The sequence below is a fragment of the Ferrovibrio sp. GW821-FHT12D07 genome (assembly GCF_058807275.1).
On the sequence record NZ_JBXAQN010000002.1, the window covers coordinates 445,895 to 671,535 of the forward strand.

Consider the following 225,641-nt stretch of genomic DNA (forward strand, 5'->3'; position numbering starts at 1 on the left):
TAGTCGGTGGTCATCGGGTCTACTCGGGGAAGACGCGCCCAGACGGCGTCGGGCGGCGCGCAGTGTCAGGAAAAGACGAAGGAATCCCGGGCCTTAGATAAGGACCGGGCCGCTAATTCGCTGCGGCCCGCAAGCCGGAGATATGGCGAATTGCCCAAGCATGGCGATGATTTAGCATCCCGCGCCCCCACCTGTCGAGGCGGGTCCGGCCCCTCTGCGGCCCGTCTAGCGGCTAGCCAGCATAGCCTTGGCGGCGTCCACATCGGCGGCGATCTGGGCCTTCAGGGCCTCCGCGCCCTCGAACTTCACTTCCGGTCGCAGGAAGCCGTGGAATTCGACGCGCATGGTACGGCCATAGAGGTCGCCGGCGAAGTCGAAGAGATAGACCTCCAGCTTCACGTCGGTCTGGTCGAAGGTCGGGCGGATGCCGAGGCTAGCGACGCCGTCGCGGACCTCCCCATCGATCACGCACCGCACGACATAGATGCCGAATTTCGGCACCTGGAAATCAGTCATCGCCACATTGGCGGTGGGATAGCCCAGGTCGCGGCCGCGCTTGTCGCCATGCTCGACGATGCCGACGATTTCCCAGGGCCGTGCCAGAATGCGATTGGCCGCGGTGATGTCGCCCGCTTCGAGCAGACGGCGCACGCGCGTGGAGGAATAGACCTCCTTGTCGCCCTGCGCCTCGACCACAGTGACGCCGATGTTATGGGCAGCGCCAAGGGATCGCAGCATCGCGGTATCGCCGGCGCGCGCCTTGCCGAAGGTGAAATCATAGCCGACCACCACATGACTCAGGCGCAGGTCGCGGGCGAGGATGTGATCGACGAAGTCCTGCGGCGACTGGCTGGCCAGATCGGCCGTGAAGGGCAAGGCCAACGTGGCATTGACGCCCAGGCCGTCCAGAATGCGCGCCTTGGTGTCGAGCGCATCGAGCCGGAATGGCGGCGAGCTGGGCACAAAGAAGCGGCGCGGATGCGGCTCGAAGGTCATCACCGCCAGCGGTGCCTTGGTGCGATCGGATGCAGCCTTGGCGGCACCGATCAGCGCCCGGTGGCCGAGATGCACGCCGTCAAAATTGCCGATGGCCGCCACGGCGCCATGCAGTGCCGGCGGAAAACTGGCGCTGGAGCGCAGCAGCCGCATGCTTTCGATTCCCCCGCCGTCTCGCGGTTACTTGGTCTTGCGGCTGACCATGAGGCTGGCCTCGCCGTCGATCACCACTGTATCGCCGACGCGGCATTCGCAGGCAAATTTCACGCGGCGCTTCTCAGGAACGATCTCGGTGATCGTCACCTTGGCCACGACTGTATCGCCGATGCGCACCGGCGCCTTGAAGCGCAGGTCCTGCGAGATGTAGATGCAACCCGGACCCGGCAGCTTGGTGCCGAACACCGTGCTGAGCAGGCTGGCGCCGAGCATGCCATGGGCGATTCGGCCCTTGAACGGCGTCGCGGCGGCAAAGTCCTCGTTCAGATGCACCGGATTGGTGTCGCCCGAGACATCGGCGAAGGTGACGATGTCAGCCTCGCTCACTGTCTTGGTGAAGTCCGCCGTCATGCCGACCTGCAGGTCTTCAAGATAATGGCCGTGCAGAGCCTGATAGGTCATGGCTGGTCCTTTATGGGCGATTCGGCGAACAGTTGACGGACTTTTAGGGCGCGGCGACTATAACTGCCCGTTCGCAGGCGGGGCAACCCGCTTCTTCGCACCCGCAGCATAGACATTTGTATATCTGACCCATGGCCGATATCCGCCCGTTGACCGCTTTTACGTCGCAGGAACGCAGCGGCATCCGCTACATCCTCACCGATATCGACGACACGCTGACCAGGCATGGCCGGCTGACGGCGGACGCCTATGGCGCGCTGGAGCGGCTGAGCGATGCCGGCTTCAAGGTGATTCCGATCACCGGGCGTCCGGCAGGCTGGTGCGACCTGATCGCCCGATTCTGGCCTGTGGATGCCATCGTCGGCGAGAATGGCGCACTCACTATGCGCTACGACCGCGTCAGCAAGGTGATGCATCGCCGCTTCTTCCAGAGCGAGGCTGAACGCCAGACAGCGCGGCAGAAGCTGACGGCGCTGGCCGAAAAGATTCTCCGCGAGGTACCCGGCACGGCGCTGGCGTCGGACCAGCAGTATCGGGAATGCGATCTCGCTGTCGACTTCTGCGAGGACGTACCCGCTCTGCCGATGAGCGAAGTTGACCGCATCGTCGCGCTGTTTGAAACAGCCGGTGCCACTGCGAAGGTCAGTTCGATTCATGTCAACGGCTGGTTCGGTCATTGGGACAAGCTCACCATGACGCGCGTGCTGTTCGAGGAAGCCTACGGTCTGAATCTCGACGCCGTACGTGACCAGATCGTGTTTGCCGGCGACAGTCCGAACGATGCGCCGATGTTCGGCTATTTTCCCTACAGCGTCGGCGTGGCCAATGTACGGCCGTTTCTCGACCGGATTGCGGCAAAGCCCAGCTTTGTCACAGAGGGCGAAGGCGGCAGTGGCTTTGTCGAACTGACTGACGCCCTGCTCGCGGCCCGGAAGCCTTAATCAGGCAGCCTTCGCCAGTTTCGGCGCGCCGAACAGCAGGCCCTGGCCGAAGGGGAATTCAAGGTCGCTCAACCGGATCAGGTCGGCTTCGGCTTCCACCTTCGACAGCACTGGGAAGATATCGTGCCGTGTGCAGATCTCGCGCAGGTCGGAGAGTTCGACCGGCGACTTGGCGATGGCATCGACATTGCTGAAGACGGCGGCATTAAACTTCATGAACCGCACGCCATGGCGGGCCAGGCTGCCGAAATCGACGTCGAAGCGGTCAACGCCATCGACTGACAGCGCAAAGCCCAGCGCGCCGATCTGTCCCAGCCGGATCAGGCCGGTGCGATCCAGTTGGCGAATGCCGTCATAGGCGAATTCCAGCACGATATTGGTGGCATGCTCGCGTTCGCGCTGCAGGAAATCGTAGAGCGGATTGAAAGTGTCGATATCGGCCAGCATAGCTGGCGACAGGTTGAGGAAGAAACCGACATCTTTGGCGCGCTGCTCCAGCTTGCGCACCAGCTGCACGCTGCGCAGCAGCATCAGCGCGTCGAATTCGGCGCGCAGCCCGGCCGCATCCAGGGCCGGCAGGCATTCGGCCGCCTGGTAATGATTGCCCTCGGCGTCACGCGGACGCGCCAGCAGCTCGAAGAAGCGGATGCGTCGCTGCGGCAGGCTGACGATGGGCTGCACGTGCAATTCGACGCGGTTGTTGTTCAGCGCATCACGCACGGCATCCAGCAGCGTGCCGTCATCGGCAGGCTCGGGCGCCGACAGCGGCGAAACGGTCAGGCGCGGCTCGGCACGCCCGGTATCAGCATGCCCGGTATCAGCGCGCACAGTATCGGTCACGGGAGGCGCGGCGACGGGTGCAACGGCGGCAGCCGGCAGGGCATCGCTCAGCCGCACGACCTCTTCGGACAGCGCATCGATTTCGGCAATCAGGCGGCGCTGGATGCGGCGGCGCATCCAGATTTCGCGGAGCGCCCAGAATCCCATCAGCAGCGCCAGAGCCACCAGGCCGGGATGCTCGCCGCTCAAGCCCGGCACCAGCCGCGTCAGCGACACGCCGCCGATCAGGGCGGTGAGCGAGAGCGCGGCGAAGGTGAGCAGTCCGGTCAACGACATTGTGATCCAGGCCTCGGGGGAACCGGGCGAAAAACGGGCCGAAATGGCACTGGCCCGCCGGAAGGGCAACGCTATAGTGAAGCTTAAGTTGCGTTAAAGGAGGGTGAATCCATGGCCGATCCGCACAAGGGCGAGACGAATCAAGGCGTTGCCGCAGACGTCACCGGCGGCAGACTGCCGCTGCGCCGGCGCCTGGTCGGCGGCCTGCTGTCCCTGCCCTGGATCGCCGCCGGCCTGGCCGCCCTGTGGCCGAGCGTCGATGCGCCAGCGCAAAACAAAAGCAGAGGGAGTACCGGAATGAGTGCCCATGACTTCGAGTTCACCGGCATTGATGGCAAGCCGATGCCGATGACGCAGTTCAAAGGCAAGGTGGTGCTGCTGGTCAACACCGCCTCGCAATGCGGCTTCACGCCGCAATATGCCGATCTGGAAACTGTCTACAAAACCTATCGCGACAAGGGCCTGGTGGTGCTGGGCGTGCCGTCCAACGATTTCGGCGCGCAGGAACCGGGCTCGGCAGCACAGATCAAGGATTTCTGCGAGGTCAATTTCGATATCGACTTCCCGCTGACCGACAAGCAGGCCGTGGTCGGCCCCAATGCCCACCCGCTCTATCAGTGGATCGCAAAGGAACTTGGCGAAGGCGCGCTGCCGAAATGGAATTTCCACAAATATCTGATCGGCGCCGATGGCGCGCTGGTCGAGGTCTTCCCCACCCCGGTCAAGCCGACCGATGCCAAGGTGACCAGGGCCATCGAGGCCGCGCTGCAGAAGGCCAAAGCGTAACCTGATGGACTTTCTGTCGGAACTGCTGCGCTCGGCCGCCTTCGAGGCGGTCGTGGTGGGGCAGCATCATCTGGGTCCGCGCCGCAGCATGCGGCTGGATGCCGGCGGCCATATCGGTTTCCTGATCGCCCGTTCAGGCATCTGCCGGCTGGAATCCGACAACAGCACCTGGACCTGCCGACTCAAGCCCGGCAACATCGCCATCTTTCCCCGCAGCGACACCGTCACCGCGAAACCCGAGGACGGCAAATCCGCCGGTCTGATCAGCGGCCATTTCGAGATCGACCGCCATATCGCCGCCCCGTTGCTGCAGCGCCTGCCCGACCTGCTGTTCCTCTGCCCGCAGACCGAACTCGGCTCCAGCTGGCAGCAGATGACGCTGGACGTGATCAGCACCGAACTGGCCGCCGACAGCGCCGGCAGCAATCTGGTGGTCCAGCGCATGCTGGAGATGTTCTTCACCTTCGCCTCACGCCGCCACCTGTCCACCGAGATGGCCGGCCTGCCCTCGCCCGGCCGCATCGGCAAGCAGATCGGCGCCGCACTGGCGGCCCTGCATCGGCACCCCGAGCGCGCCTGGACAGTCGCTAGCCTTTCCAAGCTGGCGCATATGTCATCACCGACCTTTGTGCGGCAATTCAAGAACACCCTGCTGCTGCCGCCGCTGCGCTATCTGGCGCAATACCGGATGAAGCGCGCCGCCGAACTGCTGGCCAGCGGCCAGCATTCCCTGGCCGTGATCGCCGCGCGCTGCGGCTACCAGTCCGAGGCGGCACTGACCCGCGCCTTCAAGCGCCAGTATCACGTAGCCCCCGGCCGCTACGGACGATCGTTGCGGACAAAAAATCGATAGAACCGGTCAAACCGTCCAGCACGGCCTTGTCTATCTGTAGCCTCTCTTTTGGAGGGTACAATGACAACAGCAGTGATGATGCGGCAGACCGGCGATGCCGGCGTGCTGAAAGCTGAACAGACAACGACCCCGATGCCCGGCAAGGGCGAGGTGGTGATCCGGCAGGACGCCATCGGCGTGAACTTCCTCGATATCCTGTACCGGCGCGGCGACAGCCCGTTGCCGCAGTTGCCAGCCATCCTGGGCGGCGAAGGCGCCGGCATGATCGAGGCCATGGGCAGCGGCGTCACCGGCTTCGCGATCGGCGACCGGGTCGCCTATATGGGCGGCCTGGGTGGTTATGCCGACAGACGCAGCATCGCTGCCGATCGCCTGGTGCGTCTGCCAGCCGGCATCGACACGGCTGTCGCCGCGGCCAGCCTGCTCAAGGGCCTCACCGCGCATTACCTGCTGCGTCGCCTTTACCCGCTGCAGGCCGGCGATGCCGTCCTGTTCCATGCCGCCGCCGGCGGCGTGGGCCTGCTGTTCGCGCAATGGGCCCAGCATCTTGGCCTGACCATGATCGGTACCGTGTCCAACCACGAAAAGGCCGATCTGGCGCGCAGCTACGGCTGCCGGCATGTCGTCGTCGGCTATGACCGCGACAGCATCCTGAAGACCGTGATGGATGTGACAGACGGCAAGGGCGTCGCGCTGGCCTGCGATTCCGTCGGGCTGGACACTTTCGAAACCTCCATCGCCGCCACGCGCAAGCGCGGCATGATCGCCAGCTTCGGCTCGGCTTCCGGTAAAGCGCCGGCAATCCGCCTGGGCGACTATTTCGGCCGCGCGCTGCTCTTCACCATGCCGAATGTGGCGGCCTTCAACGAAGGTGCGGATTTCCAGGCGAATGCCGACGAGCTGTTCTCCCTGATCGGGACCGGTATCCTGACACCGCGCATCAGCCAGCGTTTCGCGCTCGCCGACGCAGCCCAGGCCCATGTCGCGATGGAAAGCCGCCAGACCACCGGCTCGATTGTCCTGACGCCATGAGCACCGCAATCAATCCCGCAACCGAAATCGCCATCCTGGCCATCGCCGCCGATTACGTCGATGGCGGCTACGACGCCGATGCGGACCGGATCGCCCGCTGCCTGCATCCCGATCTGGCCAAGCGCATCGTCCGCAGCAATCTGGACGGGTCGTCGCGCCTTGATGCGATGAGCGCGCTCGGCCTGATCCGGCTGATCGCAGGCAAGTCGCCCGTGCCCGCCGATCAACGGCTGCGCGACATCGCCATCCTGGCCGTGGATGAGGATATCGCTACGGTGCGCGTGGACATGCAGCACTGGACCGATCACCTGCAGCTTTGCCGCTGGAACGGCCAATGGGTGATCGTCAACGCCCTGTGGCGGCTGAAAGCGGCGAAATAGCGGGATTCGCATAGCCAAGCCCGCCCCGATCCTCTATCAAGCCGGCATGAACTACCGCCACGCCTTTCATGCCGGCAATTTCGGCGATGTGCTCAAGCATGTCGTGCTGCTGGAGCTGCTGGACGCTTTCCACCGCAAGCCCAGTCCGGTGCACCTGATCGACAGCCATGCCGGCCTCGGTCTGTACGACCTTGCCTCCAGCGAAGCCCAGCGCAGTGGCGAATACCGCTTCGGCATCGGCGCCGTACTGGCCGATCCGGCGGCCGACAAGATTCTGCCGCGCTACACGGCAGCGCTGAAGCGGCTCAATCCAGAACTGAAGGCCGGCGGCAGTGGCCTGCGTCTGTATCCCGGCTCGCCCTGGCTGCTGGCGCAAAGCTTGCGTGACGATGACCGGGTCACGCTCTGCGAACTGCATCCGCAGGATGCCGAGACGCTGAAAGGCAACATGGCTGATGAATTCGGCCATGACCGCCGCATCCAGATTCAGCATCGCGACGGCTTTGCCGCGCTGAAGGCCCTGACGCCGCCGACGCCGCGACGCGGCCTGGCGCTGATCGACCCGGCCTTCGAAGCCAAGGATGAATTCGAGACGCTGACCAAAGCGATCCTGAACACGCATCAGCGCTGGGTCACCGGCCAGATCGCTGTCTGGTATCCGGTGAAGGAGCAGCGCATCATCGAGCGCTGGAAAACCGATCTGGTCAAAGACCTGAAGAGTGAAACCGTCTGCGTCGAGCTGACGGTGCGCTCCGCCAAGGAAGCCGGCCAGATGAACGGATCCGGCCTGCTGATCATCAATCCGCCCTGGCAGCTTGCGCAGACCCTGCAGCCGATGCTGGACTTCCTGAAAAGCCGGATGATCCGCGAAACCGGCGGCGGTGCCCGCATGCAGGCCCTGGTGAAGGGCGATTAGCGACTAGTGAATGGTCCCCGATGGCGGCGTATCGTCGTCATCGTCATCCTCTTCATCCAGATCGTCGTCGTCTTCGCCCAGACCTTCGTCATCGGGATCGGGATCGTCATTGCTGGCGCCGCCCGGCGGCGGCGTGGCGACCGGACCGGCCTGATGATGACTCAGCTTCCAGCCCTTGCCCTCGCGCACGAAGATGTTGGAGGCGATCAGATACTGGTCATCCACTCGCTCAAAGCACAGCACCAGCGCCACATCGCCCCACAGCGTCACGCGCGGAGCCATCATCTGCAGCGGCGGCTGCGAGGGATTGGCCAGGATGCGACGCCAGCCTTCCAGCACAGCCTCGCGGCCCATCAGCGGCGGCCAGCCGGGATGGATGCAGCAGACCGGCGCGGCCTTGGCCCATAGCCCGGCCATGGCGTCGATGTCGCGGTTGGCGAAGGCGCGGTAGAAGGCTCCATTGGCCTCCAGCAGCGCAGTCTCGTCGTCGGGCGGCTGTGTCATCGGCCACCATTTTAGAGGGCCGCGCGCCGGCATGGTAGTCCTGTGCGCCGATCTCCCTTGCGACAGCCTCCCTTGCGCCAGTCTCCCTTGCGCCGGTCTCCCTTGCGGCTGTCCCGACGTCATGCTTCCCTGCCCGGCGATGACACAGCCCGCCGCTCACGATTTCGCCATCCTGATGGTCTGCACTGGCAACATCTGCCGTTCGCCCACCGCCGATGGCCTGCTGCGCCATATGCTGCGCGCAGCGGGACTGGACGCCCGCGTCCGGGTCGACAGCGCCGGCACGCATGACTATCACATCGGCGATCCGCCCGACCCGCGCAGCGTGGCCACGGCCCACGGCTACGGCGTCGACCTCAGCACCCTGCGCGCCCGTCAGGTCACCCTGGAAGACTTCGCCCGGTTCGACCTCATTCTGGCCATGGATGAAGGGCATTACGCCCAGCTCCTGCGGCTCTGCCCGCCGCAATACCGCGACCGGGTGAAGCTCTACCTCTCCTATGCGCCGCAGTTCGGCCGAGTTGTGCCCGATCCCTATTATGGCGGCCCGGATGGCTTTGAAACCGTCTGGGACATGTGCCGCACGGTAAGCGAAGCGCTGATCGAAGACGTCCGGAGCCGGATCAATATCCGGGACTGACTGCCCGGTGATTGAAAAGTTACCTTCTGCTGCGCGGGTTTATGCCATACATCTGCGGCGTTACGCCTGAAGGATGCCAAACCATGCGCCCCGTCGTGTTCACTTTTGCCGCCCTGTTGGCGGCCAGTATCGCCCTCCCCGTCCTGGCTCAGGACAGCACGGCTGTCGCCCGCGAAGCCTGCATGAAGGAAATGCGCATCAGCATGAAAGCTGGCGGCAAGGGCATGACCGAGCAGCAGCGCATGGTCGCCGAGGAACAGTGCCGCGCCCGGATCGAGTCCGCAGCGCAGTCCAAGAAGTAAACTAGCCTTTCAGTCCTGCCGGACGCGGCCCGCCCGTGGCCCAGTCCAGAAGCTGCACGGTATGCAGCACCGGCACGTCCATACCGCTGCCGATCTGCACCAGGCAGCCGATATTGCCCGCCGCTACTGCATCGGGCTCCACGCTCCGGATATTCTTCACCTTGCGATCGCGCAACTGCCCGGCCAGTTCGGGCTGCAGCAGGTTGTAAGTCCCCGCCGACCCACAGCACAGATGCGCCTCGGGCACGTCGCGCACGGTGAAGCCTGCCTGCATAAGCAACTGCTTGGGCAGGCCCGTGATCTTCTGGCCATGCTGTAGTGAACAGGCGCTGTGATAAGCCACCGTCAACGGCGCGGCCTTGCCGTCCGGCGCGATGCCCAGCACGGTCAGCACTTCCGTCACATCCCTGGCCAGGCCTGAAACCTTTGCCGCCTTCTCGGCCCAGGCCGGATCGCTGCGCAGCATGAAGCCGTAATCCTTGATGGTCGTGCCGCAACCCGAGGTGTTGATCACGATGGCATCGAGGCCGTTTGTCTCGGCCTCACGATGCCAGGCGGCGATATTGGCTTTCGCGAAGCCATGCGCATCATCCTCGCGCCCCATGTGATGCGACAGAGAGCCGCAGCAACCCGCCCCCTGTGACACCACCACCTCGCAGCCATGCCGCGTCAGCAACCGGATGGTGGCGCTGTTGATCTCTGGGTCCAGCACACGCTGGGCGCAGCCGGTGAGCAACGCCACCCGCATGCGGCGCTCGCCTTCAGCCTTGAACACCTGGGGACGGTCCAGCGCAGATGGCGCCGACAGCGAGGCCGGGGCCAACGCCACCATCGCCTTCAGGCGTGCCGGCAGCAGGAAGCGGAACAACTTTCCGATCTGCGCCAGACGCAGGCTGAGACGGAATAATCCTGGATTGGGCAGTACCCTGGCCAGAACACCGCGCAGCAGACGGTCCATCAGCGGGCGCTTGTAGGTCTCCTCGATATGGGCGCGCGCATGATCGACCAGATGCATGTAATGCACACTGCTCGGGCAGGTGGTCATACAGCTGAGGCAGGACAGACAGCGATCGACATGGCGCACGGTTTCTTCCGTGGCCGCCTCGCCGCCCTCCAGCATCTGCTTGATCAGGTAGATGCGGCCGCGCGGACTGTCGCGCTCGTCACCCAGCAGCACATAGGTCGGACATGTGGCCGTGCAGAAGCCGCAATGCACGCATTTGCGCAGGATATCGTTGGAGGCGGCGATGTCCGGATTGCTGAGCTGGGCAATGGAGAAGCTGGTCTGCATGTCGTTATGCTCCGCCGTGGCTGCTGGGCGCCATGCGGCCGGGATTGAGGATATTCATCGGATCGAAGCTTTCCTTCACGCGGCGATTGAGCGCCGCCAGCGCCTCGGCCTGTGGCTGGAACACCGCCTGGGCGGCGCGCACGCTGGCCTCGGCACGGATCAGCGTGGCATGGCCGCCGCGCTGGCCGACCAGACGGCGGATCAACGGTGCATCGGCATTGGCCGAGGCCGGCATCGAAAGCCAGACCAGACCACCGGCCCAGTCGTAGAAGGCTTTCGCCTCGGGCTGCGCTGCCAGGACATCCGCCACGACGGCCGCGCCATCGAGCGGCGCAAGCGACAGGCGCCAGAGCACGGCCTCCTGGGGCAGCACGAAACAGGCCACATCGCGGATTTCGCGCCACAGCCAGGCCGAATTCATCGAATGCAATTCTTCCAGCGCACCAAAGGGCTGCAGCAGCGCCCGCAAGGCTTCGCAGCGCGCCTTTACCGAAACATCCGTGCCCTCGACGCGGATCGCCGTAATGCTGTGGCCGGCTTGCGCCACGTAGCCCACGCCCGACAGCGCCGCGACATCGGCCGGCAGATGCGCAAGACCCGATACCTCATGCGGCGAGCTGGCCGCCGCCGCCATCGCCTGCGCCGCCTTGCGGTCGTCCAGGCCCAGCACTAGCACCGTGCGGGTCTTTTCGGACGCCGGCAGCACCTTCAGTGTCACTTCGGTCAGCGCCGCCAGCGTGCCATAAGCGCCGCAGACCAGTTTCGGCAGGTCGTAGCCAGTGACATTCTTCACGACCTTGGCGCCGGCCTTGAACAGTTCGCCACGGCCAGAGACCGCCGTGAAGCCAAGCAGATGATCGCGCACCGCGCCCGCCTTGAAACGGCGCGGACCTGCAAGGTTGCAGCCGATGGCGCCGCCGATGGTGCCGCGCCCGGCGGGATGGCCCCAGAGCGGGCCAAGGTCCGGCGGTTCGAAGGCAAGCTGCTGGTTGCTGGCGGCCAGCAGTTTCTCCACATCGCTGACCAGCGTGCCGGGCCGCAGTGTGATCACCAGTTCGGCCGGTTCGTAATCCAGCACGCCGCTGAGGCGACTGAGGTCGAGTGCGTATTCGGTCTGCGCCGGGCGGCCGAGGCCGGCCTTGCTGCGATGGCCCTGCAGCTCCAGCGGCCGCTGTTCGGCGGCGGCCCAGCGGATCGCATCGACCACATCGGTTGTGCCCGAAGGAATGAAGGTCTGTGGCATGGTTCAGAATCTCGGCAGGTCGGGGAAGGCCAGTTGCCCCTTGTGCACATGCATGCGGCCCAATTCGGCGCAGCGATGCAGCACGGGGAATACCTTGCCCGGATTGAGGCGGTGGTTGGGATCGAAGGCGCATTTGACGCGCATCTGCTGCGCCAGGTCGGCTTCGGAAAACATCGCCGGCATCAGGTCGCGCTTCTCCACGCCCACGCCATGCTCGCCGGTCAGCACGCCGCCGACCTCGACGCAGAGCCGCAGGATGTCGGCACCGAAATCCTCGGCGCGCTGCAGCTCACCCGGATTGTTGGCATCGTAGAGGATCAGCGGATGCAGGTTGCCATCGCCGGCATGGAACACGTTGGCGACGCGCAGGCCGTATTTCTCCGACAGCTCGCCCATGCGGGTCAGCACCAACGGCAGCGTCTTGCGTGGAATGGTGCCGTCCATGCAAAGGTAGTCGGGCGAGATGCGGCCCACCGCCGGGAATGCCGCCTTGCGGCCGGCCCAGAAGGTCAGACGCTCGTCTTCGGTCTGCGACACGCGCAAGGAGACCGAGCCGCAGGCCTCGGCAATCGCCTTCACCCGCACCAGCAGGTCGTCGACCTCGGCGGAAGGCCCGTCGAGCTCGATGATCAACAGGGCTTCGACATCGCGCGGATAGCCGGCATGCACGAAGTCTTCGGCCGCGTGAATCGCGGGACGGTCCATCATCTCCATGCCGCCCGGAATGATCCCTGAGGCGATCACCTTGGCCACGCAGTCACCGGCGGACTCCGATGTCGGGAAACCGGCCAGCAGCGCGCGCTGCGTCGCCGGCTTGGGCAGGATGCGCACAGTGACCTCGGTGATGACGCCTAGCAGGCCTTCGGAGCCGCAGATGATGCCCATCAGGTCATAACCTTCAGAGTCGAGATGCTTGCCGCCGATCCGGATGACGTCGCCATTCATCAGCACCATCTCGAGGCCGAGGATGTTGTTGGTGGTGAGACCGTATTTCAGGCAATGCACGCCGCCGGAATTCTCGGCCACATTGCCGCCGATGGTGCAGGCGATCTGGCTGGAGGGATCCGGCGCGTAATAGAAGCCGCGATGCTCGACCGCGCGGGTGATGCCTAGGTTGGTGACGCCCGGCTGCACCACGGCGCAGCGGTTGTCCCAGTCGATGTCGAGCACCTTGTTGAACTTGCCCAGGCCCAGCAGCACGCCATCGGCCAGCGGCAGCGCACCGCCCGATAGCGACGTGCCGGCGCCGCGCGGCACGACCTTGACGTTGCGCGCGTTGCAAAGCTTGAGCACATCCGAGACCTGCTGCGTGTTGCTGGGCAGCACGGCGACCAGCGGCAGCTGGCGATAGGCGGTCAGGCCGTCGCATTCAAACGCCTTCAGGCTGGTCTCGTCGGCGATCACGCCTTCGCCCGGCACGATGCGGCGCAGGTCCGCGATCAGGTCGAGGCGCTGGGCGATGATATTGTCTTCCGGTTTCGGCATCAGCATGGGGCAGTCTCCGGTTATTTCTTCGCCGCGGCATAGCGCGCGGCAGCATTGGCAATATGGGTGCGGGCGGCGCTGCCGGCGGCATCCGCCTCGCCGGCCACGATGGCCTCCAGCAAGGCGAGATGCTCGGCCTGCGAGGCGGCTGCCGCGCCGGCATCGCGCGCCCGCGGCTGCCAGGTCAGCGCGCGGGTGGCCGAGAAATGCTGCGCGAGGAAGGTGGCGAACTGCGCCAGATAGGGATTATGCGCCGCCGCTGCCACGGCGGCATGGAAGCCGTCATCGCTGGCTGCGCCGGCGTCTTCATTCAGCGCCAGCGCCCGCTCCATGCCGGCATAGGCGGCGCGCAGGGCGGCGATGTCATGGTCGCTGCGGCGGGTGGCCGCGAACTCCGCCATGCCGGCCTCGATGACGCTGCGCAATTCGAAAACATGCATCAGGTCCTGCGCATCCAGCAGGCCAATATCCATTCCCGCCGGCGCGATGCGGAAATTGGCCAAGCCGGGATTGAGCATCACGAAAGCGCCCGCACCCTGCCGCGTCTCGACAAAGCCGTCGGTCTTCAGCCGTGCGATGGCCTCGCGCACCACGGCGCGGCTGACCGAGAACCGCTCGACCAGCTGCTTCTCGGTCGGCAGGCGGTCGCCAGGGCCAAACTCGCCGGCCCTGATGGCATCCGCCAGCCGCCCGGCCAGCATGGCGCTCAGGCCAGTGCCGCGCGGCAGGTCGAGGGCGGAAAATTCAGGCAGAGCGGACATGAGACTCGGGCGGACAGATTTGTCAGACAAGCTGACAACTTGCCCGATCTGTGCGATCCGTCAAGCGCAAAGCAAAAGGCCCGGCTGTTTCTAGCCGGGCCTTTTAAAACATCAGCAATGCGAGGGGGTTAGCCCTAGAAGGCTTAACCCTGGCGCGCCTTGAACCGCGGGTTGGTCTTGTTGATCACATAGACCCGGCCCTTGCGGCGGATGACGCGGCAATCGCGATGGCGAGTCTTGGCAGACTTGAGCGAATTGACGACTTTCATGACACCCTCAAAACCAACAAAAAACCAGGCGCAGCGCTTTGCCCGCCCGGCGGAAAAGTGGGCCGGACCATACCGGGGGGTCCCCGGCCTGTCAACCGGAAAGCCCGCCGGTATTTCCGGCCCTTAACTCCTTAGAATTCCTGCCAATCCTCATCACCGCCGGCCTTGGGCGCGGCAGCCGCCATCTGCGCCTGCGGCGCCGGCCTGGCCGGACTCGTGACGGGCTTGGCGACCGGCTTGGCGACCGGTTTGGGCGCGGCAGCCTTTGGCGCCGGGGGCGGCGCTGCGGCAGGGGTACGGATCAGTGCCGGTGCAGCAGCCGCGACAGGAGCGACCACCGGGGCATGCGCCCCGATCTTGAAGAAGCCGACCAGCTCGGCCAGCTGCTGCGCTAGGTTGTTCAGCGCCTGGGCTGCCGCCGTGGTCTCTTCCACCAGCGCCGCATTGCGCTGGGTCATCTCGTCCATACTGCCCACGGCGGTATTGACCTGATCAAGACCCGTGGCCTGCTCGCGGCTGGCCGCCGCGATCTCGGCCACGATATCCGACACCTTCTTGATGGCGCCGACGATCTCGGTCAGCGATCCGCCGGTTTCGTTCACCAATGTCGCACCAGACTTCACCTGGGCGTTGGACTCGCCGATGAGCGTCTTGATGTCCTTCGACGCATTGGCCGAGCGCTGCGCGAGCGCGCGCACTTCCTGCGCGACGACGGCAAAACCCTTGCCGGCTTCACCAGCGCGGGCCGCTTCGACCGAGGCATTCAGCGCCAGCAGGTTGGTCTGGAAAGCGATCTCGTCGATCAGGCCGACGATGTCGCTGATCTTCTGCGCACTGCCCTCGATACGGCTGACCGCGCCCACGGCTTCGGCGACGACACTGCCGCCCTTCTCCGCCGTATCGCGCGCCACGGTCGCCAGCTGGTTGGCAGCCTGCGCGTTATCCGCATTCTGGCGCACCGTGCTGGTGATCTCATGCATCGAGGCGGCGGTTTCCTCGATCGAGGCCGCCTGGCTTTCCGTGCGGCTGGCCAGGTCCTGGCTGCCGGCCGAGATTTCCGAGGCAGCGCCCTTCACCGACTGCGCGGTCTGCGTTAGGTTCAGCGCGAAATCGCGCAGGCGCGTCGCCAGCGTGTTGGTGCTTTCCTTCAACTGGCCGAACACGCCGCGATATTCGCCGCGCACCGTCTTGGTCAGGTCGCCATTCGACATGCCGCCCATCACATCGGCCATCTCACCCGCCATGGTCTGCAGCGTGGCGGTGAGGCGATTGAGTTCCTGGCTGGTGGAGAGGAAGAAGCCTTCCTTGCCGGATTCCGAGATGCGGCCGGCCAGATCGCCACCGGCCACCTTGTTGACCAGTGCGGCAATTTCCTCGCCGGCGGCCTTTTCGCGTGCCTCGCGCTCCACACGCCGTTTTTCGGATTCCTCACGCTGACGGCCGACATCCGCTTCCGCCTGTTCACGCGCGATCATGTTGTCCTTGAATATCTGCACGGCCCGCGCCATTTCGCCGATCTCGTCGCGGCGCTTCTCACCCTGCACGGCAGTGGTGGTGTCGCCGCGCGCCAATGCATTCATGACACCAACGATGCGGCCAAGCGGACGGGTCAGCGTCACGATAACGATATACAGCGCCAGCAGCACCGACACGGCAATCGCGGCAATTGTCACGCCGAGCAGCAGCGGGCGCTGGACGTTGTAATACTGCGTCAGGTCGGCATCGACTTCGGCAAGACGCTCCGCGTTGCGCTTGGTGATGCCATCGATGGCGCGGTTCAGCGCCTGGCGATTGGAACGGTTGGCGTCATTGTCGCCGAATTCACGCGCCTGCCCCGGTGCACCTTCAATGCCCAGGCGCGCCAGTTCACGGCGGAACTGGATGAACTGGTTCACGACGGTGAGAAAATTCTTTGCTTCATCGCTGGCCGCGGCCTGCGGCCCGATCTCGGCAGTCCAGTCCTTCACCAGCTTTTCGATCTCGCCGGTGAAACGGACGATGCCGGCGGAATACGGGCGCGACGCCGTCGCATCCGACATATAGACGCCACGGGAATCCATCACCACCGCATAGACCAGCGCATTGAGCCGCTCGCCATACTGGGTCAGGCGCGCGATGCTGCCCATTTCGTTGCTCTGTCGCTCATACCGGTCGAGGGAAATCACACCCATGGTGCCAACCACGGCCGAGGCAATGGCCAGGAGCGCAACGACAGCGAGTACGCGCGGACCGATTTTGATGCTGGATACAATTGACATAGGCTTCTCTCCCCACCGGCTACCGTCTTAGGCGGCACTCTTGGACCTACCACAAGGTTCTGATCTCACGGGGTTAATTTTCACATACCCGTACACCGGGCTGAGAAATGTCCGTATACGCGCCACCCGATACAACCACAGCACTACACGCATGGGTTTAATTTTAATATAGACCTGACGGGTGAAACGGCGCGCAAAAGCAAATCGCCCGCTTTCGCGGGCGACTGGCCTCGGTGAATTTGAGAAAAGCGCGTTTTAGGCGGCGGCCGCGGCGTCGATCTGCGGCACACCGCGATTGAACAGGCGGTTGACGTCGATGAGGGCAACCATGCGGTCCTCATGGGTCGCCAGCGCGCTCAGGAAGGTCTGTTCGGTATCGGCGGCGGTCGCCGGCACCGGTTGCAACGCCGAGGAGTCGAGCGCGAGAATGTCAGAGACGGTATCGACCAGCAGGCCGACCGATTCAGTGCCGACTTCCACAACGATGACGACATTGGCGCTGGTCGGCGTGGTCGTGCCGCCGCCAAGACGCACACGCAGGTCGAAGATCGGCACCACGGCGCCGCGCAGGTTGATCACACCGCGCACGAAAGGCGGCGTATTGGGCAGCGGCGTCACGTCGGTCCAGGCGCGGATTTCGCGCACGCTGAGCAGATCGAGGCCGTAATTCTGGTCACCGATGGTGAAGGTCAGGACTTCCTGGCTGCTGCGCATATCCATCGCCTGCAGTGCACCGCCCTTGGCATCGGCCATGGCGGGGACAGAGCTGGTGGAAACAGTGGCTGGCATAGACATGACGCTCACACTTTCTGTTGTGGCTCGAGTAAGGCTGCCCTTGGCGGCCGTCACGCCGTCCCGGTAACAAGGACGGCGCAAGGCCCGGTGGGGGTAGGCAGAGACCCTTCGTTATCCGACCGGCAACGGGCCTGACACGGCACGCTGCTTCAGGGTATCCACGCCCTATGATTGGCAAACTTCCCCGGTCCCTGCAAAGGAAATCGCGGAATACTCCGGACAGGTTATCTAGAAATAACCCGCGATCGGACGCACTACCAACAATTGATGGTAGGCCTGCTACAGGACCAACTCTATGAGTTGTGGCCCGCGCTGTTCCAGCGTGGCCGCAAAAGCCCGGCAGAAAGCATTCATTTCGGTGACGCGGATACCCGAAACGCCATGCCCCTTGGCCAGCGCCACCCAGTCGGGATCGGGCCGGTCCAGTGTCAGCATGTCGATCGCGCGCGGCCCCGGATTGGCGGCGCCCACATTGGCCAGCTCATTGCGCAGGATGGCGTAGGAGCGGTTGGCGAAGATCACCATGGTGACGTTGAGCTGCTCGCGCGCCATCGTCCATAGTGCCTGCAATGTATAGAAGGCGCTGCCGTCGCCGGTGAGCGCGACGATCTTGCGATCCGGGCAGGCCAGTGCGGCGCCGACGGCGACAGGAAGGCTGTAGCCAATCGAACCGCCCATGTTGTTCAGCCAGTCATGCGGGCCGGAGGCTTCGGCCGCAGCGAAGATACCGCGACCAGATGTAACGGATTCATCCACGACAACGGCATTGTCAGGCAGCAGCGCCGCGATGGCAGCGGCAATCTTCTCGAAGTTCGGCGCACCATCGGGCAGGCCGGGCTTCTGCGGCTGCTCGAAGGCCGGCACGCTCTTCGGCGCACCGACCGCATCAGCCAGACGCTCCAGTGCGTCGATCACATCGCCCTCCACTTCGGCGACCGGCGTGATGTTGCAGCCATCCTGCGTCAGGATGCTGGGCTTGCCCGGATAGGCGAAGAAGGCCACCGGACGCTTGGCGCCGACCAACGCGATCTCGCGCACATCCGCCAGGTATTTCAGCGCCAGATCGACGACGAAAGGAATGCGCCCCACGCTGGGCAGCCCGCCGCCGCGCTCGATGCGGGCGCTGAAGCCGTTATTCGACAGGCGGCAACCAGTGGCCGCCGAGATGCGTGCCGCCAACTTGAGACCATCGCGCAGCAGCGCATCGCCGCCCAGGATCAGCATGCCATTCGGGCCGGCCTTCTTGAGCGCGGCAGCCGCAGCCTTGATCTGCGTTTCATCCGATTTCGCGCGCGCCGGCACGGCAAGCGGTTTTGCCTCGGCCGATGCCTCGTTCCAGGCGGTATCGGCCGGCAGGATCAGGCTGGCGATCTGACCGCCTTTGCTGCGGGCCGCCGCCACGGCCTCTGCCCCCAGTCCCGCCACATCGCCGGCCGTCTGGCCGCGTCCGATCCAGTGCGACACCGGCCGCGCGATGCCTTCGATGTCAGAGGTCAGCGGCGCATCGTATTGCAGGTGATGCGTCGCATGCTCGCCGATGACGTTGACGACGCCGGAGCTGGCCTTGCGCGCGTTGTGCAGGTTGGCCACGCCATTGGCGAGGCCCGGCCCCAGATGCAGCAGCGTCGCCGCCGGCTTGCGCGCCAGACGCCAGTAGCCATCGGCCGCGCCGGTCACCACGCCCTCGAACAAGCCCAGCACGCAGCGCACACCCGGCACATGATCCAGCGCGGCGACGAAATGCATCTCCGAGGTGCCGGGATTGGCGAAACAGGTATCGACGCCGGACGAAACGAGGGTCCGGACGAGGCTTTCGGCGCCGTTCATGGGAATACTCCTGATGGAAAGACTTAAACTGTGGCGATGGGCGAGGACGGCGACCCGACGGCGCCGGTCAGTCGCAGCGGCGGCGCGGTGAGCAGGAATCGGCTGCGCTTGTGCTCTTTCAGATAGGCCGCCAGTTCGGAGAGATACCACAGCTCGCCCAGCGGCACGCCGAGCTTGAACAGGCAATGCTCATGCAGCGGCAGCATGGCATGGCTGCCTTCGACGGCCTTGGCCGGCAGCCCCTCGACGGCATAGTTGTCGGCAATCAGGCAACTGACCTTGCTGTCGGTGATCCAGTTGCGCAGCTTGGCATCGCGGCCATCGATGACGGCGCAGGAATTCTCCAGCCGCTGGTGATCGGGCTTGCGCTGCATCGACAGCAGCACGTCGCCGAAGCCGGTATAGAAGCAGAGCATGTCGCCCTGCTCCACGCTGACATTCTGGGCCTCCATGGCCTTCATCAGCAGGTCGTAGCCGACCCATTCGCGCTTCTCCCCAACGAGATCTTTCAGGTTGACCAGCACGCCGCGGCCCTGCATGCCGTGCTTGGCAAAATTGTGGATGCCCAGCGCCTCGGTACCCTTGGAGGGAAAACGCTCCAGGCGCGGCTCGCCCACGCCGCGATCTTCCACGTCGGGGACGTCGCTGCCGCCGCGCCAGCCGTTGTAGAAGACGCGCTCGGGCTTGCCGTCGCCATCGGCATCAAACATCGAGCCGATATGGGCAAAGCTGTCCCATTGGGTGGAATACTGCAGATAGAGCAGCGCCGCGTCGTCGCTGGAGACATCGGTCAGCTTCGGATCGAACAGTGACAGCGGCAGCGCCATGTTGGCGCGGCCCTCGCGGTTGACGGCAAACAGCTGCGGCGGGAAGCGGCGCGGATTGAGCAGATTGCCGCCCGGATATTCCAGCGGCAGCGACAGGCAGAACGTGCGGCCCTCGCGCACTTCGGCCACGCCCTGCTTCACCTTCTCGGCCGTGATCCAGTTGACGCGCCCGATGCGGTCATCAGCACCGAACTCGCCCCAGTTCGACCCGTCGGGCCGGTTCTTCCAGCGTTGCGTCATTGGGCCCTCTTAAAACGGATCATGGCCGGGCCAGGAAGATTTCCCGGACCCGGCCATGACACCCTTTTACGGATGATCTTTCAATCTCTACGACTGATGGATCACCCGGTTCTGAAAGGTTCAGGCAGCGGCGCGCTCGCGCATCGCGCCCACCGAGTAATGCGGCCAGCGCGCTTCAACTGCTTCATGCAGATCGCTGCACTGCCCCAGCGCGAAGAAGGTCTCCGCCACCAGGAACAGCGGGCCGATCAGCGCCTGCAGCGCATTGTCGGCCAGCGCCGGCCGCCGGCCCTCGAAGCCGTGGCCAACCAGCTGGAACACCCAGCCGCCGACGAAGAAGACGCCGAAGGCGATCCAGCCCGTGGTCATGCCCTTCATGGCGATCATCTCTGCCACCTGCAGCAGGCCGAAGCTGACCAGCACCATCACGCTGCCGATGCGGCGATCGAGCCAGATGTAGAAAATACCGGTGCCGAACCACAGCACGGTGGCCAGCGTCACCACTGTTTCACCGCCCCAGAGCGTGAACAGTTGCACCCAGCTGAGCGGTATGAAGATCGCCAGCACGATCATCGGAATGCCGAAGAAATGCGTGATGCGGTTATAGGCGTGACGGTGATAGGCCGAGTACATCGCCATCTGTTCGACGAAGAACGGGTTCATCGCGGTTTCCTCCAGTTTTTATCGATTCTCCGAGTCGGCATCAGCCGCCGGAAAATCCCTGTTCTGTGGATAACCCTAATGCCCCTTAAAGCGTTGTCAATCGTAGTGTTTTCGCGCTTCCGTAAGGTCACGGGGAAGATCGTTGACTAATATATGGTCCCGCCTATTCTCGCAGCGTCGCTAGCAGTCTGGCGGGAGAGACGCGAAACCCGTGCTTTATACGGGGGCCCGCGCGCCGAAGGAGCAACCGCCCCGGAAACTCTCAGGCCAAAGGACCGACCGGACTGGCGACACTCTGGAAAGCGGATCGGGAGTCCAACCCCAATCCCACCGAAGGAGTAAGGAACCGCTCTTCTATTTGAGACCGGTCTCCGAATCTCTCAGGTTCCCGGACAGAGGGGGCGAACGGCGAAACCATCCGCCGCTTCGACTCTGACTCTGTCTGCAAGGGAACCTCGCTTGGGCGATACGGCCGAAAATCTCAAAGTCACGCCGCTGAACGCACTCCACAAGGAGCTCGGCGCGCGCATGGTCCCCTTCGCCGGCTATGAAATGCCGGTGCAGTATCCCGCCGGCATCATGACCGAGCACAAGCATACCCGCGCCGCCGCCGGTCTGTTCGATGTCTCCCATATGGGCCAGGTGCGCATGACCGGCGCCGATCCGGCCAAGGCGCTGGAAGCGCTGGTACCAGGCGACATCCAGTCGCTGGATGTCGGCAAGATGCGCTACACGATGCTGACCAACGACAAGGGCGGCATCCTTGATGACTTCATGGTCAACAAGCGCGACCGCGACCTGTTCGTGGTCTTCAATGCCGGCTGCAAGGACGCCGATATCGCCCATGCCCGCGCCAACCTGAAGGGCGTCGAGATCGAATACCTGGAAAGCCATGCGCTGCTGGCGCTGCAGGGCCCGGCCGCTGTGGCAGTCCTGGCGCGGCTGAACAGCGCCGTGCAGGCGATGAGCTTCGGCATGGGCGCGACGGTTGCGCTGGGCAAGTTTGAAACCTTCATCACGCGCTCGGGCTATACCGGCGAAGACGGTTTCGAGATTTCGGTGCCAGGCGACCAGGCCGAGGATTTCGCCCGCTGGCTGCTGAGCCAACCCGAAGTGATGCCCATCGGTCTCGGTGCGCGCGACTCCCTGCGCCTCGAAGCCGGCCTCTGCCTCTACGGCCATGACATCGACACCACTACCACGCCGATCGAGGCCAACCTGAACTGGACGATTTCCAAGCGTCGCCGCGAAGACGGCGGCTTCCCCGGCGCTGCCATCATCCAGCAACAGTTGAAGGATGGCCCGGCACGCAAGCTGGTCGGCATCCAGCCCGAAGGCCGTGCGCCAGCCCGCGAAGGCACCGAAGTGCTCAACGCCAATGGCGAGAAGATCGGCGTCATCACCTCTGGCGGTTTCGGCCCCAGCGTCGATGCGCCGGTCGCCATGGGCTATGTCGCCGCCGCCCATGCCAAGGCCGACACGCCGCTCAGCCTGATGGTGCGCGGCAAGGCGCTGCCCGCCAAGGTCACCAAACTTCCCTTCATCACCAAACGCTACGCCAAGTAAGGAGACGATCCATGACCACCCGCTACACCAAGGACCACGAGTGGATCCGTCTCGATGGCGATGTCGCCACCGTCGGCATTTCCGATTACGCCCAGAGCCAGCTTGGCGATGTCGTCTTCGTCGACCTGCCGGCCAAGGGCAAGACGGTGGATGCCGGCGCCGAAGTCGCCGTCGTTGAATCCGTGAAGGCCGCGTCGGAAGTCTACGCGCCGGCCGGCGGCGAAGTGGTCGATGCCAACCAGGCCATCGTCGACGATCCCGCGCTGGTCAATCGGGCCGCCCAGACCGATGGCTGGTTCGTCAAGCTCAAGCTCGCCAACAAGGCCGAGCTGGATGCCCTGATGGATCAGGCCGCCTACGACGCCTATCTCAAGACCCTCTAACGTTAAGGAGCGCACATGCGCTATCTCGGTCTGACCGAAGCCGATCGCGGCGAGATGCTGGGCACCATCGGTGCATCCGGCATCGACGCCCTGTTCAAGGATGTGCCTGCCGGCGCGCTGAACCCCACGCTGGACCTGCCGCCGCATCAGGGCGAGCTGGAAGTGGAGCGCGCCTTCGCCGCCATGGCCAAGAAGAACGTCTCGCCGATGGACGTGCCGTTCTTCCTCGGCGCCGGCGCCTATCGCCACCACATCCCGGCCGCCGTCGACCACCTGATCCAGCGCTCGGAGTTCCTCACCTCCTACACGCCGTATCAGCCCGAGATCAGCCAGGGCACGCTGCAGTATCTGTTCGAGTTCCAGACCCAGGTGAGCATGATCACCGGCATGGAAGTCGCCAACGCGTCGATGTATGACGGCGCGACCTCGGCGGCCGAAGCCGTGCTGATGGCCCAGCGCATCACCAAGAAGTCGAAGGCCGTGCTGTCCGGCGGCCTGCATCCGCATTACCGCGACACCGTCGCGACCCTGATGGACCAGACCGACCAGCCGCATGTGGCGGCGCCGGTCGATCTCGCCGGCACCGAAGACCTGAGCAAACTGATCGACGACCAGACCGCCTGCGTCGTCGTGCAGAACCCCAATGTCTTCGGCCAGCTGCGCGATCTCAGCGATCTCGCCAAGGCCTGCCAGGCCAAGGGCGCATTGCTGGTCGTCGCTGTCACCGAGATCACCTCGCTCGGCCTCGTCACCCCGCCGGGTGCCATGGGCGCCGATATCGTGGTGGCGGAAGGCCAGAGCATCGGCGTGCCGCTCAGCTTCGGCGGGCCGTATGTGGGCCTGTTCGCCACGCGTGAAAAGTATGTGCGCCAGATGCCGGGCCGCCTGTGCGGCGAAACCGTCGACCAGGATGGCCGGCGCGGCTTCGTGCTGACGCTGTCGGCGCGCGAGCAGCATATTCGTCGCGAGAAGGCGACGTCCAACATCTGCACCAACTCCGGCCTCTGCGCGCTGGCCTTCACCATCCATATGAGCCTGCTGGGCGAGGCCGGCTTCACCCAGCTCGCCGCCATCAACCACGGCAAGGCCGTGCAGTTGGCTGACAAGCTGGCCGCTGTGAAAGGCATCGCGGTGATCCCCTCGGCCTTCTACAACGAATTCGCCGTGAAGCTGCCCAAGCCCGCCGCTGACGTGGTCGAAACGCTGGTCGGGAAAAACATCCTCGGCGGCGTGCCGGCGTCGCGTCTGTTCCCCGGCGACAAGGCGCTGGCCAACGTGCTGCTGCTGACCGCGACCGAAACCAATACCGAAGGCGACATGGACAAGCTTGTCGCCGCCCTGAAGGAGGTGCTGTGATGAACCGCCAGGGACGTCAGACCACGCCGCATGCGGCCGCCAACAGCGCGGCCACCGGCACCATCACGGGCAATCGCGGCCTGCAGCAGGAAGAAGCCCTGATCTTCGAGATGGGCGAGGACGGCCGCACCGGCGTCGATCTGCCGCCCCCGCCGAACGTGAAGGACCGCCTCGGCGGCCTGAAGCGTACGGGCAAGATCGGCCTGCCGGGCCTCTCCGAGCCGCAGGTGATCCGCCATTTCGTGCGGCTGAGCCAGAAGAACTACTCCATCGATGCCGGCCTCTATCCGCTCGGCTCCTGCACGATGAAGCACAATCCGCGTCTGAACGAGAAGATGGCGCGCCTGCCGGGTCTGGGCGACGCGCATCCGCTGCAGCCGGTCTCGACCGTGCAGGGCGCGCTGGAAGTGATCGACCGGCTCGCCGGCTGGCTCAAGACCCTGACCGGCATGCCCGCCGTCGCCATGTCGCCCGCTGCCGGCGCCCATGGCGAGCTCTGCGGCCTGATGGCAATCCGCGCGGCGCTGAAGGCCCGTGGCGACGTGCGCAAGCGCATCCTTGCGCCTGAATCCGCGCATGGTACCAACCCGGCCACCGCGGCACTTTGCGGCTATACCGTCGATCCGATCCCGGCCACCGCCGACGGTCGCGTCGATCTGGACGCCCTGCAGGCCAAGCTCGGCCCGGATGTGGCGGCGATCATGCTGACCAACCCCAACACCTGCGGCCTGTTCGAACGCGACATCAAAAAGGTCGCCGACATGGTGCACAAGGCCGGCGCCTTCTTCTATTGCGACGGCGCCAACTTCAACGCCATCGTCGGCAAGGTGCGGCCGGGTGATCTCGGCATCGACGCCATGCATATCAACCTCCACAAGACCTTCTCCACGCCGCATGGCGGCGGCGGCCCCGGCTCGGGTCCTGTCGTGCTGTCGGATGCGCTGAAGGATTTCGTGCCGCTGCCCTATGTGGTCCACGGCAAGGCGGGCTACAGCCTGGTCGAAAGCGGCGACGCCAGGAGCTTCGGCCGCATGAAGGCCTTCCATGGCCAGATGGGCATGTTCATCCGCGCGCTCGCCTACATGATGAGCCATGGCGCTGACGGCCTGAAGCGGGTGGCGGAAGACAGCGTGCTGTCGGCCAACTACGTAATGGCCAGCCTGAAAGACATCATGTCGCCGGCCTTTGATGGCCCCTGCATGCATGAGGCGCTGTTCGACGATCGCTTCCTCAAGGATACCGGCGTCACCACGCTCGATTTCGCCAAGGCGATGATCGACGAGGGCTATCACCCGATGACGGTCTACTTCCCGCTCGTGGTGCATGGCGCCATGCTGATCGAGCCGACCGAGTCCGAGAGCAAGGACAGCGTCGATGCCTTCGTGGGCACGCTGCGCGGTCTGGCTGAAAAGGCCAAGGCTGGCGGCGAGAATGTCGCGATGTTCCAGGCTGCGCCGCAGCTCACGCCGCGCCGTCGCCTGGATGAGACCCGCGCCGCCCGCGCGCCCGTGCTGCGCTGGAAGCCGGGCAGTAACGGCGCACCGATCGACAAGGCGGCGGCTGAGTAACGCTGTAAGCCTGACGTCAGAAACGACGCGCAAAACAACCGCCCGGTCTTATCAGACCGGGCGGTTTTCTATTCACGGTTCATGCAGCGCGCGTTGCGCACCTAAGGGGGTATTCATTCGAGACTCGCATTGCCTCGGTTGATAGCGTGCGCGCGAGCCGGTCCGGCTCGCAGGCACATCATCATCAGGGGAGATGCACCATGTTCATGGAAGCACCGGTCCAGTTGTTGGGCCAGAACGCCTTCAACGCCTCACCCACATCGGGCACTGGCGTCGTCATCATCCAGTCCGGCCAGAACACGCGCGGCGTTATCCTGCGCACCGCCATCATAACCGGCGGCTCCGGCGGTCCGCCGCCCGGCACTCCACCGTCGCTGTTCGCCGATTTCGGCGTCGGCCCCTTTGTGCCGCCGCCCCCGCCACCGCCAGGCGGGCCGACCACCACGCGCTTCATTCTGGTCGCCGGGAGCTTTACCGGCATCACGCAACTGACCTGGCCGGTCTATCTCGATCCGGGCCTGGGCCTCGCCTTCAATGTTCCCAGCGGCGGCACCGGCATCAGCATCTATCTCACCTGGGATCACGCCACGCTGATGCCGGCCTGAACGGCATCAGCCATTACGCCCGGCCATCACTGGCCGGGCGTTTTCTCGTGTCGAGGCTTAAGCCGCTGCGAGCGGGAACATGATTTCGTAACAGGCGCCGCGCGGCTGGCGCCGCACGTTGAAGCGGCCCTCCAGTTGGGCGACCAGGCCCTGGATCAGCTTCATGCCAAGGCCGGGCGCGGTTTCGGGCTTCACATGCGGCGGCAGGCCGACGCCATCGTCGCTGATACGGAGATGCAGCGCGCCATCGGGGCCCTGACCGCAGGCGACCTCGATGGTGCCGGAATCCTGCGCCGGGAAAGCATGCTTGATCGAATTGAAGATGAACTCGTTGATGATCATGCCGGCGGCGCTGGCGATCCTGACCGGCACATGGATGGGATCGATGTTGAACAGCAGGTCATGGCGATGGTGATCGACCACCGCGGCATAGATCTCGTCGCGCAGTCCCATCAGATACTCTTCCAGCGATACCACGCCGCTGCCATCGCCGATCGAGAGGCGATGATGCAACTGCGCGATCAGGCGCAGGCGCTTGCTGGTCCGGGCCAGGGCATCGCGGGCCTGGGCATCCATCACATACTGCAACTGCATGTTCAGCAGGCCGCTGAGAAGTTGCAGGCTATTGCCGATGCGATGGTCCGCTTCCTTGCGCAGCAGCTCGGAGAGGACTGCGGCGGCGCTGGCCGGAGACGGCGGCGGATCGATGTTGGGGATGCCCGAGGGCGTGAAGATCGGGGTCGATTGCGTGAAGGGCGGGAGGCGTGTCATGGCTGTATCCTTTCCTCAAGGATACGCCTCATCTCGAAATAACATAATGTTTTTAAAGACTTACTATGAGCAAGGAACTCGTTATGGGGCATCGTCGTTTTTTACTCATAATTTGCCGAATGAGTGACGGTTACCCTCCTGTATTGCTTCGATCTTTCTTATTCCCGGCGGTGAAAGGCCATGAGCGACCAACAAGCCCGCGGCGAACGGCTGCAAATCATGCTGACCCAAGATGAACTGGGCGCCCTGGACGACTGGCGCTTCAGGACTCATATGCCCAGCCGCGCGGCCGCGATCCGCGAACTGCTGCGGCGCGGCCTTGCGGCCGAAGGCTTCGACCTCGCCAGCCGCAGCACCAAGTCGAAGAACTTCGGCGTTATCGAGGGCGAATAGCCAGCCTTATTGCTTCAGGAACGGATTGCTGTACGGGCGGCCTTTCGGCGGGAAAGCCGCCGCCAGATAATCCAGCAGCTTTTCCAGGTCCTCGCCTTCGGGCTGCCCCATGTTGTGGCGCTCGACCATGATCTTGATCACATCATTCCAGCGCGAGCGGCTGTGGCCCTGGGCCTTCACCAGATCGGAGCCATGACAGGCCGTGCAGAGGTAAAACGCCTCATCACGATATTCGCCGTCGGGAAACACGGTGGGCTCTTCGGGCTCACGCTCAACCTGCTTGGCCTGCTGCGCCTGCGCCATCACCTGGGCTGGGACTGCCGTAAGAGATAGTCCCAGCATTGCCGCCACAGCGGCGGCCTTCCACATCATCATATCTGCAATCCGTCGTGTCAGGCCGCGACCAGCACCGCAACGCGATGCATGGTGTTGCCGCCATATCCCTGCGGATTCCAGTTGGCCGCCGCATGGCTCTGGCCACGGCCCGTGCTGTCGGTGGCGCGCACCCACAGCTCGTAATAGCCATCGGTCGGCAGCGTGATCTCGGCGGTCCAGGTCTGCCAGGCGTATTTGTTCGCCGCCTTGCCCACCTTCGCCTTGCGCCAGGTCTGGCCGTAATCGGCCGAGACCTGCACATCCGTCACGCTCTGCTCCCCTGCCCAGGCATGCCCGCGCAGGTTCACCAGCCTGGTGCCGGCCGGCAGCTTGGTACCGTTGGCGATGTTGGTGATGATCGAGCGCACCGGCATCGATTCCAGGATGCGCATGTTGGCAAGGTCAGGCTTGTCACCCGGGATCATCGGCTTGGCCGGCACACGATAGGCGGTGCCGGTCATGCCCTGGCCATCATGTTCCTTGTCGCGGATCCAGATGCGGTTGAGCCATTTCTGCGACAGCGAACCGGGCCAGCCCGGCACGATCAGGCGCAGCGGCGCACCATTGACCTGCGGGATCGCGCCGCCATTCACCGCATAGGCGATGATGGTGTGCTCTTCCATCGCCTTGGCGATCGGCATGCCGCGGCTGATCGCCGGCTTGCTGGCATCGCCCGAGAGATGGACGTCACTGCCGAAATGGCCGGTATAGACGGCGTTCGACTTCAGCCCGGCGGCCTGCAGCACATCCTTGAGGCGGAAGCCGGTCCAGCGCGCATTGCAGATGGCGCCATTGCCCCACTGGTTGCCGCTGGCCTTGGGCTCGAAGGCCGAGCGGCCGTTACCGCCGCATTCCATCTGCAGCGCATAGGTGACCGGCTTGAACTTCTTCTTCATCTCACCCAGCGTCAGCTTCAGCGGCGTGTTGACCTCGCCATCGATGGTCAGGTCCCAGCCGTTCACGTCGCCCGCGACCGCAGCCGGCGGCTCGCCGTTGTTGCGGATGAAAATCTTGTCGTTCGGCGTGATGTCGTCATCCAGCAGATGCTCGGGCGTTTCCGCCACCAGCGGCTTGTCGCCCAGGATCACCAGATCGGCCTTGCCGTCCATCTTGAGAATCTTCGGGCCTGCGGCAGCGGCCGGCGCGGCTTGCGCCATCGCCGCCGGGATCAGGCCGGTCGGCATGTTCTGGGCAAACGGGATCGCGCCACCGATCATGCCACCCATGGCGGCAAGACCCGTTCCCTTCAGGAAGCCGCGACGGCTCGCGCCACTGCGACGATCAAAGACCAAGGCGTCGGCACGCTCCGGATCATCCCGATAGAGTTCAAATAATCCGCGTTCTTTCCGGCCCTTTGCCATGACGCTTTCTCCTTAACTGCTCTGTTGCGAGTCCGGCGATCCGGTTGGCGACAGGATAAACAAAAACCACATAGGATGTCCGCAAATAACACCGCGAATACAGGCTGCCTATCCCCGTCAGGGGCTAATCCGATGAGGTGAGGCGAATCAGCATTTGTGCGCCGCAGCGATGCTGGGTCACCTGCACACACCACTACACATCCGGAGAATCGGCATGACAGCGTTCATACCAAAACGGTGCAATCGCAAATGGCGCAGAGCGGAAAGGTAATGCAACGCGAGACAGTTTTTGTCGAGCCCGCGGCCGGTTCGCGGGCGACCCGTCAGGCCTTCTCGGTTTTCAGCGTGGTATAGCTCGCATTACCCAGCCCGGTGCCGATGGTCAGCACGCCCCAGTGCTTCACATCGCGCATGCGCGACACCTCGCTCAGGCCCTGCACCACGGCATCGTTATGCAGGGCCACTGCAATGCTGCGGCCACCGATGCGCGGCAGACGCTCGCGCAGCGCTTCGGTCAGGTTGAAGTCTTCCGCTTCCCAGTTGCCGGGTAGGTTCTGCGCGCCGCGTTTGATCCAGCCATCCTTCGCGATCAGGCCGGGACAGCCGACGGCGATCACCGGCGCCAGATTCCATTTTCTCTTGTCCGCCTTGCGGGTCAGCTCGCGCAGCATGCCACCCAGATGATCCAGCGCCTCTTCGCGACCAATCCGGTGCTCGCGATGCCGCCAGTGCAGCAGTTGCTCGACGCTGGCGCTGTCACCGAACCGGTCAGTCTTTTTCACGGTGACGATACCGCAGCGCAGGTTGGTGCCCCCGATATCAACGGCGATGAAGCCGTCATGCTCGGCCAGCGTTTCCGGCGCCAGCAGTTGCAGCCCGCCCAGCAACCCGGCCTCGTCCGGATGATGGCTCAGCGGCAACAGATCGACATCCATCTCGGCTTCACGCAGCAGGATGGCGGCGCGCAGGATGGCGATCTCGCCCACGCGCGACCGGCGCAGGCCGCCGCCCACCACGATGCGCTCCACGTCGCGCCAGGATTTCTGTTTCATGAAGCGCTGCACGACGGCGGAAATATTCTGCGCAAATTCCTCGATGGCACCCTGCACGATGGCTGCTGCGCCCAGATCGTCGCCGGTCAGGATCACATCGAATTCGCTTTTCGACATGTCGCGCGCCCGCGTGTCGCGCAGCTCATGCTCGGTCAGGTCGCGGTTTTCCTTGCGCAGGCGGTCGATCAGGTCGCGAAAGGCGCGCCCACTGGCCCGGTCGCCGATGAAGCCTTGCGCGTCACGGATTTCCAGATTGTAGCTGTCGACATGCACGGCCGGCAGATCGGCCGCACCATGCCAGGGCAGCGCCACATGGCTCGGCTCGCGTCCATTGTTGTCGTGCTTTTCGCGATTGCGTGTCTTCGCAGGCTGTTTCCTGGCAGCTTGGCGGGCGACCATCCATCCTCGCGTGATCAGGCGGACAAAAGCGTCCGCCGCAGATCAACGCTCGGCGCGGGCCAGCAGTGCCATCAGCAGCCAGGCCAGCAGGCTGATCCCGAGTGCGGGCAGCAGGATATCGGTGGCCGCAAAGGTCCAGTCGATGCCGCAGGTGGTGGGAATGCCGCTGCCGCGGCTCATGTCGATGGGGAGATGCCCCTGCGCCGCCGGCACCGGACGGCACAGGCCCATCGGCTCGTAGCCATGGGTGCGCAGCAGCAGCACGCCATACAGCAGCAGCGGCAGGCCGAAGCCGGCAACCAGGCTGGTGATGATGCGCCCGGCAACGGTGCGGGGACGAATCAGGCGGGACAGACTCACGGCGGACTCCAATGGCAACAAACGTCAGGGCTTCGATAGCAGGGCCGGGAAAAGGATGCCAGCTTGACGGCCGGGGCCGTCTTCACCATCTCAATAGAAGGTTGGCGCCTGTCGGCAGGACCTCTGGCCCGCATTGGCCAAAGCTGGCTCGCATTGGCTGGAATTGGCTCAAATTGGCTGGAATTGGCTCGAATTGGCCTGTCCGCTGGCTCGAATTGGTCGACTTAGGTACGGAGTCGCGCAGCAATCTGCCTGTCATGCCACCTGCTGAGCAGCATGGCCGCCGCCGCGCCGACCAGCGCCATCGCCATGTCGGACTGCGTATCCCATTGATCGCCCTGGGTGCCGAGGAATTCATCGGCCCCCTGCCCCAGGGCCAGCGCCGCCGTCCACTCGATCAGTTCGTACAACGCGCTGATCGCCAGACAGATGCTGATCGCCAGAAACATGGTCAGCCTCGGCTGCGCGATGCGGAAAATGCGGATCAGCAGTTCGCGCGCGATGATCGCCGGGACGAATCCTTGCGCGAAATGGCCGATGCGATCGTAGGGATTGCGCTCAAGGCTGAGCCAGTCCTGCAGCCAGAAACCGAAGGGCACCCGCGCATAGGTGTATGCGCCACCCAGCATCAGAATCAGGCCATGCAGCGTGATCAGCGCCATCGCCAGATCGGTGAAGCGGAATTTCTCACGGCTGAAAAACAGGATCGGCCAGGCGATGACGGCCGGCAGCACCTCCATCACCCAGGTGATGCGGTCATAGGGCGCGATGCCGCTCAGCACCAGGCCGGCAGCCCAGAGCGCTGTCAGAATCCAGAACATACGGATGGTTATGCGGCCTTCGACCAGGTGCGGTCAACCAGCGCCACGATCGCCCGCATGATGGCGGTGAGGTCGTAATCCTTCGGCGTGAACACACCGGCGATCCCGGCGGCTGTCAGCCGCGCCGCGTCTTCCGGCGGAATGATGCCGCCAACCACGACAGGCACCTCGCCGATGCCCTCGGCGCGCATGCGCTGCATCACCTCGGTGGCGAGTTCGACATGGCTGCCCGAGAGGATGGAGAGGCCGACCAGATGCACGCCCTCTTCCAGCGCCGCCGCCACGATCTGGTCCGGCGTCAGGCGGATGCCCTCGTAGACCACTTCCATGCCGCAATCGCGCGCCTTCACGGCGATCTGCTCGGCGCCATTCGAATGGCCATCGAGACCTGGTTTACCAACCAGCAGCTTGACCGGACGGCCGAGCCGCTTGGCCACGGCCGCCACTTCCGCGCGGAGTTCATCCATGCCGTCATCCTTCATGATGTTGCTGGAGGCCGAGACGCCGGTCGGCGCGCGATATTCGCCAAAGACCTTGCGCAAGGTCGCCGCCCATTCGCCGGTGGTGACGCCGGCCTTCGCCGCCGTGATGCTCGGCTCCATGATGTTGCTGTTGTCGCGCGCGGCGGCCTCCAGCGCGGCCAGCGCAGCATCGACAGCCTTCTGGTCGCGGCTCTTGCGCCATTCCTTCAGGCGCGCGATCTGATCGGATTCAGCCGCCGGATCAGACGCCATGATGGCGCCGCCCTCGGACGCCACCAGCGGCGACGGCGCACTTTCGGTGAACTTGTTGACGCCGACGACCGTGATATCGCCGGTCTCGATGCCGCGTACGCGGCCGGTGTTGCTTTCCACCAGCATCTGCTTCAGGTAGCCGCTTTCCACCGCCTGAACGGCACCGCCCATCTCGGCAATGCGCTTCAGCTCGGCACGGGCGGCATCTTTCAGTTCGTTCACCTTGGCATCGATCGCCGGATTGCCGTCGAAGAGATCGCCGTATTCCAGCAGGTCGGTTTCATAGGCGACGATCTGCTGCAGGCGCAGCGACCATTGCTGGTCCCAGGGACGCGGCAGGCCCAGCGCCTCGTTCCAGGCCGGCAGCTGCACGGCGCGGGCGCGGGCCTTCTTGGACAGGACCACGGCCAGCATTTCCAGCAGGATGCGGTAGACGTTGTTTTCCGGCTGCGGCTCGGTCAGCCCCAGCGAATTGACCTGCACGCCATAGCGGAACAGCAGCGCCTTGGGATCGGTGACGCCATAACGCTCGCGGCCGATCTCCTCCCAGAGATCAACGAAGGCGCGCATCTTGCATATTTCGGTGACAAACCGGATGCCGGCATTGACGAAGAAGCTGATGCGGCCGAAGGCCTGCGCGAAATCCGCTTCCGGCACCTGGCCGCTGTCGCGCACGGCATCCAGCACGGCAATGGCCGTCGCCAGCGCATAGGCCAGCTCCTGCACCGGCGTCGCGCCGGCTTCCTGCAGGTGATAGCTGCAGACATTGGTGGGATTCCACTTGGGCAGCTCACGATAGGTGAAGGCGATCACGTCGGTGATCAGCCGCATCGAGGCCGCCGGCGGGAAGATATAGGTCCCGCGCGACAGATATTCCTTGATGATGTCGTTCTGCACGGTGCCGTTCAGGTCGGCGCGGCTGGCGCCCTGCTCCTCGGCGACCGCGATATACAGCGCCAGCAGCCAGGCCGCCGGCGCGTTGATGGTCATCGAGGTGTTCATCTGGCCGAGCGGAATCTGGTCGAACAGCATCCGCATGTCGCCCAGATGGCTGACCGGCACGCCGACCTTGCCGACTTCGCCGCGCGCCAGCACATGGTCGCTGTCGTAGCCGGTCTGGGTCGGCAGGTCGAAAGCCACCGATAGCCCGGTCTGGCCACGGCCCAGGTTCGTCCGGTACAGCTCATTCGAGGCCTGGGCCGAGCTGTGCCCCGAATAGGTACGGAACAACCAGGGCTTTTCCCGGTTATTCTCAGGCCCCTTTTCGCGAGTGCGAAGGCCATCTTTATTCGGACGAGTCGCGGACATAATTTTATTCCGTGTCAAGTTGACGTAAGGTTATTTAATTTCTCGTTGCGCCGACACAAGGAAATATCATAACGTCTGCTGCATTGCAAAACGATCTTGCCATTTTTTCGCCACTGCAAAAAGATAGCAAATCGTCTTGCAGCCACCGTCTCGCGGCGTCGCGGCAAGGCTAATCCCGGCCTCCGCGGCCCAACAAGACCAGAAATCACGCTGTAAGCGTAACAGGGAAACAACGAGGGAGTTTCGCCATGTCCAATGCGGGTGGATCTGTGGTCGCGCTGGCGACCAGCAACGGTGCCCCGGCTCCAGCCCAGGCCCAGGCGGCCAAGGGCGTCCTGAAGGACCTTTACGAGGTCGGCGAGATTCCGCCGGTCGGCCATGTGCCGAAGCAGATGTACGGCTGGGCGATCCGGCGCGAGCGCCATGGCCCGCCGGAAGAGTCGATGCAGCTGGAAGTGCTGCCGACGCCCGAGATCGATGCCGACGAAGTGCTGATCCTCGTGATGGCGGCCGGCGTCAACTACAACGGCGTCTGGGCTGGCCTCGGCGTGCCGATCTCGCCCTTCGACGTGCACAAGGCGCCCTTCCATATCGCCGGCTCGGATGCCTCAGGCATCGTCTATGCCGTCGGCCGTCGCGTGAAGCGCTGGAAGGTCGGTGACGAGGTCATCGTCCATTGCAACCAGGATGACGGTGACGACGAGGAGTGCAACGGCGGCGATCCCATGAACTCGCCGACCCAGCGCATCTGGGGTTACGAGACCCCGGATGGCAGCTTCGCGCAGTTCGCCCGCGTACAGTCGCGCCAGTTGATGCCGCGGCCCAAGCATCTGACCTGGGAGGAAAGCGCCTGCTACACGCTGACGCTGGCCACCGCCTATCGCATGCTGTTTGGTCATCGCCCGCATATCCTGCGGCCGGGCCAGAACGTGCTGGTCTGGGGCGCCGCCGGCGGCCTGGGTTCGATGGCGATCCAGCTGATCGCCATTTCCGGCGCCAACGCCATTGGCATCATCTCGGATGAATCGAAGCGTGATTTCGTCATGAGCCTGGGCGCGAAGGGTGTGATCAACCGCAATGACTTCGACTGCTGGGGACAGTTGCCGCCCGTCATGGATACCGAAAAGTACGGCGAGTACATGAAGAAGTGCCGTGCCTTCGGCAAGGCGATCTGGGATATCACCGGCAAGGGCAACGATGTCGATTTCGTCTTCGAACATCCCGGCGAGCAGACCTTCCCGGTCTCATGCTTTGTGGTGAAGCGCGGCGGCATGGTGGTGTTCTGCGCCGGCACCACCGGCTTCAACATCACCTTCGATGCCCGCTTCGTGTGGATGCGGCAGAAGCGCATCCAGGGCAGCCACTTCGCTAACCTCCTGCAGGCCAGCCAGGCCAACCAGCTGGTGATCGAACGCCGCCTCGATCCCTGCATGTCGGAAGTCTTCAGCTGGGCCGATATCCCGCGCGCGCATACCAAGATGTGGAAGAACCAGCACAAGCCCGGCAACATGGCGGTGCTGGTCAGCGCCAAGATTCCGGGCCTGCGTACCCTCGAGGATGCCATCGAAGCAGGGAATTCATAATCCTTCTCGATGCTGACACCGGCTGGCGGGAGCGATCCCGCCAGCCGTCCCAATTCCGATTTCATATTGCGAGCGCATCATGTCTGCTGCCCCGAAAGCCGCCCCGGCCAATGAAACTCTGCTGATCGCCGATCTGCTGCCGACCTGCACGGCGGCGTTGAAGGCGGCCGAGCAGCTGGTCGCGCATGCCACCGCCGCGGTGGCGCAGCTGGTGCGCGGCGCTGATGGCAATATCGATGCGGCGCGGCTGGAAGACGAGCAGTTCGCCACCCATGGCCTGGCCTGGCTCGCCACCTATGCCGCCACACTGAAGGAAACGCTGCACTGGGCCGAGCGCCTGAAGGCGGATGACAAGCTGCGCGAACTGGAGCAGCTGATCCTGCAGGCCGGTTTTGGCGAATACCTCGCGCAGATGCGCGGCGGCATCAGCATGAGCCAGGTGGAAATCTGCCGCCTGGCAGATCTGGGCGTTACGGCAGAGGCCCAGCAGGCCTTTCTGACCAAGGATGTGTTGGCGCTGATCGCGGCCGGCAATACCACCACGGTGCGCAGCCGTATCGCTGAACTGATCAAGGATGGCCTCGATACCGGCGACTTCGGTGAACTGGGACTCGACGAGACCATGGCCATGGTGCGCGAGCAGTTCCGCCGCTTCGGCGAGGACAAGGTGATTCCCTTCGCCCATGAGTGGCACCGCAAGGACGAATTCATTCCGATGGACGTCGTCGACGAGATGGCCGCGCTCGGTGTCTTCGGCCTGACCATCCCGGAAGAATACGGCGGCCACGGCCTGGGCAAGACGGCCATGTGCGTCGTCTCTGAAGAACTCAGCCGCTGCTATATCGGTGTCGGCAGCCTCGGCACCCGCGCCGAGATCGCCGCCGAACTGATCCTGCGTGGCGGCACGGAAGAGCAGAAAAAGAAGTGGCTGCCCAAACTCGCTTCAGGCGAGACGCTGCCAACTGCGGTCTTCACCGAACCCAACACCGGCTCCGATCTCGGCTCCCTGCGCACCCGCGCCGTGAAGGACCGCGATGTCTACAAGGTGACGGGCAACAAGACCTGGATCACGCATGCGGCGCGCACCGACCTGATGACCCTGCTGGCTCGCACCGACCCGAACGAAAAGAGCTACAAGGGCCTCTCGATGTTCCTGGCTGAAAAGCCGCGCGGCGACGATGCCAATCCCTTCCCCGCCGAAGGCATGACCGGCGGCGAGATCGAAGTGCTGGGCTATCGCGGCATGAAGGAATACGAAATCGGCTTCGACGGTTTCGAGGTGAAGGCCGAGAACCTGCTGGGCCAGCGCGAGGGCCAGGGCTTCAAGCAGCTGATGGAAACATTTGAGTCAGCCCGCATCCAGACCGGCGCGCGCGCGCTGGGCGTGGCGCAATGCGCCATGGAGCTGGGCCTGAAATACGCCAACGAGCGGGTGCAGTTCGGCAAGCCGATCTACAGCTTCCCGCGCGTGCATGGCAAGATCGCCTGGATGGCGGTGGAAACCATGCTGGCGCGCCAGCTTTGCTATTTCGCTGCGCGCGAAAAGGATCAGGGCCGCCGATGCGACCTGGAAGCCGGCATGGCCAAGCTGCTGGCTGCGCGCATTGCCTGGGCCAATGCCGACAACGCCCTGCAGGTGCATGGCGGCAACGGCTATGCCGAGGAATATCCGATCAGCCGCGTGCTCTGCGACGCGCGCATCCTCAACATCTTTGAGGGTGCCGCCGAAATCCAGGCGCAAGTGATCGCCCGCCGTCTGCTGGAACAGCGCAACGGCTAGTATCCGGGCTAGATAAAATCCGTCGTTGTCGGATTGGCGCCGCAGACCAGCACCGCAACGCGCTCATTCTTCTGCGGCTTGTAGGCGCCGCTCAGCAGCGCCGCGAAAGCCGCCGCGCCGCCCGGTTCCGCCACCAGCCGCAGCTTGTCCCACAACGCCACCTGCGCCGCACGGATGGCGCCATCCGACACCAGCACGGATTCCGCAACATGTTGCTGCGCGATCGGGAACATCAGACCGCCGATCTGTTTCGGCGCCAGTGAGTCGGCCGCAATGCCACCCGCCGGCGCGTCCACCGGCCTGCCAGCCTTGAGCGCCATGTTCAGCGTCGGCGCCGCTTCGGGCTCAACTGCGACAATCTTTACACGTCCGCCATACCAGGCTGCGATGCCGCCGATCAGCCCGCCGCCGCCAACAGCCACCAGCAGCGTTTCGGTTTCAGGTTCCTGATCTTCCAGCTCCAGACCGACGCCGCCCTGTCCCAGCAGAGTCTCGGGCTGATCGTAGGCATGCACCGCCAATGCGCCACTCTGGGCCAGCCAGGCCTCCGAGGCCGCCAACGCATCGGCATAGCGGTCGCCGCCCACGACCAGATCGGCACCATAGCTTTTGATCCGCGCGATCTTCATCGGCGCGGCGATGCTGGGCACAAAAATCTTGGCCGGCTTCTGCAGGACCATGGCCGCATAAGCGACAGCCGCGCCGTGATTGCCGCCCGAGGCCGCCACAACGCCGGCCGCCGGCACAGACCGGCGCAGCAGATTGGCGAAAGCCCCGCGCGCCTTGAAGGATCCGGAATGCTGCAGCAGTTCAAGCTTGAGCCGCAGCTGCGGCAGGGCGAGGCCGAAATCAGCACCGGCCACCGCGATCACTGGCGTACGCCTTATATAGGGTGCGACCTGACGGGCGGTTTCAGCGATGGCGGCGCGGTCGATGGCGGGACTGGTCATAATGCACCTGGGAATGAAGCGGTCTTGACTTATAATTAGTTAAATGGCTAATTGGCAATATGCCTTCGCTGACAATCTTTCGCGCCCTGGCCAACGACAAGCGCCTCGCCATTCTGGACTGGCTGCGTGACCCGCCCGCTCATTTCCCGCCGCAGACCGACGGCGATCTGGTCAGAGACGGCGTCTGCGGCCTGCTGATCGCGGAAAAGCTGGATGTCAGCCAGCCAACGGCCAGCGAGCATCTGCGCATCCTCAGCCAGGCGGGCCTGCTGCAAAGCCGGCGAATCAAGCAGTGGACGTTCTACCGCCGGAACGAAGCGGCCATAGCGACGCTCAAGCAGAGTTTACGCGACCTTTAGTCTTGCGGCGGATTGCCGCGCGGCCGGCTTCTCCCCGGCTGGTGCTTGGCCCTGCCCGGCGGGACACTATATCCTCTGCCCATGCAGAACTTCGTCCATATGCTGATCCCGGCTTTCGCGGTCGCAACCTTCCTGGTGCTCTGCGTCGGCATCTTCGCCCTGTTCCGTGGCGGACGCTTCAACCGGTCCTATTCCAACCTGTTGATGCGCTGGCGCATCCTGCTGCAATTCATTGCCATCATCCTGATCGGCATTGCCAGTTTCGCCTTCCGCAACTGAGGCCCGTCCCGTCATGGTGAAACTCGACCGCATTTACACCCGGGGTGGCGACAAGGGCATGACCTCGCTGGGCAACGGCGAGCGCGTGCCCAAACACGACCTGCGGGTGGAAGCCTATGGCGCCGTGGACGAGGCCAATGCCGTCATCGGCACTGCCCGGCTGCATACCCGCCCCTCAGAGGATGGCGGAACTGATCTCGACGCCATGCTGTCCCGCATCCAGAACGACCTGTTCGATCTGGGCGCCGACCTGGCCACGCCGGAAGACGAGGAAAACGATCCGCGTCGCCGGCCGGCCCTGCGCGTAGATCAGGTGCAGGTCGACCGACTGGAAGCCGAGATCGATGCCATGAATGCCCGGATCAACCCGCTCACATCTTTTATACTGCCCGGCGGCAGCCCGGCGGCAGCCCATCTGCATATGGCTCGCACCATCGTGCGCCGGGCCGAACGACTGGTGACCGCCCTGCAGGATGCCGAACGGGTCAACCCGGCAGCGCTCAGCTATATCAACCGCCTGTCCGACCACCTGTTCGTGGCCGCCCGCCATGCCAATGAAGACGGCACCAAGGATGTGCTCTGGGTACCCGGCCTGAATCGGGGCTGAGCCCGTTCCGACCCGGCAATTCCTGCCGGGACAGGTCAACCAGACCCTCCACCCGGCACAAGCTGCCGCCCCGTTCCAGGGCCGCCGGAATCTATAAAACCAATATAATTCATATAGATAGATAGCCCGCCACAAACTGGCACGTGCCTTGCTTTTACTCTGGCAAATCGGTTTCTAAGCCAGGAGGCAGTGTTATGACGATTAGTGGCGCTTTGCAGACGGCGATCTCGGGCCTGAACGGCCAGTCGACCGCCATCAGTTTCATCTCGGACAACGTCGCGAACGCGAGCACCATCGGTTACAAGAAGGTGGAATCGCGCTTCCAGACGCTGGTCACCCAGTCCAGCGCCCAGGCGAATACGCATTCGCCCGGCGGCGTGCTGAACCAGCCCTTCTTCGCGAATAACGCACAGGGCGCCATCCAGCAGGTGTCATCCACCACCTCGATCGCACTGGTCGGTGGCGGCTTCATGCCGGTCTCGAAGAAGAACGGCGAAGACACGACCACTGGTCTGCCGACCTTCGAAACCACCAGCTATTACACCCGCGTCGGCGACTTCAACCAGAATGAAGACGGCTTCCTGGTGAACTCTTCGGGCTACTATCTCCGCGGCTGGCCGATTGATCCGGTTTTCGGCACGGTCGATACCTCCGCGACCGAGGAAGTGCGCGTGTCCAACCTGCTCGACGCCCCCGTGGCGACGGCGGTTGTGGACTATGCCGCCAACCTGCCCTCGAACGCCCTGAACACTACAGGCACCCTGCCGGCCACCCTGCCGGTCAGCTCGATCCAGGTCTTCGATGCCCTGGGTAATGCCCGTACGCTGAACCTGGAATGGATCCGTATCGGCACCAACACCTGGACGCTGGAAGTCAACGCGCCGGGCGCCGCGACGGCCAACTTCGGTCCGGCCACCGTCACCTTCGGTGCCACCATCGGCACCACGGCCGGTAATCCGCTGGCCGATCCGGGCACGATTTCCGCCCTGAGCAACAATGCTGGCGTGGCTGCTGGTACCGGCCCGATCACGGGCTCTGCGGGCTTCACCGCCAATGAAGATGCGTCCTTCTCCTTCAGCCTGAATTACGGCGCGGGCGCCCAGCCCATCCGCCTCGACCTGGGTTCGTACGGAAACTCGATCGGCACGACGCAATATGCCGGCGACAGCCTCACACTGAACAACTTCAGTCAGAACGGTGTGCCACAGGGTAACTTCAAAAACCTTGCGATTGACGCAGATGGCTTCGTCTCGGTCACCTTCGATAACGGTAACGTCAAACGGTTCTATCAGATCCCGGTTGCGAAATTCCGTGATCCAACCGAACTGGACCGCGTGGGCGGCAACGCCTTCGTCGAGACCCCGAGTTCCGGTGCGGCCGTTCTGTCGCAGTCGGGTGCCAGCGGTGCAGGCGACTACGTCTCCGCCGCCATCGAAGGCTCGAATGTGGATATCGCGGAAGAGTTCTCCAAGCTGATCGTCGCCCAGCGCACCTATTCGGCCAATGCCCGGCTGATCACCGCGTCTGACGAACTGCTGCAGGAAACCATCAACATCCGCCGCTAATCAGTAACCTGACCGCCGGACGGGCCTTCCGCCCGGCGGTCACCGGCCTTCAGAGCAGACCTTCCCGGTCCGCCGTCACAAGCCGAAAGAGGATTTTCCGTTATGTCCCTGAGCGCTGCCCTCAACACTGCCGTTTTCGGTCTGCAGACCCTGCAGAACCAGACGCGTGTCCTGTCGGGCAACGTTTCGAACGCGCAGAATCCGAATTACAGCCGCAAAATCACCACCCTGACGACGCCGATCGCGGAAGGTCTGCCCCAGGCCGCCCTGATCGCCGGTATCACCCGCGTCGCCGCTCCCGAAATCATGCAGGATTTGCTGTCGTCGACCGCCGACCTCGGCCGTCAGAACAAGCAGCTCCAGTATACCAAGGAGCTGGCCGAAATCCTGGACGCGACCAACACCACGGGCGAACAGCCGACCCTGCTGGCCATGCTGACCCGCTTCGAGGATGCCTGGAAGCAACTGGAAGCCACCCCGGAAAACAATGACCTCAGGGGCCAGGTCGTGCTGCGCGGCGTGGAACTGACCACGGAAATCCGCCGCCTCAACGGTCTGCAGTCGGAATTGCAGAACCGCGCCCAGGAGAGCCTGCGCGAGGATGTCCAGGCGATCAACACCTCGACGATCGAGATCGCCAAGCTCAACAACAAGATCGCAGCCCAGAAGGCTTCGGGCGCCCCGATCGGCGATCTGGAAGATCTGCGCGATGCTGCAATCGCCACTCTGGCTGACAAGGTCGGCGTTCGCACCGTTCTGAACGATCGCGGCGAAGTCTTCGTCTATACCGAAGGCGGCGTGCAGCTGGTCGGTACGGCGGCACAGCAGTTCGATTATGTCTCCAATCCGATCGCCCCCAACACGCCCGGTATCTATCTGCGCGGCACCACGTCCGATGTGACCGCCGGTTTCAGGGACGGGGCGGTCAAGGCGTCGCTTGACTATCTCGACACCACCACGCCGGCGATGGCCAGCACGGAGCCGAACCGGGGCACACTGCAGAAATTCTTCAACCAGCTCGACTCGTTTGCGTCGAACTTGGCCGCCGTGGTCAATGAAGCTTACGACCCGACGAACGCCACCCAGTTCTTCACCTTCATCGCCCCGGCGACACCGGGCCAGGAAGCCGGCTTCATCCAGGTCGATGTCGCCTTGCAGGCCACGCCTTCCACCCTGGTCCCGACCAATGCCGGCACCATCCAGCAGGCGATGCGCAACCAGATGCTGACCGCCAACCAGATCCAGCGCACCACTGCGGCGGCGGCAACGGCGGGCTATCCGCAGGCCGTTACCGTCGACAACAACGGCCTGGCCCTGGCGAACGTCAACATCTTCGGCATCGCCAACGGCATCATGGCCTATCATGCCCGTTCCGCCGCCGTGAACGAGACGAATCGCGATACGGCCGAACGCATCGAGCATGCCCTCGATCAGAAGCTTCGCAATCAGACGGGCGTCAATATCGATGACGAGCTTGCACAGCTGCAGGTTTTGCAGAACAATTATGCGGCGCTGGCGAATGTGATGAACACCGTCACGCAGATGTTTGACGTTCTCGTCAACATCGGGAGGTAATCATGGCTGCTGTTATCGGAAATACCCAATACGCCACCCAGCTGGACATCACCCGCAGCATTCGTCTGCTGAACGCCCAGCTGACCAGGCAGAACCAGCAGCTCGGGTCGGGCCGTTATGCCGACGGCCTGATCGGCGTGTCGCCGCGCGCCCTCGAGCTCGGCCAGCTGAAATCCGAACTCGGCACCATCAACAACTACCAGAGTGCCGTCCAGACCGCCCAGAATCGTGTCGACCTGTACGCACTGACCGTCGAAGAGATCATCGATATCGCCACCGAGGCGCAGAATACGATGATCAAGAATCGCGATACCTTCTTCGCCAGCACCTCGGCGCCGGCGGTGCAGGCCAACGTCCTCCTGGATCGCATCAGCGCGCTGCTGCAGACCAAGGACAACGACCGGTTCCTGTTCTCCGGCACGAATTACACCGACAATCCGATGCGCGGTCCCCTGTCAACCGTGCCCACCGCCTATGCGGCTGGCAGCGCCGTTCCGGCCGCCCTTGTGCCGGAAACCGACCTCACCACGGCGCCGCCGGCACCGTATGCCGCCGGCAACTTCTTCTTCAACAACACCGTCCCCGCCGCACAGATCAACAACTTCTTCAACTTCGCCGGCGTGACGCTGTACTCCGACGACAACGAGCAGCTGAGCTACGGCGTTTCCGCCACTGAGAATGGTTTCCAGCGGCTGATCGACTCCGTCGTTCGATTCCGTGACGCGACCCAGGACATTGCGGGCAACCCTGCCCTCTATCAAGCCAAGGTTGACGATGCGCGCGCACAGCTCACCACGGCGATCACCGAACTGAAGTCGATTGCCTCGCGCAACGGCTACAAGCAGCAGCAGCTGAAAGAGGTGATGGAGCGCCACAATCGTGCGCTCGACGTCACCAAGGTCCGCGCCGGCGCCATCGAGAATGTCGATATCGGCGAAGTCTCGGTCAACATCAAGAACCTGCAGACGTCGCTGGAAGCCAGCTACATCATCACCCGCGACACCCTTTCGATGTCGCTGGTGAAATACCTCTAAAACCCGGCATTTAACCGGCTCATCCGATCTCGGACTGCGGCTGGCGGACCCGCCCGCCAGTTGCGATTCCGACGCCATCGCCTATAGTCCGGGCCATGGATATCCAGCTCTACAACACCCTCACCCGGCAGAAAGAAGCTTTTGCGCCGCGCGATCCGCAGCGGGTGACCATGTATGTCTGCGGGCCGACGGTTTACAACTTCGCCCACATCGGCAATGCCCGTCCGGTCGTGGTGTTCGACACCCTGTATCGCCTGCTCAAGACGGCCTACCCGCAGGTCGTCTATGTCCGCAACGTCACCGACGTGGACGACAAGATCAATGCCGCCGCCAAGGCCGAAGGCGTGCCGATCGGCACCATCACCGAGCGCTATCACAGCATCTACAGCGCCGACATGGCTGCGCTGGGCGCCCTGCCTCCAGTGATCGAACCGAAAGTCACCCAGCACATCCCGGCCATCGTCAGCATGATCGAGCGCCTGGTCGCCAACGGCCATGCCTATGCTGCTGAGGGCCATGTGTTGTTCAACGTTCCGTCCTATGCCGATTATGGCAAGCTGTCGGGCCGTAACCGTGACGATATGATCGCCGGCGCCCGCGTCGACGTGGCGCCCTACAAGCGCGATGCCGCCGACTTCGTACTGTGGAAGCCATCGCCGCCCGACCTGCCCGGTTGGGACAGTCCCTGGGGCCGCGGCCGGCCCGGCTGGCATATCGAATGCTCGGCCATGATCGAGCAGAATCTGGGCCGCGAGACCATCGACATCCATGGCGGCGGCCACGACCTGATCTTCCCGCACCATGAAAACGAAATCGCACAAAGCACCTGCGCCCATGGCGGTGCACTGTTTTCCCGCTACTGGCTGCATAACGGGTTCGTGAATATCGAATCCGAGAAGATGTCCAAATCGATCGGCAATGTTCTGCTGGTGCATGAGCTGCTGAAGCATGCGCCGGGTGAAGCGATCCGTCTGGCGCTGCTGTCAGCCCATTACCGCCAGCCACTCGACTGGACCGAAGCTGGTCTGCGCGAAGCCAGAGCGCAGCTCGATCGCCTCTATCGCGCCATCGACGGCTTGAAGGATGCCCCGGCGGGGACCACTGTCGCGCCGGCGAGTTTCATGGCGGCGCTGGCCGATGACATCAACACGCCGAAGGCGCTGGCCGAACTGCACCAGCTTGCCAACGCCGCCAACAAGGCCACCGATCCGGCCGAACGCAGCCGGCTGAAAGGCGAAATCCTGGCTTGCGGCGCATTGATGGGTCTGCTGCAGCAAGATCCGGCAGCCTGGCTGAAAGGTGACGTGGCCGCCGATGTGGATGTGGCCGAGATTGAAAATATGATCGCCGCCCGCAAGGACGCCCGCGCCCGCAAGGACTGGGCAGAATCAGACCGCATCCGCGATGCGCTGGCCGCCAAGGGAATCCTGCTGGAAGACAAGGCCGGCCAGACAACCTGGCGCGTTGCCTCCTGAGGATATGGGATGAGTGAGTCGGTTCAGCAGGTTCAGGATCAGATCATCGAGGATTTCAGCCTCTTCGATGACTGGATGGACCGTTATCGCTTCCTGATTGATCTGGGCCGCGCCCTGCCGCCCTACCCCGACGAACTGCGCACGGATGCATGGCGCGTGAAGGGTTGCATCAACCGCGCCTGGCTGCATGGCGAGGCGCGAGCTGGCCGCGTCTATTACCAGGCCAGCAGCGAGTCCGAGATCGTGGCCGGGCTGATCGCGCTGCTGCTGAAGGTCTACTCCGGCCGGACACCGCAGGAGATCGTGGATAACCCACCCGACTTCCTGCAGAAGATCGGCGTGTGGGAAAACATCACCTCGAACCGGATCAACGGCCTGAACGGCATGATCGGACTGATCCAGTCCGTGGCGAAGGCTGAGCTGAAAACGGCTTAAAGCTTCCGGGCCGCCTCGATCTGGTCGATGGCCTTCACCACCGCTTCAAACGGCAGCAGCACGGCATTGTGACGGGCCTTGTGCTCGCGCACCGGCACCAACACTTCCAGGTCGGCAAAAGTCCCTGCGGCAAACTCCGCCCCCGGCGGCGGGCCGTTTTCCTTCAGCATCACCCGCATCACCTCGGCCAACCGGCGCAGCGTCGCGACATCCTGGCCGACGATATGCTGCCCTAGGATACTGGCAGCAGCCTGCCCCAGGGCACAGGCCCGGACCTGCTGGCCATAGGCCGCCACCCGGCCATCCGGGGTCAGGCCGAGGTCGACGGTAATCCGGCTGCCGCAGAGCGGGCTATGGTGGGTGACAGTCGCATCGGGGGCGTCCAGACGGGCGGTTTGGCCGATATGTGCCGCAAAATTAAGGATTTTCTCGTTATACAGGGCGTTCAGCATGGCACTATCTGGCTTCCCGGCAGGCTCCCGGGCCGGTCGGCTTGATGCCCCGGCCACCCAACGATATATAACGGCCATTCTTTGAAGAGCAATCCGGCGCCCGCCCCCGGGCCGGCGCCCCGCAGGAGCTAAGCCCGTGTTCGCCAAGCGCGTCTCTATTGAGCAGGTTGAAGAAGGCAATGATCTGGCGCCGAAATTCGACGCCGACGGCCTGATCGCCTGCGTGACCACCGCCGCCGAAAGCGGCGAGGTGCTGATGCTCGGTTACATGAACGCCGAGGCCCTGCAGAAGACCATCGAGACCGGCGAGGCGCATTACTACAGCCGCAGCCGCAAGGTGCTGTGGCACAAGGGCGCCACCTCGGGCCTGGTGCAGAAGGTGGTCGAGATGCGGATCGACGACGATCAGGATGCCGTCTGGCTGCGCGTGCAGATTCCGGGCGATGCGTCCTGCCATGTCGGCTACCGCTCCTGCTTCTACCGTTCGGTCCCGACTGGCCAGACCGGCGACAAGGTCGAATTGACCTTCGAAGAGAAGGAAAAGATCTTCGATCCGAAGGCCGTCTACGGCGACGCGCCGAACCCGACCATCCTCTGACGCATCAGAGACCGAGCGCGGCGTAAGGGTAAAACCGCGCCGTCTCACCCGGCTCCATCCGCAGCTGCTCTTCCGGAAGTTCCAGCAGGCCGTCGGTACGCGTCAGCGACGTGATGACACCGGCACCATCGACGGTATATTTCTCCGCCCGCCAGCCCCCCTTACCGTCATCGCTTAACGACACTCGCACCCATTCGCGACGGTCAGCTTTCTTCTTGTAGGAAAAACCGGCCGTCACCGGGAAGCTGCGCAGCGGCAGCGGCGCCATGCCGCCCAGACGCTGCAGCAGCGGTCGGGCGAAAAAGCCAAATGTCAGCATCGCCGCCACCGGATTGCCCGGCAGGCCGAAGAACGGCACGCCGGCAATCTGGCCCAGCGCCACCGGCCGGCCCGGCTTGATGGCCAGACGCCAGAAATGCAGGCTGCCATTGGCCTCGATGGCGGCTTTCACATGATCCTCGTCGCCGGTCGATACGCCGCCGGAACTGATCACAGCGTCATGGCTCGTGGCTGCTGCAGCGAAGGTTTTCGCCAAATGGTCGCGGCGATCAGGCTGGATGCCAAGGTCGGTGACCGCGCAGCCAATGCCCGCCAGCAGAGCCGCCAGCAGCGGCCGGTTCGCATCGTAAATGCCGCCGGGCGGCAACATGCCGCCGGCTTCATGCACTTCGTCGCCGGTCGACATCAAGGCGACGCGCAGCGGGCGATGCACCGGCAAGGCGGCATGGCCGGCAGCCGCAGCCAACGCCAGATCGGCCGCCGAAAGCCGGCAGCCGGCCGACAGCAGCGACTCACCGGTCTTCACATCCTCACCGGCCAACCGGCGATTAGCACCGCGCTTGATGCCCGGCTTGATCACCACCGCATCGCCGTCCATGACGCAGTCTTCCTGCATCATCACGGTATCGGGGCCAGACGGCATCACTGCGCCGGTCAGCACGCGCACGGCATTGCCGCGCGGCTGCGGCCCATCAAATGGATGGCCGGCTGCGGCACGACCAATCACCGGCAGGCGCGTCTCGCCATCCGTGGCGAGGTCGTCATGATAAACCGCGTAACCGTCGACGGCGGAATTGTCGCCCGGTGGCACCGAGACTTTTGCGCTCAGGTCAGCGGCCAGGACACGGCCATGACAGGCGGCAAGCGGCAGGGTTTCAACAGGTGTAACCGGCGTCAGGCGCTGCAGTAGTTCGGCCAGCGCCGCATCCAGGCGGGTCAGTGCACCGCCATGGGCGAAGCAGTCGTCACTCAGCTGCGCCACGGCGCGCCTCGGTGGTTTTAGCCGCCAGCCAGGCAAGGATGAAATCCGCGATTTGTGCCGGGCGATTGGCATCCAGCAGCGGCACGGCCAAATCGGCAATCGGCGCATCGCTGGCCACGGCGATGATGCTGGGATCTTCAGGCTGCAGCATCGGCTTCCCAACCGATTTGCGCCAGACCTCGATCTTCAGGTGATCCGATTTCTTGAAACCCTCCACCAGCACCAGATCGACCGGGGTGAGCTTCGCGACCAAATCTTCCAGCGACGGTTCCGGTGCGCCGCGCAGCTCATGCATCAGGGCAAAACGGTTGGCCGAACTGATCAGCACTTCGCTGGCACCAGCCTGCCGGTGGCGATACGAATCCTTGCCCGGCTGATCGACATCGAATTCATGATGTGCATGCTTGATGGTCGAGACCTTCACGCCACGCGCCACCAGCAACGGAATCAGGTCGGCCAGCAGCGTGGTCTTGCCAGCGCCGCTCCAGCCGGAGATGCCCAGAATTTTCATGCCCGGGCCTTCATGACGGCTTTTTTCCGCTCGCCCTCAATTCGGCGGCGGCGCGCTCAACCAAGTAATCCTCGGTGGTACGCACATCCGGCCGCGGCGCGCCGGCATAGGGATCAATCTTGGACTGGCTCTGCACAATGATGCGGCAATCGCCGCACATGCGCACGCGCTCAATCGTGTCCTTGTTGTACATCCAGTGCTTGCCCTCAAGCTGGGCGGCAATGCGCTCGATGGTGGACTTGGTGCCGAAGGGCTTGGCGCAGCGAATGCAGTGGAAGGGCTCTTCTTCCTTGATCAGGCGCTGCTGCACGGCAGCGGCGGTGAAATTCACGCGCGGCTCCAACGTGATCACCTTTTCAGGGCAGGTGTTCTTGCACAGGCCACATTGCACGCAGGCGTCTTCGGTGAAACTCAGGCGCGGCCGTTCCGGATCGTCGCTCAGCGCCCCGGTCGGGCAGGCCGAGACACAAGCCAGACAGAGCGTACAACCCTCGACATTGATCTGCAGATTGCCGAACGGCGCGCCGGGTGCCAGCGCCACGGTATCTACCGGCTGCGGCGCCACCTTGTGCAGATGGCGGAAAGCCAGACGCGACAGATCGCGATTGCGGCCCATGGGCAGATAGCTGGCGCCGCTCGGTCCCTCGCGGCGCGGCAGGGCAGTCATCGCGGCCGCCAGCTGGTCCGGGTCATCGGTCTCGATCAGGCCGACGCGGCCGCCTTCATAACCCAGACCGACCAGCACGCTTTCGCTGAGCGCCATCTGCCCGGCCAGACCACCAAGGTCTTCGCGCTGCTTTGCCGGTGCGAGAACGCGGATATCGGCGGCGCCATAGGCGAAAGCCGAGGCAAAGAAGGCCACGTTGCATTCGCTGATCGCATGAACGGCAAAGGGCAGGACCCGGGCCGGCAGGCCATCGCCATGCCGCGCCAGCGCATCGATCAGCGGCGCGCCGTGTTTTGCATCATGCAGCAGAACCACCGCCTGACGGCCGCCGGCCTCACGATAAGCCAGCAGCAACGCGCGCAGCTGTTCGGTCAGATTGGCAGCCGGCGGCAGGCGGTAATCAGCCGCACCGGTGGGGCAAACCGCGCCGCAGTTACCACAGCCGCCGCAAATATAGGGATCGATGGCGACATGATCGCCGGCCGGGGTGATGGCGCCTGTGGGGCAGACATCGAGGCAGCGCGTGCAGCCGGTCTTTTTCGAGCGCGAATGGGCGCAGAGTTCGGCATGGAAGTCGACATAGAGCGGCTTTTCGAAGCTGCCGGTCATGTCGCTGGCTTCGAACAGCAGACGCTGCACGGCGGCGGCATCGTTGGGATCGGCGCGGAAATAGCCGTCGCGCTTTTCATGCGCCGAGAACAGCGGCATGCCGCCGGTCAGGTCGATGATGATGTCGCAGGTGGAACTGGCGCCATTGCGCGGCGCCCCGAACGTCAGGCTCTTCCGCGAAGACGGCAGTGGCAGAGCGTAATTGTCGATCACCAGTTCGAAATTGCCCAGATAGCCGCGCGCGCCTGCGATATGGCCCTGCACGATGGGCAGGTCCATCACCGGCTGGCCGGGCACATCCTTCGGCCGGTCAAGCATGATGGTGACATCGAGGCGGTCGCTGATCTGGCGGGCAGCGGCAACGGCGCGCTCGTCGCGGCCGTAGATCAGCGCCACACCCTGTGAATTCATGGTGACGGCCGGGATGGCAGGCATCGGCACGGCCGCAGCCGCAATCAGAGCAGCGATCTTCGGCGTGGCGGCAGAGGCTTCAGAGGACCAGCCTGCGGTCTCGCGGATATTGACATAGGAAACCGGCGTCTGGCTGCCCGCCTCTTCGCGCTGCTCGTCGAACAGCGGGCTTTCCTGGGTGCATGCCACCGTCAGCGGCTCACCGGCCTTCAGCGCATCCTGGAAGCGCTTCAGCTCGGCCCGGCAAAGCTGGGTCGCAACGTCTTCGGTGCTGCCGGCGGAAGCGCCGCAGGCCTTGGCCAGTGCGGCGCCGTCCAGCGGCATCGTACCTTCGCAGTTGCACACAAGGACGCGTTTGCCGTCCACACGCATCGACCGTTTTCCCACCCGGTTCTTTGGTAAATCAATCAATCCAACTATAGTGTTGAGAGCACAGGAAAACCAGCCGGAGAGCCCGTTTGCGCATCGTCCTTCTGCTGTTGAGTCTCAGCCTCACAACCCTTACCACCACCGCGTCAGCACAGAGCAATCCCGGTGCAAATGCCGACCTGGAACCGCCGAGCCTGGAGCGTGGCGCTGAACTCTGGGGCAAATGCCGCGCCTGCCATACCGTGGCAGCCGGTGGTCGCAATCTGGTCGGGCCGCGCCTGCACGGGGTGTTCGGCCGCAAGGCCGGCAGTGTGGCCGACTATCGCTATTCCGAGGTCATGAAACAGTCCGCCGTGGTCTGGACCGAGGCCACCATGGACGCCTATCTGGCGGCCACCCAGGACTTCATGCCGGGCAACAAAATGTATGGCGGACTGGCCATTGCCCAGGACCGCGTCGACCTGATCGCCTGGTTGAAACGGGAAGCGGCAAAATAGCCGAAAATCCTTCCCTTTTACCCAAAAAATCCCTTATAATTCAGGATGATACTTCGTTTCTGGAAGGAAGCCCCATGAAGCCCTTTATCGCTGGCATCATTGCCGCCCTGATCATCGCCATCGGCTCGGCCATGATCCTGCAGATGATCAACAAGCCGGCTGATGTCGCCTTCAGCACCGAAGGCGCGCGCGTCACCCACGAAGCGCATCAGAACTGAGCTACAGGTTTACTTTGGCGCTGGAACCGGCTGGCCGGTTTCCAGCGACCAGAGCTTGATCACCGTATCGTAGCCGCCCGAGACGGCACGCTTGCCATCGGGCAGGAATGCCACGGACCAGACCGGCTTTTCATGACCCGCAAACTGTTTCAGCTGGCGACTTTCCTTCAGATCCCACAACCGCATCAGCTTGTCGCCACCGCCTGACAATGCGTGACGGCCATCCTTCGATATCGCGATCGATGTGATGAACATGCCGTGGCCGGCAAGGCTGCCGGCTTCGCGCAGGTTGACGAGGTCCCAGCGCTTGATCGCGCCATCGGTACTGCCGGTCAGCGCCATCTTGCCATCGGGCGACACGGCAACCGCATTCACGCTGCTCTGATGGCCGGTCAGCACGGCCAGCTCCCTGCCGCTTGCGACCCCCCACAGCCGCACGGTCTGATCATAGGAAACCGAAACAAGCTGTTTATCATCCATGGCAAACGCTACCTGCATGACATTCGCTTCATGGCCATCGAAGCTGCGCTGCAGCTTCATGGTGCCCAGATTCCAAAGCTTGACCGTACGATCCCAGCTGGCTGTAGCAAGCCAGCGTCCATCCTTGCTGAGACTCATGCCGGCAATGTTGTTCACATGACCGGTCAACCGACCGACTTCCTTGCCCGTCGCAAGGTCCCATCGAATGACCGTATGATCCCAGCTGGCTGAAAGTCCACTCTTGCCATCGGGCAGGAAGATCACGGCGTTGACGCTGGCCGTATGGCCGTCAAAGACCTTGAGCTCTTTCTGGCTCGCGATATCCCAGAGCCGCATGGTGTAGTCCCAGCTGGCCGAGAGCAGCGTCTTTCCATCGGTCGAGACCGCCACGCCATTCACCATCGCGCCGTGGCCTTCCATATCGGCCTTTACGGGAGAGGTATGCAGAACGCCGCCGCATATCGCGGCCGTAAAAATTACAAATCGCCAAGAATTCATCGGGCTACCCTTTGCAACTTTGCCTCTGCTGCGGCGTTTATCATGACGGTGCGCTGCATCATTGCAAGTGCGGCCTGCCCCGGTGCATCCGCAAGGTTTGCATGACCACCGTTACAGCCGCCCCCCGGGGCCTCGTGCATGATACTGCCGCCCCCCCCGCCAGCGCCCTAAATGAGGCTGGCAACCCCAGACTGGCAATCAACAATGGAGTGAATGATGGGTGCCCCCTTTACCATGAAACCCCTCCCCTATGCCGAGGATGCTCTGGTGCCGGTGATCAAGGCGGAGACCATCGGCTTCCACTACGGCAAACATCACACCACCTACCTCAATACCCTGAACAAACTGCTCGCCGACGACCCACTGAAGGACAAGAGCCTAGTCGACATCATCAAAGCCACACATGGAAAGGCCGACAAGGCCACGATCTTCAATAATGCCGCGCAGGTCTGGAACCATGATTTCTACTGGGACAGTCTGACCCCCAAAGGTGGCGGCAAACCGTCGGGCCGCATCGCCGATATGATCAAGGACAGCTTTGGCGACTATGACAAGTTCAAGAGCGAATTCGCCAATACCGGCGTGACGCAGTTCGGCTCCGGCTGGGCATGGCTCTGCCTGGAGGGCGGCAAGCTGGTGTTCAAGAGAACCGGCAATGCGGAAAACCCGCTGACCATGAGCGGCGTGACGCCGCTGCTCACTCTCGATGTGTGGGAGCATGCCTATTATCTGGATTACCAGAACCGGCGGCCGGACCACCTGAACGCCGCCATCGACAAGCTGCTGAATTGGGAATTCGCCGAAAAGAATCTCGGCTGAGCCAGCCCTTCCCACGGCAAAGAAAAAGGACGGTGGAAAATCCACCGCCCTTTTTTTGTATCCGGATAAACCGGCGATCAGTCGTCGCCGCCGACCCGCGGCTGCGCCGTCACTTCCTTGGCCCAGAGGCTGTGATGCTCCTTGGCCCAGTTGGTGTCGACCTGACCGCTGCCCATAGCATCGAACGCGCCTTCCATGCCGACAGTGCCGATGTAGATATGGGCGAGGATCACCGCGACCATGAGAATGCCGGCAATGGCATGCACCAGCTGCGCGATCTGCATGCCGGCGATGTCGGTGACATAGAACGGGAACATCAGAATGTAGCCGCTGACAGCCAGCGCAGCCGAGCCCAGTACCACCGACCAGAAAATGATCTTCTGGCCGCCGTTGAACTTGCCGGCCGGCGGATGCACGCCCTTCTTCAGGATTCCACCGCCCTGGCGGAACCACTCCATGTCGATGGCATTGAAGATGTTGTGGCGAATCCACATCACCGCCATCAGGAAGACGCCGAGCACAAACGGGAAGCTGAGGAAGTTATGCGACAGCTTGCCGAAAGCCGACAGGCTGGTGAAGACTTCCGGTCCAATCATCGGCAGCAGCAAGCTGCGGCCAAAGGACAGGTTGAGGCCGCTCAGTCCCAGGATGACGAAGCAGATCGCCGTCAGCCAGTGCGAGAAACGCTCGACCGCCGAGAAACGCTCGACCGTGCGACCCGACATGCCATGCTCGACCTTGATGCGGCCGCGGATGGCGAGGAAGGCGGCCAGCGCGATCACGGTGATGGCCAGAACCCAGCCGCCGATCGACTTCACCGGCCCCTGCGAGGCCTGACGCCAGTCGCGGCCTTCGGGCTGGATCAGCACGCCCGACTTGGCATCGGGGATCGACACACGGCCAGCCACCGGACCCTTGAGCTGCTGCATCAGCAGTGCGTCATCGGCCGGAGCCGCAGTCTGCTGCGCCGAAACCGGCGCAGCGAAGGCAAGCATGAGGCCAAAAGCCAGGGCCGCCCAGAGGGTGCGCTTGGAATGCGGAATGCGCATCTTGTTTCTCCTATCTGACGCGATCAGGCCGAAGTGCCAGTCTTGTAGGCCGTCGACCAGCCCCAGGCACCGGAACCGTAACCACGGCGGGTCACGCGCTCCTTGTAGATCTGGGCGATCACGTCGCCGTCGCCGGCGAGCAATGCCTTGGTCGAGCACATTTCGGCGCACATCGGCAGCTTGCCTTCCGACAGGCGGTTGGCCCCGTATTTGGCATACTCTTCCTTGGTGTTGTCGGCTTCCGGGCCGCCAGCGCAGAAGGTGCACTTGTCCATCTTGCCGCGACTGCCGAAGTTGCCGACCTGCGGATACTGCGGCGCGCCGAAGGGGCAGGCATAGAAGCAGTAGCCGCAGCCGATGCAGAGGTCCTTCGAATGCAGGACCACGCCGTCATCGGTCTTGTAGAAGCAGTCGACCGGGCAGACAGCCATGCAGGGTGCATCTTCACAATGCATGCAGGCCATCGAGATAGAACGCTCACCCTTGGCGCCGTCATTCAGCGTGACGACGCGGCGGCGATTGATGCCCCAGGGAACTTCGTTCTCGTTCTTGCAGGCGGTGACGCAGGCGTTGCACTCGATGCAGCGCTCGGAGTCGCAGAGGAATTTCATACGGGCCATGGTGTGTTCTCCCTAACCGTCGCTCAGGCCGCTTCGATGCGGCAAAGCGTGGCCTTATTCTCATGCATGTGGGTGACCGGGTCGTAGCCGTAAGTGGTCACGCCATTGACGGACTCACCCAGCACGATCGGGTCAGCGCCCGGCGGATAGTTCTTGCGCTGATCCACACCCTGCCAGAAGCCGGAGAAGTGGAACGGCAAGAAGACTACACCCTTGCCGACGCGCGGTGTCACCATCGCCTTGACCTTCGCCTTGGCATTGGCCTCCGGGCCGTAGACCCAGACATTCTGACCTTCCTTGATGCCTAGACGGGTCGCGTCTTCCGGGTTGATCTCGACGAACATGTTCTGCTGCAACTCGGCCAGCCACTTGTTCGAGCGGGTTTCCTCGCCGCCACCTTCGTATTCCACGAGGCGGCCCGAAGTCAGGATCATCGGGAAGTCCTTGCTGACATCCTTGTCCTGCAAGCTCTTGCCCAGATGCGGCAGACGGTAGTCGCGACGATCGGCCATGGCCGGATACTTGGCGACCAGGTCGCGGCGCGAGCTATAGATCGGCTCGCGATGCACCGGGATCGGGTCCGGCAGGCCGAAGGCATTGGCGCGAGCCTTGGCATTGCCCATCGCCTGCACGCCGTGGGCCATGCAGACGCGGATGATGCCGCAGCTATAGTCAATCGCCCAACCGACCGCGTCGGGATTGTTGCCGCCGATCTTCTCGATCGTGGCCCGTTCGGTTTCAGTCAGTTCCTTGTCCCAGCCCATCTTCTTGAGCAGGCCGTAAGTGAACTCGGGGTGACCATCCTGGATTTCCGAATCCTTCGGGAAGGAACCGTCGGCCAGCAGCGAGACGCCGTTGCGTTCGACACCGAAGCGGGCACGGAAGGCACCGCCGCCATCCTTGACCGGCAGACTGGTATTGTAGAGCACATGGGTGCCCGGATGCTTCATCTCCGGCGTACCCCAGCAGGGCCAGGGCAGACCGTAGAATTCACCCTTGAGCGGACCCTTGGTGGCGCGCAGCGAGACGATGTCGAAATCGCCCTGATTAGCCATGTGCTCCTTCAGGCGTTCCGGCGACTGGCCTGAATAGCCGATCGACACGGTACCCAGATTGAACTCGCGGGTGATGTCCTCGACATTTGGCTCATCGCCCTCGTCGATCTTGATCTTCTTGAACATCTCCTGCTCGAAGCCGAGCTTCTTGGCCAGCTTGTAGAGAATCCAGTGATCGGGCTTGGACTCGAAGACCGGCGGCACGATCTGCTCGCCCCACTGCAGCGAACGGTTCGACGCGGTGCGTGAACCGCGGGTCTCCAGCTGGGTGCAGGCCGGCAACAGGTAGGTACCGTTCTTGCGATCAGGTAGCGCAGCAGCCGTGGTCGGATGCGGGTCGACCACGACCATCAGCTCGACCTTTTCCATGCCGGTACGCATCTCGGGCATGCGCGGCACGGTGTTGCCGCCATGGCCCCAGAAGAACATCGCTTTCACGTTGTCCTGCTGCTCCAGATCCTTCTTGTCGACCAGCACGGCGTCGAACCAGCGGGTCGACGGAATGCCCTTGGTCTCCATCATCTTCTTGTCCTGGAAGCGACCGAGCATCCAGTTGTAGTCGACATCCCAGACGCGGCACCAATGCTTCCAGGCGCCTTCCACCAGGCCGTAATAGGCCGGCAGCGTCGTCACATCGAGGCCCAGATCGGTGCAGCCCTGCACGTTGCAATGGCCGCGGAAGATGTTGGCGCCGCCGCCTTCCACGCCGATGTTGCCCAACGCGAGCTGCAGGATCGACAGAGCGCGTACGTTGGCGGTGCCGACAGTATGCTGGGTGACGCCCATGCACCAGATCAGGGTGCCGGGACGGTTCTTGGCCATCAGTTCGGCAACCCGCTTCATCTGCTCGCCGGGAACGCCGGTGACCTTTTCCGTCTCCTCGGGCGTCCACTTCTCCACTTCGGCGCGGATGTCATCCATGCCATAGACGCGCTGGCGGATGTATTCCTTGTCCTCCCAGCCATTCTGGAAGATGTGCCAGAGCAGGCCGTAGATCACCGGAATGTCGGTGCCGGGACGGATGCGCATGTATTCGGTGGCGTGGGCCGCCGTGCGGGTGAAGCGCGGGTCGATAACGACCAGCGGAGCGCGGTTCTTTTCCTTGCCGCGCAGCACATGCTGCAGTGACACCGGATGCGCCTCAGCCGGATTGCCGCCCATGATGACGATGCACTTGGAATTGTGGATGTCATTATAGGAGTTGGTCATCGCACCGTAGCCCCAGGTATTGGCGACGCCGGCAACGGTGGTCGAGTGGCAGATACGGGCCTGGTGGTCGATGTTGTTGGTGCCCCAGAAGGCCGCGAACTTGCGGAACAGGTAGCCGCCTTCGTTGGAGAACTTGGCCGAACCGAGCCAGTAGACCGATTCAGGGCCCGACTTCTGGCGAATCTCCATCAGCTTGTCGCCGATCTCGTTGAACGCGACATCCCAGCTGATGCGGGTCCACTTTCCGTCAACCAGCTTCATCGGATATTTCAGGCGACGATCGCCGTGAGTCAGTTCGCGGATCGCGGCGCCCTTCGCGCAGTGGGTGCCCAGATTGATCGGGCTGTCCCAGCTCGGCTCCTGGCCGACCCAGACACCGTTCTCGACTTCCGCCGTGACGGTGCAGCCGACCGAGCAGTGGGTGCAGATGTTTTTCTTGCGGACGATGTTGCCGCCGGTGGCCGAGGGCATGGCCTTGGCCTGCTTGACCATCGCAGGCGACAGCGCCGATACGGCAGCCAGTCCGCCAGCGGCGAGGCCAGAGGCCTTCAGGAAGCCGCGGCGATCCATGGTCTGCAGCGCGGCACCGGCGAGAATGCCGGACAGTTTCGCCCGTGGGGCGGTGCCGGCAGTGGAGCTCTTCTTGATCAACATGGGGGTGTCTCCGTCAATTCAATATCGTGCTGGTCGCCGGGCTCAGAGCCGGTTGCTGTCGTAGTAGCGCTTCACGTGCTCGGTTTCCTTGTAGCGCTGCTTTTTGCGGGTCTCGGCATTCTCCGGCGCGGCTTCAGCCTTGGTGGCGACAACCGTGGTCACGGCTGCCGCAGCGGCGACACCGGCACCCGCGCCGGCGCTGCGCAGAAAGCTGCGGCGATCCATCTGATCCTTCTTGTCGGTCTTACTCATGGGCTGGTCCTCCGTAACGACGTTTCAGGCCGGCTGCTCACGCAGCCAGGGCAAAGGCCTGGGTTTCAATGGACATGAACAATCGGCCGGCAGTGCCGAGCGGCTGGTAGAGCTTGGCGCTGGGCGTTTGCTCCAGATCGGTGAAGAAGCGTTCGCCCCAGGGGGCCAGATGCTGCCGGAACAGGCGCTCCTGCGTATTGAGTTCGGCCGGGCCGCGGCCTTCGCCACCCTGGATCAGCATGGCCATCAGTTCGCACAGCGCGCCCATATGGTCTTCGGGCTCGGCTACATGATCGGCGCGGGCATATCCGAGCCGTTCCATGTCGGTGCGCAGCTTGGCCAGCGGACGCTCGTAGAGGAAACCTGTGCGGTAGAAAGAGGCATATGGCACCAGTTCGCCGCGCGGCAGACCGATGAACAGAACGTCGTATTCTTCCTGCGCGCGTTCCAGCGACGTGCCACGGGCACGTTCAGCCAATTGCACCAGTGCAGCGCCCATCGGCGTGTCATCGCCCTTGAGCTGGCCCAGCGCGGTCAGCAGCGCGGTATCGGGACGACGCGCCAGGCCACGGCCCAGCAGCGCGTAAATCTGCGCGCGCCACAAATCCTCTTCCGGAATGACCGGCGCGGCGCCATCGGCTTTTGCATCGGGATAGAGATCGGGGCGGAGCGCGTGGCGGGTGATTTCACCGCCAGTGGCCTTCTCGATGGCCAACACAAACTCGCCCGGCACATGCGCAGCCTTGTTGAGCCAGTGCCATACATTGGCCTGCTTCACACCCAGCAATCGTGCCAGCTGTGTCTGGCCGCCGACGATGGCGATGGCTTTCGTCAGTGCTTCGGTCACGAATCCCTCTTCCCAGGAGTTAACCTACAAAAACCTTTGTTGGCCGCCAACCGAAATCGCAGTAAGACACTGAAATATATAGTGTTTTGCTGCACATGCGAAATTTTGAGACCGCCTCTCAATAGCAAGATGTTTATGCGATTTTTATGCTTATTTTGCAGGTATTAACCCCCTGCCAACCTGTTTCCAGCACATAAGAGACAGGTGAATTTTTCAGTCTGGTCGAGGAAAGCCGCGTCATGCCGCATGACACCCCGTTGATCACCATGCTGGCGCTGGCTTTCGTGATCGCTTTCGCCTTCGGCATGATTGCCCAGAAATTCCGGCTATCGCCGCTGGTGGGCTACCTTCTCGCCGGCATCGCCGTCGGGCCTTACACACCTGGATATGTCGCCGACACCGTTCTGGCACAGCAACTGGCCGAAATCGGCGTCATTCTCCTGATGTTTGGCGTTGGCCTGCATTTCTCGCCCAGCGACCTGATGCGGGTGCGCTGGATTGCCATCCCGGGCGCGCTGGCGCAAATACTGGTCGCTACCGTTCTTGGCCTGCTGGTGGCCCAGGTCTTCGGCTGGGGCTTTGGCGGCGGCCTGGTCTTCGGACTAGCGCTATCGGTTGCCAGCACTGTGGTGCTGCTGCGGGCCTTGCAGGCCCGCAATGATGTCGACAGCGATCACGGCCGGATCGCAGTGGGCTGGTTACTGGTCGAAGACATCTTCATGATCATCGCCTTGCTGCTGCTGCCCCCTTTGGCCGATGTGCTCGGCGGCCGGCCAAGCAGCAGCGGCGACAACCTCGCTCTCACCCTGCTGATGACCGCCGTGAAGGTCGTGCTGTTCGCCGCCCTCGCCCTCGTCGTCGGCAAGCGCGCCATTCCCTGGCTGCTGCAGCATGTGGCAGCCACCGGCTCTCGCGAGCTGTTCACGCTGTCTGTCTTGGCCTGCGCGCTCGGCATCGCTTTTGGTGCAGCCTTGCTGTTCGACGTGTCCTTCGCGCTGGGCGCCTTTTTCGCCGGCGTGATCATGAACGAGTCTGAACTGAGCCACGATGCGGCTCAGCGCTCGCTGCCATTCCAGGATGCGTTTGCGGTGCTGTTCTTCGTCGCCATCGGTATGCTGTTCGACCCGCATATCATCTTCGAGGCGCCGATGGCGCTGCTCGCCACGGTCCTGATCATCGTGTTTGGCAAATCAATCGCGGCGTTCCTGATCGTGCTGGCCTTCCGTCGGCCGCTGACTACCGCACTGACCGTTGCCGGCAGTCTGGCGCAGATTGGTGAGTTTTCATTCATTCTGGCAGGACTGGGCGTATCCTTCGGCCTGCTGCCGCCGGAGGGGCGTGACCTGATCCTGGCTGGCGCCTTCCTCTCGATCACTATCAATCCACTGCTGTTCCGCGCCATGGAGCCGCTGGAGGCCTGGTTGCGCGACCGCCCGGACTTATTGCGCAAACTGGGCGCGAAGGATCACGACACTCTGTAATCAGCCCGTCAGCTGGGCAGCGCCCCGCCATGCCGACGGCGCGACGGGGCCGACGCAACCGGCGCCGCTTCTTCGGCAGGCTGTGCGGTCGCAGCCGGCATCTCGATAGGCAGTTCTTCGGGTGCCGGCAATGCCGCGGGCAATTCTTCGGCTTCAGCAATCTCTGCCGACGGCAGCTCATCCTGCGGTGCCGCCTTGACCTGGCTGCCCTGGAAAACAGTCTGCAGCAGCTTGGCCACGTCGTCGGTCGGCAGCAGGTCGCCATAGCCCGGCGCCGTGAAATCCCAGTTGTACTCGACCAGTGGCTTGTAGTTCACCACGCTGGGTTCGATCAGCCATAGCTTGCGTAGTGCCTGCGCACGCAGGGCGGGTGGCACGCCTTTTTTCAGGAAAAGGCTGAAATCGCTCTCGGCAGTCAGACTCTCGATCGACGGCAGTGTTGCCGGATCAATAATCTCTTCTTCAGTCGACAGTTCGGCAGTTGCAGGCTGCTCCGGCTTCGCTTCTCGCGCCTCCGTTTTGCGGCGCGACCAGCGCGAGAGGAACCCCTGTTCGGTGTCGCTGTCCGTTTCGCCTCTGGATTCAGGTTTGTCTGGCTTACTCATCTTCCGGGACCTGTCGCAGCGGATCAGACTCGTAAAGATGCGGTCGTCGCGCCAACGCTTCCAGATCAGCGCGATCACGCTGGCGCTTGTAATGTTCCTTAGTCGGGGGATGGCGGGTCACATAACTGGTAACCCACTCCAGGATTGCTGCCGGCATGGCGACGCAATCGACAATGTCGTCGCCCGTATCGTTATGTGCATGCGCTTCACCCGGATCGACGGAGGCCCCATACAGCTCGACACCCGGCGCTGTTGCGCTGTTGCGCAGGAAAACCCAGATCGAGGGCTGAGCACTCTCGATGTTATAGGCATAGGTTTCGGACTCATGGCGGTAGAGCAAGAGCTCGGCTGAGCCCGCGTAAAACCGCTCCCAGCCCTCACCCTCACCCAGCTTGGTCCACGGCTCCGAACCCGGCACACCATCCAGAACCTGCACCGGCCGCCAGCTGTGGTCGATCCAAGGATTGTCCAGTTTGCGGCGTTCAAGGATGACGCCAATCTGGCGGGTTTCGGTCTCTGGCGGCCTGACGACACCGGTCATGGTTCAGCTTCCCGTGTTGAGCGGCAAGTTTACTACAAGATTGTGCGGCTTCAGCCGCAGCTTGCCGTGATGATCGACGGCAACGCCAAGATAGACTGGCCGGCCGGCTACCCGCGGCATCATCAGCGACGGATCGCGGAATTCCAGCCGGAACAGGGCCAGGATCTGGCGCAGGTGATCATCATCCACCGCCTGTCCCTCGTAGAGGGCATTCATGATGGTGCTGGCAGTGGTATCCAGGCCGATATGCCAGACCCAACGTTCATCACGGATCGTCTGCACCGGCACCACCTGCACGGCCGCACCCGTCAGGCGCTCGACCCAGAGTTCGATCACACGCGCAAAGGCATCATGTCCGGGCCGGGTAAAACTGAAATCCAGCACGAAGTCATGCCGATCGCTGCGCGCCCAGTATTCCGGTGCGTTCTCGCGGGTCAGAATGTCCATGTCGATGCTGCGCAGCGCCGTCCCGGACTGGGTAACCAGCGCACCGAGCGAACCGAAACTGTCCTTGGCCGCCAGCATCTCGATGGTCTCTTCATCGGCCAGCAGGATCGCACCATCGCGGATCGTCACCTTCTGCGCACGGAAGAACAGTTCGGCGGCGCGGACCCGGAATGCGTCTTCGCTGCCGTCCAGCAGATCGCGCAGGATCGCCGCGGCCAGGTGATCCATGAACATGACCGGCACGGCGGGCGCGCCCTTGCGGAACAGCCCCATATAGGCAGCCTCGACGCTGCCGCTTTTGACCATATGGTCGCGGAAGCGCAGGAAGATTTCGTAATTCTGCTGCGCATCCGCATCGGCCAGCGCCGAAAGATCCGCCGTTGAAACCGTCCGGAGCGGCTGTTTCAGCAGGCTGGCATGCAGGGCACGCTCGGCATCGCAGGCCTCGTCGGGCAGCGACATTTCCGGACGGCTCATATAGGCGCGGATGAAATCCTCGCCGACGCCCAGCCGGCCATTGCCGATGCGATCGAGCAGGTCGTAGCCGCTGCTGATCCAGAAGTCAGGCATCGGGCGCAATCTCCCAGATTTTCGTATGCGGTTTGTCGCCGGGCGGCGGCACGATGCGGAACTGCTCACGGATGGCATCGCCATCCATGAAGCGGCTGAGGCTGAGCAGGGTGTTGATCGGATGCTCGGCCAGGGACGCCGCGTAATCGACTTCCTCTTTCGCCGCCCCCCGCGCTTCCGCCATGTCCGGTGCGCCGTATTCCTCCAGCAGGTGCTGTGCCAGCGCCTCGATGACGGCGGCATACTCGTCCGGATCAATGGTTGAGATGGAGACCAGCGTCGACCAGCCGAAGCTGCCCAGGCCAAGGAAACCGTTGGCGAAGGCCTGCCGTTCCTGACGACTCAAGCCCTCCGGGTCGGCGTCAGCGAAAGCGAAAGTACCGGGCACGGCCCATTCGCCCGGTTCTGCCGCAGCAGCAAAGACCCGGGTATCGGATTCATCGAACCGGATGCAGCGCAACAGCTTCATGACGGCAGCCGAGCTGGCTCCGGCAGGCGCCAGCTCGGCTGCCGCAGGGCGTGGCGCAGGTTATGCCATGCCTTCGCCGTACCATCCTGACGCCAGGCATCGCCACTGGCCTCGATTTTCAGCGCCTTGTCATTCAGGTCATGCAGGAAAGCGCGGCGCACCGGCTCGAAACCATCTTCCTGCCAGCGATCTAGCCAGTGAAGCGCATGGCGACTGAAAGATTCGATCAGCTTCGGCACAATAACCTCCCCGCAGCCTTCTTCATGCAGATTGGTGTATTCCAGTTCAACCCCGGGCATATCGTCATTGTCGCCCACCGGCACCATCTGCACGGTGAGCCCGATGACCAGCCAGTCCGGCACATCGGCCATGCCCTGCTTTTCCACCAGCGGGCCATGGGCCACACGAATACCGCCGACGCAGGCCTCGTTGACCAGCAGGCGATCAGGCCAGGCAACGCTGGCCGGCGTTTCCGCGGGCGCAAGACTAGCCAGACCGTCATGCAGACCCAGCAGTCCGACATAAGACAAAGTCAGCGCCAGCTGGATCGGGTCGAGCGGCCGCAGCAGCAGCGCAGCCTCACAGCGATCCGTACGATTAATCCACAGCAGCAGGCCGTCCTCCGCGCTATCTTCCCCGGCCTTGCAGGCCGTGGCGAAGGCATCGGCTGCGCAGAGCCGCAGCGTGTAGCCCGGCGGAACATTCGGCCAGTCAACCGGCGTCATGCGATTTCTCCCTGTGCCAACAGCCGCTCGGCTTCCGCCAGGTCGTCCGGCGTATTGGCATTGAAGAAGGGATCGACGGTTTGCACGGGAAAATCAACCTGTACCAGCCGGTGACGTGCGGTCCAGCGGTCAACTTTGCGAATATCCTCATCCACCACGGCCCGCCGCAGATCATCGAACAGGCGCACCGGCCACAGGCCGATGACCGGATAGGGCTGGCCGTCGGAAACCGCGCAGGCCAGATCGGCGCCGGCTTTCTCGCGCACTGTCTGCATGCGCAACACCAGATCGCGCGGCAGAAACGGCCCATCACCCGGTACCGTGACGATATCGACAATGTCCGCGCGGTTCTCCCGCGCCCAGGCCAAACCGGCCAGCACGCCAGCCAACGGGCCGACAAACCCTTCCACGGCATCGCCGGCCACCGGCAGACCGAAGCTGGCAAAACGCGCTGGATCGCCATTGGCATTCAGGATCATGCCATCCACCTGCGGCGCCAGACGGTCCAGGATGTGAGAGAGGATCGGCCGGCCGGCCAGCGGCTGCAGGCTTTTGTCGCCACCGCCCATCCGGCGGGCGAGACCGCCGGCCAGAACAACACCCAGAATCCCATCCATCACGCTGCCTCGTCGTCGCGGCCGCCCTTGCGCTGCGAACGAGACGATTCTTCATTCACCGCTGCCGGATCGGCATCGAAGCGCAACCGTTCCGCGCCTGCCAGCGCGATGAACCGCTTGCCCTTGGCGCGGCCGATCAGCGTCATGCCGATCTGGCGCGCCAGCTGCACACCCCAGGCAGTGAAGCCCGAACGGCTGATCAGGATCGGGATATTCATCTGTGCCGTCTTGATCACCATCTCCGACGTCAGGCGTCCGGTGGTGTACATCGTCTTGCCAGCCGGCGAAATGCCATGCACGCGCATGTAGCCTGCGATCTTGTCGATGGCGTTATGGCGGCCAACATCCTCCATGTAGATCAAGGGCCGATCATCTTCGCAAAGCACGCAGCCATGAATGGCGCCAGCCTCCAGATAAAGCGATGGCGCGAGATTGATCTTTTTCGACAGCGCGTAAATCCAGGAAGTGCGCAGTTCAGCCTTGGGGTCGAGCGATATGGTTTCCAGGGAATCCATCATATTGCCGAAAACCGTACCCATGGCGCAGCCCGAGGTCTGGATTTTCTTTTTCAGCCGTTCCTCGTAATCGGTGCGGCGCGCCGTACGCACCACGATGGTTTCGATCTCCGGTTCAAGATTGATCTCGGTGACCTCATCCTCCGGCAGCAGCATACGCTGGTTGGCCAGATAGCCCAGCGCCAGATATTCCGGATAGTCGCCGATCGTCATCATGGTGACGATCTCCTGGCCGTTCAGGTACAGGGTGAGCGGGCGCTCGACTGGCACCTTGGTTTCGACGGCCCGCCCCTCATGATCAATGCCCTGCACCGTCTCGGTCAGGGCTGGATTGAGCGGGTCGGGGGCGACCAGGAATTCGGTATGCTGGCGGGTCATGGCTCCCTATATAAGGCAGAGTTCAGCCCGTGGCGATGTACTGGCGCAGGGCCTCGGCTTCCATCTGGGTGTCGGCAATCCGCCGCTTCACCACATCGCCGATGGAAATCATGCCAGTTAGCCGGCCGCCATCGACCACGGGCAGATGACGGATGCGACGCTTGGTCATCAGATGCATGACGTCTTCGATGGTGTCCCGGCTGGAACAGACCATGACATTGCGGGTCATGATGCTGTCGGCGCTCTGCTGCATCAGGTCGGTCCCGATCATGGCCAGGCCGCGCACAATGTCGCGTTCGGAAAGAATGCCGGCGATACTGCCATCGGGGCGAAGCACCAGCACCGCGCCGATGCCTTTGTCTGCCAGCATCTGGCAGACCGATTCGACGCTCTCATCGGGGCGGGCATGAATCACGCCACCCGATTTGTCCTTGAGGATATGCGCTACCGTCATGCTGGTTTCCTCCTCAGCTGGCACCCTTCGGGGCTGTTTTTCAGAACTTCGTCTCAAACTTCCTTCTACACGGTATCGGGATTGGGGCAGCGGCTGGCGGCCGCTTCACGCAGTCAGAACGCCAGTCTCCGCCAGCCCCGCCAGGATGACAAGATCAAACCCGAAGACCGGGCTTAAGCTATTGAGAGATCATTATCTTCCAGCCCCTCCCAGGACTTGCGGGGGCGGCCGGCATCGGTTATCGTCCGCGCCGTTTTCGACCCCCGGCAGCGGTTTTGCACCCTCAGCCGGTTCCTTACGGAGAGGTGCCAGAGTGGTCGATCGGGACGGTCTCGAAAACCGTTGTGCGTGCAAGCGTACCGTGGGTTCGAATCCCACCCTCTCCGCCAATATCCGCTCCAAGATATTGAAATCATTCCCCTGCGTCTCAGGCGGGGCGCTCTACCCACAAACGTACCCACAAATGTTTCCGCCTTGCCGGATGGTCGCTTGAGTGCCGCCGGTTGAACGCTACTCTGCGGTGCGTGCTTAGTTGGGCGAACAAGGGAAAGCGTCGATAATTGCCCTAGATGCCAGGGTTGCGCCGTTGATGTGCAACTTGTCGGGGTTCTCACTTAGGTACTTCGTCACGACAAGCACCAATTGTTCGAGCTGTGCCGTCTGCGGGATGCAAAGTGAAGGCGCCCTATTCGACTGAGCAAGCACCGCGATGGAATCACTGATTGAGGCGATGTACCCGGTGCAAAACGCGCGGTTTGTTTCACAGTGCGCGCTTAGATCGAGGCCGCTGACAAATATCCATATTTTTTCACCCATTTCTTGGGCGAGTGTTTGCCCACTGAGAACGGCCAGCAACATCCCAACATATTTCATCGAACGGACGTGCATATTCCCCACCAGATGGCCTGTTCAAGTCACCCTTTATTAACGGCCCATAATTCTAAGCATACGAGAGAGCACTTCCCTCAACACTTAATCCAAGATCGAGTTCACACAAAGTCCAACACCGATCCACTCACCACTTCCAATGGTCGAATCCAGTCATCGTCGCTGACTTGCAGTTTTGAATCGCAATGTGTCGGCCCGTGTAACGATGTATTAAATACACAGAGCGGCATATAATGGGGCTTACTAAAATCATAAAATGCTAGCTGCGCCCGAACCCATAAAGCGTCTCGACTGTTTCGGTATCCGGCGAAAAGCGTCACTGCCCCGTGATCAAGTGAGACTGTTGCCAGATGCATCTGTGAGATTGCGAACAGTGCCACAAAAACTTTTACCTTTTGAAAATCTTGCCTTTCTTCCGAATTCAGCAAGCCACAGGAAATCAACGCCGCACAGAAGTCGGAGAACAGCTTTTCGTCATCAAAGGCCGGATTCCAAATAAACGACCCAGCCAAATAATTAAAAACTCTCTCCTCACGTCTGTTTGGATAGTCATCTGCTCCCAACTTTTTAATTGCTCGCTCTAAGGCGGCGCGTGCTTCCGATGGAGTACATCGGCATTTTTTATAAATCTGCTCCGGCATCGCCCTTCTCAAATTTGCATGAGCAGCCGCCGATAATCGCTCAAGATTATAATCTACAGGCTTTCCATCCATTCCAAAATTGGTCAGCCAGGAATGTGCGCTGGTGTGCAAATCTCGAACAACCTTCAGTATTGCCCCTCGGTCCCGACCATCTCGATGAGCAAGAAAGTCACCTATTTCCCTTACGCTGCCCGGGCACTTTTCCCTTGTGCGTAAATCCAAGAACAGCCGATTTAAATCTTCAACTCTCCGCTCGCCCGAGAGGATTCTTTCAATACGTCGCCGCAGGTCTCTAGCCACACCTCCACTTGCCGCCTGAATGTGAAACGGAATCGATAAATCTTTCGCGCTCAAAAAATCCCCCCCTTTTTATAACGTCGCCCTACTTGCTATAGCTGCATTTATTGCTTGATTGGTGCGGAATTGGTGGCCAAGAAAACAAATAAATGGTAACGAATTGCATCAACATGCAGATCACCTTATGCGTCGCGTAACGCGCGCCAGCTGCCGCTTTAATTGTGCTCATATAGCAGCATTCATCGCATACCCATCCATTGGCCAACTCCTCGAGTAGAAACTCAACGCCGAGTTAAAAAATGAACGATACCAAAATCATTGATAACGACATTCGACACGCAATAGCGGAGCAACTAAAAAAGTTGGAGGACGATACAGAGAAGACGTCCGCAAGTAATTTTTATCAGGCTCAGAAGTGGGAAAAGCAAAATACCTACCTTGGTATGGCTGTCATTGTTCTCTCGGGTCTCGTCACAGCAATCGGGACGGTAGCATCTCAGATAACTTACTTTGAGCCATATAAAGCCGAGCTAAATTCAGCTTCGATAATACTTGCTGCGGTAGTTTCTATCGTAGGCACAATTCTGACATTTCTAAAGCCAGCCGAGAGAGCTAGCGGCTACCGTGAGTACGGCAACAAGCAGAAATCACTTCGCAACAAAATCAGAATTTATCGCACCACAAGCATACTGTGCGAGGCAAGCTCTGAACGGGCCCATGAAAAACTTCAAGGCTTTTTGGCCGAAAAGGACGCTCTTAATTCTGATAACCCCCCGATTCCCAGAGAAGCGTTTCAAGCGGCATCGAAAGAGATTGCTGAAAAACGAAAAAGAGACATGGAAACCAACAAGCTCGCAGGCAGTTAACCTGACTAATTCTTCGTATCAGTTCCGTCCCAAAAGTATAGCCAAGCGTCAATTTCCGACGCTCCCCTTAATCGATCCCGTATCCAGTGGATATTCTGCGGATACGCTTCTTTTAAACGTGCCTCGGTTTTTTCAATCGCCTGATTTGCGGAGAAGCACTCAGACTCCGCCAAATAGAATTCATGCTGCTTTAGCCACTCGTATATTCGGTTAAACGCCGGTATCGAAATCTTTTCCACCTTAGATGCTTCAATTAGTTTCTCCAACATGGACATGAGTTGAGACCGGTATATTCGAGGGTGAAGTTGGGGAAAAATCTCAACCCCGCCATCTTCCGATAAAACCAAGGTTACAGTATGAATCCCTCTTTCTTGGCAGCCCGCAATGTAACGAAGTGCAGAATTAAATCGCGCTCCACGACCAGGATCCCCTCCCTCAATCGCCAAACCGTCCAGAATAATTCCAATGCCATGGCACTTCATGTCGCTGTCCAGCATTATTGCTCCATCAATCGAGCATAACTGGTGCAGCAGCCCCGGAGTTAAATGACAGGGTTGGATTGAAGTCGCTTGGGCTGAGAGGCGCCTAACCTCGCTCGCGGCATCAGATGAAATTACAATTAAAGCCCCGCGACGTTGACGTTCAACTTCAGCGGTCAGCGCCACAAGGCGCTCGATAGCGTCAGGCTGCACATTCCTGATGATCCGCGGGAGATCGTCTTCGATCCTCTTGGCATAGTTACTCGGCTTTGGAAGACGTGGCCGGCCGTAATGCACTACCATCATCGGTACGTCGTTATGCACCAATCTCCAGGTCGCATTTCCTTCCACTTCAATGGAAAAACAATCTTCATCGACATTTACCCCCCTGATAGATGCTAAACCAAAAGCTAGCTCGGAATTTGTGTGCAGTAGGAAGTCCCTTGAAGTTACCTCAAGCAACTTACGCATATGCCGAATCTGCTTTGTTTTCCTTGGCTCAAGAAACTTAATCGTCGGCAACACGCATACGTTATTCTCGCTGGCAATTAGAAATCCGCCTTTGCTTTCCTCTCTTTCGTACTGCATTGAGGAAACGGAATTACAAAAATCCCAAAGGCTATGCCACCCAGATATCGCTTTCTGATCAACTCTGAACGCAACATCACGCATCAAGCGATGACCCGCTCGACCAAGAATTTCAGTGGTCGAAGTACCTAACGAATCTTTCCCTGGCTCGATATTATTAAGCTCTCTTTGAAATTCGCCGAGTAACTCAAAAATGACAGATTCTATTAGAGATCGACTAACTCTCGACCCAGTGATTTCTGTAATTGGAACTTCGCTTTTAGTTAGTGAATAATACTGCGAAATAGCAGATTGATTAACAGATAGAATTGCTAAGACTTTATATTTCCCGACTCCAATTGGAAAGGTTGAGTAAAATGCCCGTTCCTTGGAAACATCGAGATGCAACACAGTTTCCAATAAAGCATCCCTAAGCGCCTCTCCTTCGATCCGTCTATCATGATGCTCCTGCGCAATAGGATGCGTATGAAATATTTGGCGAGAAGGATGGCTGCGATGTTTCGCTACGACGATATCCGGCAGAGCTGCGAGGGCATTACTTTTTAACCAAAATTCCTTCTCAGGCTCGACGCATATTGGAATTTGATTCGGGGCACTAGCCACTCCAACCAGGAAGACCTCAGGCGAAAGGCGTTCATCTAGTTCATTTAATACTCTTTCAGCCAGTCCACTTGCATATACCCGATAATGACGCTGATATCCCCAGATAAACTCATAGATGACGTTGTCATTATCCATTGTCGACCTTCGGAAAGTGGTGTTAGTGATTTGCGCGGGGCCCCTTGGTTCTATCAGCCCTCTCAATTCAGAATGACAACAATTGGTAGAGCCGCGAAGACTCTATCGAGTTGTAAAAAAGCTATTCAGCGGGCTCTTTGCGTCGATCCGGAAAGTACGGTCGCAGAACCTTCTCCATAAATCGCCGCAGCTTCCGGTTCCGAACTATTGCGCGGTGCCGCGCGTGCCGAGAACGCCTATCGCGATGCTCAAAATTGTATGAAAGCAATGGCCCCAGATCGGCCGGATCGTCTACACCACTCTCGAAATGTAGCCCTGCGTGGATCTCCCGTCTCTCAGCCAAAGACTCCAGGAGATTCTGGTCAAAACTCAACGCGCCAGTTATCTGCGGGGAGTTAGTCAGCGTTTGAGTGCTGAGATCAGCATAGCTAAGTATCTCTATATCCCCTAATCCGGTCAAACGAGGACGCTTATATCTATCTGACTTAATCTTAATTAGCCGAGTCCACGCCGATCTTTGGAACACCATCATGCGGCGCGCTCTTTGATCCTGGGTATTTTGAATATGCATTAGCGCTTCAATTTTTTTCGCCAAGATCATTTCGACATACCAGCGATGAAAATACTTACACTTTATTTCTGGAAGCTCTCTCGCAGCCATCGCAAATGGGATAAGGGTTCCCCCACCCTCCGCTCTGAAATTTCTTCTCCAGTCCATAGAATTGATCGTGCGAAGAGCCGAAATTATCTGCTGCTCGTCATGCTCTATGTTATTCGTAATGGCAGCCAAATGGCTGGGCTGACCAAATCCCATAAACCAAGTCGCCACACCGATCCGAGCAAGCAGATTCTGTAGATTCTCAATAATATTTTCTGCTTCGGAAGGAGTGGATATGGTCTTTCTTCCATTTAGCTCGAATACAATTGCAGGCGTTACCGCACAAAACATATCGCAGCACGCATAATCATCTAAATAGTGAAGATAAGCGATGAGCGCATGTAACCTACTGCAGCGTGCCGGATCAGAAGCCTCCCGCACTATATCCTGAAGAACATTATTGTCGGGTATTACAACAATGCGCTCACTGACTTGTAGGTAAGGTTCTACAGCTCTATCGACCTGTAAAAAGGCTCGAATAAATTCTTCTTTATCCCGATCTGACGCTGCAGCAAGAAATGATTGTATCTTATGAAGTCGCAACCCTTTCCCTTTATCAATCGTTTTTTGCAGGATAGATGGTTGATTAAACATTCGCGTAGATAGCCTGTACTTAGTGATGATGCCTTTAACTGAGTTATCAATATTAGATTGCCCTATCAAAGTGTTTGATTTCCGGAAAATGTGGTTTGACGAAGTTTGTTGTTGCTGCGCGCACAGCCTCGCGTGCTGACTTGACCTAGCACCACACTCCACCAGGCCGTTGCATAAATACCGACATCCGAGAGTGGCTGGACGCCTCAGGTTAAAGCCTCGGGTCAACAATAAGGGCATACAATCGCATGCTTCCTTTACTCAGCCCTACCACTGCATTCCGGACGGTGGCTGGCGGTCGGACCATTTTGGACACGGAAATAGAATGCCTTTCAGCATCCTACATATCGTTCCCAAGCTTACGACGGGGGTTCGATTCCCCTCACCCGCTCCAAATCAATCAATAACTTTATTCTATTCTACGTCCAAGATTTGGGGTCCATACGGATTCTATACGGAAAAAACGTACGCAGATTTACGCGGTCGTAGGGAGACGCCGAGCTCTCTGGCCAGCACTCAGTCCAAAATTAGATGTGAAGGCTTTGGCCTAAGTAATCGCGAATTTCGAATAGATTCACGCTGTGCCGTATGGCGTCTTCTGGATGAATTACAATAGTGAGCTTGCTAGCGAAAATCTTCTCAGAAGAAGCATCGGCAAATGACTGGGCAATACGCTCAATCATCTTCTTCCTCGACAAATTAACTCGTCCGCGACCAGTGCCAAGCACGGGAATGACTATTTCTCCCAATTCGCCTCTCGACGCCACAAACTGCCACAGCGCATCTAATGCCTCGTCAACCATTCGCAGGGTCGAACTCGCATTTCCGAATTCATTCATTTCTGACATAGCGAGAAAATAAAAATTCTTTCCATGCGTTTTGACGCGCGCGACAGTCCCAATCTTATAGACCGCCTTCTTACCCTTCTTTGAGTTGTCTATGGAGCTAGTTTCACCGACCAGAGAATCATTGATCTGCCTATCGAGCTCCAGTGAATTTCCCTGCAAATACCTTAGAAGGAACTGACCTTGCAAACTGTTGGGAGCGATTAGCCCACTGGATACATCGGTATCGAAAGTAGTGTTCGTACTTATAACGATTTCACCGTCCGTATCGAGTAAATCTCCTATGCGCACCTCAAAGCTAAAATCACGTTTCGGCGGCTTATAATTTACCCTTGAGACCGGCCTTCTTGTGACCAGCACGTAAATTGCCGAAACAACAAGGATGATCGGGAAAGCGAATGCGCTGTATTGGTCTTTTGTGTAGATACTGAAAAACTCCAATAGCTCAATAAAAAGCCAAATTACGCCCACGGTTGCGAAGAATCTCATCGCCGCTTCGGTTGAGAAAATCGCGTACCGCCAAAATGCCCAGGTGCAAACTGACCTAAGAAAGTGTCGCATCACAAGCCCAACTGCTCGTAGGTAGTATCAGAATATTTGTACCAGCCCGTTTTGCCTTCAGACCGATATTTGGCATGAGAATCTGGCCAGTTCAGCATCGCATATTCGATGATCTTGGCACCAAACGGAACGAACACGGCTAGCTCATCTCGAATCGTTGGCGGGCACAGTGCGTCCTTCACGCGCTCTCCATTTAAGTTGACTGCGATAATTGGGAGATCGAGCTTCAGTGCGACTTCCATCTCCCACTTCACAAACTTCGTAAGTCGCGCTGTATTTTTTCCGATCAAAACCATGAATAGCTTTGAATTTGCAAAGCGCTCTCTAAGCTGCTTCTTGATACTTTCGACGTCGCTTGTGTCACGAGCGGTGTTGAGATCATGAGCATTGTAAAACTTGAAGGAAAATTTCTCGTTCTCTGACCACGCCGTCATCAAGCGATAGTAATCCATATCTTCATCGCCATCGAAGCACGTATATGTCTTGTTTTTGTATGCCATGCCTTATCCCCAAGTAACCCTGAGGCCATAAGAGATTCACCTCGTCATTACCGCAAGCGAAAATCGCAGATTCACGTCACTTAGAAGGTTCGATCAGAACGTCATATTGAACCGGCGAGAGTTTGGACGTTTTGCCGCATAAAGGAGTAAATCTTTGTACGGCGCAATCCCCGCCATGCGACAGCTCAAGGCGTTTTGAAAGCCGCCATTAGGAAGGCAACAGCGTCATCGCGCACAGCTGCCCTCGCCTCGGCGTTGCGGCCGAACGAAGCGCCCAGTCGCTTACAGTTTGCTTCAAAGGCGGCGATTTCAGATACCGGTCGGGTTTCGCCCGTATCAGGCCGCCAGAAAGTGTTCTTCTCAAAGAAGTACATATGACCACAAGCGCCCCACTGCTCTGCCTTGGCATTGCTAGTGTGGCGGTATGAGGTGTCATCAAAGCCATGCTTGGCATCTTTATAGATGGTCAGCTTGGCATCCGTGCCTTGGGCCACGAGGCGCTTCGTGAAGCGGTCACAGGTCCCTGGCGTCTGGTAGTCGTCTTTGTCGCCCATGTATATCCTCACCGGTGCCCCTGTCTGCTTATCACCCATAGCTAGACAGCCCGGGTAGACAGCGACATGGGCCGCGAATTTGAGATCAGACTTAATGACGCCGCGTCGGAAGGCCTCATGCACCGTGTAGAGCGCGGCAGAACCGCCCCGTGAGAACCCGATGATCGCAATACGCTTGGGGTCGATACGGGGGTGGGTACTTAAGACCTCAAGCGCTGATAGAGCATCTGCGACGCCGACTGCATAACTCAACTGGCTTTGGTTGGTCTGAGTTGCCGTGATGCCACGGGTGGCGAAGCTATCGACCATGAACGTGGCCCAGCCCTGGTCTCGAAACAGCTTGGCCCAATCCTGGTCTTTATCTGAAAAGCCACTGCTGCCATGAGACATGACAATGGCCGGCACCCTGCCCTCAGCACTTGGAAGCACCAGTTCGCCCATGACTGGCTCTGGCGTAACCTGCCCGCGTGCGAGGCCGTAGTAGCTCTTGGGGGTCTTGGCCAGAAAGGTCACCTTGCCGGTTTGGCCAGCATTAAAACTCTGTAGGGGCTCTTGAGCCCAGGCAGGTGACGCCAAATAGCCGAGCACGATGATAGTGACGAGCGCGCGATAGACGAGCTGCATAGGATATCTCGTAGTTTGAGGTTAGTTTGGGGTGTGATCGTTAGTCGCGGAGCTTTTTGCCCCACTGGGCAAGCCAATCATTGAGCACCGGCTTGGGCGAACCCGGCCCACTGCCGATGTTACGGCTTTGCCGAATGGTGACGGTCTTGCCGTCCACGACCCAAGCGACCCAAACGCTCATATCGGCCAGGTCTGTGACAACGATGGCGGCATCGCCATCTGTTGGTTGGGGTGACTTGGTGCCCGACACTACCAGGAAGCGCCGATTGACGATGGTGGTCTTCGGTCCATAGGCCAGGCGGTCATTAATTGGCTGGATCTTGTAATCGACCAGCTTTGCGACGCGAGGCCAGATGTCGGTCGATTGAATGGCTAGCGGTCCACTACCGAGCACCTGGCCCAAATCAGGGGCGTCTTTGCCAACGACATAGAGCAGTCCCCTGGCGCGTTCATACTTGGTCGTGACCGGCAAGAGCTCGTCCTGGGGGGTCTCACCCCAGACTGTGCCTGAAAATGCGATGATGCCCTTGCCGCCTCGCTTGATATCAGACGCTTCCCCCCGACCTAAGCTACCCAAGTACAGCGGCGGTGTCTTGGTCACGTCCACCAATGAGAGAGAGTCGACGCAAGAACTGCCTGCACACTCACTGCTGAAGATGACAATCTCGAGCTTGGCCAGCGAAGGCACGGCCAAAATCGGAGTAATGTGGTCTTCTTCAAAGAGCTTGGTCTGACCAACCTTCGCCACCTTTGGGCAGATGGCGTCGTCGCACGCTGGGTCTTGATCGGTAACCGTTACCTCGCCCGCCTTGGTCGAGATACGCCAGGCGACCTTGCCTTTGGCATCTGGCTTAGGCTCTACCAAAACCTCGCCTAGCGGGATCTGCTGGATCCGGGCTCGGCGCACTTGCCAGCCCAAACCGTCCCGCTGCAGCACCAAGGTGAGTGTCGCTCCGACGTCTGCGCCGCCGAACACCACGCCGTAATGGCTGGCGTCGATATAGCGGCCCTCTGGCGCTAGGTCAGGCCCTTCGGCGTGCTTGTAGAGGCTGATGGCGCCCTGGGGAGTCACCCGCTCGTCGATTAGCTGGCCAATGGCTGTATTGATGACGCCGCCGCCCAGCAGACCGTTGGGCGCATCTAGGCCGCCTTGGCCTTTTGCGGTCTTCATCTCTTGCTGCATGAGCGCTTTGATGTCCTCACGCAGGCTGTCACGTACGTGTGGCCAGTCAACCAACACATCTAGGGTCAGGGCATCGCTCTGCTGTAGGGCTGTTTGAAGCTTCCTGAGTGTTAGGACCGGCGAGTACCACGTATATGCACCTCCCGCTCCCAAGCCAGCCGCCACTACCGCGGCGATAAGCCACTTACGCATTTATTCCCCCATAATCTTCCGATTCGGACTTTTACGCTGAGTTTTGGCACTCTTTTCGCTCGTTACTCATAATAATATTATGAATATATAGCAAAACAAGGCGGTTTTTCAGCATTTCATCCCGTGGAGGTCGCAATGCCGCACTGAGATATTGCGACCGATGAATGACAAAGAATTCAAACGACGCTTCGGAGCTCGCATCAAAGTCCTGCGAGAGAACCGCGGCCTAACTCAAGAAGAGTTAGCTCCCAAGGTTGATCTGAGCCCGCACCAAATTTCTGCAATTGAACGTGGTATCTCTGGGACGAAGCTAGTCGCCGCACAGAGATTGGCCGTTGCGTTGGGCGTGGATTTTGTTGAGCTGTTTGATTGGATTCCCCGGAAGAGGCTGTCATCAGAAGAGGAGCGCAAGGAGAGTGCAATGGGTCGCTTCCGCGCGCTGCTCAATTCCGGAAAACCGGCAACCTTGGACGAAGTCGCTGAGATTCTAGCAACTCTGAAGAAACGCTAATACTCACTGGCCAGCATGACGGTTAGTATCCGCGACGTGACGTTAGGGTCCGTTGGGTCGGGCGAGTAATATTCCAGCGCCTTGTCATAGCAGTCGATCTTCCAGAATATTCTCCGGCCATTCTGCTCGATGCTTCCGAAATCATGCTCACCGTGCGGATCGCAGGCAGTATCGAATGACTCATAAGCTCTAATTTTATGGAGTACTGCAGTCAGGTCCGCCTGACTAAGCGACCGAACCCCGATTGTCAGGACATATCGGCCACCAAGCATCGTGCGCCGAAAGTGATCATTTAGATTTTGGATTCTTCGGATACTCGCGCCCGTGTTGTCGTTTGCCAATGTTTGCGCTCCATTGTCCGCCATTATTTCCTCCTCCGATTAGCTGCTCCTGTCGGTGTCGCCTCAAACAGCCGCACCAAGGCCACAACCTCGCCATCGTCCTCAATCTCGAATGCATCCAGCGGGGCAAGTCTGTGTGCCTTGCGGGCGATGCCTGCTTTTAGATGCTTCGATGGCACACCGACGGATGCCAACGTTGACTGTTCGGCATTTGGCAACCAGGTATCGAAGTGACTGGCCCCAACCGCGATTCCTCCGCCTAGAACTGCCGAAGCGGAGGCAATGCCGTGCCGCTGCCAGAAACCGTCAAGACCAGGCCGCTTGAATAAGTGGATCGCGCAAAGTGCCAGATCAGGTTGCCTGGCATTCAGTGACGTGTGCCATTCAGCCATACAGTCATTCCGCAGTGCGGTGATGCGACCGGCATCGCCATGGTAATTCCCATCGGCCCATAGCCATCGAACATGCTGAGCGCGCCGCCCAGGAACTTTCGGATCTTCCGTCAGGCCGAACAGGTCGTAGCAAGCTGCCAACATGGCCGTGCTGCCATTAGGTAAAGTGACAAAGCGATAGCTTGACCCGTAATCGGAGGCCGCAGGCACGATGGGGAGGTCGTTGCCAGTTGTGTCGCCTGCGGTGGGGAAAATCTTTCGGGCCAGCCCGACAATCTTTCCCCGGCTGAATGCAACACAACTCTGATCGCCTTTTTCCTTGGCATTGGGTGGCGCTGAATCGCAGCCGAAAGCCAGGACCGCCCCAAGGGTCTGCCGGTTGAGGAGCCTCGATGCCGCGCAAACCGACGCTGCAAAACTCTCCTGCAGTAAGGCACGACAACGGTCTTGATGGTCACGATGCCCAATAAAGGCTTTCGACCTGAAGTAACCTCCCGGGAAAATCACAGCATCAACAGGAGCCCATTTCATCTGAGCAAGGGTTTGGACCACCGCCGTCAGCAGATCGGCGCGGGCAAAGTTCATACCGGGCGCGGTCGCCTTCTTGCCGAGCAGGCAAACAGAGACGACACGCGCCGGTCGATTGGATCGACGCATGGATTTCCTCAATCAAGAAAAAGAACGGGTAGGGCAAAGGCCGCCAGATCGGCGGCGATCACTTGGCCAAAATGGGCGCGGCAGGGTGGCGCGTGGGCAAATGCGAAAAGGAGGGTGTAGCCGAATCTGCCTAGACCGCTACTTTAGCAAACCTTGAAAAATACCGCAAGTATTTGATATTACTTGTTTTTTCACAATTTCACTATTATTTTTAGTGAAATATCGTCGTTTTTGCCCACCAAAGAGGCCTTATGAAAATCACCCCGCCAACCACCCGACTTTCACCGACCCGTCGCAGCCTGTTTATCGGCACCGTGTCCCTGGCTGCCCTTGCCACCCCTCACTGCGCTCCAGCAACCTCAGTAACACCACGAAGGATCAAGCAGGCCGAATTGGACGCGATTGCGGCCCGCCATGCTCAGTGGCATCGCAAGCAGCCTGGCGGGGTACAGGCCAATTTGGGCGGGTGTGACCTGAGCGGGTTACAGTTCGGCCGCTGGGAGCTGCGCTGCGCCAATTTCGCTGATGCCAATATGCAGGGCATAAGGGCGACTGAGACACGGTTCTTCAGGGCTCACATGACGGGCTGTGATCTATCGGATGCCTGGCTGCTCGACTGCGACTTGCGCTGCACCAATCTCATACGCGCTAACCTAACAAATACCAAGATCGTCGATTCCCAAATTGGTATGTCGCCGCAGTTCGCTAGTGAAGACTTTCCCTGGTATGCCGGCGAAGGATTAGGTGGTGCCCGCTTAAATCACGCGATCCTGGTGAAGCTGCGTACGAATGTCTCGATAGGAGACGCCGATTTTACTAACGCAGACCTCCGCTCCGCTGACCTTCGCGGTGCCATCGGCAGCGCACACTTTTATAACTCAGATATGCGTTTCGCGGATCTAACAGATTCACATCTTGCTGAAAGCAATTTCGATGGGACACTGTTCCATGAGACCATTGCAATAAATGCGAATCTATTTTCCTGCGAGCTGACAGAAAGTCAGAAAAGAGGCTTGAGAGGTTTGAGCCGCGAATTCCAATAGGGTGCAAAACACAGCGTTGGAAGATTGACGTGTCATCAATTACCTCACTAGTCCACACGACAAGGAAATTGTTGAAGGGACTTGCCCCAGCATTGCTGTTTTAGAGTGCACTTCTGGCAGCAGAGAAACTTGTCTATCGGCTCAAGTAGACATTTGCCCTTCCGCTTTTCGTGAACTATCGCATGTGCGCAATGAGCTGAATTTGCTGACGGGTAGAAGGCCCTGGGCTCAGTAGTTGGTGCAAAAATGTTTGCTGTCCCATGGCCAGCCGCTACACAACTGCCCGCGTTATGGAAGCGACACGATTCATAGCCGCTATCCGTGACCTGTAGGACAGCGTCTGTGCCAGTTGCAACGATGTAGAACTCGCCTGTTTCCTTCCGCTCGGTGCTTTGGAAACTTAAGTTGGAGCCATGAATTTTCCATTTCATGCCTAAAAATGGATCGTTTGCTGAAAGTTTTTCAAATGAAGACGTGTCTAGTATCTCAAGATCACATTCTGCCGTGAGTTCGGCTATCAGCTGATCGGATTTCTGAGTTAGCTCGGCCAAGGTTTGTTCGGCGCTACCTTCTTTGCTGTATAGCTGAATAAACTCTTCCTTCCTTCGGAAAAGTATCCACCCACCGCTTTTGGCTCGTATCCATGCTGTAGGACGCGCCGATAATATAGGCTGACGCTCGCCGAATGCATTGTAGCAAATCTCAAGTGCCCGAACGCATGGCACACGAGTCCCAGCTTCTATGAAGTTAGAAACTGCTCCGGGTGTTTGGGGCGGTACATGTCCCGAAAGATATGAATACGAGAGTAGTCCAAAAAATTCTTCGTACTTGTCGTGGACATCATTCAAGTTGCTGAACGAAGCAACGCTGTTGGGGTTACATCTTCCCTCGATAAATGCAGCTTCAGTATCCGTGAATATCAAATACCAATCGCCATTTGTTATCGCCACCACTTTCGGCGGAGCATGATTTTCCGCTTTTACTCGCTCGACATAATTTTTAAGGGTGCGGAGCCATTCGTCCCATAAGCCAGTCAGGCCAGAAGGATCTCCCTTGCAGATATTGTTTAATGCCGTAGCCACATAAAGAGCAACAGTACCGTCTTGCGGCGTCGGCATCGAATATCCAGGACGCTTTGCTTCGACTATCGCCAGACTTATGCCCTCTAGATCGCGTCCATGGTAGTCAAGGAACCTGCGATGGCCATCTTTCTCATCGGGCGTGGGTTCCACTCCATCCTCAATCAACATGCTTTCTGGAGTATCGATCTGCCAACCGAGTTCTCGAAGTATTGGGTCAATCACATAAACACGTGCATGTGCCTCAATAGCAAAGGCTCGGCCCTTTCCTTCGAGTTCTGCAGCAGATTTTCCATCTTTAGCAGCCACTCTTACTTCTAAAGCCGTCAGCGCATGTTCGTACCTATCTGATAGCTCAGAGATTCGTTGCCGAAACTCTATCGGTACCGGCATCACCGAAGCATCTCTGGCAGTTCATAAACTAGCCGACTTGCATCGGGCCAACCCACCTCAACAAAGGAGTCGAGCACCTTAATCAAATGCGCTCTGTTCAATTCGCTGGCAGTCAGGATTGATCTGTGATCGGCGATGAATCGCTTGATTAGCTTTACAGCTAGGTCTGCTCCCAGCGATTCAAATTGGTATCCACCCTGGGTGCCGATTCCGAGAATTCCGATAAACAAAGCAAACGATAGTTCAGGATCAACTGATATATATGATTCAATTACTTCAAGAAGGTGATGGGTTACCGAAGGATACGGAACTGTTGAAAGCGCGGTCAGAACATCCTCAAACTCGCTGAGAAAGCGACGCCGCTTTATAAATGACAGCCCCTCATTAGCATCGCGAGAATTCTTCTCACCATATGCTCCGCTTCCGAAATAAAGCTCCGTAGCGGCAACATCCAATACCCGAAGTAGTGCTTCTGCTTCCTTTCGCTCTGTTTCTTTTAAATCAGTACGCTTGTAGAGTTCGCAAAAACGCGGCGCACATATATTAATGATCGAGAGCAATACCTCGTGGGTTGAGTTCCTCACCTTCACGTCAAATGGATTTGAATCTCCTTGAGTCATCGCCCCCCTGGCTTGATGTAGGAGGGCTGTTAATTCGTCGGCTCTTACTACGGGATTGTTTATCCAGTCGAATATCGCCTTTTTCGCATCAAGCTGTTCATGACGAAGCCAGAGCCGCATCAGCATATACGTGAGCGGTTCGACTAACTCATCGCGGTCGTTGTCTCGGGGTTCAACGGGGCGCCTACTAATCGGCACAATCATTTTCGTGGCCCAGTCGGGCCAAAGCTCAATTAAGCGGCTAAAAGCATTCAAGAAGAAACGAAGGACGCCTTGCTGCTCCTCATTCTCAAAGCAGTATTCACAAAGCTCCCGCATAAACTCTGGATCTGCGTCAAACAGCATGTTCACGCGAGCGTATATTTGGAATCTTACTTTCGCTGACGGATCGCGGCTCAATTCGCGAATAATCTGTCTCAGCTGCTCGTCCGGCTTACCCATTGCCTTAGCTACACCGACTATTGCTTCGGCTGCTTCGATTCGTGGTGCCGGTCTTGACCAACTGGGAACACCGCGGAGGTCTCCGTCCTGACCAATATTTCTCCAATCGGGGCTTTGCAGAACTTCAACGACAATTTCGCGCAACGAATTAAATTGTGCCAACTCTTCGGCTGAAGTGCAGCAGAGGGCGATATTCCCGCATATTTCAACTACTGCATCTTTACCCTGCTCCTTCAGCCTTGATGGTACTTCGTCGACAGCCAGCAACATATTGAGCTGGATTATCTGCGGCCATATTTTGAGATATGCACTGCGTTTATCCGCCTCTGTTTCCGGCAGAGAGAAATTCTTCAATTCCTTTATCGCCGCATTGATCCTCATATTCTCCGGTTGCTCGAGATCCACCTTGCCTTCTCGCAACCACCAATCTTCATCGCCTTTAGACCAACCCACCTCAATATCAATGGGGGGCCTGTTTGGGCTGAGCTTCCCCGCGATCTTTAATTCATCACGCGTGAGTTTTGCCTGTTCGCCTAACTTCACGCCTTCTGGAATGCAGTTCAGTAATACGCGCTGGTCTCCTTGCGGACATTCAAGTATGGCAGTTTCAATTTTCTCGCGTTGTTCCGCAGCTAATCTGCCGAATACAGAAGAGATGTACTCTCCAGCTGGTTGACGTGTATCTATGCCTGACAAAACCGGACGTGCATAAAGCAGCGACAGCAGGGCACTCGTAGCCTCAGGTCGTGCAGCACCCACTCGGAGGAGGGCCGCCCATACACCGGCTGTTTCATTCTCATTGGCCACGACTTGTAGTATTTCGTTGAACTTATCCATTCCCGAGGCATCAATCAGTTCGATCATGCCTGAGCGAAATCCGTCGAGTATCTCGTAGCCGTAGGCACTACTGCGCTTAACCCATAAACTACTGTAGTCGCGGCGATACTTTGCTGTGCTTCGTAAGAATGTGATTTCCTGCAGTTCTTGGTCTTGATTCCGCGATTCCGTCAGGTGATCGATCACTTTCAACAGTGCTTTGGTCGCGAAAGTTGGCGAAGAATTAAAGAACCTCTTGAACCGCTCTGCTAGGTTATGCTGGACCAATTCTCGGTCTTGCCGTTTATTCGTGATAAGGTTGAGTATCTTACTGCCGCTCATGCTTCGAGCTTCGTCTCTGGATGGAAGAGGCGTCCCAAAGACAATCGAGTAAAGATCGACTACGAAGTCAGGTATTCTCGCGGCAAGGGCATCGATTTCCTGAGATAGTGTGAATAGTGACTGATGCTCCCAGTGGGACATATTCTGTTCGGTTAGCAGCCGCCGCAATGCAGATGATGACTCTTCTGGAGCGTATTCTGCGTTCCGCGCAATTGCCGCAATAGAAACGGCTAAGACGCCTTCATCCTTGTACTGTCGCTCCACAAATCGGTGCAAAAGACGGCATCCAACGGTGGACAAGTTTCTTTTTTGGTGCTCAGACAACGCGTCCTGAAGTGCCGTTAGTCGCGCCGTGATCGGCTTTATGCTGAATACAACGGAGTCGCTACTCATGGCTGCGAGGCGGACTAGAATGTCTGTCCATTCCGCAGCGCCGGCGCCGACGAGACGGTGCTCAGGTACAATTCCGACGGCGAGTGCGCCTAAACAGTGGCGGTTCGCGAATATTGCTTCTTCATGATGCCGCCCAGCTTCATCTGATAATGCAGATAATGCGATTTGATAATCTGAAACCTTCGCTACCAATTCAGCCGCAATACGGCCAGGTAACATTTTGCAGAATGAGCCAATCTCCGCCTTCGACGTGATTTGAAATGATTTTTCCCAAAATTCTTTCCGCCCATCATGGCTTCCGTCTTGCCAAAGCATTCGCAGCGCCATGATGGCGGCAGGAGCTAGCATTAAGGCGCTGTCGTGCGACTTAGATAAACGCGAAGCGAGTTCTTGTGACTTCCCGCCGGCGAATACCAATCTTGCAACTGTATAGTCGAACAGCACGTGATGGCTGAACGCTATTCCTCGTGCCATGTCTCCGACGCCATCAGGCTTAAGAACTCCCTCTGTCTGAAGCATATAGACAGAATCAGCATCCAAATTCAGTTCCTGATGGCTCACAGCAAGTGATTGCTGCGAGATCATTGAGTTTGCGAGCTTCGACAGCTGCGCTTCTCTCGAGAGCCATTTATTGTCGCTGCCGATTACCCGATATGACCAATATAGGCCCAGCAAGTCCGTTTGTGTCTCAATCCCCGAAAGGCTCTCCGATCCGTCACCGGCGAGGAGAATGCTGCCCAGAAGATACAAATTGAAAGGTTGTTTAAGGAGCTTCTGGACTTGCGTGGACGCACCGAGGAAGGCTGCGGCCATCTTCGGCGATTCTTTCCAAACGAGTGCCAGTTCTTCTTCGTCAAGCGGCGGTATTGATAGGTGCTTCACGCCCCGAAATTCCGGATCGGAGTAACCGGAATAGTCCGATACGCCGCCACGAAACAGTTCTCTGTACATAACTCCAAATTTCAGATCGAAGCTTCGTATGCTTGCGACCACGTGCCAGTTTGGCGCTTCTTGAAATATTCGGCGAATTAGAAGCTGGAACGCTTTATCTGCAGGCCCACCTCGGGACGCGTCAAGAGAATCGATGAATAAGATTCCAGGGTTGGCGTCTGGCCAGTTCTTCAGAACGTCTACGAGCGAATTATGAAGGCCAATGCTTTTGGATATCTCATCGGTTGTCGCCACTTGGTGTTGGTCTACCGCTAGGACGACAACGGGTTGAGTTTTGCTTAGCGTCTTTGCTGCGCCATAGAGGGCACCAGACTTTCCGCCGCCTGGCGGACCAATAAGTAGGAATGAATCTTTCGCAGCAGCATCGGCTACATCGTGAGTAGACCGGCGCTGAATTACGTAGCGATTTTCTTTTTCGGTCCCAGGAATGAGTAGTTCGGAATAGTGCTGGAGATCGTTAAGTGTTCGAGTCGTGTGGCTCTTAAGCGTTTCGAGGTCAGCGACAAATAGTGGATGCGCTTTTAGTTTAATGCCTTTTGCCTGGAGGGCGCTTCTTATACCCGGAGCATCGATTCCATTTCTTTGAATGGAGAGTTCTTTCACTAGGGTCTGGAGGTGTGTCCATGCATTTCCAGACTCCTGTGGATTTTCTAGTTCGCGATTGATTAGGCTTCGCGGACTATCGTCGATGTCAAAGTCTATGTGTTGAATTCTAATAAGATTTATAATTGATAAGACATTCTGGTCACTTGGCGCTTCGCCTGCGTGACGAAACCAGGCTTCACGAAGAAGCGATATGATACTTTCATATGCTGATTTTTCTTCAATTGTGAGGCCAGACTGAGTGCTCACGATTTTGGAAGCGCGAACCCGCGCCAACACTTTAGAGGCTGCAGTGCAGAATTTCGCACTTCTTGCGCCGCTGGAAATGAGAACTAAGCGGTCAGAATTTTGTTGAAGTTTTCTACTCCATACTGATTTTCCAGTAGGATTCTCGTTAAGCAAAAATTGCCGAGTAAATTGGTCTATCACTGAGCCAATAGGCGATTTGTATTCTCCGCTAGCGACTACACCTCGCTTTACATTTACGAAGCAAAGACCACCCTCAGAAGTCAACAACAGGACGTCATCTACCGCTGCTGTTGTCTCCAACTCAATGCGTGTTGGAATTGCAGTTTCTGGAAGATCGAGAAAAGCTATTGGAGCGGCCGCAACAATATGGCTCGCAAAATATGCTGCGACATTATTTTGAAAGTCGAAGCCGCCTTGGGCAATATCGCCGCCTGCCATAGATTTTTGCCTATTCGGTGTTTTCACGTGACGTGCCATTACTGCCACTATCGCTGAAATTGAGCGAGCGGCGATGCATGTGATTGGCGATTTACGTAACAGTGAACGGTCGTTGACAGAAATGTAATATTAGGCCAAGAATATGGCCTATGAAAGCCATAGCTTACTATCGGGTGTCGACTGACCGTCAGGGGCGGTCGGGTTTGGGCCTAGAAGCCCAGAAAACGGCCGTACAGGCGATTCTAAAGCCCGGCGACCATCTGGTGGCCGAATTTACCGAGGTCGAGAGCGGCCGTCGTGCCGACCGCCCCCAACTCGCGAAGGCCCTACAACAGGCAAAGGTTAACAGGGCCGCCCTGGTGGTGGCCAAGGTCGATAGACTAGCCCGTAACGTTCATTTTTTAGAGACCATCTTGGCAGGCGACATTGAAGTGGTGTTCGCCGATCTGCCCGAAGTGTCTGGCCCTATGGGGCGCTTCATTTTGCAGCAGCTTGCAGCAGTCGCCCAGCTTGAAGCCGGATTGATATCCGAGCGCACCAAGGCGGCCCTGGCGGCGGCGAAACAACGAGGCACAAAGCTCGGCGGCTTTAAAGGTGCCTACGTAGACCCAAGACTCGGTACTCGCGCGCTGGTCGAACGCGCGAATGTCAGAGCCAAAGACTATGCGCTAGTCATTGCTGATATCCAGGTAGCTGGGATCAAAACTCTGAAAGGAATTGCCGAAGCTCTCAACGCTCGCGGTATTCCAACTGCCCGTGGTGGGCAATGGCAAGCAATCCAGGTAAAGCGGGTTTTGGAGCGGATTTGAGCGATATACTCACGCTAATCCAGATGAACTCACGCGCCTATCTACAAACCATTTTATACATATATCTATTATAAGCAGCTTCGCTGAGACCAATAGCACTATGCAAAAATGGCCATCTCAACTTAAGTCAAACACTAGATTCATACTCTAATGTAATTTCAATAACCCTGAATGATAGCGCTAGAGACTGAGTGATAGTTAGAAAGACTAGTAGACCTTTTTGGTCGCACGATTTCGCGCTAATCGCTCCTTTTGATATATTTCTATTTGTGAGATGCCCATCCTAAGAACTTCTGTTTTGACCACGCTTTTCGGGTCAGAACTTTCTTTGCATTTTTTAAAGCAACGCTACCGCCACTTGGCAGGCCAACTTGATATTTTAGCCCCTGATACCCCAACGCCTGGAAATCCATAAACAGTCTCAACGCAGCGCCTCTGAGAAACATATTCTCAGACCTACCATGCAAAACTCGTCCATATCGAGGGCACGCCTTCAATAGGTAAGCAATAGAGCCCTCTAGATTCTCCCTAAACGTCCCCGTTTTTCGCAATCTTTTAAGATTGTATCCATGCGCAGTTGCATAAATCTCTTGCTGTCGCATCTCGAACTTCTTTCGTCGCTTCAAGAAGTAAATAGTATGTCTATGTAGCTCAGCGACATCCCCGCCTTTATTAGGGTCCCAGCCAAGATCGCGTAGCGCCTCGATTACCCTGGGCTTAGGTAATCCGCTCTTCTTCTCACCTTTAACGGTTCGCTTAGTTCCGCGCGCGTTGTATGCAGCCCAAGCCGCCTGGAGTTCATCGTGGCGGTAAATTTTTAATTCATAGAATCCATACCCCAAGATGCTTCTGTACCACTTCTTTTTCTTCTTCATATGATTGAAATGGTTGCGTTGACACCTCCGGTCCCGAGAAATGCTCGCCTCGATGTCGTCTATGACGTTATCATTGTCGATGTAGTGGACAGATATGAGTGGCGTCTCGAAGAAGACGCGGCCCTCAAATTCCTTGAACGATGCCCAGACCCGTTCAGCATCAACGATGGTGTGAAGCAGTCGCGTTATAGGACTGACTAATAATCGGCAGGGCCGCGCAACGCTGCAAACCGTCAACTCATGCAACAAATCCTTATGAAATGGCCTTACAAGGTCAGGCGATCTCATGATGTGCTTGTACTCGGCAAGCCTCAAACGGATGAGGCCATCACTCTTAAAATCTCCCGTATCAAAAATTCCACTGTTAATCAGCCATTTGACCTTACGGTTAGGAATAAGCTGCGCAACCGCGCGAACGGCCTTGCGGTGCCTCTCCTCTGCATCGACATTATCGTCATCAGCGAAATGTCCAATTTTTCCTGAACGCATAACCATTGGTTTGCCCGCCTGATTCTCTATAAATTAGCAACCGGCCCGCGCATTAACGCCGCACCGGTATGTGAATCAGGTTTCCTTTATCTGTATTCATGCGAACAAGTGCCCCCGTCCCGCCTCGGCCGGACGTCGGTCGAATGGTGATATTCAAAGACCGTCCTGTTTGATGGCACTGCAAGAACTGGTGATAGCTTGCTTCATCTAAAGTGATCACCACCGCTCGTATCGAAAGAGAGTCGCCTTCTTGGCGTTGCGCGACCTCACCTTCTTCCACACCTATCTCTGTTGTGCTCCCCTGGTCTGTGACGACCATAGAATCACCCTGCCGAGCAGCTTGTTCAGAGGGCTCAGACGCATCTGGTCTGACCTCAGATATCACATCTGAAGCCTTTAATTTTTCGACAGCCTTGTCTCTTCGCTGATCCCGTCGAGCGCGAAATGCTTGAGCCAATGCAATCAAACCATAAGTCGGACTTATTAGCTGACCAGGCGGAATATTCTGAGCAATCGCTTCGTCCGCGGCGTCCGCATAGTTCTTGATCACCTGCTTTGTCGCCCCAAGCATTACCCGTCGCGCAACCAAAGCCGATGGCCTTGATCCGATTGATATGCCGCGCGGACCTTCTGCAATAGCGCCCACTAGCCTTCGCGCAAAATCCCCTGAGGACGACGCAAGTGCTGTGCCAATAACAATGGTGGTTAGGATTTGTTTTCTGAAATCCTCTGATCTCGACTGATATTCTCTCGCACTCCGCCAGTTGCCCTGACCTTCGCTGATCAAATCATCGAAGTCACACTTAATATCGTGCTGCATGGAATAGCTGCAGGCGATTTGTATGTGTGCTTCAGAGCACTTGAAGATGATGCCGGTGGAGGGGGCGAGACTAACCATGCCTTCGCCGGTCAAAATTTTTACCAATCACCCCTTTGTGCGAAACCTCAGGAAGACCCGCAAACCACCGCTCAGCCTCCTCGACCTTAACGACCGTGCGCCCGAGCACCCGATGCGCCGTAATATCGCCGCGGCGCACTAGGTTATAGAAGGTCGCGCGACATATCCCGAATTGCTCGATGAACTCACGTATCGTAAGCGCCCGCTTCGCAAGCCCTAACTTTTCCTTTGGTTCCGTGTGATTTTCGTTTCCATCGTCCATACCCGCAGACTGCAGGACCTTTCGCTCGGCGTCACGAAATCTGTTTGGGAAAATTTAGCCGAAGGTCTCAGCTAAATTTTCCCAGACACCAGCATAGACCTCAGAACCGTCTCGATTCGAGATACTGGAAAATCTTCCAATTCGCACACCCGAACCAGAACAGCGCAGAAATCGTGGAACGATCCTTTGTTTCGAGATCGCGTGATTTTCTTTTTGGTGTGCGTCGCCCAGGTCTTTGTCAGTCGCTTAACAAAATTGGCCGCAAGATTTTCTTTGGGCCGCCTTTTCTCTTTCTCATCGACTGACTCTTGGTCCGATAAGTCTTCTTCTTCAGCCGGCAATTGCTTCCGGAGGCCCTGTGCAAGCGCCTTTGCATGGTCAAGCAATTCTTTCCGAGAGCTTCGGAAGGAAAACGCGACCGGCGGAATCGATTCCAGCTCAGCTACAAATTTATCAGCGTCTGAAGCGCAGCGAGCAATCTGCCTCCCCCATGCTTCAATCAATGTCGATGGGTGACTTTTCGCAAAAGCCACGGCATTCAAATACTTTTCAATATCCTCATGAACATCAGTCCAGAAATTATCACTCACAGACAATGATGGGATTTGCCCCAAAATGTCCGCTTTGTGCTTTTCAGTCAGCGTGAATTTTACGTCTCGTAGCAGGAGACTATTCGCCAATCCGTCCTGTATCGACACTAATGTCTTTTGCTTTTTGGGTTTCGTCATTTGGCTTCTCTCGTTTTTTACCCGTCACGTAGTCGGCCCATGCACGCATCAGGGCATGTCTCTTATTGAACAAATCGCCACGCCGATACGCGGCCTCGACTTTGTCACCTATTGTATGAGCAAGGGCCATTTCAGACACATCTCGACTGAATGTTGTTTGCTCTGATGTCCAGTCTTTAAACGTAGAGCGGAACCCATGCACGGTGATCTCGGTACGCCCCATTCGTCCCAACAAGACCAGCATTGCCATATTCGAGAGATGCCGATCATTTTTAGTGTTTTGAAAAACATATACACCCTTGTAAGAGGGTATATATCGCTGCATATCCTTCAATTGCCTGAGTAAGGTCAGCACCTGCGGTGCTAATGGCACGCGATGCTCCCGTCCAGCTTTCATTCGATCACCGGGGACAGTCCAAACTTTATCCGCAAGGTCGAATTCACTCCATTTGGCTGCGACCACCTCGCCAGTTCGAGCCCCCGTGAGGATCAGAAATTGGAGAGCCCGTGCGGCAACGCTGTCCATCAAGCTAACTTCACGGAAAAATGCAGAGACAGCCCTATAATCTAGCGCAGGGTGATGCTTTACCTTCTGCACCTTGCTGCGCTTGGGCAAGAGATTGTCCAAATGCCCGCGCCAACGCGCTGGATTATCACCAGATCGGTAGCTGTGGACTGTCGCCCAACTCAATATTGCTTCTAGGCGACCTCGAACTCTTGATGCAGTCTCGGTGCGCGTTTCCCATAGCGGTTTTAGAACCTCCATGACGTTGGATGTCGTAATCTTCCCTATCGGGGTACTACCTAGTGTAGGGAAGACATAGCGTTCCAGTGTGGCCGACCATTGCTCAGCGTGCTTCTCATTCTTCCAACCGAGCTTGTGCGCCTCTATGTACTTTTCAGCACAAAACCTAAGCGTAATCTCCTCCTCAGCTCGATCCGCGCGTCGCTTTTCGCGTCTGCTATCAATGGGATCTATGCCATCGAATATCTGCCGCCGACATGACAGCGCCTGTAACCGCGCTTCGGCCAACGACACCAAGTCTATTGGTCCAAGGCCCATCGCCCTGGAGCGTTTATTTATGCTGTATCGAAATATCCACGATTTACTGCGGCCTAGAATCTGAAGATAAAGGCCGCCGCCATCGGCGTACATGCCAGGCTCTTTCAAGCTTGCGACCCGAACCGCGGACAAGCGGCCGGATTTAGGGATTCTCATTTTCTCACCCACACTCCAAATATCAACTGGAGGTTGGATGTTGGCATTTAGCCTTAGACAGGTCTAGAGAGCGATCTCTATTAAACCGTTATTTTTCAATATGTTAATATACACCCATAGACACTCATAAACACCTATAGATTGCATATGTGGAGCCACCCTCTCCGCCAATATCCACTTTAAATAGCTGAAATTGCTTGAGCAGGCCGATAGCTTGCCTGGCCCGGGATGAGGATCGGCATCAACAGCACCAGTGGCGCTGCGCAGGCCTCCCATCCGGATCGAATGTATGATCTCAGATGAATACTTTGCGGATGCGCGACGAGACCATGTCGACGCCGCTGACCAGCAGGATGATCATGATCATCACCGCACAGGTCTGGGCGAACTGGAAGCCGCGGATCACTTCCCACAGCACCACGCCAATGCCGCCCGCCCCCACCATGCCGACCACCGATGCGGACCGTACGTTGGATTCCAGCCGGTAGAGGGAATAGGACGCCCAGAGCGGCATCACCTGCGGGATCACGCCGTAGACGATCTCTTCCAGTATATTGGCCCCGGTCGCGCGAATGCCTTCAACCGGCTGCGGATCGATAGCTTCTACGGCCTCGGAGAACAGCTTGGCCAGCACGCCGGTGGTGTGCACGAACAGCGCGAGTGCGCCCGCGAAAGGACCGAGGCCGACAGCGACAACGAACAGCATCGCGAAGACCATTTCATTGATCGAGCGCAAGGCATCCATCACGCGGCGTACTGGCTGATGAACCCACCAAGGCGAGATATTGGCCGACGCCAGCAGACTGAGCGGCACGGCAAAGACGATCGCCAGTAGTGTGCCCCAGATGGCAATATGCAGCGTCACCACCAGTTCGCTGACGTAATAGCGCCACTCGTGGAAATCGGGCGGGAAGAAGTCCTTGAGGAAGGTCGCCATATTGCCAGCGTCGTTGATCAGGGCCATCGGGCGGATTTCCGCACCTTGATAGGACCAGACCAGCATGGCCGCAATCAGCCCATAGACCACTAGCCTGGCCAGCGATGCTTTGGCGCCCTGCCTGGGCGGATGGATCGGATGGATCGGAGCAGACAGCACGGTGTTCATGGCCATGACAAACCTCAAGCGGAAAAGAAAACCGGGACGGCCTGCGCCGTCCCGGCCCGGTTCAGATCTTACGACCCCATCTGCTTGTTGAGTTCGGCAAGCTTGGCTTCGATCTCGGCCAGCCTCTTGCTCTTTTCGTCGGCGGCCATGTTGGCATCACCTTCCAGCTTGATCTTGTCGCGGAACAGCGCGAGCTGACGGATCGGCAGGAGCTGCCTGTTCGAGGATTCCTTGAACGGACCCCACTGCAGATCGGTCAAAACCTTGGTCTCGGTGGCGACCTGCTCGGCGCTCTTGCCGGCAGACTGGGCGCCATAACCCATGAAAAAGCCCTTGAGCTTGGCCTTGTCGGCATCAGCCAGATCCTTGCGCCAGACAATCGGGTCGGACGGGATCAGCGGCGACTTCCAGATCGCCTTGACCTCGGCGGCCTTGGCCGGCTGGGTCTTCTGCAGGCGCTCCATGTTCTCTGTGTTGTTCGTGGCGATATCAACCTGCTTGTTGGCAACAGCTAGCGCATTGGTTTCATGATTGGCGGCGACGACGCGGCTGAAATGCTTGCGGATGTCGACGTTGTTCTGGCCCCAGGCATAGAAGCTCGGCACCAGGAAACCCGAGGTCGAATTCGGATCGCCATTGCCGAAGGTGTACTTGCCCGGCGCGGCCAGGATGTCCTGCAGTGAATTGATCGGGCTGTCCTTGTGCACCAGCAGCAGCGACCAATAGCCCGGCGCGCCATCCTTGGAAGTGGTCTGCACGAAGATTTCACCATCGGCACGGTCGACCGCTTGCATGGCCGAGGCGTTGCCGTACCAGGCCAGTTGCACCTTGTTAAAGCGCATACCCTCGATCACACCGGCATAGTCAGGGGCGAAGAAGGCATTCACCTTCATGCCGGTCTGTTTCTGCATGTCGGCCAGGAATGGCTCCCAGATGGTCTTGAGGTTCGAGCTCGACTCCGTCGAGATGATGCCGAAGTTGATTTCCTTCAGGCCTTGAGCAAAGGCATGGCCCGGGGCCGTGGCGGCGAGGCCCAACGCCAGGGTGGCGGTGGTGGCCTTGAGCAGCATATGACGCGACATGGTCAGTCTCCTGTTGTTATCTGAAATCGTTGGTATGCAAAAAAACAGTGGCCGTCAGGCCAACGCACCCTGCATGCGCGGCAGCAGGCGGTCATCTTCCTCGACCGCATGACCAGCCTGTACGGGCAGCTCATCGCTGATTCCGGCGATCTGGCCACCCGACAGCGCACCGAAGTCGAGATCACTGTCTTCGCCATAAATGCCGCGCAGCAGCGCCGCCGTCACTGCCGAAGACGGACCGTCGAACATCACTTTTCCGTCGCGCAGCGCCACGACGCGCTTGCAGAATTTGAGAGCGAAATCCACCTGATGCAGCGATACGACGACGGTGACATCATCGCTGCGGTTGATGTCGGCCAGGGCGGCCATCACTTTGCGCGAGGATTCTGGGTCCAGCGAGGCAATCGGTTCGTCAGCCAAGATGACCTTGGCTTCCTGGACCAGGGCGCGGGCAATCGCCGCGCGCTGCTGCTGGCCACCGGACAGGGTGGAGGCACGCTGGAAGGCACATTGGGCGATACCGACGCGATCCAGCGCGGCCACAGCCTTGCGCCGCTGGTCGTCGGTGAACAGCCGGAACATGGTTCGCCACAATGGCATGCGGCCCAGATTACCGGCCAGCACGTTGGTAATCACCTGCATGCGTCCAACCAGATTGAACTGCTGGAAGACAAAGCCGATGCCGGCGCGGGTCTGACGGATGCCTGCAGCGATGCGGCCATCCTGCTGTACCATGCGGCCATTCACGGCGATCTGCGCAGTGGCCGCGCGGTCGCCCGGCATCAGGCCGGCGATATGACGCAACAGGGTCGACTTGCCCGAACCGGACGCGCCGATCAGGGCTACCATCTCGCCTAATTGAATGGTCAAATTGACGTTGTCGAGAGCACGCTTGCCCGTACGAAAGGTTTTCGATAGATGGGCGATCTCAATAGCGGCGCGCATGCGATTCCCCGTGATCCAGGTACCAGGAGCGCTGATAGCAATGCCGCATGACAGTTCGATTACGGATCGGGGACGGCGGGGTGAAATCCCGGCAGTGCCCCGCACCGGCCGGGTTACCCACAGGATGTTATCGCGCGTTGTCTAGGAAATCGCCGCATGTCGCACCGTTTCGCTCTGTATACCGCGCCGCCAGCCAACCATCCGCTGCATGGCTATGCCGCGCGCTGGCTGGGCCGCGATCCCGAAACCGGCACCAACCATCCTCCGGTTCCGGCGGCCGGCCTGCCCTTGTCCCGTCTCGCCACCCTGACCGCCGAGCCACGACTGTACGGATTCCATGGCACGCTGAAGCCACCCTTCCGCATGGCTGATGATTGCGACGAGGCCCAGCTCATCATAGCGGCGGAACGCTTTGCCGCCACGCGGGCCCCAGTACGGACCGCTCCGCTGAAAATGGCCGCCTTGGGCAGCTTCCTCGCCCTTTGCCCATCGATGCCATCACCGGAGCTGGATTCACTGGCCGCCGACTGCGTGCGCGACTTCGATCGTTTCCGCGCGCCGCTCACCGATGCTGAACTGGCGCGCCGACGCAAAAGCGGCCTGACCGAGCGGCAGGAACAGTATCTGCAGACCTGGGGATATCCTTACGTGATGGAGGAGTTCCGACTGCATTTCACGCTGACCGGACCGGTCAGTGATGCCACCGAGCGCGAAGCCCTGCTGCGGCATTTGGGGCATGCCACAGCCACGTTCACCAGCGATGACTATGTGGCCGAAGAGCTTTGCCTGTTCGTGCAACCTGCGGCCGACGCGCCCTTTCGCATCCTTGGGCGCTACGCCTTCGGCGGCTGAGAGATCAGGCCAGTTTCAGGGCGACAGCGACGATCTTGCGGTAATGCGCCAGATTGGGCGTCTTCAGTCGCGGCGTCTTGGCCGCATCGTCCCAGCGCCGCAGCATCACGGCATCCTGCGCGAAGGACTGTACGATAAAACCCGCGGCTTCGGCCTCACTGTAGATACCGCCCTGTACCTCAAGGCTGGTCTTCGAACTCTGCGACAGGCCAGACCAGTAATGTGGATCGACGCGACAGAGATAGCGCTTGGCATCCACATGCAGGCGTACCGGCGCCACGACAGCTTCGGAAAAATGCCGACTGATCCAGTCGGCAGCAATTGTTTCGTGGTGGGCATCAACGACCGTCTCGGCCAGGCCCTCATCACCGTCGTCAACCAGATGGCCTATATCATGCAGCAGTGCCGCCGTGATCAGTTCCGGACTCGAACCGACGCGTTCGGCATGCATGGCGCATTGCAGGGCATGCTCAAGCTGGCTGACCCCCTCGCCGCCGTAACGCTCGGTGCCGGCTTTTTCCAGCAGGGTCATGATGTGATCAAGAATCTGCATGACGTCCCCTTGTTCACATGACCCGGTTGCCGGCCCGCCAGACAGCGCGCACGACTGGCGTATCATCCACCATGCTGACGCGGATCATGTCGCCGCGCCTGCCCACTTCCAGAGCGCCGCGGTCGGTCAGGCCGACCGCATCGGCGGGATTAGCCGAGACCATGGCAACGGCCTGCGGCAGGCTGATCCCGGGCACTTGCCGAGGCACCAGGAAGGCCGACAGCAGCATGCTGCTGGGCACATAATCCGACGAGATGATGTCGAGCTCACCGCTTTCGGCCAGCGACCGCGCAGAAATGTTGCCCGAATGCGAACCGCCACGCACAACATTAGGCCCGCCCATCATCACCTTCATGCCATGCTTGCGCGACAGCTTTGCCGCTTCATGCGTGGTCGGGAATTCCGCCACCACCATGCCATCGGAGGCCGCCTCGGCCACATGGGCCGGTGTGGCATCGTCGTGACTGGCCAGCGGCAGGCCCTTGGCACGGCAGAGTTCAACCACCGCTCGGCGATTCTGCGCGCCGTGAGCGGCAGCTGCCGTGATCTGCTCGTGCATGAACTTGTCCATGGCCTCATCGGAAAGGCCGAATTTCCCTTGGTAATACTGGCGGTACTTTTCCGGATTGACGAACTGCCGCTGGCCCGGCGTGTGATCCATGATTGACACCAGCTTGAGCCAGCTCAAGGACGACATTGGCTCAACCAGACTCATCAAATCCTTGAACGACACTTCACAGCGCAGATGCAGAAGATGCTCGGCGCGCAGCATGCCGTCTCTCTGGGACGCCTCAATAGCCGTAATCATCTCGCGCAGGATTTCCATGCGCACGGCACCATCGCGCACATCGCCAACCGCAACCGCATCCATCACCGTGGTGATGCCGGCCGCCGCCACCTGCGCGTCATGATTGATCACGGCCAGCTTGGCCGGCCAGCGCACGCCGGGGCGGGGCGCGAAATGCTTTTCCAGATTGTCGGTATGCAGTTCGACCAAGCCCGGCAGCAGGTAATCACCATTGAAATCCACGGCATCGCGGGCAACCGTCGGCTTGGTGTCGATCTCGGCGATCACGCCATCGCGCACCAGAAGGGTACCGGCAATCTCGACCTCGCGCCCCATAATCTTGGCATTGGTGACGACCAGATCAGGATTCATGCCGCGACTCCTACAGATTCCATGGGCAACAGGCGGGTTGTGATGGCGGCACGGGTTTCCGCATCGTGCACGATGGCAACGATGGCGGTCCCGCGGCTGCGGGCATCATCGATCAGTTCGATGACAATTTTACGATTCCGTTCGTCCAAAGACGCGGTGGGTTCATCCAGCAGCAGCACCGGATAGTCGGCGCAAAAGCCCCGGGCGATGTTGATACGCTGCTGCTCGCCGCCCGAGAAGGTAGCCGGAGGCAGGGTCCACATCTTTTCCGGAATCTGCAGACGAGTCAGCAGCCCGGCCGCCCGTTCGCGCGCCACCTCTGCTCCGGCGCCCCGGGTCAGCAGCGGTTCGGCCACGATATCCAGGGTGGAAACGCGGGGGATCACCCGCAAGAACTGGGTGACATAGCCCAGCGTGCGACGGCGAATATCCAGCACCACACGCGGCACGGCGCCGACAATATCGGTCAGCGCCCCGTCATGCCGGATCAGGATATGCCCCCGCTGCGGCCGATAATTGCCGTAGATCGAACGCAGCAGGGTGGACTTTCCCGCACCAGACGGACCATGCAGGGTGACGCATTCGCCGCCGGTCACACTGAGCGACGTATCCTGCAACACCGGCAGGGCGATACCCCCGCGTAGATGCAGGATGAAGGTCTTTTCCAAATTCTCGACCCGGATCATCTCGGTGCCGGTCATATTCGTCGCCATCATGTTCATCCGGGCCTCACACACTCAGCACCGAGGAGACCAGCAACTGCGTATAGGCATGCCGCGGGTCGTCAAGCAACTGGTCGGTCAGACCCGCCTCCACCACCTCACCCTGGCGCATCACCATGAGGCGGTGCGCCAGAAGACGGGCCACGCCCAGGTCATGCGTCACCACAATCACAGCCACGTTGTATTCTTGCACCAGCCGGCGGAGCAAATCGAGCAAGCGGGCCTGCACCGAAACGTCCAGACCGCCGGTCGGTTCATCCATCAGCACGATGCGGGGCCGCGTCACCAGGTTGCGAGCAATCTGCAAGCGCTGTTGCATGCCGCCCGAGAAGGTGCGCGGCAGATCGTCGACCCGGTTCGCGGCAATCTCGACCGCCTGCATCCAGTCCAACGCAGTGTCGCGCAGAGAGCCATAGTGTTTCTGTCCCACGGCCATCAGCCGTTCGCCAATATTGGCGCCAGCCGAAAAATCCATGCGCAGGCCATCGCGGGCATGCTGCTGCACAAAGCCCCATTCGGTGCGCATCAGATGCCGGCGACGGGCATCAGAGGCCGAGGCCAGGTCGATGACCTCCCCCGCTCCGGTACGATACAGCACCTTGCCGGCGTCAGGCTGGATGCGGCCGGCAATGGCATTCAACAGTGTCGACTTGCCCGAACCAGACTCGCCTACGATGCCCAGAACCTCACCAGGCCAGAGCTCAAACGACACATCACGGCAGGCGACCTGCCGGCCGAAGCTTTTCTGCAGCGATTCAACGCTCAGGAGCGGCATCTCGATCATTCGGCAGCCTCAGCCTTATAGGGCGCGCTCATCCGGCCAGTATGCCCGGCTTCGCGACGTTCACCGCAGTAATCCGTATCCGAGCAGACAAACATGCGTCCGCCACGATCATCCAGAATCACCTCGTCGAGGAAGCTATCGCCTGCACCGCAGAGCGCGCAGTCCTCCGGCCAACGCTCGATCTCGAAGGGGTGATCCTCGAAATCCAGTGGTTTCACGTCGGTATACGGTGGCAAGGCATAGACGCGCTTCTCGCGACCCGCGCCGAACAACTGCAGGGCAGCATTCATGTGCAGTTTCGGCGTGTCAAATTTCGGAATCGGTGAGCAACGCATCAGGTAGCGGTCATTCACTAATACTGGATAGTCATAGGCTGTGGAGATATGACCGTGCTGGGCGATATCCTCATACAGCTTTACATGCATGACGCCATATTCCGACAGCGCATGCATCTTGCGGGTCTCGGTCTCGCGCGGCTCCAGCCAGCGCAACGGCTCCGGGATCGGCACCTGATAGACCAGAATCTGGTTTTCCGACAACGGTGTTTCCGGCACGCGATGGCGTGTCTGGATCAACGTCGCCTCACGGGTCTTCTCGGTGGTCGCGACGCCGGTCATGCGTACGAAGAAGCGGCGAATCGATACGGCATTGGTGGTATCGTCGGCGCCCTGATCGATCACCTTCAGCGTGTCGGCGCTGCCGATCACCGCTGCCGTCACCTGCATGCCGCCAGTGCCCCAGCCATAGGGTAGCGGCATCTCCCGACTGCCGAAGGGCACCTGATAGCCAGGGATCGCCACAGCCTTCAGGATTGCACGCCGCAGCATGCGCTTGGTTTGCTCGTCCAGAAAGCCGAAATTGTAGCCATCGAGCGTGGCTGAAGCCTGATAGTCCTGCTGCATGGCAGTCATTGCGCGGCCTTCTCGAATGCAGCAGCAGCCGGCTCCGTCTGCGCGGCAAGTTCAGCGCGCATGGTGCGCACCAGCGACAGTTCCGCCTGGAAATCGACATGATGCGGTAGCTTGAGATGCTGCACAAAACCCGACGCTTCCACATTGTCGGTGTGATAGAGCACGAATTCCTGATCCTGGGCCGGAGCAGTGATGTCCTCACCCAGTTCTTCGGCCCGCAAAGAACGGTCGACCAGCGCCATCGCCATCGCCTTGCGTTCCGCATTGCCAAAAGCCAGACCATAACCTCGGGTGAATTTCGGCGGTTCGGTTTTCGAGCCCCTGAACTGGTTCACCATCTGGCATTCAGTAACCGTGATATCGCCGATATCGACGGCGAATCCGAGTTCGGGAATGTCGATCTCGATCCCAACAGCACCGGAGCGGATTTCGCCCACGAAGGGATGCGACTTGGCATAGCCGCGCTGGGTGGAATAGCCCAACGCCAGCAGATAACCCTCGTCGGCTCGCGCCAGATTCTGCAGGCGCACATCGCGGCCGGCCGGGAACATCAGCGGCTCGCGTGTCAGATCGCCCACGGTGCTGTCATCAGCATCGGGCAGTTCGCGCTCGATCAGGCCCTCGGCATTCAACAGGTCGACAACCTGCGGCAGATGGCCATCCAGCGCACCCTTTCCTATCGCCGTCTCCGGCAGTGTATCGCCCGTCATCAGCGAGAAATCGAGCAGGCGATGGGTGTAGTCAAAGGTCGGGCCGAGCAGCTGCCCGCCCGGCACATCCTTGAAACAGGACGAGATCCGGCGCGACACCTGCATCACCGATGTATCGATCGGCCGTGATACGGCAAAGCGCGGCAGCGTGGTGCGATAGGCACGCAGCAGGAAGATCGCCTCCACCTGGTCCCCGCGGCCCTGTTTCAGGGCCAGCGCCGCCAGATCAGGGTCGTAGACTGATCCTTCCGTCATTACCCGGTCAACGCCGAGACTGAGTTGCTCGCGAATCTGCGCCACGCCCAGTTCTGGTACCGCAGTATCGCCGCGGCGATCCTCGGCCAGTAACTTGTGGGCATTCTCGATGGCGGCCTCGCCGCCCTTCACGGCCACATACATGTCAGGCTCCCATCATGGTAATGGCAGTGCTGCGCGGCAGCCCGACCAAGGTCTTGCCGCAGGCGAGATAGAGATCGAGCCCGCGTGGGAAAGCACTGCCCAAGGCCATGCGCTGCTGCCAGACTGCCGCTGGTAAGCTGCAGAGCGGCATCGTGGCGCTGTCCTTGATTCCCGGGCCACGCAAGGTCATGGCCGCCTCGCCATCCAGTGACGGCACCTGCACCAGCAGTGTGGCGCCGCGTTCGGGCGCCTCGTCGGTACCAAGGCTGAAACCGTCCAGAGCCGATATCCGCGTCGCGTCCAGCAGGACGATCGCAGCTTGTGCCGGATCGGACACCACCGGTGCACCGGTATGGAAGCGAAGCCAATCGTGAATGGCCGCTACGTCAAGGCCCGGACCCAGCCAAACCGGTGTATCGAGATCACAGAGCGTCAACATGGCGGCGGCCAATGCCGGTACCAGCCCCTCGGGATGGTCGGGGTCAACGGGCAAGGTCACACGCAGCCCCGGGCGGACCATCGCATCAAGCAGGGCGCGGAAGCTTTGCTGACTTTGCTGCACGGTATCGTCGAAACCGGCGATAGGCGCAATCATGCTGCTCATGATCAGTCCTCCCCGCGCACGAGGGTGAAGAAATCGACCTTGGTGGCGGCGATCTTTGCGTCACGGCTCTGCCATGCCGCCTGCAGGTCTCGCTCGACTGGCGCAACCAGGTCGCGCTCGACCTGCGCGCTGTGTGCCAGCGTCTGCGCCAGCGCATCGAACAGCGCCACCAGTTCGGCCTTGCGGCGATCGCGGCCCTGCACATAGCCGACGCCCATCTGGCCACCCAACGTCTCGTCGAGCGCCACCACGCAGCGCGTCACCGTCATCTCACCCAGATTGAAGCGCTGACCGACACCGCCGGCGCGCGCACGCACCATCACGAGACCGGTCTCGGGCTGCTTCAGCCGGCGATAGGCTGGTGCTGCGCCCAGGCTCTGCCAGGCAGCTTCGAGCTGGTCGCGATCAGCGCGGGCCAGCAGCCGCAGGCGGCGTTGACGCTCGGCTGTCGCTGGAGCTTCGGGGGTGATCGTTGGGGACGCCGTGGTCATACAGACCTCTTGTGCAAATGTCTAAATTCATCTAGACATCTATATATCTATCCCTTCAAACTGATTCCATCAAGCCATCTCTTGGCGAAGCTTTTATGACGGTGACCCAGATGATGCAGGGCAAGATCGAACGGGGCAGCGGCATGGCCGTCTGGCGCCAGATTGCCGCCGCGATCGAACAGGCGATTCGCCGCGGCGACTACAAACCCGGCTTGCAGTTGCCCACCGAGAAAGAGCTGTCGCGCAGCTTTGGCGTCAATCGCCACACGGTGCGACAGGCGATGAACCGCCTGTCGGAAACCGGCCTGGTGCAGATCGAGCAGGGCCGCGGCATGTTCGTCGCCGACAGCTCGCTCGATTACCCCTTAAGCGCCCGCACCCGCTTCACCGAGAATCTGCTAACCAAGCAGAAGACTCCGAAGCGCGAGTTGATCCGTGCCGAACAGGTCAATGCGCCGGCCGAAGTTGCCCGCGCGCTTGGCGTCCCCACCGGCGCGGCGCTCTGGGAGATCGAAACCCGCAACAGCGCCGACGACCGCGCTGTCAGTGTCAGCAGTCACTTCTTCTCGGTCGACCGCTTTCCCAACATGCCCGATCTTTTCCGTCGCAGTGGCTCGATTACCGGTGCGCTGAAAGCCGGCGGCGTCGCCGACTATCATCGCCGGACCACGCGCATCATGGCGCGCCTGATCACCGCCAGCGATGCCCGCCTGCTGGAGCTGCCGCGTACACGGCCGGTCCTGGTGAGTGAAACGGTGAATGTCGATGAACGCGGCAAGCCGGTGGAATTCGTACGCGCGCGCTTTGTGGCCGATCACATCACCCTGACGATCGAACACGAGTAAGCTCAGCCTTGTCGTGAATGGCAGAGCCACGCCACGACACATGCCTATTCTTTGACGGCCCCGGTCATGGCCGAGACGTAGTGCTCGACAAAGAATGCATAAAGAACGACCAGCGGCAGTGACCCTACAAGGGCGCCTGCCATCAGCGATCCCCAGCGGTAGATGTCGCCATCGACAAACTCGTTGACGATGGCTACGGGGACCGTCTTGTTCTGGACGGACTGCAGGAATGTGAGGGCGTAAATGAACTCGTTCCAGCACAGCGTAAAGCAGAAGATGAATGCCGAAATCAGGCCCGGCACCGAAAGCGGCAGGACAATCCTGGTGAGAATCTGCCACCGCGAAGCGCCGTCGATCAGGGCGCACTCCTCAAGCTCATACGGGATCGTCTTGAAGTACCCCATGAGGAGCCAGGTCGAAAACGGGATCAGGATGGTCGGATAGACGAGAATGAGCGCCAGAGGACTATCGAAAAGCCCGTAGTTGAAGACGACGGTGGCCAGTGGAATGAACAGGATCGACGGGGGCACGAGGTAGGCGAGAAAGATCAGGCCACCAACGGTCTGCGCGCCCTTGAAGCGCAGGCGCACGATGGCATAGGCGGCCAGGACGCTGGCGAAAATCGACAATGCCGTCGCCGCCGCGGCGACATACATCGTGTTCCACAGCCATCGCGGATAGTTGGAATCGAACAGAAGTTTTTTGATGTGCTGGAATGTCGGATCCCAGGTCCAGAAAGGACTAACCCGTTCCATGTCCAGAAGCTGCTCGTTCGGCTTGATGGAAGTGAGCGCCATCCAGTAGAACGGGAATAAGAGAATAATGAGGAACAGCACCAGCGGCAGGTACAGGGTGACCAGCCGTCGCGGCACAGACTCCAGATAGCTCATTCCATCGGAATGATCATCTGCGGCAACGCTGGCCTTACCCATTGTCTTGACGTCAGTCATTGTCAGACCCCTGCTGCCATTTCCGCCGTTGCAGGCCAAACCATGAAATCATGATGGCCCCGAGCAGGAACGGAATCATCGCCGTAGCGATAGCCGCGCCCTCGCCAAGTTGTCCGGCAATGATGCCGCGCTGATAGGACAGCGTGGCCATAAGATGAGTAGCGTTAACCGGTCCGCCGCGCGTCATTGCCCATATCAGCTGGAAATCCGTAAAGGTGAAGAGCACCGAGAAGGTCATCACCACAGCGATAATCGGCGTGAGCAGCGGATAGGTGATATGGCGGAAGCGCTGCCAGGGCGTGGCGCCGTCAAGCGTTGCAGCTTCATAGAGCGAGGGCGAAACCGTCTGCAGACCAGCCAGGAGCGTGATGGCAACGAAGGGAACGCCGCGCCAGATATTGGCGAAGATTGTCGACCACCGCGCATTCCAGGGATCGCCCAGGAAATCGATATTGGTCGTAATCAGTCCGAGCTTCTTCAGGGACCATGAGAGGATCGAAAACTGCGAGTCGTAGATCCACCAGAAGGCGATGGCCGACAGAACTGTTGGCACAATGAACGGGATCAGCACCGCAGCACGGATGAGGGCCTTGAATGGAACATGCTTGTTGAGCAGCAGCGCCAGATAGAGGCCTGCCGCGAACTTCACGGCACTGGCGACGATCGTATAGAGTAGTGTGTTGAAGACCGACAGCCAGAAGGTTGAATCACCCTGCAGCCACTCATAATTCTCAACCCCAATGAACACGCCACCACGGCCAATGCGGGTGTCGGTGAATGAAAGCCACACGCCGAGGCCCAAGGGGTAGGCGAGGAATAGAACCAGAATCCCCAGGGCCGGCAGCATAAACCAGTAGCCGAGCCAGGTGCGATTCGACTTGAGCTGACTCCATGCGCTGACCTCCATCTTTTGTGGGGGGCGCCGGACCATCGGCTTATTGGCCATATCTACCATGCTGTTCCCGATCAATGCCGTCTGAGGGATAACAGATGGCCACGGGCAGAAACTGCCCGTGGCCCATCCCGTTAGCGGTAAATCCGCTTTGCCTGCCGTTCAGCCACCGCGATCGCGCCCTTGACGTCCTCGCGACCGGTTGCGTAGTTGGCGAACATGTCGACAACAATGAAATCGGCGACCGCTGCAGCGGCTTTCTCACCAAGCGAACCAAGACCGCCAGGCGTCAGCGTCCGCTTCGAGACGTCGCGATACGGCGTGCGTTTCGGATCCGACGTCCATACCGGATTGCTGTCATAGGCATTGAGGAAGTGCGAAAGATAACCCTGCGCTGCTTCGACCCACGGATTGAAGTTCTCCGCCTCCAGCATGAACGCCGTAAATGCCTTGCAGGCCTGCGGCGCCCTGGTGAAGTTGAAGGTCAGGATCGGGAAGGCCAGATGCAGCTCTGTCGGGCGGCCCACCGGGCCGATCGGCATGTAGGCATGGTTCATGTCGTCTGCGACCGCCTTGTTTTCCTTTTGGGCCGCCACATAGACCGAAATGCCATTCGAGGTGAGATGAAGATCTCCGGAAACGAAGATCTTGTTGTTGGAAGAGTCATTCCACGACGCCGTGCCCGGAATGAAGTTCTCGTAAAGCGCCTTCACGAATTCCAGCGCCTTGGCTGTTTCCGGCGAATTGATGATGACCTTGTCGTCCTTGTCGACAAGATTGCCGCCATGGGACCACAGTGCCCAATGCAGCCAGGTGTTGGCATCGCCTGAAGCATGGCCGAGGGCGAAACCGGCGGGCGTGTTGTTCTTTTTCAGCGCCTTTACCAGTTCAAGGAAGCTGGCGGTGTCTTTCGGGAATTCCTTGAAACCCGCCTTTTCCATCGAGGAAATGCGGTAGTTCATCAGGCCGCCCGTGGTCGCGACCGGAATGCCGATCCATTTGCCCCCAGACTTGCCATACATTTCCGCAGCAGGCGTCCAGCCGCCGTATTTCTTGCCGAGATAGTCTGCCACATCGGTCTGATCCAGGCATTTGGCCGGGAACAGATGCGGCAACGAATAAAGGCCCCAGACCATGTCGAGGCCCTGCCCCGTATTCGCAACGACGGAGGCTTTCGGCTGAATGTCGTCAAACGATTCATTGACGACATTCACCTCGACGCCTGTGGCCGCCTTGAAGGCGTTCACCATCTTCATGAAGGCGACGTCTTCGGCTTCGACGAAGCGGCGCCAACGCATCAGGTTGAGCTTGGCACCGGCTTCGGGCTTCCAGGGGGACGCCTGGGCCCAGGCTTTCGCCCAATCCATGAACGCGGTGCTGCTGAGCATGGCAGCAGCAGCGGATCCCTGAACGAATGTACGACGAGTAATATCTTTCATCAGTCGCTTCCTCCGTTGATTATCAGGCGTTCAGCCTTTTTCCAGTCGACGCGTCAAACAGGTGGGCAAGCCCTGGGTTGGGTTTGAGCCGGATCTTGTCGCCCGGCTTGAATTTATGGCGCTCGTGAAATACGGCGATGACATCGGTCCCGCCGAGCCTGGCGGCGACCATGATTTCCGATCCCGTCGGCTCGACCACACGCACCTCGGCATCGGCACCGTCGTCGGCGAGCGCGAAATGCTCAGGACGAATGCCATAGACCGCCGGCTGTCCGACAGACCCCGCGGGCGCATTCGACAGAGGCAGGTGCAGCCCACCCTCGCCCTCGAAGCTGCCGCCATTGATTTTGCCGCGCACGAAATTCATGGCCGGAGAGCCGATGAAACCTGCGACAAACTGGTTGTCCGGCCTGTCATAAAGATCAAGCGGTGCCCCGATCTGCTCGACGCGCCCGTCATGCATGACCACGATCTTGTCGGCCATGGTCATCGCCTCGACCTGGTCATGGGTCACATAAACCGTGGTTGTCTTGAGCCGCTGATGCAGTTCCTTGATCTCCGTGCGCATGGCAACGCGCAGCTTGGCATCAAGGTTGGAAAGCGGCTCATCGAACAGGAAAACCTGCGGGTCGCGCACAATGGCGCGCCCCATGGCAACGCGCTGGCGCTGACCACCGGATAGTTGGCGTGGATAGCGTGCAAGCAGAGGCTTAAGGCCCAGAATGGCCGCTGCCTCATGGACGCGCTGGTCGATCTCGCTTTTCTCGGCGCCGCGCAGCATCATGGAAAAAGCCATGTTGGCTTCGACGGTCATGTGGGGATAGAGCGCGTAATTCTGGAATACCATCGCCACGTCCCGTTCTTTTGGCGGGACGTTGTTGACGACATGATCACCGATTGAAATCTCGCCGCCCGTGATGTTTTCCAGGCCTGCGATCATCCTGAGGAGGGTGGATTTGCCACAACCGGAAGGCCCAACCAGCACCACAAACTCGCCATCGGAAATATCGATCGAAACTCCGTGCAGCACATGCGTTGTGCCAAACGCCTTCCGGACGTCGCGGCAAATTACACCGGCCATTATGATGTTTCCTCCCTACTTATATGATCATCATATCGCTGGCGAAGAGACGGTAGCAAGCAGGCATTTGCCGCAGGCGCGACCGAGCAGCGCCTGAAGCTAAACCTGCATTGTCAGGACGTTATGAGAATTTGTGCCGATTAGCGCGATCAATCGCGACGCGACTGGAACTGAAGGCAAGCCATCCGCGACGCATGGGCGCCATGTAGAGAAACGGACCACCCCAATGGCCGCGGCCTGCAATGCCGCGGCCGCGCCACTAGCGGAACAGCGTGTCGATATAGGCCGCGCCGATGCCAATCCTCTCGTAATGGTTCCGGCAAAGCTCGATGTAATTATGCACATCGAAATAGCCATTCGCCTCGCCGTTCTCATCGAGCCACACCAGCGGCCCGGTCACGGTGAAGAAGACCTTCATCGGGTCCTTGTGCTCATAGGCGACCAGCGTGTGGCCCTCGCCCGGCGTCTCGTAAACGAAATCGCCGGCCGTGGCGGTCCAGTCATGCTCCAGATAGCCCCACTTGCCCGAGATGGTGTAGGCGAAAACTTCATGCGGATGATAATGCCTGTTCACCAGGCCCGCACTTTTGGCCATCAGGATGTCGCACCACTTGTTCTGCGAGGGCGAAATCCACAGTGGCCGGGACGATACGGTATCGGTGAAGGGCACATAGAGCCGTTCGTCCTCGGTCGGTGCATTCTTCATATACACTTCAGGCAAGGCATCCGGCTGGAACACCTTGGCAATGGGCTTCAGATCTTTCCAGAATTCAGTCGTCGCAAGTTCGGGCATGGGGCGCCTCCTGCTGTTGTCGGTCGTTGAACTCAGATATGCATGCCGCCATCCGCCATCAGCACGCTGCCAGTGGTGAAGCTGCTCTGGTCGGAGGCCAGAAACATCACGGCGCGGGCGATTTCGGACGCCTGGGCATGGCGATGCAGCGGAATAAGCGAATCAAGCAGCTTGGTCGCATCCCGGCCAATAGCGGCCGTGATGCCATCCTCGATCCCTTTCTGGAAACCGTTATCGATCGGCCCCGGCGCGATCACGTTGACGCGGATGCGGCGTGGCGCGGCCTCCTTTGCCACTGTACGCACCAGGCCGATCACCGCATGTTTCGAGGTGGCATAGGCACAGATGCCGGGATCGCTGGTCACGCCGACCACGCTGGAGGTGACGATGATGCTGCCACCATCGTTCATCTGCGGCAGGCCATATTTGCAGGCCAGGAACGAGGCCCGCACATTCACCGCCATCACGGTATCAAACACATCTTCCGGATACTCGGTCACCGGGCTCACCACGCCGCTGACACCGGCATTGCTGAACAGCACGTCGATCTTGCCCCAGCGCTTCACGGTCGCGCCGATATAGCGCTGCGTCGCGGCGCTATCAGCCACATCGGCGGCGCAGGTGACGATGCGATCAGCCGGTGCGCCGAGCGAGGCGACAGCCTTGTCAAGCGATGTCTGGTCGCGGTCCACCAGCATGACACGGGCCCCTTCGCGCAGGAAATCGGCCACACTGGCCAGGCCCACGCTGCCGGCCGCACCGGTAACGATGCAGATCTTGCCATCAAGCAATCCCATGATACGCCTCGATCAGATCGGATAACGGCCGGGCTGGGTCTCGATCGTGATCCAGCGCAGATCGGTGAATTCCTCGATGCCGGCCTTGCCGCCAAAGCGGCCGTACCCGGATGCCTTCATGCCACCGAATGGCATCTGGGCTTCGTCATGCACGGTGGGGCCGTTCACATGGCAGATGCCGCTTTCGATGCGCTTGGCCACGCCCATGGCACGCGCGATATCGCGACTGAATACTGCGGCCGACAACCCGTATTCGGTATCGTTGGCGATCGTCACGGCTGCTTCATCGCCCCTGGCCCGCACCACGCAAACCACCGGGCCAAAGGATTCCTCGCTGTAGATATGCATGTCCGGCGTCACATGATCCAGCACAGTGGCATCCATGATGGCGCCTTCGGCACGGCCGCCGGCCACCATTTTTGCGCCTTTACCGGTCGCATCCTTGATCAGGTCCTGCACGCGCTTCACCGCCTCAACACTGACCACGGCACCCAGCGGCGTATTGCCCTTGTGCGGATCGCCGGCCACCAGCGTGGCGGCCTTGGCCGCGAACTTCTTGACGAAGTCGTCAGCGACCTTCTCGTCGACAACCAGGCGCTCGGTCGACATGCAGATCTGGCCCTGGTTCATGAAGGCACCGAAAGCGGCGGCCTTCACGGCCTCATCCAGATCGGCATCGTCCAGCACCAGCATCGGCGCCTTGCCGCCCAGTTCCAGCAGCACGGGCTTCAGATGCCGCGCCGCCGTCTGTGCGATGATGCGGCCGACCTTGGTCGAGCCGGTGAAATTGACACGGCGCACGGCCGGATGGGCGATCAGCGCTTCGACCACAGCCGCGGCATCGGCCGGCGCATTGGTCACGACGTTGACCACGCCAGCCGGAATGCCTGCATCGATCAGGCATTCGGCGATCAGGCGATGCGTGCCCGGGCAGATTTCCGACGCCTTCAGCACTACGGTATTGCCGCAGGCCAGCGGCATCGCCAGCGCGCGCGTGCCGAGAATGACCGGCGCATTCCACGGCGCGATGCCCAGCACCACGCCCACGGCCTGGCGCGTCGCCATGGCGATGCAGCCCGGCTTGTCGGACGGAATCACCTCGCCGCCGATCTGGGTGGTCATCGAGGCCGCCTCGCGCAGCATGCCAGCCGCCAGATGCACGTTGAATCCGGCCCAGCCCGCTGTCGCTCCGATCTCGGCTGCCATGCGAGCGATGAAATCCGGCGTACGCGCCGCCATCGCATCGGCCGCTTTCAGCAGCAGGCTGCGACGCTCGTTCGGCCCCAGTGCCGACCAGGCCGGAAAAGCTCTCGCTGCTGCATCGGCTGCGGCGATGGAATCGGCAGTGGAGGCAGCAGCGGCTCGGCTCGCCACACCGTCATTCAGCGGGTTCTTGCGCTCGAAGGTCTTACCACCACTGGCCGGGACGGTCTTGCCGTCAATCAGCAGATCAATCTGGAACATGCCGCAGTCTCCATTCTTTCAAACTATCAATGCGCCGCACCGGACACGCCGAGATAAGCGCGCTGCACGGCCGGGTCGTTTTGTAATGACGCAGCAGAGCCCTGCCCCACGATGCGCCCGTTCTCGATCAGGTAGCCGCGGTCGGCGATGGCTAGACTGCGCCGGGCATTCTGCTCCACCAGCAGCACGCCGATGCCGGTCTGCCGGATGCGGGTGAGCGCTGCGAACAACTCACCGCACATCAGCGGCGACAGACCCAGTGAAGGTTCATCCAACAGCAGGATATCGGGCGCCGACATCAGCGCACGGCCGATGGCCACCATCTGCTGCTCGCCGCCACTCATGGTCCGGGCAGCCTGGGTCATGCGCTCGGCCAGACGCGGGAACAGCGTCAGGACACGCTGCAGGTTCTCGGCCTCTTTCGCCCGGGCACGCTTGGCATAGGCACCCAGCATCAGGTTCTCGCGCACGGTCAATTCGCCGAAGATGCCGCGCCCCTCCGGCACCAGTGCCAGACCGGCCTCGACGATGCCATGGGCACGCAGTTTGGTGAGATCGCGGCCCGCGAGCACCACACGGGCGCCGGTGGCGGCCGGTTGAATCGCGGCCACCGCCTTCAGCAGCGAGGTCTTGCCGCTGCCATTGGCGCCCAGAATGACCACGATTTCCGAAGTCGCGACGCTGAGCGCCACGCTGTCGACGGCGCGATGCTTGCCATAGGAGACCGAAAGATTGGCAATCTCAAGCATCGCCATCTCCCAGATAGGCACGGATCACCTCTGGCTCGGCCAGCACGGTGACTGGTGTGCCGTCGGCAATCTTACGGCCGGTATTCATGACCACGCAGCGGTCGCAGAGCGAGCGAATCGCATCCATCACATGCTCCACCATCAGGATGCCAATACCTTCGGTGCGCAGCGAACGGATCAGCTCGATGCCCTGCAGCAGTTCGGTGGGATTGAGCCCAGCCAGCCACTCGTCCAGCAGCAGCAGTTCCGGGCGCAATGCCAGCGCACGCGCAAGCTCCAGTCGCTTCTGGTCGATATAGGTCAGCTCGGTCGCCATGGTGTCGCCACGACCGTTCAGGCCGACGCGCTCCAGCAGATCGTCGGCGCTGCGTTCAGCGCGGGCACCCCAGTCGTTGCGCGTACCGAAGGCCAGCCCTGCCATCACATTCTCGCGGCAACTCATCGAGCCCAGCACCCGCACCAGCTGGAAGGTGCGCGCCACGCCCAGCCGCGCAATCTTGTAGGGCGCCAGGTTCTCGATAGCGCCGCCGCGCAGGGCGACGCGACCGCTATCCGGCTTCAGCGCACCGGAAATCAGGTTGAGCACGGTCGTCTTCCCCGATCCGTTCGGCCCCAGCAGGCCCACGATCTCCCCCGGCATGACATTGAGATCGATACCATCCACAGCGACCAGACCACCGAAGCGGCGGGTCAGCCCCTGCACCGAGAGAAGCGGCGTCGCGGTCATGACGCCCTCCCCTTACCCAGGCCACGCAGGCCAGCGCGGCCTTTCTCGAGCAGGCCGGCAATGCCGCTCGGGATGGCATAGACGATCAGCATGAAGGCCAGACCGATCAGGATGCTGAAGTGGTTGGGGAAGTTGGCCAGCAGGAATTCGAACAGCAGGCTGAGCGGAATGACGCCCAGTAACGGCCCATACAGGCGATGCACGCCACCCAGCAGCGCCATGATCAACACCTGGAAGGAGGTCACCGGATTGAAAGCAATGGCTGGATCGATATAGGTCCAGCGCGGCGCCATTACCGCGCCCGCCAGCGTCATGAAGGCAGCGCTGAGCATGAACAGCGCGACTTTCGCGCCGGTGGTGTTGATGCCAACGTGCCGGGCCACGGCCTCATCATCACCGATCACACGCAGGGCCAGGCCCAGCCGCGACCGCCGGATCAGGATGCCAGCCAGAAAGACCAGCACCGTGAGGCCGAGTAGCTGCCAGTAGATCTGGTTCGTGGTGATGTCGACAAAGACGTAGCGGCCCAGCGTGCGGGTCTTGTTGACCTCGAACCAGGTCACCAGCTGGCGCACCAGCTCGGCCAGACCAAAGGTGAAGATGACGAAATAGACCCCGGACAGCCGTAGCGTGGATAACCCGACGACCAATGCCACAATGACACCGATGACTAGCGCAATCAGCAGCACCAGCGGCCAGGCCAGCACCTCTCCCAGCACGGCCACCGTATAGGCGCCAATGCCGAAGAAGGCGACCGTAGCCAGTGAGACATAACGCGTGGGGCCCGAAAACAGCGCCCAGGCCGTCGCCAGCACAGTGTAGTTCAGGATAGAGATGGCAAGCGACAGGCGATAGCCATCGGCCACGAAAGGCACACAGGTCAGAATGGCAATCGCTGCAATCGCGCCGGCAATCTTCACAGGCAGGGCGAGCGTCATCGGTTGCTCCGGCCGAACAGGCCCTGCGGACGCACCAGCAGGATGATCAGGAAAATCGCGTAGGTGGCGGCTAGCGTGAGTCCCGGATCGATCCAGGTGGCGACGAAAGTCTCGGTCAGTCCCAGAATGAGTCCAGCCACCAGAGCGCCCAGCAGGTTGCCGACGCCGCCCATGATCACCACGATCAGCGCCTTCATGGTGAAGACCACGCCGATATTGGCGTTGAAGGTCAGGAACATCGACACCAGCACGCCGCCGGCGGCCACCAGCCCGCCGCCAAGGGCAAAAGCAATCGCGGCCGCCATGCGCACGTCGATGGCAACCAGTTGCGCCGCCACCGGGTCGACGGCAACGGCCCGCAGCGCCGTGCCGGCGCGTGTGCGGGTCAGGCCCCAGTACAGCGTCAGGCCGATCACCGCAGCAAAGGCCAGCGCCAGCAGGCGATTGGCGGCGATGGTGACGCCAAAGACATTCACCGGAATGGCGAGGAAGGAATAGCTGTAATAAGCGCCGCCGAATAGCACGAGCATTACGCCCTGCACCACGAACAGCAGGCCGAAGGTGGCGAGGATGCTGTCGACCTCCAGCGCGTCGCGCGTCTTGGCGCGCTGCACCAGCGGCACCAGCAGGATGCGGTAGATCAGCCAGCTGACAGCCAGCGCGGCCGGCACGATGACCAGCAGTCCCAACAGTGGATTGAGGCCGGCAGCGGTGAACAGCCAGAAGACAGCGAACGAGGCCGCGACCAGGATTTCGCCGTAGGACAGATTCATGATCCGCGCGACGCCATACTGGAGCGTCAACCCCATGGCGACCAGCGCGTACATGCCCCCGAGCGTTATGCCCGTCAGCAGGGCTTCAACAAACATCGATTGCTACCCTTACCAAAAAAGAGGCGCGGCGGCTCTGTACCGCCGCGCCAGGCCGTTACTTCCAGGGAGCTTTCGGCATCACCATTGGGCTGGCATTCGCGCCGGCCGGTGCAACGCCGGTGAAAAAGCCGTTCTGCCACTGGCCGATATAGGGATAGGTCCCCTTCGGCGGCATGTTGTCGACCAGCTTGAACTTGCCCAACACCGTATCAAAGGTACCGGTCTGCAGTTCCTTCACGATGGCCTCACGGTCGATCTTGCCGACGCGCTCGACCGCCTGCTCCAGCATCTGCAGCGACACATAACCGAGCTGACTGCCCCAGTAGTCCGGGTCACGGCCATGCATGGCGACATGTTTCTTGCGGTATTCGACGGTGCCCTGGTTCTTCGGGTCCCAGCCGCCGAGCGTCATGATGCCCTCGGCATTGGCGCCGAAGCGCTGCGGGAACAGCGGGAAGGCCGTGCCCACACCGGTGAACATCACCTTGGGCGCAAAACTCGCCACCTTGGCCTGATCATTGATCGCGATGGTGTCCGGCGGATAGCTGAAGGCGACGAAGGTATCGGCACCAGAACGCTGGGCTTCGCTGATCAGCGGCGACATGTCCTGGGTGCCGACCGGGTAGCTCTTGTCCATCACCAGCTTGAAGCCGGCCTTGGTGAAGCCATCGCGGGCAGCCTTGGACAGGTCGATGCCGAAGCCGTCGGCCACGCTCAGCATGGCGATATTGGTATTGATCTTGCCATCCTTCTGCTGCTTGGACAGCAGGTCGACCAGCGCATCGATATACTGCACGCTGGTGCCGAGGAACCAGAAGCTGTTTGGCCAGCGCTTGGCCAGAGCCGGCGCCTGATCGGTGACGGCGCTGAAGGTCAGCTGCGGATAGCCGTATTTGTTGAAGACAGGGCCGACGGCCAGGTTCAGGCCGGTGCCCCAGGGCGGCAGCAGCAGATCGACCTTGTCCTGGGTGATCAGACGCTCGACCGCGCGGACAGCCTCTTCCGAGTTCGAGCGGTCATCATACTCGATCACCTCGACCGGCACGCGCTTGCCACCGACCATCAGTCCGCCCTTGTCGTTCAGCTCTTTGATCCAGAGCTGGTAGTTCGGAATCTGCGTGATGTTTGCGCCACCGGCATTCGGGCCGGTCTTCGAAATCGCATAGCCGATCTTGATCTTGTCCTGCGCCAGCGCAGGCTGGAATGCGGTGACAGCCAGGCCCACGGCCATGGCCGCCGCCAGCAGGCGGTTTTTGCCAATCGTCATTTTTATTCCTCCCTAGGGCGCGCCTTGAGAATCAGACTGGCGGGCCGGCTGCGACCCTAGCCCCCGCAGGGTTGCATATCTTGTCCAGGAAGGAACCGGAATTTGCTCCAGAGCGAACCCCTCCGCATGCAGAGACATCTGCTGCACCGCAAAAACCGCGGCGATCCTCCAAAGGAATCAATAGCCATGGCGATTGTACCCACAAGGCTCCTTTCTGCTTTAACGCAGAGGATCATCACGGCTAGACTGGCCGAAAGTTGGATACCCAACGAAAGGGAGGACAGTGAGCGCCATCGCGGTGGTTTCCACCTCGCAGGTCGCGCCGGCGGACCGGCTGGCGGTGTGGGGAGATTTTGTCGGGCGGCATATCGGCCATCTGCAATCGGACACCTTTGGCGACCAGACCTTCAGCGGCCGGCTGGAGCTGGGCGATATCGGTGGGCTGAAGCTCTGCCGCATCGTCGCCGGCCGTCATCGCGTCGTGCGCACGCCCAACCTGATCCGCCATGACGACCGCGGTTATGTGAAGATCGTCGCCCAGATCGAGGGGGCGGGCAGTTTCGAACAGAACGGCCGCAAACTGGTGCTGACGCCCGGCGAATGGAGCATGTACGACACGACCCGCACCTACATCGTGTCGAACCCCGAACCGATCAACCAGCTCGCCCTGTTGCTGCCGCGCGAGCGCCTGACCCGCGTCGGTATCAACCTCGACCAGATGTCGGTGCAGCGATTCTCCGGGCGTACCGGCGTTGGCCGCCTGGTCTTCGACCTGCTGTCGTCCGCATTCGCCGAACTGCCGACCCTGACAGGACCGAATAACGGCTGGGAATTCGCCGACACCATGGCCAACCTGGTCCGGCTGGCCGCCCTCGACAAACTCGGCACGCCGACCGAGGAAGCGCTCCGCGAAAGCACGCGCGCCCGGGCCAAGGCCTATATCGCTGCGAATCTACAGGATCCGTCGCTTTGCATCGACGACATTGCCGCCGCCGTGGGCTGCACCAAACGCAACCTGCACAAGCTGTTCACCAAGGAAGACGAGACGCTGAACAGTTATATCTGGAACAGCCGGCTGGAGCGCGTGCGGCAGGACCTGAGCAACGGCACCCTGCGGCATCGTTCCATCACCGATATCGCCTTTGCTTGGGGCTTCAATTCATCGGCGCATTTCAGCCGCAGCTTCCGCGACCGTTTCGGCGTCGCTCCCCGCGCCTACCGCACGATGATCTGATCTCAGTCGCCCGCCGCCGCGCTCGACATGCCGGCCAAGGAAACACGCACCCGGTTACGGCCTGACGTCTTGGCCGCATAGAGCGCGCCATCCGCGCGGTCTATGGCATCCTGCACATCGCGATCATCATCGGTCAGGACGGTGCAGCCGAGGCTGACGGTCAGCGGTATGCTTTTCGTCTCGTCAATCTTGACTGCATTGGCCTGGATGGCGGCGCGTACGCGTTCCGCATAGGCGGCCCCTGCTGTCGCATCGCTTTCCATCAGCAGGACGACGAATTCCTCACCACCGAAGCGGGCGACCAGATCGGTTTCGCGAGCCGCGACCTGCAGGCGACTGGCGACATCGCGAATGGCGGCGTCGCCAGCGGCATGACCATGGGTATCGTTCACCTTCTTGAAGTGATCGATATCGGCCACCACGATGGCGAGGCCACGGCCATACCGGCGCGTATAGGCGATCTGCCGCTCGGCGGCGGCGAGGAAGGCGCGCCGGTTGAGCAGGCCAGTCATCGGATCGGTCTCGGCCAGCACACGCAGACGCTCGATATCCTGCGACAGCTCCCGGGTCTCGGCTTCATGGCTCTCGGCGTCACGGGCCAGACGCTCTTCCACCAGGCCGAGGCGCCGCATCAGCGAGCGCAACGCCTGCGACAGATGCACAACTTCCCGGGCGCCGCCAACCCGCGGCAGGGTATGGACGTTCTCGTCGCGACCGATCCTGTCGGCCTCAAGGGTGATCCTGTGGATCGGCCGGGTCACGCGACTGGCCAGCCGCCAGGTCACCAGGATGCCGATAAGGGCAAGGCCAAGACCGACCATCAAGATCGAGCTGACCAGATCGCGGACCGGAGCATTCGCCACCTCGATGGGCAGGCGCGTCACGACCAGCCAGCCCAGACCCGGATAATCCTTGTAACCGCGGCCGACGGCATAGCCGGTAAGCCAGCCCGCCGCATCGGCGCCATAGGCAAGGCCGGCGCCGGAAGGCCGGCTGCGGATCATGGCGAGCTGATCCGGCGTCAGCATGACGGTATTGAGATTGCGGCCGAGCAGGACCTTGCCGTTCGTGTCCAGGATGCTGATATCGGCGGCAGCAGCATCGCTGTTCCGGGACACCAGCGAGCGGCGCACATCGGTCGCCCAGTCCCAGCTCAGATGTGCGCCAAGCACGCCGATCACCTCGCCGGCCGCATTGCGCACCGGATAGGCCACGTCGACAAACCGGAAGGGTTCGGCATCGGTGCGCGGTCCGAGCAGCTTGGCTAGCAGCACCGCCTCATGCACGTCGCCCACGAAGGGTTTCGCCAGGCCATTGATGAACCACGGGCGCTGCGCCACCGACTGGCCGGTCAGCATGTCGCGAGTCGCCGCCACTACCGTACCGTCGACACGGGCAAAACCGATCCAGGCATAGTCGGGAAGACTGAGTTGCAGGCGATCAAGAATCTTCTGCAGGGCGACCGGGTCATGGTCCCAGACGGGTTGCAGCACTTCCAGATCGGCGATGGTGCCGATCTCGCGATAGCGTTCCGCCATGCCACGATCCAGCCTGTCGGCCATCACCACGGCCAACTCCGCCAGTTCGCTGCCGACCATGCGTGACAGGATGCTGCGGCCAAGCCAGGCCGCGCTGATGGTGGCGCCGAGAACGAGCAGGACTGCCAGGACCGCCGTGGCTATCGCCACCTGCGCCCGAAGCGATAGGCCATCCAGAATTTTAGACAGGCTCATCTCTCTAATCCGGCCTTGCGGCATGTGCCGCCCACCAATTCTGGCCAATTGGCAGACCAAATCAATCCCGGAGATTGCAACCTCAGGTGCCGTACAGACCCTTGTACTGGTCACGCAGGAGGTTCTTCTGCACCTTGCCCATGGTATTGCGGGGCAGGTCGTCGACGAAGAACACGCGTTTGGGCAGCTTGAACTTGGCCAGACGGCCATCCAGTGCCTTCAGCACGGCCGCCTCGTCCAGCGTGTGGCCTTTCTCGGCAACCACGACGGCCGTGACGCCCTCGCCGAAATCGGGATGCTGCAGGCCGATCACAGCGGATTCGATCACGCCGGGCATGGCGTCGATCTCGGTTTCCACTTCCTTGGGGTAGACGTTGTAGCCGCCGGAAATGATCAGGTCCTTGCCGCGGCCGACGATATGCACATAGCCACGATCGTCTATCTTGCCCAGATCGCCGGTGATGAAGAAGCCGTCGACGCGGAATTCGGCCGCGGTCTTTTCCGGCATGCGCCAATAGCCCTTGAACACGTTCGGGCCCTTCACCTCGATCATGCCGATCTCGGTCTGCGCCAGCACCTTGCCGCTTTCGGGATCGGTGATGCGGGTCTCGACGCCCGGCAGCGGGAAGCCCACCGTGCCGGCAATGCGCTCGCCGTCATAGGGGTTCGAGGTGTTCATGTTGGTCTCGGTCATGCCGTAACGCTCGAGAATGCGATGCCCGGTGCGGGCCTCCCATTCGCGATGCGTCTCGGCCAGCAGCGGCGCCGAGCCGGAAACGAACAGGCGGATATGTTTGACCAGATCCTTGGTCAGCGTCGGCGACTGCAGCAGGCGCACGTAGAAAGTAGGCACTCCCATCATGCTCGTGGCGCGCGGCAGGTGACGGATCACCTCGTCGCCATCGAATTTCGACAGGAAAATCATTGAAGCGCCAGCCAGCAGCGTCACATTGCTGGCAACGAAAAGCCCATGCGTATGGAAGATCGGCAGGGCATGCAACAGCACGTCCTTATCGGTGAAGCGCCAATAGCCGACCAGCGTATCGGCATTCGAGAACAGGTTGCGATGGGTGAGCATCGCGCCCTTCGAGCGGCCGGTGGTGCCCGAGGTATAGAGGATCGCGGCCAGATCGTCCGGCCCGCGCGTCACTGGCGTGAACTCCGCCGGCGCGGCCTTGGCCTTGTCCATCAGGCTGCCATCACCTTTGCCGCCCAGCGTGACGCAATGGGCCACGCCCAGCTTTTTGGCCAGCGGCGCAAGATCCTTTTCGACCGCAGGGCGGCAGACCACCACGCGCGGCTCGGCATCGCCGATGAAATATTCCAGCTCGGTCAGCGTGTAGCCGTTGTTGAGCGGCAGATAAACGCCGCCAGCCGCCACCACGCCCAGATAGAGGATCAGCGCCTCGGCCGATTTGTCCACCTGCACAGCCACGCGGTCGCCCGGCTGCACGCCAAGATCGACCAGGGCATTGGCCATCCGGCCGGCCAACGCGAAGGTCTCGGCATAGCTGAAGGTCCGGCCCTCGCCGGTTTCCATGAAGGTCTTGGCCGGATCGGTGACCCGGCTGCGAATCAGGCTGTAAAGATTGTCGGACATTGGCTTGCGCGTTGGTTGCGAAATGGACGTCCGTACTAAATCGTCCCCGCCCCTGTCCGCGCAAGCCTTCCGGCCTTCTTAAGCTCTCCCGGATGCCTTTTCCGGCCTCAAGAGGCCACCGCCGTCTCCAGCTGGTCCGCCGCCAGCAGACGGTAGCCCACGCCCAGTTCAGTCTGGATGTAGGTCGGCCGGGCCGGATCGCGTTCGATCCGCTGGCGCAGCTTGCGCATGAAGATGCGCAGATAGTGCACATCCTCGGCATGCTCGTCGCCCCAGACCTCGCGCAGCAGCTGCTCATGCGTCACCACCTTGCCGGCATGGCGGGCCAGGTGCTGCAGCAGGCCATACTGCTTCGGCGTCAGCTTCACTTCCGCGCCTTCGACCACCACGCGGCGGCGCGCCAGATCGACGGCCAGGTTGCCGACCTCGAACAGCGGTTCGCTGGCTTCCAGCGGCGCACGCCGCAGCACGGCGTTCAGGCGGGCCAGGAATTCGGCAATGCTGAACGGCTTGGTCAGGTAATCGTCCGCGCCATATTCAAAGGCGCGGACCTTGTCCATCTCGCGATTGCGCACAGTCAACACGATCACCGGCAGCCAGCTCCATTCGCGCAGGCGGCGCAGCACATCCAGACCATCCTGATCGCCCAGCTGCATGTCCAGCACCACCAGGCTGACATCGGTCTTGGCCAGCATTTCCAGTGCCTCGGCGCCGCTCGCCGCCTCGATCACCTCAAAGTTATGCAGCGCCAGCGCAGTGCGCAGAAAGCGCCGGATCTGGGTCTCGTCATCGACAATGAGAATTCGGCGTGGGTCCGTCATGCGGCCTCCCCTTCATCAGAAAGCATAAGTGTCTTTGCCGGCGGCATGCCGATGTGGAAGGCGGTCCCTTCGCCCACACCACGGCTTTCCGCCCAGATTTCGCAGCCTGTCGCCTCGACGAAAGCCTTGCTCACCATCAGGCCCAGTCCGTTGCCGGCGACATGCCCAGATGCAGCATCGGCGCGATAGAACGGCGCGAAGACCCGCTCGACATCGCCCTCCTGCAGGCCGATGCCGGCATCCTGCACGGTCAGAATGACGCGCGCGCCGGTATTATGGCCATGCATGCGGATCATGGTGCCGGGCTTGGAATACTTTGCAGCATTCTCCAGGATGTTGACCAGCGCCTGCTCGATCAGGATCGGGTCGGTCTCGACCATCGGCAGATCGAGCAGATCCCGGGTCTCGACCCGATGGCCGGCGAGTGTCTTCTGCGTCTGGCGTAGCGCCGCATTGGTGATATCGGCAACGTCCACCGCCTGCATCTGGGGCGTCAGCCGGCCGGCGCGGATACGGGTGAGATCCAGCATGCGGCGAATATAGCGCTCCAGTCGCTCGGCTTCCTCACGGATGGTCGATTGCAGCTCGGTCCGCGTGGCATCGTCACAGAGCGGGCCGAATTTCTCCAGCGTAGTCACCGACCCGAGAATGGAAGCCAGCGGCGTATGCAGATCGTGGCTGATCGAGCCGAGCACCGCTTCACGCAGGTCTTCCGCCTTGGCCGAGACTCGCGCCTCTTCCACCGACAACGCCAGCCGCATGCGCGCCAGCGCCAGGCCCGACTGCTCCATCATCGCCGCGATCGCCAGCGGATCGACATTGCGCGCCGGTTCCGCCAGCACCACCACGCCGAAGGGCTGGCCGCCGCTGCGCAGCACATAACTGGCCGGGGTATTGCTGCCGCTGTCGCGATGGTGCCAGGCCTCCTGCGCCAGCATGTCCGGCGCAGTCGCATCAAAGGAGCCGGCCGAAGCAACCATCGCCAGACTGTCGTCGGACAACAGGTAAATTGCTACCGAACTGTCCAGTGCGCTGCACAGCTCACCGGCCAGCACGGCTGGCGTCTCGGCCGGATCGACCACGGCACTGATCCGGCGATTGAAGGCCAGCAGGTATTCCATCATTGCCTCGCGCCGGCGCGAGGTCGCAGCTGCGCGTCTGGCATAGCCAGCCAGCTGGCTGGACGCGATGGCGACGCCGGCGAAGACGAAGATGTCGGCGAATTCCTGTGGATCGGCATCGGGCAGACTGAAGGCCGGATTGTAGAACAGCACCGAACAGACGGCGAGTGCACCCAGGGCCGCGGTCAGCGACGGGATGATGCCGCCAAAAATCGCAGCCCCCAGAATCACCGGCACGAACAGGATCGAGGCCGAGGTCACATTGATGGCGCGGCTGAGCGCATAAACGCCAAAGCCCGCCACCATCACCACGACAGCGGCGACAATGCTGTGCAGCAGAACCCTGCTCGCCGGTATGCGAGCGGGTTCATCGCCGGCCATCCGAAGTGCAATGGGCGAGACCATGGGCGGATTATCCCACAGGTCCGGGGCCGGTACAGCCTTACAAGGCGGTTCGGGGTGGGGGGTGCGTCAATTGATACAGGCCAGCTGGGTTGGGCTGACCTGCCCCATGCGGGCCCGGATGGTGCCGGTCCGGCGCTCGATATAGGCGGTCGGGGCCGCCGCGCTCCAGCGGTTCGGATTGGGCAGCACCGCCGCCAGCCGGGCGGCCTGTACCTCGCTCAGCCGCGCCGCCGGCTGGCTGAAATGGGCTTCTGCGGCCACCCCCACCCCGAACAGGCCCGGTCCCATCTCAGCGATATTGAGATACACCTCCATGATCCGCCGCTTGGGCCACAGCGCATCCAGCGCCAGGGCCAGCGGGGCTTCCAGCGCCTTGCGGACAAAACCGCCGCCCGGCCACAGGAACAGGTTGCGGGCCACCTGCATGGGAATGGTGCTCGCCCCGCGCAGGCGGCCGGTTTCCTCGTAATCGTCCAGCGCATCCTGCACCGCCCCCAGGTCAATGCCGCGATGCCAGCAGAAGCGGCTGTCCTCGGCCACCATCACCGCACGTACCATGGCTGGCGCCACGGCGCCGAGCGGCAGCGGTCGATACCGGACGGCCGCACCCCGCTCGATGCTGCGGATCAGCATCAACGGGGTGGCCGGCGGATCGATGAACCGGAACAGCAGCAGGCCGCCGCCCCAGAATATGGCCAGAGCGGCCAGCAGCAGGACCAGCAGGCGGAGAAGCAGGCGCATGGGATGAGAGAATCGCGGAATTCTGGACGGTTACAATGGGCTGGAACCGGGTGGACAGCCGCCCCGGCGCGGGATTAACTGGCCGGAACGGGGAGAAAACGTTTCATGCTGCAAGGCAGTGCCATACTGCTTCTGTCGCTCGGTTATCTGGGCCTGCTGTTCGCTGTTGCCCATCTGGGAGACAGGCTCGGCCAGCGCTGGTATGCCGGCCGCAGCGGCGCCACGATTTATGCCCTCTCCCTGGCGATCTACTGCACCTCCTGGACCTTCTATGGCTCAGTCGGCCGCGCGGCGCTGTCGGGACCCGATTTCATCCTGATCTACGTCGGCCCGATCATGGCGATCACGCTCGGCTATCCCGTGATGTCGAAGATGATCACCATCGCCAAGAAGCAGAATGTCACCTCGATCGCCGACTTCATCGGCTCGCGCTACGGCAAGAGCCGCGCTGTGTCGGTCCTGGTCACATTGTTCGCGGTGATCGGCGTGCTGCCCTACATCTCCCTGCAGATGCAGGCGGTCAGCGTCACCTTCGAGGTACTGGTCGGCAGCGACATGGCGCATCTGCTGAACGCCAGCCTGCCGCCGCCCTGGCGCGATACCGCGATGTTCGTCGCCGGCATCATGGGACTGTTCACGATCCTGTTCGGCGTGCGCCATGTCCAAGCCACCGAACAGCATCGCGGCATGATGCTGGCCATCGCCTTTGAATCACTGGTCAAGCTGGCCGCCTTCCTCGCTGTCGGTCTCTACATCATCTACGGGCTGTTCGATTCCGGCAGCGATCTGCTGGCCCGCGTGCAGGCCGCACCCGGCCTCGCCGACCGGCTGTCCAGCGGCCTGGGCAGCAACTGGATCGCGATGACGCTGTTGTCGGGTTTTGCCTTCCTCTGCCTGCCGCGCCAGTTCCATGTCGCGGTGGTCGAGAACGGCAACCCCAACCAGTTGAAGGCCGCGCGCTGGGCCTTCCCACTTTATCTGGTCGCCATCAACCTGTTTGTGGTGCCGATCGCCGCCGCCGGCCTTCTGCTGGCTAAGCCGGGCTCCAATCCCGATTTCTTCGTGCTGACCTTGCCGTTGATGGCTGATCAGCTGGCGCTTTCGGTGCTGGCATTCATCGGCGGTCTGTCGGCGGCGACATCTATGGTGATCGTCGCGTGCATGGCGCTGTCGATCATGGTGTCAAACGAACTGGTGACGCCCTTCCTGCTGCGCTCGCGCGCCGGCGGCTCGCGCGAAGTCGGGCAGATCGTGCTGAACGTGCGCCGCGCCGCCGTCATCGTCATCCTGATCGCCGCCTATATCTATCACACCTGGATCGCAGGCTATCTGCCGCTCGCCTCCATCGGCATGATCTCTTTCTGCGCAGTGGGCAATTTCGCGCCGCCGCTGCTGATCGGCCTGTACTGGCGACGCGCCCATCGCCACGGCGCGATTGCCGGCCTGCTGGCCGGCTTCCTCGTCTGGGTCTATGCGCTGCTGCTGCCCTCCATCGAAGGCGCCAGCACCGGCCATCCTGTCGTGGCACCCTTGACCCGCTGGCTGCCGGCGCCTTTCGATGGCTTCGACTTCATCCTGCAGGGCTTTGTCACCAGCGTCATCATCAACACCATCCTGCTGGTCGGTATCTCGCTGCTGTCCAAGCCGCGCCGGCACGACCTGGAACAGGCCGCCATCTTCACAACCGATGGCGATGGCCTGCCACTGACCCTCGCCGAGGAGGATGGCCAGGATCCGCGCATCGACGAGCTGCGCGCACTGGCCGCCCGCTTCATCGGCCCCGAACGCGCCGAGCGCGCCTTTGCCGGCCGCCGCATGAACCCGCCCGAAGCGATGGCCTTCACCGAGCATCTGCTCAGCGGCGCCATCGGCGCGGCATCCGCCCGCATCGTGATGGCTTCGGCGCGCGGCAAGAACCTGCTGAGTCCGCGCGCTGCGCGGGCGATGCTGGGCGAGGCTTCCGAGGCGATCCGTCACAACCTCGATCTGCTGCGCACCACGCTGGACCATATCAGCCAGGGCATCGGCGTGTTCGACCGCGCGCAGAAACTGGCCGCCTGGAACGACCGCTTCTTCGACCTGCTGGGATTGCCCGCCAACATGGCCGAGAATGGGGTGCCACTGCCCACGCTGGTCGGTGATGGCGCCTCCGACCTTGCCGCCATGCTGGCATCGGGCGCGACCGGGTCGCGCATCCTGGAACGCCGCCGCCCCGATGGCCGCGTCATCGAAATCCGCGTCGATCCGATGCCCGATGGCGGCTTCGTCGCCACCTGCACCGATGTCAGCGAGCGTGTGCGCGCGGCCGAGGCGCTGCGCGATTCCGAGCGCGCCATCCGCATCTACACCGACAACGTGCCGGTGTTGATCGCCTATGTCGATCGCGAGGAGCGCTACCGCTTCACCAATATGCCGTTCCGCCGCGCCCTCAACCTGCCGCAGCAGCATATCGACGGCCATACCGTGAGCGAGATGCTGACGGCCGAGCGCTACAACCGCCTCAAACCGCATATCGACGCAGCCTTCAGGGGCCAGCGTCAGAGCTTCGAAACCGAATTCCCCACCAATGACGCGAAGATCGAAATCGCGCACGGCACCTACATCCCGCATATCGACGAACGCGGCACCGTGCTCGGCTTCTTCCTGATGTATCAGGACATCACCGAACGCCGGCGCGCCGATGCCGCGCTGCGTGCCGCCTATGAAGGCCTGGAACGCCGCGTGGCCGAGCGCACCGCCGAACTGCAGCTCGCCGTGCAGGAGCTGGAAGCCTCGCGCGCCCAGGCCGAAGCCGCCAATCTGGGCAAGACGCGCTTCCTCGCCGCTGCCAGCCACGATCTGCTGCAGCCGCTGCATGCCTCGCGGCTGTTCACGGCGGCGCTGGCCGAACGCGAGCCCGACAATCCGCTGGTCGGCAAGATCGACCACGGCCTGGGCGCGGTGGAAGTTCTGCTCGACACCCTGCTCGATATCTCCAAGCTGGATGCTGGCGCCGTGCAGCCCGAGATTCGCCCCGTCGCACTGGAGCCGCTGTTTGAATCGATCGCCAGCTTCTTCGCACCGCTGGCAGCGCGGCGCGGCGTGACACTGAAGGTCGTGCCCACCACCGCCACCATCAGCACCGATCCTGCCCTGCTGCGCCGCGTGCTGCAGAATTTCGTGGCCAATGCCATCCGCTATTCCAGCCCCGAACGCGCCAATCGCCGCGTGCTGATCGGCTGCCGCCGCCAGGGCAGCCAGGTGCGCATCGAGGTCTGCGACAACGGCTTAGGCATTCCCGCCGACAAACGCCATGTGATCTTCCAGGAATTCGCCCGTCTCGAAAGCACCGGCGACGCCGCCGAACGCGGCCTGGGGCTGGGTCTGGCCATCGTCGAACGCATCGCCACCATGCTGGACAATCCGATCGGCCTGCATTCCGTGGTCGGGCGCGGCTCGATCTTCGGCATCACCGTGCCGCGCGCTGCCGTCGAGCCGCAGCAGCAGCTCGCCCCGCTGGCGCTGCCGCCGATCGCCGCCGGCTCGCTTAGCGACATCTTCGTGCTCTGCATCGAAAACGAGGCCGGCGTGCGCGAGGCCATGACCACCCTGCTGGAAGGCTGGACCTGCCAGGTTTCGGCTGTCGGCACCATCGCTGCCGCGCGTCAGGCCGTGGCAGCTGCCGGCCGCAGCCCCGACATCATCCTGGCCGACCTGCATCTGGATGAAGGCAGCCCCGACGGGCTGGACGCCATCGTGCAGCTGCGGCGCGACTGGGGCCTGCGTCTGCCCGCCATCCTGATCACGGCCGACCGCAGCCAGGAAACCCGGCATCGCGCCGATGACATGGGTGTGGACGTGCTGCACAAGCCGGTGAAGCCAGCGGCGCTGCGGGCGCTGATCAGTCAGCGGCATCGGCCGGCCGGCGCACAGGCTGATCCGCTGGCGGAAACCGGCGACTGATCTAAAGCGAGAAGTGGCGGGCCGCGATCACGGCCTGGGTGCGGCTGCGCACGCCGAGCTTCTTGAGGATGGCGGTGACATGCGCCTTCACGGTCGCCTCGCCCACCGAAAGTTCATGCGCGATCTGCTTGTTGAGCTTGCCCTTGCTGAGCAGCGTCAGCACACGCAGCTGCTGCGGCGTCAGTTCGGCAACGCGGCGAGCGAAATCATCGGGCATGCCGGCGGCCTCGCCACCCTCGACCTCGGGCGGCAGCCAGACTTCGCCATCCAACACCGACTGCAACGCACTGGCGATGGTCTCCAGCGCGGCCGATTTGGGTACGAAAGCGGCGGCGCCGAATTCGATGGCGCGGCGCATGATGGCCGGCTCGCGCGTCGACGACACGATGGCGACCGGAATGGCGGGATGGCTGGCGCGCATGGCGGCCAGGCCGGCGAAACCGTCCATGCCGGGCATGTCGAGATCGAGAATCAGAAGATCGACGGACTCGCGGACGGCCAGCGCCTGACGTGCGCCGTCGAGATCGGCGGCGCCAATCACTTCGACGCCGGTCATCGCCTGGCGCAACGCCTGCCCCAATGCCTCACGGACCAGCGGATGGTCGTCGGCGATGATAATGGTCAGTGCCGGTTCTGCGCCGGACTTCTCTGCTCCCGTCATGAATGCGACGGTAAACCAGCCGCCCGCCGTCAGCAAGCCGAGCGGGCCTTCGACCAAGGGGGGCGACCAAGGGGGGCGACCAAGGGGGGCGACCGAGGGCTTCAGCCCAGGCGGCGGAGTGAACTTGGCCCGGCCTGGGGCTTGAGCGGCACCATGCCGGTGCAGCCGGCCAGCGTGAAGACATCGAAAGGCTGGGCGCGGTAGACGCCGATGGCGCCGGCGGCACGCAGCCGGGCGGCGAAACCGGCGTCGTCGGAGGCCAGTTCGACGGCGTTGGGCAGCCAGGTTTCGCGCACCAGCCGGGCTTCCGTCCGCATTGCCGCGGCGATACTCTGTTCACCCGACCAGCCGAAGGGATAAACCGCCACGACGCGGCCGCCGGCCTCGGGCGGCAGTTCGGCGCGGCGCAGCGTCAGGCCGAAAATGCCGGCCCAGATGACGAAGACGGCGCACAGGAATCCCAGCGCCAGCCAGTGCAGGCCGGCGAAAGAAGAGCCTTTCCCGTTGCGCGCCATCATCATCCCAAACGCATCAGGCCGGAGCCGCCACCGGCGCCACACGCACCAGCGGACGCTCGTCGATCGGCCAGTGCACGATGGCGGCGAAGACGCCCAGCCCCATCGAAATCCACCAGACGATATCGTAGGAGCCGGTCATGTCGAACAGCCGGCCCCCGAGCCAGACGCCGAGGAAGCCGCCGACCTGGTGGCTGAAGAACACGATGCCGAACAGCGTCGCCATGTAGCGCGGCCCGAAAATCTGCGCCACCAGACCTGAGGTCAGCGGCACGGTGGACAGCCAGAGCAGACCCATGGCGAAGGCGAAGATCAGCACGCTGATCTGGGTCATCGGCATCATGACAAAGATGGTGATCACCACGGCGCGCGCGCCGTAGATGAAGCTGAGCAGGTATTTCTTCGAGCGTTTGCCGCCCAGCACGCCGGCCGTGTAGGAGCCGACGACATTGGCCAGGCCGACCAGCGCCAGCGCCCAGGCGCCGGTCTGCGGATCGAGGCCGCGGTCGACGATATAGGCCGGCAGATGGGTCTGGATGAAGGAGACGTGGAAACCGCAGACAAAGAAGCCCGAGATCAGCAGCCAGTAGCTTTTCTGACCGCCGGCTTCCTTCAGCGCCTCGCTTAAAGATTGCTTGGGCCCGGCATTTTCGGCCGTCTTGCCACCCAGCACGGTGGCGAGCGGCGCGATGGCGAGCGCGAACAGGCTGAGCAGCAGCAGCGCGAACGACCAGCCATAGGCGGCGATGAAGCCCTGGCTGAGCGGCACCATGAGGAACTGGCCCATCGAACCGGCGGCTGTCCCCAGGCCCAGCGCCCAGGAACGCTTTTCCGGCGGCACCATGCGGGCGATGGCAGCCAGCGCCACGGTGAAGGACGTGCCGGCGAGCCCCATGCCCAGCAGCATGCCGAGCGTGAGGTTGAGCATCAGCGGCGTGGAGGCGTAGGCGGTGAGCGCGACGCCGCCCGCGTAGAAGAGCGCGCCGACGGCGAGCACGCGATCCGAGCCATAGCGGTCAGCCAGTGCGCCGGCGAAGGGCTGGCCGAACCCCCAGAGCACGGTCTGCAGCGCGATGGCAAAGGCGAAAATCTCGCGGCCCCAGCCGTTGGCGGCGCTGATCGGTTCGAGGAACAGGCCGAAGCCGGAGCGAACGCCGAAATTGAGCAGCGCGATGATGCAGCCGACGATGATGACGAGCATCGGGGTCCGCCAGGTCAGGACGGGAGAAGTGGTGGTCATGGCGTCAGCTCCTGCACGCGCGTTCGGCCTGCCGTCATGACTAGGAGGGCGAAGACGGACCGGCAAGTGTCGAAAGTGTACCCCATGGCAGCGCTTATCCGACCGTTATCGGTCCTTATTCAAACGCTATTGTCGCTTATCGGACCGCTATCCGGCCTTATCCGACCCTTATTCCTGCTTATTCGTATTCGTTTTGCTTCGTTTCCATCTGGCGGTGTTTGGCCTCAAGGCCAATACTCGCAATAAGAACATTATAGCAACATTTGGGCCAGACCACAAGACTGCATGCAAAAAATCCGTGGGCGGATCGATATGCCTCAGGGCTTCTTTTCGCCAACGCCCACTGGATTGTAGCCCTCAACCACAAGCCTGAGCTTGCCGCTGGCCATGGCGGCGGTACTCGCCGCAGTCTCTTGCGCTCCCATCGGCGGCGCCATCCAGGTCATGGAGCCATAGGCGGTCGGGATCACAACCGGGGTCTGCTGGATCGCAACATTGTTCAGGATGAGTGAGCCATTGGCGGCCTGCCGCTGCGACACGATGAGCATATAGGCTTCGCGCCTGTTGGCTTCGTTGATGAACAGTGTTCCCGACAGGGCATTGCCCTCCTGCAGGCCAGCCCGGCGGAAGGCAAAGGACTCCAGATGCGAGCGGCGCAGCTCCTGGTATTTCTCATCCAGGAAAATGGCCGTGGGGTAATAGACGGCAGGATCCTGAGGCGAGCCGCTGAAATAGCTGCTGAGCTTCAGCATGTAGGGCCCTGTCCACTTCGGCAGGGCGAAAGCCTTGGCGTAAACCGTCTCGTACTTGTCGAGCAGGATCACCGGATCGACTTCACCGATCGTGATCTCATGCGTTTCACCCAGCGCCACCGGCTTGTACGTCAGGCCGGGCAGATCGACGTGATTGGTGCGTTTGTTCAGAACCGCTGCGCTGTCGGCAGCCATCTTCGCGCCCGATTGTACGCAGGCTCCGAGCGAAGCCGCAAAAACAGTAAGCAGCAAAAAACGACCGATACGGGCAAACGACATGGCCGACGTCATGGCTTGCTGTCAGCGCGGGTCAGATCGGTGGATATTTTCTTCACGATCATCGGAGTCGCCGCATTCAGCGCCTCAACCGCATTCGGCGCGGAATCCAGCAGCGTATTATAGTTGGTGAAGCGGTATTTGGATTCCGAGATCAGCTCGATCGGCTGCCCGCCGCCATGCTGATAGCCATAGCCGATCAGTTCCGAATAGAGCACAGCCTTGCTCTTGGCATCAATCAGGCGCACGTAGACCCGCGCGGACGGCACGTAATCCGATGTGGCGGTCGCAGCGATGAATCCGTTCCAGTTGATCACCCAGTCCAGATAAGCGTCAGCCTCGACCTTGATGTCGGCATAATTCTGCAGCATCTCGGGCTTCGCACGGGTGGGCGTGAAGCGGACAACCTCGTATTTCGCCGTGATCAGTTCCTGTTCCAGCGCATCGGTGAGGCTCGACGCAAAGTCGACCTTCATCTCTTTCATCTTTTTGGTGAAGCCGTCGGTCTTCGACTGCATGTCGGCGGCCGCGACAATACCGCCAATCAGGCCGAAGCTCTGTCCCGGATGATGGGCAATGTAGACGGCATAGGCTTCCGGCTTGGCCGGTTCCAGCAGGGCGATTTTCTTGACATTCGTGTGGGCCTCCCTGTTGAAGGCCTGCTTCGGCACCTGCGCACAGGCCACCGTGATCAGCAACAGGGCCATCGCGGCGAACAGCCGCGCCAGGCCACGGAAAGACGGAATACGCCGCACAGGCGCAAAAGCCATATCAGTCATTTTGATTCCCCCCAGAATCGCCTTACCTCGCGCGGCACTATAGGAAGGCTGCGTGATTCTGGAAAGTACGTCTGGGGGAGTATACGGACGAAGGAGACGCGCTTAGCGGGTGCCCATCGCCTTCTCGATCTGCTTGGCCGTGTTGTACTGGCTGAGCGCATAGACCGCCCAGAGCGCCGCCGGAATCCAGCCGATCAGGGTGATCTGCAGAATCAGGCAGATGATCCCGGCGAACGGCCGGCCGATGGTGAAGAACAGCAGGAAGGGCAGAAAGATCGCGATGAGCAGGCGCATGCGTGCGGTTCTCCATCAAATCTGAGTCGCGGCCAGTATAACCCGAAACGCAAAACGGCGCGCCGTTGCCGGCGCGCCGCCTTCAATTCAGCCGAAGCTGAGAGGTCTTACTTGCCGAGGCTCGGATCGATCTGCTTGCAGGCGTCGACCAGGCCCTTCACGGCATTGGCCGAATGCTCGAACATCTTCTGCTCATCGGCATTGAGCTGGATCTCGACGATCTTCTCGACGCCATTGGCGCCGATCACCACCGGCACGCCGACATACATGCCGGTCTGGCCATACTTGCCCTTGTCGAGCCAGGCGGCGCAGGGCAGAACCCGGCGCTTGTCCTTCAGGTAGCTCTCGGCCATCTCGATGGCCGACGAGGCCGGCGCGTAGAAGGCCGAACCGGTCTTCAGCAGCGCCACGATCTCGGCGCCGCCGTCGCGGGTGCGCTGGATGATCTTGTCGATCTTCTCCTGCGTCGACCAGCCCATCTTGATCAGGTCAGGCACCGGGATGCCGGCCACGGTGGAGTAGCGGATCAGCGGCACCATGGTGTCGCCATGGCCGCCGAGCACGAAAGCGTTCACGTCGTTGACCGAGACGTTGAATTCTTCAGCCAGGAAGTGACGGAAGCGGGCGCTGTCGAGCACGCCGGCCATGCCGATCACCTTGTTATGCGGCAGCCCGCAGACTTCGCGCAGCACCCAGACCATCGCGTCGAGCGGGTTGGTGATGCAGATGACGAAGGCGTTCGGCGCATGCGCCTTGATGCCGGCGCCGACGGCCTGCATGACCTTGATGTTGATGCCGAGCAGATCGTCGCGGCTCATGCCCGGCTTGCGGGCGACACCGGCGGTGACGATGATGACATCCGAACCGGCGATGTCCTTGTAGTCCTGGGTGCCGCGCAGCTTGGCGTCGAAGCCTTCGACCGCACCGGCCTGGGCCATGTCGAGCGCCTTGCCCTGCGGCAGGCCTTCGACCACGTCGAAGATGGTGATGTCGCCGAGTTCCTTCATGCCGGCCAGCAGGGCCAGGGTGCCACCGATATTGCCGCCGCCGATGAGGGCGATTTTCTTGCGCGCCATAGGGAAATCCTCCGGATTTACACGTGTCTTGGGGTGGAAATGGTCAGCCCAAGGGGTAGCGGGAATCAGCCGGGCCGGCAAGGCTCCGGCACCCCTCCGAAGGCCGAAGACGGCCAGGTTCGGGCAAGAAAAAGGCCGCCCGGCGGGGCGGCCTTTAAGACGTGGATGGCCGGGACAAGCCCGGCCATGACGATTTGAAACTAAAGCGCCATACCCCAGCGCGTCAGCGCGTGATCCCCGCGTTTAGCGCGGGGCCATCCGGAGCGCGCCATCGAGACGGATGGTCTCGCCGTTCAGCATGGTGTTCTCGCAGATATGCTTCGCCAGGGCGGCATATTCCTCGGGCTTGCCCAGGCGCGACGGATACGGCACCGACTTGCCCAAGGACTCCTGCGCTTCCGGCGGCAGGGCGAACATCATCGGCGTGCCGAACAGGCCCGGCGCGATGGTGCAGACGCGGATGCCGAACGAGGCGAACTCACGCGCCAGCGGCAGGGTCATGCCATGCACGCCGGCCTTGGAGGCGCCATAGGCGGGCTGGCCGATCTGGCCGTCGAAAGCCGCGACCGATGCGGTGTTGATGATGCAGCCACGCTCCTTGTCGGCCATCTCCGGCTGCTGCTGCATGTGATGCGCGACCAGACGGATCATGTTGAAGGTGCCGATCAGGTTGATCTGCACGACCTTGATGAATTTCTCCAGCGCCACCGGGCCATCCTTGCCCACCGCCTTCATCGGCGTGCCGACGCCGGCGCAGTTGACCAGCACGCGCACCGGACCGACCTTGGCGATCGCATCCTTCACGGCGGCCTCGCCGCCCGGGCCATCGGCCACGTCGCACTTCACTGCCACGCCGCCGATCTCCTTGGCGGTCTGCTCGGCCAGCTCCAGATTCATGTCGAAGATGGCGACCTTGGCTCCGGCCCCGGCCAGCGCGCGCGCAGTGGCCGCGCCCAGACCCGAAGCGCCGCCGGTGACAATCGCGCCTACACCCTTGAGATCCATCACATGCTCCCTTGATCGTTATATATCGTAACTATTCCGGTGGGCGTTTATAGACCACCCGGTTTGGCATTTCCACGTTTGGCAGGTTATTCCAGCAGCAGCCGGTCGTAGGTGCCATCGGCGCGCAGGCGGGCCAGCGCCGCATTGAAGCGCGCGATCAGGGCCGGCCCATCCGGCCGGTTGCGCGGCACGATGAAATAGATGTTGGCGCTGCCGATGGGTGGATCGGTGACGACGGTGATCTGACCGGCCAGGCCCATCCGCGCCATCAGCGCGGTGCCGATGCGCTGGTCCTGGATGAAGAAATCCGCACGCCCCGCCGCCACCAGTCCGGGACATGTGGCGGCCGTGCCCGGCATCACGGTCTCTATTTTTTTCTGATCGATCAGCGCCTGCACCAGCGCCGGCGGCGCATAGCCGAGCGCCAGGCAAAGGCGGCGTCCCTGCAGATCATCGACCGTACGATAGGGAAACGCACGCTCGGTCGACATGAACAGCACCTGCCGCACATGGAACAGCGGTTCGGAATAGAGAAACTCGCGTTCCCGCTCCGGCGTGCGGATATAGGGATAGGTGGCGTCATAACGGCCGCGCAGGGTCTCTTCATAGCCGCGACGCCAGGGCAGATAATCCGGCGGTGCCGCCCCCTCGCCCATCGTGGCAATCACCTGCCGCACCAGCACGGTGGCAAGGCCGCCGCCGGGCAGGCGCGGATCGGCGAAGGGCGGGTAATCCTCGCCCGTCACCAGCCTGAGCCGCTCGGCAGCACAGACCTGGCCCGTCAGGATGGCCGCCAGAATAGTCATCAGGGCGGCAATCCGGAAAATCATCCGGCGAAAACGCATGTGAAAACCTGCCTTTGTCGAAGTATTCCACAAGCCGGCCCGAGTTGCAGCGCTCAACTTGCAGTCCGCCGGCGGCCTCCCCATATGGGAGGCGTGAGCTTGGACCCCAACCCTCCCTCCTATCAGTTGCCCGCCGATCCGGCGCGCCTGGCCATCGAACAGCCGCGCCTGGCCAAGCGCTTCTGGCGCAAGCTGAAAAAGACCGTCAGCTACCTGCCGTTCGGCGAGACCTTCCTCTCGGCCTTCTTCGCCGCCGTCGACCCGAAGACGCCGACCGGCGCGAAGGCGATCCTGCTCGGGGCGCTGGGCTATTTCGTCGTGCCGATCGACGTGATCCCCGACATCCTGGGCGCGTTTGGCTATGGCGACGACCTCGCCGTGATCCTCGCCGCCATCAAGGCAGTGGAGAGCAGCATTACCGATACGCATCGCGAGAAGGCGCGCCAGCAGCTCGACCGGCTGCGCGAGCACCTTTAAGCCAAGTCATGCTAGGATGGCGCCATGCGCCGCCTGCTCCTGTCCACTCTCTCCGGCCTTCTCCTCGCTCCCCCCGTCGCGCTGGCTGAACCGCCAGCGCCGCCGCTGCGCTTCGAGGCCGGTGCGGTGCTGGCCGGCGGCTATGTGCTGCGTGAGGCGACCGTGCTGCCGGCGCAGACCGGCACGGCCGCGCTTCGCTTGCGCGACGGCGGCCTGCTGCACTGGCGGGTGGTCGTGGAGAATGGCGAGACGCGACTGCTGGATGAAAAAGACCGCTGGGCCGCCAAGGCGGAATATCATCGCCAGCAGCGTAACGGCAAGCAGGTGTGCCTGATCTATCAGACCACCATCTCGCCGGAATGGGCCATCCGTGGCGGCGAGGCAGCGGAAAAGCGTGCCGACTTCACGCCGGCCGATGACCGCATCTACAGCTTCCGGGACGCCCCCTGCCCCTGAACAAAAAAACAGGGCCTGTTCCCGAAGGAACAGGCCCTGCCGCTTCAGCCGATACGGCTAAGGCTTAGTAGGTGCGGTAGGGCTGCAGGATCACGGTGCCCGCCGGGACGGCGGCCGGAGCCGGCTGCACATAGTAGGTGCCCGGCGCGGTCGGGGCCGGCTGCACGATCACGGCGCCGGTCGAGGAACCGGTCGTGGTGGTCGTGGTCTGCTGCACCACGGTGCCCGGGGGCATCGGCTGCGCCGGCACGGCGACAACCGGCGACGGCACGAACACGGCCGCAACCTGCTCCAGCTCAATATGGATGTTGTTGGCCGGCGCGGTCTTGGTCAGCACCTGGTAGACCTTGTTGTTGCGGAACATGATGCGGCCGCCCTGCTCGATCCACGCATTGATCACGTAGGTCGCGTTCGGGTTGACGCCATTATAGTCGTAGGGCAGCGAGAAAGTGGTCGGGGCAGCGCTGTTCGGCAGGATGCGCTGTTCGGAGACGACCACCGGATAGTTCTGGCCTTTGCTGATGTCTTCCAGGCGGACCACGATGACCGAGTCAGCCGGCAGGATCAGGCGTTCACGATAGGACACGGTGCCGTTGATGGCATAGCTGCGCGAGGCGCAGGCGACCATCGAGGACAGGGCGAGGGTAGCGGCAATGAGTGAGAGGAATGTGCGACGCGCAAACATGGGTTTTCTCCTTATGAGCCGTCAGCGTGAGGGCGAGACGCATCTTGGCAATATCCAAACGCCGGGCAGCGGCGAACGTTCCGCCGTTTTCCGCCGAGCGATGCGCACCAAACCGCCACCCCATGGCTCCGGTTCCGCCTCGCTTCATCGCATCGTTTTTTTGTCTCAGACCTTACCGCATGCGGAGAGAGCGCCGTGCACGCAGACGCTGCGTCGGATTGCGGCGAAAAGAAGGCTGATGTCTGAAGGCTATAGGTAGGCGATCAGGCGGCCGCCGATGACGGCGCCGCACCAGGCCAGCAGCGAGACCAGCGCGCCGACGCGCGCGAGCGGCGGGACATGCGTGGTGACGCCCCAAAGTTCCATGCTGCGCCAGGGCCCCAGATGGAACAGGCCCGCATTGATCAGCCCGATGGCGACGCAGGCGAGCTTGATCTGGAAGGCCGGGTTCACGGCGATGCTGGTGGCTTCGGTGCTGAACAGCAGGAAGCCGGTGGGCGCTGCGGTGAAAAACCCGACCATCGCCAGCGGCACGGCATGGCGGGCAAAGGGCGCGGCCGGCAACCGCAGACTCAGGCCCAGCAGGCGCAGGTCGAAGCCGACGATGCTGCCGACCAGCAGCACGAAGCCCAGGATATGCAACACCTCCACGGCGGGATAGAGCAGCATCGAGCTACGCATGGCATCGCCCAGCGCGGACTGCTCCAGCGCGACCAGCAGCGGGTGATGCGCCAAGATGCCTTCCCGGGTGTGTTCCACCTAGCGCAGTTCCACGGTAAAGCCGTTATGGGTGAGACGCTCGGCCCGCATCTCGTCGGGTATGCCGCGATTGGGATAACCCACCGCCACCACCTTGTCGCCCGCCTTGATATCGGTGACCGGCTTGCCACGGCTGGCCATGCGCGACGGCGGCGACAGCGTCACCGTCCAGGTCTTGTCTAGCGTCTTGAGCCGCAGTTCGGCATGCGGATTGTCGGGGTTCACCTTCTCCACCGTGCCATCCAGCGTCAGCACCGTGTTGGAATCATAGGAGCCCCAGCCGTGATGGGCGAAAGCCGCACCTGATAGCAGTGTGATGGCGACGGCAAGCAATGGGCGACGGATCGGCATGGGGACCTCCGTGTTGGCTGGCCCCATTCTCCTGCCATCGCCCCTGCACTGCAACCGATCAGTTGGCCGTCATCTTCAACAAATCGATATAGAAGCGCGTCGCCCGCACCAGATTCTCGATGGACAGCCGTTCGTTGGTGCCATGGAAACCGGTCAGGTCGAGCGGCGTGATCATCATCGGATTGAAGCGGTAGGCGTTATCCGAGATGGCGCCGTAATGCACGCTGTCGGTGGCGGCGAGCGTGAGCCCGGGCGTGACCGCGATCTCGCCATAATTACGCCGCACCGCATCGGCCATGGCGCGGAAGACCGGCGTGTCGCTGCCGGCCACAGCCGACGGATTGGACATAAAGGTGACGCCCGGCGTGATGGTGATGCGGTCATCGTCGATGGTCTTTTTCACATAGGCCGTCACGCTCTCGATGCTGTCGCGCGGATGCAGGCGGAAATTCACCGTGCCCGTCGCCTCGATCGGCAGCACATTCTCCTTCACGCTGCCCGAGAGCATGGTCGGTGCGGTGGTGGTGCGCAGCATGGCGTTGGTGGTGGGCGCTTTCGCCAGGGCGAAATCCAGCACCGGCTTGAACAGCCACTGGTTGGCGAACAGCAGACGCTTGTCGAAGGACATATGGCGGGCCATGGCGCCGAAGGCGTCGGCCGTGATTCCGTCCATGCCACCGGGCAGCGGCGCCTTCTGCAGCTTCACCAGTGCCTCGGCCAGGATACCCACCGCGGTCTCACGCGGCGGCATGGCGGAATGGCCGCCCGCAGCGCGCGCCGTCAGTTCCAGCGTCAGGTAGCCCTTCTCGGCCACGTTGATGCTGGCGATCGGCAGGGCCAGGCCGGGCACGATGCCATCGAGCACGAAGGAGCCCTCATCGAGTGACCAGTCCAGCCGCACATTCTGGCTCTTGAGATGCGCGGTAACCGCAGCCGCGCCCCGCAGACCGCCGATCTCTTCATCATGACCGAAGCTCAGGTAAACCGTCTGGCGCGGCTGGAAGCCGTCCTTGAGCAGCCAGGTCACCGCATCCAGAATGGTGATGACCGCGCCTTTGTCGTCCAGCGTGCCACGCCCCCAGACATAGCCATCGGCGATCGCCCCGCTGAACGGCGGCTGACCCCAGTCCTTTTCGGTGCCGGGGATCACCGGCACGACATCGTAATGCGCGGTCAACAGCACCGGCTTGGCCATGGCTTCGCGCCCGGTCCAGGTGAACAGCAGGCTGTGCCCGCCGATGCGCTCCAGCTTCAGCTGCGCATGCACCTCGGGATACGTATCGGCCAGCCAGGCGATGAACTGCTCGAAGGGTGCGGGATCGGTGGGCAGCGGCGGCTGCTGCGAGATGGTGGGAATCTGCACGGCCTGCGACAGGCGCTGCGCCGTGGCATTGCCATCGACCGGATAGCTGGCGGCCTGCAGGGCCGACGTAACCGGCGGCACGAACATCACGGCGCGATAGATGGCGACGGCGGCGACGCCCAGAACGACGATACCGATCAGGGCCAGGAGTTTCTTGATCATTCTTGTGCCTCCCATGTTGACCACAACCTAATGAGGTTTCGGGCAGGCCGGCAAGTTGACGCTACGTCGACATCCATAAAAACAGCCCCGGCGATCTCTCGCCGGGGCTGTTCCGGTACAGATTTTATACCGGCTTTACTTCGCGCTGGCGGCAACCGTGTAATCGGCGCCGGTCTTTTCCTTCAGCTCGTCCAGCGTCACGCCGGGCGCACGCTCGATCAGCGTCATGCCGCCACCCTTGCGGTCGATGGTGAAGACCGCGAGATCGGTCACCACCATGTCGACAACGCCGGCGCCGGTCAGCGGCAGGTCACATTTCTTCAGCAGCTTCTTCTCGCCGTCCTTGGAATTGTGCTCCATGACGACGACGACGCGCTTCACGCCGGCGACCAGGTCCATGGCGCCGCCCATACCCTTGACCATCTTGCCCGGGATCATCCAGTTGGCCAGATCGCCATTCTCGGCCACCTGCATGGCGCCCAGGATCGACAGATCGATATGGCCGCCGCGGATCATCGCAAACGACTGGTCGGAACCGAAGAAGCTGGAATGCGGCAGCTCGGTGATGGTCTGCTTGCCGGCATTGATCAGGTCGGCGTCTTCCTCGCCCTCATAGGGGAACGGGCCCATGCCGAGCATGCCGTTCTCCGACTGCAGCACGACATCGACGCCGTCGGGGATGTAGTTCGACACCAGCGTCGGGATGCCGATGCCGAGATTGACGTAGAAACCGTCCTTCAGTTCTTTCGCTGCACGGGCGGCCATTTCATCGCGGGTCCAAGCCATGATGTGTATCTCCTCTCGGCTCAGGCGCGCTTGCGCACGGTGCGGTTTTCGATGGTCTTGCTGTACGGCGCACCAAGGATGACGCGCTGCACGTAGATGCCCGGCGTATGGATATTGTCGGGATCCAGCTGACCGGGTTCGACGATCTCCTCCACTTCGGCAATGGTGATCTTGCCAGCCGTGGCCATCGCGGGATTAAAGTTGCGCGCGGTCTTGCGATAGACCAGGTTGCCGGCGGTGTCGGCCTTCCAGGCCTTCACCAGCGAGATGTCGGCGACCAGACCGGTCTCCATGATGTAGCGCTCGCCGTTGAAGACGCGCTCTTCCTTGCCTTCGGCGATCAGGGTGCCGACACCGGTCTTGGTGAAGAAGGCCGGGATGCCGGCGCCGCCAGCGCGGATGCGCTCGGCCATGGTGCCCTGCGGATTGAATTCGAGTTCCAGTTCGCCGGCCAGATACTGCTTGGCGAAGATCTTGTTCTCGCCGACATAGGACGAGATCATCTTCTTGACCTGGCGGGTCTCCAGCAGCTTGCCCAGGCCCGCGCCATCGACGCCGGCATTGTTGGACACGCAGGTCAGGCCCTTCACGCCGCTGTCCATCAGCGCGTCGATGAGCTTTTCCGGCAGGCCGCAGAGGCCGAAGCCGCCGCACATCACCATCATGTTGTCGCGGACGATGCCTTCCAGCGCCGCCTTCGCACTCGGGTAAACCTTTTTCATGCGCCCCTTCCCAGACTGGAGACTTCTAAGGCTCGGGCCCCACTCCCCAGACGGGGCGGCCCAAGTCCCTGAAACGCGGGGACATTACCGGCGTGTTTGCGCTGCGGCAACGGTCGACTTGACGCAGGGCGAACGGACTGGCAATTTGTTGGGGATATGAACAAAACCGCCCGACTGAGCATCCTACTTCTTAGCTGCCCGATCCTGTAAGCAGGGTCGGGACGTCTCGAAGTGCGTGCGCAGTCCTTCAACCGGTCGGTTTTTCATGTCCATCTCGCCTTATCACGATGATTTCGGTCCTGTCGCTGCGCGTCGCGCTGCGCAGCTCCTGACGCTTCGACTGCGACTTACCGGCGGCCGCTGAACAGCGGGCCTCTGTCAGCGGCCGTATACGGCCCTTCTCCGTCATCGTTGCACCGTATTTTCGCTCAGGAGCGAACCCAATGACCAAAGCCATCACGCCGCCCAAGATGAATTTCCACAAATACCGACCATTCCAGCCGATCACCCTGCCCGACCGGACCTGGCCCAACCGCACCATCACCAAGGCGCCGACCTGGTGCAGCGTCGATCTGCGCGACGGCAACCAGGCCCTGATCGAACCGATGGGCCCGGACCGCAAGCTGCGCATGTTCGAGACGCTGGTGAAGCTCGGCTTCAAGGAGATCGAGGTCGGCTTCCCGGCGGCGTCGGATACCGATTTCAGCTTCGTGCGTCAGATCATCGAGGAAAAACTGATCCCCGAGGATGTCACGATTCAGGTTCTGACCCAGGCGCGCGAAGAGTTGATCACCCGCACGTTTGAATCGCTGAAGGGCGTGCATCGCGCCATCGTGCATTTCTACAACTCGACCTCGACGCTGCAGCGCCGGGTGGTCTTCGGCCTCGACCAGGCCGGCATCACCAAGATCGCCACCGATGCGGCGAAACTGGTGAAGCAGCTCGCTGATGCGGCGCCGGAAACCGACTGGGTCTTCCAGTATTCCCCGGAAAGCTTCACCGGCACGGAAATCGATTACTCCATCCAGATCTGCGAAGCGGTGATGGATGTGATCAAGCCCACTCGCGAAAAGAAAATCATCTTCAACCTGCCAGCCACGGTGGAGATGAGCACGGCCAATATCTACGCCGACCAGATCGAGTATTTCCTGCGCAAGGTGAAGAACCGCGACTGCATCATCCTCAGCCTGCACCCGCATAACGACCGCGGCACCGGCGTGGCGGCGGCGGAACTGGGCGTCATGGCCGGCGCCGACCGCGTGGAAGGCACGCTGTTCGGCAATGGCGAGCGCACCGGCAATGTCGATGTCGTCACGCTGGCGATGAACCTGTTCAGCCAGGGCGTCGACCCCGAGCTGGATTTCAGCGACATCACGTCGGTGGCCCGCACGGCGGAATACTGCAACCAGTTGCCGGTGCATCCGCGTCATCCGTATGTGGGCGAGCTGGCCTTCACCGCTTTCTCCGGTTCGCATCAGGATGCGATCAAGAAGGGCATGACAGCACAGGGCCAGCGCAACGACAGCATCTGGGAAGTGCCCTACCTGCCGATCGATCCGGCCGATGTGGGCCGGGCCTACGAGCCGGTGATCCGCATCAACAGCCAGTCTGGCAAAGGCGGTATTTCTTACGTCCTGGAAACAGATTACGGCCTCGAACTGCCGCGCCGCCTGCAGATCGAGTTCAGCCAGGTGATCCAGCGCATCGCCGATGGCACCGGCAAGGAAATCTCGCCGCAGCTCATCTGGGATACCTTCCAGTCGGAATATCTGACCCAGCCGGAAGGCCGTTTCGGCTTTGGCAGCCACCGCACCCTGCCCGACCCGCATCAGAGCGAGCGGCGCAGCCTGACCGCCAGTCTCAAGGACGGCGGCAAGGCCGTCGAGCTGGAAGGCCACGGCACCGGGCCGATCGATGCCTATATCGACGCGCTGAACCGCCATGCCGGGGTATCGATCAACCTGATCGATTACCGCGAGCATGCCATCGCGCCGACGGCCGCCAATGGCGGCGCCTCCTCGGAGGCGGTCGCCTATGTGGAGGTGAAGCGTCCGGACGGCTCCACCCTCTTCGGGGTAGGCCGTGATCGGAATATCGTCGCGGCCTCGCTCAAGGCCGTGACCTCCGCAGCGAACCGCCTGATCGCGGGCAGCTAAAAGCAGGCTCGTTGCCTAATCTTTCAGCAGAGCCGCCGAGAATAGGGCAGAAAGCCGCGCCGCGGCCTTTCCTGCCCGCCTCGGCGGCGGCTAAAGTGGTGTCCGACTCGCGTCGGGCGACCGGCACGGTTCTTGAAGGGTGGGACAGGCGACGACGCGCCGTGCGGGCAACGACCCAGACACCGGCCAACAACGCTGAGGAGTGAGACACATGAAACTGGTCATGGCAGTCATCAAGCCATTTAAACTCGACGAAGTACGCGAGGCGCTTACCAGCCTCGGCGTCGAGGGCCTGACCGTCACCGAGGTAAAGGGTTTTGGCCGACAGAAGGGCCACACCGAGATTTATCGCGGGGCGGAATACGCCGTTAGCTTCCTGCCGAAGGTCAAGATCGAAGTGGCGGTGAAGTCCGCGCTTGCCGATCGCGTGATCGAGGCGATCCAGAATGCAGCCAAGACCGGTCAGATCGGCGATGGCAAGATCTTCGTGGTCGATCTGGAAAAAGCCCTGCGCATCCGCACGGGTGAAACCGACGACGACGCTCTCTAAGACTTAAACAGTCCTGGCAGCAGCAATATCCATCGGCCCGGTTGCCTAGCAGCCGGGCCGATGTCTTTTCAGGAAGATTTTTAGTTGGCGCGCTGCATCGCAGCCGTCAGCCGCTCGACATTGAGGCGGTACATTTTCACGTAACTGTCCGCCTCGCCGCCCGGCGGCGACAACGCATCGGAATACAGCCGTCCGCCGACCTGCACCTTCGCCTCCTTGGCGATCTGCTCGATCAGCCGGGGATTGACGATATTCTCGAAGAACAGCGCCTGCACGCGCTGACGCTTCATCTGCCGGATCAGTTTCGCCACGCCATCGGCCGAGGCCTCGGATTCCGTGGTCACGCCCTGCGGCGACAGGAATTCGATATCGAAACGGTCGGCCAGATAGCCAAAGGCGCTGTGCTGGGTGATCGCCTTGCGATAGGCGCGCGGCAGTGTTTCGAATTCCGCCTGCGCCCAGGCATCCAGGGCCTTCAACTCGGCCGCATAGGCGGCACCGCGCTGGCGGTAGTGATCGGCATGGGCCGGATCGGCCGCCGCAAGACCGGCAGTGATGGTGGCGACATAGGTCTGCATGCGCGGCAGGTCATGCCAGACATGCGGATCGGCCGGGCCGTGATCATGGCCGGCATGGCTGTGCCCCATCAGGCGCGGACGGATGCCGTCGGTGGCGGTGATGCGCAGTCCCTTGAAGCCGGAAGCCGCGACCAGACGGTCGAGCCAGCTTTCGAAATTCAGCCCGTTGGCGATCAGGATATCGGCCTGCGCCAGTGCGCGCGCATCGGACGGCGCCGGCTGGAAGACATGGGCATCACCCATGGCCGGCACCAGCGTCGTCACCGTCACATGCTCGCCGCCGATGCGGGTGACGATATCGGCCAGGATCGAGAAACTGGCGATGACTTTCTTCGGCGCGGCCTGCACCGGTGCGGCAAGCAGCAGCGCGGCCAGAACCGCGAGGCACAGCCGGCGCATCTCAGCCTTCCAGGTGGCGGCGCTGGCGCCACAGCATGATCAGGCCCTGGCGACCGCAGCCAAGCGACAGGAAATAGGCGGCGCCGGCGAACAGCACGATGGCGGGACCGGACGGCAGGTCGGCATGGAAGGACAGCAGCAGGCCGCAATAGCCCGAGATCATCGCGATGAAGGCGGCGACCAGCATGCCGGCGATCAGCGAGCGGCTCCAGTAGCGCGCCGCCAGCGCCGGCAGCATCATCAGGCCCACCGCCATCAGGCTGCCAAGCGCCTGGAAGGCGGCGACCAGATTGACGACGACCAGCCCCAGGAAGATGAAGTGATACAGCGTGCCGCCGCCGCGCACACTGCGCAGGAATTCCGGATCGAAGCCATCGGCCAGCAGCGGACGGTAGATGGCGGCAAAGACCAGCAGGCTGATGCTGGCAACGCCACCCAGCAGCAGCAGCGCCGCTTCGTCCACCGCCAGCACCGAGCCGAACAGGATCTGCATCACATCCACCGCAGAACCGCGCGTCGAGATCAGCGTGACGCCCAGCGCCAGTGCGATCAGGTAGAAGGCGGCGAAGCTGGCGTCTTCACGCTGGTCGGTGGCGCGGGTCGCGGCACCGGCGGCAATCGCCACCACCAGGCCGGCGATGACGCCGCCGATGCTGATGGCCGGCAGGGAAAAACCGGCGACCAGGAAGCCGATGGCGGCGCCGGGCAGGATGGCATGGCTCATGGCCTCGCCGAACAGGCTCATGCGACGCAGCATCAGAACGACGCCGATGGGCGAGCCGCCCAAGGCCAGCGCGCAGCAGGCGACCAGGGCCCGGCGCATGAAGGCGAATTCGGCGAACGGGCCGAACAGGAAATCCCAAGCCGCGCTCATGCGCGTCCCTCGCTGCAGATGGTCATCGGATCAGGCCGCGTGGGTGTGGTTGTGATGCGCGTCGTCGACGTGACAGAGCGCCGCGTCCTCGTCCCAGGATTCCGCCATGCGGCGGGCGGCGAGCTGGTTTTCCGGGGTCAGCACATCGCTGCTGCGGCCCCAGGCGATCAGGCGGCGCGCCAGATACACGGCGTCGGGGAAATTCTGCCGCACCAGATCGAAATCATGCAGCACGGCGATCACGGTGCGCTGCTCGCCATGCCAGCGGTTCATCAGCGCCAGCAGGTCGGCGATGGTGCGCGCATCCAGGGCGTTGAAGGGTTCGTCCAGCAGGATGACGCGGGCATCCTGCACCAGCACGCGGGCGAACAGCGCGCGCTGCGCCTGGCCGACCGACAGCGTGCCGAGCGGGCGCTTCTCGAAGCCTGAAAGCCCGACAGCGTTCAGCGCATCGCGCGCCGCAACGATGCCGTCACGGCCGATGCGGCCGAAGGCGCCGGCGCGCTGCCAGTGACCGAGCAGCACGAGTTCCAGCACCGAAATGGGATAGGCGCGATCGATGCTGGCCTGCTGCGGCAGGAAGGCGATGTCGCGGGCCTTGATCGGGCCGCGCTCGATGCTGCCATCGGCCAGCGGCATCTGGCCCATCACGGCCTTGAGGAGTGTCGACTTGCCGGCACCGTTCGGCCCGACGATGGCCGTAAGCGAGCCCGGCGCGAACCGCCCGCTGACATGATGCACGGCGGGATGGCGGTCATAGGCGACCGTCACGTTGTCGAGGCGGATTTCACCGGAAACGCAGGTCATCATTCCACCATCAGGGCCCAGGCGATGGCCGCCCAGAGCAGTGCGATCACCGGCAGCAGCGCAGCCAGCCGCATCCACCAGCCGGCGGTCAGCGCGGCAATGGGCAGGTCAAAGGCAGGCGTGTGCCGGTGGGAGCGGTGATCATGCATCAGGATGTCTCTATGTGTTATTTTATAACATACGCCATCCCCCTGCCGTCAACCCCCGCCCTAAACCGGTCACATTCCCCTGCCACACCCCGCCTGCCGGTCAGTCCGGTGCTTTTCCCCTTTCCGGACCCGATTCATACTCAGTCATGGCCCGTACGCCGCGTCGCTCGCCCAAAAAGTCCTCCACCTCCTCCGGCCGCCGCAAAGGCGGTCTTGCGAACCGCATCCCCGAATTCTTCCGGGGTGCCTGGCTGGGCGGCAGCGGCAGCGCGTTGGGCAAGCTGGGACGCCTCGCCCTGTTGGCCGGCATCTGGGGCCTGGTCGCCTTCGGCGGCCTGATCGCCTGGTATGCCTATGACCTGCCCGATTTCGATGACCTCTATATCGTCGAGCGCAAAAGCTCGGTCACGCTGAAGGCCGCCGACGGCATGGTGCTCGCCACCTATGGCGATCTCTATGGCGAGCATCAGGCACTTAAAGCTTTGCCGCCGGCGTTGCCGCAGGCGCTGATGGCCACCGAGGACCGGCGCTTCTACAGCCACTTCGGCATCGACCCGATCGGCCTCGGCCGCGCGACCTGGGCCAACCTGCGCGCCGGCCGCACCGTGCAGGGCGGTTCGACACTGACGCAGCAGCTGGCGAAGAATGTCTTCCTCAACCCGAACCGCACGCTGAAGCGCAAAGTGCAGGAACTGATACTGGCCTTCCGGCTGGAGCATCGCTTCACCAAGGACCAGATTCTCGAGATGTATCTCAACCGCGTCTATTTCGGCGCGGGCGCCTATGGCGTCGAGGCCGCCGCGCAGCGCTACTTCGACAAGCCGGCAGCGAAGCTCTCTCTTGGCGAGTCCGCCATGCTGGTCGGCCTGCTGAAGGCGCCATCCAAACTCGCCCCCACCGGCAACATCAAATCGGCACAGGCGCGCGGCGCCCAGGTGCTGCGCAACATGGTCGAGGCCGGCTACATCACGGTGGAAGCGGCCGATGCCGCCATCGCCAAGCCAACGCAGCTGGCGCGCTCGCGCCTGCCGCTGCCCAATGCGCGCTATTTCGCCGACTGGGTGATCGACGAGGTGTATCAGCTCGTCGGCCGCGATCATAACGATCTCACCGTCTACACCACGCTCGACAGTCGCCTGCAGGGCAGCGCCGAGCGCGCCGTCGGCACCCTCATGGATCGCGAAGCCGAAAAGCAGGATGTCGACCAGGCAGCCCTGGTGGCGCTGGCGCCCGACGGCGCGGTGCGCGCCATGGTCGGCGGCCGCGACTATATCGACAGCCCGTACAACCGCGCGACCCAGGCGCGCCGGCAGCCCGGTTCGGCCTTCAAGCCGCTGGTCTTCCTCACCGCGCTCGAACAGGGCATCCGTCCCGATGACCAGTTCATCGACCAGCCGATCGAGGTCGCCGGCTGGAAGCCGCGCAATTACGACGGCCAGTATCATGGCGCGATGACCATGCGCGACGCCGTAGCGCGCTCGATCAACACCGTCGCCGTGCAGGTCGATGAAAAGGTCGGCCGCGATAAGGTGATCGAGACGGCGCGGCGACTGGGTATCACCAGCGACCTGAAGCCGCATCCCTCGCTTGCGCTTGGAGCGTTTGAAGTCGGCGTGCTCGAACTGACCGCGGCCTATACCGCCTTTGCCAATGGCGGCTATGCCGTGCAGCCTTATGGCGTGCTGGAAATCCGCAATGCGCAGAATGTGTCGCTGTTCAAGCGCGATACCGGCGGTGCCTACGCCCATATGATCGGCGGCGACGCGCTGGGCGACCTGAACGACCTGCTGCGCGGCGTGGTCGAGCGCGGCACCGGTCGTGCTGCCCAGATCGGCCGTCCGGTGGCCGGCAAGACTGGTACGACCTCGGACTATCGCGATGCCTGGTTCGTGGGCTACACGCCCGATCTGGTGGCATCGGTCTGGGTCGGCAACGACAACAATGCGCCGACCAAGAAAGTCAGCGGTGCAGGCTTGCCTTCGCAAATCTGGCGCAGTTTCATGGCCGACGCCATGAAAGGCCGTCCCGTCAGCGACCTGCCGCAACCGCCGAGCCGCAGCTTCAGCCTGCCCTCGCTGTGGGACCGCATTGTCGGCAGCTTCGGCGGCAGCGCGCAGTCTGCCCAGCCGCAGACGCGCGGCAACGCCGTGCCGCCACCGCCCCGCAGCCATATCGAACCGGCCGCGCCGCCGGCCGCCGAGCCCGCGCAGATGCAGCAGCCTCAACAATCCGGCGAACCACAGATGATCTGGCAGGTCGGCCCCCAGGCGGTGCGGCAGTGATCCGACGACTGGCTGTTGCAGTGCTGGCGCTGCCTGTACTCTTCACCACGATGACGGCGGCGGCGGCCGATGGCGTCGGCAACCAGTTGATCACTTTCACCTCGAACGATGGCAGCGTGCTGTCGGGCACACTGACCGCACCCATCAATGTCAGGGGCAAACTACCTGGCATCTTGCTGCTGCAGGGCGGCGGCCCAACCGATCGCGATGGCAACCAGCCGCCGACGATCCGCAGCGACCTGCTGCGCCAGATTGCCGAAGGCCTCGCGCAGAAGGGTATCGCGACCCTGCGCTACGACAAGCGTGGCATGCATGCCAATGCCGCCGGCCTGCCGGCAAGTGCGGACAAGTACTCTGCGTTCTTTGCCTGGGACCGCTTCATCGACGATGCCTATGCAGCCTACGCCTTCCTGCGCGCGCAGCCCGGCGTCGAGATGACCAAGACCGGCCTGTTCGGTCATGGCGAAGGCGGCCTGATCGCGCTCGACCTCACCAACCGTCTGGTGCTTACCGAACAGCCGCGCTTTCTGGTGCTTGCCTCGGTTGCCGGCCGACCGCTGGACGCCGTGCTGCGCGAACAACTGGGCCGGTTGCTGACCGATCAGCGCGCCAACCAGACGCAACGCAAATACTTCCTCGGCGAGAGTGAGCGCATCCTCAAAACGGTGCGCGACAGCGGCAAGGTGCCGGATAATGTGCCGAATGGCCTCGCTGCACTCTACCCCGCCTATCTCGGCCCCTTCCTGCAGTCGCTGTCCAAGCTCGATCCGCCGGCGCTGGCGGCGAAATATACCGGCCCCGTCTTGGTGCTGCAGGGCGACGCCGATATCCAGATTTCGTCCGAGCGCGATGCGCTGGTGCTCGACCGCGCATTGCAGACGCGCAGCAACGACGATCATGCCCTGGTGATCGTGCCGCGCGGCAGCCACAACCTGAAGCCGCTGCAGAACGACAAGGACCCGGGCTTCCAGGGTGACATCGATCCGAGCGTGATCGAGCGCACCAGCAGCTGGCTGCTCAGCCGCCTCAATCCCTAAACCGTCACGCCCTTCAGTCTGCGCACGATCAGCAGATAGCTGAGCAGCGTCGCCACGCCCATCGCTGCCAGCGTAAGGCTGAGCGGCAGCGCGGTCTCGTTCAGTGCATGGCCGACGAGAATACCCGTGACCGCGCCCATGCTCATCTGCACGAAGCCCATCAGCGACGCAGCCGCGCCGGCCATATGCGCAAAGGGCTGCAGCGCGCCGGCCTGGCCCTGCGGCATGGTGAGGCCCAGCCCCATGGTGAACAGCATCATCGGACCGATCAGGCTGAACCAGTGCCAGCCGCCGCCGGCCGTCCAGGCCCAGAACTGCAGCAGCGCCATCACGCTGCCGCCAGTGGCGCAGAGCAATGCGCCCAGCCCCAGCATGCGGTCGACGCCCAGCCGCACAGTCAGTCGCGCGCCAATGAAACCGCCGCAGAGATAGCCGAAGACGATCAGCGAGAAGCAGTAGCCGAATGTCGTCTCGCCGATGCCGAACACCGTGCGCAGCGTGAATGAGGAACCGGAGATAAAGGCGAACATGCCACCATAGGAAAAGGAGACGCAGAGCACATAGCCGCGAAAGCCGCGATGACGCGCCAGCGTGGCAAAGTTGCGCAGCATCGGACCAATGCGGGTGGCCAGCGGATTACGGCGCTGGTTGCTTTCCGGCAGGAACACCAGCACGCAGGCCCCGAGCAGGCAGCCGACCAGCGCCATGGCGATAAAATTCGCCTGCCAGCCCAGCCCGGCATGCAGATAGCCGCCCAGGATCGGCGCCACCGCCGGCGTCAGCCCGAGCACCATCGCCATCATCGACAGCGCGCGCGCCGCGGCGGCGCCTTCGAACAGATCGCGCGCGATGGCGCGGCCGAGCACCACGCCGGCGCAGGCGCCCAGCGCCTGCAAGAAGCGCCAGGCGATCAGCCATTCGATGCTGCCGGCAAAGGCGCAGCCGATCGATGCCAGCGTATACAGACCAATACCGAACAGCATCACCGGCCGGCGGCCGAAGCGGTCCGAGACGGGGCCGTACACCAACTGGGTTACGGCAAAGCCGGCCAGAAACGCGCTAAGGGTGAGCTGTACGGATGCAGCATCGGTGCCGTAGAGCACCGCAAGCGCCGGCAGGGAAGGAAGATACATGTCGGTGCTGAGCGGCCCGAGCGCGGTGGCGCATCCGAGCAGGATCACCAGGGCGGTGGAATCGCGGGACAGCGGGCGCATCGCAGCCACGCGTCAGCCGTGCAGATGCAGGTTGGAACCGTGCCGGCGCAGCCAGCTGCGCGCGGTGCGCAGGTCGGCCTCGCCGCCCAGCAACTGGGCGCAAAGCGACCAGAAGGCCGTGCTGTGATCCATATGGCGCAGATGCGCCACCTCATGAGCGACGAGGTAGCGGCCGACGGCCGGGGGCGCCAGTATCAGCCGCCAGGAGAAAGACAGGTTGCCATGTGCCGAGCAGCTGCCCCAGCGACTCTGGGTATCGCGCACGGTGACGCGGCTGACCGTCACGCCGATGCCGCCGGCCATCTCGCGGGCCAGCAGGCCGAATTCCTCGCGCGCCCGGCGCTTCAGCCAGTCGCGAAGGCGGCGCGGCAGATGCTCGACCTTGCCGGTGACATGGATTTCCCCGCTTTCCAGCCAGACGCCGCCCCGGCCCGCCGGCCGGTGCCTAATAATGTGCGGCGCACCATAAAGCGGCAGAGTAGCCCCGTCCTCCCAGGGCTGGGTCGCGGGTCGCTCTTCCTGCCGGGCCAGAATCCAGGCCACCTGCTCGGTAACGAATCTTTGTCCGGATTTCAGGCTGGCCCGAGTCGGCAGTACCAGAACCACCGAACCGTCGCGCGGCATGACCCGCAACAACATGCGCCGGGCCCGTGCATCGCGCTTCACCAGGAAGGGAAAACTCTGCGCGCCGACCTTCAACCGGTCGGATTCGATTTCCACAGGCGCAGAATAAGGCTTGGTCAACGGCCGCCCCTTGTCATATAACCGTAACAAATCTTACGTGCGAACGTCATCGTAGGAACCATAAAAAAAGTCGGCCACCCGACTCAGGGCGGATTTCTTTAACACTGGAGACGGAACAATGAAATCGACAGGGAAACTCGCGCGGGTCGCGTTCGCGCTGCTGGCTGGCACGGCGGTAGCCGCCAGCGCCGGCAGCGCCTTGGCGCAGGCCAAGGACAACCGCATCGAGCTGCAATGGTGGCATGCGATGACTGGCGCCCTGAACGAGCGCGTCAATGAAGTCGCTGAAGGCTTCAACAAGGGCCAGGACAAGTACAAGATCGTTGCCGTCAACAAGGGCAGCTATCCGGAAACCCTCACTGCCGCCATGGCCGCATTCCGCGCCGGCAAGGGTCCGCACATCGTGCAGGTCTTCGAAGTGGGCACCGGCACGATGATGGCCTCGCGCGCCGCGATCAAGCCGGTGCATGAGCTGATGAGCCAGAACGGCTACAAGTTCGATCCCGGTTCCTACATCACCTCGGTTACCGGCTACTACAGCACCTCGGACGGCAAGATGCTGTCCTATCCGTTCAATTCCTCGACCCCGGTCATGTATTACAACAAGGACGCCTTCCAGAAGGCCGGCCTTGATCCGGAAAAGCCGCCGAAGACCTGGCAGGAATTCGATCCGGTGCTGAAGAAGCTGAAGGCTTCGGGCAGCACCTGCCCGTTCCAGTCCAACTGGCAGACCTGGGTGCAGCTCGAGAACTTCTCGGCCCTGCATAACGTGCCCTTCTCCAGCAAGGCCAACGGCTTTGACGGCTTCGACACTGAGCTGCAGTTCAACACCCCGCTGCATGTGCGCCACATCACCCAGCTGCAGACCTGGATGAAGGAAGGCCTGATGGTCTATGGCGGTCGCAAGAACGAAGCGAACGCCAAGTTCGTCTCGGGCGAGTGCGCCATCCACATGGAAAGCTCGGCCGGTTATGCCACCTTCGCCCGTGGCGCGAAGTTCAAGTGGGGCATCTCGATGCTGCCCTATTACAGCGACGTGGCCGGCGCGCCGCAGAACTCGATCATCGGCGGCGCTTCGCTGTGGGTTCTGGGCAAGCACAAGCCCGAAGACTACAAGGGCGTGGCCCAGTTCTTCGACTACCTGTCCTCGACCGAGAACCAGGTCTGGTGGCACAAGAACACCGGCTACCTGCCGATCACCCCGATGTCGTATGAAGCCACCAAGCAGCAGGGCTTCTATGCAGCCAATCCGGGTACGGACACTTCGGTGCAGCAGATGCTGCTGAAGCCGCCGACCAGCAACTCCAAGGGCCTGCGCCTGGGCAACTTCGTGCAGATCCGCGACGTGATGGACGAAGAGCTCGAAGCGGTCTGGTCGGGCAAGAAGACCCCGAAGGAAGCTCTCGATACTGCCGTGGAGCGTGGCAACCGCCTGCTTCGCCAGTTCGAGCGCGACGCGGCGCGCTAAGCGACGGATTAATTCAACTTAACGGAAGCCCGCGCCTTGACTTTACAGGGCGCGGGCCTTTCTTTGGCGCCCCATGGAAAAAAGAGTCGTCTTTCATCATCGCCTTCTGCCGTACCTGCTGATTGCGCCGCAGATCGCCATCACCATCATCTTCTTCTTCTGGCCAGCCAGCCAGGCGGTGGTGCAATCCGTGCTGCGCGAAGATGCCTTCGGCACCAGCAGCTATTTCGTGGGCATGGAAAATTTCCTCGCCCTGTTTGAAGACGACTATTACCTCAACTCCTTCAAGATCACGGCCGTGTTCAGCGCGCTGGTCACCTCCATCGGCCTGTCGCTGTCGCTGTTCCTCGCCGTCACCGCCGACCGTTTGGTTCGCGGCACCACCGTCTACAAGACGCTGCTCATCTGGCCCTATGCCGTAGCGCCCGCCGTTGCCGGCGCGCTCTGGGGCTTCGTCTTCCTGCCCGGTCCGGGCATTTTCGCCTGGCTGCTGCTGCAGGCCGGCGTTGACTGGAATTTCCATCTGAATGGCGATCAGGCGATGTTCGTTGTGGTCGTCGCCGCCACATGGAAACAGATTTCCTACAACTTCCTGTTCTTCCTGGCCGGCCTGCAATCGATCCCGAAGTCGCTGATCGAGGCCGCCGCCATCGACGGCGCCGGTCCGATCCGCCGCTTCTGGAGCATCGTGTTTCCGCTGCTGTCGCCCACCCTGTTCTTCCTCGTCGTCGTCAATGTGGTCTACGCCTTCTTCGAGACCTTCGGTGTGATCCACTCGCTGACCCGCGGCGGCCCGGCCAAGACCACCGAGATTCTGGTCTACAAGGTCTGGTACGATGGCTTTGAGGCGCAGGACCTGGGTGGCTCCGCCGCACAGTCCGTCATCCTGATGACCATCGTGATCGCGCTGACGGTCGTCCAGTTCCGCTACATCGAGCGCAAGGTTCACTACTGATGATCGAGCGCCGTCCTGTCGCCGATGCCCTAGGGCATGTCCTCCTGATCGCGATGATCGCCATCGTCGCGTTCCCGATCTATCTGGCCGTCGTTGCCGCGTCGCATACCATCCAGGATGTCTCGCAGACACCGATGCCGCTGCTGCCCGGCGCCGAGCTGCTGGAAAACACGGCGCGCGCCCTGTTCGATGGCCCACAGCTGGTGGGCGTCAGCGGCGCCACGCCGGCCATCGTCCTGATGATGAACAGCCTGATCATGGCGATTGCCATCGCCGTGGGAAAAATCATCATCTCGCTGCTGTCGGCTTTCGCGATCGTCTACTTCCGCTTCCCGCTGAAGAACTTCTTCTTCTGGATGATCTTCATCACCCTGATGCTGCCGGTCGAAGTGCGCATCATTCCGACCTACAAGATCGTCGCCGATCTCGGCCTGCTCGATACCTATACCGGCCTGGTGCTGCCGCTGATCGCCTCGGCCACCGCCACCTTCCTGTTCCGTCAGTTCTTCATGACGGTGCCGGACGAGCTGGTGGAAGCCGCCCGCATCGACGGTGCCGGCCCCATGCGCTTCTTCTGGGATATTCTGGTGCCGCTGACGCGCACCAGCATCGCCGCGATGTTCGTGATCCAGTTCATTTATGGCTGGAACCAGTATCTGTGGCCGTTGCTGATCGCCTCGGATTACAAATACCAGACTATCGTGCTTGCGATTGGCCGCCTGATCCGCGCGCCGGACGCCTTCTATGAATGGCCGGTGATCATGGGCATGGCCGTGCTGGCCCTGCTCCCGCCGGTGGCCGTCGTTGTGCTGATGCAGCGCTGGTTCGTCAAAGGTCTCGTTGAAACGGAAAAGTGAGCGCCCATCATGGCGAAGGTGACGCTGAAAAGCGTGAAAAAGAACTACGGCCCGGTGAAGGCGATTCATGGCGTGGACATGGAGATCGCCGATGGCGAATTCATCGTCATCGTCGGTCCGTCTGGCTGCGGCAAGTCGACCCTGCTGCGCATGATTGCCGGCCTGGAAGCGATTTCCGGCGGCGAGATCATGATCGGCGACCGCGTGGTCAACGACATCGAGCCGGCCGACCGTGACATCGCGATGGTGTTCCAGAACTACGCGCTCTATCCGCATATGAGCGTGTACCAGAACATGTCCTACGGCCTGCGCATCCGCGGCATGAGCAAGGAAGACATCGAGAAGCGCGTCCAGCGAGCCGCCGAGATCCTCCAGCTTCAGCCCTACCTGCAGCGCACGCCGCGCGCCCTGTCGGGCGGCCAGCGCCAGCGCGTCGCCATGGGCCGCGCCATCGTGCGCGAACCCAGCGTCTTCCTCTTTGACGAACCGCTCAGCAACCTGGATGCCAAGCTGCGCGTGCAGATGCGCCTGGAGATCAAGCGCCTGCATCAGCAGCTGGGCGTCACCTCGATCTACGTGACCCACGACCAGGTCGAAGCCATGACGCTGGCCAACCGTCTGGTGGTGATGAACCAGGGTCGCGCCGACCAGATCGGCACGCCGCAGGAGCTCTACAACAATCCGGCCACCACCTATGTCGGCGGCTTTATCGGCTCACCCGCCATGAACTTCATCAAGTGCAGGGTGGAACCCGGCAGCGGCGGCCCGAAGGCTGTGCTGGGCGACGGCACCGTGCTGGTCCTGCCGGCGTCGTGGTCGATTCCGGCCGGCAATTACAGCATCGGCATCCGCCCCGAGCAGTTCCGCCTGGCCCGCCCGGGCGAGACGCCGCATCTGCAGCTGCCGGTCGACGTGGCCGAAGAGCTGGGCGCCGATACCCTGCTGCATGGCAAGATCGCCGGTGAGGAGATCGTGGTGCGTGTGCCGAGCCAGGCCGGTTATCACGACCAGTCGAAGCCGGGCCTGGTGATCGACACCTCGCGCGCACATCTCTTCGATCCCGAAAGCGGCCTGCGCCTCGGCGTCTGATCCTCACTCCGGGCCGGTCTGCCGGCCCGGAGTGAGGCTTTAATTGAGATTGATCGCGCCCAGCGAGGATCGGACCGGATCAGATTCGGCCGCGCCTCTTCCGCCGTGCGGCTGAGTGCGCTGCAGCTGTAGGTCGCCCGCACCGGGGCGGCCAGCGAGCAGGAATACAGATCGGTGGTATTCTCTCTCAACTGCGGATCGCCGCAATGCTTTTGCACCAGGGCCCGCACCTGCTCGGCCTTATGCAGCATGCTGCTGTAGCAGACCGAGAAATTCGGCCGTCCCGTTACCGGGTCGTTCATAGGCAGGGGCTGTCCGATCTCCACCCTGCCGGCATCGGCAGGCTGCCAGCGGCCCAGATAATAGGGCTCGCTGCCGGCGCAGCCGGCCAAAGCCGCAAGCAGGAACAGGCCAAGCCGTCCGAAATTCTGTCTGAACATGACTTTACTTTGCCGCAGCCCTCCCCGAACGACAAGCCCGGCCCTGCCAAAATGGAATGTATTCGGGCATAATTCGTTGATTGCCGACACCTTCTTGACGTGGATGGGTTTGAGACAGAATGACATGGCGTGACAAACCGGTGGTGATCACCGGAGGCATGGGCTTCATCGGCTCCAACCTGGTGCGCCGGCTCGCAGGCCTGGGCGCCGCGGTCACCGTGATCGACCGCATGCTGGCGCAATACGGCGCCAATCCCTTCAACCTGTCCGGCCTGCCCGCCCCCATCACCCTGCTGGAAGCCGATATCGGCGCCGAGGCGCCCATCGCCGATGCGGTGGCCGGGGCTGCCGCGATCTTCAATCTGGCCGGCCAGACCTCGCATATGGACTCGATGCAGCAGCCGCTGGAAGACCTGCGGCTCAACCAGGAAGCCAATCTGCGCTTCCTGGAACTGGTGCGCCGGGTCAATCCGCAGACCCGCCTGGTCTTCAGTTCAACCCGGCAGTTCTACGGCCCGCCGCGTTACCTGCCGGTCGACGAGGCACATCCCATCGCGCCGCCCGACATCAACGGCATCCATAAATACGCCGCCGAGGCCTATCACATGCTCTATGCGCGCGTGCATGGCATGCGCACCACGGCGCTGCGGCTGACCAACGTGTTCGGCCCGCGCATGCGCATCAGGGATGCCAAGCAGACCTTCCTCGGCATCTGGGTGCGTCACGCGATCCAGGACACCCGCTTCGAGGTCTGGGGCGGCGAACAGAAGCGCGATTTCACCTATGTGGAAGACATGGTGGATGCGCTGCTTGCCGCCGCTGACAGCGATACGGCCATCGGACAGGTTTACAATGTCGGCGGCTGCCCGCCGGTATCGCTGCTGGAACTGGCCGAGCTGCTGATCGCCACAGCCGGCAGCGGCGGCTTCGACCGCAAGGTCTTCCCCGCCGAGCGCAAGAAGATCGATATCGGCGACTATGTCGCCGACGACAGCGCCTTCCGCAAGGCGACCGGCTGGCAGCCGCGCACCGACCTGGCGCAGGGCCTGCAGCAGACCCTGGACTACTATCGCGCCCATGCGGCGTATTACCTGTGAGAACGACCCGATGATTCCGCAGACCAACCCCAAGGCCGCCTATCTGGCGCAGCGCGACGAGATCGATGCCGCGCTGAAGCGTGTTCTGGAAAACGGCTGGTATATCCAGGGCGAGGAAGTCGCCGCCTTCGAGAAGGAATTCGCCGCCTGGTCCGGGAGCCAGCATGCCGTGGCGGTCGCCAGCGGCACCGATGCGCTGATCGTGGCTCTGCGCGGACTGGGCATCGGCCCCGGCGACGCGGTCATCACCGTCTCGCACACGGCGGTCGCCACCGTCTCGGCCATCGAGCTGGTCGGGGCGACGGCCGTGCTGGTCGATACCGATGAGCATTACACCATGTCGGTGACGGCGCTGGAGGCCGTGCTGGCATCCTGGCCGGCGAAGGCGCCCAAGCCCAAGGCGATCATTCCCGTGCAGCTCTACGGCCAGCCGGCCGCTCTGCCGCAGATCGTGGCAATCGCGCAGAAGCACGGCCTTGTCGTGCTGGAAGACAACGCCCAGGCCCATGGCGCGATGCTGAACGGCAAGATGGTCGGCCGTTTCGGCAAGATCGCCGCCTACAGCCTCTATCCGACCAAGAATCTGGGCGCCATCGGCGACGGCGGCATCATCACCACCGACGATGCGGCCCTGGCCGATACCTTGCGGGCCCTGCGCGAGTACGGCTGGAAAGAGCGCTACATCAGCGCCATTGCCGGCATGAACAGTCGCCTCGATCCGCTGCAGGCCGCGATCCTGCGCGTGAAGCTGAAGGCCCTGCCGCAGGACACGGCGCGTCGCCAGGCCATCGCCGCGCGCTACGATGCGGGCCTTGCCGGCGTGTCTGGCCTGAAGCTGCCCAAGACCCGCGACGGCGCCAAGCCGGTCTATCATCTGTATGTGGTGGATGCAGGCGAACGCCGCGATGCACTGCAGGCCGCACTGAAAGAGCGCGGCATCGGTACCCTGATCCATTATCCGGTGCCGGTGCATCTGCAGCCGGCCTACAAGGACCGCGTGCCGCTCGGTCCCGGCGGCCTGCCCAATACCGAACGTGCCGCCAAAGGCGTGCTCAGCCTGCCGCTCTATCCGCAGCTCAGCGATGCCGATGTCGATACGGTGATCGCCGCCGTGAAGGACGCCTGGAAGTAGGCTTTACGCCGAACGCGTGATCAGAACGACGCCAGCACAGACCAGCGCGATGCCGAGCACCTTCGGCATGGTCAACGCCTCGTCATAGAGCCAGAAGGCCAGCAGCGCGACCAGCACATAGGACAGCGCCACGCTCGGGAAGGCGATCGAGACCGGAATCTTGCGCAGCGCATACATGTAGCAAAGCGCGGCGGCGAAATAGAGCCCCAGCCCGATGATCGACTGCGGCGCCAGGAACTGCTGCAGCAACGTCTCGCCCGAAGCGCCGGATTTCAACAGCATCTGCCCGGCCACGCCGAGCAGGACACCGACGGCGAGCGCCACATAGAACCAGATCATGCCGCGTCTCCGCCCTTGATGGCGCGCTCGTTGCGCTCGATGTCGCGCACCACGAATTGCGGCTTGCGGTTCACGGTCAGGAACAGGCGACCGAGATATTCGCCCACCAGCCCCAGCATGATGAGCTGCACGCCGGCCAGCAGCAGGATCGCCGCCATCACCGAGGCATAGCCCTGCGGCGTGCGGCCGCTCAGCGCCTCGACCAGGATGAAGAGAAAGACCAGCATCCCGAGCCCGGCCATGACGAAGCCGACCAGTGTGCCGATGCGCAGCGGCATCACCGAGAAGTTCAGGAACATCGACATGAACAGCCGCACCAGACGGCGGATCGTGTAGTTGCTGCGGCCCTCGGCGCGAGCCAGATGCTGCACTTGCAGGCGGCCGATATTCTGGGTCACCTGCATGATCAGGCCGTCCACATAAGGGAACGGGCCGGTATGGATCAGAATCTGGCGGGCGACAAAGGCGCTCATGCAGCGGAAGCTGGACAGATACAGGCCCTTGGGCTTGTCGAGCAGATGATCGGCGCACCAGTTGGTGAAGCGGCTGCCCAGGTTGCGCCAGGCGGCATGCTGCTTGTCGGCATAGTAAGTATAGACGACGTCGTATTTGTTGTCTTTTGCGTACTGCCACAACCGCACCACTTCCTCGGGCGGGTTCTGCAGGTCGTCGTCCATGTTGATGATGTATTCGCCGCGGGCATGGCTGAGGCCCGCCATCACAGCATTATGCTCGCCGAAATTGCGCGCGAGATTGACCACCGTCAGCGCCACGGCATTCCTGCGGCACAGCTCGCGGCAGACGTCCAGCGAATTATCCGGGCTGCTGTCATTGACCAGCACGATCTCGTGGCCGCCGGGCACGGTCAGTTTCGCCAGCGCTTCGACCAGCGTCGGCACACTGGTGGCGCCGTTATAGACCGGTACCACGATCGACAGCGCGAAAGCCGGCGTCGTCGCCAGTTCCGTCATGCCCTGCGTCTCCTGCACCAGACTCATGCTTTCCTCGCCTCCACCCATACCGAACCGCCGAAGGGCAGCCGCAGGCCGGCCCGGGCCAGCCATCGCTCTACTCCTGTTACGGCGAAGAACAGTTTTTCCTGCCAGGCCGGAAAGGGCCGGACATCGCTGCCGTGGCCCTGTTCGGACCGGGCCATCAGCCGGTGCAGCAGCATTAACGGAAACAGCAGACTGTTCCAATAGCCACTCCGCACCGGGGCGAAGCCGGCGCCCTCCAGCAGCGCCCGCGCCTGCCCCGCCGTGTAACGCCGGGCGTTATGGACATGGGCATCATGGGCCGAGGCCATCCACTGATAGGCCGGCAGGTTGAGCAGCAGCAGGCCACCGGGCTTCAGGCAGCGCCGGATCTCGGCAAGCGCGGCCGCCTCGTTCACCCCGGCATGGCAGAGCACATCGGCACTGACCACGGCATCAAAGCTCGCATCCGCATAGGGCATGGCATTGATCGAGCCGGTTTCGATATCCAGGCCGGTCTTGTCCCGGGCCAGGCCGGCGGCCTCGGCATCATATTCCAGACCGCTGAGCTGCCATCCTGTGGGCATGGCGGATAAACGGGCCAGCAGGCCGCCGGTGCCACAGCCGGCATCCAGCAGCCGCGCAGCGCCCACTGGCAGCTTGGCCGCAAGCAGGCGGTCGATCAGGCCGGCATGCAGGGCGCGATACCACCACATGGTCGCTTCCAGTACCGCCATCCGGTGGTATTCAACCCGCTCCATGCACTTTACCGGTTTTCCATTTGATTTCGTTGTAAGTGAATGGTTTACCAAGTCCAGCCTAGGCTCCGCCAGTCCGGATTGCTGAACTTGCCCTGATGAACGAGACCACCCCCACGCCCGATGCCCTGCAACGCCAGGGCCTGGACTGGCCGCGCCTGCTGCACGGCCTGGTGCTGGCGGTCTGCGCCATCTGGATTGCCGGCTATTTCCTACCCCCGATCAACCACGACACCGCCGTGCTGCTGTATATCTCGCGCAGCTGGCTGGAGGGCGCCCGGCTCTATGTCGACGCCATCGACATCAACACGCCGCTGGTCTTCGTGCTGCACCTGCTGCCCGAGGCGATCTCCAAGCTGACCGGCATCCCCGGCACCACCGTGCTGGTCGCCCTGCTGGGACTGGGCATCGGCGCCTCCTTCATGACCTGCCGCTGGGTGCTGAACGCCAGCCTCGATCCGGCGCATGCCACGGCCGACGCGCTACTGCCGCTGCTGCTGCTGTTCCTGCTGATCGTCTATCCCAACAACATGTTCGCCCAGCGCGAACACATCATGCTGATCCTCTCCATGCCTTACCTGCTGATCGCCAGCGGGCGGGCCGACGAGGAAGACCTGAGCCGGACGCTGAAGATCGTCACCGGCGTGCTGGCCGGCCTGGGTTTCGCCATGAAACCCTATTTCCTGGGCATCCCGCTGTTCGTCGAACTCTACATCGTCAGCCAGCTCGGCCTGCGCCGCAGCCTGCAGGATTCCGCCCCCTGGGCCGTGCTGGCCGTCTGCGTAGCCCATGCGCTGTTCTCGGTCATTGTCACGCCGGAATACTTCACCATCGCCCTGCCGCTGGCCCGCGCCTTCTACAGCGAAGTCAGCCAGTGGGACATGCTGGACCTGGCGCTGAGCGCCAATCTGGGGCCGCCGACCGCGATCCTGCCGCTGCTGGGCATCGCCGCCTTCCTCGCCGTGCGCTCGCATCTGGCCCGCGTCATCTTCCTGGCCGGGCTGGGCGGCCTGCTCTCGGCCTATGCCCAGGGCAAGGGCTGGCCTTATCACGCCCTGCCGGCCCAGGCCTTCACCCTGCTGCTGGCCGGCGTGATCATCGCCTATGTGATGGATCATCTGGTCTGGCCCCAGCGCGGCGATGCCCGTCCGGCCAAGCTGTTCGCTGCCGCCCTGATGCTGCTGATCTTCTATCAGGAATGCCTGCACAGCCGGCCATTCTTCAAGCAGCTGGAATACCGCGATTCAGACCTGCGTCGCCTGATGCATGTGGTGAAGCAGGAAAAGCGCAACAACAACATCCTGGTGCTGTCGCCCGGCATCTACCCGCATTTCCCGATGCTGAATTATCTGAAGATGCACATGACCATGCGCTTCGAGAGCATGTGGCTGCTGCAGGGCGCCTATGCCGACTGCCATGAGCTGGCGCCGCTGTATAATCCGCCCGACGCGATGAGCGCGGCGGAAAGCTTCGTCTTTCGCACCGTGGCCGACGATTTCTACAAGAAAAAGCCGTCGCTGCTGATCGTCGACAATGTCGCCGGCATCCCGCGCTGCCAGGGCGATACGTTCAGTTATCTGGATTATTTCTCGCGCAATCCGCTGTTCGCCAAGCGGTTCGAGGATTACGAAAAAGCGCTGGATTTCGAGCGGTATTCGATCTACCGCCGCCGCGAAGGCCTCAAGTAGACCTCAGATTCAGTCGACGTGGAAGCTCTCGCCGCAGCCGCAGCGGCCCTTCTCGTTGGGATTGCGGAACACGAAGCCGGACTGCAGCTTGTCTTCCTCCCAGTCGATCTCGGTGCCGAAGATATACATCTGCGCCTTGGCCTCGATCAGGACGGTGACGCCCTTGTCCTCGACCACCTCGTCGAACTTCTCTTTCTCGGTAGCATACTGGATGTCGTAGGAGAGGCCCGAGCAGCCCTTGGTCTTCACCGCGATGCGCAGGCCGATCACCGGCTGGTCCGACTTGGCGATCAGCGCGCGCACGCGCTCAGCCGCCGCATCGGTCAGCGTCACAGGTTTGAATGCCGTCGTGGCCGTCATTGCCATCGTTCCTTACAACACACCCAGTTCAAGCCGGGCCGCCTCGGACATATGCTCCGGGCTCCACGGCGGATCCCAGACCACATCGATCGTCACTTCACCGACGCCGTCGATGGACCGGGTCTTCTGTTCCACTTCCGCCGGCATCGACTGCGCCGCCGGGCAGTTGGGCGAGGTCAGCGTCATGTCGATCTGGACATCCCGCGCCTCATTCACCTCGACCTTGTATATAAGGCCCAATTCGTAAATGTTAACCGGGATTTCCGGGTCAAACACGGTCTTGATCGCCTCCACCACCTGCTCACGCAGGTCGTCCAGGGCCGGAACCGCCGTTTTTTCTGCCTTGGGCGCAGACATCAGCCGAAAATCTCCCTCACCCGCTGCAGACCGGCGCACAGCGCATCCACCTCGGCCCGCGTATTGTACATCCCGAACGACACCCGCACCGTGGCCTGGACGCCGAAACGGTCCATCACCGGATGGGCGCAATGCTGGCCCACCCGCACCGCGATACCCTCGCGGTCCAAGATAGTGCCGATATCATGGGGGTGAATATCCCCCAGCACGAAAGAGATCACCCCGGCCTTCTCCTTGGCCGTGCCGATGATGCGCAGCGAATTGATCGCCGACAGCTTCTCGGTGGCATAGGCCAGCAGGTCATGTTCATGGGCGGCAATCGCCTCCAGGCCAATGCCTTCGACATAGTCGATGGCTGCGCCCAGACCCACGGCCTCGACGAAGGCTGGCGTGCCGGCCTCGAAGCGATGGGGAATGTCGTTGTATTCGGTCTTGTCGAAACTGACCGACAGGATCATGTCGCCGCCGCCCTGCCAGGGCGGCATGCTTTCCAGAACCTCGGCCTTGCCATAGAGCACGCCGATGCCGGTCGGGCCATACAGCTTGTGGCCGGTGAAGACATAGAAATCGGCATCCAGCGCCTTCACGTCAACGCGCATATGCTGCACGGCCTGGCTGCCGTCGATCAGCACCTTGGCGCCCTTTTCATGGGCGACGCGCACGATCTCTTCCACCGGAAGAATCGTGCCCAGCGTGTTGGAGACATGGGCGACCGAGACCAGCTTGGTTTTCGGCCCGATCAGCTTGACGAACTCGTCCCAGATCAGCGCGCCATTGTCATCGATGGGCGCCACCTTCAGCACGACACCATAGCGTTCGCGCAGAATCTGCCAGGGCACGATATTGGCGTGGTGCTCCAGATGCGTGACCAGAACCTCGTCGCCAGCCTTCAGGTGCTTCCAGCCCCAACTATGTGCAACGAGGTTGATCGCCTCGGTGGCATTGCGGGTGAAAACGATTTCGCGGCTGTCCGGCGTGCCGATATAGCGGGCGATGATGTCGCGTGATTTCTCGTATTCGTCGGTGGCCTGCTGGCTCAGGGCATAGATGCCGCGATGCACATTGGCATAGACGCGCTCATACATGCGGGACATGGCATCGATGACCACGCGCGGCTTCTGCGCGCTGGCACCGCTGTCGAGGAAGACCAGCGGCTTGCCATGGACTTTTTCCGACAGGATCGGGAAATCGGCGCGCACGCGGGCGATGTCGAAGCCGGTCTCGGCCTTGGCTTTGGGCAGCGCGCTCATACCTGCACCCCTTCCGCCAGCCAGGCTTCCACGAAAGTCTCGACCTGGTCGCGCAGCACGCCTTCGGGCACATGCTCCACAACCTCATAGGCAAAGCCGCTGAGCAGCAGGCGACGGGCCTCGCCGGCACTGATGCCGCGAGCCTGCATGTAGAACAGCTGCTGCGCATCCACATCGCCAATCGAGGCGCCATGGCTGCACTTCACGTCATCGGCCAGGATTTCGAGTTCCGGCTTGGTGTCGATCTGGGCGCGATCGGCCAGCAGCAGCGTGCGGGTCAGCTGCTGGGCATCGGTCTTCTGCGCATGCGGCGCGACCCGGATCAGACCCTGGAACACTGCATGGCCCTGATCGTCGACCACATGCTTGAACAGCTGGTTGCTGCGGCAATCGGGCGTGGCGTGATGCAGGCGCAGGGTATGATCCAGATGCGCCGCGCCACGTGCCAGCACCAGGCCCTGCACGTCGATCTCGGCATTGCGGCCGGTGTATTCGATATGCAATTCGTGCCGCGCCATGGCGCCGCCGGCCTGCACCGAGACATGGACGTAGCGGGCGTCGTCGGCCACGGTCACGCGGCCGAGGGCGGCGTGATAGGCCGTCTGCGCTTCGCCCTGCAGGCGGACATGCGTAAGCTGCGCACCGGCACCGATGTCCAGCGCGGCAAAGATGTTGTTCCAGCCGGCAGCGATCAGGCCACCGTCGCGATAGCTTTCAACCAGCGTGGCCTTGGCGTTGCGGCCGAGCCGGACCAGATGACGCAGGTTCACCAACGCCGGCGCGCCGAAGGCGACGATCTCGACGGGCTTGTCGAGCACGACATCGTCGGCCAGCAGCAGCACTGCGCCATCGCTGGCCAGCGCCGCATTGAGTTCGCTCAAGGAGACCGCACGGTCGGTGCCGGCAGCCGCCAGCGCATCGGGCAGCACATCGGCGGCCTGGCTGAGCGGCAGCAGCGTCACGCCCTTGGGCAGGTCTGCAAGCTTGGAAACCGAGGCATCGAAGCGGCCGTTCACGAAGACCAGGCGATAGCTGTCGATCAGCCCGACAGCCGCCAGGCGCGCGGCATCGACGCTGCCCTCATTCGCGGCCGGCAGCGCCCAGCTCTGGCGCTCCAGCGCATTCAGGCCGGTGAACTTCCAGGACTCCAGTTTCTGGGTCGGCAGGCCGAGACGACGGAAGGTCTCGAGCGCCGCCTGACGGCGCGCCGCTACCGCCGGCGTCTTGGCGCCGGGCAGGCCGCTGGCGGCAGCCTCATAGGCGCCGGCCAGATGATCGATGAGGGGCAACGCGGCCATGCTGTCCTCAGGCCGCCGCCGCGACAATATCGGCATAACCCTTGGCTTCCAGCTCGAGCGCCAGTTCCTTGCCGCCGGTCTTGATGATGCGGCCACCGGCCAGCACATGCACGATATCGGGCACGATGTAGTCCAGCAGGCGCTGGTAATGGGTGATCACCAGCGAGGCGCGCTCAGGCGACCGCAGGGCATTCACGCCCTCGGCCACGATCTTCAGCGCGTCGATATCCAGGCCCGAATCCGTCTCGTCCAGAATCGCGATGCTGGGCTCCAGCATCAGCATCTGGAACACCTCGTTGCGCTTCTTCTCACCGCCCGAGAAGCCGACATTGACCGGACGCGAGAGGAACTTCTCGTCCATCTGCAGCTGCTTCATCTTGGCCTTGGCGACCTTCAGGAAACTCATGGCGTCCAGATCGGCCAGACCGCGATGCTTGCGCACTGCATTGACGGCGGATTTCAGGAACGTGGCGTTGGCCACGCCCGGAATCTCGACCGGATACTGAAAGGCCAGGAACAGGCCTTCGCGGGCGCGCTCTTCCGGCTCCATGCTCAACAGGCTCTGGCCGTTCAGCAGGATGTCACCATCGGTGACCTCATAGCCTTCGCGGCCGGCGATCACATAGGACAGCGTCGATTTGCCCGATCCGTTCGGGCCCATGATGGCATGCACTTCACCCGGTTTGATCACCAGGTTGATGCCGCGCAGGATGTCTTTGCCATCAACTTTGGCGTGGAGGTTCTTGATCTCAAGCATGGGGCAATCCTTAAACCTTAACCGACCGAACCTTCGAGGCTGACGCCCAGCAGCTTCTGGGCCTCGACCGCGAATTCCATCGGCAACTTCTGCAGCACTTCCTTGCAGAAGCCGTTCACGATGGTGGATACGGCGTCTTCTTCCGACAGGCCGCGCTGGCGGCAGTAGAACAACTGGTCATCCGAGATGCGCGAAGTGGTGGCTTCATGCTCCACCTTGGCCGACCGGTTCTTCACTTCGATATAGGGCACGGTATGGCCGCCGCAGCGGTCACCAATGAGCAGGCTGTCGCACTGCGAATAGTTGCGCGCACCGGTCGCACCCGGCATCACCTTGACCTGGCCGCGATAGGTATTCTGCGCGCGGCCGGCCGAAATGCCCTTGGAGATGATCGTGGACTTGGTGTTCTTGCCCATATGGATCATTTTGGTACCGGTATCGGCCTGCTGGGCATTGTTGGCCACCGCCACCGAATAGAACTCGCCCACCGAGTCATCGCCCTGCAGGATCACGGACGGATACTTCCAGGTGATCGCCGACCCGGTTTCGACCTGGGTCCAGCTGATCTTCGAGCGGGCCCCGCGGCAGGCGCCGCGCTTGGTGACGAAATTGTAGATGCCGCCCTTGCCGTTCTTGTCGCCCGGATACCAGTTCTGCACCGTGGCGTAGCGGATTTCGGCATCTTCCATGCAGACCAGTTCGACCACAGCGGCATGCAGCTGGTTGTCGTCGCGCATCGGCGCGGTGCAGCCTTCCAGATACGAGACGTAGGCGCCCTTGTCGCAGATCAGCAGCGTGCGCTCGAACTGACCGGTCTTGGCTTCGTTGATGCGGAAATAGGTGCTGAGCTCCATCGGGCAGCGCACGCCCGGCGGCACATAGACGAACGAGCCATCCGAGAAGACGGCGGAATTCAGTGTGGCATAGAAGTTGTCGGTCACCGGTACGACCGAACCGAGATACTTCTGCACCAGCTCGGGGTACTCGCGCACCGCTTCGGACATCGAGCAGAAGATGATGCCCATGTCCTTCAGCTTGCCCTTGAAGGTGGTGGCGACCGAGACGCTATCGAACACGGCATCCACCGCCACACCGGCCAGGATTTCGCGTTCCTTCAGCGGAATGCCAAGCTTCTCATAGGTCGCCAGCAGTTCGGGATCGACCTCGTCCAGGCTCTTCAGCGTCTTTCGCTTCGGCGCGGAATAGTAATGGATGTCCTGGAAATCGATCTCGGGATAGCTGACCTTGGCCCAGGTCGGCTCGCCCTTTTCCTTGGCCATGCGCAGCCAGGCGCGATAGGCGCGCAGACGCCATTCCAGCATCCATTCCGGCTCTTCCTTCTTGGCCGAGATGAAACGGACGGTGTCCTCGCTCAGGCCTTTCGGCAGCAGCTCGGATTCAATGTCGGTGACAAAGCCGTACTTATAGTCGCCGGCCAGGCCTTCGACGGTTTCGATGGTTTGTGCATTGGCAGCCATGGGGCGTGGCTCCGAATTCTAAGCGTTGGGCGCCGACGCAGAGGCGCGCGGCGGCAGGGGACCGAGGAAGTCGTAGGAAGGCCGCGCCAGCTCGGCCAGCGTCACGCCTTCCAGCGCGCTGCGAATGGCCGTGTTGATGCGGTTGATACCCCGGCGCGAGACGCAGAGATTCTCGCGGTCGCAGGCGCTGGGCTGTTGGTGATCCGAGCACTGGGTCAGCGCGATGGGGCCATCCAGCGCCGTCACGATGTCGGCGATCGAAACCTGGTCAGGCGCCGCCGACAGGCGATAGCCGCCATGGGCGCCGCGATGCGAGATCAGCAGCCCGGCCCGGCCCAGCTTGGCCATGATCTTGGCAACCGTCGGTCCCGGCAGGCCGGTAGCGGCCGCCGCGTCCGAGGCGTTATGGACGCCTTCGGGTTCCGCAGCGATATGGGCCATGACCATGACGCCGTAATCGGCCAGTCGGCTCAGGCGCAACATGTTGCAAATCCTTCGCAATTAGCAATCCGGACCGCTTCGGTCCAGTTCGACGGCGGCAAATAAGACCAATCCGGTCTGGATTGCAAGATGATTTCGGAGATCAGGAAGTCAAGACAAGGATTAAAGGGGATTTTAAGGGTCCCGGGGCAATGGTTAATATTCAGAGTGGCGGAGGACGGGCGTGAACCGGAAAGAGCGGCGGGCACAGGAAAAAGGCACGGCAAAGCCGCCGGTGGCCGGGAACAATGCCGAAGCCCTGAATGAGCAGGCGATCCGGCTGTTCGGCGCCGGCCGCGCCGCCGAGGCGGTTCCGCTGCTGAAGCAGGCCGTGGCGCTGGCGCCCGGCAATGCCGCCTATCACAACAATCTGGGCGAACTGCTGCGGCTCTCGGGCGAGGCCGAGGGCGCCATGGTCGCGCTCGACCGCGCACTGGTGCTCAATCCGCGCTACCCCGAGGCCCACAGCAATCGCGGCAACCTGCTGCGTCAACTCGGCCGGGCCGCCGAGGCCGCGCAATCCTATGAGGCCGCGCTGGCGCTCAAGCCCGATTTCGCCGACGCCTGGAGCAATCTGGCCACCGCGCGCATGGACCTGCGCGATTTTTCGGCCGCCATCGCGGCGCTGCGCCGCGCCATCGCGCTGCATCCGGCCCAGGGGCTGTATCACAAGAATCTGGGGCTCGCGCTGCTGGAAATCGGCGACGAGGCAGCGGCCGAAGCCGCATTGCGCGCCAGCGAGCAGGCCGCCATCCGCTCGCCGGCGCTCGGCGTCGACATCCTGGTCGCACGCGGCGATCTGGCGCGGCAGGCCGGCAATCTCGATGACGCGCTACGCCTGTATGAAAAAGCCTGGCAGATGCAGCCCGGTCATCCTGAAGCCCATATGCGCTTCGGCACGGCGCTGATGGTCAAAGGCGACTATGCAGCCGCCTGGCCGCATTTCGGCGCACGCTGGAACATGAAGGGGCAGGAGGTCGACCGCCGCCCCTTCACCGTGCCGTTCTGGAAGGGCGAAGCCCTGCCGGCCGGAACTAAGCTGCTGCTATTCACCGAGCAGGGCGTCGGCGAAACGCTGGTGCTGCTGAGCTTGCTGCCGGAACTGTTCGCACGCGGGATCACGCCGGTGATCGAATGCGACCCGCGCATGATTCCGATCCTGCAGCGCAGCTTCCCCGGTCTGGACCTTCATGCGCGCGCCAATCCGCCGCACCCGCGCCTGCTGCAGGCCGATCTTCCGATGCAGGCAACGCTGTTCGATGTTGCCGCCATCCTGCGTCGCAGTGCTGCCGACTGCACCGGTGCGCTGCCGCTACAGGCCGATGCCGCGCGCGCCGCCGCCTTGCGTGCCCAGTATCAGCAGACCGATCCGCGCCCTCTGATCGGCATCGCCTGGCACAGCGGCAATCCGCAACTGGGGGCGCCGAAATCGGCGAAGCTCACCGATCTGGCACCGTTGCTCACCCTGCCTGGCTACCGTTTCGTCGACCTGCAATACGGCAACCGTTCTGATGACCGCGCGGCACTGAAAGCCGCCCATGGCGTCGAACTCCTGCATGATCCAGCCATCGATCAACTGAAAGACCTCGACGGTTTCGCCGCCCAGGTCGCGGCGATGGACATGGTGATCTCGACCAGCAATACGACCGCACATATGGCCGCCGCGCTGGGCAAGCCGACCTGGCTGCTGCTGCACAAGGGCATTTCGCCGCACTGGTACTGGACTTTGGACGGCAGCACGACCCCCTGGTATCCCACAGCCAGGCTATGGCGACAGGCCACGGTCAATGACTGGCGCGGCCTTGCGGAAATCGCGGCCTCCGAATTGCCCAAGATGCTTTAACTGGGCCCTCACCTCCGCTACATGATTGGGTGATGACCGACACGCTCGATACCGCCTTCCGCAATGCCATGCGCCGGCTGGCCGCCACCGTCACGGTGATTTCCACCACGGCAGATAACGGCTCGCGCCACGGCATGACCGCCACTGCGGTCACCTCCGTTTCGGCCAGCCCGCCGGCGGTGCTGGCCTGCGTCAACCGCTCGGCGGCGCTGCATGCCCAGCTTGGGATGGGTCACAAGTTCTGCATCAACCTGCTGCATTGCAGTCAGCAGCGATTGTCTGAAGTTTTCGCCGGCGCGATGGAAGGCGAGATCCGCTTTACCGAGGGCGACTGGCAGAATGACATCGACAACGTGCCGTTTCTGGTCGATGCCCAGGCGAATATTTTCTGCGAGGTCGAGGCGCTGCATGCCTATGGCAGCCATTCGATCTGCATCGGGCGCGTGCTGCGCGCCAACTGCCGCGTGGACGTGGCGCCGCTGGTCTACCAGGACGGCGCCTACATGTGCACGGGACCGATCGACTCTTAAGAGTAAGCCGCGACCGTCCTGATCAGGCGGCGGAACTCGCTCACCACCTTGCGTTCGACATGCTCGTTCAGCGCCACCACGCTTTTCAGGCGGCGCGGGCGCAGCGGCACCACGGGTGCCGTCATCATGGGACGCGGCGATTGCGGGCGCGGCGGCACCGGAATGCGCGGCCGCGCGGGCAGCGGCGTGATCTTGGCCGGCGCTGCCGGCTGCTTCAGGCCCGCACTCTGGCTCAAGGGCGCCAGCTTCAGCTTCGGATGTTCCTTGAAGCCGGCCGAGGCGAAGACCGTGATGCGCGCGACACCCTCGTCATTTTCATCGATCAGCAACAGCGTGGGATAGCGCGCGGCCAGCAGGGCGAAGGTCTCGTCGGCGAGGAAAGACGGCTCCGGGATCGCGCACCAGCGCTGCTGCGCCTCGAAACCGAGCGGCCGGCCATGCGCCTTGTAGAGGCGCGCGAGGCTGTCGGCAAAGGGGGCATCCTTGTGGAAGACCAGCACGACCTGGCGATGCAGATCGGCCGGGCTGTGCCGACGGCAGACCAGCAGCGCGAGTTCGTCGGCCTGTGCACCCAGCGCCGCCGCAGCCCCGAAGAAACCCAATACGGTGCCCGCCGCACGGACATCCTGCGAGAGGAATCCGAGGCGGTCGGCATGGCGGATAGTGCCGATGGGAGAGAAGAAGCGCGGCTGCAGGCTCATGGGTCGATCTCTGGCCGCCCTTCTAGCGGCTCGCCCTCCAGTATAGCCCCGGTTTAGCCAAGGAGTCTCGCCCACCAGCCATAGCGCCAGCCGGCGATACCCACCGCAATGAGCAGGGCCAGGAGGATATACAGCCCCCAGGGCGTGCGCGCCTCGGCATAGGGATCGGTCAGCGCCCGCTCCGACCCCGGTGGCAGCTTGGCCAGATGGGTCAGACTGCCGCCGAAGGGAATGTTGATCAGGGCACGGGCATTCACCGCCCAGCCATTGGCATCCAGCAGCGGGCCCAGATTGCGCTGCCGCAGCTTCATCGCCGCGATGATCATCGAGGGACCCGAGACCAGCAGCACCACACCGATGACGGCGAGCGGAATCTGCCACCAGGCCAGATTGAGGAAGCCGGTGACCACCGAAGCCAGCGCCGTGCCGATGGCGCCGATGGCCAGACCGATGGCCGCGAAGATGCCGGCAAATTTCGCCGCATCGAAAGCCGGCGGCGGTGGCGCAGCCGGTGCAGCAGCCGGCGCGGGCGCACCGGATAGCGCTTGTGTGCCAGTCTCGAGCAGCTTGGTCGTCATCTGCTGCTCGCTGGCCTTCGAGCGTGCGGTGGCGAATTTCTCGACCTGCTCGCCCAGGAACTTGCCCACCTTCTTGAACGGCAGCCAGAAGGCTTCGCGGATCGAGATCGGATGGCTGACGATCTTCACGATCACCGCATCCCAGTCATTGCCGGCGCGATCGTAGAACACGCCGTTGCGCCCGACCATCAGCTGGTCGGCATCGCCCGCCGTGACGGCGGCGGCAATCGTCATCTTCTCATTGGTCGGTTTGCCGTCGAGGCCGCGCCGGGTGACATCGCAATAGAGCAGATAGATGCGGCTGAGCACCGCCAGCGTCGCATGTTTGGCCGGATCGTCGACGGCGACGCAGAGATCACAGGAGCGGCCGTCAATATACAGCGTGCCGACCTGGAAGATCGCCTTGCCGCGCCGGGTATAGAAATCCTTGAAGGCAACGAAATTGTTGAGCAGCGGCACCAGGTCGCGCACATAGAGCGCCAGCGTTTCCACCGAGGCGATGGCCTCGAATTCCGGCGCCAGCGCGGCATCGGCAGCGATCAGCGCCGAAATCCGGGCCTGCGCGTCGCTGCTCTTGATCTCGCGCACCCGCGCAATGCCCAGCGGTTCGACCAGCTGGCCGGCCTTGCGCTTCAGCCATGCCATGGCAGGTTCAAGCTTCTCCTGCAGCAGCCGCCAGTCATCCGCGGTCAGCGCGCCTTTGTCGGACCCGAGCAGCGGCAGCACGGCCGCCTCGCGCAGGCGCGTCACGTCATCGGCCCAGGCGGGATTGATGCCCTGGCCCAGCGGCAGCGGCCGTTCAGCCTCGATGCGCGCCAGCGGGAAACCAGCCACCGCAGCCGTCGGCAACGACAGGTCGTTGTCGGAAATCGCGGCGAAATCCTTGTCATCGGCATTCAGCGCGGCGCCGGCCACCGGATCGAAGGCGGCCAGGCGGCAGCGGAAGAAATAATCATCGATCTTGGCCTGCAGGCTGCGCACGGCTTCCACCGCCGGCAAGGTGCCCTCGCCCAGCGGCAGGATTTCCGGCTTGGCCTTGGCTTCATCCCACCAGGCGACATAGGCATCGACGGCTGCGAAAAACGCATCGGCCTCTTCCGCAGCGATGCCGGCCTCGCCGCCGCGATCGGGCTTGGAGCCCGCCAGCCGCATGATCTCTTCCATAACCGCTGCAGTCGCCGGCTCTTTCGCCGCCGAGGGCGGCACAACGCCATCGCCGTTCAGCGTGGTCTTGGCAAAGATACGCCCGACATCGGCGGCGTCTTCGGGCGTGATCGCCGCAGCGTCGCCCTTGCCGATATTGGTGAGGATGCGTCTGGCCGATGCCAGGATGCGCGCGCCCTCCTCGGTGCTGTCGTCGATCAGGCTGAGCGGCAGTTCGGCATGGCCGGCGAACAGTGCGTCGGCGCTGTGCACCAGCTTGCAGGTCCAGCGCACGGCAGCCAGCAGCTCGGGCGCGCGGATGCGGCCGTCATGGTCGCCGTCGATCAGCTCGAGCGTGCGACGGTCGAAATCGATGCCGCGCACCGGGCAGCTCAGCGCCAGCCAGAGCTTCTGGTCGAGTTCGGACAGGTGATGCAGGTCCTCGCCCGTCTCCAGCCGGAGCTGGTCGAAACCGCCGGCCCGGAAAAAGCGCCAGCGATGGGGATTCTCGTTCACCGGCCGGGCCTGGATGGCGGTGCCGGTGGGATCGGTCTGCGCGTCGGCCATGGTTATCCCCGTACGAAAAGCTGGGCGGATGCCCGATTGCACCTCATCGCCCCCGGGAAATCCAGCCTTTTCAAGGACCTGACAGGCCCCGCGGTGGCCAGTCAGGGCCTATCCGGCGCCAATCCCGGCCAATTGCAGCCAATGGAACGCCAATTCGAGCCAATTCGAGCCAATTCTGTCCAATTTCATCCAATTTCATCCAATTCCGCCCCGGCCATGACGGGGTGGCGGCCCTTTCCACCACTCCAGATAGGAACAAAATAGAAACTTTCAAGCAGGAACACTCCCCGCCGCCTCGGGTTGGCCCTGCAAGCCCGCAAAAACAGGAGGACCTCGTGGCACAGAAAACCAGAACCCAGACCATCACGGCCCCCGATATCGACATGCCCGACACCGATCTGTTCGGCGCGCGCAATCGTGGCAGGGCTGGACGCCCCCTGGCGCTGGTCACCGGCGCCTCCAGCGGCATCGGCTACGAGCTGGCGCGGCAACTGGCGCAGCACGGCCATGACCTGCTGATCGCTGCCGACCATGAGGGCAACCTGCGCGAAGCCGCTCAAGGGCTGGTGAATGCCAGTAATCTGCGTGATGGGGGCGTGCAGGTGGAGACCGTGACCTGCGACCTGGCGACGCGTGAGGGCGTCGAGCGCCTGTATGACGCGGCGAAAGCCATCGGGCCGGTGGATGTGCTGTGCTGCAATGCCGGCGCCGGCGTCTATGGCGATTTCGCCGAAACCGACCTGGAGGCCGAACTGCGCATCATCCAGCTCAACGCCGTCTCGGTGGTGCATCTGACCAAGCTGGTGCTGCAGGACATGATGCAGCGCCATCGCGGCAAAATCCTGATCACGGCCTCCACCGATTCCACCACGCCCGATCCCTATCTGGTGGTCTATGCCGCCACCAAAGCCTTCGTGCTGTCATTCGCCGAAGCCATTCGCCACTCGCTGCAGGATACCGGTGTCTCGGTAACCGCACTGCTGCCGGGACCGACCGACACCAACTTCTTCAATCGCGCCGGCATGCAGCGCTCCAAGGTGAACGAGAGCGCCAAGACCGATCCGGCTGAAGTGGCCCGCAAGGCCTATCGCGCACTGATGCGCGGCGACGATCACACCATCGTCGGCTGGAAGAACAAGGCGCAGGTGGCCATGCAGTCGGTGCTGAGCGATCCGGTGAAGGCCGCCATGACGGCCGGCGCAACGGAGCCGAAGGGCCGCTAGGCCTTCCCCGGCTGCGTCCGCACATTGCCGCAATACGTCATCGGGGTTTCCCGATTCTGGCGTAAGCGGCCATCAAGCGCTCGGCAGCATTTCTGCCGCGCTGCTCCATGTCAGCCATGGTCGGCTGTTTGGCCAGGCCCATCAGCAGGCGAAGCAGGAGATTTCCCCAAAGGAGGGAAAAATAGAAGTCGCTGATCTCGGCAGGCGGCGCCGGGAGAAGAAGCTTGTCTTCCTGCGCCTTCTTGACCAGATCGATGAATATTTCACGGCTCGGTTCCCAGCCACGCTCGTTCAGCGCCCTGGCAATGTCAGGCGTTCTATGCGCCTCCGCAACAGCAAAGCGGAATACGGTGAGGACGCCGGGATCGCAGACACCGGCCATCAGCGCCGTTCCGAATCTGGCCAGCGTTATCGACAAGGCTTCCGGGCTTGAAGGCCGCGGCAGGGCGAGCGGACGCTGCATCTGCTGCGTCCGCCATTTGATGCACTCCACTACGATGGACTGCTTGTCCGCGAACAGCGCGTAGAGCTCGCGCTTCGAGACCTTGGCGCGGGTCGCGATCTCCAGGGTGCTCGTTCCATCGAAGCCGAATTCCCTGAAAGCCTCGAACCCGGCACGCAGGACGCGCTCACGGATATTATCCTGAGATTTCGGGGGTTCTGGGGTTTTTACGGTCTTGCTCACGACGCTCTCTTGACATGGTACTACCACGTACCATATAGCCTTGTCATTCGGTACCTGCTGGTACCAAAAGGACAGGCGCGGTTTTCGCTCTGCCCGTCGCAAAAAGGAAACCTGAATGCTTAACCTCGTCACCATTTTTCAGAACACGCCGGTATGGGCGTATGTGCTGTTCGCCATCCTGCTGGCGCTTGGCCTGGTGTCACTGAAAACGCGGACCGTAAAAGTCTGGCGGCTTCTGGTGGCTCCGATCGTGTTCATTGCCTGGGGCGTCTATGGCCTGGTGCTCAGGCTGGATGGTTCGGGCCTGCTGCCGCTGTACTGGACCTGCGCCGCGGCCATCGCCGCGCTGCTCGCCTGGTATGGCACCAATCTCGACACGATGGAGCCCGACCCGGCCCACAGCCGCGTCCGCATCAGGGGATCGGCGTTTCCACTGGCGCGGAACATGGTGCTGTTCTTCGCAAAATACGCCATCGGGATCGCCATCGCGTATGCCGCTTTAGACCGGCAGACGCTTTACGCCCTGGATGTCGCCGTCTCGGGTGTGAGCCTGGGGTATTTCGCAGGCTGGCTCCTGCGCTTTAGCCAGCGCTACCGGCGCAACGCCATCCCGGCTTGAACGCATCATCGATACCGACCTGCAACGCACGAGACCTGATCATGATCGACAGACGCCGCTTCCTGAAAGCTACAGCCTTGCCGTTCGCCCTGTCGGCGGCATCGGCCGTCATTCCCTCTGCATTACTGCCCCCGACGCTGGCGCGAGGTGCCACCCTGTCCCCGCCCACCCAGCGCGTCATCGAAGCAAACGGCATCCGCATCAATATCGCCGAGCAGGGTACCGGCCCGCTTGTCGTGCTCTGCCATGGCTTCCCGGAAACCTGGTATTCCTGGCGTCACCAGATGACGGCCCTCGCACAGGCCGGCTTTCATGTGGTCGCCCCCGACATGCGCGGCTACGGCCTGAGCGACAGCCCCGAGGCCATAGACCAGTATACGGTCTTCCATCTGGCCGGCGATCTGATCGGCGTGCTCGATGCACTCGGCGTCCGCTCCGCCGTCATCGTCGGACATGATGTCGGTGCCAGCGTCGCATGGCAGGTGGCGCAGATGCGCCCCGACCGCGTGCGCGGGGTCGCGGCCCTCAGCGTCCCCTTCCGTCCTCGCGGCAATGTCCCGCCGACCACTGCCATGCCGCGCACCGCGGATGCCGAGTTCTACATGCTCTACTTCCAGAAACCGGGTCCGGCCGAAGCGGAATTCGAGGCCGATCCGCGACTGACGCTGCGCAGCATGCTGTATGGCGCGTCCGGGAATGGCGTCGCGGCAGCCCGGGCCGCGGCTGCCGCCGGCGGGCCGCCACTGAACATCGGCATGGTGCCGCATGGCGGACGGTTCCTGCGGGGCGCGCCGGCTCCCGCGACCCTGCCGGCATGGCTGACAGAAAGCGATGTCGATCACTATGCCGCCCAGTTCAAACGCAGCGGCTTTCGTGGTCCGCTGAACTATTACCGGAATCTGGACCGCAACTGGGAAGTCTCATCCCCGCTGGCCGGCATGCCCGTCACCGTGCCCGCACTCTTCATGGCGGGAGATCATGACTTCTTCATCTCGGCGCCCGGGATGGACCAGTTGCTGGCGAATCTGAAGCGGTTCGCGCCCGGCCTGCAGAAAATCCAAATCCTTCCGGGTTGCGGCCACTGGACCCAGCAGGAGCGGCCGGAAGAGGTCAATGCCGCACTCCTGCAGTTCATCCGCTCGCTGCCCGAGGCACCGCGCTAACATTTTCTCCCTCCGGCCCAATGCAACACGGCCGCAGGATTGCTCCTGCGGCCGTGTTCCCGTGGTTGGTCGCCGGCTCTGCAAATCGGCGACCGAGGAAAGAGTGCCCTGCGCGTCAGGTCCGCGCGGCGGACTTGTAGCCCTTCTGCACCACCAGCTGGCGACGCATCGCCACGACCTGGCGCGTGGTCATCTTCAGCTCGTCATCGAGGCGGCGGCGACGGCGCAGCGTGGCCGAGAAGCTGTCGATATCCGACAGCGTGCTGCCGCAGCGGCGGGCGAAATGGCCGCTCATCAACTGGATTTCCTGGTCGCAGATCTCGCGCTCCTGCTGAAGCTGCAGGGCCTGGCGCTGGGCGTCTTCGATCTCGGTCTTCAGGCTGACGAACATTGGATACCTCCACATCTCGCTACGAATAATGGGCTCGTTCTTATGGAGAGAGCCTAGCGGGAAGCGGGGCGCAGCGGGTGTGATCTGGCTGCTATAGATCGGAGACCGGTGTGACTGGCCTGTGACCTGGAGGCGGATTCGGGGACAGGGCTGTGACCCGGGCCGGATTCAGGCAATCCGGGGGCGGAAAACCGGGCTTAAAGCCAGCCACTCTTGCGGAATCGCCAGAACAGCCAGCCGCAGACGAGGGCAATCGCCCCCAGCACGACGAAATAGCCGTAGTCCCAGCGCAGCTCGGGCATGTTCTGGAAGTTCATGCCGTAGATGCCGGCAATCGCCGTCGGCACCGCCAGGATCGCGGCCCAGGCGGCAAGCTGGCGCACGATATCGTTCTGCCGCACGCCGGCCAGCAGGATTTCGGTTTCAAACGCCGCCGCCAGACCTTCACGCAGGGCGTCGATCGATTCCGCCACGCGCTGCACGTGATCGTGCACATCGCGGAAATAGGGTCGTATCTCGGGCGTCAGTAACGGCAGGTCCAGCCGCTCAAGCCGGCTGCTGACTTCCAGCAGGGGCAGCACCGTGCCGCGCATGACACGCAGGTCGCGACGCAACTGGTAGATGCGGGAGATCATCTCGCGGTCCAGCGTCTCGTCCAGCACGTGGTTCTCGATCTCGCGCAGTTCCTCGGCGATGTCGTCGATGACGGGGAAGAAATTGTCGGCGACGAAATCGACAATGGCATGCACGGCAGCCTGTTCGCCCATCTGCAAAAGATGCGGCATGCGCTCCAGGCGACTGCGTACCTCGGCATAGGACGACGACGCGCCATGGCGCACCGAGATGACATAGCCCTTGCCGGCGAAGATATGGGTCTCGCCGTATTCCACATCGCCGTTCACCAGTCGCGCGGTACGCAGCACAATGAACAGGCTGTTGCCATAGATTTCGATCTTGGGGCGCTGATGCGCGGCGGCGGCATCTTCGACCGCCAGCGGATGCAAATCGAAGCGCTTTTGCAGGGTCTGCAGTGCGACGGGCTCGGGGTCATGCAGGCCGATCCAGACGAAATCGGCGCCGCCGGGCACGTCCAGACCTTCGGTGCTGAATGGCACGTCGCAGAGGCGATTGCCCTTGCTGTCATAGGCCGCACAGGCCACTACACCACGCATCGGATGCTCCATTCAGGTCACGGCTTCCATATAACGCCGTAAACCTGAAAAAATACTCAGAATCCGGCCCGATCAGAAGCCGGCGATGGCGGTGCGGTCGACCCTGGCCAGCACGTCGAAGGGCAGCATGGCATGCACGCCCTTGTTGCCATCCACCACCTGGGTTATGCGCAGGTCGCAGGCCAGGCTGCAGAGCGCATAGGCATCGTTGGCGGCCAGGCCGGCGATGGCGCCCAGCGCGTCGATCATGTCCTCCAGTGCGCGGTTGGCGGCGTCGTCCAGATCGGGATCGAAAGCCATGGTGATCAGATGGGTGGGCGTCACCGCGCGCGGACGCGGCAGGCGACGCTTCTTGTGCAGGTGGAAGGTGAAATCTCCTTCCAGCGCGGTTTCCAGCGCCGTGAGATTGACCTCGCCGTCGCCCTGGCAGGCATGGCCGTCGCCGGTGGAGAACAGGCCGCCCTTCACGAAGACCGGCAGGTAGAGCACCGTGCCGGGGATCAGTTCGCGATTGTCGATATTGCCGCCGTATTCGCGCGGCTCGATGGTCGAGACGCGGCCGTAATTGGGCGGCGGCGACACGCCCATGACGCCGAAGAAGGGCCGCAGCGGCACGACGGAGCCCCAGGGACAGGTGGCGGTGCGGGCGTTGCGGTTGATTGGAATCTGCAGCAGCCGGCCTTCGGGGAAACGATGCGGCAGCGCACCGCGCAGCGGCCGGTTGGCATTCCAGCCCCAATCCTGGATCAGGCGCACGTCGTCGATGCGCACCTCCAGCACGTCGCCCGGCTCGGCGCCCTCGATGGCGACAGGTCCGGTGAGGATATGGCCGGGCATCACCGGTTTGAGCTGTTCGACGATAGCGCGATGCTCAGGCAGCACGGCCAGACCGCTGCTGTCCGGCGGGATCACATCGGCGCCGCCGGAAACCGTGCGGATGGTGACCTGCTCGCCCGGCGCGACCGTGAGCACGGGTTTCAGCGTGGCGTCGAAGAAGCCCCAGTGGACGGTCTGCGGCGTGGGTTCGAGCCTGTGGGCCATGATGCGCTCCGAGGGAAAACTGCGGATGAGCCTAGTCGCATGGCGGTGGTCGGCCAAGCCGGACCACCGCGGACCAAATCAGGCATGAGCAGAAACGAAAACGGCGACCCGGAGATTGTCATCTGGGGGGTCGCCGTCTCAGTGCTTTGTTGAGAATGGTGGGCGCACCAGGGCTCGAACCTGGGACCCGCTGATTAAGAGTCAGCTGCTCTACCAACTGAGCTATGCGCCCGCTCTCAAAAGCCGCGTGAAAATATCCGGATTCGCCGGAATTGCAAGGGCTATGGGGAAATGAAATTCCGCCGCCGATCCAAAGGCTTAAATCGGCCGATTCGTTGAGGAAACGGCGTCAGAGCCCGCTCATGTGACGTGGGATTTCCACATCACGGTGCACATAGCAGTTGATCAGCAGGCCGATGCCGACCAGCAGCGTCATCATCGCGGTACCACCGTAGGAGACCAGCGGCAGCGGTACGCCCACCACCGGCACCATGCCCGACACCATGGCGATATTGATGAAGACATAGAGGAACAGCATGGTGGTCAGGCCGCCGGCCAGCAGGCGGGCGAACTGGCTGCGCGCGCGCAGCGCGATGGCATAGCCATAGGCGATCATCAGAATATAAAGCGAGATCAGCACCAGCGCGCCGATCAGACCATGCTCTTCCGCCAGCATGGTGAAGATGAAGTCGGTCTGCTTTTCGGGCAGGAAGCTCAGATGGCTCTGCGTCCCCTGCATGAAGCCCTTGCCCGAGAAGCCGCCAGACCCCAATGCAATCTTCGACTGAAGAATGTGGTAGCCCGAGCCGAGCGGGTCCTGCTCGGGGTTCATGAAGGTGAGCACGCGCTTTTTCTGGTAGTCATGCAGCAGCGTCCACAGCACCGGCAGCGCGCTGCCGCCGCCGATGATGACCAGGATGAATTTCCAGGCGCGCACGCCCGCAAAAAAGAACACCGCGCCCGAGGAGGCCAGCAGCAGCATGGCAGTGCCCAGATCCGGCTGCTTGATCACCAGGATGACCGGCACCAGCACGATGGCCAGCGGCAGGATGAGCCAGCGGATCTGGCCGACCTCGTCATAGGACAGGCCGTGGAAATAGCGGGCGAGCGTCAGCACCAGCGAAATCTTCATGATCTCGGACGGCTGCACATGAATGACGCCGAGATCGAGCCAGCGCTGTGCGCCCATGCCGATGCGGCCGAACAGCTCGACCGCGATCAGCAGCACCAGGCCGACGCCAAACACCAGATAGGACAGCCGCATCCAGATGCGGATATCGGTCACCGCGATGGCGACCATGATCACCAGGCCGATCACGAAACGCACCATCTGGCGATCGGCCCAGGGATCGATGTCGCCGCCGGCGGCGGAATACAGCGTGGCGAAGCCGATGCTGGCGATCAGGGTGATCAGCAGCACCAGGCCCCAGTTGATGTCGCGCAGCTTGCGGCCGAAACTCAGGTCGTTGCCGCGGCTGGACCAATGAGGCATGTCAGCCGCCTTCCTTCTGGGAATTGGCAGTCGTGGCCGCCGTATTGGGACCAGGCGTGCGCTTGCCCTTGCGCGACGGATCGAGCTTCTGGCACTCCAGCAGGATGTCGCGGGCGACCGGGGCCGCCGCCGTGGAGCCGCCGCCACCGTGTTCGATCACGACGCAGCAGGCATAACGCGGATTGCCGACCGGGGCGAAAGCCACGAACAGCGCGTGATCGCGCTCTTCCCACGGCTTCTCTTCATTCTTGCGCACGCGGGTCTCGCGCTCCTGGCGGCTGATGCGCCGCACCTGGCTGGAACCGGTCTTGCCCGCCATGGCGTATTCGGCCAGCGTGATGCGGGCGCGATGCGCGGTGCCGCGCGGCGGCGTGGTGACGCGGATCATGCCTTCCCAGGCCAGTTCAAGCTGCTCGCGCTTGATATTCAGATGCGGCCAGCGCTCACGCGCCGTCCGCTGGTCGGTGGCCGGGCCATAGGCGTCGTCCTGCCGCACGATGCGCGGCAGCACGGCATAGCCGCCATTGGCCAGGCGCGCCGCCATCACGCAAAGCTGCAGCGGCGTGGTGGTGATGTAGCCCTGGCCGATGCCGGTGATCAGGTTCTCGCCCTGATGCCACGGCTGGTTCAGCACCGCCTGCTTCCAGCTGCGCGTCGGGATCAGGCCGCGACGCTCGCCGGTCAGGTCGATGCCGGTGAATTCACCCAGACCCAGTTTCTTGGCCATCTCGGCGATCTTGTCGACGCCGGTGCGGCGCGCCGTCTCATAGAAGAAGACGTCGCAGCTTTCCTCCAGCGCCGACACGAAGTTCATCGTGCCGTGCCCGCCCTTCTTCCAGCAATGGAAGGTATTGTTGCCGAATTCCATATGGCCGGCACAGGACACACGGGTATCGGGCGTGATCGTGCCCGCCTCCAGCGCCGCCATGCCGACCAGCATCTTGAAGGTGGAACCCGGCGGATACTGGCCCTGCACCGCCTTGTTGATCAGCGGCTTGTATTTGTCATTGTTGAGCTGGCGCCATTGCGGCCCGGTGATGCCGACGTTGAACCAGTTCGGGTCGTAGCCCGGATTGGAGACCAGGCACATGATCTCGCCGGTATGGATGTCCATCACCACGCCGGCGCCGCTTTCCTCGCCAAAGCGTTCCTGCGCCATGCGCTGCAGGTCGGCGTCGATGGTCAGCACGATGTCGTCGCCGGGCTGGCCGTTATGGCGCTGCAGTTCACGGATGCCGCGACCGAAGGCATTCACCTCGATCTGGCTGTGGCCGGCGCGACCGCGCAGGCGTTCGTCATAGACCTTTTCCACGCCGCTCTTGCCGATGCGGAAACCGGGCAGCTCCAGCAGCGGATCGTCGCCCAGTTCCGTCTCCGACACCGCGCCGACATAGCCCACCACATGGCTGAAAGTGGCGGCATAGGGATAGTCGCGGGTTTCGCCGACATCGAGCTGCACGCCCGGCAGGTCCGGCGAATGCAGATTGATCTTGGCGAAATCCTCCCAGGACAGGTTCTCGGCCACCACGACCGGCACGAACTTGCGGCGGCGTTCGATCTCACGCTTTACGCGGGCGCGCTGGGTATCGTCGACCTGGATCAGCTTGGACAGCGCTTCCAGCGTGGCATCCACATTGCGGGTCTGCTCGGCCACGATGAGGACGCGATAGTTGCGGCGGTTGGATGCCAGCTCATGGCCGTGGCGGTCGACCACGCGGCCGCGACGCGGCGACAGCAGCCGCATGTTGATGCGGTTCTCTTCGGCCAGCAGGGCGTATTTGTCGGATTCCAGAACCTGCAGGTAATACAGGCGGCCGGCCAGCGCGCCGAACAGCGCCAACTGCGCCGTGCCCAGCAGCAGCGCGCGGCGGGTGAACACCTGTTGCAGATCGTTGTCGCGGCGATTCATTGCCATGACATCACACCGCGAGCGATCCGCGCAGCCAGCGGCGCTCCAGGCGGCTCAGGCCCCAGTAGATGGCGGGATAAATCGTCAGCGAGAGAATCATCTGCGCCAGCACCGGCGCGGTGGGCAGCAGCCGCCAGTGCAACAGCGAGACCAGCGCCCAGCTCAGGGGCAGCACTGCGCCGATCAGCAGCGCAAACGCCGTCCAGTTCACCAGGAAGGACGAGCCGAGGAAAACCCGGCGCTGCGACACACCCAATTCATGCACGGCGACCAGGATCAGCGCGTTCATGCCCAGCAGGCCGCCGCTCAGCACATCCAGCAGCAGCCCGATCAGGAAGGCGCCGACCATGGTCATGAGATCGGAGCGGAAGATGCTCCAGTAGAATACCGCCATCAGTGCAAAGGACGGCGCCACGGTATCGAAATAGGGAAGCCCGATGGGCAGCAGGCCCAGCAGCACCAGGACGATGCTGCTCAGGATCGGCAGCAGGGCACGGATGCGGCGGCTGATCTGGCGGAGCAGCGCTATCATGCCGCGCTCCTATCGCCGGGGCGGAGCAGTCGGCGCAAAGGCCGACGGCGCGGCCGGGTTCTCCGCATCGATGCGGGTCTCGTCGAACTGCATGACGCGCAGGAAATCCAGGCGTCCCAGATCGACAACCGGACGAACGCGGATGACGCCATCAGTGGAAACGATCTCGCCAACCGGGATGCCGGCCGGGAACTGGCCGCCATCGCCCGAGGTGACGACATGCATGCCGGTGGCGGGCTTGGCCGCGCCGGTGAGGTATTCCAGGCGCGGGAAAGCCGAGTTGTCGCCGGTCAGCACGGCGCGATGGCCGCCTTCCTGCAGCATGACCGGCAGGCGCGAGTTCAGGTCGGTGACCAACAGGATGCGGGCGGCACGGACGCCAACCTCGGCGACGCGGCCGGCATAACCGCCCTGGCCGATCACGGCCTGGCCCTTCTTGATGCCGTCCTTGGTGCCGACATTGAGCAGCACGGTGCGGACGAACGAACTGCCACCATCGGCGATCACGCGGCCGCTGACATAGGTCTGGCTCAGATCAGGCCCGGCGGAGAGCATCTGGCGCAGCGCGGCATTGTCCTGCTCGAGACGACGCGCCACTTCCTGCCACTGCAGCAGACGGGCATTCTCGGTACGCAGGCGGAAGTTCTCGTCATGGACGAACAGGATGTCATCGACCCAGCCGATCATGGCATTGATCACGCTGACCGGCTGCGACACGGCGGTCAGCACCGGTTCGATGATATCGGCGCCGGCAGCACGCACACGTTCGATCGCCGGACGGTCGACACGCCCCAGAAGAATCAGGGCGACGGCAGCAGCCAGCAGCAGCAGGAACGCAAAGCGCTGCAGCAGCGCGCGCAATGGCGCTGCGACCCAAGCACTGCGTCCAGACCGTCTTGCCATATGCCTTCCTCGACCCCTGCGTCGTCAGGCCACCGCGCCCCTTAATAGGGCGGGTTGTAGAGAACGTGCTTCAGCGTCTTCATCTCTTCCAGCGCGCGGCCGGTACCCAGGGCCACGCAGGACAGCGGCTCATCGGCAATCGACACCGGCAGGCCGGTCGCATGACGCAGCACCAGGTCCAGATTGCCCAGCAGCGCGCCGCCGCCGGTGAGCACGATGCCCTTGTCGACGATATCGGCGGCCAGTTCCGGCGCGGTGTGTTCCAGCGCGACCTTCACGGCTTCGACGATGGCGCCGACCGGTTCGGCCAGGCTTTCGGCGATCTGGCGCTGGTTGATCACCAGCTCCTTCGGCACGCCGTTCATCAGATCGCGACCCTTGATCTCCATCGACAGGCCGTTGCCGTCTTCCGGCGGTGCAGCCGAGCCGATCTGCTTCTTGATGCGCTCGGCCGAGGCCTCGCCCACCAGCAGGTTATGATTGCGACGGATGTAGGCGATGATCGCCTCGTCCATCTTGTCGCCACCGACGCGCACGCTGCGCGAATAGACGATGCCGCCGAGCGAGAGCACCGCCACCTCGGTGGTACCGCCGCCGATGTCAACGACCATCGAGCCGGTCGGCTCGGTCACCGGCAGGCCGGCACCGATCGCGGCAGCCATCGGCTCTTCAATCAGGAAGACGCGGCGCGAGCCGGCGGACTCGGCTGAGTCCATGATGGCGCGACGCTCGACCGCGGTGGAGCCCGACGGCACGCAGATGATGACCTGCGGCGAGGCGAAACTGCGGCGGTTGTGAACCTTGCGGATGAAATGCTTGATCATTTCCTCCGCCACTTCGAAATCGGCGATCACGCCGTCGCGGAGCGGGCGGATGGCTTCGATGTTGCCCGGCGTACGGCCCAGCATCTGCTTGGCTTCGTCGCCGACGGCGAGAACCTGCTTCTTGCCGCGGTTGTTGGCGATCGCCACCACGGACGGTTCATTCAGCACGATGCCTCGACCCTTGACGTAGACCAGCGTGTTGGCCGTGCCCAGATCAATGGCCATATCGGCCGACATGAAACCCATCAAACGCGAGAACATTGAGAAAAACCCTCACCAGCGAAATATCGCGCCGTTATCGCCCTTGGGACCGGAATAGCGCAACCCCCAGCCCCCCTATTTTTACCCCAGCAAAATCAGGCACTCATGGCGGCCGGAGCCGTCTTTTCCCGTTTCACCACCAGCTTGTTCAAGGCATGGATGTAAGCCCGGCAACTGGCCACCAGCGTATCGGCGTCAGAAGCCTGCCCATTCACTGTTTTACCGCCCTCTTCCAGCCGCACGGTCACCTCGGCCTGGGCATCGGTGCCCTGGGTCACGGCATGCACCTGATAGAGCTGCAGATTCACCTGATGCGGGAACAGACCCTTGATGGCGTTGAAGATCGAATCGACCGGCCCGTTACCGGTGGCCGTGATCGCCTTGACGGCGCCATCGATCTCCAGCTCCAGCTCGGCGCGCTGCGGCTCCTTCGAGCCGGCGACAACCTGCAGCGAAACGAAACGAATCCGGTGGCTGTCATGGGCCACGGTATCATCCACAAGGGCGACGAGGTCTTCGTCGAAGACCTCCTTCTTGCGATCGGCCAGATCCTTGAAGCGGCCGAAGACGTCGTTGAGCTGGTTGTCGGCAAGCTGGAAGCCGAGTTCCTCGAGCTTCTTGCGGAAGGCATGGCGGCCGGAATGCTTGCCCATCACCAGGGTCGAGCGGTTCAGGCCGACCGATTCCGGCGTCATGATTTCGTAGGTGCCGGCATGCTTCAGCATGCCATCCTGGTGGATGCCGCTTTCATGCGCGAAGGCATTGGCGCCGACGATGGCCTTGTTGGGCTGCACCACGAAACCGGTCACCGCCGACACGAGCCGCGAGGCCTTCATGATGTCGGTCGTCTTTATTCCCGTTTCAAATTGCATGGCATCGGGACGCGTGCGCAGCGCCATGACGATTTCTTCCAGCGCGGCATTGCCGGCACGCTCGCCCAGGCCATTGATGGTGCACTCCACCTGGCGCGCGCCACCCATGACGGCGGCCAGCGAGTTGGCGACCGCAAGGCCCAGATCGTTGTGGCAATGCGCGGAAAACCTGGCTTTATCGCTATTCGGGATGTTTTCGATCAGATAGCGCATCAGCGCCGTATATTCCTCCGGCACCGTGTAGCCGACGGTGTCGGGCACGTTGATCGTGGTGGCGCCAGCCTTGATCGCACTCTCGATCACGCGGCAGAGGAATTCGCGATCCGACCGCGTGCCATCCTCGCAGCTCCACTCCACATCGTCGCAGAGATTGCGCGCATGGCTGACACTATCGATCACCGCCTGATGCACCGCCTCGGGTTCCATCTGCAGCTTGAACTTCATATGCAGCGGCGAGGTGGAGATGAAGGTATGGATGCGCGCGCGCTTGGCCGGGCGCAGTGCTTCCCAGGCGCGGTCGATGTCCTTCTTGCCGGCGCGGGAGAGGCCGCAGACGGTGGAGTTGACGACGCGCTTGGCAATTTCATTGACGGCTTCGAAGTCGCCGTTCGATGCAATCGGGAAGCCGGCCTCGATGACATCGACACCCATGCCTTCCAACACGGATGCGATCTTCAGCTTCTCTTCCAGATTCATGGAGGCGCCGGGCGACTGCTCGCCGTCGCGCAAGGTCGTGTCGAAGATGATGACGCGCTCGCGCGCGCCAGTGCTCGCCGCTGTCGTCATGTCAGACCCCTTCTCGCCAATGCACGGCATCCACCCGCCAGCCCAACCCGAAAAAGGCGGCGTAGCGGGAATCTTGCCGTGGTTTCCGTGCTTTAACCATAGTCTACACGCTCCGGCGGGGTCCGAGCAAAGGCCGAAAAGTCAAAGGCCTTCATGGACTTGCACGGCTACTCTCCGATACCAGGCTTAAAAAGGGGTGAATTTGCCGGAAATGCCCGCCAAGCGGGTTAATAGCCTGAAAACACGGTGAAATTGTGTCGGGGCCGGTAAACCCGCCAGGGATGTCCGGCCGACCCGGAAAATGGCCCCGCCGGCCCCGGACAAACCGCCCCGGCCCGTCGATACTGCCGGGATGCCGAATCCTCCCACCTCCTCACCCTCAGCCTTGCGGCTGGACCGGCTGGCCACGCCGATCGGGCCAGCCCTGCTGGTGACCGACGAGGGTGGCCTGTTGCGTGCGCTCGACTGGATGGATCACGAGGACCGCCTGCAACGCCTGATGCGGCTGCATTATGGCGCAGCGGCCGGGCTGACGGCCGGCAAGGCACCGAAAGACCTGCGCCGGGCGCTGGATCGCTATTTCGCCGGCGACCTGAAACAGATCGACGGCATCGCCTGCGCCACGGCCGGCACGCCATTCCAGCGCAAGGTCTGGGCCGCGCTGCGCAGAATCCCGGCCGGCAAGACCATGACCTATGGCGCACTGGCGGCGAAGCTCGGCTCGCCGACCGCCATGCGTGCGGTCGGCGCAGCCAACGGCGCCAATCCGATCAGCCTCGTCGTGCCCTGCCATCGCCTGATCGGCGCGAATGGCTCGCTGGTCAAGTATGGCAGCGGGCTGGAGCGCAAGCGCTGGCTGCTGATGCATGAAGGCGCGGCCATCGCCGCAGCCTGATCGTCAACGCTGCGGCGGCGGGCGCGGTGTATCCTGTGGCCACAGGAGACCACGGTTTTCGCCATTGAAGCTGGTCTTCTGAACTGCGGACAGCCGGGCCAGACTATCCGGCGCGGGGCTTGCCGTGAGGGCGCTGTCGGCCAATGCCGCAACCACCAGCGCCTCGACCGCGCGCTCCTCGGCACCCGGCAGCGTCGCAGTCATAACGCCGATGATCCCGCGCGAGGGCAGCACGAACACACGCTGCCCCTTGAAGCCATTGGCGTAGAAATAATCGACTTTTGTCGCCGAGCGGCCGATCCACCAATGCAGGCCATAATACGGTCCCGCCCCGGGCTGCCAGGCCATGCGGATATAAGCGGGATCGCAGATCGGACGGCCGTTCCAGATGCAGTCCTGCAGATACAACTGACCGAGCTTGGCCATGTCCATGGGCCGCAGGCGTCCGCCCCAGCCGCCCGGATAGCGGCCCGCCGCATCCCTGAACCACCAGTCGTAATTCTTCATCTGCAGCGGTTCGAACAGCAGCTCTCTCCCCGTGCTCAACAAATCCTTGCCGGAAACCGCCGCGATCACCGCCCCGGTGACCGTCGCATCGCCATCGGAGTAATTGTACTTCGTGCCAGGCTTGGCGATGGTGCGCGGCGACAGGGCAACGTTCAGGCGATCGACCTCAAGCGGATAGATCGGATGGGTGCCGGCGCTGGGCGCATGCGTGTAGTCGAGACCCGAAGCCATCTGCATGACATTGCGCAGCGTAAGGCGGCTGCCCCTCGCCCAGGCATCCTCGGCAAGGGCGGGCGGCTTGGTGAGATGGGTGCCGACCGGTTCGTCGATCGACTTGAGCTTGCCGCTGTGCAGCAGGGCACCAACCAATGTGGACGAGATCGACTTGGTGACGGAATAGATGTTGTGATTATGCTCGCGTCCGATGCCGGTCTTGTAACGCTCGAATACCAGCTTGCAGTCCCGCAGGATCAGCAGGCTGAGCACGTCGTACTTCTTGGCATCGATGGCGTCGTTGAGCGCCACAAGCGGATCGGCCAAAGCGCCGACATTCTGAGGCGCGGATGGGAAGTCCCGGCCGACCGGTTCCTGGCACTGCCCGCCCGCTGTATTGGCGAACGCGACCGACGACGCCAGACCGAACACCAGAACCAGCCCGCACAGTAATGATTGCCGCATGACTTCCTCCCCAGGCTGCCCCGATTGCCTGTGCAACCGTATGGGGGACATGCAGACGGCACCATAATCTTCCTGGGTAAGCGCGCGCCGGAGCACATAAAAAAGCCCCCGGTGACGGGGGCTTTTTCGCAACGATACAGGATCGTTTAGTTCGAGCGGCCCTTGTCGACCAGCTTGTTCTTGGCGATCCAGGGCATCATGGCGCGCAGCTTGGCGCCCACTTCCTCGATCGGATGCTTGGCCAGTGCCGCGCGGGTCGCCTTGAACGAGGTCTGGTTGACCTTGTTTTCCAGCATCCAGTTGCGGGTGAAGCGGCCGGACTGGATGTCTTCCAGCACGCGCTTCATCTCGGCCTTGGTCTCGGCCGTCACGATGCGCGGACCGGTGACGTATTCGCCATACTCGGCCGTGTTCGAGATCGAGTAGTTCATGTTGGCGATGCCGCCTTCGTAGATCAGGTCCACGATCAGCTTCACTTCATGCAGGCACTCGAAGTAGGCCATTTCCGGCGCGTAGCCGGCTTCGACCAGGGTCTCGTAGCCGGCCTTGATCAGCTCGACCAGACCGCCGCAGAGCACAACCTGCTCGCCGAACAGATCGGTTTCGCATTCTTCCTGGAAGGTGGTCTCGATGATGCCGGCCTTGCCGCCGCCATTGGCCGAGGCATAGGAGAGCGCGATTTCCAGCGCGTTGCCCGAAGCATTCTGGTGCACGGCAACCAGCGACGGCACGCCGCCGCCCTTCAGGTATTCCGAGCGCACGGTGTGGCCCGGGCCCTTCGGCGCGATCATGAAGACGTCGAGATCCTTGCGGGGCTCGATCAGGTTGAAATGGATGTTCAGGCCATGCGCGAAGGCAAGGGCGGCACCTTCCTTCATGTTGTCGCGCAGATCGTTGGTCCACAGGTCGGACTGGCCCTCATCGGGGGTCAGCACCATGACCACGTCGGCCCACTTGGCGGCCTCGGTCGGGGTCATCACCTTGAAGCCGGCCTCTTCAGCCTTCTTCACGCCGGCCGAGCCCTTGCGGAGCGCGACGGCGACGTTCTTCACGCCGCTGTCCTTCAGGTTCATGGCATGGGCATGGCCCTGGCTGCCGTAGCCAACGATGACAACCTTCTTGCCCTTGATCAGGTTCAGGTCCGCATCGCGGTCGTAGTAAACGCGCATCTCAGTCTCTCCTCAGGAAAAAGCGTCGTTATCCGGTTCAATTAAAGGGGCTTGGGGCCGCGGCTGATCGCCACCACGCCGGTGCGCGACACATCCACAAGGCCCAGCGGCTTCATCAGTTCGACGAAGGCCGTGATCTTTTCCGGCGCGCCGGTCAGTTCGAAGACGAAGGACTCAATCGTGCTGTCGACGGCGCGGGCACGGAAGATATCGGCAATGCGCAGGCTCTCGACGCGCTTGTCGCCCGTGCCGGCCACCTTGATCAGTGCCAGTTCGCGCGCGATATGCGGGCCTTCGACGGTCAGGTCGTGAACATTGTGCACCGGCACCAGCCGGCCCAGCTGCGCCTTGATCTGCTCGATCACATTGGCGGGGCCAGAGGTGACCACCGTGATGCGCGACAGATGCGCGGCATCGCTGACCTCGGCCACCGTGAGGCTTTCGATATTGTAGCCACGGCCGGAAAACAGCCCGACCACGCGGGCGAGGATGCCGGGCTCGTTATCGACGAGGACGGACAGGATATGGGACTGGATCGGCTGCTGCGGCACGGACATGGGATATGCTTCTATGTTCGATGGCCTCAGACGAGGGCCATGCCTTCTTCGCTGACGGAGGCGTTGGTCGGGTCTTTCGGCTTGTCGTCGGCGAGAATCATCTCGTTATGGGCAGCGCCCGACGGCACCATGGGGAAGCAGTTCTCGGTCTTGTCGACCGCGACATCCACCACGACGGGACCATCGATCTTGATCATCTCCTTGATGACGCCATCGAGATCGGCCGGGTCGGTGACGCGCAGGCCGGTGCAGTGGAAGGCCTCGGCCAGCTTGACGAAATCGGGCAGCGATTCCGAATAGCTCTGCGAGTAGCGGCCGCCATGGAGCAACTGCTGCCACTGGCGCACCATACCCATATATTCGTTGTTCAGGATAAACACCTTCACCGGCAGGCGGAACTGCGCCGCGGTGCCGAGCTCCTGGATGTTCATCAGGATCGAGGCCTCGCCGGCGATATCCACCACCAGCTTGCCCGGATGGCCGAGCTGCACGCCGATGGCGGCAGGCAGGCCGTAGCCCATGGTGCCCAGGCCGCCCGAGGTCATCCAGCGGTTCGGCTTGTTGAACTTGTAATGCTGGGCCGCCCACATCTGGTGCTGGCCGACTTCGGTGGTGATGAAGGTGTCCTGATCCTTGGTCAGCTCGTAGAGGCGTTCGATGGCCAGCTGCGGCTTGATGATCTTGGAATCCTTCTTGTACTTCAGGCTTTCGCGGGCGCGCCACTGGTCGATCTGCGCCCACCACTTGTCCAGCGCCTTCTGGTTCGGCTTGTGGCCGCCCTGTTTCCAGGCGGCGATCAGCTGTTCCAGCACCTTGCAGGCATCGCCGACGATATTGAGGTCGCAGCGCACGGTCTTGTTGTGCGAGGACGGATCGATATCGACATGAATCTTCTTCGAGCCCGGTGAGAAGGCATTCAGGCGGCCGGTGATGCGGTCGTCGAAGCGCGCACCGATGTTGATCATGACATCGCAGTCATGCATCGCGTGATTGGCTTCCCAGGTGCCATGCATGCCCAGCATGCCGAGGAACTGCTTGTCGGTGGCGGGATAGCCGCCCAGGCCCATCAGCGTGTTGGTGATGGGGAAGCCGGTCAGCTTGACCAGTTCATGCAGCAGTTCGGACGCACGCGGACCGGCATTGATGATGCCGCCGCCGGTGTAAAAGACCGGACGCTCCGACGCGGCCATCAGCGCGATGGCTTCCTTAATCTTGGCGGCCTCGCCCTCGATCTGCGGACGGTAGGTCTTGTGGCGAATGTTGTCCTTGGCCGTGTAGCTGCCCTGCGCGACCTGCACATCCTTGGGCAGGTCGATCACCACCGGACCCGGACGGCCATTGGTGGCAACATAAAAGGCCTCGTGCACCACGCGGGAGAGATCATCCACGTTTTTGACGAGATAGTTGTGCTTGGTGCAGGGCCGCGTGATGCCGGTGGTGTCGCATTCCTGGAAGGCGTCGGTGCCGACGAGATGCGTGGCGACCTGGCCGGTCAGGCAGATGACGGGAATCGAATCGAGCAGCGCATCGGTCAGGCCAGTGACGGCATTGGTGGCGCCGGGGCCGGAGGTGACCAGCACCACGCCGGGCTTGCCGGTCGAACGGGCATAGCCTTCCGCAGCGTGAACCGCACCCTGCTCGTGACGGACCAAGATGTGGCGGATGGCATTCTGCTTGAACAGCGCGTCATAAATCGGGAGTACCGCGCCGCCCGGATAGCCGAAGACGACCTCAACACCCTGATCCTGCAGGGCCTTGATCAGCATTTCGGCGCCGGACATTTGGGCCGGCACAGCCTGCGCTGCGGTAGACATGACACTCAATCCTTTGGGCCAGCAGCCCTTTTAGACGAAAATCGGCCGGAACACGCCGCCCCGGCCGTCAAAATCGGCGCCAACCTAGACGCCCGCTCCGCCCACGGTCAATAGCCATCTCACAATGAATGGAAAGATTTCTGCCTCTGGGTTGAAATTTTCTTGCTGGCTGAGATCATTTTCGACCACCAGCCCCGGTTCGAACTGGTGCCGGAACCAGGTGGTCTGGCGCTTGGCATAATGCCGGGTGTTGAGCTGGCCGATCCGGACCGCCTCATCCAGCCCGATCTCGCCCTTAAGATATTGGAGCAATTCAGGAAGTCCATGGGCCTTGCGCATCGGCGCATCGGTGGGGATGTCGGTCCGGGCCAGAACGGCCTTTGCTTCCTCCATCGCTCCGCTTTCGAGCATACCGGTGAAACGCCGGTCGATCCGAGCATACAGCGCTTCGCGCGGCGGCCGCAGCAGCAGGCGGCCAACCGGATTGGGCAAAGGCGGCGTCGGCGCGGCGGCCTGCCAGGTGGCCAGGCCCTGCCCCGTGGCCTGCAGCACCTCCCAGGCCCGCACCAGCCGCTGGCCATCGGCCGGCTTCAGCTTTGCCGCCGTGTCCGGATCGGCGGCCATCAGGGCCGCATGCAGCGCAGCCGGGCCATCTGTCTCCAGCCGCATCCGGACTTCGGCGCGGATATCCTCCGGGATCGGCGGGATATCGACCAGACCCTCGAACAGGCTGCGCAGATACATGCCGGTGCCGCCCAGCAGGATGGGCAGGCGGCCTTCTGCAATCGTCTCGGCGATGGCGGCACGGGCCAGCTCGACCCAGCGTGCCGCCGTGCCATGCTCGGCGCCATCCAGCACGCCATAGAGCCGATGCGGCGCCTGCGCCATCTCTTCGTCGGTGGGGCGCGCGGTCAGCACACGCAGGTCGCGATAGACCTGCATGCTGTCGGCATTGATGATGGTGCCGTTGAAACGCTGCGCCAGCGCGATGCCCAAAGCGGACTTGCCGCTGGCTGTGGGGCCGGCAAGGACGAGTATCGGTGCGGTGTTAAGACTTGTCACAGATGGCTTCCGAGTTGCGCCGCCCCTTCTACAGCCCTAGAACAGGCGGATGCAAAACATTCTCACCCTGATCGCCGCTCCCCATAACGCCGTCCTGACGGCGCGCACCGTGAATGCCGTGCGCGACGCGCTGGCGCTGGCCCGCGGCAAGGTCGGCCCGGTCGACTGGCTGGATCAGGGCATCGCCTGCGACATTCCCTTCGACGGCGTCGAGGCCGCCGAGGCCGAAAAGGTCGCCCGCGTGGCACTGCGCAACGCGCCGGTGGATGTGATCGTGCTGAAGGCGGAGACCAACCGTCGCAAGAAGGCGCTGGTGGCCGACATGGAGTCGACCATCATCCGCAACGAGATGCTGGACGAGATCGCTTTCCTGGCCGATATCGGCGAGCAGGTGGCCGACATCACGCGCCACGCCATGAATGGCGAACTGGATTTCTTTGCCGCGCTGCGCGAGCGCGTACAGCTGCTGAAGGGCCAGCCGGCCAGCCTGCTGAACGATGCCGCCCTCCGCATCAAGCTGATGCCCGGCGCGCAGGTACTGCTCAACACCCTGAAGCAGCATGGTGTCCATACCGCGCTGGTGTCCGGCGGTTTTGATTACTACACGCAGCCGATCGCCGAGCAGCTCGGCTTCGACGAGCAGCAGGCCAATCACCTGGTCATCGAGAACGAGCAGATCGCCGGCAGCGTGCGTGAGCCGATCCTGGGCAAGGAAGCCAAGCTGGAAGCGCTGCAGCGCGTGGCCAAGGCGCGCGGCATTTCCGAAGCCGACTGCATCACGGTCGGCGATGGCGCCAACGATCTCGCCATGCTGGGCGCATCAGGGATGGGCGTGGCCTTCCACGCCAAGCCGGCCGTGCAGGCCGCTGCCAAGATCAACATCCGCCACGGTGATCTGACCGCGCTGCTGTACCTGCAGGGCTATCGCGCCGATGAGATTTTCGGGCGGGGCTGAACGACAATTATTGTCATGGCCGGGCTTGACCCTGCCATCCACGCCTTACTGAAGCATCTGCTGCAGCTTTGGCTGCTCCAGCAGAACAATGGTCCTGTGATGACCAGTCTCAGCCTCAAAAAGCGATCCGGCGATACTAGCTCGTGATCCCACCAGCTTTCGATAGTCCTCGAAGACTCCGGGCATGGTTAGCAACTGGACAATCTTTATTCGCTGGAAATCCTGGCCCAGATCATCCTCCCGGTCGACCTTCGCCTTGACGCAAAGAGTCTCATCAAGCCGCAGAAACCAGTAGGTTTCCTGCCGATCGCCGTTATGGATGGTTTCGTAATTTGGCGGTCCGGGGAAAGTCAGCTCAATCACGCGGCCCGTCAAGGTGACAGGGGCGCTCAATAATAAACACTCAGCCGCAGCCGGCACTGGCCCAAGAAGCACCACGAGTCCGCCAACAAATTTCAGGCTGCGAAACGTGGATGGCCGGGACAAACCCGGCCATAACAAATGAAAGAGACGGGGCAGGCGCACTGTTTATCGCGCGGTCCAGCCGCCGTCGATGGCAATCGACGTGCCGGTGATCGACTTGGCGCCGTCGCTGCACAGGAAGACGGCGAGCGCCGCCACTTCCTCGATCTCGACGAAACGCTTGGTCGGCTGCACGGCGAGGATCACCTCGCGGATCACCTTGTCGCGGGGCATGTTATGCGCCTTGGCCTGGTCGTCGATCTGGCCTTCGACCAGCGGCGTGCGCACATAGCCCGGGCAGATCGCATTCACGGTGATGCCGGCCTCGGCCACTTCCAGCGCGACCGACTTAGTCAGGCCGACCTGGCCATGCTTGGCCGCCACATAGGCCGACTTGAAAGGCGAGGCCACCAGGCCATGTGCCGAGGCGATGTTGACGATGCGGCCCCAACCCTTCTTCTTCATGCCGGGCAGGGCCGTCTTGATGGCGTGATAGCTGGACGACAGGTTGATGCTCTGGATCGCGTCCCATTTCGCATCGGGGAATTCATCCACCGGCGAGACGAACTGGATGCCGGCATTGTTGACCAGAATATCGATGCCGCCGAATTCGGCTTCGGCCTTCCTGATGAAGGCGGCGATCGCCTCGCCCTTGCTCATGTCGGCGCCGTCATAGACCACCTTGACGCCGAATTCGGAGGCCAGGCCGGCACGGATCTTTTCGATCTCGGCCGCGTCGCCAAAGCCGTTCAACATGATGTTGGTGCCCTGGGCGGCCAGCGCGCGGGCGATCCCCAGGCCAATACCGCTGGTGGAGCCGGTGACGACGGCGGACTTGCCTTTCAGCATGGGGGGACCTTTCTTAAGAAGCCTGTCTGGCCAGTTGTCTGGATGGGGAAAGCCTAGCGGAAAAGCCGGGCTTTTGCCTAGCCGCAGCCCGGTTTCACAGGACTACGGGGCCGTCCCGGGGGCCTGAGCCTTGCAGCCCCGCCGCCCTCATGGGATACCTGAATCGAGGCTTTTTGCAGGAGCATTGCGCGCATGCTGAACCGTATTACCCGCATGGATGATGACGAGCCGGAAAAGAACGGCGAGACCGACAAGGAAAAGGTCCGCGACAAGACCCCGGCCATCGAGGAGCGCCTGTTCAAGGCGCGCACCATCCTGATCTTCGGCGGCATCGACCAGAAACTGGCCAAGGAAGTGTCGGCCCGCCTGCTGGCTCTGCAGTCGGCGAACGATGATCCGATCACCATCTACATCAACAGCCAGGGCGGCCATGTCGAGTCCGGCGACACGATCTATGACATGATCAAGTTCGTGAAGCCCGATGTGCGCGTGGTCGGCACCGGCTGGGTCGCCTCGGCCGGCGCGCTGATCTATGCGGCGGCCAAGAAGGAAAACCGCTTCAGCCTGCCGAACACCCGCTTCCTGCTGCACCAGCCGTCCGGCGGCGCCGGCGGCACGGCCTCGGATGTCGCCATCCAGGCGAAGGAAATCATCCGCATGCGCAAGCGGCTGAATGAAATCTTCGCCCGCGAGACCGGCCAGACGCTGGAGCGCGTGGAAAAAGACACCGACCGCGATTACTGGATGAGCGCCGAGCAGGCCGTGGAATACGGCCTCGTGGGCAAGGTCGTGCAGAACGCCCGCGAGATCGAATAAGTCCTTACGGACAAGAAACGAAAAAGGCCGGCTGAGAAGCCGGCCTTTTTTATTAACTCGCGGAAGCCTTACGACTTCAAGGGCACGGGTACGAAGCGGGGCTCGCCGGCACGCTGGATCTGCAGCAGCGCGACCTTGCGCTTGGCATCCTTCAGCGCTTTCAGCATCTCGACCGCATCGTCGGTATTGCGGATTTCCGACTGCGCCATCTCGATGATCACATCGCCAACCCGGACGTCGCGCTTGGCGGCCGGACCGTCGGGCTCCACATCGGTGATCACCACGCCCTTCACGTCATCCTTGATGTCGTGCTTCTGGCGCAGCTCCTTGCTGAGCGCCGAGACGCGCACGCCCAGGTCAGCCAGATCAGTCTCGTTGCGACCAGGCTTGCCGCGCGCACTGTCCTGCTTCTGGGTGCTTTCCTGCTTGGCCGAGGCCAGCGCGGCCTCCAGCTCGCCCAGGGTGGCCTTCACCGTCTGCTTCTTGCCCTTGCGGATGATCTCGACATTCACCGCCTTACCCACCGGGGTCTCGGCGACGCTGCGGGTCAGTGCATTGGTGCTAGCGATGGTCTTGCCGTCGAAACCGACGATCACGTCGCCTGAGTCAATGCCGGCCTTCTGGGCCGGACCGCCGGGCACCACCTTGGCGACCAGCGCACCACGCGCCTGCTGCAGGCCGAGCGCCTCGACCATCTCGTCGGTAACCGACTGGATCTGCACGCCGAGCCAGCCGCGCTTGGTGCGGCCGAATTCGATCAGCTGCTGCGCCACCGGACGGGCCAGATTCGCCGGCACGGCAAAGCCGATGCCGATCGAGCCGCCCGACTGCGAGAAGATCGCGGTGTTGATGCCGATGACGTTGCCATCCTTGTCGAACAGCGGGCCGCCGGAATTGCCCTTGTTGATCGAGGCATCGGTCTGGATGAAGTCATCATAACGGCCGGCATTGATGTCGCGGCCGCGCGCCGAGATGATGCCGGCGGTGACCGTGCCGCCCAAGCCGAAGGGATTGCCGATCGCCAGCGTCCACTGGCCGACGCGGATCTTTTCCGAGTCACCCCAGTTCACCGCGGTCAGCGTGCGGCCCTTGGGCTCGACCTTCAGCACCGCGATATCCACTTCGGGATCGCGGCCGACGATCTTGGCTTCCAGTTCGGTGTTGTCATGCAGGATGACGCGCACCTGATCGGCATCGGCGATCACGTGGTTGTTGGTGACCACATAGCCGCGGGCATCGACGATGAAACCCGAGCCCAGCGACGAAACCTGGCGCGGCGGCCGATTGCCCTCGCCGCGCTGCTGGCGCTCGAAGAACTCCTTGAAGAAATCCTCGAACGGCGAGCCCGGCGGGAACTGCGGCAGACCTTCCGGCATGCCGCCGCGATTCTGCACCGTCTGCGTGGTCGAGATATTGACCACGGCCGGCAGCAGCTTCTCGGCCAGATCGGCAAAATCACCCTCGGGCGCGCGGGCCCAGGCTGAGGCCGACCCGATGACGAAGCTCACCGCCAGACCGGCGGCCAGCACCCGACTCAGGACCGGACGCAGCATGGACGTCTGCAGAATGGCATTCATGGCAACCTCCACGCGGACGGAACAGCCGCCGCGATCAAGCAACACTTAACGCTGGGGCGTCCGGCGCGGCGCACCGGTCGGATTTTCGAAATACCGGAAGAACTCCGAATCCGGCGACAGCACCATGGTGGTATCGGCCGGCGTCAGCACCTTCGTGTAGGCCTGCAGCGACCGGTAGAAGTTATAGAACTCCGGGTCCTTGTTGGCGGCCTCGGCGAAAATCTTGGTGCGTTCGGCATCGCCCTCACCACGCAGGATTTCCGACTTGCGACGCGCATCGGCGATCAGCACGGTGCGCTGGCGCTCGGCTTCCGAACGGATACGCTCGGCCAGCTCGAAGCCGGTGGCGCGCTGTTCGTTGGCTTCACGCTGACGCTCGGTCTGCATGCGGCGGAAGATCGCCTGACTGATGGTGTCGGGGAAGTCGGCGCGCTTGATGCGCACGTCGACCAGCTCGATGCCCAGACGGCGGCTGTCTTCCTGCAGCGTGTTGGTCACTTGCTGCATGGCCTGCGGGCGGTCGCCCGAGATCACGCTGGCGGCGTCCAGACGACCGAAGGCACCGCGGAAGGCGTTGGCCACCGATGGCGCCAGACGGCCGCGGAGGCCAAGTTCGTTGCGGACGGTCTGATAGAACAGCAGCGGATTGACGATCTTGTAGCGCACGAAGCTGTCCACCACTAGACGACGCTGGTCGCTGGTGAGGATTTCCTCGGGTTGCGCGTCGAGACCGAGAATGCGCTTGTCGAAATAGACGACATCCTGGATCAGCGGGATTTTGACATTCAGGCCCGGCTCGGTGATGACCCGGCGCGGATCGCCGAACTGCACCACCAGCGCCTGCTGGGCCTGATGCACGGTGAAGAGAGCGCCGCGCAACAGGAAGCCCGCTGCGACAACGACGATGACGATAATGGTGAGGAGAGAGCGGTTCATCTGGATATCTCCTCAGCGCTGCGGCTGCGCCGCGGGCGCCGCCTTCTTCTGCAGCTCGGGCAACGGCAGGTACGGCACAACGCCGCTGCCGGCGCCGTGGCCATCGACGATCACCTTGTTGGTGCCGCGCATGATCTGTTCCATGGTTTCCAGATACATCCGCTTGGTGGTGACGTCCTTGGCCAGACGGTATTCGTTGTAGACCTGGGTGAAGCGGCTGGCATCGCCCTGGGCGTTGGCGATGGTTTCCTGCTTGTAGGCTTCGGCCTGCTGCAGCAGACGCTGCACCTCGCCACGCGCACGCGGCACGATGTCGTTACGATAGGCTTCCGCCTCATTCTGCGTACGCTCGCGGTCGGCCTGGGCCGACTGCACGTCGCGGAAGGCGTCCAGCACCGACGATGGCGGCTCGGTCCGCTGCAGGGCCACCTGAGTGACCACCACGCCGGCACCGTAGCCGTCGAGCACCGCCTGCATCACGCGACGGGTGTCGTCGGCGATCTTGGTGCGGCCTTCGGTGAGGATGAACTGGATGTTGTTCTTGCCAACCACTTCGCGGATGGCGCTTTCAGCCACCTGCTTGATGGTGCGCGAGGGATCGACCACGTTGAACAGATACTGGCCGGCATCCTTCACCTGCCACAGCACGGTAAAATCGATGTCGACGATATTCTCGTCGCCGGTCAGCATCAGGCTTTCCTCCGGCACGTCGCGCTGCTGCGCGCCGCGGGTGGGAGAGTCGCCCAGGCTGCGGAAACCGATCTCTTCACGGTTCACCGAGGTGACCTTCGGCGTCAGCACGCTGTCGACCGGCCAGGGCAGACGATAACGCAGGCCCGGTTCAGTGACGGCATGCACCTTGCCGAAGCGCAGCACCACGCCCTGTTCATCGGTATCAACGCGGTAGAAGCCGGTGCCGAGCCAGATGGCCACGGCCACCAGGATCAGCAGCAGGATGCCACGACCCGAAACATCGCCGCCGGGCAGCATGCCGCGGAAGCGGTCCTGGCCCTTGCGGAGGATATCTTCAAGACTGGGGGGATTGGGGCCGCCGAAGCCGCCACCGCCGCCGCCATTGGGACCATTACCACGGGGACCCTGACCCCAAGGCCCGCGACCACCGCCGCCTCCGCCTTGCCAACCGCCGCCGCCACCTTGATTGCTCCAGGGCATCCCACTGTCCTTCTTTGCCGAAACCGTCTTGCGATTTGGGGCTTGTTACCGGGCTTATGCGCCCGTGAGTGTATCAGACCGCCTGCCGGGGTCAGAGTGCCCAGCCCGCCTTTTGCCTGCCTGTTTGACCGGTGAATTGCCCTGCTCCCGCCCCCGCGATATATCAATCGCTTGGCGCAAGCTTGGCACTGCCAGCCGCTGATCGAGAATATTGGAACGTTTACAGGGATTTCAAGCATGACCGGGGTGACAGAAGCGCAGATCATGGGCGCACTGCGCGATGTGGTAGACACCGATCATGGCAAGAATGTGGTCGATCTCGGCATGGTGACCGGCCTGGTCATCAAGGGCGGGAATGTCGGTTTCGTGCTGGAAGTGCCCGCCCAGGAGGGCCCGCGCAAGGAACCGCTGCGCAAAGCGGCCGAACTGGCGGTCGCCGCCCTGCCCGGCGTGACCTCCGCCACGGTGGTCCTGACCGCCGAAACCCGGGGCAAGAGCGATGCAGCACAACCGGCCCCTCACAACCATGGCGCCCACAGCCATGCCGGGCATGACCATGCCGGCCATAGCCACGGGCCGTCCAAGGCGCCTGCCGGTGGTAAACCGGAAGTGACCGCCCGCCCGGCCATCCCGGGCATCAAATCGATCATTGCCGTCGCCTCGGGCAAGGGCGGCGTGGGCAAATCCACCACCGCCGTCAATCTGGCGCTGGCCCTGGCGCAGGGCGGCAAGAAGGTCGGCCTGCTGGATGCCGATATCTATGGCCCCTCGCTGCCACGCATGATGGGCATCACGGGCAAGCCGAACTCGCCCGACGGCAAACGCCTGCACCCCCTTCAGGGCTGGGGCATTCCCTGTATGTCGATGGGCTTCCTGGTACCGGAAGACACGCCGATGATCTGGCGGGGGCCCATGGTGATGAGCGCGCTGGAGCAGATGCTGCGCGATGTGGAATGGGGCGAACTGGATGTGCTGGTGGTCGACATGCCGCCGGGCACCGGCGATGCCCAGCTGACCATGGCGCAGCGCGTGCCGCTGGCCGGCGCGGTGATCGTCTCGACCCCGCAGGACATCGCGCTGCTGGATGCGCGCAAGGGCCTGAACATGTTCCGTCGCGTCGACGTGCCCGTCCTGGGCATCATCGAGAATATGAGCTACTTCTGCTGCCCCAACTGCGGCCATCGCAGTGACATCTTCGCCCATGGCGGCGCGCGCAGGACGGCCGAGGAACTGGGCTGCGATTTCCTGGGCGAACTGCCGCTGAAGATCGAAATCCGCGAGACCAGCGATGGCGGCACGCCGATCGTCGCCTCCATGCCGGACAGCGAGGAGGCGAAAGCCTATCGTGCGATTGCGGTGAAGGTGGCTGAAAAGATCGATCGCGACGCGGCCGCCAGCCGCATGCCGCGCATCACGATCCAGTAAGCAAAGCTTTTAACTGGCGCAGAGCGCCTCGCCGGCATTGTCCTGCAGGGCAGCGACGACGATGCGACGCAGCGCCTTCAGTTCGGTCAGAACAGCCTGCGCCAGGTCGGCTGCCGCATTTTCGATGAGCAGGCAGATACTCTGGCAGATGGTGGCCACGCGCATATGGCCGCAGGCGATGCCGAGGCCGTGAAGCTGCTGCATGATGCCGCGGATGCGCGCCATGGCCGTCGGATCGGATGCAGCCCCTTCGAGGGCCCAGAGCGCGCGCTCCGCTTCCAACTGCAGGGTGGCGGCGAAGTGACTGCGGTTCAGGGTACTGCCATCCAGAAAATTGATCGGCTCGCCAGCCATAACATCCTCTTGAGATAAGAAAACGGCGTCGGTTCCGCCGACGCCGTTCTTGTACGATCAGGACATGCAACCGGCAGGTTACTTGCCGGGCACGTTACGATTTGGTTAGGCCTCACTCGCCTTTTCTTCGGAGATCGCGGCCTGCGCTGCCGCCAAACGTGCAATCGGCACGCGATAGGGCGAGCAGGACACGTAATCCAGGCCGGCGTTGTGGCAGAAGCGCACCGATGACGGATCGCCGCCATGCTCGCCGCAGATGCCCAGCTTGATGTCCTTGCGGGTGCTGCGGCCGCGTTCGGCCGCAATCTGCACCAGCTCGCCCACGCCATTCTGGTCGATGGTGACGAAGGGATCGCGCTCGAAGATGCCGGCCTTCAGGTAATCGTCCATGAACAGCGCCGAGTCATCGCGGCTGATGCCGAGCGTGGTCTGGGTCAGATCGTTGGTGCCGAAGGAGAAGAACTCCGCCGTTTCGGCGATGTCGGCCGCACGCAGGGCCGCGCGCGGCAGCTCGATCATGGTGCCGACCAGATACTTCACCTTCTTGCCCTGCTCCTTGAAGACAGCCACGGCGACAGCGTCGACGCGGGTCTTCAGGAAGTCCATCTCGGCCTTGGTGGCGACCAGCGGGATCATCACTTCCGGCTCGACCGGCTTGCCGCCGGCCTTGGACACCTGCACGGCCGCCTCGAAGATGGCGCGCGCCTGCATCTCATAGATTTCCGGATAGCTGATGCCGAGACGGCAGCCGCGATGGCCCAGCATAGGGTTGGTTTCTTCCAGCGCCTTTTTGCGTTCCTTCAGCGCTTCCACGCTCAAGCCGGTGCCGCGGGCGACAGCGTCGAAATCAGCGTCGCTCTTGGGCAGGAACTCATGCAGCGGCGGGTCGAGCAGGCGGATGGTGACCGGACGGCCGGCCATGATCTTGAACAGCTGCACGAAGTCGTCGCGCTGCATCGGCAGAATCTTGGCCAGCGCCTTCTTGCGGCCCTCGACAGCCGGCGAGAGAATCATCTCGCGCACCGCGGTGATGCGGTCGGCATCGAAGAACATATGCTCGGTACGGCACAGGCCGATGCCTTCGCAGCCGAAACGCACCGCCGTTTCCGCATCCGCGGGGGTCTCGGCATTGGTGCGGACCTTGAGCTTGCGCAGCTTGTCGGCCCAGCCCATCAGCAGGCCAAAATCGCCTGACAACTGCGGCTCGATCATCGGCATCACGCCGAGAATCACTTCACCGGTCGAACCATCGATGGTGATGACATCGCCCTTGTTGATGACGACATCACCCGCCGTCATGCGGCCGGCATTGTAATCGATGCGTATACCGCCGGCGCCCGAGACACAGGGACGACCCATGCCGCGCGCCACGACGGCAGCATGGCTGGTGGTGCCGCCGCGTGCGGTCAGGATGCCCTTGGCTGCATGCATGCCATGGATGTCTTCCGGCGAAGTCTCGACGCGGCAGAGAATGACGGCTTCGCCCTTGGCGGCCCATTGCTCGGCTTCATCGGCCAGGAACACCGCCTTGCCCGAGGCGGCACCCGGCGAAGCAGCCAGGCCCTTGGCGATCACCTTGCGCTCGGCCTTCGGATCGGGCGTGGGATGCAGCAGCTGGTCCAGCGACGACGGCTCGACGCGCTCGATGGCTTCGGCCTGACTGATCAGCTTTTCCTTCACCATGTCGACGGCGATCTTGATCGCGGCCTTGGCGGTGCGCTTGCCCGAACGGGTCTGCAGCATCCACAGCTTGCCCTGCTGGACCGTGAACTCGATGTCCTGCATGTCGCGGTAGTGCTTTTCCAGCTTCACGAACACGTCGATCAGCTGCTTGAAGGTGGCCGGCATGGTCTCCTGCATAGAGGGCATCTCATTGCCGACCTTCAGGCGCGATTCCTTGGTCAGCTGCTGCGGGGTGCGGATGCCGGCAACGACGTCCTCGCCCTGCGCATTGATCAGGTATTCGCCGTAATAGATCTTTTCGCCCGTCGACGGGTCGCGGGTGAAGGCGACGCCGGTGCAGGAGGTGTCGCCCATGTTGCCAAACACCATCGCCTGCACATTCACCGCCGTACCCCAGGAGGCCGGGATGTTGTTCAGGCTGCGATAGGTGATGGCGCGCTGGTTCATCCAGCTGGAGAAGACGGCGCCGATGGCGCCCCAGAGCTGATCGCGCACATCCTGCGGGAAGGGCTTGCCCAGTTCCTGCTGTACCTTCTGCTTGTAGACGGTGACGAGCTGCTTCCAGTCCTCGGCCTTCAGCTCGGTATCGAGCGTGAGACCATGCTCTTCCTTGTGCAGTTCGAGCAGTTCCTCGAAATGCTCATGGCCGACATCGAGCACGACGTTGGAATACATCTGGATGAAGCGGCGATAGCTGTCCCAGGCGAAACGCTCGTTGCCCGACAGCTTGGCCAGACCTTCGACGGTCTGGTCGTTCAGGCCGAGATTCAGCACGGTATCCATCATGCCCGGCATCGAGGCGCGGGCGCCCGAGCGGACCGAGACCAGCAGCGGCTTCTTCGCGTCGCCGAACTTGGCGCCAGCCAGTTTTTCCACCTTGGCCAGCGCGGCATCGACCTGGCCCTTCAGTTCCTTGGGATACTGCTTGCCGATCTTGTAATAGGCCGTGCAGACCTCGGTGGTGATGGTCAGGCCCGGGGGAACCGGCAGACCGATATTCGACATCTCGGCCAGGTTGGCACCCTTGCCGCCCAGCAGGTTCTTCATCTCCGCGCGGCCCTCGGCCTTGCCGTCGCCGAACGAGTAGACCAGCTTGCCCTTCTGCGGCGCGGTCAGCTTCTTCACAGCCGCCTTCTTCTTCACCGTTTTCTTCACGACCTTTTTCGGCGCGACCTTTTTGGTCTTCGCCTTCACCTTCGAACGGGCGGCAGGTTTGGCAGCCTTCCTGGCCTTGGTGACAGTCTTCTTCTTCGGCTTGGGCTTGGCCATCGGTCTGTTACCCTTCGATCTGGGAGAAGTCGGCGATACGATCCATGCTTCCGGCTACGGCGGAGAGCAAACTCAAACGATTGCGACGCACGGCGGTGTCATCGGCATTGACGGTGACTTTTTCAAAGAAAACGTCGACCGGCGCACGAAGCCGCGCAAGTGTGGCAAGATAATGGCGGAAATCCGCTTCATCCTGTGTCTTTCCGGAGACCTCGCGGCCCAGTTCGCCCAGGGCGGCGACCAGCGCCCGCTCCTCGTCCAGCGCGATCAGCGCACCGTCGACCTCGCCGAGCTTCAGATCCGGCGTCTTTTTCATCTCGGCGCGCACAATGTTATTCGCGCGGCGATAGGCAACCAGCAGGTTGCCGCCGTCTTCCTGCGACAGGAAGCCGCGCAGCGCGTCCACCTTGGTCAGCACGCGCACCAGGTCATCATCCCCGCTCTTGGCGAAGACCGCGGCGACCAGATCATGACGCACGCCCTGCTCGCGCAGGTAAACCTTCAGGCGATCGACGAAGAACTGCATCAGTTCTTCCGTCACATTGCGCTCGCCGCCTGCCTGCACGATCTGCAGCGACAGCGCCGAGCGGAACAGCGCTTTCAGTGGAAGGGCCAGGCGATTTTCCAGAATGATGCGGATCACGCCCAACGCCGCACGACGCAAGGCAAAGGGATCCTTCGAGCCGGTCGGCTTTTCGTCGATGGCGAAGAAGCCGGCCAGCACGTCGATCTTGTCGGCCAGCGCCACCGCCATCGGCACCGGATCGGTGGGGCAACGGTCGTTCGGACCCTGCGGCGAATAATGCTGCGCGATAGCGTCGGCCACCGCCGCAGGCTCGCCGTCATTCAGCGCGTAATAACGCCCCATGATGCCCTGCAACTCGGGGAATTCGCCCACCAGACCCGAGACCAGATCGGCCTTGGCCAGATGCGCAGCGCGACGCGCCTGCTTTGCATCGGCGCCGGCGATGCCGCCGGCGATCTCGTAAGCCAGACGCTCCACGCGCTCGACCTTCTGCGCCACGGTGCCGAGCTTGGCATGAAAGACAATATCCTTGAGCGCCGACAGGCGGCTTTCCAGCGTGGTCTTGCGATCCTGGTCCCAGAAGAACTTGGCATCCGACAGGCGCGCGTTCAGCACACGCTCGTTGCCGGCAACCACCTGCTTGCCGCCGTCATCTGTCAGCGTGTTGGCGACGATGACGAAGCGCGGCGCCAGCGCGCCGTCCTTGGTGTTGAGCGCGAAATACTTCTGATGCGAGCGCATCGTGGTCGTCAGCACCTCGCGCGGCACATCCATGAACTGCTGCGGGATGCGGCCCAGCAGCACGACCGGCTGCTCGACCAGGCCGGTGACTTCATCGGCGAGACCCGGATCGTCAACCAGCGTCAACCCTTCGGCCGAAGCGGCAAAGGCGGCATCCTTCAGCACGGCGGCGCGGCGCGTGGCGAAATCCGGTTCCACATAAGCGGCGCGCAGGCGTCGCAGATAATCGGTGGCGTCGCGCACGGCAAAGCGTTCCGGTGCCTGGAAGCGATGGCCGCAGGTGCTGTCGCCAGCCGTCAGATGCCCGAAGACAAACGGCACAGTCTCGCCTTCGAACAGCGCGATGATCGAATGCAGCGGGCGCACCCAGCGCAGGTCGTGATCGCTCCAGCGCATCGACTTCGGCCAGGGCAGCGCCGCGAGAGAGTCCGGCAGGATGCGCTTCAGCGCGTCCTTGGTAGCCTCGCCCGGTTTCTCAACGATGGCGAACCAGAACTCGCCCTTGCCGGTGTCGCGCTTCTCGCACTGGTCAAGCGAGGTCAGACCTGCGCCGCGCAGGAAGCCCTGCACGGCAGCCTCGGGCGAACCCACCCGCGGACCCTTCTTTTCTTCGCGCACGTCGGCTTGCATGCGCGGCAGACCCTTCACCACCAGCGCCAGTCGACGCGGCGTGACATAGGATTCAGTTGCCTCGAAGGTCAGGCCGGCCTTCTTCAGGTTCTCGGTGACCAGACGCAGCAAATCCTCGGCGGCACGCTGCTGCATGCGCGCGGGGATTTCCTCGGAATGGATTTCCAGCAGGAGTTCGCCGAGCATTTACTGACCCTCCTGCAGATGGCCGCGCGAACGCAGCCACTGAGTGCAGCAGGCCTTGGCCAGCGCGCGCACGCGGCCGATATAGGCGGCGCGCTCGGTGACGCTGATGACGCCGCGCGCATCCAGCAGGTTAAAGGTATGGCTGGCCTTCATACACTGGTCATAGGCCGGCAGCGCCAAGCCCTTCTCGATCAGCGCCATGCATTCCTTTTCGACATCGACAAAACGGCGGAACAGCTGCTCGGTGTCGGCATGCTCGAAATTGTAGGCCGAGAATTCGCGTTCGGCCTGATGGAAGACCTCGCCGTATTTCACGCCCTTGCCGTTGAAATCGAGATCGTAGACGTTGTCCTTGCCCTGCACATACATGGCCAGGCGTTCCAGACCATAGGTGATCTCGGCCGAGACCGGGGAGCAGTCATAGCCGCCGACCTGCTGGAAATAGGTGAACTGCGTCACCTCCATGCCGTCGCACCAGACTTCCCAGCCCAGGCCCCAGGCGCCAAGCGTCGGGCTTTCCCAGTCGTCTTCGACGAAGCGGATGTCATGACGCTTGGAATCGATGCCCAGCGCGGCGAGCGAGCCGAGATAGAGCTCCAGCACATTCGGCGGGCTCGGCTTCAGGATCACCTGGAACTGGTAGTAATGCTGCAGGCGGTTCGGATTCTCGCCATAGCGGCCATCCTTGGGACGGCGCGACGGCTGCACATAGGCGGCATTCCAGGGCTCGGGGCCAAGGGCGCGCAGCGTGGTGGCGGGGTGGAAGGTGCCGGCACCCACTTCCATGTCGTAAGGCTGCAGCAGGACGCAGCCCTGACGTGCCCAATAGGTCTGCAACGTAAGGATCAGGTCCTGGAACGACGAAGCCGCGGCGTTGGTGGGCGCCATCGTTAAGTCCTTTGCGCTCTCGCCTGACGTGCGTTTAGGGGTGGCCGAAAAACGCGCGGACCATAGCCAGCGGAGCCCGGAGAATCAAGCCATTGAGGGCTTTAGACTTAAGCCGGGCGACACTCCGGACGGCCGCAGGTGGGGCCCGCCGTGTATGTTCCGCAGACCGGGCAGGGTTTCAAATCCTGCGCCGTGGCGGCAGCCGGCGGCGGGGGCGGTGGTGGTGGCGTGACGACCGACTTTTCAGCCGGCTTGCGATTGACGTAGCGCCAGCCATACCAAGCCCCGGCAATCACCAGAATCAGCAGCAGATATTTCAACATGGGCCGATTCTGCGGCCTTTGGCCCTCCGGCCGCAAGGGCCGGACAGCGGTCAGACCGGAAAGGCCGCCCCGGTGCGCAGGACCGCTTCGATTTGGGGCAGGTATTGTCCATCCGGCTGGTGCAGAACTACCCCGGCCTCCAGGGTGAGCGCCGCCTTGCTGCCCTTCACCGCGCGCAGGATCACCCGCTTGGCCGGCTGACCGGCCCGCGAGCAGAGCGGAATCACCCGAATCGCCCCCACCTTGCCATTCAGGCCACCGAGCAGATCGGCCAGGCGGTCGGCCTTGTGGATCAGGGTGACGCCCCCGCCCGGCCGGGCATAGCGCAGCAGGGCCGCGATCCAGTGCCCCAGATCCGCTTCCTCGCCCTCGCTACGCGCGGTGGCACGACCGGCATGGGGCGAGGCGCGATGACGGGCGGCATCGAAGAACGGCGGGTTGGCGAAGACCTGGTCGAAACTGCCAGCCTCCAGCCCCGCCAGCGGCTGGCGGATATCGCCGGCCTGCACCGTCAGGCGATCAGACATGCCGTTGTCGGCAATGTTGCCGGCGCAAAGCCCCACCAGATCGGGCTGCAGCTCGATGCCGGTGATCGTGATCTCCGGAACACGAGCGGCGAGGCAAAGCATGCCCACACCCGAACCGCAGCCGAGCTCCAGCACCCGCTGGCCGGGCTTGGCCATGACCGCTGCAGCCAACATCACGGCGTCGGCACTGGCGCGCTGGCCCTCACGCGGCTGGGTCAGGCGGATCAGGCCGCCAAGCAAGTCATCGCAGGTGTGATCGCTATCAGGCATTTGATCTGAAACGGAAACTTCGGGAGGAGCGGCGCTTGACCGGGTATGCCAGCCCACTATGCTCCACCCAGACGACCATACACAATACGGGCCAAGCCGCCGTGCAGATTGCCTCCAAACAGATACAGAGCGTGACCGAGCCCGGCCGCAAGCCCAGCATCGAGCCGTTGCGCGTCCTGGTGGCAGACGACATGGACGCAGTGAACCGCGAGATCATCGCGCGCATGGCCAGCGACGTTACCCTGATCCCCGAGCTGGCCAGCCACCTGATCGCCGCCGGCGGTAAAAGAATTCGCCCCCTGCTGACCCTGGGCTCGGCCCGGCTCTGTGGCTACGAGGGCAGCCACGACGTGCTGCTGGCCACCTGCGTCGAGTTCATCCATACCGCCACGCTGCTGCATGACGACGTGGTCGACGAGAGCGACCGTCGCCGCGGCAACGCTACCGCCAATGTGCTGTGGGGCAACCAGCCCTCGGTGCTGGTCGGCGACTTCCTGTTCACCCGCGCCTTCCAGCTGATGGTCGAGACCGGCTCGCTGGAAGTGCTGCGCATCCTGGCCGGCGCGTCGTCCGAGATCGCCGAAGGTGAAGTGCTGCAGCTGGTGATCGCCAACGACACCACCTCGGCGGAAGCCGATTATCTCAAGGTGATCAAGGCCAAGACCGCTGCACTGTTCGCGGCTGCCTGCCGCGTCGGCGCCGTGATCGCCGACCGCCCGCAGGCGGAAGCCCAGGCCATGGACGACTTCGGCCATAACCTCGGCATCGCCTTCCAGCTGGTGGACGATGCGCTGGACTATGCCTCCGACGGCGAGACCCTGGGCAAGAATACCGGCGACGATTTCCGCGAGGGCAAGATCACCCTGCCGATCCTGCTGGCCATCGCCAAGGGCAACGAGGCCGAGAAGATCTTCTGGCGCCGCGTGATCGAACGGCCCGAAGAGCAGGGGCCGGAGGATTTCGCCCAGGCGCTCCGGTATCTGGACCGCCACAGCGCCATTGAGGAAACCATGGCCCGGGCGCGTGCCTATGCCCAGAAGTCGCGCCAGGCGCTGCAGGTCTTCAGCCCCGGACCGATGCGTGACGCACTGTGCGAAGCGGTCGATTTCGCCGTCGAACGGGCGCTTTAAGCCATCCTTTAAGCCACTGGACGGCCAAGGCTTTCGGGCCAGCCGCTTTTCCCTCCGGAATACCGGGGACGCGCCTTGCAGGGGCCACCCGCAGGCGCTATACAGTCGGCCCGCGCCGGTCGGAGCGTAGCTCAGCCTGGTAGAGCACTAGCTTCGGGAGCTAGGGGCCGGAGGTTCGAATCCTCTCGCTCCGACCAGCGCGCGGCTCTCCCAAAATCCCCTATTCAGTAATAATCTGCGGCACCGGTGCGCGTTTCACCGTCTCACGCCACAGGATGTACAGCCCGCTGGCGATCACGATGGCACAGCCGATCCAGGTCTGCACATCGGGGAAGTCGCCCCAGATATACCAGCCGAACAGCACCGACCATATCAGATGCGTGTAGTCGAAAGGCGCGGCCACCGAGGCCGGCGCCAGGCTGTAACCGCGTGACATGCAGAGCTGCGCCGCGCCGCCAATCAGGCCGACACTGACCAGCAGCGGCAGGTCGCTCCAGGCCGGCGTCACCCAGTAGAAGGGCAACGCCAGACTGGTGAAGACCGTGCAGAAGGCGGTGAACCAGAAGGCAATGCTGGCGGCGGGCTCCGAACGGCTGAGCTTCCTGATCTGGATCATCGCCAACGCATAGAAGAAGGTCGCCAGCACCACGATCAGCGCGCCGCTTTCCAGCATGCCGGCACCGGGGCGCACGATCACGATCATGCCAAGGAAGCCAACAATAATAGCTGACCAGCGATGCAGCCCCACCTTCTCGCCCAGCATCCAGACCGACAGGCAGGCGATGAAGATCGGTCCGGAAAAGGAAATCACCGTGACATCGGCCAGCGGCATCAGCGTGTAGGAAAAGAAGAAACAGAGCATGGCGGCGAGCCCGAGCATCGAGCGCGCGCCATGGCCCAGGAGCTGCGTAGTGCGCAGCAGGGCAAAGCCGCCGGGACTGCGCAGCACCATGATCAGGATTGGCGGAAAGGCGCAGAGGCTGCGGAAGAACATGATCTGCACGGTGGGATAGCTGGCAGTCAGCCATTTCACCAGCGTGTCCATGCAGCCGAACAGCGACACCGCGATCAGCATGTAAACGATGCCGAGCGGCGTGTTGGAAATCTGCTTATATGGCTGGACGGACATCGGACGGACAGATGAAAAGAAGCGGCCCGGCTGGTTGTGCCATGCCGGGCCACAGAATGCACGCCTCAGGATACGGTCAGAACGACGCTCCTCTTAGAAGGAGAGCGGCTCCGTCACCCGGGTCCAGCGGCCGTTCTTCACCTGCACCATGAAGACGGCATCGCTGCCGTGATGCTTGTTGGGACCGAAGGTCATCACCGGGCCGCCGAAGATATCGGTATAGCCCTGGATCGATTCCATCGCCTTGAGGAAGCTCTCTGTCGTGAGGTCCTTGCCGGCACGGTCCAGGCCCATGACGATCAGGTCGGCCGAGACATAAGAGAACTGCGCCGCCGGATTGGGATCGGTGTTGTACTTGGCACGATAATTCTCGATCCAGTTGCGGATCGCCGGATTGGCGGAATCTCGATACGGCGCCTCGATCTGGGTCATGACATGAAGTCCCTCCGTCGCACCGCCTGGCGCGCTGGAGACGTTCAGGTCGAAGGTGGCGATGGTGCCCACCATATCGACATTCCAGCCCATCTTGCGCGCCGTGGTGAACGGCAGAATGCCATCGCGCACAATGGCGCCCAACGCCACCAGATCGCAGCCCGAGGCTCGCAGCTTGGTGATCTGGGCCGAGAAATCGGTATCGGCCGGCTTGTGTGTGGTGGAATCGGTCAGCTTGACATTCATCGCCGCCAGCTGGTCGCGCACGCCATCGAAGACCTCCTTGCCGTAATCGGTATCCTGATAAAGTGCGCAGACATTCTTCTTGCCCTGCTTCTCGACGAAGTATTTCACCGCGCCACGCATCTGGGCGTAGTAGGACGCGCCCGCCGCCCATTTCATCGGATGCAGCGGCTCGTACAACTGCTTGGCCCAACTGAGCGGGAAGAAGTTGGGAACGCCGGCCTTGATCTGATCGGGCATCACCGCGTTGTTCATCGGCGTGCCGGCGCCGAGCAGCATCAGGAAGACCTTGTCGCGGTTGATCAGCTTGTTGGCGGCCTGCACAGCACGCGGCACCTGATACTGGCTGTCTTCAATGATATAGCGAATCTTGCGGCCATGGATGCCGCCCTGGGCATTCACCTCGTCGAAACGCATGCGCGCGGCATTGGAAGAATGCACGCCGAAGGCCGCCGCCACGCCCGAGAGATCGGTATGCGTGCCGATGATGACTTCGGTCTTCGTCACGCCCTGCAGCTTCTGCGCCGCAACCGGCCCGGCCGACAGGCCACCGGCTGCAAGAACGGCCATGGAGATGCCGAGTTTGCCCAAGATATTCATAATCCCTCCCGGTTTGTTTTTTTGATAAGCAGAAAGAAACCCGGCCGCGGGAACGTCGCGGCCGGGATAACGCGTCAGCTGCCGTAGCGAACCGGCCCGGCAATCTGCATGAAGCGGCCCTTCTGCACCTGGAACAGGAAGCTTTCATCAGCCCCCAGATGCTTGGTCGGACCATAACTGACAGCAGGACCACCGAAGATGTCGCGGAAGCCCTGCATGCTTTCGATGGCGGCCACCATCTTGTCGGTGGTCAGGTCCTTGCCCGCACGATCGAAGGCAAAGATCAGCTGGTCCATCAGGCCGTAGCCGTAGACCGCACCGATATTGGAATCGACGCCGAACTTGGCCTTGTACTTGTCCATGAAGGCCGCGACCTGTGCCGAGGCCGTGTCGCGGTAAGGCATCACGGTTCCGGCCATCACATACATGCCTTCCGTGGCGCCACCGGGCGCACCGGCGACGATCTGGTCGTAATTGGCCGACTGGCCCAGGAAATCGACATCCCAGCCCATCTTGCGTGCCGTGCCATAAGGCACGATGGCATCACGCACGATGGTGCCCATGACGACGATGTCACAATTGGCGGCCCGCAGTTTGGCGATCTGTCCGGTGAAGTCGGTGGCGATCGGCGTGTTGGTCGCCGTTTCGATCACCGGCAGGTTCATCGCCTTGGCCTGATCCTGCACGGCTTCCAGGATTTCCTTGCCGAAGTCAGTGTCCTGATAGAGCGTGCAGAAGCGCTGCTTGCCCTTGTTGGCCACCATCCACTTCATGCCGGCACGCACCTGGTCGTAGTATGAGGCGAGCCCGGCGAATTTCAGCTTGTGGAAAGGTTCCGACATCTGCCGGGCCGCGGTAATCGGCGAGAAGTTGATCACGCCGGCCTTGAGCTGATCAGGCAGCACGGCGTTGTTCATCGGGGTGCCGAGCGCACCGGCCATCAGGAAGATATTGTCGCGGTTGATCAGCTTGTTCGCCGCCTGCACAGCGCGCGGCACCTGATACTGGTTGTCCTCCACGATCAGGCGAATCTTGCGGCCATAAATGCCGCCCTGTTCGTTGACCTCGTCGATGCGCAGCCGCATCGCGTTGGAGGAATGCACGCCGTAGGACGCGGCGGGGCCGCTGAGATCGGTATGCATGCCGATGACGATTTCGTTTTTCGTTACGCCACGCACCTTGGCTGATTGCGCGGCTGCAGAGCCAGCAATCAGAACACTACTGGCCACAGCAGCGACCGTGAGCAAAGCTACCCTACGCATGCGGACCTCCCAGGTTTTATGGTTATGCCGGCAAAGCTTAGCCCTCTCCCCTGACCGCACCTACGGGATTCTGTCGCGCCAAGCCGTTGATGCAGCGCACAAAAGAAAACGCCCGCAGCGGATGCTGCGGGCGTTCAGGCAATGCGAGACGTTTCTTCTAGTCCGTATCCGGACGTTAGCGGTTCTTAGTACTTGATTGGGCCGCCGCCAATCTGCACGAAGCGGCCCTTCTGGATCTGGTAGAACAGCACATCGGTGGTGCCCTGATGCTTCTGCGGGCCGAAGCTGACGACCGGGCCGCCGAAGATGTCGCGGAAGCCGTTCAGGCTTTCCATACCCTTCAGGAAGCTGTCAGTGGTCAGGTCCTTGCCGGCGCGATCCAGCGCGTTGACGATAATGTCAGCAACGCCATAGCCGTACACTGCACCGATGTTCGGATCAGTGTTGTACTTGGCCTTGTAGGAATCCCACCAGGCGGCAACCTGCGGCGAAGCAGTATCGCGATACGGCATCACCGTACCGGCACCGACATAGAGGCCTTCAGTGGCACCGCCCGGGGCGGACGCCACGATCTGGTCGAAGCTGGCCGACTGCGACACGAAGTCGACATCCGTCCAGCCCATCTTGCGCGCCGTGCCGTAGGGCACGATGGCGTCACGCACGATGGCGCCCATGGCCACCAGGTCACAGCCCGAAGCACGCAGCTTGGTAATCTGGGCGGTAAAGTCGGTGGCGATCGGCGTGTTGGTGGCGGTATCGACCACGGCCATGTTCATGGCCTTGGCCTGATCCTGTACGGCGTCGAAGACTTCCTTGCCGAAGTCGGTGTCCTGGTACAGCGAGCAGAGCTTCTTGCGGCCGTTCTTCTCGACCAGATACTTGATGCCCGCGCGAGTGTGATCGTAATAGGTCGAATAGGTGGCGAACTTGAGCCGATGGAACGGCTCGCTCATCGAACGCGCCGCGGTCAGCGGGCCGAGGTTCGGCACATCGGCCTTGAACTGGTCCGGGAAGACCGCGTTGTTATGCGGGGTGCCGAGTGCACCCGCCATCAGGAAAATCTTGTCGCGGTTGATCAGCTTGTTCGCGGCCTGCACGGCGCGCGGCACCTGGTACTGATGATCCTCGACGATCAGGCGGATCTTGCGGCCGTAAATGCCGCCATCCGCATTGATCTTGTCGAAATACAGCCGCATCGCGTTGGCGACATGCACGCCGTAGGACGCAGCCGGGCCGCTGAGATCGGTGTGCTGGCCGATGACGATTTCGCTCTTGGTGACGCCGCGCACCGTCTGCGCCTGCGCGTCCATGCCGGCAAGGCCGGCGACGGCCGCAAATGCCGCTGTCGCGGCCAGAATTCTCGTACGCATCCTCATTCTCCCTTTCAGTAAACCGTTGTTCCGGAATACAGGTTGACCGGTCGCCGCCTCAGGCGCCGGCATACATTTCCTCGATCAGAGGCTTGTATTTCTCATTCACAAATTTGCGCTTCAGCTTCATCGTCGGTGTGAGCTCGTCATCCTCGGCGCCAAGCTGCTGGTCGATCAGACGGAATTTCTTGACCGTCTCGACGCGGGCGAAGTTCTTGTTGACCCGCTCGATTTCCGACCAGATCAGCTCCTGCACTTCCTTGGCATGGCAGAGCGAACTGAAATTGGTGAAAGGCACATTCAGGTCCTGGGCGAATTTCACCACATTGTCGTGATCGATCATGATCAGGCAGGTGAGATAGGCCCGGCGATCGCCGATCACCACTGCATCCGAGATATAGGGGCTGAATTTCAGCTGGTTCTCGATCTCGGACGGCGTGATGTTCTTGCCGCCGGCGGTGATGATGATGTCCTTCATGCGGTCGGTGATGCGGAACCAGCCCTCGTTATCCACACTGCCGACATCGCCGGTATGCAGCCAGCCGTCGACGATGGTTTCCGCCGTACGGGTCGGGTTGTTCAGGTAACCCATGAAGACATGAGGACCTTTCAGCAGGATTTCACCCTCGGGACTGATCTTCACCTGGGTGTTGGGAATGGCCTGCCCGATGGTGCCGAGCTTGACCTGGTTCATCATCGGCGAGGTGGCAAGGCCGACATTCTCGGTCTGGCCATAGACCTCACGCATGTCCTTGCCCAGCGCCAGATACCACTTGATCAGGTCAGGTGAGATCGGTGCAGCGCCGGTGACCAGCCATTTGCAGCGGTCGATACCGATGATGCGCTTGATATTGCGCAGCACCAGCTGGTCGGCAAACCAGAAGGCGATCTTCAGGCCAAGCGACGGTTCGCGACGCTCCAGCCGCGCCTCCGCCAGCTTGAAACCGATACCGATGGCAATCTTGTAGGCAAGCTTGCCGAAGCCGGTGGCATCCTTCATGCGGATGGCGACGCCGGAATAGAACTTCTCCCACAGTCGCGGCACGGCGAAGAAGACGGTCGGCTGCACTTCCTGCAGGTTCTGCGGCACAGTCTCGGGGCTTTCGGCGAAATTCACCGTGGAGCCCGAGCGGATCGGCCAGAGCAAGGTGAATCCGCGCTCGGCGATATGGCAAAGCGGCAGGAAGCTCAGCTGTTCGTCGGTCTCGTACTGCTCGAGCAACCGCCCGGCATTCTCCATCTGGAAGACCAGGTTGCGATGGCTGATCATCGCGCCTTTGGGCGCGCCGGTTGTCCCGGAGGTGTAGATCAGGATGGCGAGGTCTTCCGGCTTGCCGGCCTTGAGCTGCTCGTCCCAGAAGGACGGATTGCTCTTCTCGAAATCGCGCCCCATGCCGAGCAGCTGATCGAAGCTGATCACCATCGGGTCGCGGAAGTCGCTCAGGCCTTCCATATCGATGACGACGATCTTGCGGAGTGTCGGGCAACGGTCACGAACTTCCAGGATCTTGTCGAGCTGCTCGTCATTTTCGGCGACATAGATCACCGTCTTGCTGTCATTGACGATGTATTCCACCTGCTTGGCGGAATCGGTCGTGTAGATGCCGTTGGTGACGCCGCCGATGCCCTGGCAGCCGAGATCGGCGTAGAGCCATTGCGGATTGCCTTCCGAGATGATCGAGACCACCTCGCCGCGTTTCACGCCTAGCGCGGCAAAGCCGAGGCCGGCATGTTTAGCGTTGTCGCCGTATTGCGTCCATGTGACCGAATTCCAGATGCCAAGGTCCTTCTCACGCATCGCCACCTTGGCGCCACGCTCGTTGACCTTGCGCCAGAAATAGCGCGGCAGCGTATCGCTCTCAATGAGGGCGAGGATATCGGCATCGATTTCAATGCCCGTTACTTTGTCGACCGCTTTGGCACTCATGGTGCGTCCTCCCAGGTCGTGACGGCTGCTTACCGCCAGGTTTTGCGCTTCTTCCAGCGCCGCTTGCCGCGGACGCCCTGCTCTTTCATGCCGAGGTAGAATTCCTTGATGTCTTCCTTTTCCAGAAGACGGGCGCAGGTATCGGCCATCACGATGCGGCCGACTTCCAGCACATAGCCGTAATGTGCCGCATGCAGTGCCACATTGGCATTCTGCTCGACCAGCAGGATGGTGGTCTTCTGCTCGGCGTTGATACGGACGATGATCTCGAAGATTTCCTTCACCAGCTTGGGCGACAGGCCGAGCGAAGGCTCGTCCAGCAGCAGCAGCTTTGGCCGGCCCATCAGAGCGCGGCCGATGGCCAGCATCTGCTGCTCGCCGCCCGACATCGAGCCGGCCGGCTGGCTCTCGCGCTCTTTCAGGCGCGGGAAATAGCCGTAGACCATCTCCATGTCCCTGGCGACGCCGTCGGCATCCTTGCGGGTGAAGGCACCCATCATCAGGTTTTCCTTCACCGTCAGGAACGGGAAGGTTTCGCGGCCCTCGGGTACATGGCCGATGCCAAGCCGCATCACCTTGTCGGGGTCCATCTTCTGGATGTCCTTGCCCGCGAAGGTGACGCTGCCCTTCTGCGGGTCCATGACGCCAGAGATGGTCTTCAGGATGGTGGTCTTGCCGGCACCATTGGCGCCCAGCACGGTGACGATGGAGCCTTCGGGCACCTCCAGGCTGACGCCGCGGATGGCCATGATCGGACCATAGAAAGTCTCGATGTTGCTCAAGCGGAGGATCGGTTCAGCTTTGGTTTCCGGCATCTCAGCCTCCCAGATAGGCTTTGATGACTTCAGGGTGACTCTGCACCTCCGAAGGGGTGCCCAACGCCAGCACGCGACCGTAATTCAGCGCCAGCACACGGTCCGAGACCTCGTTCACCAGACCCATATCATGCTCGACCATCAGCACCGTGATGCCGAGTTCGTTGCGGATGTCGTGAATCCAGAAGGCCATATCCTCGGTTTCCTCGGTATTGAGGCCAGAGGACGGTTCGTCCAGCAACAGCAGCTTTGGCTCGGTGCAGAGCGCGCGGGCCAGTTCGACCACCTTGCGCGCGCCATAAGGCAGATTGACGATATAGGTGTCGCGATAGGCCTGCAGATTGAGGAAGTCGATCACATGCTCGACCTTCTCACGATGCGCCAGCTCCATCTTGCGCACCGACGGCAGGAACAGCAATTCGGAGGCCAGGTTGCCGCCGCGATGGGCATGGCGACCAAGCAGCAGGTTGTGCAGCACCGAGGCATGCTCGAACAGCTCGATATTCTGGAAGGTGCGCGCGATACCCATGGCAGCGATCTTGTGCGGGGCGGCACCAGTGATGTCCTGCCCCTCGAAGATCAGCTTGCCCTCGGTCGGGTCGTAGATGCGGCTGATCAGGTTGAACACCGTCGTCTTGCCCGCACCGTTGGGGCCGATGATGGTGAACACCTGGCCCTTCTCGATGTCGAAGCTGACGCCATCGACGGCCTTGATGCCGCCGAAGTTGATGGCGAGGTTGTCGGCCTTGAACAGCGTCACCGGTTGCGCTCCGACTTGGTGTAGGTCTTCTGCCGCTTGAAGGTGGCCTTCTTGTACAGCGGGAAGAGCGAGAAATAGAGTTTGACCTTCAGCCAGCGCCCGTAGATGCCCAGCGGCTCGAACAGGATGAAGAAGACCAGGATCAGGCCGAAGATGCCCGGCTCCAGGCCCGGCTGACGGGAGACGGCTTCGGGCAGATAGTCGCGCAGGATGGCAATCAGCTGCGGCAGCGAGCCGACGAAGATCGCGCCGAAGATCGCGCCATGGATTGAGCCCAGACCACCCACCACCACCATCAGCAAGAGCTGGATGGACAGCAGGATGTTGAAGGCATCGGGCGCCAGATAACCGATCTTGTGGGCAAACAGCGTGCCACCAAAGCCGGTGAAGCCGGCCGAGATCGAAAAGGCCAGTGTCTTGTAGGACGCGAGATTGACGCCCATCGACTGTGCCGCGATCTCGGAATCGCGGATGGCGACGAAGGCGCGCCCCGTGGGCGAACGCAGCAGGTTGAGTGCCGCCAGCACCGCCAGCACCAGCGCACCAAAGGTGATGTAGTAGAAGTTGATGTCGTCGACGATCGCGATGCCCAGCACCTCGGGCCGATCAACCGCAAAGCCCTTGAAGCCGCCGGTGACATGCTCCCAGCGAATCAGGATCTGCTCGATGATGAAGGCAAAGGCTAGCGTGGCGATGGCGAGATAGACGCCGGTGAGCCGCAGAGCCGGACGGCCGATGACCGCGCCGATGATGGCGCTGAGCACGGTGGCGACCGGAATCGAGATGAAGAAAGGCACACCCAGATTCAGCAGGATCGCATGGGTATAGGCGCCGATTCCGAGGAAGGCGGCATGGCCGAGCGATACCTGGCCAGTATAGCCGGTCAGGATCATCAGGCCGATGCCGACGATGGAGAGGATGAAGACGTAGGAGATTTCACCGAGCCAGAAATCTTCCAGCACGAAGGGCGCGGCCAGCAGGATGAGAATCAGCAGTCCATACCAGAAGCGGTCAACGCCATCCCGGAACAGGTTGATGTCCTGATTGTAATCGGTCTTGAAGAAAAAGCGCATGATCTGTCCTGCCCCTTACACGCGCTTGCGGCCGATGTTGCCGAACAGGCCCTGCGGCCGGATGAACAGCACCGCGAGGATCACCACGTAAGCCGCGACATCCTTGAAGCCTTCGGCCATGTAGATGCCCGAGAACTGCTCGATCACGCCGATCACCAGCCCACCGATCACGGCACCCGGGATCGAGCCGAAACCGCCCAGCACCGCGGCCGCGAAGGCCTTGAGACCCAGCAGGCCGATGGTGGTGTCGATCAGCGAGACCGGCGCCAGCAGGATGCCGGCGACCGCGGCCACAGCGGCCGAAATCGCCCAGACCAGCGAAAAGATCATCTTCACCGGGATGCCCATGTAATAGGCTGCCAGCTGGTTCTGCGAGGCCGCCTGCATGGCCACACCGATGCGGGTGAAGGTGAAGAAGGCATAAAGCACGCCGCAGAGCAGCGCCGTACCGACCACAATGGATACATTGACATCAGCGATGATGAAGCCGCCCACCCGGCTGACGCCATCAGTAAATGGTGTGGCGAAGGCCCGGGTCTCGGTACCCCAGATCATCGAGGCGCCCGAGCGGAAGATGAAGCCCAGGCCGATGGTAAGCATGACGACAGAAAACTGCGGCTGGCCGATCACCTGGCGTAGGATCACCGTGTCGAGTAGATAGCCGAATACCGCCATGAACAGCACCGCCCCCAGGAAGGCGAGCCAGTAATTCAGGCCAAAACCCTCGATCAGGGCAAAGGCCATGAACGCGCCCAGCATCAGCAGGTCGCCCTGGGCGAAATTCACCATTTCGGTGGCTTTGTAGATCAGCACGAATCCGAGTGCGATCAGGCCGTAGATACAGCCTGCCGCCAACCCATTCAGCAGCAACTGGACAATCTCAGACAGCGTCCACCCTCCCAGGTAATATTCAGGCGATTCTTGGTGTCGCCGTCTTGTGGTGGCAGATTACGGAGACGCTGCCGCAAAGGTCAATCGCTTTCGCGCTCAGATGAATGCTAATCACTTGACGCTACGTCAATATTTCCCGTCTACCTTCCGTCCGCGTCAAGCCGGGACTAAGGTTTTTTGCCCAGGAAGAAACCAGCATGTCGATCCCTTACGTCAAAGACCTCGAATTTGCTTACGGAACGGTCAGCGGCCTGTCGCCTCTGGTGCGCCGCGTCATTGCGCAAAATCCCTCTGCCTTCACCTTCCATGGTACCGGCACTTATATCGTCGGCCGGGGTAACGTCGCGGTGATCGACCCTGGTCCGGATGACCCCGCTCATATCGACGCCATCCTGGCCGCCCTGCCCGGCGAGACCGTCAGTCATATCCTGATCACGCACACCCATCGCGATCATTCCCCGGGTGCCGCTCTGCTGAAAGCCAAAACCGGCGCCAAGACCTGGGCCTTCGGACCGCATCCCCAACCCAAAGGTGGGCCGGCGGTGGAAGAAGGCGGCGATCACGATTTCCACCCTGACCATCTGCTGAAAGATGACGCCGTCGTAAGAGGTGCCGGCTGGACGGTGACGGCCGTGCACACACCGGGCCATATCTCCAATCATCTCTGCTTCGGGCTGCATGAGGAAAAAGCGCTGTTCAGTGGCGATCATGTGATGGGCTGGTCCACCACGGTGATCTCGCCGCCTGACGGCAGCATGACGGATTACTATGCCAGCCTGAAGAAGCTGCTGTTCCGCAACGACGTCCGTTACTACCCAACCCACGGCGCGCCAATCGATGCAACAAGCACTGGCCACTCGCCGCAGCATTTCGTCACCGAACTGATCCGGCATCGCGAAGCGCGCGAGACACAGATCATGTCCTGTCTGTCGTCAGGCCCGCAGACTATCCCGCAGATGGTGAAGACCATGTATGCCGACGTGCCGGCCTACCTGCATCCGGCAGCAGCACGCTCGGTGCTGGCGCATCTCATTCATATGGTCGGCGATGGCCGGGTGAAGGTAGACGGCGTCGCCAATGAAGTGGCGACATATCGGGCGGCCTAGCAGCCCGGGGTGCCGAGGCCGCTCCTGCCAGTGACAACAGGAACGACCTCGGCGGGGGGACGCGCGGTTTTACCGCGCGCTGAGGAAGTAATAGTCCGCCGTATAGGGGACGCGGGCGACAGCGCCGGCATTGTCAGCGGTACAAGTGACTCTCGGCGGCATGCCTCCAGCGGTGTTGACGCGCTGGACGCTGGTGACGGAACTGAAATCGCCCTTTTCACCTGCCGATGTGGCGGTGAGCAACAACCACGGAATAGCGCCCTGCTGCGGGGCGTCGACGCGGGCCTTCAGGACTCCACTGATGCGGCTGCCGTCATTCGCTTCCCATGTCGGACCTTCGAAATGGTCGCCGATCTTGCGACCGCTGAGATCGAACAGACTGGCCTGCGGCATCAGGAAAGCCCATTCATAGAATGCCGGCTGACTCGCCTTCGCGCGGCATTCGTAGACCTGCACACCTCTGGCGGCAGCCACCATGAGCAAGCGTTCGTCGGTACGGCCTTTCAACGCCTCCGGCACGGGAGGCTGTTCACTATGGGCAGGAGCAGCAAGAAGGATCAGGACAAGCACAGAAAGCAGTTTGATCGACTGACGCATTCAGAAACCTCTGAGTAGTTGAGCATTACCGTTGTCCCACTCCTCATGCCTACCCGCAGTGATAACAGTCACAGGGTTCTTGCAGCGTCACTTCACGTTCCCGCGACCGAATCGCGACGCATGCAGATATCGCGATTCGTCAGGTTTTATGCGGGTAAACTCTTCTTGATAAGAGCATCAGGGAAGCATGCCGCTTACTGCAAACACGGCACTGCTAACTCCACAGGATTACGGAAATGTGCAGCATGAAACGAAAAAGGCCGGACTTGCGTCCGGCCTCTCGTATGCTCCTTCGTGAGCGCCTATCGGCTCACCCGGTTACTTCGTGCTGAGCAGATAGTAGTCCGCCGTGTAAGGCGCGCGCACCACCGTGCTCACGTTACCCTGGGCGCAGGCAGTGCTCGGCGCAGCGCCGCCCACTGTATTCACACGCTGCACGCTGGTGAGGTCGCTGAACACACCCTTGGGGCCGGCCGGCGTGGCAGTGATCAGCAGCCACGGAATGGTGCCTGCCTGCGGGGCGTCGGCACGGGCTTTCAGGGTACCGGTGATCTTGCTGCCATCATTGGATTCCCAGGTCGGGCCGCCGTAGTGCTTGCCGATCTTGGCGCCACGGGTGTCGAACAGTTCGGCTTCGGGGCCGACGAAGGCCCATTCGAAGTTGCCCGGCTTGTCCTTCACAGCGCGGCATTCGTAAATCTGCACGCCCTTGGCCGGCACGACCATGGCCAGTTTCTCGTTAGGAGCGCCCTTCAGGGCATCAGGGACGGCTACAATGGCCGGGGGCTGCTCGCTGCCGGCACAGGCCACCAGCAGCAGGACAGGAAGCAGATACAGTGAACGTACAATCTTGTTCATGGGAACCTCAGCTTTGAAGATGTCGGATTGTTGTAAAACAGTGGTTCATCCCTGCATGAACACCGTTTCGTGCGCTCTCGGACTTGTTAGCGCCCGAAAGACAGACTCCCGATATCCGGTTTTATTCCCCCGCCGATAGTATTTTTTCTGATCCTCGCGGGCCTGCGGACCGGCATGTCCCACACCGCCCCTAAGGGTAAGCTCAACCTGTTGGAACTGCCCGCCGATTCGGTCGTTATCAGAGACCGCCTGTCACAACCCCTGCTGGCCCGTATTCCAGGAGCGCCTGCCCATCATGACGCCCGCCAAAGACAACCGCCCCACGGTGGATGCCGGTGACGACAAGTCGGTCGTGCTGGTGGTCGAGGACGAAGTCCTGATCCGCATGGTGATCGCCGAATATCTGCGCGACTGCGGTTATGCCGTGATCGAAGCCGGCAGCGGCCGGGAGGCCGTGTCGGTATTCGAGGCCTCGCTGGAGATTGATGCCGTCTTTACCGACGTGCAGATGCCGGGCGATATGGATGGTTTCGCCTTTGCCCGCTGGGTGCGCGCCAACCGGCCCGACACGTCCGTCATTCTCACGTCAGGTGTGGCCAAGGCCGCCGATGCCGCAGCCGAACTCTGCGGCGATGGCCCGCTGATGCAAAAACCGTATGAAGCCGCCGAAGTCGAGCGACGCATCAAACAGCTGTTGGCAGCGCGCAATCGCAGCCGCGCGAATTAAACGGAACAACCGTCATTGAAAAAGCCGGTCCGGTTTCCCGGGCCGGCTTTGTTTTTACGGCACTGCGCGTGCAGCGTTACGCGCCTGCGCTGGGCAGTTTGTAGTCCTTGAACTGGTCGCGCAGCTTGGTCTTCAGCAACTTGCCGGTCGCGGTATGGGGCAGTTCCGAAACGAAAACGACATCGTCGGGCAACCACCACTTGGCGACCTTGTCCTCGAGGTACTTCAGCATCTCGTCGCGACTGACCTCCTGGCCGGTCTTCTTGATCACCAGCAACAGCGGACGTTCCTGCCACTTGTCGTGATGCACACCGATCACGGCCGCTTCCTGCACGGCCGGATGGCCGACAGCCGCGTTTTCCAGGTCGATCGAGGAAATCCACTCACCGCCCGACTTGATCACGTCCTTCGACCGATCGGTGATCTGCATATAGCCATCGGCGTCCAGCGTGGCGACATCGCCGGTGGTGAACCAGCCATCCTTGTCCAGCACACTGCCGCCATCGCCGCGGAAATAGCCCTTGGTGATCCAGGGGCCACGCACCTTCACGTCGCCAAAGGCCTTGCCGTCACGCGGCAGTTCGTTGCCGTCGTCATCAGTAATCTTGATCTCCACACCATAGACGGTGCGCCCCTGCTTCTGCTGCACGTCCAGCCGCTGCTCCAAAGGCAGGGCCGCATGCTTCTTCAGCATGTTGCCGGTGGTGCCCAGCGGCGACATCTCGGTCATGCCCCAGGCATGGATGACGAAGCAGTTGAACTGCTTGGCGAAGCGCTCGATCATCGCGCGCGGCGCCGCGGAACCGCCGATCACGCAGCGTTCGAGCAGAATGTCCTTCTTCAGGTCGAGGCCCTGATTGGCATCGACATGCTGGAAGAAGGCGAGCCAGACCGTGGGTACGCCGAGCGAGAAGTTGCACTTTTCGTCGCGCAACAGCTCATAGACGCTCTTGCCATCCAGCGCCGGGCCAGGGAAGACCAGCTTGGCGCCGCACATCGCAGCGCCATAGGGCACGCCCCAGGCATTGGCGTGGAACAGCGGAACGATCACCAGCGCGGAATCTCCAGAGCCGAGATTAAGCCCATCGCGCTGGCAGACCGCATAGGAATGCAGAACCGTCGAGCGATGCGAATACAGCACGCCTTTCGGATTGCCGGTGGTGCCCGAGGTGTAGCAGAGCGAGGACGCCGTGCGTTCGTCGAACTGCGGCCAGGCATAATCGTCGCTCTCTTTACCGATCAGATCCTCGTAGCAGATCAGGTTGGGAATCTTGCTGTCCTTCGGCATATGCGCAGCATCGGTGAGCAGCACGAAGCCCTTCACGGTTTTCAGCTGCGGCGCCAGCTTCTCGATCAGCGGCACGAAGGTCAGATCGAAGAAGAGATAGCTGTCCTCGGCGTGATTGACGATGTAGTCGATCTGCTCGGGGAAGAGGCGCGGATTGACGGTGTGCAGTACCGCACCCATGCCGGACACGCCGTAATACAGCTCGAAATGGCGATAGGTGTTCCAGGCCAGCGTGCCGACGCGATCACCCAGCTTCACGCCCAGACGGGTCAGTGCGTTGGCCAGCTTCTTCGAACGACCGCAAAGATCCTTGTAGGTATAGCGATGCACCGGGCCTTCGACGGTGCGGGTCACGATCTCGGTCTGGCTGTGATACAGCGCGGCGTATTCAATCAGCTGCGAGATCAGCAACGGACGGTCCTGAATCAGGCCCAGCATCGGTTTCCTCCTGTTAGTACTTTTATTTTAAGGCCGGCAGTCTAGGACGCAGGCTCATACACCTGCAAGCAGGCGTGGCCGTGATGCACTGCACATTTCCCCCGCGACAATCAGCGCCCGGTAAAGACGGGCTTGCGCTTGGCCAGAAAAGCATCACGCCCTTCGGCGAAGTCGGCCGAATTGAACAGCAATGCCTGCCCGTCGGCCTCCTGCGCCAGCACAGCCTCCAGGGGCTGCGGTCCGCGGCCGAGCGCCGCCTTGGTGAAGGCGATCGGCAACGGCGCCATGGCCGCGAACCTGGCCGCCAGCGCAAGCGCCTCCTCCAGTGCCTTGCCCGGCTCGGTCATTTGATCGGCCAGACCGATCTGTACGGCACGGTCACCATCGATTTCCTCGGCCAGCATCAGCAGCCGCCGCACCCAGCCGGCATTAACCCGCTGCGGCACCGTCCATAGCACCGCCATGTCAGGCATCAGGCCGACCTTGCCGAAGGAGCAGCAGAATTTCGCATCGCGCGACGCGACCACCTGGTCACAGAGCAGCGCCAGCGACATGCCCGCGCCATAGGCAAATCCCTCCACGGCAGCAATCACCGGCTTTGGGCCGGCGGCGATCAGACGGACCAGGCGGTGCAGGTTGGCCAGACGCTGCCGTCCACCAACACCGGCGACATCCTGCATGGAAGAAATGTCGCCGCCGGCGCAGAAGGCACCGCCATTGCCGGTCAGCACGATGGCGCGAATCGCGGGGTCGGCCATCGCCGTCTCGAAGGCCTCATACAGGGCGGCCCGCAGCTCCAACGACAGCGCATTGCGCTTGGCGGCGTAATTCAGGCGGATGACACGGATCGCCTCGCCGCCGGCAATGGATGCAGGCGCGGATTCGGTGATGACCAGAGGCTGGGTCTCAACCATGATTCGGTACTCCCTTCCGGCAAAACCGGGGTAAATCCCCGTAAAAACCCTATAAAGCGGCATACTCGTGTAATTATATTTCGACAGTCTTTGCACAGATTTTGCGCAATGTGACTGTTTCGCGGGACGACTGTAACCCGGGAGACACACTTTCCTGCCTCAACCTCCAGTCTACCGGAGAAGTGTTTGAGGAACAGGAACTTGTCTGATTATCTCACCATCGAATTTTCTCTCGGAGGTTAGCCCTATGACTAAGTTTACTTTCCGCGCCGCCTTGGTGGCTCTTGGCCTGATGGCCACCATCTCGACGGTTTCGGCCCCGGCGATGGCAGCTGATGAAGACCGTTTCGCCGGCCTGCTGTCGGCCACGGTCGTTTCCGATTACCGCTTCCGCGGCATCAGCCAGACCGACACCGGCGCTGGCCTGCAGATCGGTGGCGAAGGCGCCATGAAGCTCACCGACATGGTGACCGGCTACCTCGGCTTCTGGGGCAGCAACGTCGACTTCAACAACAGCGCCAACGCTGAAGTTGATTTCCTCGCCGGCTTCCGCTGGAGCTTCGACAAGCTGAGCCTCGACACTGGCGTCATCCGCTACGTCTATGCGGGCGCCCTGGACTCGCTCAATCTCGACTTCAGCGAATTCAAGCTGACCGCCGCCTATGACTTCGGCTTCGCCATCCCGAGCGCCGGCGTCTACTACAGCCCGCAGTTCCAGGGTTCGTCGGGCAACGCCGTGTATTACACCGGTGGCGTGACCGTTCCGCTGCCGATCACCCAGTTCGAGCCGAAGATCATCGCCAACGTTGGCCATCAGAAGATCGACAAGAATACCAATTATGGCGTGCCGGACTACACCGATTGGAATATCGGCCTGTTCGCCAACTTCTGGGGCTTCACCGCCGGCATCCAGTATGTCGACACGAACCTGAAGAAGGGCGAATGCATGGGTGGCCAGAATTGGTGTGAAGCCGGTGCGGTTGCCTCGCTGGGCTACACCTTC

Annotated in this window: 222 protein-coding genes, 3 tRNA genes and 1 riboswitch (2 of these 226 running past the window's edge); of the genes, 65 read left to right on the forward strand and 160 right to left on the reverse strand. The window is 62.0% G+C overall.

Translation table 11 applies throughout. From position 1 onward, the window contains the following. The 3 genes from ileS to AC1RRE_RS13970 all read right to left on the reverse strand — a co-directional run. Positions 1-14 carry the beginning of an isoleucine--tRNA ligase gene (gene ileS / locus AC1RRE_RS13960; RefSeq protein ID WP_492981794.1) on the reverse strand. 2,818 nt of this gene lie to the left of the window's left edge, so only the first 14 of its 2,832 coding nucleotides appear in the window; it begins with the start codon at positions 12-14; the stop codon falls past the left edge of the window. Positions 15-225: 211 nt separating this feature from the next. Then, on the reverse strand, positions 226-1,149 hold the full coding sequence (locus AC1RRE_RS13965; RefSeq protein WP_492981795.1) for a bifunctional riboflavin kinase/FAD synthetase: 924 nt from the start codon (positions 1,147-1,149) through the stop codon (positions 226-228). A 27-nt stretch (positions 1,150-1,176) separates the two neighbouring features. Further along, positions 1,177-1,614 carry a MaoC family dehydratase gene (locus tag AC1RRE_RS13970; protein ID WP_492981796.1) on the reverse strand — a complete coding sequence of 146 codons (438 nt, stop codon included), beginning with the start codon at positions 1,612-1,614 and terminating at the stop codon, positions 1,177-1,179. Between the two features lie 131 nt (positions 1,615-1,745). Between AC1RRE_RS13970 and AC1RRE_RS13975 the strand changes: the two genes are divergently transcribed. After that, positions 1,746-2,555, forward strand: coding sequence for an HAD-IIB family hydrolase (locus AC1RRE_RS13975; protein ID WP_492981797.1), 810 nt, complete (start codon positions 1,746-1,748; stop codon positions 2,553-2,555). On the opposite strand, the gene AC1RRE_RS13980 is transcribed toward AC1RRE_RS13975, so the two are convergent. Continuing rightward, positions 2,556-3,671: an EAL domain-containing protein gene (locus AC1RRE_RS13980; protein WP_492981798.1), complete on the reverse strand. Its 1,116-nt coding sequence runs from the start codon at positions 3,669-3,671 to the stop codon at positions 2,556-2,558. 111 nt (positions 3,672-3,782) lie between these two features. Between AC1RRE_RS13980 and AC1RRE_RS13985 the strand changes: the two genes are divergently transcribed. Genes AC1RRE_RS13985 through AC1RRE_RS14005 form a run of 5 tightly spaced genes read left to right on the forward strand, consistent with a single transcriptional unit; the run spans position 3,783 to position 7,638 of the window. Beyond that, positions 3,783-4,457: a glutathione peroxidase gene (locus tag AC1RRE_RS13985; protein ID WP_492981799.1), complete on the forward strand. Its 675-nt coding sequence runs from the start codon at positions 3,783-3,785 to the stop codon at positions 4,455-4,457. Between the two features lie 4 nt (positions 4,458-4,461). Continuing rightward, positions 4,462-5,310 carry an AraC family transcriptional regulator gene (locus AC1RRE_RS13990; protein WP_492981800.1) on the forward strand — a complete coding sequence of 283 codons (849 nt, stop codon included), beginning with the start codon at positions 4,462-4,464 and terminating at the stop codon, positions 5,308-5,310. A gap of 60 nt (positions 5,311-5,370) precedes the next feature. Continuing rightward, positions 5,371-6,342, forward strand: coding sequence for a quinone oxidoreductase family protein (locus tag AC1RRE_RS13995; RefSeq protein ID WP_492981801.1), 972 nt, complete (start codon positions 5,371-5,373; stop codon positions 6,340-6,342). Continuing rightward, positions 6,339-6,722 (forward strand): nuclear transport factor 2 family protein, encoded by a 384-nt coding sequence (locus AC1RRE_RS14000; protein ID WP_492981802.1) that lies wholly within the window; start codon positions 6,339-6,341, stop codon positions 6,720-6,722. The genes AC1RRE_RS13995 and AC1RRE_RS14000 overlap by 4 nt, the downstream gene beginning before the upstream one ends. Before the next feature lie 46 nt (positions 6,723-6,768). Continuing rightward, positions 6,769-7,638 (forward strand): 23S rRNA (adenine(2030)-N(6))-methyltransferase RlmJ, encoded by an 870-nt coding sequence (locus AC1RRE_RS14005; RefSeq protein ID WP_492981803.1) that lies wholly within the window; start codon positions 6,769-6,771, stop codon positions 7,636-7,638. Between the two features lie 3 nt (positions 7,639-7,641). Here AC1RRE_RS14005 and AC1RRE_RS14010 read toward each other — a convergent pair whose 3' ends face one another. After that, positions 7,642-8,142 carry a nuclear transport factor 2 family protein gene (locus tag AC1RRE_RS14010; protein ID WP_492981804.1) on the reverse strand — a complete coding sequence of 167 codons (501 nt, stop codon included), beginning with the start codon at positions 8,140-8,142 and terminating at the stop codon, positions 7,642-7,644. A gap of 139 nt (positions 8,143-8,281) precedes the next feature. On the opposite strand from AC1RRE_RS14010, the gene AC1RRE_RS14015 reads away from it, so the two are divergent. Beyond that, positions 8,282-8,782 (forward strand): low molecular weight protein-tyrosine-phosphatase, encoded by a 501-nt coding sequence (locus tag AC1RRE_RS14015; RefSeq protein ID WP_492981805.1) that lies wholly within the window; start codon positions 8,282-8,284, stop codon positions 8,780-8,782. 83 nt (positions 8,783-8,865) lie between these two features. Further along, positions 8,866-9,084 carry a hypothetical protein gene (locus tag AC1RRE_RS14020; protein WP_492981806.1) on the forward strand — a complete coding sequence of 73 codons (219 nt, stop codon included), beginning with the start codon at positions 8,866-8,868 and terminating at the stop codon, positions 9,082-9,084. Between the two features lies 1 nt (position 9,085). Here AC1RRE_RS14020 and glcF read toward each other — a convergent pair whose 3' ends face one another. The 10 genes from glcF to AC1RRE_RS14070 form a co-directional block, all read right to left on the reverse strand. Continuing rightward, on the reverse strand, positions 9,086-10,375 hold the full coding sequence (gene glcF, locus AC1RRE_RS14025; protein ID WP_492981807.1) for a glycolate oxidase subunit GlcF: 1,290 nt from the start codon (positions 10,373-10,375) through the stop codon (positions 9,086-9,088). 4 nt (positions 10,376-10,379) lie between these two features. Next, entirely contained in the window at positions 10,380-11,618 is a 1,239-nt protein-coding gene (gene glcE / locus AC1RRE_RS14030; RefSeq protein ID WP_492981808.1) for a glycolate oxidase subunit GlcE, read from the reverse strand. Positions 11,619-11,621: 3 nt separating this feature from the next. After that, complete coding sequence (locus tag AC1RRE_RS14035; RefSeq protein ID WP_492981809.1) at positions 11,622-13,109, reverse strand: FAD-linked oxidase C-terminal domain-containing protein; 1,488 nt, start codon at positions 13,107-13,109, stop codon at positions 11,622-11,624. Between the two features lie 14 nt (positions 13,110-13,123). After that, complete coding sequence (locus AC1RRE_RS14040; protein ID WP_492981810.1) at positions 13,124-13,864, reverse strand: FadR/GntR family transcriptional regulator; 741 nt, start codon at positions 13,862-13,864, stop codon at positions 13,124-13,126. A gap of 143 nt (positions 13,865-14,007) precedes the next feature. After that, complete coding sequence (ykgO, locus tag AC1RRE_RS14045) at positions 14,008-14,133, reverse strand: type B 50S ribosomal protein L36 (protein WP_324220155.1); 126 nt, start codon at positions 14,131-14,133, stop codon at positions 14,008-14,010. A 131-nt stretch (positions 14,134-14,264) separates the two neighbouring features. Then, a complete protein-coding gene (locus AC1RRE_RS14050; protein WP_492981811.1) occupies positions 14,265-16,391 on the reverse strand; it encodes a methyl-accepting chemotaxis protein in 2,127 nt (708 codons plus the stop codon). 255 nt (positions 16,392-16,646) lie between these two features. Further along, entirely contained in the window at positions 16,647-17,186 is a 540-nt protein-coding gene (locus AC1RRE_RS14055; protein ID WP_492981812.1) for a chemotaxis protein CheW, read from the reverse strand. Positions 17,187-17,465: 279 nt separating this feature from the next. Beyond that, on the reverse strand, positions 17,466-19,013 hold the full coding sequence (locus tag AC1RRE_RS14060) for an acetolactate synthase large subunit (protein WP_492981813.1): 1,548 nt from the start codon (positions 19,011-19,013) through the stop codon (positions 17,466-17,468). Between the two features lie 23 nt (positions 19,014-19,036). Further along, complete coding sequence (locus AC1RRE_RS14065; protein ID WP_492981814.1) at positions 19,037-20,080, reverse strand: cyclase family protein; 1,044 nt, start codon at positions 20,078-20,080, stop codon at positions 19,037-19,039. Between the two features lie 120 nt (positions 20,081-20,200). Then, positions 20,201-20,743, reverse strand: coding sequence for an Mpo1 family 2-hydroxy fatty acid dioxygenase (locus AC1RRE_RS14070; RefSeq protein WP_492981815.1), 543 nt, complete (start codon positions 20,741-20,743; stop codon positions 20,201-20,203). Positions 20,744-20,925: 182 nt separating this feature from the next. After that, a riboswitch (glycine riboswitch) is annotated at positions 20,926-21,031 on the forward strand. A gap of 171 nt (positions 21,032-21,202) precedes the next feature. Here AC1RRE_RS14070 and gcvT point away from each other — a divergent pair. The 5 genes from gcvT (at position 21,203) to AC1RRE_RS14095 (ending at position 26,221) form a co-directional block, all read left to right on the forward strand. Then, a complete protein-coding gene (gene gcvT / locus AC1RRE_RS14075; RefSeq protein ID WP_492981816.1) occupies positions 21,203-22,309 on the forward strand; it encodes a glycine cleavage system aminomethyltransferase GcvT in 1,107 nt (368 codons plus the stop codon). Between the two features lie 11 nt (positions 22,310-22,320). Then, entirely contained in the window at positions 22,321-22,692 is a 372-nt protein-coding gene (gene gcvH / locus AC1RRE_RS14080; protein WP_492981817.1) for a glycine cleavage system protein GcvH, read from the forward strand. Between the two features lie 15 nt (positions 22,693-22,707). Then, positions 22,708-24,048, forward strand: a complete 1,341-nt coding sequence (gcvPA, locus tag AC1RRE_RS14085) for an aminomethyl-transferring glycine dehydrogenase subunit GcvPA (protein WP_492981818.1) — start codon at positions 22,708-22,710, stop codon at positions 24,046-24,048. Next, positions 24,048-25,616: an aminomethyl-transferring glycine dehydrogenase subunit GcvPB gene (gene gcvPB, locus AC1RRE_RS14090; protein ID WP_492981819.1), complete on the forward strand. Its 1,569-nt coding sequence runs from the start codon at positions 24,048-24,050 to the stop codon at positions 25,614-25,616. Before gcvPA ends, gcvPB begins: the two co-directional genes overlap by 1 nt. A 200-nt stretch (positions 25,617-25,816) precedes the next feature. Beyond that, entirely contained in the window at positions 25,817-26,221 is a 405-nt protein-coding gene (locus AC1RRE_RS14095) for a hypothetical protein (RefSeq protein ID WP_492981820.1), read from the forward strand. Positions 26,222-26,278: 57 nt separating this feature from the next. Here the strand turns inward: AC1RRE_RS14095 and AC1RRE_RS14100 are convergent, their stop codons facing one another. Then, the gene (locus AC1RRE_RS14100; protein WP_492981821.1) at positions 26,279-26,992 is read right to left on the reverse strand and encodes a sensor histidine kinase; all 714 of its coding nucleotides are present in this window, start codon (positions 26,990-26,992) and stop codon (positions 26,279-26,281) included. Positions 26,993-27,172: 180 nt separating this feature from the next. Here AC1RRE_RS14100 and AC1RRE_RS14105 point away from each other — a divergent pair, with 180 nt between their 5' ends. Next, the gene (locus AC1RRE_RS14105) at positions 27,173-27,385 is read left to right on the forward strand and encodes a hypothetical protein (RefSeq protein WP_492981822.1); all 213 of its coding nucleotides are present in this window, start codon (positions 27,173-27,175) and stop codon (positions 27,383-27,385) included. 6 nt (positions 27,386-27,391) lie between these two features. Here AC1RRE_RS14105 and AC1RRE_RS14110 read toward each other — a convergent pair whose 3' ends face one another. From AC1RRE_RS14110 to AC1RRE_RS14135, 6 genes are all read right to left on the reverse strand, one after another. Beyond that, positions 27,392-27,760 (reverse strand): hypothetical protein, encoded by a 369-nt coding sequence (locus AC1RRE_RS14110; protein WP_492981823.1) that lies wholly within the window; start codon positions 27,758-27,760, stop codon positions 27,392-27,394. 17 nt (positions 27,761-27,777) lie between these two features. Further along, on the reverse strand, positions 27,778-29,121 hold the full coding sequence (locus AC1RRE_RS14115; RefSeq protein WP_492981824.1) for a sulfite oxidase: 1,344 nt from the start codon (positions 29,119-29,121) through the stop codon (positions 27,778-27,780). 323 nt (positions 29,122-29,444) lie between these two features. Then, a complete protein-coding gene (locus AC1RRE_RS14120; protein WP_492981825.1) occupies positions 29,445-30,572 on the reverse strand; it encodes a hypothetical protein in 1,128 nt (375 codons plus the stop codon). 42 nt (positions 30,573-30,614) lie between these two features. Next, positions 30,615-30,932, reverse strand: a complete 318-nt coding sequence (locus AC1RRE_RS14125; protein ID WP_492981826.1) for a hypothetical protein — start codon at positions 30,930-30,932, stop codon at positions 30,615-30,617. A 224-nt stretch (positions 30,933-31,156) separates the two neighbouring features. Continuing rightward, complete coding sequence (locus AC1RRE_RS14130) at positions 31,157-31,753, reverse strand: DUF2238 domain-containing protein (RefSeq protein ID WP_492981827.1); 597 nt, start codon at positions 31,751-31,753, stop codon at positions 31,157-31,159. 8 nt (positions 31,754-31,761) lie between these two features. Continuing rightward, positions 31,762-33,795 carry a methylmalonyl-CoA mutase family protein gene (locus tag AC1RRE_RS14135; protein ID WP_492981828.1) on the reverse strand — a complete coding sequence of 678 codons (2,034 nt, stop codon included), beginning with the start codon at positions 33,793-33,795 and terminating at the stop codon, positions 31,762-31,764. A gap of 248 nt (positions 33,796-34,043) precedes the next feature. On the opposite strand from AC1RRE_RS14135, the gene ccrA reads away from it, so the two are divergent. Beyond that, on the forward strand, positions 34,044-35,378 hold the full coding sequence (gene ccrA / locus AC1RRE_RS14140) for a crotonyl-CoA carboxylase/reductase (protein ID WP_492981829.1): 1,335 nt from the start codon (positions 34,044-34,046) through the stop codon (positions 35,376-35,378). A gap of 79 nt (positions 35,379-35,457) precedes the next feature. Further along, the gene (locus tag AC1RRE_RS14145) at positions 35,458-37,158 is read left to right on the forward strand and encodes an acyl-CoA dehydrogenase family protein (protein WP_492981830.1); all 1,701 of its coding nucleotides are present in this window, start codon (positions 35,458-35,460) and stop codon (positions 37,156-37,158) included. Between the two features lie 8 nt (positions 37,159-37,166). On the opposite strand, the gene AC1RRE_RS14150 is transcribed toward AC1RRE_RS14145, so the two are convergent. After that, positions 37,167-38,108 (reverse strand): threonine/serine dehydratase, encoded by a 942-nt coding sequence (locus AC1RRE_RS14150; protein ID WP_492981831.1) that lies wholly within the window; start codon positions 38,106-38,108, stop codon positions 37,167-37,169. 59 nt (positions 38,109-38,167) lie between these two features. Between AC1RRE_RS14150 and AC1RRE_RS14155 the strand changes: the two genes are divergently transcribed. The 8 genes from AC1RRE_RS14155 (at position 38,168) to AC1RRE_RS14190 (ending at position 45,437) form a co-directional block, all read left to right on the forward strand. Next, positions 38,168-38,467 carry an ArsR/SmtB family transcription factor gene (locus AC1RRE_RS14155; protein ID WP_492981832.1) on the forward strand — a complete coding sequence of 100 codons (300 nt, stop codon included), beginning with the start codon at positions 38,168-38,170 and terminating at the stop codon, positions 38,465-38,467. 81 nt (positions 38,468-38,548) lie between these two features. Continuing rightward, positions 38,549-38,746: a twin transmembrane helix small protein gene (locus AC1RRE_RS14160; RefSeq protein WP_492981833.1), complete on the forward strand. Its 198-nt coding sequence runs from the start codon at positions 38,549-38,551 to the stop codon at positions 38,744-38,746. Positions 38,747-38,759: 13 nt separating this feature from the next. Continuing rightward, positions 38,760-39,353: a cob(I)yrinic acid a,c-diamide adenosyltransferase gene (locus tag AC1RRE_RS14165; protein ID WP_492981834.1), complete on the forward strand. Its 594-nt coding sequence runs from the start codon at positions 38,760-38,762 to the stop codon at positions 39,351-39,353. A gap of 194 nt (positions 39,354-39,547) precedes the next feature. Then, entirely contained in the window at positions 39,548-40,918 is a 1,371-nt protein-coding gene (locus AC1RRE_RS14170; RefSeq protein ID WP_492981835.1) for a flagellar hook protein FlgE, read from the forward strand. Positions 40,919-41,020: 102 nt separating this feature from the next. Then, the gene (gene flgK, locus AC1RRE_RS14175; protein WP_492981836.1) at positions 41,021-42,493 is read left to right on the forward strand and encodes a flagellar hook-associated protein FlgK; all 1,473 of its coding nucleotides are present in this window, start codon (positions 41,021-41,023) and stop codon (positions 42,491-42,493) included. A 2-nt stretch (positions 42,494-42,495) separates the two neighbouring features. Further along, on the forward strand, positions 42,496-43,527 hold the full coding sequence (locus AC1RRE_RS14180; RefSeq protein WP_492981837.1) for a flagellin: 1,032 nt from the start codon (positions 42,496-42,498) through the stop codon (positions 43,525-43,527). A gap of 95 nt (positions 43,528-43,622) precedes the next feature. Next, positions 43,623-45,002, forward strand: coding sequence for a cysteine--tRNA ligase (cysS, locus tag AC1RRE_RS14185; RefSeq protein WP_492981838.1), 1,380 nt, complete (start codon positions 43,623-43,625; stop codon positions 45,000-45,002). Between the two features lie 9 nt (positions 45,003-45,011). Beyond that, a complete protein-coding gene (locus tag AC1RRE_RS14190; protein WP_492981839.1) occupies positions 45,012-45,437 on the forward strand; it encodes a SufE family protein in 426 nt (141 codons plus the stop codon). Here the strand turns inward: AC1RRE_RS14190 and AC1RRE_RS14195 are convergent. Then, positions 45,434-45,889 (reverse strand): iron-sulfur cluster assembly scaffold protein, encoded by a 456-nt coding sequence (locus tag AC1RRE_RS14195; RefSeq protein WP_492981840.1) that lies wholly within the window; start codon positions 45,887-45,889, stop codon positions 45,434-45,436. The two genes, AC1RRE_RS14190 and AC1RRE_RS14195, sit on opposite strands and share 4 nt — an antisense overlap. A gap of 136 nt (positions 45,890-46,025) precedes the next feature. Between AC1RRE_RS14195 and hisI the strand changes: the two genes are divergently transcribed. Further along, positions 46,026-46,487, forward strand: a complete 462-nt coding sequence (gene hisI / locus AC1RRE_RS14200) for a phosphoribosyl-AMP cyclohydrolase (RefSeq protein ID WP_492981841.1) — start codon at positions 46,026-46,028, stop codon at positions 46,485-46,487. A gap of 4 nt (positions 46,488-46,491) precedes the next feature. On the opposite strand, the gene AC1RRE_RS14205 is transcribed toward hisI, so the two are convergent. Genes AC1RRE_RS14205 through AC1RRE_RS14215 form a run of 3 tightly spaced genes read right to left on the reverse strand, consistent with a single transcriptional unit; the run spans position 46,492 to position 50,318 of the window. Next, positions 46,492-47,748 carry a molybdopterin molybdotransferase MoeA gene (locus AC1RRE_RS14205; RefSeq protein ID WP_492981842.1) on the reverse strand — a complete coding sequence of 419 codons (1,257 nt, stop codon included), beginning with the start codon at positions 47,746-47,748 and terminating at the stop codon, positions 46,492-46,494. Then, the gene (mobB, locus tag AC1RRE_RS14210; RefSeq protein WP_492981843.1) at positions 47,732-48,259 is read right to left on the reverse strand and encodes a molybdopterin-guanine dinucleotide biosynthesis protein B; all 528 of its coding nucleotides are present in this window, start codon (positions 48,257-48,259) and stop codon (positions 47,732-47,734) included. Before mobB ends, AC1RRE_RS14205 begins: the two co-directional genes overlap by 17 nt. 10 nt (positions 48,260-48,269) lie before the next feature. Continuing rightward, on the reverse strand, positions 48,270-50,318 hold the full coding sequence (locus tag AC1RRE_RS14215; RefSeq protein ID WP_492981844.1) for a 4Fe-4S binding protein: 2,049 nt from the start codon (positions 50,316-50,318) through the stop codon (positions 48,270-48,272). An 86-nt stretch (positions 50,319-50,404) separates the two neighbouring features. Between AC1RRE_RS14215 and AC1RRE_RS14220 the strand changes: the two genes are divergently transcribed. Next, complete coding sequence (locus AC1RRE_RS14220; protein ID WP_492981845.1) at positions 50,405-50,812, forward strand: c-type cytochrome; 408 nt, start codon at positions 50,405-50,407, stop codon at positions 50,810-50,812. A gap of 74 nt (positions 50,813-50,886) precedes the next feature. Then, positions 50,887-51,030, forward strand: a complete 144-nt coding sequence (locus AC1RRE_RS14225; RefSeq protein ID WP_492981846.1) for a hypothetical protein — start codon at positions 50,887-50,889, stop codon at positions 51,028-51,030. 9 nt (positions 51,031-51,039) lie between these two features. On the opposite strand, the gene AC1RRE_RS14230 is transcribed toward AC1RRE_RS14225, so the two are convergent. Continuing rightward, positions 51,040-51,930, reverse strand: coding sequence for a WD40 repeat domain-containing protein (locus tag AC1RRE_RS14230; protein ID WP_492981847.1), 891 nt, complete (start codon positions 51,928-51,930; stop codon positions 51,040-51,042). A 294-nt stretch (positions 51,931-52,224) separates the two neighbouring features. Between AC1RRE_RS14230 and AC1RRE_RS14235 the strand changes: the two genes are divergently transcribed. After that, positions 52,225-52,827, forward strand: coding sequence for a superoxide dismutase (locus AC1RRE_RS14235; protein ID WP_492981848.1), 603 nt, complete (start codon positions 52,225-52,227; stop codon positions 52,825-52,827). 77 nt (positions 52,828-52,904) lie between these two features. Here AC1RRE_RS14235 and AC1RRE_RS14240 read toward each other — a convergent pair whose 3' ends face one another. Genes AC1RRE_RS14240 through AC1RRE_RS14260 form a run of 5 tightly spaced genes read right to left on the reverse strand, consistent with a single transcriptional unit; the run spans position 52,905 to position 58,513 of the window. Further along, entirely contained in the window at positions 52,905-53,876 is a 972-nt protein-coding gene (locus AC1RRE_RS14240) for a formate dehydrogenase subunit gamma (RefSeq protein ID WP_492981849.1), read from the reverse strand. A 23-nt stretch (positions 53,877-53,899) separates the two neighbouring features. After that, positions 53,900-54,496 carry a formate dehydrogenase FDH3 subunit beta gene (fdh3B, locus tag AC1RRE_RS14245; protein ID WP_492981850.1) on the reverse strand — a complete coding sequence of 199 codons (597 nt, stop codon included), beginning with the start codon at positions 54,494-54,496 and terminating at the stop codon, positions 53,900-53,902. Between the two features lie 23 nt (positions 54,497-54,519). Next, on the reverse strand, positions 54,520-57,414 hold the full coding sequence (locus AC1RRE_RS14250; protein ID WP_492981851.1) for a formate dehydrogenase subunit alpha: 2,895 nt from the start codon (positions 57,412-57,414) through the stop codon (positions 54,520-54,522). A 42-nt stretch (positions 57,415-57,456) separates the two neighbouring features. Continuing rightward, on the reverse strand, positions 57,457-57,666 hold the full coding sequence (locus AC1RRE_RS14255) for a twin-arginine translocation signal domain-containing protein (protein WP_492981852.1): 210 nt from the start codon (positions 57,664-57,666) through the stop codon (positions 57,457-57,459). Between the two features lie 37 nt (positions 57,667-57,703). Continuing rightward, positions 57,704-58,513, reverse strand: coding sequence for a molecular chaperone TorD family protein (locus AC1RRE_RS14260; protein ID WP_492981853.1), 810 nt, complete (start codon positions 58,511-58,513; stop codon positions 57,704-57,706). Between the two features lie 239 nt (positions 58,514-58,752). Here AC1RRE_RS14260 and AC1RRE_RS14265 point away from each other — a divergent pair, with 239 nt between their 5' ends. Next, a complete protein-coding gene (locus AC1RRE_RS14265; RefSeq protein ID WP_492981854.1) occupies positions 58,753-59,994 on the forward strand; it encodes a cation:proton antiporter domain-containing protein in 1,242 nt (413 codons plus the stop codon). Positions 59,995-60,002: 8 nt separating this feature from the next. On the opposite strand, the gene AC1RRE_RS14270 is transcribed toward AC1RRE_RS14265, so the two are convergent. The 8 genes from AC1RRE_RS14270 to AC1RRE_RS14305 are packed head-to-tail and all read right to left on the reverse strand — an operon-like array spanning position 60,003 to position 65,315. Next, positions 60,003-60,677: a DUF3306 domain-containing protein gene (locus AC1RRE_RS14270; RefSeq protein WP_492981855.1), complete on the reverse strand. Its 675-nt coding sequence runs from the start codon at positions 60,675-60,677 to the stop codon at positions 60,003-60,005. Beyond that, positions 60,592-61,140, reverse strand: coding sequence for a DUF3305 domain-containing protein (locus AC1RRE_RS14275; RefSeq protein ID WP_492981856.1), 549 nt, complete (start codon positions 61,138-61,140; stop codon positions 60,592-60,594). Before AC1RRE_RS14275 ends, AC1RRE_RS14270 begins: the two co-directional genes overlap by 86 nt. A gap of 3 nt (positions 61,141-61,143) precedes the next feature. Further along, complete coding sequence (locus AC1RRE_RS14280) at positions 61,144-62,157, reverse strand: DUF6352 family protein (RefSeq protein ID WP_492981857.1); 1,014 nt, start codon at positions 62,155-62,157, stop codon at positions 61,144-61,146. Then, positions 62,150-62,626: a DUF6505 family protein gene (locus AC1RRE_RS14285; protein ID WP_492981858.1), complete on the reverse strand. Its 477-nt coding sequence runs from the start codon at positions 62,624-62,626 to the stop codon at positions 62,150-62,152. Before AC1RRE_RS14285 ends, AC1RRE_RS14280 begins: the two co-directional genes overlap by 8 nt. Then, on the reverse strand, positions 62,623-63,351 hold the full coding sequence (locus tag AC1RRE_RS14290) for a biotin/lipoate--protein ligase family protein (RefSeq protein ID WP_492981859.1): 729 nt from the start codon (positions 63,349-63,351) through the stop codon (positions 62,623-62,625). The genes AC1RRE_RS14285 and AC1RRE_RS14290 overlap by 4 nt, the downstream gene beginning before the upstream one ends. Continuing rightward, on the reverse strand, positions 63,348-63,968 hold the full coding sequence (gene mobA, locus AC1RRE_RS14295) for a molybdenum cofactor guanylyltransferase MobA (RefSeq protein ID WP_492981860.1): 621 nt from the start codon (positions 63,966-63,968) through the stop codon (positions 63,348-63,350). The genes AC1RRE_RS14290 and mobA overlap by 4 nt, the downstream gene beginning before the upstream one ends. After that, positions 63,968-64,861 (reverse strand): formate dehydrogenase accessory sulfurtransferase FdhD, encoded by an 894-nt coding sequence (locus tag AC1RRE_RS14300; RefSeq protein WP_492981861.1) that lies wholly within the window; start codon positions 64,859-64,861, stop codon positions 63,968-63,970. Before AC1RRE_RS14300 ends, mobA begins: the two co-directional genes overlap by 1 nt. Positions 64,862-64,883: 22 nt before the next feature. After that, positions 64,884-65,315 (reverse strand): CBS domain-containing protein, encoded by a 432-nt coding sequence (locus tag AC1RRE_RS14305; protein WP_492981862.1) that lies wholly within the window; start codon positions 65,313-65,315, stop codon positions 64,884-64,886. A gap of 299 nt (positions 65,316-65,614) precedes the next feature. On the opposite strand from AC1RRE_RS14305, the gene AC1RRE_RS14310 reads away from it, so the two are divergent. Beyond that, a tRNA-Ser gene (locus AC1RRE_RS14310) sits at positions 65,615-65,704 on the forward strand. A 139-nt stretch (positions 65,705-65,843) separates the two neighbouring features. On the opposite strand, the gene AC1RRE_RS14315 is transcribed toward AC1RRE_RS14310, so the two are convergent. Both AC1RRE_RS14315 and AC1RRE_RS14320 read right to left on the reverse strand, forming a co-directional pair. Then, complete coding sequence (locus AC1RRE_RS14315) at positions 65,844-66,203, reverse strand: Rap1a/Tai family immunity protein (RefSeq protein ID WP_492981863.1); 360 nt, start codon at positions 66,201-66,203, stop codon at positions 65,844-65,846. Positions 66,204-66,304: 101 nt separating this feature from the next. Next, on the reverse strand, positions 66,305-67,198 hold the full coding sequence (locus tag AC1RRE_RS14320; RefSeq protein WP_492981864.1) for a hypothetical protein: 894 nt from the start codon (positions 67,196-67,198) through the stop codon (positions 66,305-66,307). A gap of 242 nt (positions 67,199-67,440) precedes the next feature. On the opposite strand from AC1RRE_RS14320, the gene AC1RRE_RS14325 reads away from it, so the two are divergent. Then, positions 67,441-68,007 (forward strand): SLATT domain-containing protein, encoded by a 567-nt coding sequence (locus tag AC1RRE_RS14325; RefSeq protein ID WP_492981865.1) that lies wholly within the window; start codon positions 67,441-67,443, stop codon positions 68,005-68,007. Positions 68,008-68,012: 5 nt separating this feature from the next. Here AC1RRE_RS14325 and AC1RRE_RS14330 read toward each other — a convergent pair whose 3' ends face one another. The 6 genes from AC1RRE_RS14330 to AC1RRE_RS14355 all read right to left on the reverse strand — a co-directional run bounded on the left by AC1RRE_RS14330 (position 68,013) and on the right by AC1RRE_RS14355 (position 75,523). After that, positions 68,013-69,812: a diadenylate cyclase gene (locus AC1RRE_RS14330; protein ID WP_492981866.1), complete on the reverse strand. Its 1,800-nt coding sequence runs from the start codon at positions 69,810-69,812 to the stop codon at positions 68,013-68,015. 121 nt (positions 69,813-69,933) lie between these two features. Continuing rightward, positions 69,934-71,064, reverse strand: a complete 1,131-nt coding sequence (locus AC1RRE_RS14335; RefSeq protein ID WP_492981867.1) for a hypothetical protein — start codon at positions 71,062-71,064, stop codon at positions 69,934-69,936. Between the two features lie 527 nt (positions 71,065-71,591). After that, positions 71,592-72,398 (reverse strand): macro domain-containing protein, encoded by an 807-nt coding sequence (locus AC1RRE_RS14340; protein WP_492981868.1) that lies wholly within the window; start codon positions 72,396-72,398, stop codon positions 71,592-71,594. A gap of 71 nt (positions 72,399-72,469) precedes the next feature. Further along, entirely contained in the window at positions 72,470-72,970 is a 501-nt protein-coding gene (locus tag AC1RRE_RS14345) for a TIR domain-containing protein (protein WP_492981869.1), read from the reverse strand. A gap of 185 nt (positions 72,971-73,155) precedes the next feature. Continuing rightward, positions 73,156-74,148: a dienelactone hydrolase family protein gene (locus AC1RRE_RS14350; protein WP_492981870.1), complete on the reverse strand. Its 993-nt coding sequence runs from the start codon at positions 74,146-74,148 to the stop codon at positions 73,156-73,158. Between the two features lie 40 nt (positions 74,149-74,188). Further along, a complete protein-coding gene (locus tag AC1RRE_RS14355) occupies positions 74,189-75,523 on the reverse strand; it encodes a DUF2939 domain-containing protein (protein ID WP_492981871.1) in 1,335 nt (444 codons plus the stop codon). Positions 75,524-75,683: 160 nt separating this feature from the next. Here AC1RRE_RS14355 and AC1RRE_RS14360 point away from each other — a divergent pair, with 160 nt between their 5' ends. Continuing rightward, positions 75,684-76,034, forward strand: a complete 351-nt coding sequence (locus tag AC1RRE_RS14360) for a helix-turn-helix transcriptional regulator (RefSeq protein ID WP_492981872.1) — start codon at positions 75,684-75,686, stop codon at positions 76,032-76,034. Here AC1RRE_RS14360 and AC1RRE_RS14365 read toward each other — a convergent pair. Together AC1RRE_RS14365 and AC1RRE_RS14370 are read right to left on the reverse strand one after the other, a co-directional pair. Further along, a complete protein-coding gene (locus tag AC1RRE_RS14365) occupies positions 76,031-76,399 on the reverse strand; it encodes a DUF3768 domain-containing protein (RefSeq protein WP_492981873.1) in 369 nt (122 codons plus the stop codon). The two genes, AC1RRE_RS14360 and AC1RRE_RS14365, sit on opposite strands and share 4 nt — an antisense overlap. After that, a complete protein-coding gene (locus AC1RRE_RS14370) occupies positions 76,399-77,424 on the reverse strand; it encodes a hypothetical protein (RefSeq protein WP_492981874.1) in 1,026 nt (341 codons plus the stop codon). Before AC1RRE_RS14370 ends, AC1RRE_RS14365 begins: the two co-directional genes overlap by 1 nt. Positions 77,425-77,675: 251 nt before the next feature. Here AC1RRE_RS14370 and AC1RRE_RS14375 point away from each other — a divergent pair, with 251 nt between their 5' ends. After that, positions 77,676-78,467, forward strand: a complete 792-nt coding sequence (locus AC1RRE_RS14375; RefSeq protein ID WP_492981875.1) for a pentapeptide repeat-containing protein — start codon at positions 77,676-77,678, stop codon at positions 78,465-78,467. Between the two features lie 47 nt (positions 78,468-78,514). Here the strand turns inward: AC1RRE_RS14375 and AC1RRE_RS14380 are convergent, their stop codons facing one another. Together AC1RRE_RS14380 and AC1RRE_RS14385 are read right to left on the reverse strand one after the other, a co-directional pair. Continuing rightward, positions 78,515-79,855: a hypothetical protein gene (locus AC1RRE_RS14380; protein WP_492981876.1), complete on the reverse strand. Its 1,341-nt coding sequence runs from the start codon at positions 79,853-79,855 to the stop codon at positions 78,515-78,517. Positions 79,856-79,938: 83 nt separating this feature from the next. Then, complete coding sequence (locus AC1RRE_RS14385) at positions 79,939-84,831, reverse strand: NACHT domain-containing protein (protein WP_492981877.1); 4,893 nt, start codon at positions 84,829-84,831, stop codon at positions 79,939-79,941. Positions 84,832-84,941: 110 nt separating this feature from the next. Between AC1RRE_RS14385 and AC1RRE_RS14390 the strand changes: the two genes are divergently transcribed. Next, positions 84,942-85,601 (forward strand): recombinase family protein, encoded by a 660-nt coding sequence (locus AC1RRE_RS14390; RefSeq protein WP_492981878.1) that lies wholly within the window; start codon positions 84,942-84,944, stop codon positions 85,599-85,601. A gap of 263 nt (positions 85,602-85,864) precedes the next feature. Here AC1RRE_RS14390 and AC1RRE_RS14395 read toward each other — a convergent pair whose 3' ends face one another. The 8 genes from AC1RRE_RS14395 to phnC all read right to left on the reverse strand — a co-directional run bounded on the left by AC1RRE_RS14395 (position 85,865) and on the right by phnC (position 93,204). After that, on the reverse strand, positions 85,865-86,971 hold the full coding sequence (locus AC1RRE_RS14395; protein ID WP_492981879.1) for a hypothetical protein: 1,107 nt from the start codon (positions 86,969-86,971) through the stop codon (positions 85,865-85,867). 46 nt (positions 86,972-87,017) lie between these two features. Further along, on the reverse strand, positions 87,018-87,863 hold the full coding sequence (locus tag AC1RRE_RS14400; protein WP_492981880.1) for a hypothetical protein: 846 nt from the start codon (positions 87,861-87,863) through the stop codon (positions 87,018-87,020). After that, positions 87,856-88,125: a helix-turn-helix transcriptional regulator gene (locus AC1RRE_RS14405; protein ID WP_492981881.1), complete on the reverse strand. Its 270-nt coding sequence runs from the start codon at positions 88,123-88,125 to the stop codon at positions 87,856-87,858. The genes AC1RRE_RS14400 and AC1RRE_RS14405 overlap by 8 nt, the downstream gene beginning before the upstream one ends. 71 nt (positions 88,126-88,196) lie before the next feature. Next, entirely contained in the window at positions 88,197-88,853 is a 657-nt protein-coding gene (locus AC1RRE_RS14410; RefSeq protein WP_492981882.1) for a hypothetical protein, read from the reverse strand. Further along, positions 88,795-90,072, reverse strand: a complete 1,278-nt coding sequence (locus AC1RRE_RS14415; protein ID WP_492982941.1) for a tyrosine-type recombinase/integrase — start codon at positions 90,070-90,072, stop codon at positions 88,795-88,797. The genes AC1RRE_RS14410 and AC1RRE_RS14415 overlap by 59 nt, the downstream gene beginning before the upstream one ends. Positions 90,073-90,367: 295 nt before the next feature. After that, a complete protein-coding gene (gene phnE / locus AC1RRE_RS14420) occupies positions 90,368-91,183 on the reverse strand; it encodes a phosphonate ABC transporter, permease protein PhnE (protein ID WP_492981883.1) in 816 nt (271 codons plus the stop codon). Positions 91,184-91,245: 62 nt separating this feature from the next. Further along, positions 91,246-92,259, reverse strand: coding sequence for a phosphonate ABC transporter substrate-binding protein (gene phnD / locus AC1RRE_RS14425; protein ID WP_492981884.1), 1,014 nt, complete (start codon positions 92,257-92,259; stop codon positions 91,246-91,248). A 54-nt stretch (positions 92,260-92,313) separates the two neighbouring features. Continuing rightward, positions 92,314-93,204 carry a phosphonate ABC transporter ATP-binding protein gene (gene phnC / locus AC1RRE_RS14430; protein WP_492981885.1) on the reverse strand — a complete coding sequence of 297 codons (891 nt, stop codon included), beginning with the start codon at positions 93,202-93,204 and terminating at the stop codon, positions 92,314-92,316. 156 nt (positions 93,205-93,360) lie between these two features. On the opposite strand from phnC, the gene AC1RRE_RS14435 reads away from it, so the two are divergent. Continuing rightward, positions 93,361-94,056 carry a DUF1045 domain-containing protein gene (locus tag AC1RRE_RS14435; protein ID WP_492981886.1) on the forward strand — a complete coding sequence of 232 codons (696 nt, stop codon included), beginning with the start codon at positions 93,361-93,363 and terminating at the stop codon, positions 94,054-94,056. Positions 94,057-94,060: 4 nt separating this feature from the next. On the opposite strand, the gene AC1RRE_RS14440 is transcribed toward AC1RRE_RS14435, so the two are convergent. The 8 genes from AC1RRE_RS14440 to phnG are packed head-to-tail and all read right to left on the reverse strand — an operon-like array spanning position 94,061 to position 100,389. Then, complete coding sequence (locus AC1RRE_RS14440; RefSeq protein ID WP_492981887.1) at positions 94,061-94,609, reverse strand: phosphonate degradation HD-domain oxygenase; 549 nt, start codon at positions 94,607-94,609, stop codon at positions 94,061-94,063. A 13-nt stretch (positions 94,610-94,622) separates the two neighbouring features. Beyond that, entirely contained in the window at positions 94,623-95,768 is a 1,146-nt protein-coding gene (locus tag AC1RRE_RS14445; protein WP_492981888.1) for an alpha-D-ribose 1-methylphosphonate 5-triphosphate diphosphatase, read from the reverse strand. Continuing rightward, complete coding sequence (gene phnL, locus AC1RRE_RS14450) at positions 95,765-96,484, reverse strand: phosphonate C-P lyase system protein PhnL (RefSeq protein WP_492981889.1); 720 nt, start codon at positions 96,482-96,484, stop codon at positions 95,765-95,767. The genes AC1RRE_RS14445 and phnL overlap by 4 nt, the downstream gene beginning before the upstream one ends. A gap of 13 nt (positions 96,485-96,497) precedes the next feature. Then, entirely contained in the window at positions 96,498-97,274 is a 777-nt protein-coding gene (phnK, locus tag AC1RRE_RS14455) for a phosphonate C-P lyase system protein PhnK (protein ID WP_492981890.1), read from the reverse strand. Next, positions 97,271-98,185, reverse strand: coding sequence for an alpha-D-ribose 1-methylphosphonate 5-phosphate C-P-lyase PhnJ (locus AC1RRE_RS14460; protein WP_492981891.1), 915 nt, complete (start codon positions 98,183-98,185; stop codon positions 97,271-97,273). Before AC1RRE_RS14460 ends, phnK begins: the two co-directional genes overlap by 4 nt. After that, positions 98,182-99,294, reverse strand: a complete 1,113-nt coding sequence (locus AC1RRE_RS14465; protein WP_492981892.1) for a carbon-phosphorus lyase complex subunit — start codon at positions 99,292-99,294, stop codon at positions 98,182-98,184. Before AC1RRE_RS14465 ends, AC1RRE_RS14460 begins: the two co-directional genes overlap by 4 nt. A gap of 1 nt (position 99,295) precedes the next feature. Continuing rightward, a complete protein-coding gene (gene phnH / locus AC1RRE_RS14470; RefSeq protein ID WP_492981893.1) occupies positions 99,296-99,898 on the reverse strand; it encodes a phosphonate C-P lyase system protein PhnH in 603 nt (200 codons plus the stop codon). Between the two features lie 2 nt (positions 99,899-99,900). Next, positions 99,901-100,389 (reverse strand): phosphonate C-P lyase system protein PhnG, encoded by a 489-nt coding sequence (gene phnG, locus AC1RRE_RS14475; RefSeq protein ID WP_492981894.1) that lies wholly within the window; start codon positions 100,387-100,389, stop codon positions 99,901-99,903. Positions 100,390-100,484: 95 nt separating this feature from the next. Between phnG and phnF the strand changes: the two genes are divergently transcribed. Then, entirely contained in the window at positions 100,485-101,234 is a 750-nt protein-coding gene (phnF, locus tag AC1RRE_RS14480; RefSeq protein WP_492981895.1) for a phosphonate metabolism transcriptional regulator PhnF, read from the forward strand. A gap of 44 nt (positions 101,235-101,278) precedes the next feature. Here the strand turns inward: phnF and AC1RRE_RS14485 are convergent, their stop codons facing one another. From AC1RRE_RS14485 to AC1RRE_RS14540, 12 genes are all read right to left on the reverse strand, one after another. Next, positions 101,279-102,184, reverse strand: a complete 906-nt coding sequence (locus tag AC1RRE_RS14485) for a carbohydrate ABC transporter permease (RefSeq protein WP_492981896.1) — start codon at positions 102,182-102,184, stop codon at positions 101,279-101,281. Further along, on the reverse strand, positions 102,177-103,130 hold the full coding sequence (locus tag AC1RRE_RS14490; RefSeq protein WP_492981897.1) for a carbohydrate ABC transporter permease: 954 nt from the start codon (positions 103,128-103,130) through the stop codon (positions 102,177-102,179). The genes AC1RRE_RS14485 and AC1RRE_RS14490 overlap by 8 nt, the downstream gene beginning before the upstream one ends. An 80-nt stretch (positions 103,131-103,210) precedes the next feature. Then, complete coding sequence (locus tag AC1RRE_RS14495) at positions 103,211-104,515, reverse strand: ABC transporter substrate-binding protein (protein ID WP_492981898.1); 1,305 nt, start codon at positions 104,513-104,515, stop codon at positions 103,211-103,213. Between the two features lie 22 nt (positions 104,516-104,537). Further along, entirely contained in the window at positions 104,538-105,596 is a 1,059-nt protein-coding gene (locus AC1RRE_RS14500) for an ABC transporter ATP-binding protein (RefSeq protein WP_492981899.1), read from the reverse strand. Positions 105,597-105,855: 259 nt separating this feature from the next. Continuing rightward, positions 105,856-106,389, reverse strand: a complete 534-nt coding sequence (locus tag AC1RRE_RS14505) for a 2,4'-dihydroxyacetophenone dioxygenase family protein (protein WP_492981900.1) — start codon at positions 106,387-106,389, stop codon at positions 105,856-105,858. A gap of 32 nt (positions 106,390-106,421) precedes the next feature. Further along, positions 106,422-107,186, reverse strand: coding sequence for an SDR family NAD(P)-dependent oxidoreductase (locus tag AC1RRE_RS14510; RefSeq protein WP_492981901.1), 765 nt, complete (start codon positions 107,184-107,186; stop codon positions 106,422-106,424). 12 nt (positions 107,187-107,198) lie between these two features. Then, positions 107,199-108,650 (reverse strand): aldehyde dehydrogenase, encoded by a 1,452-nt coding sequence (locus AC1RRE_RS14515; RefSeq protein WP_492981902.1) that lies wholly within the window; start codon positions 108,648-108,650, stop codon positions 107,199-107,201. Between the two features lie 26 nt (positions 108,651-108,676). Further along, positions 108,677-109,399 (reverse strand): ABC transporter ATP-binding protein, encoded by a 723-nt coding sequence (locus AC1RRE_RS14520; RefSeq protein WP_492981903.1) that lies wholly within the window; start codon positions 109,397-109,399, stop codon positions 108,677-108,679. Beyond that, complete coding sequence (locus tag AC1RRE_RS14525) at positions 109,392-110,126, reverse strand: ABC transporter ATP-binding protein (RefSeq protein ID WP_492981904.1); 735 nt, start codon at positions 110,124-110,126, stop codon at positions 109,392-109,394. Before AC1RRE_RS14525 ends, AC1RRE_RS14520 begins: the two co-directional genes overlap by 8 nt. Next, positions 110,123-111,064, reverse strand: a complete 942-nt coding sequence (locus AC1RRE_RS14530) for a branched-chain amino acid ABC transporter permease (protein WP_492981905.1) — start codon at positions 111,062-111,064, stop codon at positions 110,123-110,125. Before AC1RRE_RS14530 ends, AC1RRE_RS14525 begins: the two co-directional genes overlap by 4 nt. Next, positions 111,061-111,933, reverse strand: a complete 873-nt coding sequence (locus AC1RRE_RS14535; RefSeq protein ID WP_492981906.1) for a branched-chain amino acid ABC transporter permease — start codon at positions 111,931-111,933, stop codon at positions 111,061-111,063. The genes AC1RRE_RS14530 and AC1RRE_RS14535 overlap by 4 nt, the downstream gene beginning before the upstream one ends. Positions 111,934-111,991: 58 nt before the next feature. After that, positions 111,992-113,203 carry an amino acid ABC transporter substrate-binding protein gene (locus AC1RRE_RS14540; RefSeq protein WP_492981907.1) on the reverse strand — a complete coding sequence of 404 codons (1,212 nt, stop codon included), beginning with the start codon at positions 113,201-113,203 and terminating at the stop codon, positions 111,992-111,994. A gap of 283 nt (positions 113,204-113,486) precedes the next feature. Here AC1RRE_RS14540 and AC1RRE_RS14545 point away from each other — a divergent pair, with 283 nt between their 5' ends. Beyond that, positions 113,487-114,437, forward strand: a complete 951-nt coding sequence (locus tag AC1RRE_RS14545; protein ID WP_492981908.1) for an AraC-like ligand-binding domain-containing protein — start codon at positions 113,487-113,489, stop codon at positions 114,435-114,437. 2 nt (positions 114,438-114,439) lie between these two features. Here AC1RRE_RS14545 and AC1RRE_RS14550 read toward each other — a convergent pair whose 3' ends face one another. The 5 genes from AC1RRE_RS14550 to mtgA form a co-directional block, all read right to left on the reverse strand. Next, on the reverse strand, positions 114,440-116,170 hold the full coding sequence (locus AC1RRE_RS14550; RefSeq protein WP_492981909.1) for a sensor domain-containing diguanylate cyclase: 1,731 nt from the start codon (positions 116,168-116,170) through the stop codon (positions 114,440-114,442). Positions 116,171-116,252: 82 nt separating this feature from the next. Beyond that, positions 116,253-117,770: a malonate--CoA ligase gene (locus AC1RRE_RS14555; RefSeq protein ID WP_492981910.1), complete on the reverse strand. Its 1,518-nt coding sequence runs from the start codon at positions 117,768-117,770 to the stop codon at positions 116,253-116,255. A 107-nt stretch (positions 117,771-117,877) separates the two neighbouring features. Further along, positions 117,878-118,591, reverse strand: coding sequence for a response regulator (locus tag AC1RRE_RS14560; RefSeq protein ID WP_492981911.1), 714 nt, complete (start codon positions 118,589-118,591; stop codon positions 117,878-117,880). After that, positions 118,588-120,117, reverse strand: a complete 1,530-nt coding sequence (locus tag AC1RRE_RS14565) for a sensor histidine kinase (RefSeq protein ID WP_492981912.1) — start codon at positions 120,115-120,117, stop codon at positions 118,588-118,590. The genes AC1RRE_RS14560 and AC1RRE_RS14565 overlap by 4 nt, the downstream gene beginning before the upstream one ends. A gap of 66 nt (positions 120,118-120,183) precedes the next feature. After that, a complete protein-coding gene (gene mtgA, locus AC1RRE_RS14570) occupies positions 120,184-120,858 on the reverse strand; it encodes a monofunctional biosynthetic peptidoglycan transglycosylase (RefSeq protein ID WP_492981913.1) in 675 nt (224 codons plus the stop codon). Between the two features lie 105 nt (positions 120,859-120,963). Here mtgA and AC1RRE_RS14575 point away from each other — a divergent pair, with 105 nt between their 5' ends. Continuing rightward, positions 120,964-124,800, forward strand: a complete 3,837-nt coding sequence (locus AC1RRE_RS14575; RefSeq protein ID WP_492981914.1) for a hybrid sensor histidine kinase/response regulator — start codon at positions 120,964-120,966, stop codon at positions 124,798-124,800. Between the two features lies 1 nt (position 124,801). Here the strand turns inward: AC1RRE_RS14575 and AC1RRE_RS14580 are convergent, their stop codons facing one another. The 9 genes from AC1RRE_RS14580 to AC1RRE_RS14620 form a co-directional block, all read right to left on the reverse strand. Beyond that, positions 124,802-125,461, reverse strand: coding sequence for a response regulator (locus tag AC1RRE_RS14580; protein WP_492981915.1), 660 nt, complete (start codon positions 125,459-125,461; stop codon positions 124,802-124,804). A gap of 101 nt (positions 125,462-125,562) precedes the next feature. Further along, entirely contained in the window at positions 125,563-125,982 is a 420-nt protein-coding gene (locus AC1RRE_RS14585) for a hypothetical protein (RefSeq protein ID WP_492981916.1), read from the reverse strand. 10 nt (positions 125,983-125,992) lie between these two features. Continuing rightward, positions 125,993-127,216 carry an MFS transporter gene (locus AC1RRE_RS14590; protein WP_492981917.1) on the reverse strand — a complete coding sequence of 408 codons (1,224 nt, stop codon included), beginning with the start codon at positions 127,214-127,216 and terminating at the stop codon, positions 125,993-125,995. 317 nt (positions 127,217-127,533) lie between these two features. Continuing rightward, complete coding sequence (locus tag AC1RRE_RS14595; RefSeq protein ID WP_492981918.1) at positions 127,534-128,259, reverse strand: MalM family protein; 726 nt, start codon at positions 128,257-128,259, stop codon at positions 127,534-127,536. After that, positions 128,256-129,023 carry a hypothetical protein gene (locus tag AC1RRE_RS14600; RefSeq protein WP_492981919.1) on the reverse strand — a complete coding sequence of 256 codons (768 nt, stop codon included), beginning with the start codon at positions 129,021-129,023 and terminating at the stop codon, positions 128,256-128,258. The genes AC1RRE_RS14595 and AC1RRE_RS14600 overlap by 4 nt, the downstream gene beginning before the upstream one ends. 102 nt (positions 129,024-129,125) lie before the next feature. Continuing rightward, on the reverse strand, positions 129,126-129,317 hold the full coding sequence (locus tag AC1RRE_RS14605) for a YqaE/Pmp3 family membrane protein (protein ID WP_492981920.1): 192 nt from the start codon (positions 129,315-129,317) through the stop codon (positions 129,126-129,128). A 107-nt stretch (positions 129,318-129,424) separates the two neighbouring features. After that, on the reverse strand, positions 129,425-130,393 hold the full coding sequence (gene mdh, locus AC1RRE_RS14610) for a malate dehydrogenase (RefSeq protein ID WP_492981921.1): 969 nt from the start codon (positions 130,391-130,393) through the stop codon (positions 129,425-129,427). Positions 130,394-130,636: 243 nt separating this feature from the next. Next, a complete protein-coding gene (locus AC1RRE_RS14615) occupies positions 130,637-131,398 on the reverse strand; it encodes an SDR family NAD(P)-dependent oxidoreductase (RefSeq protein WP_492981922.1) in 762 nt (253 codons plus the stop codon). Positions 131,399-131,484: 86 nt separating this feature from the next. After that, positions 131,485-132,204 (reverse strand): substrate-binding periplasmic protein, encoded by a 720-nt coding sequence (locus AC1RRE_RS14620; RefSeq protein ID WP_492981923.1) that lies wholly within the window; start codon positions 132,202-132,204, stop codon positions 131,485-131,487. A gap of 138 nt (positions 132,205-132,342) precedes the next feature. On the opposite strand from AC1RRE_RS14620, the gene AC1RRE_RS14625 reads away from it, so the two are divergent. Both AC1RRE_RS14625 and AC1RRE_RS14630 read left to right on the forward strand, forming a co-directional pair. Then, on the forward strand, positions 132,343-132,720 hold the full coding sequence (locus AC1RRE_RS14625; protein WP_492981924.1) for a YkvA family protein: 378 nt from the start codon (positions 132,343-132,345) through the stop codon (positions 132,718-132,720). 24 nt (positions 132,721-132,744) lie between these two features. Continuing rightward, positions 132,745-133,176 (forward strand): hypothetical protein, encoded by a 432-nt coding sequence (locus tag AC1RRE_RS14630; protein ID WP_492981925.1) that lies wholly within the window; start codon positions 132,745-132,747, stop codon positions 133,174-133,176. 64 nt (positions 133,177-133,240) lie between these two features. Here the strand turns inward: AC1RRE_RS14630 and AC1RRE_RS14635 are convergent, their stop codons facing one another. The 6 genes from AC1RRE_RS14635 to AC1RRE_RS14660 form a co-directional block, all read right to left on the reverse strand. Continuing rightward, the gene (locus tag AC1RRE_RS14635; protein ID WP_492981926.1) at positions 133,241-133,861 is read right to left on the reverse strand and encodes a YbaY family lipoprotein; all 621 of its coding nucleotides are present in this window, start codon (positions 133,859-133,861) and stop codon (positions 133,241-133,243) included. Positions 133,862-134,110: 249 nt separating this feature from the next. Continuing rightward, entirely contained in the window at positions 134,111-134,596 is a 486-nt protein-coding gene (locus AC1RRE_RS14640) for a hypothetical protein (protein WP_492981927.1), read from the reverse strand. 24 nt (positions 134,597-134,620) lie between these two features. Next, positions 134,621-134,971, reverse strand: a complete 351-nt coding sequence (locus AC1RRE_RS14645) for a DUF6152 family protein (protein ID WP_492981928.1) — start codon at positions 134,969-134,971, stop codon at positions 134,621-134,623. A gap of 58 nt (positions 134,972-135,029) precedes the next feature. Next, the gene (locus AC1RRE_RS14650; protein ID WP_492981929.1) at positions 135,030-136,496 is read right to left on the reverse strand and encodes a M20 family peptidase; all 1,467 of its coding nucleotides are present in this window, start codon (positions 136,494-136,496) and stop codon (positions 135,030-135,032) included. A 135-nt stretch (positions 136,497-136,631) separates the two neighbouring features. Beyond that, a complete protein-coding gene (locus AC1RRE_RS14655; RefSeq protein WP_492981930.1) occupies positions 136,632-137,282 on the reverse strand; it encodes a 3-oxoacid CoA-transferase subunit B in 651 nt (216 codons plus the stop codon). Between the two features lie 20 nt (positions 137,283-137,302). Continuing rightward, positions 137,303-138,004: a CoA transferase subunit A gene (locus tag AC1RRE_RS14660; RefSeq protein ID WP_492981931.1), complete on the reverse strand. Its 702-nt coding sequence runs from the start codon at positions 138,002-138,004 to the stop codon at positions 137,303-137,305. A 443-nt stretch (positions 138,005-138,447) separates the two neighbouring features. Between AC1RRE_RS14660 and leuA the strand changes: the two genes are divergently transcribed. Continuing rightward, complete coding sequence (leuA, locus tag AC1RRE_RS14665) at positions 138,448-140,160, forward strand: 2-isopropylmalate synthase (protein ID WP_492981932.1); 1,713 nt, start codon at positions 138,448-138,450, stop codon at positions 140,158-140,160. A 211-nt stretch (positions 140,161-140,371) separates the two neighbouring features. After that, positions 140,372-140,710: a P-II family nitrogen regulator gene (locus AC1RRE_RS14670; RefSeq protein ID WP_290811128.1), complete on the forward strand. Its 339-nt coding sequence runs from the start codon at positions 140,372-140,374 to the stop codon at positions 140,708-140,710. Positions 140,711-140,790: 80 nt separating this feature from the next. On the opposite strand, the gene AC1RRE_RS14675 is transcribed toward AC1RRE_RS14670, so the two are convergent. Genes AC1RRE_RS14675 through AC1RRE_RS14690 form a run of 4 tightly spaced genes read right to left on the reverse strand, consistent with a single transcriptional unit; the run spans position 140,791 to position 143,517 of the window. Further along, positions 140,791-141,687, reverse strand: coding sequence for a metal ABC transporter solute-binding protein, Zn/Mn family (locus AC1RRE_RS14675; protein ID WP_492981933.1), 897 nt, complete (start codon positions 141,685-141,687; stop codon positions 140,791-140,793). A gap of 1 nt (position 141,688) precedes the next feature. Continuing rightward, positions 141,689-142,561: a metal ABC transporter permease gene (locus AC1RRE_RS14680; RefSeq protein ID WP_492981934.1), complete on the reverse strand. Its 873-nt coding sequence runs from the start codon at positions 142,559-142,561 to the stop codon at positions 141,689-141,691. A gap of 30 nt (positions 142,562-142,591) precedes the next feature. Next, a complete protein-coding gene (locus AC1RRE_RS14685; RefSeq protein WP_492981935.1) occupies positions 142,592-143,371 on the reverse strand; it encodes a metal ABC transporter ATP-binding protein in 780 nt (259 codons plus the stop codon). After that, positions 143,368-143,517, reverse strand: a complete 150-nt coding sequence (locus AC1RRE_RS14690; protein WP_492981936.1) for a hypothetical protein — start codon at positions 143,515-143,517, stop codon at positions 143,368-143,370. Before AC1RRE_RS14690 ends, AC1RRE_RS14685 begins: the two co-directional genes overlap by 4 nt. A 146-nt stretch (positions 143,518-143,663) precedes the next feature. On the opposite strand from AC1RRE_RS14690, the gene AC1RRE_RS14695 reads away from it, so the two are divergent. Together AC1RRE_RS14695 and AC1RRE_RS14700 are read left to right on the forward strand one after the other, a co-directional pair. Beyond that, complete coding sequence (locus AC1RRE_RS14695) at positions 143,664-145,799, forward strand: transglycosylase domain-containing protein (RefSeq protein ID WP_492981937.1); 2,136 nt, start codon at positions 143,664-143,666, stop codon at positions 145,797-145,799. Then, entirely contained in the window at positions 145,796-146,836 is a 1,041-nt protein-coding gene (locus AC1RRE_RS14700) for an alpha/beta hydrolase family protein (RefSeq protein ID WP_492981938.1), read from the forward strand. Before AC1RRE_RS14695 ends, AC1RRE_RS14700 begins: the two co-directional genes overlap by 4 nt. On the opposite strand, the gene AC1RRE_RS14705 is transcribed toward AC1RRE_RS14700, so the two are convergent. Next, positions 146,833-148,050 carry a multidrug effflux MFS transporter gene (locus AC1RRE_RS14705; RefSeq protein WP_492982943.1) on the reverse strand — a complete coding sequence of 406 codons (1,218 nt, stop codon included), beginning with the start codon at positions 148,048-148,050 and terminating at the stop codon, positions 146,833-146,835. The two genes, AC1RRE_RS14700 and AC1RRE_RS14705, sit on opposite strands and share 4 nt — an antisense overlap. 12 nt (positions 148,051-148,062) lie before the next feature. After that, positions 148,063-148,794, reverse strand: coding sequence for a M48 family metallopeptidase (locus AC1RRE_RS14710; protein WP_492981939.1), 732 nt, complete (start codon positions 148,792-148,794; stop codon positions 148,063-148,065). A 118-nt stretch (positions 148,795-148,912) separates the two neighbouring features. On the opposite strand from AC1RRE_RS14710, the gene ugpB reads away from it, so the two are divergent. The 4 genes from ugpB to AC1RRE_RS14730 all read left to right on the forward strand — a co-directional run bounded on the left by ugpB (position 148,913) and on the right by AC1RRE_RS14730 (position 153,163). After that, positions 148,913-150,262 (forward strand): sn-glycerol-3-phosphate ABC transporter substrate-binding protein UgpB, encoded by a 1,350-nt coding sequence (gene ugpB / locus AC1RRE_RS14715; protein ID WP_492981940.1) that lies wholly within the window; start codon positions 148,913-148,915, stop codon positions 150,260-150,262. Positions 150,263-150,335: 73 nt separating this feature from the next. Next, positions 150,336-151,217 carry a sn-glycerol-3-phosphate ABC transporter permease UgpA gene (gene ugpA / locus AC1RRE_RS14720; RefSeq protein ID WP_492981941.1) on the forward strand — a complete coding sequence of 294 codons (882 nt, stop codon included), beginning with the start codon at positions 150,336-150,338 and terminating at the stop codon, positions 151,215-151,217. Then, entirely contained in the window at positions 151,217-152,074 is an 858-nt protein-coding gene (ugpE, locus tag AC1RRE_RS14725) for a sn-glycerol-3-phosphate ABC transporter permease UgpE (protein WP_492981942.1), read from the forward strand. Before ugpA ends, ugpE begins: the two co-directional genes overlap by 1 nt. Positions 152,075-152,083: 9 nt before the next feature. Further along, a complete protein-coding gene (locus AC1RRE_RS14730) occupies positions 152,084-153,163 on the forward strand; it encodes an ABC transporter ATP-binding protein (protein WP_492981943.1) in 1,080 nt (359 codons plus the stop codon). Here AC1RRE_RS14730 and AC1RRE_RS14735 read toward each other — a convergent pair. Beyond that, positions 153,076-153,729 (reverse strand): hypothetical protein, encoded by a 654-nt coding sequence (locus AC1RRE_RS14735; protein ID WP_492981944.1) that lies wholly within the window; start codon positions 153,727-153,729, stop codon positions 153,076-153,078. The two genes, AC1RRE_RS14730 and AC1RRE_RS14735, sit on opposite strands and share 88 nt — an antisense overlap. On the opposite strand from AC1RRE_RS14735, the gene AC1RRE_RS14740 reads away from it, so the two are divergent. Both AC1RRE_RS14740 and AC1RRE_RS14745 read left to right on the forward strand, forming a co-directional pair. Next, positions 153,723-154,700 (forward strand): NAD-dependent epimerase/dehydratase family protein, encoded by a 978-nt coding sequence (locus AC1RRE_RS14740; RefSeq protein ID WP_492981945.1) that lies wholly within the window; start codon positions 153,723-153,725, stop codon positions 154,698-154,700. The two genes, AC1RRE_RS14735 and AC1RRE_RS14740, sit on opposite strands and share 7 nt — an antisense overlap. Next, complete coding sequence (locus AC1RRE_RS14745) at positions 154,681-155,832, forward strand: DegT/DnrJ/EryC1/StrS family aminotransferase (protein ID WP_492981946.1); 1,152 nt, start codon at positions 154,681-154,683, stop codon at positions 155,830-155,832. Before AC1RRE_RS14740 ends, AC1RRE_RS14745 begins: the two co-directional genes overlap by 20 nt. Positions 155,833-155,835: 3 nt before the next feature. On the opposite strand, the gene AC1RRE_RS14750 is transcribed toward AC1RRE_RS14745, so the two are convergent. The 3 genes from AC1RRE_RS14750 to AC1RRE_RS14760 are packed head-to-tail and all read right to left on the reverse strand — an operon-like array spanning position 155,836 to position 157,906. Further along, entirely contained in the window at positions 155,836-156,171 is a 336-nt protein-coding gene (locus tag AC1RRE_RS14750) for a DMT family transporter (RefSeq protein WP_492981947.1), read from the reverse strand. Then, positions 156,168-157,169 carry a glycosyltransferase family 2 protein gene (locus AC1RRE_RS14755; protein WP_492981948.1) on the reverse strand — a complete coding sequence of 334 codons (1,002 nt, stop codon included), beginning with the start codon at positions 157,167-157,169 and terminating at the stop codon, positions 156,168-156,170. Before AC1RRE_RS14755 ends, AC1RRE_RS14750 begins: the two co-directional genes overlap by 4 nt. After that, complete coding sequence (locus tag AC1RRE_RS14760; RefSeq protein WP_492981949.1) at positions 157,166-157,906, reverse strand: class I SAM-dependent methyltransferase; 741 nt, start codon at positions 157,904-157,906, stop codon at positions 157,166-157,168. The genes AC1RRE_RS14755 and AC1RRE_RS14760 overlap by 4 nt, the downstream gene beginning before the upstream one ends. Positions 157,907-158,001: 95 nt before the next feature. Between AC1RRE_RS14760 and AC1RRE_RS14765 the strand changes: the two genes are divergently transcribed. After that, the gene (locus AC1RRE_RS14765) at positions 158,002-159,591 is read left to right on the forward strand and encodes a hypothetical protein (protein WP_492981950.1); all 1,590 of its coding nucleotides are present in this window, start codon (positions 158,002-158,004) and stop codon (positions 159,589-159,591) included. Positions 159,592-159,600: 9 nt separating this feature from the next. Here AC1RRE_RS14765 and AC1RRE_RS14770 read toward each other — a convergent pair whose 3' ends face one another. From AC1RRE_RS14770 to AC1RRE_RS14800, 7 genes are read right to left on the reverse strand one after another with little or no spacing between them, the layout of a single operon-like run. After that, positions 159,601-159,957 (reverse strand): HesB/IscA family protein, encoded by a 357-nt coding sequence (locus AC1RRE_RS14770; RefSeq protein WP_492981951.1) that lies wholly within the window; start codon positions 159,955-159,957, stop codon positions 159,601-159,603. Positions 159,958-159,963: 6 nt separating this feature from the next. After that, positions 159,964-160,308, reverse strand: coding sequence for an SUF system Fe-S cluster assembly protein (locus AC1RRE_RS14775; RefSeq protein ID WP_492981952.1), 345 nt, complete (start codon positions 160,306-160,308; stop codon positions 159,964-159,966). After that, the gene (locus AC1RRE_RS14780; protein WP_492981953.1) at positions 160,308-161,558 is read right to left on the reverse strand and encodes a SufS family cysteine desulfurase; all 1,251 of its coding nucleotides are present in this window, start codon (positions 161,556-161,558) and stop codon (positions 160,308-160,310) included. Before AC1RRE_RS14780 ends, AC1RRE_RS14775 begins: the two co-directional genes overlap by 1 nt. Continuing rightward, the gene (gene sufD / locus AC1RRE_RS14785; RefSeq protein ID WP_492981954.1) at positions 161,555-162,856 is read right to left on the reverse strand and encodes a Fe-S cluster assembly protein SufD; all 1,302 of its coding nucleotides are present in this window, start codon (positions 162,854-162,856) and stop codon (positions 161,555-161,557) included. The genes AC1RRE_RS14780 and sufD overlap by 4 nt, the downstream gene beginning before the upstream one ends. A 7-nt stretch (positions 162,857-162,863) precedes the next feature. Further along, positions 162,864-163,613 (reverse strand): Fe-S cluster assembly ATPase SufC, encoded by a 750-nt coding sequence (gene sufC, locus AC1RRE_RS14790; RefSeq protein ID WP_492981955.1) that lies wholly within the window; start codon positions 163,611-163,613, stop codon positions 162,864-162,866. A 17-nt stretch (positions 163,614-163,630) separates the two neighbouring features. Continuing rightward, entirely contained in the window at positions 163,631-165,091 is a 1,461-nt protein-coding gene (gene sufB, locus AC1RRE_RS14795) for a Fe-S cluster assembly protein SufB (RefSeq protein ID WP_492981956.1), read from the reverse strand. Positions 165,092-165,109: 18 nt separating this feature from the next. Then, a complete protein-coding gene (locus tag AC1RRE_RS14800) occupies positions 165,110-165,574 on the reverse strand; it encodes an SUF system Fe-S cluster assembly regulator (RefSeq protein ID WP_492981957.1) in 465 nt (154 codons plus the stop codon). 181 nt (positions 165,575-165,755) lie between these two features. Between AC1RRE_RS14800 and AC1RRE_RS14805 the strand changes: the two genes are divergently transcribed. Together AC1RRE_RS14805 and AC1RRE_RS14810 are read left to right on the forward strand one after the other, a co-directional pair. Then, positions 165,756-167,414: a tetratricopeptide repeat protein gene (locus tag AC1RRE_RS14805; protein ID WP_492981958.1), complete on the forward strand. Its 1,659-nt coding sequence runs from the start codon at positions 165,756-165,758 to the stop codon at positions 167,412-167,414. A 32-nt stretch (positions 167,415-167,446) separates the two neighbouring features. Next, the gene (locus tag AC1RRE_RS14810; RefSeq protein ID WP_492981959.1) at positions 167,447-167,944 is read left to right on the forward strand and encodes a flavin reductase family protein; all 498 of its coding nucleotides are present in this window, start codon (positions 167,447-167,449) and stop codon (positions 167,942-167,944) included. On the opposite strand, the gene AC1RRE_RS14815 is transcribed toward AC1RRE_RS14810, so the two are convergent. Then, positions 167,941-168,645: a hypothetical protein gene (locus AC1RRE_RS14815; protein ID WP_492981960.1), complete on the reverse strand. Its 705-nt coding sequence runs from the start codon at positions 168,643-168,645 to the stop codon at positions 167,941-167,943. The two genes, AC1RRE_RS14810 and AC1RRE_RS14815, sit on opposite strands and share 4 nt — an antisense overlap. 53 nt (positions 168,646-168,698) lie before the next feature. Continuing rightward, positions 168,699-170,933, reverse strand: a complete 2,235-nt coding sequence (locus AC1RRE_RS14820) for a hypothetical protein (protein WP_492981961.1) — start codon at positions 170,931-170,933, stop codon at positions 168,699-168,701. Positions 170,934-171,268: 335 nt separating this feature from the next. On the opposite strand from AC1RRE_RS14820, the gene AC1RRE_RS14825 reads away from it, so the two are divergent. Beyond that, the gene (locus AC1RRE_RS14825; protein WP_492981962.1) at positions 171,269-172,156 is read left to right on the forward strand and encodes an SDR family NAD(P)-dependent oxidoreductase; all 888 of its coding nucleotides are present in this window, start codon (positions 171,269-171,271) and stop codon (positions 172,154-172,156) included. Between the two features lie 37 nt (positions 172,157-172,193). Here the strand turns inward: AC1RRE_RS14825 and AC1RRE_RS14830 are convergent, their stop codons facing one another. Beyond that, complete coding sequence (locus tag AC1RRE_RS14830) at positions 172,194-172,841, reverse strand: TetR/AcrR family transcriptional regulator (protein WP_492981963.1); 648 nt, start codon at positions 172,839-172,841, stop codon at positions 172,194-172,196. A gap of 115 nt (positions 172,842-172,956) precedes the next feature. Between AC1RRE_RS14830 and AC1RRE_RS14835 the strand changes: the two genes are divergently transcribed. Together AC1RRE_RS14835 and AC1RRE_RS14840 are read left to right on the forward strand one after the other, a co-directional pair. Then, complete coding sequence (locus AC1RRE_RS14835; RefSeq protein ID WP_492981964.1) at positions 172,957-173,460, forward strand: DUF6622 family protein; 504 nt, start codon at positions 172,957-172,959, stop codon at positions 173,458-173,460. A gap of 41 nt (positions 173,461-173,501) precedes the next feature. Continuing rightward, positions 173,502-174,623: an alpha/beta fold hydrolase gene (locus AC1RRE_RS14840; protein ID WP_492981965.1), complete on the forward strand. Its 1,122-nt coding sequence runs from the start codon at positions 173,502-173,504 to the stop codon at positions 174,621-174,623. Between the two features lie 115 nt (positions 174,624-174,738). On the opposite strand, the gene AC1RRE_RS14845 is transcribed toward AC1RRE_RS14840, so the two are convergent. The 10 genes from AC1RRE_RS14845 to AC1RRE_RS14890 all read right to left on the reverse strand — a co-directional run bounded on the left by AC1RRE_RS14845 (position 174,739) and on the right by AC1RRE_RS14890 (position 184,806). After that, positions 174,739-175,014, reverse strand: coding sequence for a hypothetical protein (locus AC1RRE_RS14845; RefSeq protein WP_492981966.1), 276 nt, complete (start codon positions 175,012-175,014; stop codon positions 174,739-174,741). Between the two features lie 197 nt (positions 175,015-175,211). Beyond that, a complete protein-coding gene (locus tag AC1RRE_RS14850) occupies positions 175,212-176,186 on the reverse strand; it encodes a magnesium and cobalt transport protein CorA (RefSeq protein ID WP_492981967.1) in 975 nt (324 codons plus the stop codon). Between the two features lie 72 nt (positions 176,187-176,258). Continuing rightward, positions 176,259-177,227 carry an acetamidase/formamidase family protein gene (locus AC1RRE_RS14855; RefSeq protein ID WP_492981968.1) on the reverse strand — a complete coding sequence of 323 codons (969 nt, stop codon included), beginning with the start codon at positions 177,225-177,227 and terminating at the stop codon, positions 176,259-176,261. Positions 177,228-177,383: 156 nt separating this feature from the next. Next, positions 177,384-177,459 (reverse strand) — tRNA-Lys (locus AC1RRE_RS14860). Between the two features lie 117 nt (positions 177,460-177,576). Further along, positions 177,577-178,719: a rod shape-determining protein RodA gene (rodA, locus tag AC1RRE_RS14865; protein WP_492981969.1), complete on the reverse strand. Its 1,143-nt coding sequence runs from the start codon at positions 178,717-178,719 to the stop codon at positions 177,577-177,579. Between the two features lies 1 nt (position 178,720). Next, positions 178,721-180,634, reverse strand: coding sequence for a penicillin-binding protein 2 (gene mrdA, locus AC1RRE_RS14870; RefSeq protein ID WP_492981970.1), 1,914 nt, complete (start codon positions 180,632-180,634; stop codon positions 178,721-178,723). A gap of 4 nt (positions 180,635-180,638) precedes the next feature. Beyond that, a complete protein-coding gene (gene mreD, locus AC1RRE_RS14875; RefSeq protein ID WP_492981971.1) occupies positions 180,639-181,160 on the reverse strand; it encodes a rod shape-determining protein MreD in 522 nt (173 codons plus the stop codon). A 9-nt stretch (positions 181,161-181,169) separates the two neighbouring features. Continuing rightward, on the reverse strand, positions 181,170-182,063 hold the full coding sequence (gene mreC, locus AC1RRE_RS14880; RefSeq protein WP_492981972.1) for a rod shape-determining protein MreC: 894 nt from the start codon (positions 182,061-182,063) through the stop codon (positions 181,170-181,172). A 41-nt stretch (positions 182,064-182,104) separates the two neighbouring features. Continuing rightward, positions 182,105-183,148 (reverse strand): rod shape-determining protein, encoded by a 1,044-nt coding sequence (locus AC1RRE_RS14885; RefSeq protein ID WP_144066920.1) that lies wholly within the window; start codon positions 183,146-183,148, stop codon positions 182,105-182,107. A gap of 95 nt (positions 183,149-183,243) precedes the next feature. Continuing rightward, complete coding sequence (locus AC1RRE_RS14890) at positions 183,244-184,806, reverse strand: 2-isopropylmalate synthase (RefSeq protein WP_492981973.1); 1,563 nt, start codon at positions 184,804-184,806, stop codon at positions 183,244-183,246. Between the two features lie 352 nt (positions 184,807-185,158). On the opposite strand from AC1RRE_RS14890, the gene AC1RRE_RS14895 reads away from it, so the two are divergent. Continuing rightward, entirely contained in the window at positions 185,159-185,701 is a 543-nt protein-coding gene (locus AC1RRE_RS14895; protein WP_492981974.1) for a methylated-DNA--[protein]-cysteine S-methyltransferase, read from the forward strand. 3 nt (positions 185,702-185,704) lie between these two features. Here AC1RRE_RS14895 and AC1RRE_RS14900 read toward each other — a convergent pair whose 3' ends face one another. From AC1RRE_RS14900 to miaA, 5 genes are all read right to left on the reverse strand, one after another. After that, on the reverse strand, positions 185,705-186,886 hold the full coding sequence (locus tag AC1RRE_RS14900) for a serine hydrolase domain-containing protein (RefSeq protein WP_492981975.1): 1,182 nt from the start codon (positions 186,884-186,886) through the stop codon (positions 185,705-185,707). A 146-nt stretch (positions 186,887-187,032) separates the two neighbouring features. Next, entirely contained in the window at positions 187,033-188,055 is a 1,023-nt protein-coding gene (ilvC, locus tag AC1RRE_RS14905; RefSeq protein ID WP_492981976.1) for a ketol-acid reductoisomerase, read from the reverse strand. Between the two features lie 41 nt (positions 188,056-188,096). After that, on the reverse strand, positions 188,097-188,612 hold the full coding sequence (ilvN, locus tag AC1RRE_RS14910) for an acetolactate synthase small subunit (RefSeq protein WP_492981977.1): 516 nt from the start codon (positions 188,610-188,612) through the stop codon (positions 188,097-188,099). Between the two features lie 26 nt (positions 188,613-188,638). After that, positions 188,639-190,426, reverse strand: coding sequence for an acetolactate synthase 3 large subunit (locus tag AC1RRE_RS14915; RefSeq protein ID WP_492981978.1), 1,788 nt, complete (start codon positions 190,424-190,426; stop codon positions 188,639-188,641). A gap of 84 nt (positions 190,427-190,510) precedes the next feature. Continuing rightward, the gene (gene miaA, locus AC1RRE_RS14920) at positions 190,511-191,488 is read right to left on the reverse strand and encodes a tRNA (adenosine(37)-N6)-dimethylallyltransferase MiaA (protein WP_492981979.1); all 978 of its coding nucleotides are present in this window, start codon (positions 191,486-191,488) and stop codon (positions 190,511-190,513) included. 49 nt (positions 191,489-191,537) lie between these two features. Here miaA and serB point away from each other — a divergent pair, with 49 nt between their 5' ends. Next, positions 191,538-192,443 (forward strand): phosphoserine phosphatase SerB, encoded by a 906-nt coding sequence (gene serB / locus AC1RRE_RS14925; RefSeq protein WP_492981980.1) that lies wholly within the window; start codon positions 191,538-191,540, stop codon positions 192,441-192,443. 45 nt (positions 192,444-192,488) lie between these two features. On the opposite strand, the gene AC1RRE_RS14930 is transcribed toward serB, so the two are convergent. After that, complete coding sequence (locus AC1RRE_RS14930; protein ID WP_492981981.1) at positions 192,489-192,968, reverse strand: DUF4431 domain-containing protein; 480 nt, start codon at positions 192,966-192,968, stop codon at positions 192,489-192,491. 3 nt (positions 192,969-192,971) lie between these two features. Beyond that, entirely contained in the window at positions 192,972-193,754 is a 783-nt protein-coding gene (locus AC1RRE_RS14935) for a 3-hydroxybutyrate dehydrogenase (protein WP_492981982.1), read from the reverse strand. A 192-nt stretch (positions 193,755-193,946) separates the two neighbouring features. On the opposite strand from AC1RRE_RS14935, the gene AC1RRE_RS14940 reads away from it, so the two are divergent. Then, positions 193,947-194,570 carry an ATP-dependent Clp protease proteolytic subunit gene (locus AC1RRE_RS14940; RefSeq protein WP_492981983.1) on the forward strand — a complete coding sequence of 208 codons (624 nt, stop codon included), beginning with the start codon at positions 193,947-193,949 and terminating at the stop codon, positions 194,568-194,570. A 68-nt stretch (positions 194,571-194,638) separates the two neighbouring features. On the opposite strand, the gene AC1RRE_RS14945 is transcribed toward AC1RRE_RS14940, so the two are convergent. Genes AC1RRE_RS14945 through hflK form a run of 3 tightly spaced genes read right to left on the reverse strand, consistent with a single transcriptional unit; the run spans position 194,639 to position 198,256 of the window. Beyond that, complete coding sequence (locus AC1RRE_RS14945; RefSeq protein ID WP_492981984.1) at positions 194,639-196,147, reverse strand: DegQ family serine endoprotease; 1,509 nt, start codon at positions 196,145-196,147, stop codon at positions 194,639-194,641. Between the two features lie 45 nt (positions 196,148-196,192). Then, positions 196,193-197,083, reverse strand: a complete 891-nt coding sequence (gene hflC, locus AC1RRE_RS14950; RefSeq protein WP_492981985.1) for a protease modulator HflC — start codon at positions 197,081-197,083, stop codon at positions 196,193-196,195. Between the two features lie 12 nt (positions 197,084-197,095). Continuing rightward, on the reverse strand, positions 197,096-198,256 hold the full coding sequence (gene hflK / locus AC1RRE_RS14955; protein WP_492981986.1) for an FtsH protease activity modulator HflK: 1,161 nt from the start codon (positions 198,254-198,256) through the stop codon (positions 197,096-197,098). A 237-nt stretch (positions 198,257-198,493) separates the two neighbouring features. Here hflK and apbC point away from each other — a divergent pair, with 237 nt between their 5' ends. Next, complete coding sequence (gene apbC / locus AC1RRE_RS14960) at positions 198,494-199,681, forward strand: iron-sulfur cluster carrier protein ApbC (protein WP_492981987.1); 1,188 nt, start codon at positions 198,494-198,496, stop codon at positions 199,679-199,681. Positions 199,682-199,690: 9 nt separating this feature from the next. Here apbC and AC1RRE_RS14965 read toward each other — a convergent pair whose 3' ends face one another. The 6 genes from AC1RRE_RS14965 to AC1RRE_RS14990 form a co-directional block, all read right to left on the reverse strand. Then, the gene (locus AC1RRE_RS14965; protein ID WP_492981988.1) at positions 199,691-200,035 is read right to left on the reverse strand and encodes a hypothetical protein; all 345 of its coding nucleotides are present in this window, start codon (positions 200,033-200,035) and stop codon (positions 199,691-199,693) included. Positions 200,036-200,140: 105 nt separating this feature from the next. Beyond that, on the reverse strand, positions 200,141-202,987 hold the full coding sequence (gene ppdK / locus AC1RRE_RS14970; protein WP_492981989.1) for a pyruvate, phosphate dikinase: 2,847 nt from the start codon (positions 202,985-202,987) through the stop codon (positions 200,141-200,143). Positions 202,988-202,994: 7 nt separating this feature from the next. Beyond that, positions 202,995-205,070, reverse strand: coding sequence for a glycine--tRNA ligase subunit beta (glyS, locus tag AC1RRE_RS14975; RefSeq protein WP_492981990.1), 2,076 nt, complete (start codon positions 205,068-205,070; stop codon positions 202,995-202,997). Next, the gene (locus AC1RRE_RS14980) at positions 205,071-205,958 is read right to left on the reverse strand and encodes a glycine--tRNA ligase subunit alpha (RefSeq protein WP_492981991.1); all 888 of its coding nucleotides are present in this window, start codon (positions 205,956-205,958) and stop codon (positions 205,071-205,073) included. A 107-nt stretch (positions 205,959-206,065) separates the two neighbouring features. Further along, positions 206,066-206,281, reverse strand: coding sequence for a hypothetical protein (locus tag AC1RRE_RS14985; RefSeq protein WP_492981992.1), 216 nt, complete (start codon positions 206,279-206,281; stop codon positions 206,066-206,068). 50 nt (positions 206,282-206,331) lie between these two features. Beyond that, a complete protein-coding gene (locus AC1RRE_RS14990; RefSeq protein ID WP_492981993.1) occupies positions 206,332-207,078 on the reverse strand; it encodes a tRNA1(Val) (adenine(37)-N6)-methyltransferase in 747 nt (248 codons plus the stop codon). A gap of 131 nt (positions 207,079-207,209) precedes the next feature. Between AC1RRE_RS14990 and AC1RRE_RS14995 the strand changes: the two genes are divergently transcribed. Together AC1RRE_RS14995 and AC1RRE_RS15000 are read left to right on the forward strand one after the other, a co-directional pair. Then, a complete protein-coding gene (locus AC1RRE_RS14995) occupies positions 207,210-208,208 on the forward strand; it encodes a polyprenyl synthetase family protein (RefSeq protein WP_492981994.1) in 999 nt (332 codons plus the stop codon). Between the two features lie 120 nt (positions 208,209-208,328). Then, positions 208,329-208,405, forward strand: a tRNA-Pro gene (locus tag AC1RRE_RS15000). 23 nt (positions 208,406-208,428) lie between these two features. Here the strand turns inward: AC1RRE_RS15000 and AC1RRE_RS15005 are convergent. The 9 genes from AC1RRE_RS15005 to AC1RRE_RS15045 all read right to left on the reverse strand — a co-directional run bounded on the left by AC1RRE_RS15005 (position 208,429) and on the right by AC1RRE_RS15045 (position 218,689). Further along, the gene (locus tag AC1RRE_RS15005) at positions 208,429-209,337 is read right to left on the reverse strand and encodes a DMT family transporter (RefSeq protein ID WP_492981995.1); all 909 of its coding nucleotides are present in this window, start codon (positions 209,335-209,337) and stop codon (positions 208,429-208,431) included. Between the two features lie 93 nt (positions 209,338-209,430). Next, positions 209,431-210,612 carry an ABC transporter substrate-binding protein gene (locus AC1RRE_RS15010; protein ID WP_492981996.1) on the reverse strand — a complete coding sequence of 394 codons (1,182 nt, stop codon included), beginning with the start codon at positions 210,610-210,612 and terminating at the stop codon, positions 209,431-209,433. A gap of 74 nt (positions 210,613-210,686) precedes the next feature. Next, entirely contained in the window at positions 210,687-211,874 is a 1,188-nt protein-coding gene (locus AC1RRE_RS15015; RefSeq protein WP_492981997.1) for an ABC transporter substrate-binding protein, read from the reverse strand. Positions 211,875-212,059: 185 nt separating this feature from the next. Further along, positions 212,060-213,244 carry an ABC transporter substrate-binding protein gene (locus tag AC1RRE_RS15020; RefSeq protein WP_492981998.1) on the reverse strand — a complete coding sequence of 395 codons (1,185 nt, stop codon included), beginning with the start codon at positions 213,242-213,244 and terminating at the stop codon, positions 212,060-212,062. 58 nt (positions 213,245-213,302) lie between these two features. Then, complete coding sequence (locus tag AC1RRE_RS15025) at positions 213,303-215,171, reverse strand: AMP-dependent synthetase/ligase (RefSeq protein WP_492981999.1); 1,869 nt, start codon at positions 215,169-215,171, stop codon at positions 213,303-213,305. A 29-nt stretch (positions 215,172-215,200) separates the two neighbouring features. Then, entirely contained in the window at positions 215,201-215,986 is a 786-nt protein-coding gene (locus AC1RRE_RS15030; protein ID WP_492982000.1) for an ABC transporter ATP-binding protein, read from the reverse strand. Position 215,987: 1 nt separating this feature from the next. Next, a complete protein-coding gene (locus AC1RRE_RS15035) occupies positions 215,988-216,746 on the reverse strand; it encodes an ABC transporter ATP-binding protein (RefSeq protein WP_492982001.1) in 759 nt (252 codons plus the stop codon). Beyond that, positions 216,743-217,819, reverse strand: a complete 1,077-nt coding sequence (locus AC1RRE_RS15040) for a branched-chain amino acid ABC transporter permease (protein WP_492982002.1) — start codon at positions 217,817-217,819, stop codon at positions 216,743-216,745. Before AC1RRE_RS15040 ends, AC1RRE_RS15035 begins: the two co-directional genes overlap by 4 nt. Positions 217,820-217,834: 15 nt before the next feature. Then, complete coding sequence (locus AC1RRE_RS15045) at positions 217,835-218,689, reverse strand: branched-chain amino acid ABC transporter permease (RefSeq protein WP_492982003.1); 855 nt, start codon at positions 218,687-218,689, stop codon at positions 217,835-217,837. A gap of 218 nt (positions 218,690-218,907) precedes the next feature. On the opposite strand from AC1RRE_RS15045, the gene AC1RRE_RS15050 reads away from it, so the two are divergent. Next, a complete protein-coding gene (locus AC1RRE_RS15050) occupies positions 218,908-219,816 on the forward strand; it encodes an MBL fold metallo-hydrolase (RefSeq protein ID WP_492982004.1) in 909 nt (302 codons plus the stop codon). A gap of 69 nt (positions 219,817-219,885) precedes the next feature. Here AC1RRE_RS15050 and AC1RRE_RS15055 read toward each other — a convergent pair whose 3' ends face one another. Together AC1RRE_RS15055 and AC1RRE_RS15060 are read right to left on the reverse strand one after the other, a co-directional pair. Continuing rightward, positions 219,886-220,413 carry a DUF3455 domain-containing protein gene (locus tag AC1RRE_RS15055; RefSeq protein ID WP_492982005.1) on the reverse strand — a complete coding sequence of 176 codons (528 nt, stop codon included), beginning with the start codon at positions 220,411-220,413 and terminating at the stop codon, positions 219,886-219,888. Positions 220,414-220,731: 318 nt separating this feature from the next. Then, positions 220,732-221,271, reverse strand: coding sequence for a DUF3455 domain-containing protein (locus AC1RRE_RS15060; RefSeq protein WP_492982006.1), 540 nt, complete (start codon positions 221,269-221,271; stop codon positions 220,732-220,734). A gap of 295 nt (positions 221,272-221,566) precedes the next feature. Between AC1RRE_RS15060 and AC1RRE_RS15065 the strand changes: the two genes are divergently transcribed. Beyond that, a complete protein-coding gene (locus tag AC1RRE_RS15065) occupies positions 221,567-221,998 on the forward strand; it encodes a response regulator (RefSeq protein ID WP_492982007.1) in 432 nt (143 codons plus the stop codon). A 76-nt stretch (positions 221,999-222,074) separates the two neighbouring features. Here AC1RRE_RS15065 and AC1RRE_RS15070 read toward each other — a convergent pair whose 3' ends face one another. Further along, positions 222,075-223,724 carry a 3-(methylthio)propionyl-CoA ligase gene (locus tag AC1RRE_RS15070; protein WP_492982008.1) on the reverse strand — a complete coding sequence of 550 codons (1,650 nt, stop codon included), beginning with the start codon at positions 223,722-223,724 and terminating at the stop codon, positions 222,075-222,077. 110 nt (positions 223,725-223,834) lie between these two features. Further along, positions 223,835-224,638 carry an enoyl-CoA hydratase/isomerase family protein gene (locus tag AC1RRE_RS15075; RefSeq protein ID WP_492982009.1) on the reverse strand — a complete coding sequence of 268 codons (804 nt, stop codon included), beginning with the start codon at positions 224,636-224,638 and terminating at the stop codon, positions 223,835-223,837. A gap of 247 nt (positions 224,639-224,885) precedes the next feature. Here AC1RRE_RS15075 and AC1RRE_RS15080 point away from each other — a divergent pair, with 247 nt between their 5' ends. After that, a protein-coding gene (locus tag AC1RRE_RS15080; protein WP_492982010.1) for a TorF family putative porin crosses the window boundary here: on the forward strand, positions 224,886-225,641 show its 5' portion. Its footprint extends 9 nt past the window's final position; only the first 756 of its 765 coding nucleotides appear in the window; its start codon is at positions 224,886-224,888; its stop codon lies off the right edge, out of view.

Bases quoted from the DNA above. Each gene is read 5' to 3' on its own strand.
- AC1RRE_RS14070 (WP_492981815.1), bottom strand. From the start codon at position 20,743: ATGAACCCGTTCTTCGTCGAACAGATGGCGATGTACTCGGCCTATCAC.
- AC1RRE_RS14465 (WP_492981892.1), bottom strand. From the start codon at position 99,294: ATGTATGTGGCCGTGAAGGGCGGCGAGGCCGCCATCGAGAATGCCCAC.
- AC1RRE_RS14020 (WP_492981806.1), top strand. From the start codon at position 8,866: ATGCGCCCCGTCGTGTTCACTTTTGCCGCCCTGTTGGCGGCCAGTATC.
- AC1RRE_RS14820 (WP_492981961.1), bottom strand. From the start codon at position 170,933: ATGGCCGACGCGCAGACCGATCCCACCGGCACCGCCATCCAGGCCCGG.
- AC1RRE_RS14330 (WP_492981866.1), bottom strand. From the start codon at position 69,812: ATGGATAATGACAACGTCATCTATGAGTTTATCTGGGGATATCAGCGT.
- cysS (WP_492981838.1), top strand. From the start codon at position 43,623: ATGGATATCCAGCTCTACAACACCCTCACCCGGCAGAAAGAAGCTTTT.
- phnL (WP_492981889.1), bottom strand. From the start codon at position 96,484: ATGATGGCGACGAATATGACCGGCACCGAGATGATCCGGGTCGAGAAT.
- mreC (WP_492981972.1), bottom strand. From the start codon at position 182,063: ATGGCAAGACGGTCTGGACGCAGTGCTTGGGTCGCAGCGCCATTGCGC.
- AC1RRE_RS14145 (WP_492981830.1), top strand. From the start codon at position 35,458: ATGTCTGCTGCCCCGAAAGCCGCCCCGGCCAATGAAACTCTGCTGATC.
- phnK (WP_492981890.1), bottom strand. From the start codon at position 97,274: ATGATCGAGATGCCGCTCCTGAGCGTTGAATCGCTGCAGAAAAGCTTC.
- AC1RRE_RS14290 (WP_492981859.1), bottom strand. From the start codon at position 63,351: ATGACGCCGGTTGACTGGCCGAATGTTCCGCCGGGCTACACGCTGCGG.
- AC1RRE_RS15075 (WP_492982009.1), bottom strand. From the start codon at position 224,638: ATGGTTGAGACCCAGCCTCTGGTCATCACCGAATCCGCGCCTGCATCC.
- AC1RRE_RS14225 (WP_492981846.1), top strand. From the start codon at position 50,887: ATGAAGCCCTTTATCGCTGGCATCATTGCCGCCCTGATCATCGCCATC.
- AC1RRE_RS14505 (WP_492981900.1), bottom strand. From the start codon at position 106,389: ATGCCCGAACTTGCGACGACTGAATTCTGGAAAGATCTGAAGCCCATT.
- AC1RRE_RS14365 (WP_492981873.1), bottom strand. From the start codon at position 76,399: ATGGCGGACAATGGAGCGCAAACATTGGCAAACGACAACACGGGCGCG.
- AC1RRE_RS14775 (WP_492981952.1), bottom strand. From the start codon at position 160,308: ATGTCTGCGCCCAAGGCAGAAAAAACGGCGGTTCCGGCCCTGGACGAC.
- AC1RRE_RS14235 (WP_492981848.1), top strand. From the start codon at position 52,225: ATGGGTGCCCCCTTTACCATGAAACCCCTCCCCTATGCCGAGGATGCT.
- flgK (WP_492981836.1), top strand. From the start codon at position 41,021: ATGTCCCTGAGCGCTGCCCTCAACACTGCCGTTTTCGGTCTGCAGACC.
- AC1RRE_RS14360 (WP_492981872.1), top strand. From the start codon at position 75,684: ATGAATGACAAAGAATTCAAACGACGCTTCGGAGCTCGCATCAAAGTC.
- AC1RRE_RS14160 (WP_492981833.1), top strand. From the start codon at position 38,549: ATGCAGAACTTCGTCCATATGCTGATCCCGGCTTTCGCGGTCGCAACC.
- AC1RRE_RS14575 (WP_492981914.1), top strand. From the start codon at position 120,964: ATGCTGCAAGGCAGTGCCATACTGCTTCTGTCGCTCGGTTATCTGGGC.
- AC1RRE_RS14100 (WP_492981821.1), bottom strand. From the start codon at position 26,992: ATGACACGCCTCCCGCCCTTCACGCAATCGACCCCGATCTTCACGCCC.
- AC1RRE_RS14415 (WP_492982941.1), bottom strand. From the start codon at position 90,072: ATGAGAATCCCTAAATCCGGCCGCTTGTCCGCGGTTCGGGTCGCAAGC.
- AC1RRE_RS14195 (WP_492981840.1), bottom strand. From the start codon at position 45,889: ATGCTGAACGCCCTGTATAACGAGAAAATCCTTAATTTTGCGGCACAT.
- AC1RRE_RS14780 (WP_492981953.1), bottom strand. From the start codon at position 161,558: ATGAGCGCGCTGCCCAAAGCCAAGGCCGAGACCGGCTTCGACATCGCC.
- AC1RRE_RS14850 (WP_492981967.1), bottom strand. From the start codon at position 176,186: ATGCGTGGTGTAGTGGCCTGTGCGGCCTATGACAGCAAGGGCAATCGC.
- AC1RRE_RS14750 (WP_492981947.1), bottom strand. From the start codon at position 156,171: ATGATCTGGTTCTATGTGGCGCTCGCCGTCGGTGTCCTGCTCGGCGTG.
- AC1RRE_RS14250 (WP_492981851.1), bottom strand. From the start codon at position 57,414: ATGTTGATCAAGAAGAGCTCCACTGCCGGCACCGCCCCACGGGCGAAA.
- AC1RRE_RS14395 (WP_492981879.1), bottom strand. From the start codon at position 86,971: ATGGTTATGCGTTCAGGAAAAATTGGACATTTCGCTGATGACGATAAT.
- glyS (WP_492981990.1), bottom strand. From the start codon at position 205,070: ATGCTCGGCGAACTCCTGCTGGAAATCCATTCCGAGGAAATCCCCGCG.
- AC1RRE_RS14440 (WP_492981887.1), bottom strand. From the start codon at position 94,609: ATGCAGATTCTTGATCACATCATGACCCTGCTGGAAAAAGCCGGCACC.
- ilvC (WP_492981976.1), bottom strand. From the start codon at position 188,055: ATGCGCGTTTACTACGACCGCGATGCGGACCTGAACCTGATCAAGGGC.
- phnG (WP_492981894.1), bottom strand. From the start codon at position 100,389: ATGACCACGGCGTCCCCAACGATCACCCCCGAAGCTCCAGCGACAGCC.
- AC1RRE_RS14280 (WP_492981857.1), bottom strand. From the start codon at position 62,157: ATGCCTGACTTCTGGATCAGCAGCGGCTACGACCTGCTCGATCGCATC.
- AC1RRE_RS14015 (WP_492981805.1), top strand. From the start codon at position 8,282: ATGACACAGCCCGCCGCTCACGATTTCGCCATCCTGATGGTCTGCACT.
- AC1RRE_RS14670 (WP_290811128.1), top strand. From the start codon at position 140,372: ATGAAACTGGTCATGGCAGTCATCAAGCCATTTAAACTCGACGAAGTA.
- hflK (WP_492981986.1), bottom strand. From the start codon at position 198,256: ATGCCCTGGAGCAATCAAGGTGGCGGCGGCGGTTGGCAAGGCGGAGGC.
- AC1RRE_RS14385 (WP_492981877.1), bottom strand. From the start codon at position 84,831: ATGGCACGTCACGTGAAAACACCGAATAGGCAAAAATCTATGGCAGGC.
- AC1RRE_RS14580 (WP_492981915.1), bottom strand. From the start codon at position 125,461: ATGACGGGAGCAGAGAAGTCCGGCGCAGAACCGGCACTGACCATTATC.
- AC1RRE_RS14540 (WP_492981907.1), bottom strand. From the start codon at position 113,203: ATGACGATTGGCAAAAACCGCCTGCTGGCGGCGGCCATGGCCGTGGGC.
- AC1RRE_RS14215 (WP_492981844.1), bottom strand. From the start codon at position 50,318: ATGCGTGTGGACGGCAAACGCGTCCTTGTGTGCAACTGCGAAGGTACG.
- ugpA (WP_492981941.1), top strand. From the start codon at position 150,336: ATGGAAAAAAGAGTCGTCTTTCATCATCGCCTTCTGCCGTACCTGCTG.
- AC1RRE_RS14555 (WP_492981910.1), bottom strand. From the start codon at position 117,770: ATGTCCGACAATCTTTACAGCCTGATTCGCAGCCGGGTCACCGATCCG.
- AC1RRE_RS14745 (WP_492981946.1), top strand. From the start codon at position 154,681: ATGCGGCGTATTACCTGTGAGAACGACCCGATGATTCCGCAGACCAAC.
- AC1RRE_RS14605 (WP_492981920.1), bottom strand. From the start codon at position 129,317: ATGCGCCTGCTCATCGCGATCTTTCTGCCCTTCCTGCTGTTCTTCACC.
- AC1RRE_RS14915 (WP_492981978.1), bottom strand. From the start codon at position 190,426: ATGTCTACCGCAGCGCAGGCTGTGCCGGCCCAAATGTCCGGCGCCGAA.
- phnE (WP_492981883.1), bottom strand. From the start codon at position 91,183: ATGGCCATGAACACCGTGCTGTCTGCTCCGATCCATCCGATCCATCCG.
- AC1RRE_RS14370 (WP_492981874.1), bottom strand. From the start codon at position 77,424: ATGCGTCGATCCAATCGACCGGCGCGTGTCGTCTCTGTTTGCCTGCTC.
- gcvH (WP_492981817.1), top strand. From the start codon at position 22,321: ATGACCACCCGCTACACCAAGGACCACGAGTGGATCCGTCTCGATGGC.
- AC1RRE_RS15070 (WP_492982008.1), bottom strand. From the start codon at position 223,724: ATGCTGGGCCTGATTCAGGACCGTCCGTTGCTGATCTCGCAGCTGATT.
- serB (WP_492981980.1), top strand. From the start codon at position 191,538: ATGCAAAACATTCTCACCCTGATCGCCGCTCCCCATAACGCCGTCCTG.
- AC1RRE_RS14810 (WP_492981959.1), top strand. From the start codon at position 167,447: ATGACCGACACGCTCGATACCGCCTTCCGCAATGCCATGCGCCGGCTG.
- mtgA (WP_492981913.1), bottom strand. From the start codon at position 120,858: ATGCGCCTGCTTCTCCGCCTGCTGGTCCTGCTGCTGGCCGCTCTGGCC.
- AC1RRE_RS14515 (WP_492981902.1), bottom strand. From the start codon at position 108,650: ATGTTCCAGATTGATCTGCTGATTGACGGCAAGACCGTCCCGGCCAGT.
- AC1RRE_RS14675 (WP_492981933.1), bottom strand. From the start codon at position 141,687: ATGCGCCGGCTGTGCCTCGCGGTTCTGGCCGCGCTGCTGCTTGCCGCA.
- AC1RRE_RS15060 (WP_492982006.1), bottom strand. From the start codon at position 221,271: ATGAACAAGATTGTACGTTCACTGTATCTGCTTCCTGTCCTGCTGCTG.
- AC1RRE_RS14035 (WP_492981809.1), bottom strand. From the start codon at position 13,109: ATGCTGATGCCGAAACCGGAAGACAATATCATCGCCCAGCGCCTCGAC.
- AC1RRE_RS14060 (WP_492981813.1), bottom strand. From the start codon at position 19,013: ATGAACGGCGCCGAAAGCCTCGTCCGGACCCTCGTTTCGTCCGGCGTC.
- phnF (WP_492981895.1), top strand. From the start codon at position 100,485: ATGACGGTGACCCAGATGATGCAGGGCAAGATCGAACGGGGCAGCGGC.
- AC1RRE_RS14165 (WP_492981834.1), top strand. From the start codon at position 38,760: ATGGTGAAACTCGACCGCATTTACACCCGGGGTGGCGACAAGGGCATG.
- AC1RRE_RS14660 (WP_492981931.1), bottom strand. From the start codon at position 138,004: ATGAAAAAGGTTTACCCGAGTGCGAAGGCGGCGCTGGAAGGCATCGTC.
- AC1RRE_RS14000 (WP_492981802.1), top strand. From the start codon at position 6,339: ATGAGCACCGCAATCAATCCCGCAACCGAAATCGCCATCCTGGCCATC.
- AC1RRE_RS14275 (WP_492981856.1), bottom strand. From the start codon at position 61,140: ATGACCGGTGTCGTCAGGCCGCCAGAGACCGAAACCCGCCAGATTGGC.
- AC1RRE_RS14460 (WP_492981891.1), bottom strand. From the start codon at position 98,185: ATGACTGCCATGCAGCAGGACTATCAGGCTTCAGCCACGCTCGATGGC.
- AC1RRE_RS14255 (WP_492981852.1), bottom strand. From the start codon at position 57,666: ATGAGTAAGACCGACAAGAAGGATCAGATGGATCGCCGCAGCTTTCTG.
- AC1RRE_RS14985 (WP_492981992.1), bottom strand. From the start codon at position 206,281: ATGTTGAAATATCTGCTGCTGATTCTGGTGATTGCCGGGGCTTGGTAT.
- AC1RRE_RS15015 (WP_492981997.1), bottom strand. From the start codon at position 211,874: ATGCGTAGGGTAGCTTTGCTCACGGTCGCTGCTGTGGCCAGTAGTGTT.
- mdh (WP_492981921.1), bottom strand. From the start codon at position 130,393: ATGGCGCGCAAGAAAATCGCCCTCATCGGCGGCGGCAATATCGGTGGC.
- sufB (WP_492981956.1), bottom strand. From the start codon at position 165,091: ATGGCTGCCAATGCACAAACCATCGAAACCGTCGAAGGCCTGGCCGGC.
- AC1RRE_RS14400 (WP_492981880.1), bottom strand. From the start codon at position 87,863: ATGGTTAGTCTCGCCCCCTCCACCGGCATCATCTTCAAGTGCTCTGAA.
- ugpE (WP_492981942.1), top strand. From the start codon at position 151,217: ATGATCGAGCGCCGTCCTGTCGCCGATGCCCTAGGGCATGTCCTCCTG.
- AC1RRE_RS14110 (WP_492981823.1), bottom strand. From the start codon at position 27,760: ATGATGATGTGGAAGGCCGCCGCTGTGGCGGCAATGCTGGGACTATCT.
- AC1RRE_RS14135 (WP_492981828.1), bottom strand. From the start codon at position 33,795: ATGTCCGCGACTCGTCCGAATAAAGATGGCCTTCGCACTCGCGAAAAG.
- AC1RRE_RS14840 (WP_492981965.1), top strand. From the start codon at position 173,502: ATGATCGACAGACGCCGCTTCCTGAAAGCTACAGCCTTGCCGTTCGCC.
- AC1RRE_RS14600 (WP_492981919.1), bottom strand. From the start codon at position 129,023: ATGACTGATATGGCTTTTGCGCCTGTGCGGCGTATTCCGTCTTTCCGT.
- apbC (WP_492981987.1), top strand. From the start codon at position 198,494: ATGACCGGGGTGACAGAAGCGCAGATCATGGGCGCACTGCGCGATGTG.
- AC1RRE_RS14435 (WP_492981886.1), top strand. From the start codon at position 93,361: ATGTCGCACCGTTTCGCTCTGTATACCGCGCCGCCAGCCAACCATCCG.
- AC1RRE_RS14740 (WP_492981945.1), top strand. From the start codon at position 153,723: ATGACATGGCGTGACAAACCGGTGGTGATCACCGGAGGCATGGGCTTC.
- AC1RRE_RS14405 (WP_492981881.1), bottom strand. From the start codon at position 88,125: ATGGACGATGGAAACGAAAATCACACGGAACCAAAGGAAAAGTTAGGG.
- AC1RRE_RS15065 (WP_492982007.1), top strand. From the start codon at position 221,567: ATGACGCCCGCCAAAGACAACCGCCCCACGGTGGATGCCGGTGACGAC.
- AC1RRE_RS14760 (WP_492981949.1), bottom strand. From the start codon at position 157,906: ATGGAGCGGGTTGAATACCACCGGATGGCGGTACTGGAAGCGACCATG.
- sufC (WP_492981955.1), bottom strand. From the start codon at position 163,613: ATGCTTGAGATCAAGAACCTCCACGCCAAAGTTGATGGCAAAGACATC.
- AC1RRE_RS14685 (WP_492981935.1), bottom strand. From the start codon at position 143,371: ATGATGACCTGCGTTTCCGGTGAAATCCGCCTCGACAACGTGACGGTC.
- AC1RRE_RS14620 (WP_492981923.1), bottom strand. From the start codon at position 132,204: ATGACTATTCTGGCGGCCATCCTGACGGGCCAGGTCTGTGCTGCCGAG.
- AC1RRE_RS14695 (WP_492981937.1), top strand. From the start codon at position 143,664: ATGGCCCGTACGCCGCGTCGCTCGCCCAAAAAGTCCTCCACCTCCTCC.
- mobA (WP_492981860.1), bottom strand. From the start codon at position 63,968: ATGGATGGGATTCTGGGTGTTGTTCTGGCCGGCGGTCTCGCCCGCCGG.
- AC1RRE_RS14630 (WP_492981925.1), top strand. From the start codon at position 132,745: ATGCGCCGCCTGCTCCTGTCCACTCTCTCCGGCCTTCTCCTCGCTCCC.
- AC1RRE_RS15005 (WP_492981995.1), bottom strand. From the start codon at position 209,337: ATGTCCGTCCAGCCATATAAGCAGATTTCCAACACGCCGCTCGGCATC.
- sufD (WP_492981954.1), bottom strand. From the start codon at position 162,856: ATGGCCGCGTTGCCCCTCATCGATCATCTGGCCGGCGCCTATGAGGCT.
- phnC (WP_492981885.1), bottom strand. From the start codon at position 93,204: ATGCGCGCCGCTATTGAGATCGCCCATCTATCGAAAACCTTTCGTACG.
- AC1RRE_RS14340 (WP_492981868.1), bottom strand. From the start codon at position 72,398: ATGAGATTCTTCGCAACCGTGGGCGTAATTTGGCTTTTTATTGAGCTA.
- AC1RRE_RS13980 (WP_492981798.1), bottom strand. From the start codon at position 3,671: ATGTCGTTGACCGGACTGCTCACCTTCGCCGCGCTCTCGCTCACCGCC.
- AC1RRE_RS14190 (WP_492981839.1), top strand. From the start codon at position 45,012: ATGAGTGAGTCGGTTCAGCAGGTTCAGGATCAGATCATCGAGGATTTC.
- hflC (WP_492981985.1), bottom strand. From the start codon at position 197,083: ATGAACCGCTCTCTCCTCACCATTATCGTCATCGTCGTTGTCGCAGCG.
- AC1RRE_RS14510 (WP_492981901.1), bottom strand. From the start codon at position 107,186: ATGGGATTGCTTGATGGCAAGATCTGCATCGTTACCGGTGCGGCCGGC.
- AC1RRE_RS14005 (WP_492981803.1), top strand. From the start codon at position 6,769: ATGAACTACCGCCACGCCTTTCATGCCGGCAATTTCGGCGATGTGCTC.
- AC1RRE_RS14335 (WP_492981867.1), bottom strand. From the start codon at position 71,064: ATGTTTAATCAACCATCTATCCTGCAAAAAACGATTGATAAAGGGAAA.
- AC1RRE_RS14645 (WP_492981928.1), bottom strand. From the start codon at position 134,971: ATGCCGATCCGTCGCCCATTGCTTGCCGTCGCCATCACACTGCTATCA.
- AC1RRE_RS14305 (WP_492981862.1), bottom strand. From the start codon at position 65,315: ATGACGGTAGCGCATATCCTCAAGGACAAATCGGGTGGCGTGATTCAT.
- AC1RRE_RS14120 (WP_492981825.1), bottom strand. From the start codon at position 30,572: ATGGTCGCCCGCCAAGCTGCCAGGAAACAGCCTGCGAAGACACGCAAT.
- AC1RRE_RS14170 (WP_492981835.1), top strand. From the start codon at position 39,548: ATGACGATTAGTGGCGCTTTGCAGACGGCGATCTCGGGCCTGAACGGC.
- AC1RRE_RS15020 (WP_492981998.1), bottom strand. From the start codon at position 213,244: ATGCGTACGAGAATTCTGGCCGCGACAGCGGCATTTGCGGCCGTCGCC.
- AC1RRE_RS14345 (WP_492981869.1), bottom strand. From the start codon at position 72,970: ATGGCATACAAAAACAAGACATATACGTGCTTCGATGGCGATGAAGAT.
- AC1RRE_RS14650 (WP_492981929.1), bottom strand. From the start codon at position 136,496: ATGATCAAGAAACTCCTGGCCCTGATCGGTATCGTCGTTCTGGGCGTC.
- rodA (WP_492981969.1), bottom strand. From the start codon at position 178,719: ATGCCTCATTGGTCCAGCCGCGGCAACGACCTGAGTTTCGGCCGCAAG.
- AC1RRE_RS14945 (WP_492981984.1), bottom strand. From the start codon at position 196,147: ATGAATGCCATTCTGCAGACGTCCATGCTGCGTCCGGTCCTGAGTCGG.
- AC1RRE_RS14230 (WP_492981847.1), bottom strand. From the start codon at position 51,930: ATGGAAGGCCACGGCGCGATGGTGAATGGCGTGGCGGTCTCGACCGAT.
- AC1RRE_RS14095 (WP_492981820.1), top strand. From the start codon at position 25,817: ATGTTCATGGAAGCACCGGTCCAGTTGTTGGGCCAGAACGCCTTCAAC.
- AC1RRE_RS14595 (WP_492981918.1), bottom strand. From the start codon at position 128,259: ATGACGTCGGCCATGTCGTTTGCCCGTATCGGTCGTTTTTTGCTGCTT.
- AC1RRE_RS14900 (WP_492981975.1), bottom strand. From the start codon at position 186,886: ATGCGGCAATCATTACTGTGCGGGCTGGTTCTGGTGTTCGGTCTGGCG.
- AC1RRE_RS15050 (WP_492982004.1), top strand. From the start codon at position 218,908: ATGTCGATCCCTTACGTCAAAGACCTCGAATTTGCTTACGGAACGGTC.
- AC1RRE_RS14800 (WP_492981957.1), bottom strand. From the start codon at position 165,574: ATGTTGCGCCTGAGCCGACTGGCCGATTACGGCGTCATGGTCATGGCC.
- AC1RRE_RS14520 (WP_492981903.1), bottom strand. From the start codon at position 109,399: ATGCTTGAGATTGCCAATCTTTCGGTCTCCTATGGCAAGCATCGCGCC.
- AC1RRE_RS14845 (WP_492981966.1), bottom strand. From the start codon at position 175,014: ATGTTCGTCAGCCTGAAGACCGAGATCGAAGACGCCCAGCGCCAGGCC.
- AC1RRE_RS13985 (WP_492981799.1), top strand. From the start codon at position 3,783: ATGGCCGATCCGCACAAGGGCGAGACGAATCAAGGCGTTGCCGCAGAC.
- mrdA (WP_492981970.1), bottom strand. From the start codon at position 180,634: ATGGCAATGAATCGCCGCGACAACGATCTGCAACAGGTGTTCACCCGC.
- AC1RRE_RS14735 (WP_492981944.1), bottom strand. From the start codon at position 153,729: ATGTCATTCTGTCTCAAACCCATCCACGTCAAGAAGGTGTCGGCAATC.
- AC1RRE_RS14535 (WP_492981906.1), bottom strand. From the start codon at position 111,933: ATGTTTGTTGAAGCCCTGCTGACGGGCATAACGCTCGGGGGCATGTAC.
- AC1RRE_RS14105 (WP_492981822.1), top strand. From the start codon at position 27,173: ATGAGCGACCAACAAGCCCGCGGCGAACGGCTGCAAATCATGCTGACC.
- AC1RRE_RS14240 (WP_492981849.1), bottom strand. From the start codon at position 53,876: ATGCGCATTCCGCATTCCAAGCGCACCCTCTGGGCGGCCCTGGCTTTT.
- AC1RRE_RS14890 (WP_492981973.1), bottom strand. From the start codon at position 184,806: ATGACGACAGCGGCGAGCACTGGCGCGCGCGAGCGCGTCATCATCTTC.
- AC1RRE_RS14485 (WP_492981896.1), bottom strand. From the start codon at position 102,184: ATGACTGACGTCAAGACAATGGGTAAGGCCAGCGTTGCCGCAGATGAT.
- AC1RRE_RS14690 (WP_492981936.1), bottom strand. From the start codon at position 143,517: ATGCATGATCACCGCTCCCACCGGCACACGCCTGCCTTTGACCTGCCC.
- AC1RRE_RS14965 (WP_492981988.1), bottom strand. From the start codon at position 200,035: ATGGCTGGCGAGCCGATCAATTTTCTGGATGGCAGTACCCTGAACCGC.
- AC1RRE_RS14265 (WP_492981854.1), top strand. From the start codon at position 58,753: ATGCCGCATGACACCCCGTTGATCACCATGCTGGCGCTGGCTTTCGTG.
- AC1RRE_RS13990 (WP_492981800.1), top strand. From the start codon at position 4,462: ATGGACTTTCTGTCGGAACTGCTGCGCTCGGCCGCCTTCGAGGCGGTC.
- AC1RRE_RS14390 (WP_492981878.1), top strand. From the start codon at position 84,942: ATGAAAGCCATAGCTTACTATCGGGTGTCGACTGACCGTCAGGGGCGG.
- AC1RRE_RS14010 (WP_492981804.1), bottom strand. From the start codon at position 8,142: ATGACACAGCCGCCCGACGACGAGACTGCGCTGCTGGAGGCCAATGGA.
- AC1RRE_RS14155 (WP_492981832.1), top strand. From the start codon at position 38,168: ATGCCTTCGCTGACAATCTTTCGCGCCCTGGCCAACGACAAGCGCCTC.
- AC1RRE_RS14115 (WP_492981824.1), bottom strand. From the start codon at position 29,121: ATGGCAAAGGGCCGGAAAGAACGCGGATTATTTGAACTCTATCGGGAT.
- AC1RRE_RS14935 (WP_492981982.1), bottom strand. From the start codon at position 193,754: ATGCTGAAAGGCAAGTCCGCCGTCGTCACCGGCTCCACCAGCGGTATT.
- glcF (WP_492981807.1), bottom strand. From the start codon at position 10,375: ATGCAGACCAGCTTCTCCATTGCCCAGCTCAGCAATCCGGACATCGCC.
- AC1RRE_RS14815 (WP_492981960.1), bottom strand. From the start codon at position 168,645: ATGAGCCTGCAGCCGCGCTTCTTCTCTCCCATCGGCACTATCCGCCAT.
- AC1RRE_RS14990 (WP_492981993.1), bottom strand. From the start codon at position 207,078: ATGCCTGATAGCGATCACACCTGCGATGACTTGCTTGGCGGCCTGATC.
- AC1RRE_RS14040 (WP_492981810.1), bottom strand. From the start codon at position 13,864: ATGTCCGCTCTGCCTGAATTTTCCGCCCTCGACCTGCCGCGCGGCACT.
- AC1RRE_RS14565 (WP_492981912.1), bottom strand. From the start codon at position 120,117: ATGGTCTCGCCCATTGCACTTCGGATGGCCGGCGATGAACCCGCTCGC.
- AC1RRE_RS15025 (WP_492981999.1), bottom strand. From the start codon at position 215,171: ATGAGTGCCAAAGCGGTCGACAAAGTAACGGGCATTGAAATCGATGCC.
- AC1RRE_RS14835 (WP_492981964.1), top strand. From the start codon at position 172,957: ATGCTTAACCTCGTCACCATTTTTCAGAACACGCCGGTATGGGCGTAT.
- AC1RRE_RS14445 (WP_492981888.1), bottom strand. From the start codon at position 95,768: ATGAATCCTGATCTGGTCGTCACCAATGCCAAGATTATGGGGCGCGAG.
- AC1RRE_RS14885 (WP_144066920.1), bottom strand. From the start codon at position 183,148: ATGTTCTCGCGTTTGATGGGTTTCATGTCGGCCGATATGGCCATTGAT.
- AC1RRE_RS15030 (WP_492982000.1), bottom strand. From the start codon at position 215,986: ATGCCGGAAACCAAAGCTGAACCGATCCTCCGCTTGAGCAACATCGAG.
- mreD (WP_492981971.1), bottom strand. From the start codon at position 181,160: ATGATAGCGCTGCTCCGCCAGATCAGCCGCCGCATCCGTGCCCTGCTG.
- AC1RRE_RS14680 (WP_492981934.1), bottom strand. From the start codon at position 142,561: ATGAGCGCGGCTTGGGATTTCCTGTTCGGCCCGTTCGCCGAATTCGCC.
- AC1RRE_RS14325 (WP_492981865.1), top strand. From the start codon at position 67,441: ATGAACGATACCAAAATCATTGATAACGACATTCGACACGCAATAGCG.
- phnD (WP_492981884.1), bottom strand. From the start codon at position 92,259: ATGTCGCGTCATATGCTGCTCAAGGCCACCACCGCCACCCTGGCGTTG.
- glcE (WP_492981808.1), bottom strand. From the start codon at position 11,618: ATGCCACAGACCTTCATTCCTTCGGGCACAACCGATGTGGTCGATGCG.
- AC1RRE_RS14895 (WP_492981974.1), top strand. From the start codon at position 185,159: ATGCCGAATCCTCCCACCTCCTCACCCTCAGCCTTGCGGCTGGACCGG.
- AC1RRE_RS14300 (WP_492981861.1), bottom strand. From the start codon at position 64,861: ATGACCCGCCAGCATACCGAATTCCTGGTCGCCCCCGACCCGCTCAAT.
- AC1RRE_RS14980 (WP_492981991.1), bottom strand. From the start codon at position 205,958: ATGGCGCCCACCAACGCCGCGGCTTCGTCGTTCCAGGACCTGATCCTT.
- AC1RRE_RS14590 (WP_492981917.1), bottom strand. From the start codon at position 127,216: ATGACCACCACTTCTCCCGTCCTGACCTGGCGGACCCCGATGCTCGTC.
- gcvPA (WP_492981818.1), top strand. From the start codon at position 22,708: ATGCGCTATCTCGGTCTGACCGAAGCCGATCGCGGCGAGATGCTGGGC.
- AC1RRE_RS14500 (WP_492981899.1), bottom strand. From the start codon at position 105,596: ATGGCCGGTGTAATTTGCCGCGACGTCCGGAAGGCGTTTGGCACAACG.
- fdh3B (WP_492981850.1), bottom strand. From the start codon at position 54,496: ATGGCCCGTATGAAATTCCTCTGCGACTCCGAGCGCTGCATCGAGTGC.
- AC1RRE_RS14375 (WP_492981875.1), top strand. From the start codon at position 77,676: ATGAAAATCACCCCGCCAACCACCCGACTTTCACCGACCCGTCGCAGC.
- AC1RRE_RS14550 (WP_492981909.1), bottom strand. From the start codon at position 116,170: ATGAGCCTGTCTAAAATTCTGGATGGCCTATCGCTTCGGGCGCAGGTG.
- AC1RRE_RS14055 (WP_492981812.1), bottom strand. From the start codon at position 17,186: ATGTCTATGCCAGCCACTGTTTCCACCAGCTCTGTCCCCGCCATGGCC.
- AC1RRE_RS14130 (WP_492981827.1), bottom strand. From the start codon at position 31,753: ATGTTCTGGATTCTGACAGCGCTCTGGGCTGCCGGCCTGGTGCTGAGC.
- AC1RRE_RS14525 (WP_492981904.1), bottom strand. From the start codon at position 110,126: ATGACCGCGACGCCGCTTCTCTCGGTGCAGGGGCTGACCCGCCGCTTC.
- AC1RRE_RS14350 (WP_492981870.1), bottom strand. From the start codon at position 74,148: ATGCAGCTCGTCTATCGCGCGCTCGTCACTATCATCGTGCTCGGCTAT.
- AC1RRE_RS14530 (WP_492981905.1), bottom strand. From the start codon at position 111,064: ATGACGCTCGCCCTGCCTGTGAAGATTGCCGGCGCGATTGCAGCGATT.
- AC1RRE_RS14355 (WP_492981871.1), bottom strand. From the start codon at position 75,523: ATGCGTAAGTGGCTTATCGCCGCGGTAGTGGCGGCTGGCTTGGGAGCG.
- AC1RRE_RS14635 (WP_492981926.1), bottom strand. From the start codon at position 133,861: ATGTTTGCGCGTCGCACATTCCTCTCACTCATTGCCGCTACCCTCGCC.
- AC1RRE_RS14655 (WP_492981930.1), bottom strand. From the start codon at position 137,282: ATGGCTTGGACCCGCGATGAAATGGCCGCCCGTGCAGCGAAAGAACTG.
- AC1RRE_RS14765 (WP_492981950.1), top strand. From the start codon at position 158,002: ATGAACGAGACCACCCCCACGCCCGATGCCCTGCAACGCCAGGGCCTG.
- AC1RRE_RS13995 (WP_492981801.1), top strand. From the start codon at position 5,371: ATGACAACAGCAGTGATGATGCGGCAGACCGGCGATGCCGGCGTGCTG.
- AC1RRE_RS15040 (WP_492982002.1), bottom strand. From the start codon at position 217,819: ATGCGCTTTTTCTTCAAGACCGATTACAATCAGGACATCAACCTGTTC.
- AC1RRE_RS14755 (WP_492981948.1), bottom strand. From the start codon at position 157,169: ATGAGTCTGGTGCAGGAGACGCAGGGCATGACGGAACTGGCGACGACG.
- ccrA (WP_492981829.1), top strand. From the start codon at position 34,044: ATGTCCAATGCGGGTGGATCTGTGGTCGCGCTGGCGACCAGCAACGGT.
- AC1RRE_RS14770 (WP_492981951.1), bottom strand. From the start codon at position 159,957: ATGGCAATGACGGCCACGACGGCATTCAAACCTGTGACGCTGACCGAT.
- leuA (WP_492981932.1), top strand. From the start codon at position 138,448: ATGACCAAAGCCATCACGCCGCCCAAGATGAATTTCCACAAATACCGA.
- phnH (WP_492981893.1), bottom strand. From the start codon at position 99,898: ATGAGCAGCATGATTGCGCCTATCGCCGGTTTCGACGATACCGTGCAG.
- AC1RRE_RS14150 (WP_492981831.1), bottom strand. From the start codon at position 38,108: ATGACCAGTCCCGCCATCGACCGCGCCGCCATCGCTGAAACCGCCCGT.
- AC1RRE_RS14855 (WP_492981968.1), bottom strand. From the start codon at position 177,227: ATGGCCCACAGGCTCGAACCCACGCCGCAGACCGTCCACTGGGGCTTC.
- ilvN (WP_492981977.1), bottom strand. From the start codon at position 188,612: ATGTCCGTGCCGCAGCAGCCGATCCAGTCCCATATCCTGTCCGTCCTC.
- AC1RRE_RS14940 (WP_492981983.1), top strand. From the start codon at position 193,947: ATGCTGAACCGTATTACCCGCATGGATGATGACGAGCCGGAAAAGAAC.
- AC1RRE_RS14560 (WP_492981911.1), bottom strand. From the start codon at position 118,591: ATGACGGACCCACGCCGAATTCTCATTGTCGATGACGAGACCCAGATC.
- AC1RRE_RS13965 (WP_492981795.1), bottom strand. From the start codon at position 1,149: ATGCGGCTGCTGCGCTCCAGCGCCAGTTTTCCGCCGGCACTGCATGGC.
- AC1RRE_RS15055 (WP_492982005.1), bottom strand. From the start codon at position 220,413: ATGCGTCAGTCGATCAAACTGCTTTCTGTGCTTGTCCTGATCCTTCTT.
- AC1RRE_RS14065 (WP_492981814.1), bottom strand. From the start codon at position 20,080: ATGACGCAACGCTGGAAGAACCGGCCCGACGGGTCGAACTGGGGCGAG.
- mobB (WP_492981843.1), bottom strand. From the start codon at position 48,259: ATGAAAATTCTGGGCATCTCCGGCTGGAGCGGCGCTGGCAAGACCACG.
- AC1RRE_RS14315 (WP_492981863.1), bottom strand. From the start codon at position 66,203: ATGCACGTCCGTTCGATGAAATATGTTGGGATGTTGCTGGCCGTTCTC.
- AC1RRE_RS14495 (WP_492981898.1), bottom strand. From the start codon at position 104,515: ATGAAAGATATTACTCGTCGTACATTCGTTCAGGGATCCGCTGCTGCT.
- AC1RRE_RS14180 (WP_492981837.1), top strand. From the start codon at position 42,496: ATGGCTGCTGTTATCGGAAATACCCAATACGCCACCCAGCTGGACATC.
- AC1RRE_RS14490 (WP_492981897.1), bottom strand. From the start codon at position 103,130: ATGGCCAATAAGCCGATGGTCCGGCGCCCCCCACAAAAGATGGAGGTC.
- ykgO (WP_324220155.1), bottom strand. From the start codon at position 14,133: ATGAAAGTCGTCAATTCGCTCAAGTCTGCCAAGACTCGCCATCGCGAT.
- AC1RRE_RS15010 (WP_492981996.1), bottom strand. From the start codon at position 210,612: ATGAATATCTTGGGCAAACTCGGCATCTCCATGGCCGTTCTTGCAGCC.
- AC1RRE_RS14730 (WP_492981943.1), top strand. From the start codon at position 152,084: ATGGCGAAGGTGACGCTGAAAAGCGTGAAAAAGAACTACGGCCCGGTG.
- ugpB (WP_492981940.1), top strand. From the start codon at position 148,913: ATGAAATCGACAGGGAAACTCGCGCGGGTCGCGTTCGCGCTGCTGGCT.
- gcvPB (WP_492981819.1), top strand. From the start codon at position 24,048: ATGAACCGCCAGGGACGTCAGACCACGCCGCATGCGGCCGCCAACAGC.
- AC1RRE_RS14410 (WP_492981882.1), bottom strand. From the start codon at position 88,853: ATGACGAAACCCAAAAAGCAAAAGACATTAGTGTCGATACAGGACGGA.
- AC1RRE_RS14705 (WP_492982943.1), bottom strand. From the start codon at position 148,050: ATGCGCCCGCTGTCCCGCGATTCCACCGCCCTGGTGATCCTGCTCGGA.
- AC1RRE_RS14615 (WP_492981922.1), bottom strand. From the start codon at position 131,398: ATGGATCTCAAGGGTGTAGGCGCGATTGTCACCGGCGGCGCTTCGGGT.
- AC1RRE_RS14285 (WP_492981858.1), bottom strand. From the start codon at position 62,626: ATGAAGCTGTTGCGCTGCATCCGGTTCGATGAATCCGATACCCGGGTC.
- AC1RRE_RS14050 (WP_492981811.1), bottom strand. From the start codon at position 16,391: ATGTCAATTGTATCCAGCATCAAAATCGGTCCGCGCGTACTCGCTGTC.
- AC1RRE_RS13975 (WP_492981797.1), top strand. From the start codon at position 1,746: ATGGCCGATATCCGCCCGTTGACCGCTTTTACGTCGCAGGAACGCAGC.
- AC1RRE_RS13970 (WP_492981796.1), bottom strand. From the start codon at position 1,614: ATGACCTATCAGGCTCTGCACGGCCATTATCTTGAAGACCTGCAGGTC.
- AC1RRE_RS14585 (WP_492981916.1), bottom strand. From the start codon at position 125,982: ATGATGATGGCGCGCAACGGGAAAGGCTCTTCTTTCGCCGGCCTGCAC.
- ppdK (WP_492981989.1), bottom strand. From the start codon at position 202,987: ATGGCCAAGCCCAAGCCGAAGAAGAAGACTGTCACCAAGGCCAGGAAG.